This is a genomic window from Arthrobacter sp. G119Y2 (assembly GCF_038069765.1).
GTDB lineage: Bacteria > Actinomycetota > Actinomycetes > Actinomycetales > Micrococcaceae > Arthrobacter_B.
In genome coordinates this window covers 394,608-625,293 of record NZ_JBBPFS010000002.1, presented here as the reverse complement: position 1 = coordinate 625,293, position 230,686 = coordinate 394,608, and the positions used below count along the sequence as shown (strand labels likewise).

Here is a 230,686-nt window from a genome sequence, read left to right as displayed (position 1 = left end):
GACGACCATCTGCTGGGCGCGGAAACCGGAGTGCGGCTTTTCGGTGCGGCCCGCCGGACCTGGGCCGGGTCCGCCTACGAGCAGACCTTCGCGGATCTGGAGCACGAGATTGCCGGTGAGCGCGATGAGCTGGAACAGCTGATCATTACCCTCGGTTACCGGCGCAGCAAGTTCAAGTTCCTGATGGCAAAGGCCGGTGCGGTCACGGGGCGCCTGGGCCCGCTCAATCCGATGAGCACCGGCGGCGGCACCTCCGGGCAGTTTGAACTCGAAACACTGCAGTCCCTCGTGCGGGCCAAGGAATGCCTGTGGCGGACTCTGCTCGCGCTGGCCGCCCACGACCACCGGTTCAACGTCCCCCGGCTGAAGGACCTGATCGCAATGGCCGGCCGGCAGCAGGACGCCGTCGCCCGCGTCATGGAGGAGACGGCTCCGGCGCGTTTCCTGACCGGCAGATCCGCTCCGGCTCCTAGGGTCCTTCTCCCTCCTCCCCTCAACCAAGATCCCGCGAAATAGCAGAAAGTGCCCTTCTGAGCGTTCAGAAGGGCACTTTCTGCTATTTCGGCGGGGCTGTTTCGGCCGGTAGGGACCGGGGCCGCGATGTTACTCGGCGGGCTCCTCGTACTTCGGGAAGATCGGTGCGGGCGCCGGCAGCGGAGTACCCGGCACCAGCGGCGAGGCGATGGCGCTGAACTGCCGTGCGCCGTCGTCGTTCTGTCCCAGCACCGTCAGCAGCTTGGCGGCGCTGTCCGGCATCACCGGCTGGATCAGGATGGCCACGATGCGCAGCACCTCCAGCGTCACGTAGAGCACCGTGTTCATGCGCTCGACGTCGGTCTTGCGCAGCACCCAGGGTGCCTGCTCGGCGAAGTAGGCGTTGGTGTCGCCGAGGACCTTCCACGTGGCTTCGAGCGCGCCGTGGAAGTCCTGGACGTCGTAGGCCTTCCGGGAGACCTCCAGCAGTTCGCCCGCGGCCGCCAGAATGGCTGTGTCCTCGGCGGTGAACTCCCCCGGCTGCGGCACAGCGGCGCCGCAGTTCTTGGCGACCATGGACAGCGAGCGCTGGGCCAGGTTGCCCAGGTTGTTGGCCAGGTCGGAGTTCATCCGCCCCACCACTGCCTCATGGCTGTAGGAACCGTCGCCGCCGAAGGGAACTTCGCGCAGCAGGAAGAACCGGACCGAGTCCAGGCCGTACTGGTCGGCCCATTCCTTGGGCGCGACCACATTGCCCAGGGACTTGGACATCTTGACGCCCTTGTTGTGCAGGAAGCCGTGGATCATCACGCGCTTGGGCAGCGGCAGGTCAGCGGACATCAGGAACGCAGGCCAGAAGATGGCGTGGAACCGGGAAATGTCCTTGCCGATGACGTGCACGTCCGCCGGCCAGTACTTCTTGAAGGACTCGGACTCCACGTCCGGGAAGCCGACGCCGGTGAGGTAGTTGGTCAGTGCATCCACCCACACGTACATCACGTGCTCGGCGTTGCCCGGGACGGGAACGCCCCAGTCAAAGGTGGTGCGGGAAATCGACAGGTCTTCCAGTCCGCCCTTGACGAAGCTGATGACCTCGTTGAACTTGGACTGCGGCGCGGCGAAGGCCGGCTGGGCCTCATACAGGGCCAGCAGCTTGTCCTGGTAGGCGGAGAGGCGGAAGAAGTAGCTTTCCTCCTCGGTCCACGTCAGTTCGGTCTCCGTCTCCTTGGAGTACCGGATGCCGTCCTCGCGCACCTCGGTTTCATCTTCGGCGTAGTACGCCTCGTCCCGTACGGAGTACCAGCCGGCGTACTTGGAGAGGTAGATGTCGCCCTTCTCCTCCATCCGCTTCCAGATGGCCTGCGCCGCGGCGTAGTGGTCCTTGTCCGTGGTGCGGATGAAGCGGTCATGGGAGATGTTCAGGTCCCGGCTCATCTGCTGGAAGGCGGCCGAATTCCGGTCCGCCAGCTCCTTGGCGGTGATGCCTTCCTTGTCCGCGGACTGCTGCATCTTCAGGCCGTGCTCGTCCGTGCCGGTCATGAAGAAGACGTCATACCCGTCCAGGCGCTTGAAACGGGCCATGGCGTCGGTGGCGATGGCCTCGTAAGCATGGCCGATATGGGGCACTCCGTTGGGATAGGAGATGGCCGTGGTGATGTAGAACGGGGTCTTGGAATCGGAAGAAGTCACATAAGAAAATTACCCTGTTTTGCCCCTCGGTGTCGCTTCGGCGCAGTCCGGCCGCCATGAGAGCCATAGGGGCGCCGTCCGCTTGACTGCCGTCCCGCTCCGGCGCAGTGTTGCGGCATGAAGGCCTTCGCGATCACCAGGTACAAGGGACCCCTGCAGGAAACAGACATGCCGGAGCCGTTGGTCGGTGAAAACGATGTGCTCGTTGAAGTTCACGCTGCCGGAGTCAACCACCTTGATGAGATGATCCGCACCGGCGAGTTCAAACAGATCCTGCATTATCGAATGCCTCTGACCCTGGGCAACGACGCGGCAGGGACGGTGGTGCGTGTTGGCGGATCAGTCCGAGGTTTCGTTCCGGGCGATGCGGTGTATGCCCGGCCCCGGAAGGACCGCATCGGGACCTTCGCAGAGAGGATATCCATCGCCGAGGAAGATCTGGCCCCGAAACCGAAATCACTGAATATGACGGAAGCCGGGTCGCTGCCGCTCGTGGGGCTGACGGCATGGCAGGCCCTGGTTGAACGCGGCAATGTGCAGCCCGGGCAAAAGGTCCTGATCCACTCCGGCGCCGGAGGTGTCGGGTCGGTCGCCATTCAGCTGGCGAAGCACCTGGGTGCGCAAGTGGCCACGACTGCCGGCAGTTCCAACGCCGGCTTTGTGCGCAGCCTCGGCACGGACATCGTCATCGACTACCGGAGTCAGGACTTTGAACAGCTCCTGCACGGTTATGACCTGGTGTTGGACACCTTGGGCGGCAAGAACCTGGAAAAATCCCTGCGGATCCTGCGCCCGGGCGGTAAAGCCATTGGCATTGCCGGACCGCCGGATGCAGCGTTCGCACGCGAAATGGGATTGAACCCGCTGATGCCCCTCGTGCTGGCCGTCCTCAGCGCAGGTGTGCGACGACGGGCCAAAAAGCTGGGCGTCAGCTACCAATTCCTGTTCATGCACGCCAGCGGCGACCAGCTTCGCCGGATCACGTCCCTTGTCGACGACGGCGTACTGCACCCGGTGGTCGGAAGAGTGTTTCCCTTTGACCGGACGCCCGAGGCGCTGCAGGCCATGCGAAAGGGCGGGGGCCGGGGCAAAGTCGTCGTCAGCCGTGGATAAGGACCGCCCCGCGGAAGACTAGGACTGTCCCCGCCCGGGAGGGCGAAGCCTTTCAGCCCGTGTCCTCTCAGCCCGCGATTGGTATTCGGCGGTACGCGTTGCAGTTTGTCCGCCCGTCCCGGATTAGGCCTCCAGGACCCCGGTCAGCACCGAGCCGGTCGCGGCCAGCCCGGCCCGTACCAGGGCCACCCCGACGACGACGGATCCCGCCAGGAATGCCACGGACACCGGCGAGACCAGCAGCGCTGCTCCGGTAAGCGGAAAGAGCAGGACCGCAGGCACAGCGGTGGACACAATGCTGACGAGCAGCAACGGCTGCATGACGGCTCCGATGCGGGCGGCGTCAATCACTTCGCGCGGCATACCCATCCGGTCGAGGCTGCGGTAGAGATCCGCCCTGTCCAGTACGGTGGCTGCCTGGTTGATTCCGGCCGAGCAGGCCACCATGAGGAAACCCGCGATGACCGTGATGAGCACGCCCGTCATAATGTCCTGCAGGAGAAAGTCCTCCGGCCCCTCGGACTGTGCTCCCTGCAGGGCCGCCGCACCGGCGCCGGCAACAACAGCGGTGAAACAGACCATCGACAGGGCGCTCACCTGCCGCCAGGCCGCTTTCGGCGCATCCAGGACGATCCGCGCGGCCATCAGCGCCTGCGGGGTGTGTGCCCGGCGCAGCCGCCGTTTGGCGGAACGGGCCACAAGCCATGGCCCGACCACGTTCAGGACGGACATTCCGGCGGCGAACACACCAAAGATGACCATGATGCCCAGGGCCGCTCCGGCACCGGGCACCATCAGGGCCAGGACGCCCACTGCGATGACCGCGGCTGCAATTCCTGCCCGGCTCCAGTGCACCTTCTGGGCTGTTGCCCTCGTCCTCACCCCCAGCGGCGAAACGACGACCTTTCGCAGGCCGACGGCGGAGCTGACCGCAGCCAGGAGCACCACAGCCGCCACTGCGAACAGCCCTGCGGCCGGGTGCAGCCAGTAGGCCGCTCCCAGTGCCGCTCCGCGGAAGTGGATCAGCTGGACAAACGGGGCGAGAAACAGATAGCCGGCCACGCCGGCCAAGGCACCGGCGAGCGCCTGGGCGCTGGCTTCCAGGACGGTTACTTGGCGGACCGTCCGCGCGGAAGCCCCGAGCAGACGCAGCGTTGAGAGGTGTTCGTCCCGGCGTCGGGCAGCAAGCCGTGCGGCCGAGCCGCCAAGCGTGACCAGCGGAAGCACCAGCAGGATGAGCGCGAAGCCGGCGAGCATCAGGTAGAGGTCGCCTTCCTGATCCCCCCACTGCAGGAAGGACAGGGCACCGGCCAGGACAGTCAGCAGCAGTGTGGTGACCACGGCAAATGACGCCGCGGGCAGCAGTGCGGCGGCCCGCCCTGTGGTCCCGGGACGGTTCAGGAGCCACGCGATGCGCAGCGGGACGGCCAACGGGGAGGATTCAGCCGCGCGGACAAACGCGGAAGAGGCTGCGGCGGTCATCGCCGGACACCCGCGGCGCCGGCCGTATCGGCCACGACCCGGCCGTCGGCCAGGGTGATGACCCGGCCGCACCAGCGGGCCACCTCCGGATCATGCGTGACAACGATCAGCGCCCGGCCGGTCCCCTCCACCGTGCCCAGCAGCAGCCTCATCACGTCCGCCGATGTGCGGGAGTCAAGGGCGCCGGTGGGTTCGTCGGCGAACAGCACGACGGCTCCGGTGACCTGTGCCCGGGCAATCGCCACGCGCTGCGCCTGGCCGCCCGAGAGCTCGCCGATTCTGCGGCCCTCCATGCCTGCCAGTCCGAGGGCGGCCAGTGCCCCTGCCGCAGCCTGTTCTGCGCGGACCCGGTCCGTACCGTCAAGCATGAGGGCCAAGGCAACGTTCTCCCCTGCGGTGAGCTCGGGGATCAGCAGTCCCTGCTGGAACACGAAACCGAAGTCCTTCCGGCGCAGGGCGGATCTGGCGTCGTCGTCCAGTGCCGTGACCTCAACCGGAGTGCCGGAGCCGCGGAAGAGCCGGACGGTGCCGGCGTCCGGCTGGATGATGCCCGCCAAGCAGTGCAGCAGGGTGGTTTTTCCTGAACCGGAAGCGCCCATTACGGCAACGGCCTCACCCGGCCGGACGGTAAGGCTGACGCCGGCCAGGGCGGGAGCGCTGTTGTAGGTCTTTACGAGGTTGTCGGCTGCCAGCAGGGGCACACCGGGCATGGATGCAGTCATATCTCCATGGTGTCCCGGCCGGGTAGCCCGGCACCTCGGAGGAGGGCATGAACCCGCGGACGGCTGCCTCCTACCCCGGGTGGAGAGACGGGCCTGAAAGTGCGAAGGGACCGGCCCGCCGAAGCGGAACCGGTCCCCTGGTACTGCTCTGCCTGCGGAGTTAGTCCTGCAGGTCGACCTCGCGGGCCACCGAGGCTCCGATTTCGAGTTTCAGTGCTTCCAGCACGTCCTGCGGCACGGAGGAATCAACGGTCAGCAGGGACAGCGCCTGGCCGCCTTCGCTGTTGCGGGCCACCTGCATGCCGGCAATGTTGATGTCCTTCTCGCCCAGGATCCGGCCCAGGGAGCCGATGACGCCGGGGCGGTCCTGGTAAATGAGCACGATCAGGTGTTCGCTGATCGGGATTTCCAGGTCATAGCCGTTGACGCCCACCAGCTTCTGGATCTGCTTGGGGCCGGTCAGGGTTCCGGAAACCTCCAGGCGGGTGCCGTCGGAAAGGGCGCCGCGGATGGTGAGCAGGTTGCGGTAGTCGTCCACCTCGGGGGTGGTCAGCAGGCGCACCTCGATGCCGCGCTGTTCGGCCAGCACCGGAGCGTTGACGTAGGAAACCTGCTCGGACACGATGTCGGTGAAAATGCCCTTCAGCGCGGCCAGTTCCAGGGCCTTGACGTCCAGGGAGGCAATTTCGCCGGCCACTTCAATGTCCACCGCGGTGACTGAGTCGTGCGACAGGGCGGTGAAGATGCGGCCCAGCTTTTCGATCAGCGGGATGCCCGGGCGGACGTCCTCGGCGATGACGCCGCCGGCAACGTTGACGGCGTCGGGCACCAGTTCGCCGGCCAGCGCCAGGCGGACGGACTTGGCCACCGAGACACCGGCCTTTTCCTGTGCCTCTTCGGTGGAGGCGCCCAGGTGCGGGGTCACAATGACGTTGTCCAGGGACTGGAACGGCAGGTCGGTGGAAGGTTCCTTCACGAAGACGTCCACGCCGGCACCGGCAATTTTGCCCTCGGTGAGCGCGGTGTAGAGAGCGTCTTCATCAACGAGACCGCCGCGGGCCACGTTCACCACGTACGCGGTGTCCTTCATCTTCTCGAATGCCTCGGTGCCGAGCATGCCCAGGGTTTCGGGGGTCTTGGGCATGTGGATGGTGACGAAGTCGGCCTGCTCCAGCAGTTCATCCAGCGTTACCAGTTTCACGTTCAGCTGCGCGGCGCGCGCCGAGGTGACGTACGGGTCGTAGGCAAGGATCTCGGTGCCGAATCCCTGCAGCCGGGCCGCGACGAGGGCGCCGATGCGGCCCAGGCCGATGATGCCGATCTTCTTTTCAAACAGTTCAATTCCGGAGTACTTGGAGCGCTTCCACTCGCCGCCCTTGAGCGCGGCGCTGGCCTGGGGAATGTGGCGGGCCAGGGACAGGATGTGGCCGACGGTCAGTTCCGCGGCCGAAATGATGTTGGAGGTGGGGGCGTTCACCACCATGACACCGGCCTGGGTGGCGGCCTTGATGTCCACGTTGTCCAGGCCGACACCGGCGCGGGCGATGACCTTGAGCTTGGGAGCGGCCGCGATGGCTTCGGCGTCCACCTGCGTGGCGGAACGGACGAGGATGGCGTCGACGTCGGCGATTGCGGCAAGCAGCTGCGAACGGTCTGCTCCGTTGGTGGACCGGATTTCGAAGTCCGGGCCCAGGGCCTGGACGGTGGCCGGGGAAAGTTCTTCCGCAATGAGTACGACGGGCTTGGTGGCTGTCACCGATGACCTCTTTAGCTGTGGTGGATTCTGGTGGGGTTCTTGGTGAAGCGTTTTTCTGCGCAAAGAGGCCGGACCCGTTCAACCGGGCCCGGCCTCTTTACCGAAACGGCTTGCTCTTTCGAGCTTATCGTTTCGCTGATGGGCACGCTTAATCCGCGCGCTGTGTTACCGCCCTCACGGACGGGTTACCGCTTTCACGGAGGGGCGGCTAGCGGGAGACGGAGCCCTCGGTGTAGTCGTCGTCGGACTTGATCCAGGAGAAGAGCTTGCGCAGTTCGCGGCCCGTGGCCTCGATGGGGTGCTCCTCGCCCTTCTTGCGCAGTTCCTGGAACTCCGGTGCGTTGGCATCCTGGTCATCGATGAACCGCTTGGCGAAGGCACCGTTCTGGATGTCCGCCAGGACAGCCTTCATGTTGTCCTTGACCTCGGGAGTGATGACGCGCGGACCGGAGACGTAGTCGCCGTATTCGGCGGTGTCGGAAACGCTCCAGCGCTGCTTGGCGATGCCGCCTTCGACCATCAGGTCAACGATCAGCTTGAGCTCGTGCAGCACCTCGAAGTACGCGACCTCCGGCTTGTAGCCGGCCTCGGTCAGGGTTTCGAAGCCGTACTGGATCAGCTGGGAAGCGCCGCCGCAGAGGACCGCCTGCTCGCCGAAGAGATCCGTTTCGGTTTCTTCGGTGAAGGTCGTTTCGATGACGCCGGCGCGGGTGCCGCCGATGGCCTTGGCGTAGGACAGGGCCAGTTCCTTGGCCTTGCCGGACGGGTTCTGCTCGACGGCGATCAGGTCGGGGACACCGCGGCCGGCCTCAAATTCGCGGCGGACAATGTGGCCCGGCCCCTTGGGTGCAACCAGTGCGACGTCGACGTCGGCCGGCGGCTGAATGTAGCCGTAGCGGATGTTGAAGCCGTGTCCGAAGAACAGGGCGTCGCCGGCCTGCAGGTTCGGGGCGATGTCCTCGGCGTACACGAAGCGCTGCACCTGGTCCGGGGTCAGCACCATGATCAGGTCGGCTTCGGCGACGGCGTCGGCGACGTTCAGCACGCGCAGCCCCTCGGCTTCTGCCTTGGCGCGGGACTTCGAGCCCTCCTTGAGGCCGACCCGGACGTCGACGCCGGAATCGCGGAGGCTGAGTGCGTGGGCGTGGCCCTGGCTGCCGTAGCCGATGACCGCGACGGTGCGTCCCTGGATGATGGACAGGTCGGCGTCGTCGTCGTAATACATGTCAGTCACAGTGTGTCTCCTACTGAGGTTTCTTGGATGAAGGTTTTTGCGGAACCGGCGGAAGCCTAGGCGCTGCGCAGGGCGCGGTCGCCCATGGATTTCGCGCCGCGGCCGATGGCCAGGGTTCCGGATTGGACTATTTCGCGGATGCCAAAGGGTTCAAGCACTGCAAGGAGTGCGTTGAGCTTATCGGCGGTGCCTGTGGCTTCAACAATCAGCGAGTCGGTGGACACGTCAACCACTGAAGAACGGAACAGCTCGGCTGCCTGGGTTACCTGCAGCCGGGTTGCGGCATCCGCGCGAACCTTGACCAAGATGTGGTCGCGTTGCACGGAAGACTCGGGAACCAGCTCGACAATCTTGATGACGTTGACGAGCTTGTTCAGTTGTTTGGTGACCTGTTCAAGCAGGTCGCCCTCGGCCTCGACCACCACGGTGATGCGGGACAGACCCGGCACCTCCGAGGGGCCCACGGCCAAAGAATTGATGTTGAATGCCCGGCGGGCAAACAGTGACGCAACGCGGGTCAGGACACCGGGAACGTCTTCAACCAGTACGGAAAGGGTGTGGCGTGCCATGGCCCTAGTCCTCCTCTTCCCATTGGGGTGTCATGTTGCGGGCAATCTGGATCAGGTCGTTGGACACGCCCGAGGGGACCATCGGCCACACCATGGAATCGCGGCTGACCACGAAGTCGATGACGACGGGCCGGTCGTTGATGGCCAGCGCCTGGCGGATGGTGTCGTCAATGTCTTCGTCCCGCTCGCAGCGCAGCCCGGCGCAGCCGTACGCGTCGGCGAGCTTGACGAAGTCGGGGATGCGCACGGTGTCATGGCCCGTGTTCAGGTCCGTGTTGGAGTAGCGGGACTCGTAGAAGAGCGTCTGCCACTGCCGCACCATACCCAGGGACGAGTTGTTGATGATGGCAACCTTGATCGGAATCTTGTTGATCAGGCAGGTGGCCAGTTCCTGGTTGGTCATCTGGAAGCAGCCGTCGCCGTCGATTGCCCAGACCACGCGGTCCGGGTTGCCGACCTTGGCGCCCATGGCCGCCGGAACGGAGTAGCCCATGGTTCCCAGTCCGCCGGAGTTCAGCCAGGCGCGGGGGCGCTCGTACTTAATGAACTGCGCGGCCCACATCTGGTGCTGGCCGACGCCGGCAACGTACACGCCTTCGGGTCCGGTGAGTGCACCGATGCGCTCAATGACCTTTTGCGGAGCAATGTGCCCGTCCTCCGGTTCGGCGAAGCCCATTGGGTAGGTCTCGCGGAGGCGGTCGATCGTGGCCCACCACGGAGCAATGTCCGGGCGTTCTTCAGCGAACTGGGTCCGGACGGCGTCGGTCAGTTCCGGAATGATCTCCTTGACCGATCCGACGATGGGTACATCCGCCGGGCGGTTCTTGGAAATCTCCGCGGGGTCGATGTCCGCGTGGATGACCTTGGCGCCGGGGGCAAAGGAGGACAGGACGCCGGTGACCCGGTCGTCAAAACGGGCGCCCAGGGTGATGAGCAGGTCCGACTGCTGCAGTGCCGTAACTGCCGAGACGGAACCATGCATCCCGGGCATTCCTGCGTGCTGGCGGTGTGAATCGGGGAAAACGCCGCGGGCCTGGAGCGTGGTGACCACCGGGGCGCCCACCAGCTCGGCCAGTTCCAGCAGCTCGGCCGAGGCATCGGCCTTCAGCACGCCGCCGCCCACATAGAACACGGGACGATGCGAGGCAGCAATCAGGCGGGCGGCTTCACGCACCTGCTTGGAGTGTCCGCGGACCACCGTCCGGTAGCCGGGGAGGTCAATCTTCGGCGGCCAGGAGAAGGTCGTTTTGGCCTGCTGCGCGTCCTTGGAGATGTCCACCAGCACCGGGCCCGGACGGCCCGTGGTGGCGATGTGGAATGCTTCGGCCAGGACCCGGGGGATGTCGTCAGCGTTGGTCACCAGGTAGGAGTGCTTGGTGATGGGCATGGTGATGCCCACGATGTCCGCTTCCTGGAAGGCGTCGGTGCCGATGAAGGCGCTGGAAACCTGCCCGGTGATGGCGACCATGGGAACGGAGTCCATATGGGCATCCGCGATGGCGGTCACCAGGTTGGTGGCTCCGGGGCCCGACGTCGCGATGCAGACACCGGCGCGGCCGGTAACCATGGCGTATCCCTCGGCGGCATGGCCGGCGCCCTGTTCGTGGCGGACCAGGATGTGCCTGATCTTCGTGGAGTCCATGAGCGGGTCATAGGTGGGGAGGATCGCGCCGCCGGGCAGACCGAAAATGTCGTCGACGCCGAGCTCCTCGAGTGCCCGGACAATCGCCTTGGACCCGGTCATTTCGGTGGGAGGAACCACATTGTTGGGGCCCTGGACCCGGTTGTCCACGACGTCGGAGGGGGCGGAAATGGTGGAGGCAACATCACGCGTCTTGGCCGCGGCCGCCTTGGCGGCAACACTGGCCTTATTGGCCATCAGCGACGGGCTGATTGGCGATCCCTTACTCATAAAGACTTCCTTACGGATACTTATTCATGTGATCTGTTGCGGCGGCCGTCCGGACGGTTAGCCCGGTGCGGCTTTTGTGCTTTGTCTGAAGCCAATAAAAAAACCCCTCGTGCCGGTTGGCTCCGTAGGGGTTCGCGCGTGACGTTCTTACAAGCCGGCGGTTAGGCCACGCGCTTGATAAGGACGACGGATACGATCTGCATACCGTTCATCCTTCCCATCCCCTCCGGCACTGTCAACTGGAACCGCTTCCCGTCTCACTATCTGGACCGCCGGTCCCAGCTTGTGGACGCCGAGGGGCCCCAAGCGTCAGGCGCTCAGCGCCCTTCCAACAAAAGGCGGCAGGGCTTAATAAGGCTGAAAACCCTTAGGTGCCCCGCTGATATCCGCGCCAGCGGGTGCCTGCCCCGACAAGGCGGCAGGGCTTAATAAGGCTGAAACCGAGGGCCCCTTGTTGCAGGCGCTCTGCGCCCTTCCAACAAAAGGCGGCAGGGCTTAATAAGGCTGAAAACCCTTAGGGGCCCCGCTGATATCCGCGCCAGCGGGTATCAGCGGGGAGGGTTTTCAGCCGCAGTAAGCACCCGTGGAAGCGGAGTTCACCAGCTTGGCGTACTTGCCCAGGACACCGGTGGTGAACTTGGCAGACAGGGGCTTCCAGCCCTCCTTGCGTGCTTCGAGCTCTTCGGGGTCAACCAGCAGGTCAAAGGTGCGGGCTGCGATGTCCACGCGGATCCGGTCGCCGTCCTTGACGAAGGCGATGGGACCGCCGTCGACTGCTTCCGGCGCCACATGGCCGATGCACAGACCCGTGGTGCCGCCGGAGAACCGGCCGTCGGTCAGCAGCAGGACGTCCTTGCCCAGGCCTGCACCCTTGATGGCGCCGGTGATGGCCAGCATTTCGCGCATGCCCGGGCCGCCCTTGGGGCCTTCGTAGCGGATGACGACGACGTCGCCGGCGTGGATCGCTCCGGCGTCGAGCGCGTCCAGGGCGCCCTGCTCGCGCTCGAACACGCGGGCGGTGCCCTCGAAGATGTCGGCGTCGAAGCCGGCACTCTTCACCACGGCCCCCTCGGGAGCCATGGAGCCGTGCAGGATGGTGATGCCGCCGGTCTTGTGGATGGGGTTGTCCATGGCGCGGAGGACCTTGCCGTCGGGATCCGGCGGATCGATCTTGGCCAGGTTCTCGGCCACCGTTTTGCCGGTGACGGTGAGGCAGTCGCCGTGGATCAGGCCGGCGTCGAGCAGTGCCTTCATGATGACGGGGACGCCGCCGATCTTGTCGACGTCGTGCATGACATAGCGGCCGAACGGCTTCAGGTCGCCCAGGTGCGGGATCTTGTCGCCGATGCGGTTGAAGTCCTCGAGCGTCAGGTCCACGTGCGCCTCGCGGGCAATGGCCAGCAGGTGCAGGACGGCGTTGGTGGAACCGCCGAAGGCCATGGTCACCGCGATCGCGTTTTCGAACGCCTTCTTGGTCATGATGTCCCGGGCGGTGATGCCCTTGCGCAGCAGGTTGACCACGGCTTCGCCGGATTTGCGGGCGAACTCGTCGCGGCGGCGGTCGGCCGAGGGCGGCGCGGCGGAGCCGGGAAGGGACATGCCCAGGGCCTCGCCGATGCAGGCCATGGTGTTGGCGGTGTACATGCCGCCGCAGGCGCCTTCACCCGGGCAGATGGCGCGTTCGATGGTGTCCAGGTCCTTGAGGCTCATTTTGCCCGCGGCGCAGGCGCCGACTGCTTCGAACGCGTCAATGAGCGTGACTTCGCGCTCGGTGCCGTCCTCCATCTTGGCGAAGCCGGGCATGATCGAGCCGGCGTAGAGGAAGACGCTGGACAGGTCCAGGCGGGCCGCTGCCATCAGCATGCCGGGAAGGGACTTGTCGCAGCCGGCCAGCAGGATGGAGCCGTCCAGCCGTTCGGCCATCATCACGGTTTCCACGGAGTCGGCAATAACTTCACGGGAAACGAGGGAGAAATGCATGCCCTCGTGTCCCATGGAGATGCCGTCGGAAACGGAAATGGTGCCGAACTGCATGGGGAACCCGCCGCCGGCGTGGACGCCTTCCTTGGCGCCCTGGGCCAGCCGGTTCAGGGAGAGGTTGCAGGGAGTAATTTCGTTCCAGGAACTGGCGACGCCGATCTGCGGCTTGGCGAAGTCGTCATCTCCCATCCCCACCGCCCGGAACATGCCGCGGGCCGGAGCTGCGTGGATCCCGTCGGTGACTACTCGGCTTCGGGGTTTGATGTCAGGGGTATTCTCCATGCTCATATTCCGATCTTAGGACCTGGGCGCTGCTCCTCCTGAGCATGTGACGGGCAGGCGCCCCGGTTGTTACGGCGCATGAAGAGTGGATGACGACTCTGTTTCCTCCCGTGTGTTGCCGGGCGCCCCTTCCATCGATCCGGGCCGGTGTTCATAGACTGGGGGAATGACTTCGGCACCAGCATTCCGCGACCAGCCCTCCAGCGATGACATCAAGGCTGTGCTCCGGCATGTGTTTGAGTCGCAGATTCCCAACTACGGGGACTACAACCTGGTCTGTGCCGTCCCGGGCGGGGACGGGGCCGAGGCCTACTACGTGGTGGGTTACCGGTGGCGTCCGGCCGAACTCGTCTTCGCCCCGTTCGACACCGCGACCCTCGCCGGGCTCGAACCTCCCACGGCAGTGAACTCGACCAACCTTTCCCATACTGAAGAAGTCTCTGCCGGAGACTATGAGGTGGGGACGAACACCGGCCGCATCTTCCGCTTCCGGGTGCAGGAGAGCGCGCATCTGCCGGACGGGGACGCCCTGCGGGTCATTGAGCAGGCGGCGGACCTGGAGGACTTCGGGTCCTTCGTGAACCACTTCCTGACGCTGGCCTGACCGGGCAGCCTCAGGCCCAGGGGCCGCGGCGCACCAGGTTCAGGGGTTCCTCGCCGCCGGCAAGCCGCCCGATCTGCTCCTTGAGCAGTTTGCGGATGCGCGGTACAAAGGCCCCGGTGTTGCCGCCCACGTGCGGGGTGATGATGGCGTTCGGTGCCTTCCACAGCGGATGGTCGGCCGGCAGCGGTTCGGGGTCGACGACGTCGAGCGCGGCGCTGAGACGGCCGGCCAGGACTTCGGCGGTGAGGGCATCGGTGTCCACGACGGGGCCGCGGGCCACGTTGACGACGAGCGCACCGTCCGGCAGCGCCGCGAGGACCTCCTTATTGATGAGATGGCGGGTCTGCTCGGTCAGCGGGGTGATTACCACCACCACCTCGGCGGTACCGGCGAGCTCCACCAGCTCATCCGCGCCGTGGACGGTTCCGTGTTCATCGGTGCGCGCCCGGCTTCCAACACGGGTCAGCTCGACTTCGAAGGGCTCCAGCCGCTGCGCAATGGCCTCTCCGATCCCCCCGACGCCCACCAGCAGGACCCTGCGGTCCGCCAGCCCCGGGTAGCGGCGGCTGTCCCAGGTTCCGCTTTCGGCATTGCGGACAGCTGCGTCGACGCCGCGGAGCGAGGCCAGCATCAGCGTTATGGCCAGCTCCGCGGTTCCGGCTACGTGGACTCCGGCGGCACTGGCGACGGCGACGTCGGGTCCCACCAGCTCGGGCAGACCGTCATAGCCCGTGGACTGGGCCTGGAGCATCTTCAGGTTAGGCACCCGGTCCAGCGCCTCCTTCCAGTCGCTGCCGGTTGCGTAGGGCAGGACGACGGCGTCAATGTCGCCGTACTCCAGCCCCTTCGGCTCGCCGGCTACGTCCCAGACACCCGCGCGTATGCCTTCGGGCAGCGGACTCACGGCTTCCAGGAGCTCTTGGGTGGGCAGGGTGATGGACCGGACAGGGCGGAATTCCTCATTCATGCCTGACAGCCTAGTCCCCGGCCCCAAGACCCCGGGGACCTCTGGACACCGGGCCGAAACCGGCCGTAACGTCGAGAAGCAGCCGGTGTTGCCCTGTTTCCGGTTCCCCCACCATTGGAAAGGCATCGAGGTGAAACGCTCTTCCCTGTTAACGTCAGCGGCCGTCCTCTCCGCTGCGGGTCTCAGCGCCGCCGCAGGTGCAGTGCTGCGCAGGATCCTGCGGCACGGTGCGGTGGAACAGGCGCTCCAGGCCAGCACGGGTGACGCCGACACCGGGCAGCTTCCCGTAGTCCCGGAAGCCGGCGGCACTCCGGCCAGCGCCCTTCCCGGATGGCGGGAGAGCCTGCCGGTCACGCCAGTTCCGCCCAACACCGTGACAGCCACGGTGCCGGAGCCCGCCGCCGCCGGAAACTCCGCCGCCGCTGCCCGCTCCACCGACGGGCGGGGCAGCGGCGGGGAGCCCGGAACCGAATCCGACTCCGACTCCGACTCCGACTCCGACTCCGAAGAACCGAAACCGGCGAGAACCTGGGTGGTGGACAACAGCTCCGACTGGGACGGAAATCCGCTGGAACTGGTGGTTACACCGGCCCGCGCCCGGCTGCTGAAGGGGCAGCCGGGCGCCGATTTGGCGTGAAAGCCGGGGCTGGGAGCTCCGGTTTTTCTTTTTCCTGAAAGTGCTGGTAATGTTTCATGTCGTTGCGGCGAGCAAATCGAGCAGAAATGTGCGGCTTACTCGACAAAACAAAAGGCACCTCTAGCTCAATTGGCAGAGCATCTGACTCTTAATCAGAGGGTTCCGGGTTCAAGTCCCGGGGGGTGCACAAATCAGGGAGCGGCTCAGCTCGGTGAAAACCGGCAGAGCCGCTCTTTTTTGTTGTTCCGCCGGCAGGAGAGCTGCGAACCCGGGCGGGGGGAGGATGCTCCCCGCCCCGCAACAGGGACGAAAGAGGCGCACCCCCCCGCAGGGGATGCGCCTCAACGAATCGTGGTGCTGCTAAGCGGTCTCGCCGGTCTTGGCGGCAGCTTCCGTCTCCGCGCCGGGCGCATCGCCCGGCAGGGTATCCGCAGCAATTTCTTCAACGGGCACCACCGGAATCGGCAGGCCCGGAACGTCCACGGCAAGCTGCCAGCGCGGGTTTCCGAGCTCCCTGATGACGTTGCGCAGCTGCCCGCGGAGTTGCTCGGACATCAGCTCGCCGCCTTCAATAAGCGTGCGCTCAATGTTCTGCGCCTCGCGCAGCGCTTCGACTCCCTGCGGAGTAATGGAGACCATGTGGCTGCGTCTGTCCAGATCATTCCGGACGCGGGCAACATGTCCGTGCGCTTCAAGGCGTGAGAGGGTCTTGCCCATTGTCTGGGCCTGGACCCGGACAAGCTGGGCGAGATGCGCCTGTGTCATGGGCCCCTGGGAGTCGAGGACTCCCAGCGCGATCACTCCGGCGTGGGTCACGCCAATGCGGACCAGCCGTTCATTCCAGGCGTGCTCGACCAGACGCGCCGCCGTCGACAACAGGCGACCGGTGGGCCAGTGCTCCATATCGGGCATAAAACAGAACTCTTCCTTTCAGGGTGAGGATTCGATGGCCGATCGGATAACCTACAAATCCACCACATACTAGGATAGCCACCTATGAGGTGCGCTGTCGCGCTGTGACACAGCCGTATCGCCCATTGATACCAAGGAGAGACCTATGCCCCGCCTGTCCCCCGGCGAAAAAGCCCCGGACTTCACGCTTCCGGCCACCGATTCAGCATCTGTTTCCCTCTCCGATTTCCGGGGCCGCAGCACGATCGTGTACTTCTACCCGGCAGCGGCAACGCCGGGCTGCACCACCCAGGCCTGTGACTTCCGGGACAACCTGAACAGGCTCCAGGACGCCGGGTACGCCGTCGTCGGCATCTCCCCCGACCCCGTACCCAAGCTGGAGAAGTTCGCCGAAGCCGAACACCTCAACTTCCCCCTGCTTTCCGACCCCGACCATGCCGTGGCCGAGGCGTTCGGCGCCTGGGGCGAGAAGAAGAACTACGGCAAAGTTTATGAGGGACTGATCCGTTCGACGGTGGTCGTGGACCCCGAAGGCACCGTTTCCCTTGCCCAGTACAACGTCAAGGCCACCGGCCACGTCGCCAAGCTGGGGCGTGATCTCGGACTGGCCTGATCCTCGGGTACACTGGAGGCTGGTTTTGTGCCTTTTCGCGGAATGCGCGCGGCAGTGAAAGCCTGAGCGCGAGTGGCGGAATTGGTAGACGCGCTGGATTTAGGTTCCAGTGTCTTCGGACGTGTGGGTTCAAGTCCCTCCTCGCGCACAAAGAATGAGTCGGACATCGTTCACGGATGAGTCGCGGCACAGACAACACCCCGGTCTTCGGACCGGGGTGTTTTTTACTGCCGGCGCGTCCGTGACTTTGTTCAGGGGCGTGCACTGTGACGCGGCTCAAAACTTTTCCGGCCCGCAACCCATCCGGCCCCGAACCCGGGCCGAAGACCTTCTGAGACCTCGCACCAAGAGGTGTTCATACCAACCACGGGAGCCCGCCGAGCGGGACCCCGCCAGAAGGAGAAAAACCATGGCTTTCAAGACCCGCCGGAACATTTCCATCCTCGGAATCGCCGCCGTCTCCATGCTGGGCATGGCTGCCTGCAGCACCGACTCCTCCGATACCGCTTCCTCCGAGACCTCCGAATCGGGGATGGCTTCGGAATCCAGCATGTCGCCGTCGGCGTCGGAGTCCATGAGCCCGGATGCCACATCGGGCGAGTCCATGAGCGCCGATCCCGCAGCCAACCTCGTGGGCGGCAGCTGCGCCGACTACGCGGCTGCCGTTCCTGAAGGGCCGGGCTCGGTTGAGGGAATGTCCCTTGATCCGGTTGCCACGGCTGCCTCCAACAATCCGATGCTCACCACCCTGACGGCAGCAGTCTCGGGACAGCTGAATCCGGACGTCAACCTGGTGGATACGCTGAACGGCTCCGAGTTCACGGTCTTCGCCCCCACGGATGAAGCCTTCGCCAAGCTCGACGCGGCCACCCTCGAAACGCTGAAGACCGACCCGGACCTGCTCTCCAGCATCCTGACCTACCACGTGGTCCCGGGCCAGATGACCCCGGATGAGCTCTCGGGCATGTATGCCACGGTCAACGGTGCCGAGGTTGACGTCACCGGATCAGGCGACAGCCTGATGGTTGACGAATCCGCCGTCGTCTGCGGCGGAGTCCAGACCAAGAACGCCACGGTTTACCTTCTGGACACCGTCCTGATGCCGGCGATGTAGCCCCACCGTATTCCCCGGCCGGCACCGGCCGCAGTACCGCACCGCAAAAGGCGGGCGCTCCCACCGGGAGCGCCCGCCTTTTGCGTGTCCAAATTGTGACCGCGCCGGGAGAGGAAATACCTCGAGATCCCGAGCAACCCATTAGGCTCTGTCCATACGTTTGTGTCCCACGACACACATTGGGCACATGCACCGCACGGCGCCCGCCATTTTTGCACGGGTAACACTCGCCCCAGAGGAGTTAGAACCATGTCATTTGCTGGCCGACCCATGAACGGTGCCCGCCCCAAGCGGCGCGCCGCAGCGATCACTGCAGGAATAGCGCTCAGCGCGCTGATCCTCTCCGGCTGCGCCCAGAGCGAGCGCGAGGAAGGCGCCGACGACGGCGGCACCGCCTCCGAGGTGGACGGAACCTTCGTGTTCGCGGCGTCCTCCGACCCGAAGTCCCTTGATCCGGCTTTCGCCTTTGACGGAGAGTCCTTCCGCATCAGCCGCCAGATTTTCGAAGGCCTGGTTGGTGTTAAGCCGGGAACCGCGGACCCCGAACCGCTGCTGGCGAAGTCCTGGGAAACATCCGAAGACGCCCTGACCTACACCTTCGAGCTCGAAGAAGGCGTCACCTTCCATGACGGCACCGAGTTCAACGCCGAGGCTGTCTGCGCAAACTTTGACCGGTGGTACAACTTCACCGGCATCCAGCAGGCCGACAGTGTCTCCTACTATTACGGCAAGCTGTTCAAGGGCTTCTCCGACTCCCCCGAAACGGCTACCTACGAGTCCTGTGAAGCGACCGGCGACTCCGAGGCCGTGGTTACCCTCGCCAAGCCGTTTGCCGGCTTCATTGCGGCGCTGTCCCTGCCCGCTTTCGCCATGCAGAGCCCGGCAGCCATGGAGGAGTACGCCGCCAACGACGTCACCGGCACAGCCGAGGCCCCGAGCCTGAGCACCTATGCCAAGGAACATCCCACCGGCACCGGCCCCTTCAAATTCGGGACGTGGGAAGTGGGCAACCAGATCACCCTCTCCGCCTACGACGACTACTGGGGCGAGCAGGGCCAGGTCACCGACATCATCTTCCGCGTCATTGACGATCCCAACTCCCGCCGCCAGTCCCTGGAAGCCGGAACGATCGACGGCTATGACCTGGTGGCGCCGGCCGACACCCAGGTGCTGGCAGACGCCGGCTACAACGTTGTTGCCCGTGAACCCTTCACCATCCTCTACCTCGGCATGAACCAGAAAGTGGAGGAGCTGGCGGATCCGCTCGTGCGCCAGGCCATCGCCCATGCGATTGACAAGCAGGCACTGGTGGACCAGACCCTGCCGGAGGGCACCAAGGTGGCCAGCCAGTTCATCCCCGACGTCGTCAACGGCTACAACGAGGACGTCACCGAGTACGAATACGACCCGGAGAAGGCCAAGGAACTGCTGGCCGAGGCGGGCTACCCGGACGGCTTCACCCTGGACTTCAATTACCCCACCGGCGTCTCCCGCCCGTACATGCCCACCCCGGAGCAGGTCTACACGAACATCACAGCGCAGCTCGAAGAAGTCGGCATTACGGTCAACCCGCAGCCGAACAAGTGGTCACCCGATTACCAGGACCGGATCCAGGCCACCGAGGACCACGGCATCCACCTGCTGGGATGGACCGGAGACTACAACGACACCGACAACTTTGTGGGCGTGTTCTTCGGACAGGAAAAGCCGGAGTTCGGCTTCAACAATCCTGAAATCTTCACCGCACTGGAGGAAGCCCGCCAGGTGAGCAGCCTGGAGGAGCAGACTCCGCTGTACGAGCAGATCAATGAGGATATTGCGGCCTACGTGCCGGCCATCCCGCTGGCCCACCCCGCACCTTCGCTGGCCTTTGCCGAACGGGTGGACAGCTACCCCGCCAGCCCGGTCAACGACGAAGTGTTCAACAAGATCAAACTCAACAAATAAGCAGCACGCGGCCGGGGTCTCTGCGGAGGCCCCGGCCCTTCACTGTTTCCACTCCCTTCATCCAGCGGGTGTTCCCTGCTGAGAAAGGACTTCCGTGCTGCAAGTCATCGGCAAACGTCTTCTCATGCTGATCCCCACACTTATCGGTCTCTCCATCCTGTTGTTCATTTGGGTACGCAGCCTTCCCGGCGGACCGGCCACCGCACTCCTTGGAGACAAGGCCACGCCCGAAGCCATTGCCCGCATCAACGCCGCCTACGGCTTTGACCGGCCGCTCATCGAGCAGTACTTCACCTACGTCGGCAAGCTCCTCCAAGGCGATTTCGGCACCTCGATCGTGACCGGGCGGCCAGTCCTCGAGGAATTCGCCACCCGCTTCCCGGCAACCCTGGAACTGGCCGTGGTGGCGCTGATCTTCGCCATCGGCATCGGCATTCCGCTCGGCTACCTGGCAGCGACGCACTACGGACGCTTCTGGGACCACTCCTCGGTGGTGCTGTCACTGGTCGGCATCACCGTCCCCGTGTTCTTCCTGGCCTTCATCCTGAAATGGCTGCTGGCCATCCAGCTGCCGGTCTTTCCCCCGGACGGCAGGCAGGATCCCCGCATCGACGCCACGCACGTCACCGACTTCTATGTGCTGGACGGGCTGCTGACCCGCGAATGGGACGCCTCCTGGGACGCTGTGATGCACCTGATCCTGCCCGGCATAGCGCTGGGCACCATTCCGCTGGCCATCATCGTGCGCATTACCCGTGCGTCCGTACTGGAAGTCCAGGGTGCGGATTACGTCCGCACCGCACGGGCCAAGGGCCTGATGGAAAAAACCATCCGCGGCCGCTTTGTGCTCCGCAACGCCATGCTTCCCGTAACCACGACCATCGGTTTGCAGACCGGCCTGCTGATTTCCGGCGCCGTGCTGACCGAGACGGTCTTCGCTTTCAGCGGCGTGGGGCGGTTTCTGCGGGATGCCATCTTCAACCTGGACTATCCGGTCCTGCAGGGGTTCATCATTTTCATCGCCATAGCCTATTCACTGATCAACCTGATCGTTGACGTTTCCTACGGCTTTATCGACCCGAGGGTGAGGGTTCAATGAGTACGATTCTCCCGCCGGCGCCCGGCGGCGCAGTCCGTCCCGACGAGCCCGTGCAGGTGGACACCCGCGGCAGCGGCATGTGGCGGTCCGCCTTCGCCCGGCTGCGGCGCAACCCTGCGGCCATCGCCGGAGCAGTCATTGTCGGGATCTTCATCCTGGTCGCCCTGCTGGCACCGCTGCTGGCACCGTTCGGCGGCGACGACCTGCCCGGACGGACCGAAATTACCCCCACGTCCATCCCCGGGCCCGGCGCCATTGCCGACTATCCGCTGGGACTGGACCGTTTCGGCGGTGATGTCCTCTCCAAACTGATCTGGGGCGCCCGGGCTTCGCTGATCATCGGGATTGTCTCCACGGCGCTGGGACTCGCGGGCGGCATGCTCCTCGGGGTCATCGCCGGCGGACTGGGCGGCTGGGTGGACAACGTCATCATGCGTTTCGTAGACATCCTGCTCTCCGTACCGAACCTCCTGCTGGCCGTGAGCATTGCCGCCATCCTGGGGCAGAACAGCTACGCGATCATGATCGCCATCGGGGTGTCGCAGGTGCCCATCTTCGCCCGGCTCCTGCGCTCGTCCATGATTTCCCAGCGCAGCGCCGACTACATCCTGTCCGCGCAGTCACTGGGGCTGAGCCGGCGGACCATCACTATGAGCCATCTGCTGCCCAACAGCATGGGTCCGGTCATTGTGCAGGGGACCCTGACCCTGGCCACCGCCGTGATCGACGCGGCGGCCCTGTCCTTCCTTGGACTCGGCGGCGGCAAGCCGCAGACGGCCGAGTGGGGACGCATGCTCACCTACGCGCAGAGTGAACTGGCGGTGGCGCCGCAGCTGGCGTTCCTGCCGGGCATCTGCATCGCCGTGACGGCGCTGGGCTTCACGCTGTTGGGTGAGTCCCTGCGCGAGGCACTGGATCCGAAAACACGGAAGAAGTAGCCCGGGAACGACATCTGCCGGCAAGAGTAGACGCACCAAAAAGAGGTGCCGCCCAGTTCAAGTTGAACTGGGCGGCACCTCTTTTCTTGCCGGAATGGTTGCCGGAATCCGCTCAGGAGGCCAGCTCGTCCTCGCCGATGTTCAGTTCGTTGCCCGGGATGGAGGCGAGCAGTTTGCGCGTGTAGGGGTGCCGGGGATTGGAGAAGACCTCCTCGGAGGACGCCGCCTCCACCAGTTCCCCGTCCTTCATGACGCAGACATAGTCCGAGATCAGCCGCACCACGGCCAGGTCATGGGAGATGAAGAGGTAGCTCAGCCCTAGCTCGGCCTGCAGGTCCCCCAGCAGTTTCAGGATCTGGGCCTGGACCAGTACGTCCAGCGCCGAGACCGGCTCGTCACAGACAATCAGTTCCGGCTTCAGCGCCAGGGCCCTGGCGATGGCCACGCGCTGGCGCTGCCCGCCGGAAAGCTCCGCGGGGTAGCGGCCCAGCATCGCGTGCGGCAGCGCCACTTGGTCCATCAGCTCCCGAACTCTGGCGGCCCGCTCGCTCTTGGACCCGCGCTTGTATGTTTTCAGCGGTTCGTCGAGGATCCGCTCGATCGTGAACATCGGGTCCAGCGAGGAGTACGGGTCCTGGAAAATCGGCTGGACCCGCTGCCGGAATTCGCGCAGCTTGCCCTTTTCCAGACCGCCGACATCAATTCCGTCGAAGGTCATGGTGCCGCTGGTGGGCTCAATCAGTTTCAGCAGCATCCGGGCGGTGGTTGTCTTGCCGGAGCCGGACTCCCCCACGATGGCCACCGTCCGTCCGCGCGGGATGTCGAGCGTGACGTTGCGGGCCGCGTAAAAGTCCTCGGACCGTCCGCGGATCTTGAACACCTTCGTCAGGTCGCGGATCTCCACGATGTTGTCCGGGGCGGCCTTTCCTGCCGCAGGGGCTTCGGCGGTCCCGCCGGGAGCAACGGCCGCACCGGCATCAGGCGCCGCGATGCCGGCCGCATTGGTGCCGGCGCCGCCGTCGTCCGCCAGCCCGGCAGTTCCGGAGTGCTCGGTGAAAACCTCTTCGGCCAGTCTCAGCCGCTGGGCCGCCGGCACAGTGAAGGCCCCGGGGCTCAGCCGCACCGCCGCCACGCTGGGAGCGGCCGCCACCAGGGCCTGCGTGTAGGGATGCTGCGGATCCTCGAGAAGCTGGCGGGCGGGGCCGGTTTCCACCACCAGGCCCCGGTGCATCACCACCAGCTCGGAGGCGCGTTCGGCGGCCAGCCCCAGGTCATGGGTAATGAGCAGCACCGAGGTCCCCAGCTCATCGGTCATCCTGCCGATCTGGTCCAGAATGGTCCGCTGGACGGTCACGTCAAGGGCCGACGTAGGCTCGTCGGCAATCAGCAGCCGCGGACGGCAGGCGAGACCAATGGCGATCAGCGCGCGCTGGCGCATGCCGCCGGAGAACTCGTGGGGATACTGCTTGGCGCGTTCGGCGGCGTCGGGCAGGCCCGCCGCGGTGAGGACCTCGATGACTTTCCGGTCCAGGTCCTTGGACGTGGCCATGCCGTGCACCAGGAGGGTCTCCGCCACCTGGGTGCCGATCTTCGTGACCGGATTCAGATTGGACATGGGATCCTGCGGCACCAGGCCAATGGACCGGCCCCGGATGGCCCGCATTTTGGCCTCCGGCATTCCCACCAATTCTGTGCCGTCGAAACGGATACTGCCGGCAGCTACCTTGCCGTTGCCCGGCAGCAAGCCAATGACAGCCATTGCCGTGGTGGACTTCCCCGAGCCGGATTCGCCGACGATGGCCAGTGTCCGGCCCTTGCCGATCGAAAACGAGGCATTCTTAACCGCCTGGACTTCGCCGTCGGTCGTGCGGAAATTCACCGCGAGATCGGTCACCTCAAGCAGGGGAATGTCAGGGCTCATTTCAGTCATTTCCCTATCCTGCCTTACTTGAAGCGACGGTGTGAGCCGTGTCTCACAGCCTTTTACCAGTTTTTTATCATTTAGACTGGCAATCCACGCAAAAAGCTCCCGCAAGTGCCGGGCCGCTTGGCGCGGAACCACCGTTTGGCGCACCATGTGGCAACGCCGCCGGCAATCACCGTTAGAGAAAAACCAGGGATGGAGCGTCCCGGAGGAGAACAGCAGCTGTGACAGATCCCGGCATCGGCCGCCGCTCCTTCCTGAGGGCCGGTGCCCTGCTCGGCGCCCTGGCCCTCGCCGGATGCACCGCCGCCCCGCCCGACGCCGAAGCCACCGCGTCAGCGTCCGCCTCCGGCACGGCGGCGGGTGCACCCGATGCCACCTTCACGTTCGCCACCGCGGCCCGCCCCGCCGGCCTGGACCCGGCCCTGGCTACGGACACCGAAAGCCACCGGATTACCCGCCAGATCATGGAAGGTCTTGTCGGGGTGGATCCCCTGACCTCGGCACCCACTCCGCTGCTGGCCGAGAGCTGGACCCAGTCCGAAGACGGCCGCATCTACACCTTCAAGCTGCGCAGAGGCGTCACCTTCCACGACGGTGAACCCTTCAACGCCGACGCCGTGTGCGCCAACTTCGACCGCTGGTACAACCTGCCGGCATCCGCCCGCGGCTCCGGCCACCTCGCCTATGAGGCCGTCTTCAACGCCTATTCGGACAGCCCGGCACTGGCGGTGTACAAATCCTGCACCGCGGTGGATGAATACACTGTCAGCATTGAACTGGCCACCCGGCTTGCGGCATTCATTCCCGCGCTGGCCTCGCCCGAGTTTGCCATGTCTTCCCCGAAGGCCCTGCAGCAGTTCAATGCCGATGCCCTGACCAGCGACAAAGACGGCCAGAAAATTTCCGACTACGCCTCCCGCCCGGTGGGCACCGGGCCTTTTTCCCTTCAGTCCTGGGACGGAGACGAAGTGCGTCTGGAAGCGTACCCGGAGTACTGGGGCGAACGCGGCCAAATCGCCACCCTTGTCTTCAAGACGATGACCAGCCCGGCCAGCCGGCTGCGCGCACTGAAAACCGGCGAGGTGGACGGCTACGACCTGGTGACTGTCTCCGACGTGGACGATCTGGCCCGCAACGGAATGCAGATCCTGCAGCGCGACCCCTACTCGGTCATGTACCTGGGGATCAACCAGGCCTTCCCGGGCCTGGAGAACATCAAAATGCGCCAGGCCATTGCGCATGCCATCGACAAGGATGCCCTGCTGGACGGGCTGTTCCTCAACGGCACCAAGCAGGCCAACCAGTTTGTGCCCGAAAAACTCGGTGTCAGCTCGGGATCCGTCACCACCTACGGCTACGATCCGGAACGGGCGGCGGAGCTGCTCAAGGAAGCCGGATACGACGGCGCCGAGCTGCCGTTCCACTACCCCCGCCACGTCACGCGCGCCTACCTGCCGACGCCGGAGCGCGTGTACGCGGAACTTAGCCGCCAGCTCACCGCCGCGGGACTGAACATCAAGCCGGTTCCGGTGGAATGGTCCGATGACTATGTGCAGAGCGTGCAGCGCAGCGGAGACCGCGCCCTGCACCTGTTCGGCATCAGCGGCACCTATGACGATCCGGACAACTTCGTGGGAAGCCTCTTCGGCAGCTACACCGAGGAATTCGCCTACGACGACGCCCAGCTGCTGAGCAAGATCGACCGGGCCCGGACGCTGGACTCGGGGCCGGAGCAGACCGAGGCATACACGGCCATCAGCGACCGTATTTCCACCCGGGTTCCGGCCGTGCCGCTGGCCTTCCCCATCTCCGCGCTGGCGTGCTCCCCCCGGGTTGCCGTCTATCCCACCTCTCCCCTCCTCAACGAGGTCTTCAACCAGATCGAGCTGCGCGAACAGTAACTCCCCGACGCCCGTACTCCGGGAAGCAAGAGGGTGATTTTAGTACGGGCCCCGGGAGCGATACGCTTCTAGGGCTAGCGCCCTCGCGACTGGAGATACGAAGTTGACTGCTAATAGCCCCGCGGACACGTCCGCAACAAAGACCGATGTACTGCTGATCGGCGGCGGCATCATGAGCGCGACCCTCGGGGCGTTCCTGAAGCAGCTGGCGCCGGACTGGGACATTTCCCTGTTTGAGCGCCTCGACCGCGCCGGCATGGAAAGCTCGGATCCCTGGAACAATGCCGGGACCGGCCACGCCGCGCTCTGCGAACTGAACTACAGCCCCGCCTCGGCCGACGGTTCCGTTGACCCGGCCAAGGCCGTAGGGATTAACGAACAGTTCCAGGTTTCCCGCCAGTTCTGGTCCCACATGGTCTCTTCCGGCCATATCTCGAACAACTTCATCAACCCGCTGCCCCACATGAGCTTTGTCTGGGGTGACGCGCACTCCGAGTACCTGCGCCGCCGCCACGAGTCGCTGAGCGCGCAGCCGCTGTTCAAGACCATGGAATTCTCCGAAGACCACGCCAAGGTGGCCGAATGGGCTCCGCTGATCATGGAAGGCCGGGATCCCTCGCAGCGGATTGCAGCCTCCCGTGTAGCCGGCGGCACCGACGTCGACTTCGGCGCCCTGACCCGTGAACTGACCGGGTACCTGGGCGACAACGGCGTGGAAATGAATTTTGGCCACGAGGTCAACAACGTTTCCCGTTCCTCCAGCGGCGGCTGGGACGTCAAGGTCAAGAACCGTGCCACCGGCCAGTCCCGCACGGTGTCTGCCCGCTTCGTCTTCATTGGCGGCGGCGGCGGCGCCCTGCACCTGCTGCAGGCCTCCGGCATCCCCGAGGGCAAGGGTTTCGGCGGTTTCCCCGTCTCCGGCCAGTTCCTGCGCTCCACGGATGAGTCGATCATTGCCCGCCACAACGCCAAGGTCTACGGCCAGGCCTCGGTGGGCGCCCCGCCCATGTCCGTCCCGCACCTGGACACCCGGTTCGTCAACGGCAAGCGTTCGCTGCTGTTCGGCCCGTACGGCGGCTTCTCCCCCAAGTTCCTCAAGGGAGGTTCGCTGCTGGATCTGCCCGGCTCCGTGCGCCCGGACAACCTGGTGCCGATGCTGGCCGTCGCCAAGGACAACATGTCGCTGGTGAAGTACCTGATCACCGAGGTGCTGAAGACCCGCGAAGGCAAGACGGCTGCCCTTCAGGAATTCATGCCCGGCGCCGTCACCGACGGCTGGGACCTGATCACCGCGGGCCAGCGCGTCCAGGTCATTAAGAAGGACCCGAAGAAGGGCGGCGTGCTGCAGTTCGGCACCGAGCTCATCACCGGAGCCGACGGCACCATCGGCGCCCTGCTGGGTGCGTCCCCGGGTGCGTCCACTGCCCCGCCGATCATGGTCAACCTGCTCAAGCGCTGCTTCCCCGCGGACTTCCCCGGCTGGGAGCCCAAGCTCAAGGACATGATCCCGGGCTACGGCGTCAAGCTCAACGAGAATGAGTCGCTGCTCGAGGACATCACCAAGGACACCAACCGCGTCCTCGGCCTGAGCTAGCCGCACCCGTTTTACCCGTGGGACCGGGCCGACCCATCCGGTTGGCCCGGTCCTTCGAACACTCTGCACCGGAACGGTTCGCCTGCCCGGAACGTTTTGCCGATCTACGTTAGTTCAGTCCTCCCTAAGGCAGGCTCATGGACCGTTTGGCCAAGCTTTCCCTCTCCAACCGGGCGCTCATTGCCCTGATCACCGTCTTCACGGTGGTCTTCGGCGTGATCTCCATGGGTTCCCTGAAACAGGAGCTCATCCCGTCCCTGGAGTTTCCGCAGATCACCGTGATCACGGCACTGCCCGGTGCGTCCCCGGAGGTGGTGGACAAGCAGGTCAGCGAACCGCTGGAAGGCGCCCTCACCGCCGTCGAGGGCCTTGAATCCTCCTCCGCCACCTCGCGGTCCTCAATCTCCACCATCAATCTGACCTTTGCCTACGGCACCGATCTGGACCGCGCCCGCGGCCAGGTGGACCGGGCCATCTCCAACGCCCGGCAGCTGCTGCCCGAGGACACCAACCCGCAGTCCCTGGCCGGCAGCATCAGCGACTTCCCCATCGTGTACCTGGCCGTCTCCTCGGACCAGCCGCTGGCCGAGCTCAACGCAGACCTGCAGCGGCTGACCGTACCGCGGCTGCAGAAGATCGAAGGCGTCCGGACCGCCGAAGTCACCGGCGGGTCCACCCGCAGCATCGCCATCCTTCCCGACCAGGCGGCGCTGGCCGCCCTGGGCGTCTCGCCGTCGGCCATCTCGGAGGCGCTGGAAAACAGCGGGGCCCTGGTGCCGGCCGGCACCGTTGCCGAAGACACCCGGTCACTGCCCATCCAGGTCGGCAGCCCGCTGGACAGCCTGGAGAAAATCTCCGCGCTGCCGCTTGAATCCACCCGGGATTCCGGCAGCGACGACGACGGCGCCCCCGTGACCATCGGCGACGTCGCCTCCGTGGACATCACCGAAGATGAAAACACCTCGATCACGCGCACCAACGGGGAGCCGACGCTTGCCGTCTCCATCACCAAGACACCGGCCGGGGATACGGTGGGCATCTCGCACGAGGTGCTGGATCTGCTGCCGTCGCTGCAGGACGAGCTGGGCAACGGGGCAAAGTTCACTGTGGTCTTCGACCAGGCGCCCTTCATCGAGGAGTCCATTTCCAACCTCACCACCGAAGGCATCCTGGGCCTGGGGTTTGCAGTCCTGGTGATCCTGGTCTTCCTGCTGTCGGTGCGCTCCACCCTGGTCACCGCCGTCTCCATCCCGCTGTCCCTGCTGGTGACGTTCATTGGGCTGCTGGCCTTCGGGTACTCGCTGAACATCCTGACCCTGGGCGCCCTGACCATCGCGATCGGCCGGGTGGTGGATGACTCCATTGTGGTCATTGAAAACATCAAGCGGCACCTGGGATACGGCACGGACAAGCGCACCGCCATCCTGACCGCCGTCCGTGAAGTGGCCGGCGCCATCACCGCCTCCACCCTGACCACCGTGGCCGTTTTTGCGCCGATCGCCTTCGTGGGCGGCCTGTCCGGTGAACTGTTCCGCCCGTTCGCCATCACCACGTCGCTGGCGCTGCTGGCCTCCCTGCTGGTATCCCTGACCATTGTTCCGGTGCTGGCGTACTGGTTCCTGAAGTCCTCCCGGCCGGTCGCCGATCCTGCCGCCTACCGCGCCGAAGTGGAAGCCAAGGAGTCCCGGACCCTCCTGCAGCGCGGGTACCTGCCGATCCTGCGCGGCACACAGCGCCACCCCGCCTACACCCTGGCCGCCGGCCTTGTCGTGCTGGTCGGCACCGCGGCCATGACCCCGCTGCTGCAGACCAATCTGCTCGGGGACACCGGGCAGAACACGTTCAGCGTGCGGCAGGAAATGCCGCCGGGCACCTCGCTGGAAACCACCTCGGCTGCTGCCGAAGAGGTGGAGGAGGTGCTCAGCGGCACCGAGGGCGTCAGGGACGTCCAGGTCACCATGGGTACGTCGAACTCCGGCTTTGCCGCCTTCACCGCCGGCGGGTCCGCGGTGGCCTCCTTCACCGTGATCACCGAACCGGGCGTGGATCAGGTGGCACTGCGGGAAACCGTCAGCAATGAACTGGAGAACCTGGACGACGACGCCGGGAACGTCACGCTGGGAACCACCGGCGGCGGCTTCGGCACCTCCAACACGGTGGACATCAGCCTCTCCGCCGGAGACCCGAATGAGCTGCAGCCGGCCTCCGACCAGCTGGTGGAGGCCATGTCCAAGCTGCCGTCCGCGGGCGAGGTCACGAGCAACCTTTCCTCGTCCTCCCCCGTGGTGCAGATTTCGATTGACCGGGCCAAGGCCGTTGAGGCCGGGCTGAACGAACAGCAGATTGCAGGGCTTGTGGCCTCCACGCTCAGCCCGCTCCCGGGCGGAACCGTCCGGATCGGCACCGATGACTTCCCGGTGCTTATCGGCGAGGGCACCCCGATTACGAGCGTTGAGCAGCTCAGTGCAGTGCCGGTGCCGGCCGGCTCGGGCAGCGTGCCGCTGAGCTCCCTGGCCACGGTGGAGGAAGTGGATGTGCCGACGTCGATTTCCTCCTCCGGCGGCGAGCGCACCGCGGTCGTCTCCGTGGCCCCTGCGGGCGACAACCTGGGGGCGGCGATCACCGAGGTGCAGGCCCAGCTGGAGGACATAGAGCTGCCGGCCAGCGTCACCGCCACCCTCTCCGGTGCCGCCACCCAGCAGAACGAGTCCTTCACGCAGCTGGGACTGGCCCTGCTGGCAGCGATTGCCATTGTGTACGTCATCATGGTGGCCACGTTCAAGTCGCTGATCCAGCCGCTGATCCTGCTCGTGTCCGTTCCGTTTGCCGCCACCGGAGCAATCCTGCTCCTGCTGGTCACCGGGGTGCCGCTGGGCCTGCCCTCCCTGGTGGGCATGCTGATGCTGGTCGGGATTGTGGTCACCAACGCCATCGTGCTGGTGGACCTGATCAACCAGTACCGGCGCCCGCACGAGGGCCGGCCGGGGATGAACGTGTCCGACGCCATCATGCGCGGGGCACGGCAGCGCCTGGGGCCCATCCTGATGACCGCGCTCGCGACGGTGTTTGCGCTTACTCCGATGGCACTGGGCGTTACCGGCGAAGGCGGTTTCATCTCCCGGCCGCTGGCGATTGTGGTGATCGGCGGCCTGGTCTCCTCCACCGTGCTGACCCTGATCCTGGTGCCGGTGCTGTACCGGCTGGTGGAGGGCTCGCGGGAGAAGCGGGCAAACCGGCACCGCCACTCCACCGACCGGACACCCGCCGAGTCCGGTCCGGTCCAGGCCTAGGCCGGGCGCAGAACGAGGTGCCGGGAATGATTGTCCGGCCGCCGGAGTTACGGGTAGTACATGCAAATGCATATACTTAGGGCAGGCAGATTTGTCATCCGCCGGCCAACCATTGGAGGACACCATGCAGATCGGCGTATTCAGCGTCAGCGACATCACCCGCGACCCCGTCACCGGGCGGACGCCCACTGAAGGTGAACGCATCAAGTCGGCCGTTGCCATCGCCAAGAAGGTCGAAGAGATCGGCATGGATGTCTACGCCACCGGCGAGCACCACAACCCGCCGTTCTACGCCAGCTCCCCCACCACACTGCTGGGCTACATTGCCGCCCAGACCGAGCGGATCATCCTCTCGACCGCCACCACGCTGATCACCACCAATGACCCGGTGAAGATCGCCGAGGACTTTGCCATGCTGCAGCACCTCTCCGACGGCAGGGTGGACCTGGTCCTGGGCCGGGGCAACACCGCTCCCGTCTACCCCTGGTTCGGCAAGAACATGCAGGACTCGGTGGAGCTGACCGTGGAAAACTACAACCTGCTCCGCCAGCTCTGGGACAAGGACACGGTGAACTGGGAGGGGAAGTTCCGCACCCCGCTGCGCAACTTCACGTCCACGCCGCGGCCGCTCGACGGCGTCGCACCCTTCGTCTGGCACGGCTCCATCCGCACGCCGCAGGTCGCGGAGATTGCCGCCTACTTCGGGGACGGCTTCTTTGCCAACAACATTTTCTGGCCGAAGGAGCACTACATGCAGCTCATCAGCCTGTACCGCGAACGCTACGAGCACTACGGCCACGGCCGCGCGGACCAGGCGGTGGTGGGCCTGGGCGGCCAGTTCTTCATGCGGAAGAACTCGCAGGACGCGGTGAACGAATTCCGCCCCTACTTCGACAACGCGCCGGTGTACGGCCACGGCCCCTCGATGGAGGATTTCACCGCGCAGACTCCGCTCACCGTGGGCAGTCCGCAGGAGGTCATCGAGAAGACCCTGTCCTTCCAGGAGTACTTCGGCGACTACCAGCGCCAGCTCTTCCTTATTGACCATGCCGGACTGCCGCTGAAAACGGTGCTTGAGCAGCTGGACCTCTTTGGGGAGTACGTCCTGCCGGAACTGCGCCGTGAATTTGACGCCCGCCGCCCGGCCGATGTCCCCGACGGCCCCACGCATGCCGCACGGGTAGCCGCCCTTAGTGCGGCGTCACGTACATCCGCTGCCTCTTCTCTTCAGTAGGCTAGAGACATGTCCCTGGATACCAGCAGCGTCCCCGTTCGACAGGCAGCCGAAACCTGGGAGTCCCTCTTCCGGACCCAGGTGGGTGTCATGCGGAGGCTCCAGAAGGATCCTGCCTTCAAGGAACTGACCATGCGCGAGTATGACGTGCTGTTCAACCTCACCCGCTGCCCGACCGGCTGGACCCGGCTGAATGAACTGAATGAGCACCTGCTGATCAGCCAGCCCAGCCTCAGCCGCATGGTGGAGCGGATGGAAGCCAAGGGGCTCCTCCAGCGCCGTCCGGCCGAGAATGACCAGCGCGGCGTCGAGCTGGCGCTGACCGACGCAGGCCGGGACCTGCAGCGCCGGCTGGGCCGCGCGCATGTCCAGGGCATTCACGAGCTGCTCTCCCCGGCGCTCAGCAGCGAGGAGCTCCTGCAGCTGAAGTCCCTCACCGACAAGGTACTGGCGAGCCTGGCCGCCAGCGCGGACTAGCATGCGGCCGTGAGAACCTACAGCGCCGGCGACGTTCCCGACCAAAGCGGCAAAACCGCCGTCGTCACCGGCTCCAACAGCGGTCTGGGGCTGCAGACCGCCCTCGTTCTTGCGGCGAAGGGCGCACGCGTGGAGCTGGCCTGCCGGGACGCCAAGCGCGGCGAAGCGGCAATGCAGCGCATCCGAGCCGAAACAGGGAACGACGACGTGCGGGTGCGGCAGCTGGACCTGGGCTCGCTGGAGTCCGTCCGCGCCTTTGCCGCGGCGCAGGAGCGGCCCGTGGACCTGCTCATCAACAACGCCGGCGTCATGGCAACCCCGCACCGCACCACCGCCGACGGCTTCGAGCTCCAGTTCGGGGTAAACCATCTGGGGCACTTCGCCCTGACCGGGCTGCTGCTGCCGATGCTGCGCGCCGCCCCTGCTCCGCGCGTCGTCACCGTCTCCAGCCTGGCGCACCGCGGCGGAAGGATGGATTTCGACGATCTGGCCGCTGAACACAGCTACCGGCCGTGGGCGCGGTACAACCAGAGCAAGCTGGCCAACCTGCTGTTCACCTTCGAGCTGAACCGCCGGCTCCAGGCCCGCGGCGAAAACCTGGTGGCCGCCGCAGCCCACCCCGGATTCGCCAGCACCAACCTCACCGCCGGCATGCACCACCCCGCCACCCTGGATCTCCTCGGCGGCTTCTTCCGCCTGCTTGGCCAAAGCGGGGCCCGCGGGGCGCTCCCCACCCTCTATGCCGCGACTGCTCCCGGCGTGCGGGGCGGAGACTTTTACGGGCCGGACGGTCCCGGCCAGCTGCGCGGCAAACCCGCCCCGGTGACGCCGGCCCCGCAGGCCCGCGATGCCCTGGCAGCCCGGCGGCTCTGGGACGTCAGCACCAAGCTCACCGGCGGGGTCTTCGAAGGCCTGGACTAGCTCAGGGACCGGTCGTGCCGGTGCCGGCGGCCGGCAGGGGAACGTCGGCAAAGGCCAGCCGCGGCACCAGCAGCAGCAGGCCCGCGGCCAGGAAGCCTGTTGCCGAGCACACGGCCCACACCGTGAGGTAGCCCGAGAGCGGAGCCGCCGTCTGCAGCCCCGCACCGCCGGCAAGGGCATCAGTTGCCGCGCTCATCAGCGCTATCCCGAACACCGCCGAGGCAAAGGACCCGCCGATGGTTTTGGTGGTGTTTGTCAGTCCGGTCGCCATCCCGGTGCGGTTGAGCGGCGCCGCGGCTGCCGCGGCGGAGGGCAGCGCGGCGACGAGGGCTCCCGATCCCAGGCCGGCAACGACCATGTTGGTCAGGGTCTGCGCCAGCGAGTCGTGGAAGGGCAGGAAAAGCAGATACCCGGTTCCCACCAGTGCCGCCGCCCCGCTGAGGGTAAGCCGCGGCGTTGTGAACCGCGAAACGACGGGGAAGAGCAGCGCTCCGATGAGCACCGACAGGACATAGGACCCGATAATCACGGAGACGCTTCCGGCGTCGAGCCCCAGCCCGTAGCCGTGCACCTGGCTGTCGGTGCGCGCAAACGTGGACATGGGGGCTTGGGCGCCCAGGACGGAAATCCCGAACAGGCCGGCGGTGAGCTGGACGGGCCACATGGTCTTCTCCTGCAGCATCCGGAAGTCCACCAGCGGGTCCGGCCGGCCCAGTTCCCAGCGCACAAACGGCACAAAGGCAGCCGCCCCCGCCAGCAGGACCGCCCAGACCCACCAGGTGCCGGGGCCGTTGATCCGCAGGAAGCTCAGTCCAGAGGTCAGCAGCAGCAGTCCGACGGCGAGCAGCAGGAATCCCCCGGTGTCCAGGACGCCGCCGGCGCGCTCCTGCGCCCGGGTCTCGGGCACGCCGAAGTGGACGGCGGCGATGCACAGTGTCACTGCCGCCGCGGGGACCATCAGGGTGAGCTCCAGCCTGCCGGCGAAGAGCTCCACCAGCACGCCGGCGGCCAGTGCGCCCGCGATCACGCCGAACTGCAGGGCTCCCACCAGCAGGCCCGCCGCCTTGCGGGTCAGCGCGGCCCGTCCCGGGAGTGCGGCGGAGCGGCTGAAGATCAGCGCAATTTCCAGCGGAAGCCAGACAACGTAGAAGCCCTGCAGCGACCAGGCCGCGAGAAACGTCCAGAAGTCCGGGGCGAAGGCCACGCCCCAGGAAGCAGCCGCGGTCAGCACGGTGGAGACCAGCAGGATTCGCTTGTGCCCGTAAATGTCGCCGAGTTTCGCCAGGACCGGGACTGCGAGCGCGCTGAGCATCAGCTGGGCGGCTTCGAACCAGTTCACGTCGCCGTCGGCGATGTCCAGGTTGCGGGCGATGTCCGTGAGGATGGGGGTGTAGTACCCCTGCAGGATGCCGCTGGTGATCTCGACCAGGGCCAGGAAAAACACCACCGGCCCCAGCGAGCGGAGGCCGCGGCGGCCGACGTCGGCGGCGGCAGTCACTGCCCCGCCCCGAGGCTGCGCAGCAGCCGGGTGTAGAAGACGATGCCTTCCCCGAACGTCTTCACCCCGAGGCATTCGTTGTCGCCGTGGACGCTGGCCCGTGCCTGCCGGTCCATCCGGAACGGGGCGAACCGGTACACGGCGTTGCAGATGTCCGTGAAGCGCCGCGAGTCGGTTCCGCCCAGCATGATGTAGGGCGCCGGGACGGCATCGGGAAAGACGTCCGTAATGGTCTGCGCCAGCAGGGCGAACTGGTCATTGTCCGTTGCGGACACCGGAGAGGGTTCATTGCCTTCAACCACGCGCAGGGATACGGACGGGTCGCGGATGATCCGTCTCAGGCGCTTGATGGTTCCCTCCACCGTGTCCCCCACGGCGACCCGGATATTGGCGTTGGCCGTGGCCCGGGACGCCAGGACGTTCGCGGCACTGCTGCCCTGCAGCTGCGTCACCGCCACCGTGGTGCGGGTCAGCGCTTCCGACTCTCCGCCCATGCGGGCCAGGATCCTGGTGAGCGGAGCCCGGAAGAAACCCATATTCCCGAAGACCAGGCCCGCCGGAAAGCGGGCCGCGGGTGCCAGCCGTCCGAACATTTCGACCGTCGGACCGGGCAGGGCGGCGGGCAGCGGATTCTCGTCAAGCCTAACGATCGCCCGGGCCAGGCGGGCGGTGGCACCGCGGCGGTGCGGCGTGGACGCGTGTCCCCCGGGGTCCTCCGTGGACAGTTCCACGTCAAGGATGCCCTTTTCGGTGACACCCACCACTGCCACCGGGCAGTCCACGAAGGGAAAGGCCTGTGTTGCCACTGCTCCGCCTTCATCCAGGACCATCCACGGACGGATGCCCCGGCCTTCCAGCAGCGCCGCAGTTACCCCCGCGGTGGTGCCTGATGTTTCCTCGTTGTTCCCGAACGAGAGGTAGACGTCCCGTGCGGGCGTGAAGTCCTCCGCCAGCAACAGTTCAACGGCCTGCAGGATTGCTGCCAGGGAGCCCTTGTCATCCAGGGTTCCGCGGCCCCGGATCATGCCCTCGGATATCTCTCCGGAGAAGGGCGGATGCTGCCAGGCCTCCGGGTGGGCCACGGGGACGACGTCGTAGTGGGCCATCAGCACCAGCGGAGCGCCCGCGGCCCCGGCACCGGTTCCGGAACTGCCCGGGGCATCGCCGCGGCCGGGCTCGGCTTTCCAGTGGTAGAGCAGCCCGTAGCCGTTCACCCGTTCCAGGCCGAGGTGCCGGTGGACCAGGGGAAACAACTCGGGCAGCGCCCGGATGAAGCCGTCGAACTCACCGATCTCGATGTCCTGCGGCTCCCGGGAAGATACGGTCCGGTACGTGATGAGGCGGGAGAGTTTCGGAGCGGCAGCCGCCCCGGCTTCCGCTGCCGCGCCGGCACGCTCTGATCCGGTGGTCTTCGGTTTCATGCCCCGAGTGTAACGGGGGCCACACCGGCGGCGTGAGACCCGCCGAGGCGTCCCACTGCGGCAACGGCACCGGCCACCGCCTCTGCCGCCTGATCAATCTCGCGCTCGCCGAGGGCTGCGGTAAAGGTAAACCGCACGGCGGTCTGGGCGGTTTCCCGGTCCAGTCCCATGGCGGTCAGCACAGCGGAGGGTTCATCGGAACCGGCGGCGCAGGCGGAGCCGCTGGAGCACAGCACCCCGGCCCGTTCCAGTTCCAGCAGCACCGCTTCGCCCGAAGTCCCCGGAAAACAGAAGGATGCATGGCCGGGCAGCCGCTCAGTGCGGTGCCCGGTGAGGCGGGCACCGCGGACCCGGTGCAGCACGGCGTCGATCAGGCGGTCCCGCAGCGCTGCCGCACGGCCGGCGCCGCCCTCCCGTTCCGCTGCCGCCAAGACCAGCGCTGTTGCCATTCCCACCGCTGCCGCCACGTTCTCCGTGCCGGATCGCCGGCCGCGTTCCTGGCCTCCGCCGTGCAGAAGCGGTTCAAGGGCCGTCGCTCCGCGAAGGTACAGCAGCCCGGTGCCCTTGGGCGCACCGAGCTTGTGGCCGGACAGGCTCAGCGCGTCCACGCCCAGGCCGGTGACGTCCAGGTCCAGCCATCCGCCTGCCTGGACGGCGTCGGTGTGGAACGGCACCGCGGCTGCACGGCAGTGCGCGGCGATCTCCCGGATGGGCTGGACAGTGCCCACTTCATTGTTCGCGTACATCACGGAACACAGCACCGTGGCAGGGGTCAGGGCGGCGGCAGCCTCCGCCGGATCCACCCGTCCGGCGGCATCCACAGGCAGCAGGGTCACGGTGAAGCCGTGCCTGCGCCGCAGATACTCCAGCGATTCCAGCACCGCGGGATGTTCGACGGCGGTGGAGACGACGTGCGGCGCGCGGCCGTTTCCGGCGGCCCCGGACAGGCGGTCGAGCCCGGCCAGGGCCAGGCCCTTCACCGCCAGGTTGTCCGCTTCGGTTCCCCCGGAGGTGAAGATGATCTCCGCCGGCCGGCACCCCAGCACCGACGCCGCCGCCTCCCGGGCCGACTCCAGCGCCCGAGCCGCGGCCTCCCCAACCGAGTGGCGGCTGGACGGATTGCCGAACCCGCCGGTCAGGAGGGGCCACATGGCTTCCAGCACTTCTCGCCGCGGAGGGGCGGTGGCGGCGGAGTCCAGGTAGATCACACCAGGTCCAGCCCCAGGTCCAGGGCGCGGACACTGTGGGTCAGGGCCCCGGCGGAAATAAGATCCACTCCGGTGGCGGCGATCTGCGCCACCGTTGCCAGGTTCACGTTTCCGCTGGCCTCCGTCAGGGCACGGCCGGCAACCAGTTCCACGCCCAGGCGGAGGTCTTCCGGACTGAAGTTGTCCAGCAGCACGGTGTCAGCCCCGCCTGCGAGGGCTGCTTCGATCTGGTCCAAACGGTCCACCTCCACTTCGAAGTGCACCGTGTGCGGAAGCCGCGCCTTGGCCGCCGCGAGCGCCTGCGCCAGGTCCAGTCCGCCGGCGGCAAGCAGCGCCAGATGGTTGTCTTTCGCCATGACGGCGTCCGAGAGGCTGAAGCGGTGGTTATGCCCGCCGCCGCACCTCACGGCGTGCCGTTCCAGGATTCTCAGGCCCGGAGTGGTCTTGCGGGTATCGGTAATCCGCGCGGCGGTGCCTGCGGCCCGGGCGACAAAGGCCGCCGTCAGCGTGGCGATGCCGCTCAGGCGCTGGGCCAGGTTCAGCGCGACCCGTTCCGCCGTCAGGACGGCACGGGCCGGGCCGCTGATCTCAGCCAGGACGCGTCCGGCGTCGAACGGTTCCCCGTCGCGGACCCGGAAGTGCACTGCTGTTTCCGGTGACACCAGGCGGAACGCGGCCTCGATCACCTGCGTTCCGCAGAAGACGCCGGCTTCCCGCGCGGTCAGGACGGCCGAGGCCCGCGCGTCCCGGGGAACGAGCAGCTCGGAGGTCAGGTCACCCCACGGTGCGTCTTCGGCGAGCGCAGCGGCAACGATGCGGTCCACCGCTTCCTGCGGCACGGGCACCGGCACGGGATCTGCGGCGTGCCGGGCCGGCGCAGTGCCGGGTGTGCTGTCGTCATCCAGTGTGCTCCCTTCCTGTCTGCTGTCATCCGGTGTGCTGTCATCCGGTGTGCTGTCATATTCGGTATCGGGTGCGGTGTTGGGGCTCTTCATGGATCCGGTTCCGTTCGTGGGGCTCAGTGTGTGGGGCTCAGCGGGTGGGGTGCAGAGCGCGGTCCGCCGCTCGGGCAGCCGATCCTGCAGCCGCTCCGCCAGCCGCTCCGCCGGCGGCGGGGAGCCCGGACTGCGCGGTCTGCGCATCAGTCCGTGCGTCGGTCCGTTCGTCGGTCCGGTAATGCGCGCCCACGGATTCGGTGCGCCGGGCCGCAGCCGCCAGGAGCTGCCCGGCGCAGGTGAGCAGGTTTGCGTCCTCCGCCGTTCTGCGGTCCGTTGCAGGGGCGGAAATTTCCTGCTGCCACCGGGCCACACACGCGGAAGCCGCACTCAGTCCGCCGCCGCTGCGAAGGATTCCGGCATGCCTGGACATCAGGTCCTGCAGGGCCGCACGGCTGAACGGTACCGCGGTCTCCTCCCCCGCACCGCCGGTCGGCGCCGCCGGCGGGCAGGCAGCGGCGGCCTGCGGACCCGGCCTCCCGGGGGCCGCAGAAAACCCCCCGGTGCGGCCGTCCGCCGCGGCGGCTGATCCCGCCCGGGCGCCAAACACCAGGCCCTCCAGCAAAGAATTCGAGGCCAGGCGGTTTGCCCCGTGCACCCCGGTGCAGGCACACTCCCCGGCGGCGTACAGCCCGGGAACCGAGGTGCGGCCCCGGAGATCCGTCGACACCCCTCCCATCCAGTAATGCGCGGCCGGGACCACGGGCAGCAGGTCACGTTCCCAGTCCAAGCCGTGGCTCCGGGTCAGCGCGTCCAGGGCCGGAAACCGCCGGGCCAGATATCCCGGTCCCCGGTCAGCGGCAATGCCTGTGGCATCCAGCCAGACGCGGGATTCGCCGCTCTCCCGGAGGTAGGCGCTCACGGCCCGGGACACGACGTCGCGCGGAGCCAGCTCGGCATCGGGGTGGACCGCTGCCAGGAACCGGCTGCCGGCGGCGCTGCGCAGTACGGCTCCCTCCCCGCGCACCGCTTCGGAGATCAGCGGGTTTCCCGGCACATCGAGGGACGTCGGATGGAACTGGAAGAACTCCAAATCCCGCACTGCGGCTCCGGCCCGAACCGCCAGCGCCACGCCGTCACCGGTTGCCGAGTCCGGATTGGTGGTGTGTGCGTACAGGGCCCCGGCTCCTCCGGCAGCGAGAATCACCGCATCGGCCGCCAGGTTCCCGGCCCGTCCCCGCTGCAGCAGACGCACCCCGGTAATCCGGCCCTGCTCCTGCAGCAGCCCGGTGGCAACGGCCGGTTCCAGAATGGTGATCCGCGGTTCCGCCGCCGCAGCCCGCAGCAGGACAGCGGCGATCCCCGCGCCGGTGGCGTCTCCGTTAACGTGCAGGATGCGGCGGGCCGAGTGTGCCGCCTCCCTGCCCAGCGCCGGCGCACCGGCCGGTCCGCGGTCAAAGGGCGTACCCAGGCGCAGCAGATGCTTGATCTGCCCGCCGGCCGCCGCGCACATCACGCGCACCGCTTCGGCGTCGGCCCTGCCGGCCCCGGCAGCCAGCGTGTCCGCGACATGTGCCTGCACGGTGTCTCCGGGCGCCGCCGAACCGGGCACCACGGCAGCAATCCCGCCCTGCGCGAGCCAGGTGTTGGTTTGCTCCACCCCGTCCTTGGCAAGCACCGCCACGGTAACCCCCGGATCCGCCTGGACCGCACCCAGCGCGGCCGCAAGGCCTGCGATCCCGCTGCCGACGACGACGATCAAGGGTGCGCCGCCAGCATCCGTTCCAGCGCGGTCCGGGCCGGCACGGCGACGTCCGCGGGAACCGTGATCCGGTTCAGCACTTCTCCCCTCACCAGTCCTTCCAGGACCCAGGCCAGATAGCCGGGGTGGATCCGGTACATGGTGGAACAGGGGCAGATCACGGGGTCCAGGCAGAAGATCCTGTGCTGCGGATACTGCGCGGCCAGGCGGTTGACCATGTTGATTTCGGTACCCACCGCAAAGGTGCTGCCGGGCGGGGCCGCGGCAACGGCCTTGAGGATGTAGTCGGTGGAGCCTGCTTCATCGGCGGCGTCCACCACGGGCATGGGGCATTCAGGATGCACAACCACCCGTACATCCGGGAAATCCGCGCGCGCCTTGGCGATCTGCGCCACGGTGAAGCGTTTGTGGACGGAGCAGAAGCCGTTCCACAGCAGCACCCTGGCTTCCTGCAGTTCGGCGGCCGTGTTGCCGCCCATCGGCAGGCGCGGATTCCACAGCGGCATCGCTTCCAGGGGGACCCCCATGGCCTTGGCCGTGTTCCGGCCCAGATGCTGGTCGGGAAAGAACAGCACCCGCCGGCCGCGTTCAAAGGCCCACTCCAGAACCGCGGCGGCGTTCGAGGAGGTGCAGACAATCCCTCCGTTTTCCCCGCAGAACCCCTTCAGCGCGGCTGAGGAATTCATGTAGGTGACCGGAATGACCGGCAGCATGCCGTCGTCGTCCGGCTCCGAGCCAAAAAGCGCGGTGAGCTGGTCCCAGCACGCCGCCACCGAATCGATGTCCGCCATGTCCGCCATCGAGCAGCCCGCAGCAAGGTTTGGCAGCACCACGGCCTGGTCCGGGCCGGAGAGCAGGTCTGCGGTTTCGGCCATGAAGTGGACGCCGCAGAAGATGATGGCTTCGGCGTCGGGCTTCGCTTTGGCCGCCTTCGCCAGCTGAAAGGAATCGCCGACAAAGTCGGCGTAGCGGATGACCTCATCACGCTGGTAGAAGTGGCCCAGGATCACCGCCCGGTCGCCGAGCCTTTCCTTGGCGGCGAGGATCCGCGCATTCAGCTCGGCATCGGAGGCCAGCCGGTATTCCTCCGGGAGGCCGCCCTGCCGCGGGGTGGACCGCGGCGCGGGATCATGCATGGACGCGCCGGGCCCGTAGTCCGGCAGCGGGACGCCGTCGAATTCCCAGGGCGGGAGCACCAGGTCCGGCGCGCAGGTCGCCGTGGACGTCTGCCCGCGTGCTGCCTCCCCGGCCGTGATCAGCGCAACCGAAGCGGCGACGCTGGGAGACGGGATTCCGGGTTCTTGCCTCATGATTCACTGCTTTCGTTGCTGCCGGCGGGATGGGACTGGGGTGTTGCTCCGGTGTACCGATAGAGGCGCGGAGGCCGGTGCCGGCCGCCCTGCACGTAGTCGTCCGTCGCCTCGATGTCGGGGGCCGAGCGCAGCTGGCGGCGGAAGTTGCCGGGTTCGAGCTCCCGCCCGAGCACCGCTTCATAGACCTCACGCAGCTGGGCCAGCGTAAAGGTCCGCCCCAGGAAGGCGTAGGCAATGGAGCCGTACTCCATCCGGTTCCGGAGGCGCCAGAGGGCGTATTCCACGATTTCGTTGTGGTCAAAGGCCAGGTCCCCGGGGCGTTCGGCCGGAAACCACGCCACGTTTTCGTCCCGGGGCCTCAGGGCGGCCTCATCGGGCTGGACAAGGGCCCAATACACAATGGAGACCACCCGTGGCGACGGCGACCGGCCGGTCCCGCCGAAGGCGTACAGCTGCTCCAGGTACTGGGGGGCCAAACCGGTGGTCTGCGCGAGGTTGCCGGCGGCGGCTTCCTGCAGGGATTCCTGTGCTCCGAGGGGCCCGCCCGGCAATGCCCATAATCCGCCGAAGGGTTCACGGACGCGCCGCACCAGAGGCAGCCACACCGCCGGACGCCCGGTGACGGGGTCCGGGCGGAGCGCGAAGATCACGGTGGAGATGGCGAGCGAGGGAGGCTGCCGGGCGCGTTCTGAGACGTTGCCGTTCCCGTAGACATTGTGCTGGTGAACCACGTGGGTGTTGTCCGTCTCTCTCCGGCCCGGCTGCGTCCCGCGGACGCGGAGCGAGTAAAAGTCAGGATGACTCTAACTCATGTCGGCGGAAATACTGCGGTCTGCGTCACATTCGGCCGCGGCGGAGTTACGGGCGGCCCGACCGGGGGTTCTATCCGCAGCGGATTATTCGGAGGCGGCCTGAAGCAGCGGCAGGGTCCGGCCTTCAAAATGAGTGTTGAGCACAATCACCGAGGATGAGCGCACAATGGTGCGGGTGGCAACCATGTCATCTATGACGCGCTGCAGGTCGGAGTTGGACCGGGCGGCCACCCGTGCCAGCAGGTCACTTTCACCCGAGACGGTGTGGACTTCCTGGATTTCGGGGATCTCTTCCAGTGCCCGGACGACGGCGGCGTGCCCGGCATCCTGGCTGATCGTCAGGGAACAGTAGGCCACCACCCCGTACCCCAGGGCGGCAGGGTCCACCCTCGGGCCCCAGCCCGAGATGACCCCCAGCCGCTGCATCCGGTCGAGCCGCGCCTGAACCGTGGCACGCGCCACCTGAAGTGTGCGCGATGCCTCCAGCACCGACATCCGGGGTTCGTCGGTGAACAGTGCAATGATGCGGGCATCCAGAGCGTCGGTAGCCATTTTTAACCTCTCCTGCACAGCACCCAGCTGTGCAAACTGTAAGCATTCTGACATTAACGCTCTACATTCCTTCTAGTCGGCACCCGCGGCATAGGATGGATAGGCCACTTCATGGCAATCCCCCAACTTCAAAGGCGCCATTTCCATGACCACCCGAACGTCCGCAGCCGGTTCTTCCGGATCAGGCACCCCGCTTCCGGCGGCACCGCCCAACGTGCGGAAGATGCGCCCCCGCCATCTGGTGTTCATGAGCCTGGGCAGCGCCATCGGCACCGGGCTTTTTGTCGGCTCCGGAGCCGGCATCCAGGCCGCCGGACCGGCAGTCCTGCTGTCCTTCCTTATTGCGGGCACCATGGTCATCCTGGTCATGAGGATGATGGGCGAGATGGCTGCCGCGGATCCCAGCAGCGGCGCCTTCTCCGTGTATGCGGAGAAAGCGCTGGGCCGGCCGGCGGGCACCACCATCGGATGGCTGTGGTGGCTGCAGCTGGTCATCGTTATTGCAGCCGAGGCCACTGCTGCGGCAGCCATTGTTGCTTCCATGTGGCCCGGCTCCGAGCAGTGGGTGCTGGCTTTGGCCTTCATGACCCTGTTCACGGCCATCAATCTGGGAGGGGTGGCGAGCTTCGGCGAGTTCGAGTACTGGTTCGCCCTGCTGAAGGTGCTCGCCATCGTGGCGTTCCTGGGCATCGGCATCGCGTTCATCGCCGGCTGGCTGCCCAACGTTCCGGCCCCCGGCCTGAGCAACCTCACCGGCAACGGGGGCTTTATGCCCCACGGCTGGAGCGGGGTCGGCGCCGGGCTGCTGCTGGTGGTCTTTGCTTTCGGCGGCACCGAGATCGTCGCCGTCGCCGCCGCCGACACCGAGAACCCCGAGACCAACATCGCCAAGGCCATCAGCTCAGTGGTGTGGCGCATCCTGGTCTTGTTCATTGGTTCGGTACTGGTGATTGTCACCATCCTGCCGTGGGACAGCGAAGCCCTCAGCACCGGCCCCTTTGTTGCGGCGCTGGCCGCCGCCCGGGTTCCCGGCGCCGACACCGTCATGGCCGTAGTCATAGTTGTGGCACTGCTGTCGGCGCTGAACGCCAACCTGTACGGGGCATCCCGGATGGTCTTCTCGCTGGCCGAGCGGGGCCGGGCACCCCGGTCCCTGGGACACAAAAGCACCAACGGGGTCCCCCGCGCGGCGGTGGCTGCCTCCGTCGCGTTCGGGTTCCTGGCCGTGGTGCTGAACTACCTGTACCCGGAGAAGGTCCTGATGCTCCTGCTGAACCTGGTGGGGTCCACCTGCCTGGTGGTGTGGGGCGTGTCGATCGTTTCACAGATCATCCTGCGCCGCCGCGCCGAGGCCGCCGGCAGGGAGCTCACCTTCAAGATGTGGGCCTTCCCCTGGCTGTCCTACTTCGCCCTGGCACTGCTGGCCGGCATCGTGGTGCTCGGGTTCCTGGATTCGGCGGTGCGTATCCAGCTGGTGGCGACACTGGCCCTGACCTGCGTGCTGGGCACGGCAGCGTGGCTGCTGGACCGCCGGACGTCACGCGCCGGGCAGCTCGACTAAAACCGGGCAGCTCGACTAAAACGGGCGGCTCGACCAGAGCCGGGCGGCCGGATCACTGTTGCTTAGCCGGTCACTGTTGCGTATCCGGGATTTTCCCTGTTTTCTGTTTCCGGATCAGGGTGTGCGTGCGCCCGGCTTCAGGACGTCTTTTTATCGGCCGCTTTTACCGATCCCGGTTTCGGGACGTTGGGCTTTCCGGGTTTTCCTGCTCCAGGCTTTTTGCCTTGCGCCCGGGTTTTATCCGGGTTTTATCCGGCTTTTCCTGCCCGCCCGCGGTCCACTCAGGAAATATATAAACTTTTTGCATTATTAGGCACCAAAAGCGGCCCCTTTGTCCTGCGAAATTACAGCCGGTTTTCGGGGGAAGACTCCAGCGGGCCAGCCCCAATAAAATCCGCCGGGTTTTTTCAGGTAAAGGCGAGGCCGGGGCCCGGACAACCCGCCAGCCCTCGGGGCTTCCACAGGTATTCCGGGCCCCGGCGCTGCAGTGGGCCCGCCGGCTCTGCTGATCCCGCCGGCGGCCTCAGCAACCCGCCGGGGCTACTGGCCCTTGCGCTTCTTGGGAATCAGCTCGTTTTCGCTGGAATTCTTGGCTCTTTTTTCTGCCCGCTTGTCCTTGATGGACTTGCCCGGCTTCTTCTCGTTTGAACCCTGTGGGGATTTACCTGACAATTTAGGCTCCTCTTAAAGAAACAACATCGATGACTCATGACCATACCCCGTAAAAAAATAAAAGCCAGTCCCGGCCCAAAAACATAAAATTCCCTCCCCGCCCGCCCCCTTGGCACCTTCAGCCCCGCTCCCTCCGGGAGCCGCGCACAAGGCGGGAAACGGAGTGCACTGCCGACACCCTGCGTGCGCCGGTTGAGCGGGTCGCCGGATTCGACGTACCGTGTCTTTCAGGTGACCCGGAAGACGGGGTTGCCCCGAACGTCGACAGCGTCGTCTTCGGGATCCAGCGAGTATTGGAGTATCGACGTGGCACAACCCGCTCTCCCCCTGCCCGAGCTCGATGAAGGCGGCACCGCCGCGCCGGACGGGGAGTAGGCCATGGAACTCAGGACCCGCACCGTCGAGGGCACCGATCCCCGGTTGTTCGCAGAGATCATTCAGCCCGAGGGCGGCCGCTCCGCCTCCCGGCCGGTGCTCCTGCTCCACGGCTTCGCCTCCTCGTCCCGCTTGAACTGGCACGATTCGGGCTGGGTCGGCGCGCTGACCGCCGCCGGCCGCACTGTACTTACCGTGGATCTGCCCGGCCACGGGAGGAGCGCCGCACCCGAGGACCTGGACGCCTACCGGCCCAGCCGGATCCGTGCTGACCTGCTGCAGCTGCTGATGGACGCCGGAGTGCTTCCGCTGGCCGCGGACAATCCCGAAAGCGGCGTGGACATTATCGGTTATTCGCTGGGCTCCCGACTGGCGTGGGAGTTTGGAGCAACGCAGCCGGAGCTGGTGCACCGCTTGGTCCTCGGCGGCGGGCCCGGAACCGACGACCCGCTGGCCGCGTTCGATCTGGACGCAGCCCGGGCGAACCTCGCCGGGACCGGGGAGATAACCGACGGCACCACTGCCGAGCTGCTGCGCATGGCCTCGCTTGTGCCCGGCAACAACCTGCCGGTCCTGCTGTCCATGGTTGAGGCTGTCCGGCAGGAGCCGTTTGTTCCTGCCGAGGCGGTGCCGGCCATGCCGGTGCTGCTGGTTGCCGGAGACCTGGACACCTTTGCGGCCGGCAACGCGGAACTGGCCGAGCTGTCCGGACAGGCGGAGCTGCTCCGGCTCCCGGGCCGAACGCACGTCAATGCCGTCACCTCCCGTGCCTTCAAGCAGGCCGCCGTCAGCTTCCTCGGGTAGCGCCCGTACCGGGGCCGGAGCCCACAGCACCAGGACACCTCCCGGCGCACCTCCTGGTGAGAAGGCACATATTACGTCTTGGTAAAGGCGACTCAGCCTGCAGGGAAGTGCCGGTGCCTCAGGATATGGTGGGAAGGTGAGCAGCGTAGGACCAAATTAATCAGGCTGCTGATTAATTTGGATTTACTGCGCTGCTCCTGCGTCCGGTGGTTAGCAACAGACCCGGACCCCTGCCAGTTACCTGTTTTTCGACACACCCTCTAGGGAGGACACCCGTGGATGTACTCCTTGGGAACCGATACCGGACCACCGAGCTCATCGGCACGGGCGGCGCTGCCTCCGTTTACCGCGCAGTGGATCAGAACCTTGGCCGCGAAGTGGCGGTCAAGCTGTTCCGGCCCAACGTCAGCGACGACGACGAGAACCGCCGCCAGCAGACTGAAACCCTCCTGCTGGCTACGCTGAACCACCCCGGCCTGGTCACTCTGCTGGACGCCGGCGTGATGCAGGACGACGACGGACCTGCCTCCACCTTCCTGGTCATGGAGCTTGTTGACGGCCCCGACCTGCGCCGGACACTGAAGTCGGGACCCCTGGGACCCACTGCCACTGCTTCGCTGGGGGCAGACCTCGCCGATGCCCTGAACTATGTGCACTCCAACGGAGTGATCCACCGCGACGTCAAGCCCGCGAACATCCTCCTGTACCCGCAGGCGGAGAACGATACCCGCCTGTACCCCAAGCTCACCGACTTCGGCATCGCACGCATGACCGAGGCAACCATCGCAACGGCCCACGGCGCCACCATTGGGACCGCCAACTACCTGAGCCCGGAACAGGCGCTGGGCGGAGCCGTCGATCCAAGGACCGACATCTATTCCCTCGGCCTGGTACTCCTTGAATGCCTCACCGGAGAAAAAGCCTTCCCCGGCCCGATCGTGGAGTCCGCCGTCGCCCGCCTGGTCCGTGATCCCGAGGTGCCCGCAGACCTCGGCTCCGACTGGGTGGAGCTGCTGCGCGCCATGACCGCCCGCACCGTCGAAGCCCGTCCCGATGCCCACGAGGCCGCCGCTGCGCTGCGTTCACTCGGATTGGAGGCGGAGGCGCCGGTGCTCCCTGCCACCGGTGCCGAGTCGGGCCCGGACGACGCCGTGACGGGCGGAGTCACGACCGGCAACATCTACATCCCGCTGCCGCCCTCACACGCTCCGAGCCTGGGCTAGGGCTCTCCGCCAGAGGCCCCCACACACAAAGAAGCCCGGACCGGGTGTTTCCGGTCCGGGCTTCTTTGTGTTCTGAGCCTGCTACTTGGATCCGCCCTCGGCGGATTCCTGGTCTTCTTCGGGCTCGAAGTTCGACGGTTCATCAGTGGACGCCGCGGCCACGCCGTCCTTGGTGTCGGGAATGGTGCCCTCGGGCCCCGTGGTGTTTTCGCCGTCCTTGGAGTGGTCCTCGTTGGCGTTCTTTTCGCTGCCCATGGTGGGTCTCCTCATCCGCTGCGGCTCCGCCGAATACTCCGGCGCTTGATTCGATACTAAGCCACCTGAGCGCCGACCCGACAGCCGGGCCGGCCGCAGGGGCCGTCTGTTCAGCTCCGCCCGCGGCGGGTAGCCACTGCCCACCGGACGCAGAGGCTCAGGATGAGCAGCACGACCGCCGCTCCCACCGGCACGAGGAACGCCGCCTGGTGGCCGGAGCTGTCGGCGAGGCGGCCGGCCAGTGCCGCGCCTATGGCGGTACCGGTGACTACTCCGCTGGCGAGCATCGTCATGACCGTTCCCATCAGATGCCGGGGAGCAACAACGGCTCCCATGCCGAAGATGCTGACCATGGTCGGCCCCAGGGGAATGCCCATGATGAAGAGCGCCACCAGCATGGTGGGAATGTCGGCGGGGAAAAGCAGGAGCACGGAGAATGCTGCCATGGCCGCGGCCGAGACCGTCCAGCGCGCAGCGGGCGTAAAGCGCTCAGGCCAGAACGCAACGGACAGAGCCGCCGCCGCGGAGCTGATGCCCATGACGGCATACAGCAGCCCGGCTGCGGAGGACACGTTGAAGACCCCGCCGAACGCGGTGAGGCTCGTCTGCGTGCCGCCGAAGAAGGTTCCCATGGCCACCATGCCCAGGACGGGCAGGGCGATCAGCAGCCAGTCGGCACGGGGGTGGACGACATCCTGCTCGGCCGGCATCCCGGCCTTTGCGGCGTCTGCGTCTCGTGCTGCACGGGCAGCCCGTGCGGCTCTGGCGGGCACGACAACCCGGACGGTCGGATGCACGGCGAATGCGCTGACCATGCTCAGCGTCAGGACGGCGGCGAGGGCCAGCGGCAGCCAGGGTGCGACGGCGGCGGCCAGCAGACCGACCAGCGCCGGCCCCAGCACGAAGCTGAGTTCGTCCGCGGTGCTCTCAAAGGACATCGCGGTGTCCAGGTCGCGGGCGCCGGCAGAGTCTCCGGACTGTTTGCGCTCGGTCATCGACATCCACCGGACGCGGGCCAGCGGACCCACCTGGGGGCAGGTGGCCCCCATCAGGAAGGCTGCGGCGAGCGCCGCGTAGGGAGTGGCTGCGTCGGGCAGCTGAAAGGCCATGTACAGGGTCAGTGCGATGGCCAGCGGGTTGACGACGGCGGTAGTCAGCAGCACGGGGCGCTGGCCGATCCGGTCGGCCATGTATCCGAGCACCGGCGCCCCCAGGGCCGAACCGATTCCGACGGCTCCGGCGGCCAGGCCGCCGGTGGCATAGGAGCCGGTGACGCTGGTGACCAGCGTCAGAGCTCCCACTGTCAGCATTGCCAGGGGAAGACGGGCCAGGAAAGCAATCGGGACAAAGCCGCGGCCGGCGAGGGAGAAGATGCGGGCGTACCGTCCGCCGGTTGCTGTCGCGGAGGTGTCCTGCGGTTCGGCGGGCCGGCGGTTGGTGGCGGGCTCGTCCGGAGAAAGCTCAGTGGACGGCGATTGCGCCGGGGCGGAGCTGTCCGGAGCGGGGTTCCGGGAGGTTGAAGGGGCAGAGGGAATATTGCTCAATGCGGTTCCAGACGTGTTTCAACGCGCATCGTCCCCCCTCCCGATGCGCCCGACCCGGCTACCCCGCTACTCTATCCGATTCCGGGCCCCCGCCGCAGTGATGTTCCTTCCACTGTCCGCCGGCCGGCGCTGCCGGCCGGCGGAGGCTCCGGGCCTACTCGCTGTCGCGCGTGGTCTGTTCCGCGAGGGTGTCCCAGAATGAGGTATCGGCGGAACGGATTGACCCGTCCGCAATGGCCCTTGCGGTTGCATCCAGCGTGGTGACGGTCTGTTTGATCAGATATCCGTTGCTCTTCTGGCCCAGGACAGCGGAGGGGTTGGTGTTGTCCGACATGCCGCGCATCTCGAAGAGCAGCGTGGAGATTCCGTACTCGACCGCAATCCCGTTGCGGCTGATCGTTTCAGCGGACCCTCCGACGTACCGTCCGAGATGCCCCCAGCCGGTCGGGTCGACGGCACCGAACACCACTGCGCCCAACTGCTTGGAGCCCTCGACCACGGCCGGATCCGCATTGGGCGTTGTCGGATAGAGGATCGATCCGGACACGAGCCGGCCGTCGCGTTCGCTTTGGGTGCCCTGGTGGTGCAGGTCAATCATGTAATCGACGCTGTACGCCTGCAGGACGTTCCGGTGCAGCGCCTGGGTTTCCGGCTGGAGTTTGGCCACGTGGTCGCGGTTCAGGTCCGTGCCGGTCGCGTTGGCCCGGGTCAGGGTCCGGCCGCCGTCTGCGATGTAGCCGTCCAGGGGAAAGTCGACATCGCCCATCGCGCCGTCGGGATTGAGCATGGGGACAACCAAGATGTTCACTCCGTCCAACACCCCTTTGGTTTTGCCGGTGCCGAGGTGCTTGATGAATTCCAGCGCCCCCTCGGTGGTCAGCTGCTCATTGCCGTGCTGCTGGGTCAGGTAGAGGATCGTGGGATTGTCCGGGTTGGTGATGTACTTCGCGAGATACAGGTCCCGGCCCTTGACGGACTGGCCGATGACTTCCAGCTCCAGCGCCGCTTGACGGGCGTCCTGTTTTTGAAGCTCCGCAACGACTTCGTCATAGGTCCGCAGGATCGAGGTGTTGATGGTCTCGTTCCCGCCGTAGTTGGGCCCCTCTCCGACGGCATAGGCGGGGGCTGCCGCTGTCCCGGTTGCCAGCAGCACGGCAAGCGAGAGTGCTGCGATGGATTTGGGTGTCCTCATGGTCGGTCTCCTCCAGGGGTGGGGTGCAACTGGTGTGAACGAAGTGAAACCCGACTACTTGGATGTGTCAATCTTTCCGGCCGCAGTCTTCTCTTCTGAAGCCCCCTCCTGTATAAGCCGTGTAACCCGCTCGTCAGACGCCCACCGGGTCGCCGGCGGAGAACCGCACCGAGGACCCGTTGCGTCCCTTGGTGATCTGCAGCTGCGCCCCGATGCGCTGTTTCATCTCGGCCACATGGCTGACGAGGCCGACGACCCGGCCGCCGTCGCGGAGCCCTTCCAATGCGTCCATGACCTGCTCCAGCGATGTCTCGTCCAGGCTTCCAAAGCCTTCATCAACAAAGAGTGTTTCGATGCTGACTCCGCCTGCCTCCTGCTGGACGACGTCGGCCAGGCCCAGTGCCAGTGCCAGCGACGCCATGAACCCCTCTCCGCCGGAGAGCGTGGAGGTGTCGCGGTGCTGGCCCGTCCAGGCATCGGTCACGTGCAGGCCAAGGCCCGCCTTCCTGTTGCCGGACGTGGAATCGCTGTGCACCAGGGCATACCGGCCCCCTGTCATGGCCGACAGCCGTTCGGTAGCCGCTGCCGCCACCTGCTCCAGGCGCGCGGCCAGTACGTAGGTGCTCAGTGTCATCTTGTAGCCGTTCTCCCCCAGCCCGCGGGCAGTCTCGGTGACCGAGCGGAGCAGCTCATGGCGCTGCTCCAGCGGGCGGATGCGTTCGGCTGCCTCGGCCAGCTCCTGTCCGTAGGACTGCAGGGCACGGGCGGAGGCTTCCAGGAGGCCCAGCTGCACGGAACACTGCGTGAGTTTCGTCTGGGCTGCCGACGCCGCATCGGATGCAAGCACCAGGTCTTCCTCCTCGGGGACGGGAAGCGGTTCGCCCCGTCCGTCCAGGGTTGCCGCCGACTCCTCGCTCTCGCGGCGCAGCGCAAGCCGCTGCCCTTCCTGCTCATATTCCGCCACGGTGAGCTTGTATGCTGCGGCCGTCTCGGCGTCCAGCAGTGCCTCCTGCAGCGCCTGGCGGGTCTCAAATTCCGAACCGGCCAGCTGTGCCGAAAGGTCCCGGTACGCTTCTGCCGCGTTCTCCCGCACTCCCGCCAGGTCCCCCAGTGCACGCTGCGCCGCTGCCACCAGCGTGCGGAGACCGGCGAGGCAGTCAACCCGTTCCGCCAGCGAGGCGAAGCCGTCCCGTGCTGCCTCAACCCGTCCGCTGAGATCGGCAATCCGGCGCTCCGCCGAGACGCACTGTTCGTCGGCCTGTGCGGCGGCAACCAGGGCAGCCGATTCCTCCTCGGCCAGCTGCTCGAGCCTGAGGGACAGTTCCGAACAGCGGGCCAGTGCCTCTCCGAGTTCCCGGCCGGCCTCTGTTGCCAGGTCCAGGGCCGCGGCCGCTGCGGCTTCCGCCGCGCCGGCAGTTTCTGGATCTCCGTCACCGCCCTGGATCCGCAGCTCCGCCAGCCGGCGGTTTGCTGCCTCCGACTGTTCACGGGCAGCTTCATATTCCTGCTCGGCTTCCGCGGTGAGCAGCCGGGCCCGGTCCTCGTCCTGCTTCGTGACGGCGCTCTCGCCGTCGGGCAGGACAGCGGGGGCAGGGTGTTCGGCGCTGCCGCAGACAGGGCAGCCCTGCCCGTCCTCAAGCCGCCCGGCCAGCTCGGCGGCAGCCTGTTCCAGCCGGAGCTGGAGTTTCTCCTGCCATTCCTGGCGCCGGTCCTGGTAGGTTCCGCGCCGGTCGGCAGCGGTTGCCGCAGCGGCTTCCGCGTCCCGGACCGCCACGGCGTACTCCCCGATGGCCCGGGTCAGGGCGCGTGCCCGGTCCAGCTCTTCCGCTGCCGCTTCCCGGCGCGATGCCCGCTCCCGCAGGGATTCCAGATCCCGGGCGAGTTTCGCCTCTTCGGTACGGAGCAGGGCGGCTGCGGATCCTGCGGCCGCGGCGGCGGAACGCCTGCTGCGGGCGCGCTCGGCGGCGGAGGCAAGTTCCTCCTCGAGCTCGCTGATGCGTTTTTCCTCAGCGAGTACGGCTTCGGCTGCTCCCAGTTCGGTGGTGAGGCTGGTGTCTGCGGCAGCCAGGGCTGAGGCAACAGCGCGCTCTTCTTCCTGCTGCCCCTCCGGTCCGCCGTCAGCTGCGGTCTCAGCAACCTCGGCAAGGCCGTAGGCCTCAGCCCGCGGATGGGCAGCCAGCTTCGCGCGGGCCTGCCCTGCGGCCTCTTCCCGGAGCTGGAGCTTGGCGTCGGCAGTGTCTGCAGCCCGGACGTACCCGGCCAGCGCCTCCGCCTGGCTGTGCCGCGCCAGGGCAGCGCGCAGGGGTGTGATCTCCGGCAGACGCTGTGCGTGGGCCTGCTCGTCGCGTTCGAGCTGCTGCCGGGCGATGCCGCGGGCGCGGCGGTGTTCAAGATCCTGCCGGGCGGCCTCCGCTTCCGCCAGGGCGGCAGCCAGCGCCGTGCGTTCTTCGCGGGCCGCGGCGGTCCGAGCCGTCAGCGTGCGGCGGAATTCCTCCACAGCTGCGGTGTCGGCGGCCGTCCCGCTGCCCTCCGCGGGCTCCCCCTCCGCAGCTTCGGCATCGTCCCCGCCGTCCGGGCCAGAGCCCTCAGCCCAGCGCTGCATCTCGTCCCGGGCCCGGCGCAGCACATGCTCCGCTTCGCCCCGGGCGTCCTGCAGCTCGCGGGACGCCGCGGCGAGATCCTCCTTGAGCTGGTCCTCGATCTCTTCGAACCTGGTGGTGCCGAAGAGCTTCTGCAGCAGCTCGGCCCGGGTTTTCGCGTCAGCCCGCAGGAAGGCGGCGAAATCACCCTGGGGCAGCATGACCACGCGGGTGAACTGTTCCTTGTCCATGCCCATGAGGGCCAGGATCTCCGCGCCTGCTTCATCGTTGCGGGCGGATTTTGTCACCCATTCCCCGTTCACAAGCTCGCGCAGGGTGGTGTGCGCCTGTTCGAGCACCGTTTTGCCGGTGCCGCGTTTGGCCGGCCGGTCCCACGCCGGGCTGCGCACCACTTCGAGGCGGCGCTCCCCGGAACTGAATTCCAGCAGTACCTCAGGGGCCGTGTCCGGTGCCGCGTGGTCGCTGCGCAGCCGCTTCGCCGACTGCCGGGCACCCGGAACGCCGCCGTACAGGGCATAGCAGATGGCATCGAGGATGCTGGTTTTGCCGGCGCCGGTGGGCCCGTTCAGGAGGAAAAGACCATGGGCACCGAGCTCGTCAAAGTCGATGATTTGCCGGTCGGCAAAGGGACCGAAGGCCTGGATTTCGAGCCGGTGGATCCTCACTGGGCCGCCTCCGCAGACTGGACCTTGCTCAGGACATCGGCAAACAGCTGTTTCTCCTGCTCGTCGGCCTGCCGGGACCGCACGTGGTCCAGGAAGCCGCAGCAGATCTCCAGGTCGTCAGTGGCCTTGGCCAGCCGCTGGCTGTAGGTCTGGCCGGCGGCCCGCGGCCCCGAGGCCGGTTCGAAGGTCAGGACGAGGGTGTCGGGAAAACGGCTGCGAACCGCTTCCATGGCCTTGGCCGGGCGCTCGTCATCCGTCAGCGTCACCTGGCAGTAGGCGGTTTCGGCCTCCGCCAGTGCCGGGTCCGCGAGCAGTTCGGCCAGTGGGCCCCGAAGGACCGCAAGCCGGCGGGGTGCCGGCCACAGGACCGGATCCACCGACACCAGCCCTTCGCCGTCGAATTCCACCAGCAGCCCGCCCTTATCCTGGCGCGCTTCGGAGAAGGAATACGGCAGCGGAGATCCGCTGTACCGAACCGAACGGCTCAGCTCCTGCCGGCCGTGCAGGTGGCCCAGCGCGGTATAGGCGAAGCCGTCAAAGAGATCCAGCGGAACCGCGCCCACTCCCCCGACGGTCAGGTCCCGCTCGCTGTCCGAGGTGATCCCGCCGCTGGCAAACACATGGGCCATGGCCACGGGCTGCACCGGGTGGCCCGCTTCGCTCCGGTGCTGCACATCCGCGGTGATCCTGCGGACTGCTTCGGCCACGACAGCGGCATGGTGCGGGACGTCGACGCCGAGCTCCGGGGCGGCCAGCCGGGGTTCCAGGTACGGAATGCCGTACACGGCCACGGGCGTTCCGCCCGTTTCAAGCAGGACCGGTTCCGCGATTTCGCTGATCCGGGTCCTCAGGAACACGCCGCCGCGTTCAAAGATGCGGCTGCCGAAGCCCAGCCGGGCCGCCGAATCGTGGTTTCCGCTGGAAAGGATGACCTTGGCTCCCGCGGCCGTAATTCTCTCCAGCGCCGAATCCAGCAGACGGACGACGTCGACTCCCGGCAGTGCGCGGTCGTACACATCGCCCGCGATCAGGACGGCGTCCACTTCCCGGCGGCGGACCGTCTCCACGAGCCGGTCGATGAACTGCTGCTGGGCGCTGAGCATCCCCACGCCGTGGAAGGAGCGGCCCAAATGCCAATCGGAGGTGTGCAGTATTCGCATACTCCTAAAGCTACCTTCCGGCACGGACACTCCCCGGCCACCGCCGGCATGACAACGCCCACCCCCTTCTGCGGCGGAGGCCGCAGAAGGGGGTGGGCGCGTGTCGGTGGTGCCGGTGGTTAGACCGTGCCGGACGGCTTGCCGCCGCCGGTCTCGTCGTCCCCGTCGAAGAAGCCGCGGGCTTCGTCGTCGCGGCGAGTGTCGGCGGTGCGCGCCGGGGCTCCCGGCCGCTCGGCGGCCGGCCCGGTGGCCGAACCCGCAGCGGGAGCGCCAGCCTTGGCTGTCTCCGCGTCAGCGTTCAGGTCTTCGGTGCCGTCGACGGCACCTGCGTCCATGTCCGCTTCTGAATCTGAATCTGACTCGTCCCCGGCTGCTGCATCAGCAGCGCTGAGGTCGATGCTGCGGTAGATCAGGCCCGTTATCAGCGCACCGAGGACGGGAGCGGCCCAGAACAGCCAGAGCTGCTCCAGGGCAGTGCTCTCGGCGAAGAAGGCAACAGCACTGGAGCGTGCGGGGTTGAGCGAGCCCCCGGTGATCGGAGCCAGGAAGGTCAGCAGGATGGCATAGGTCACGCCTACGGCAAAGGCAGCGCCGGCCAAAGCCCTGCGCCCGGACGTTGCGCCGAGGAACACCGCGGTGAGCAGCACGGCACCGATGACTTCGCTCAGCAGTCCGCTGGCCAGCGGGAACTGGCCGCCGGACTGCTCGCCGTAACCGTTGGACAGGGCGGTGAAGACCATGCGGGTATCAGCGAGCTGGGGCACACCCTGGATCACGACCCACAGGATGGCGACGGCCAGGACGGCACCGATGAGCTGCGCGACGATGTAGACCGGGAGGGCCTTCCACGCGGTGCGGCCGGCTGCGGCGCTGGCAATGCTGATGGCCGGGTTGAAGTGCCCGCCGGAGACGTAGCCGAAGGCCACCATGGCTGCGGCAGCGGCAAGGCCAACACCCATCGGGGAAGAGACACTGCCTGTGGCGCTGAAGAAGGCCAGGCCGACACCGACGAAGACCAGGAAGAACGCTCCCACGGCCTCTGCGGCGCTGCGTCCCACCAGCCCGTAGGTGTGCAGGCGCTTTCGGGGTGCGGTTCCTGCGGCGGGGTGCGCTGCACGCGCACCGCCTGCGGAAATGGGCTCGGCATTCATTCGCAAAAAGTGTCCTCTTTCTAGGTGTTGTGGCACGGCGGCGTTCCCTGCAGGGAACCCCGCCGCAGGCCCGAAGCGGTACATCATGCGTCGGGCAAACTCACCCAGCTTGCCATTGGAGGCTGGGAAGATACTGAAGACTCGCCCTGCCGGGGAGGCTCGATATGCTGGAGCGGTGAGCCTTAACCCTGAAAATCCGCCTGCAGCAGACCCGTCTCCGCAGGAAAACGACCCATTCCCCCATCTTCCCCGCCAGGGACAGGCAGGAAAAGTGTTTGGTGCCCTGCTGGGCGGGGCATTGGGAGATGCCCTTGGATACGCCGTCGAATTCTCCGGCCTGGCGGACATCCGGCACAGCCACGGAGCGCGCGGGCTTTCGTCCCTGACGGACCTGCCCGCGCCTGTTCCGTTCTCCGATGACACGCAGATGACGCTGTACACGCTCGACGGACTGCTCGAGGCCCTGGAGTGGGCCAACGCCGGGGTTGGCGCGGATGAGACAGCCTGCCTCTGGCTTGCCTACCTGCGCTGGCTGAAAACACAGGGCGTCCCGCTGGATCCCGGGGCGCCGAATCCTCCGCTGCGCTGGATCGACGGGCAGAGCGTGCTGCACCACCGGCGTGCTCCCGGAAACGCCTGCCTCTCGGGATTGTCCGGACCGGACATGGGAACTAAATACCGCCCCGTCAACCCCGAGTCCAAGGGATGCGGAACTGTCATGCGCTCGGCGCCCTTTGGCCTGCTGCCGTATATGGAGCCGGAGATGGTGTACCGGCTCAGCGAAGATGCCGCCGCCCTGACGCACGGGCATCCCTCGGCCCTGCACAGCGCCGCCGTGTTCAGCGTGCTGATCCATGACCTGCTGCCGCCGGAGGCGTCACTTCAGGAGGCAGCCGACGCCGCGGTGGTCCGGGCGCAGGAGAGCGGAGTGCCGGAGCTGGCGGCCCGTCTGGCCGCCGCCGTCGACCTGGGCCGTTCCGGGCCCGTCTCCCCCGAAGCGCTGACCGCGGCCTTGGGCGAGGGATGGGTTGCCGAAGAAGCCCTGGCCATCGGCCTGTACGCTGCGCTGGCAACCTCCGGCGCGGCCACCCCGCAGGAGCATTTCAGGGCAGCCGCGGTCCTGGCCGTAAACCACGACGGCGACAGCGATTCCACCGGATCGATCACGGGAAACATCGTGGGCACGCTGCACGGCGCCGCGGCCCTCCCCGGCGACTGGCTGGACGTGCTGGAGGGCCGGGAGGTCATCGAGGAAATGGCGCGCCGCTTCCTCGCTGCCACCGGCGCCTAGCTGTCCCGGCCGGCTAGCTGTCCCGGCCGGCTAGCTGTCCCGGAGGCGGCTAGCTCTCCCGGCCGGCTCCGGCCTGCCAGGTGCCGCCGAGCATCTGCAGGAACTCCCCCTCGGAGAGAACTTCGATGCGCTGGCCTTTTCCGTGCAGGTCCAGGACCCGCCGGGCCTTGCCGGTGAGGACTCCGTTGCGCAGGTCTCCGGCTTCAAAACCGTCGCCCATCACGAGCATGGTGGTGGCGCGGGTGACGTTGGAGGCCGGACGCGCACCAAGTTCCGCCGCTGAGTTCTTGGCGGTCTGGCGGGACATGCACAGGTTTCCGCTGAAGACCACCGTGTGGCCAAAGAGGGGGTGGCGGGAATCGGCCAGCGGGTTGGGCAGCGGGTTTTCCCCTTCCGAGGGCCAGCCGGACCAGCCGGTTGCAGCAGCCTTGGCCTCCGAGCCGGTTCCCCGCTCCAGCGCGGCACGGGTCGCCTTGGACAGCGGGTCGACACCGGGAACGTACGCCTCAAGCCGGGACGGAACCATGCCCTGGAGCGCAAAAAAACCGGCCATGTTTCCGGCACCGCTGCGCCGGACGATGTCGAGCATGATCCCGGCGCAGGCGCGGGCGTCCTCGACGGCGTCGTGGTGGTTCTGCAGCGGCACCCCGGCCGCCTCCGCCGCAAACGGCAGGGAGTGGGAGACCAGGCTGTACGTCCGGCGCGAGTGCACCACCGAGCAGGTGTAGTCGTAGGCCGGCCCGGGCAGTCCGGAGACCTCCAGAGCGGACCGGATCACTCCCATGTCGAAGGCCGCGTTGTGGGCCACCAGCAGATCCGCGCCGATAAAGGCGCCGATTTCGGGAAACAGCTCGCCAAAGCGCGGGGCTCCGGCCACCATGTCCGCTTCAATGCCGTGGATGCGGATGTTGCGGCGGTCGAAAAAATCATGTCCCGGCGGCGGACGCATCAGCCAGGAGGCTTCGTCGACGACGACGCCGTCCCGCACCTTGACCAGTCCAACCGAACAGGGCGAGCCGCGGAATCCGTTGGCCGTTTCGAAGTCGATGGCCGTGAATTCAATTCCCACGCGGTGTTCGGTTCCTTAAACGATGAAGCAGGCAGACAGGGTAAAACAGGTGGAGCGGGTTACTCGCCTTCGGCCGGCTCGGCCGGCTCAACCGGACGGTCGGCCTTCCTGCGCCGGTACGAGCGGATCTTGCTCACGATGTACCAGACGGCGGCAACGGCCACCACGACAATGACGATCTTCTGGAAGACCCCGGCGTATTCCTCGACGATGTGCCAGCTCTCACCGAGGTAAAAGCCCGCGAACACGAAGATGGCGTTCCAGATCAGGCTTCCCGCGGTCGTCAGTCCCAGGAACTTCCAGACCGGCATGCGTTCGATGCCCGCGGGAATGGAAATGAGGCTGCGGAAGAGCGGGATCATGCGGCCGAAGAACACTGCCTTGTAGCCGTGGCGGTCGAACCACGCCTCAACCTTGTCCACGTCCTCGAGCTCGATCAGCGGCACCTTCGAGACGAGGCGGCGCATGCGGTCGCGGCCCAGCCAGGCGCCCAGTCCGTAGAGAGCCAGGGCACCGACGACGGAGCCCAGCGTGGTCCAGACGAGGGCAGAGACCAGGGAGAAGTTGCCCTGGCTGGCGGTGAACCCGGCCAGCGGCAGGATGATTTCGCTGGGCAGCGGCGGAAAGAGGTTCTCGAGGGCGATGGCCAGGCCGGCACCGGGGGCCCCGATGGCCTCCATCATGTCCACGGCCCACTGCGCGATCCCTCCCAGCGCCGATCCGTCGGTACTGGCGGTGGCAACTGAGGAAAGAATCTGTGTAGTCATATTGCCCTCAATTCTGCCCTAAGGAACACCCGGGGAGGAAACCCGACACCGCCGCCGGCCGGAAACCGGGGGGCCGGCGGCAGCTTACCGGCCGGCCGGCCCTCCTGTTCACCGCGGGTTCCGGCACCTGGGGAAACGCTCAGGCCAGGGCATCCGTGATGGCCGGAAGCAGGGCGCGGAACGCCTGTCCGCGGTGGCTGATGGCGTTTTTTTCCTCCGGCGCCAGCTCGGCGCAGCTGCGGTCCAGGTCCATCGGCTGCAGTACGGGGTCATACCCGAAGCCGCCGTGCCCGCGGGGCTCTGTGAGAAGCGTCCCACGCAGCTCGGCGCGCTCCACCACTGCGGCGCCGCCGGGCAGCGCCAGGGCCGCGGCGCACACGAAGGCTGCGCCCCGGTGCTCGGCGGGGATGTCCGCCAGCTGGGCCAGCAGCAGGTCCAGGTTCGCGGCGTCGTCTCCGTGTCGGCCGGACCAGCGCGCGGAGAAGATGCCCGGAGCTCCGCCCAGGACGTCCACGGCCAGGCCGGAGTCGTCGGCAATGGCGGCGAGGCCTGTCGCTGCAGCGACGGCACGGGCCTTGAGGAGGGAATTCTCTTCGAACGTCACTCCGGTTTCGGGGACGTCCGGCACGCCGGCGGCCGCTGCGTCAATCACCTGGGTGTCGACGTCGAGCCCCTCAATCCGTCCGCGCAGCAGCTCGCGCAGCTCCCGCAGCTTGCCCTGGTTGCGGGTGGCCAGGACCAGCCGGGCTCCCGCAGGAATCTGCGTCACGCGCTTTCGCCCAGCGTGCGGCGCTGGATTTCCGCCAGCTCGGACGTGCCGAGCAGGGCCAGGTCCAGCAGCGCGTTGAGTTCGTCGCGGTCGAAGGGGGCGCCCTCAGCGGTGCCCTGGACCTCAACGAACTTTCCGGAGCCGGTCACTACGACGTTCATGTCCGTTTCGGCGCGGACGTCCTCCACGTACGGCAGGTCCAGCATGGGAACACCGTCAATGATGCCCACGCTGATCGCGGCCACGGTGTCCAGCAGGGGCTGAGCGTTGCGGGCAATGAGCTTGTTGTCCTTGGCCCAGGCCAGGGCGTCCGCCAGTGCCACATAGGCGCCGGTGATGGCTGCGGTGCGGGTCCCGCCGTCGGCCTGCAGGACGTCGCAGTCCAGCACGATGGTGTTTTCGCCCAGCGCCTTGGTGTCGATGATGGAGCGCAGCGAGCGGCCGATCAGCCGGGAAATCTCGTGCGTGCGTCCGCCGAGCTTGCCCTTGACCGATTCGCGGTCATTGCGGGTGTTGGTGGCACGGGGCAGCATCGCGTATTCAGCCGTCACCCAGCCCTTGCCTTCGCCCTTGAGCCAACGCGGAACGCCGGGGGTGAGGGAGGCGGTGCATAGCACTCGGGTGTTGCCGAACTCGATCAGCGCGGACCCTTCGGCCTGCTTGGACCAGCCGCGGGTGATGGTGATGCTGCGCAGCTGGTCGGGTGTGCGGCCGTCGGACCGCACGACGGCGGAACCGGCGGCAGGCGTGGAAGAAGAAGGGCTGTTTGCAGCGGTAGTCATGCGCCCAGTCTATCGGCCGGTTCCGGTTAGCCGGCGGGCTGGACCCCCGGTTCAACGGCCAGCGGGGCCGCGAACGGACTGCCGACGTCGTAGGAGACGCCGGCGACGGCGACCGCGAGGTCTCCGGCGTAGGTTTCCCGGGCTTCAGCCACCGAGGTGTTGGCGTCGTTCCAGACCGGCAGGTGGGTCAGGAGCAGGCGGCGTGCGTTGGCTGCCGAGGCGGCGGCGCCGGCACGTTTTCCGGTCAGGTGCACGCCGTCAATGGCGTCATCGCGGCCCTCGTGGAACGCCGCTTCGCAGAGGAAGACGTCGCTGTCGCGGGCGGCTTCCTCCAACCCGTCGCAGGAGTCCGTGTCCCCGGAGTAGGCCAGGGTGTGAACCAGGGAATTGCCGTCGGGGTCGGTGAACCTGGCCTCGACGCGCAGCGCGTAGGCCTCGTCCGCCGGATGCCGGACCGGGTAGGGCGTGACCGTGAACGGGCCGATGTGCACGCTGCGGTGGCTGTCCCAGTTCATGAATTCGAAGTCCTCGTGCATGCCGGGGTCGGTGGGCAGCCCGTAAGCCGTGGCCATCCGGTCCGCCGTGTCCTTCGGTCCCCAGACCTTGATCCGGTCCCGGTTCCAGCCCGCCGGGTCCCAGTGGACCGCCACGTGCAGTCCGCACAGGTCCATGCAGTGGTCCGGGTGCAGGTGGGTCAGCAGGACGGCGTCGATGTCCCGCAGGTCCATGTAGCGCTGCAGCGCCCCCAGTGAGCCGTTGCCCAGGTCCAGCAGGATGCGCCAGTCTCGGACGCCGTCGTTGGCGGTGACGAGGTAACAGGAGGCAGGTGACGCCGGACCGGGGAAAGACCCGCTGCAGCCCACGATGGTCAGTTTCATTGCGTGCCGTTCCGAAGGGCGCCTGGCGGCCTTCCGTTCTCGTCATGGATGGAGCGGGCCGGAACGCGTGCGGAGCGGTCGGCGGCGGCCATGTCCGGGGTGATCCGGGCCAGGCTTCCGGTGGGATAGTGCGCCGCCACGTTGTCCACGTGTTCGACGCTCAGGACTTCGGGTCCGAGGAAACGCCGGGCCAGAAGTTCAAACGACGTCGAATCCCCCGTGGCGAGGAACCGGTAGTCGGGCGCGGTGGCAGCGGTGCGCTGCAGGTTGTGGGAAATCAGCGCCCGGTACACGTCCTTGGCGGTTTCCTCGGCGCTCGACACCAGCGTCACGCCGTCGCCCATCACGTAGGAGATCACGCCGGTGAGCAGCGGATAGTGGGTGCAGCCCAGGACGACGGTGTCCACATCGCCGGCTTTCAGCGGGGCCAGGTATTCTTCGGCCGTGGCCAGCAGTTCCGGCCCGGCGGTAACGCCGGCCTCGACGTAATCCACAAACGCTGGGCAGGCCACGGACTCGATCTGCAGGTGCGGTGCGGCCGCGAAGGTGTCGTTGTAGGCACGCGAGCCGACCGTGGCCTCGGTGCCGATCACCCCCACCCTCCCGGACCGGGTGGCGGCAACCGCCCGGCGCACGGCGGGCTGGATGACCTCGATGACGGGGATGCCGTAGCGGCGGGTGTACCGCTCACGGGCGTCGCGAAGCACGGCGGCGGAGGCCGTATTGCAGGCAATGACCAGCAGCTTGACGCCGGAATCCACCAGTTCGTCCATTACACCCAGCGCATTGGCGCGGACCTCCGCAATGGGGAGGGGCCCGTAGGGGCCGCGGGCGGTGTCCCCCACGTAAAGAATGGACTCATTGGGCAGCTGGTCAATGACTGCCCGCGCCACGGTCAGTCCGCCCACTCCGGAGTCGAAAATGCCGATGGGCGCATCCGCGTTGTTTTTCCGCGGCGCGCTGCTGGGCTGCGGGGCGGTGGTGCGCCCGGGCGCCTGAGTGCGCGGTGCGTCCATCAGCGGTTCCGTCATCAGCGAGGAACTTTCCGGGTCAGAGCTCATAATGTATCGAGAATAGTCCCCCGGCCCCCCGCAGCGAACTCATCGGGGCGTGCGCTTGGTCACAGCAGGGACCGGGTCATGGCCTGCATCAGGGTCTCCTGGAGCCAGGTGACAAAGTTGTAGACGAGGGCCAGGTACCCGTCCACGTCCTGCGCCTGGGACGGATCGGTAATGCCGTGCAGCCGCTCGGTGTCCTCATCGGTTTCCAGTCCGAGCCGGTCGGCCAGAACGAGGCGGACATCGTTGAGGGCGCGGGCAAAATACTGGGCCTGCTCGGCGTTGAGCAGCAGCGGCTTGGTCTCCAGCAGCAGGGCCGCAGCCCGCAGTGCACCGCTCTTGGTCTCCCGCAGCGAGCGCTCGGTGAGGCGGCGGAATTCCAGCGCTTCGTCGTCGTCCCCCTGTACCGCGTCGGGCAGCAGGCGGTGCAGCGCGGAGTCGGACGGAACACTGGCCCTGGTGTCCAAACCCACCATCGCGGCGAGCGGATCCGAGTCCGCGGGCGTGTCCGGTTCCAGCATTCCCAGCACGTCATTAAACAGGCTGCGCAGCAGCTCCCGCTCCCCCGCGTCCAGTGATGCAGAGATTCCCTTGCGGGTGGTTTTGAATCCGGTTGCCACGTAAAAGTCCTATCCGCCGGCGGGGCCGGTCTGTACTGCCGGTGTACTGCTGCTGTTTCCGCGGTTAGCGGGTGCCGCGGGAGTCACGGCTCGTCGGTTTTCTGGAACGTGGCCCAAAGTCCAAAGGAGTGCATTGCCACGGTGTCCCGCTCCGCCGATTCACGCGAGCCGGTCGCCACCACCGACTTCCCCTGTTCATGCACTTCCATCATGAGCTTGTTGGCCTTGGCCTCCGAATATCCGAAATAACTGCGGAGAACATAGCTGACGTAGCTCATGAGGTTCACGGGATCGTTCCAGACAATCACCACCCAGGGCACGTCACTGCTGACCAGCGACTCCGTTTCAGCGCGCTCAAGGGTGTCGGTGCCGGGCGCAGTGCTCAAAGTCATGACTCCAATTGTAGGTTGGCGCCGCTTGCCGAACCGCCAGCGGAAGCCTTCTACTCAATAAGCGAACGGGGGTTAGAGTTTTGATTGTGAACAGCACCAACGCTTGGCGCCAGCCCAATGCCGCCCTGTATACAGACCATTATGAGTTGACGATGCTGCAGGCTGCCCTGCACTCCGGTACAGCTTCCCGCCGCTCCGTCTTCGAGGTGTTCGGCCGGCGGCTCCCCGACGGGCGCCGGTACGGGATCGTGGCCGGAACCGGCCGGATCCTCGAGGCCCTTGCCGCCTTCCGGTTCGACGACGATCAGCTTGCCTTCCTGGAGAGCACCTCTGTGGTGGATGCCCCCACCCTGAAGTGGCTCGCCGATTTCAGGTTCTCCGGAAACATCTTCGGCTATGCCGAAGGTGAAGCCTATTTCCCGAATTCGCCGATCCTCACCGTGGAGTCAACCTTTGCGGAGGCCTGCATCCTGGAAACCCTCCTGCTGTCGGTCCTGAACCATGACAGCGCCATCGCCTCCGCGGCCTCCCGCATGGTGACCGCCGCCGGCGGGCGGCCCTGCATTGAGATGGGGTCGCGGCGCACCCATGAGGAATCTGCCGTGGCAGCGGCCCGGGCGGCGATCATCGCCGGCTTCGACTCGACCTCAAACCTTGAAGCAGGACGCCGCTACGGTCTGAAGACGGTGGGCACGGCCGCCCATTCCTTCACCCTCCTGCATGACAGCGAGACGGACGCCTTCGAGGCCCAGATTGGTTCCCTCGGAGCCGGCACCTCACTGCTGGTGGACACGTACGACGTCGAACAAGGCGTGCGCAACGCCGTCGCCGCTGCCGGGCGGCAGCTGGGCGGGGTCCGGCTGGATTCCGGCGATCTGGTCGCCCAGGCCAAGTGGGTGCGCGAGCTGCTGGATGAGCTGGGCAATACGGACACCCGGATCATGGTGACCTCGGACCTGGACGAATATGCCATTGCGGCCCTGGCCTCCGCCCCCGTGGATGCGTACGGCGTCGGAACTTCCCTGGTCACCGGTTCCGGTGCGCCGACCGCCGGACTGGTGTACAAGCTGGTCAGCCGCGAAGACGACAACCACGAGTTTGTCTCGGTCGCCAAGGCCGCCAAGAACAAGGCTTCCCGCGGCGGACGCAAATACGCGCTGCGCCGGCTGGATGAGCGCGGCACGGCCACTGCCGAGGTCATCGGCATCGGCCACCGCCCGCTGGACGACGGCAACGACCGCCCGCTGCTGGAGCAGTTTGTCGCCGACGGCGAGATTCTTGCCGGCTGGACCGGAGCCGCTGCCGTGGAGCGGGCTGCCAAGCGGCACACAGAGTCCCTGGCTGAACTGCCAACCTCGGTCAACCGCCTGCAGCGCGGCGAGCCGGCCATACCCACCGAATACGAGGAGTGAGAATGACGCGTGCCCTGATTGTTGTCGACGTCCAGAACGACTTCTGCGAAGGAGGATCACTGGCCGTTCCCGGCGGCACCGACACCGCCTCGGAAATCACCGACTACATTGAAACGACGCTTGGCCGCTATGACGTCGTGGCAGCCACGCAGGACTGGCACATTGAGCCCGGCCCGCACTTCTCCGAAACCCCGGACTACAAGGAATCCTGGCCGGTGCACTGCGTTGCCGGGACGACCGGCGCCAGCCTCCACCCCGACTTGGACACCGAGCACATTGATGCGTTCTTCCGCAAGGGACAGTATGAGGCGGCGTACTCCGGTTTTGAGGGCGTGCTTGCCCCCGAAGACGAGGTCCCCACGGGTGACCTTGATGCCGCAGCGGTGCCGCCGGATCCGGCTGAGACAGTGAGCCTGGACGACTGGCTGCGCGAGAACGACGTCGAGGAAGTCGTCATTGTGGGTTTGGCCGCCGATTACTGCGTCCGCGCCACGGCCCTGGACGCCATTGCCGCAGGCTACGACACCTTTGTCATCCCGGACCTCTGCCGCGGAATCGACCGCGCCGGAACCCGGGCCGCGCTGGCCGAACTCGAGGACGCCGGCGTGGAGCTGCTGGACCTGTAGGCCCCGGAACGGCAGGGATGTACGCCCCCGGGCCCGGTAAGTGAACCCGGGCCCGGGGGCCCTTGCATTCGCGGATCAGGCGTCCATGGCTGTTGCGGCCGCGGATCAGGCGGCTATTTGCGGCCGATGAACCAGTCCTGCAGCTTCTTCAGCCGCTGGTTGAGCTGCTCCTCGTTGGCCTGCGCCACCGGCGGGCCGCCGCAGATGCGGCGCAGCTCGCTGTGCACCATTCCGTGCGGCATGCCCGAGCGCGCGGACCAGGCGGAGACGTTCTTGGCCAGCTGGCCGCGCAGCTCGGTCAGCCGCCGGTGGTCCATGACGGACGGCTCCGGCTCCGGAGCAGACGCCGCCGGGGCCTTGCGTCCGCGGCGGGACAGCTGCTCGTGCTGGCGCTGGCGCAGCAGCACGCCCATCTGGTCCGCATCCAGCAGCCCGGGAATCCCCAGGAAATCCTGTTCCTCATCGCTGCCCAGTTCACCGCCGGTGCCGAACTCGCCGCCGTCGAACAGCACACGGTCAAAGGACGCCTGGGACTCCAGCGCCTCGAACTTTTGCTTGGTCAGCGAATCCGAGGCCTTCTCCTCACGGTTCGCTGCCTCCATGAGGCTGTCTTCCAGCCCGAAGCCCTCCTCTTCGAGGTGGTTGTCCGGCCGGTCCAGGGCATGGTCACGTTCCATTTCCAGCTGGTTGGCCAGGGCCATCAGGTTCGGAACCGAGGGCAGGAAGACCGACGCCGTCTCGCCGCGCTTGCGGGCACGCACAAAGCGCCCCACTGCCTGGGCGAAGAACAGCGGGGTCGCGGTGGAGGTCGCGTAGACCCCCACCGCCAGGCGCGGAACGTCCACGCCTTCAGACACCATGCGGACCGCCACCATCCAGCGCTGGTCCCCCGCGGAGAATTCGTCGATCTTGTCCGAGGCCTTGGCATCATCGGAGAGGATGACGGTTGGGGACTGCCCGGTGATCTTCTTCAGCGTGCCGGCGTAGGCGCGCGCGTCGTCGTGGTCCGTGGCAATCACCAGCCCGCCGGCATCGGGGACGGCGCGCCGCACTTCGGACAGCCGCCGGTCGGCAGCGGCAAGGACCGCCGGAATCCACTCTCCGGTGGGGTTCAGCGCCGTGCGCCAGGCCTGCGCCGTGATGTCCTTGGTGACCGCGGCCTCGCCCAGGGAGGCGGCCATCTCGTCGCCGGCACTGGTGCGCCAGCGCATCTGCCCGGAGTACGCCATGAACATCACCGGGCGGACCACGTGGTCGCGCAGGGCCTCGCCGTAGCCGTACGTGTAATCGGCCTTGGAGCGGCGGATGCCGTCCCGGTCCGCTTCATACTCCACAAACGGAATCGCCGCCGTGTCCGAACGGAACGGCGTACCGGTCAGGGAGAGCCGCTTGACCGCCGGTTCAAAGGCTTCCCGGATGCCGTCGCCCCAGGAGAGCGCGTCGCCGCCGTGATGGATCTCGTCCAGGATCACCAGCGTGCGGGCCGCCTCCGTCTTGGCCCGGTGCAGCATGGGCTTGGAGGCTACCTGCGCGTAGGTGACGGCCACGCCGATGAAGCCGTCGCCGTGCCGCCCGTCGGCGTTCTTGAAATTGGGGTCCAGCGCCAGCCCCACCTTCGCGGCGGCATCGGCCCACTGGCGCTTGAGGTGGTCCGTGGGGGCCACGACGGTGATCCGCTTGACGATCCCGCGGTCCACCAGCTCCGTGGCGACACGCAGGGCGAACGTCGTCTTGCCGGCGCCGGGGGTGGCGACGGCGAGGAAGTCGTCAGCGTCGTTGGCGAAGAACTTCTCGAGGGCTTCGGCCTGCCACTGGCGCAGCTTGGGGGCGGTGCCCCAGGCGGCTCGTTCCGGATAGGCGGGCGGCAGGGCCGGTCCGCCGAAGAGGGTGTCTGGGCTCACGCTGTGAACGGCACCTTTCCTGTGTTCGGGGTAACTATTGCACTGCGTGCACCGGAGAGGATCCCCAGGCACGCAAAAACGGCCAGGACAAGCCACATGACGCTAAACACGCCGGTCTGTCCGGAAGCCGCGGGATCCTGCAGCAGGGCAAAGAGAATCCCTGCCACGGTGGTTCCCGCCACGGCTCCGACCTGGTCGGAAATCTGAAGGGACGCGGAATTGCGTCCCCGGTCCACGGAGGTGGACAGTGCCAGCACCATCACTGAGGTGCTGGAAAGGGCCAGGCCCATGGCGGCTCCCGCCAGGGACCACACCGCCACGATCACCCCAAAAGGCACCGACGGTGAAGCCAGCAGCCCGATGCCTCCCATTGCTGCTGCCAGCATGGATGCGCCGGTCACCAAAAGCCGGTGGCGGCGCCCGGCGGCGCGGGCCTGAAGGAAGGAACCCACAGCCCAGCCTACCGCTCCTGCGGTGAGCGCCAGTCCTGCAGTGGCCGGGTCCACACCGTGGGTCGCCAGCACCATGAGCGGCAGGAAAGCCTCCGCAGCCACGAATCCGGCACTGAGCAGGCCGCGGGTGGCGATCACGCTCGGCAGTCCCCGGGCTAGGCGCAGGGTGCCCGCCGGCAGCAGACGCCCAAGTGCCGCCCCGGCGGTTCCGGCTGCGGCTGCTGCGGCAATCCACAGAGCCGCCGGAGCCGACGGCGCATCCGCCGCCTCATTGCCTGCCCACTGGGCGACAAATACTGCGGCGGCCAGCGTGCTGCCCCATAGGGCCCGCCTGCGGCCCAGTGCCCGGTCCAGGGCAGGGTTGTCCGGCGGACCGAGGCCGCGAACCCGCGGCCAGACCATGAGGCCGGCAACCAGCACGATGGGAATCACCGCGGCAAAGACCCACCGCCAGCTCACGTACTGGGCCAGGAGGCCGGCGGCCAGGGGCCCCACCATCGACGGCAGGATCCAGGCAGCGGCCAGCCACCCGAAGAGCACGGGCTGAAGGGACGACGGGTAGATCTCGCCGATGATGACGTACACCGCAACGATCATGGCCCCGCCGCCGAGCCCGGAGACAGCCCGGCCTGCGGTGACAACCCAGAACTCGCCGGCCAGGGCCGAGACCACCAGGCCGGCGGTCATCAGGGCCATGCCGGCCGCCAGCGACGGCACCGGCCCCTGGACATCGCACCTGCTGCCGGCCACGACCGTGCCCAGCAGCGAGGCGGTGAGGAACATCGAGAACGCCAGCCCGTACCCGGCCCCCGCGGACAGCTCGACGGCCACCACGGGCATCGCCGTCGTTACCGCCATCGCTTCAAAGGCGGAGCAGGTGATGATGGCGAGGATGCCCAGGGTGAGGGCCCGGTAGGCGGGCGACAACGGGCCGGCAGGACGCGGCTCCGCGGATGGACCGCTCATGGATGCGCGGGAACTACTTGCCGCCGTCCTTGGGCGCGCTCAGGCCTTCGTAGATTTCCTTGCAGGTGGGGCAGACGGGGAACTTTTTCGGATCCCGGCCCGGAGTCCAGACCTTGCCGCACAGGGCGATCACCGGTTCGCCGGAAAGCGCCGACTCCATGATCTTTTCCTTGCGGACGTAGTGGGCAAACCGCTCACTGTCACCGGGTTCTGTGTACTCGCGCTGCTCTTCGCGCTCGATGACGGCGGTGGAACCGCCGCCGTCGTCCAGGCGGCGGGCAGGGTCATTTTCGAAAGGATCGGGAGGCAGACTCATGGTTCCCATCTTAGTACCGCAGGAGGCCCCGCCCCGGCCGACTGACCGGAGCGTTTTATTTGTGCACCGAGAGTGCCGCCAGCATTTCCGGGGCGCGGCGGTCCAGCCAGCGTCCCCCGATCCTGATCCCGCCCACCAGCAGCCCGGCACCCAGCAGCACGCCGCCGGCCAGGGTCAGCCAGTCCCAGAGCGGGTTGTCGTTCAGCAGCGCCACGACGGCCAGTGCCAGTACCGGAAGCACGATCACGATCTGGCTCAGCATGCCCAGGCTTTGCACCAGCGCGGTCCGCCCGGCGGAACCCGGAGGAGTCTTGAAGGCGTTCTCCCCCGGCAGCGGAACGTTGTACGTGTACCGGGCCGAAACTACGGACGAGAGCCCGAGCCCGCCCAGCAGGACAGCCAGGGAGACCCCGAGCAGGACCGGAATCAGGTCCGCCTCCCCCAGCAGCAGGCACGGCAGCACCGCTGCCAGGACGGTGACCGGCAGCGCAAATACGGCGCAGGCGATGACCCGGCCGGCGCGGTCGGCCGTACCCGAAACGCCGGTGCTGACGTGCAGGGCAAAGGCGGTGTTGTCGTATGAAACGTCCGCTGAAATGCCGTAGCCGAGCAGGAAGCCCAGCAGCGGTCCCGCGAACAGCACCAGGCTGGGGCCGGTGCCTTCCTGCGTGCCCAGGAACACCAGCAGGACCACCATCAGCGGAATGATGAGCAGCGAGGCGCCGTACCGCGGATCCCGGATCCAGTAGGTCAGGGCGCGGGCAGCAACGGCACCGGTGGGAGTGGGCGGGAAAAGGGCAAAGAACCCGAGCTTTCCGCCCTTGCGCCGGGCGCCGGAGCTGTGCGGCGGGGTGATGAGCGCGCGCACCAGCAGCACCTTCCAGGCCCACACCAGCAGGGCAAGGAAAACGGCGGCGATCGCCAGCTTGGCGGCAGCCGGCCCCGGCTGGTTCAGCGCAATATCGCCGGGTACGGCCCATGCTGCGCCCAGCGGTGTCCAGGACAGTGTGCGTGCCAGTGACGGAAGATAGCCCTGGGCGCTGCTGATGCCTGAGCTGATACCGGCAATGATCGGCCCCAGGAGCATAAGCGGGATGATGGCCACCAGGCCGGAGATGTCCTTGAACCGCCGGGACGAGGCCAGTGAGGTGCTTGCCGCGACGGTGACGCGGGCGGCGATGATGCAGGTGAACACGGCGATCAGCGCGGACAGAACCCCGGCGGCCAGGGCGGCCGGGCTGCGCCACCAGACGGCAGCGGAGCCCAGCGCGGCAAGCAGCGTGACGGCGCCCGGGATGCCGATGAGCCCGCCGAGCCCCAGCCCGGCGAGGAGCTGGGGCAGCGGCACGGCAAAGGTCACGAACCGCGCCGGGTCCAGGGTCAGGTCCACGCCGGTGGCCAGCACGGGAATCAGCGCCCAGCCCAGGACGGCGGCGCTGCCGGCGAGGACTGTTGCGGTGCGGGCCAGTTCGGGGTCGTTGAAGCTCAGGAAGAACAGGGCCGCAAACAGCAGGCCGAGCATCCCCAGTCCGTACAGGGCGCCGAAGACGATCCCCACGATCTGCCACGGGCTGCGGCGCAGGGAGTTGCGCAGCAGGAGAAGCTTGAGCCTTAGGAGGTGCGCAACCATGGCAGTCCCTCCGAGTGGGTGCGTCCGCCCACCAGCTGCACGAAACGCTCTTCCAGGGTCTCTCCGCCGCGGACCTCGTCCACGGTTCCGGAGGCAAGGAGGTTGCCGCCGGAGACCACTGCGACGTGGTCGCACATCCGCTGGACCAGGTCCATGACGTGGCTGGACACGATCACCGTTCCGCCGGAGTCCACGTACCCGGAGAGGATGTCCCGGATGTTGGCGGCGGACACCGGGTCCACCGCTTCAAAGGGCTCGTCGAGGACCAGCAGCCGGGGCGCGTGGATCAGCGCAGAGGCAAGGGCGATCTTCTTGGTCATGCCCGCGGAGTAGTCCACCACGAGGGTGCCCGCATCATTGGTCAGGTCCATGGCCTCGAGCAGGTCCCGCACACGCCCTGCCACGGTGTCCCGGTCCATGCCGCGCAGCAGCCCGGAATAGGTGACCAGCTGCTCGCCGGTAAGCCGGTCGAACAGCCGGACGCCGTCGGGCAGCACTCCCATCAGCCGTTTGGCCTTCAGCGGCTCGGCCCAGACATCCGTGCCGTGCACCCACACCTGTCCGTGCTCGGGCCGCAGCAGGCCGGTCGCCATGGACAGCAGGGTGGTCTTGCCTGCTCCGTTGGGGCCGACCAGCCCGTAGAAGGAGCCTGCCGGGACATCAAGGCTGATCCCGTTGACGGCGATCTTCTCCCCGAAACGCTTGCCGAGGCCCCGGACAGCCAGGGCAGGGGCAGCCGGAACGGCCGGAGTTTCAGGGAACACGGGTTCGCTCATGTCAGCACCACTTTCGTCATGCCACCAAACTACCCGCCAAGCAGGCGGACGGGATCAGCCGGAAGGACCAAAATCGGCGCCCTGAAAGTGCGGCCGGGCGGAGTGCACCCGTCCCGGGGACTAGGCGGGCCGGGCCCGTTCATACTGCGGTGCCCAGGGAAGCTTGGCATCCAGTTCCCCGGCTGCCCGCATCCACCAGTGCGGATCCCGCAGGGCGGCCCGCGCAATGAGCACGGCATCCGCCCGCCCGGCACGGAGGACTTCCTCAGCCTCCGCCGCACTGCTGATCAGGCCGACGGCTGCTGTGGGGACACCGGCGGCGGCGCGGATGTGCTCGGCGAATCCGGTCTGGTACCCCGGGCCCACGGGGATATTGGCTGCGGGCACGGCTCCGCCGGTGGAGACGTCCACCAGGTCGACGCCGCGGTCGCGCGCCTGGCCGGCCAGGCGGGCCGAGGACCGCTCGTCAAGGCCGCCGTCGGTCCAGTCGGTTGCGGAGATGCGCAGGAGCAGTGGCATCGAGTCCGGGATAACCGCCCGGACGGCGTCAACGACTTCCAGCGTCAGCCGGTTGCGTCCCTCCTCCGACCCGCCCCAGCCGTCGGTGCGGGTGTTGACCAGCGGGGTCATGAACTGGTGCAGAAGGTATCCGTGGGCGGCGTGGATTTCGATGGTGTCGAACCCGGCTTCCACAGACCTTTCCGCTGCCCGGGCGAAATCCGAGATGACCCGCCGGATGCCGGCTTCATCCAGCGCCTGCGGGGCGGCATAGCGGCCGAAGGCATCCGCAGTGGGACCGACAGTGCGCCAGCCGCCGTCGGCTTCCGCAACGCTGCCGCTGCCCCGGCCGAAGGGAGAGTAGGTCGAGGCCTTGCGCCCGGCATGGGCCAGCTGAACGCCGATCCGGGCGTCGGCGGCCCCGTACCGGTGGACGAAGTCCGTGATGCGGCGCCAGGCGGCGGCTTGTTCGGCGGTGTAGATGCCGGTGTCCTCCGGACTGATCCGGCCCTCGGGGCTGACCGCCGTCGCTTCGGTGATGATCAGTGCCGCTCCCCCGGCTGCGAAGGAGCCCAGGTGCATCAGGTGCCAGTCATTGGGCATCCCGGGAGCGTTGACGCCGTCGGCCGAGTACTGGCACATGGCCGCCACCCAGCCGCGGTGGGAGAGCTCCAGTCCGCGGAGCACCAGCGGGTCGAACAGGCCGGGATTCAGGGATGCTGCGTTCTCGCTCATGCCGGGCGGGCCTAGAAGAGTGCCCGGGCGAGGGCGGAGCGGGCCTTGGTGACCCGCGGGTCCGTGGTGCCCACCACCTCGAACAGGTCCAGCAGACGCAGCCGTGCCTTTTCCCGGTCATCGCCGAAGACCCGTGCGATCAGCCGAACCACGCGGTTGAACGCGTCTTCGACATGCCCGCCTGAGACATCCAGGTCCGCTACGGCTAGCTGTGCGTCAACGTCGTCCGGGTTGGCCGCTGCCTCGGTGCGCAGCTTCTCGGCGTCCGCGCCCTTGAGCCGGGCCATCAGTTCCACCTGGGCCAGCCCCGCCTTGGCCTCCGCATCCGCCGGCTGTTCGGCCAGCGCTTTGCGGTAGGCGGCGGCAGCGCCGTCGTAGTCCCCGGCCACGATCGCGTCGTAGGCTTCCTGGTGCAGCGGCGGCAGCGGAGCTTCCTCCGCCGGCTCCCCGGCACCGCCCTCGTTCAGGGTCCCCGCAACACCGTTGGCCGCTGCCACCTGCAGCAGCTCGGCGACCAGGGCGCGGATCTGTTCCTCCGGGACCGCCCGGTCAAAAAGCGGCACCGGCTGGCCCTTGAGGACAGCGGCGACCGTGGGGACAGCCACGGCCTGGAAGGCCTGGGCAATCTGCGGGAAAGCTTCCACGTCCACCCGGCCGAGCAGCAGCTTTCCGTCGTGCTCGGTGACAATGCTCTTCAGCACGTTGCTCACCTGCACGGATTCGGGACTGCGCGCTGAGTAGAGGTCGATGATGACCGGGACCTGCTCGGACAGCTGGACTAGCTGGGGGAAGGTCTGCTCGGAGACCTCAACGATGTACGGGCTGGCGGCCGGGGCGCCGGCCCCGCCCTGCCCCGGAGCCGGTGCCCCGGCTGCGGGCGGGGCCGTGGCCCTGGCTTTCAGGCCGGAGAGGTCGACGGCGCCGCGCAGGTTCATCGTGGAAGCTGCCGGTGCTGGACGGTGGTTCGGAGTGCTCATGGCTTCACCTTATTACGCGGTCTCGGGTCACCGGCAACCCGGTTTCCCCTGATGGAGGGTGGGGCTACTTCAGGGTTGCTGAGAGCAGTTCCTGGACGGCGCCGATGACCTGGATCTGGTCGGTGCTTCCGGCCGGGGGAACGTACAGCATGACGCCCTCTCCGTATTTGACGTCAATGCCTTCTTCGGTGCTGGTTTCACCCGTGAGCGTCTGGTAGACGGTGCCCTCAAGGTTGATGGAGTCGCCGGTTTCCTTGGGAACGCTCGTGTAGCTGCTGTCCATGTAGCCGAACACAATGGCTCCGCCGTCGGCGGTGCGCAGGGCGCGCGTGTCGTCCGGCACGGACGTGTGGTTGAAGGTGATGTTCGCGAACTCGTTGTCCGGGCTCGCCGTAACGTCAGACTGGAACTTGGTCACCGCGTCGGCGAAGGTGTTGGCCGAGAAGGTGTCCTTGTTGGCGCCGGCCGGGTTGGTCAGGGCATCGGCCAGTGCCTGCACGGCGATCTGCGGAGAGACGGTCAGGCCGTCGGCGGAGTCCGCCGGGGCGGGATTAACACCGGCGCCGGTGGACGGGCGCGGCGGGAAGGTGGTCCCGGGAAGCATCCGGATGGAAGAAACCAGCTTGTAGTTCTCGCGTGCCGAGGCCTGTTCCAGCAGCAGTGCCTGCGGAACCTCGTTCTCCGGGCCCTGGGTAACGGCAACCACGCTGCGCGGGAATTCCGTTCCGCCCATGATCAGGTCTGTCTTCAGCGGCTCCGCAGCTACCGGTTCCGGTGCCGGGTGGGTGGGTACTTTGGCTGCCGTGGCATACCCGGCCTCGCGCAGGGTGGCGGCCGAACCGGCGGCGCGCTCGGTAAGCAGGGCAGGGTCCTTGGCGGCATCCGCTTCCTGGACGGTGGCCGCGACGTCAACGAGGATCCGTTCCAGCTGCGACTTCAGGACCACGGGCGGGGTGGCTTCATCAGCCGGCTCGGCCGTGGGACCCGCGGTGAGCGGAAGTCCGGCCAGGGCGGGCGCGGGGGCGGCGCTGAAGGCCAGGGCAGCGGCAAGCGCGGTGCTGAGCGCGGCGGCAGGCCCCCGACGGCGCAGGACCGGCAGGATCCCGAAGGCCGTGGTGCCCGAGGCCGTGGTGCCGGAGGCTCCGGGCTTCCGTCCGGCAGCGGGCGCCGGTTCAGCCGCGGGCAGCGAGGTGGTGCTGTCGGTTACCGGATGGGCAGCGTCGGCCGTGCTGCGGGCGGGGCCCTCGGCGGACGGTTCCCCGCCGCCCGAACGGCGGCCGGTGTTGCCGCGGCCCGCAACGAAGGCCAGGGCAAGGCCGAGAACGGCAAGCAGCGCGCCGCCGACAATCAGCGGCACGGCAAACGGGGTGGACGCATCGTTGGCGTAGGTGACCGAAACGTCTGCGGGCGCCGGGGCCGTACCGTCTGAAGCAAGCAGGATCTGCCAGTCGCCGGAAGCCGGGGCGTCCCAGGTGAACGTCGTTTCACCGTCGACCTCCTGCTCGGAGACCCACAGGTCGGATCCGGCCGGATTGGGAACGGTGGGAGTTCCTTCAGTGACCTCGGAGGCCAGGCTGTCTCCGTCGGCTGCGACCCGCAGGACGGTGGCGTCCCCAACCCATGCATCGACGTCGTCGGCCCGGCCCACGGCCATCAGGAAGGGGCCCTCTCCCGAGAAGGTGAGGTCAACGCCGTCGGGGTGGGCAGTGAGGACATCAGTGCCGATGACAGTCAGCGGTGCCTGCTGATCGGCGGACGGGGCTTCGGCTGTGACGGTGCCCGGCGGAGCCCAGAAGGTGCGCTGCCCGATGCCCACAAGCATCAGCAGCACTCCGATCACGATCAGCGGAACTGCAATTTTGTTTCGCACAAGCTACCTATCTTCAGTCTCGGTACTTCGCATCACCTGTAGGTGCGGCTAAAACGGGACGTGGACCCTCTTGGCTATGGGCCGGTCAACGGGTTTATAACCCAATGGTAACGAAATCCACTGAACGGTCACATTCCGGTGCCTGCCCGGACCCCGGGCCGGCACCCGGGCGCAGCATGGCTGGTAATCTGGCGCTTCCGATCCCGGGCGTTCGCTACATACAGGAGACAAGCAAAAAAATGGGCGAGAACCAGGACCAGCCGGCCGGCGAGCCCCGCGAGGCTCCGCGGACGGCCCGGCAGCCGACCCCGCCCGACGGCGCGGCGCGGCGGGGATTCCTTGCGGCGGCTTCCGAGCGGCTCCGCCAGTCAGTTCCGCACCATGTGCCCGGAGCCCGCCCCCGGCGACGGTTCGAGTTTCCGCCCGACGTCGACGCGCCGGCCGGCGCAACCGCCGCCCGCAGCGTCCCCTCCGCCGAAACCGCTTCAGAGGGCGCACCGGCGGGCCCCGCCGAACTTCCGTCCGCCGGCATGAATGCCCATCCCATCCATTTCGGCTTCATGTTTGCCGTGGGAGTGGGCTTCGCCCTGCTGGGTTATTTCATCCTCACCAATGTGGGTGAACTGCTGGTCTGGATTGGCGCGGCACTGTTTATCGCCCTGGGCCTGGACCCGGTGGTCCGCTGGCTCGGTGCACGGCGCGTGCCGCGGCCGGCCGGAATCGCGATTACCGTGCTGGGTTTGGCGGGCATAGTGATCGGCTTTTTCGCGACACTGATTCCCACGATTGTCCGCCAGACAACGGAGATCATTAATAACGCCCCCGGCTACGTCAACACGTTCCTTGAATCCGATTTCTTCGTAAATGTCGATGAACAGTTCCATGTCCGTGAACGGATTGAAGAAGAAGCGAACAGGTTCTTTACGAATTCGGACGCCCTGGGCGGGGTCTTCGGCGGAGTGCTGTCGGTCGGCACGGTCATTGCCAACGGTCTCTTCGGTGCGCTCATCATCCTGGTCCTGACGCTCTACTTCCTCTCATCGCTGCCCTCCATGAAGATGTGGGCGTACCGGCTGGCTCCGCGGGGCCGGCGACGCCGGGTGGAGGCACTGTCGGAAGAAATCACCAGCAGCGTCGGCAACTACGTGATCGGACAGGGGCTCGTGGCAGTGCTCGACGCCACTTACGCCTTTGTTGTCATGTCAATCACGGGCGTGCCCTTTTCGGTGCTGCTGGCCTTCGTCGTCGCGCTGCTGGCCTTTATCCCGCTGGTCGGTCCGCCCATTGCGCTCATCGTGGTCTCCCTGATTGCGCTTACCGAAAGCTGGCAGACCGCCGTCGTCTTTGCCCTGTTCTACGTCGCCTACCTGCAGTTTGAGGCCTACTTCGTCTCCCCCCGCATCATGCAGCGTGCCGTGGCGGTGCCCGGCGCAGTCGCCGTCATTGCTGTCATCGCCGGAGGCAGCCTTCTGGGCGTGCTCGGCGCGCTGATCGCCATTCCCACCGCCGCAGCGGTGCTGCTGCTCCTCAAGGAAGTGTTCATCAGCCGCCAGGACCAGCGCTAGCGACGCCCCAGGCGCCCGCCGCCGGTCCTACGGGTGCGCCAGCACCGCTCATGCCAGTGCCTGCGGTCCGCCACTGCCGTGTCCCTGCCCAGCAGGGAGTCCTCCTGCCACACCACCAGGTGCGGCACGCCCGGAGGTATCACCATGCCGCAGCCGGGGCACTTGTAGTCCTTTGCCGCGTTGCGGGCCGTGATTTGCCGCACGGACCATTCGCCGTCCGCGGCGCTCTCCCGCTGCGGTATTCCGGCACGGGTCCGCTCCAGGTCCAGCTCGGCCGCGGGAGTTGCCCACTTGCTGCGGGCACTGCGGCCCAGATTGGCGTTGGCTGCGCCGGGCGGGCGGCGGGGACGGTTGGAACGGGGCATACAAGTCATTTTGCCGCAGCGGAGCCGGTAAAGTGCAACTGTGCGTTTAGTAATTGCCCGCTGCTCTGTTGACTACATCGGCCGCCTCCGTGCCCATCTTCCGCTAGCCGTCCGTCTGCTGATGGTGAAAGCCGACGGTTCCGTCCTGATCCACTCGGACGGCGGCTCCTACAAACCCCTGAACTGGATGAGCCCTCCGGCCACCCTGCGCATCACCGCTCCGGAAGAGGACGACGCCGCAACGGGCGTCATCGAAACCTGGAACGTCCAGAGCGCCAAGACCGATGACAAGCTCGTGATCAGCATCTACGAGCGGTTCTCCGAAACGTCCCATGACCTTGGCGTGGATCCGGGACTGATCAAGGACGGCGTGGAGGCCGATCTGCAGCGGCTGCTGGCAGAGCAGATCACCAAGCTCGGCGAAGGATTCACGCTGATCCGGCGCGAGTACATGACCGCGATCGGTCCGGTGGACATCCTGGCCCGCGATGCCTCCGGGGCCACCGTGGCCGTGGAACTCAAGCGGCGCGGTGACATTGACGGCGTGGAGCAGCTGACCCGCTACCTCGAACTGCTGAACCGCGATCCGCTGCTGGCACCGGTCCGCGGCGTCTTCGCCGCACAGCAGATCAAGCCGCAGGCCCGGGTGCTGGCCGCCGACCGCGGCATCGACTGCCTGACCCTCGATTACGACGCCATGCGCGGGGTGGACGACTCCGCCTCACGGCTGTTCTAGCTCCTTGCCGGCCCCGGTGCGGCACCCGGCCAATATGCCCAAAACCGGGCCCCGGCACCTTTTTCCGATGCAGTCCGGGGGCTTCCGCATTACCTGGAAAGTTTTTCGGCAAATTCGTTGACCAGCCATTAGGCGTGTGTAATCCTATAACCAGTCTTTGTGTAGGTGTTATTCATGCTCGCAAGACCGTTGCGAGCGTGAAGCTCCTCAAGGAACTGCTGAATGGCAAGGAACTTGAGCCTTCCCGTTTCAGTAACATAAGGCCGTCGCGGGGTGTGGCGGTCGGTAGTTCCACTTATGAGGAGAAACAAAATGGCACAGGGTACCGTCAAATGGTTTAACGCTGAAAAGGGCTTCGGCTTCATTACTCCCGACGATTCAGACGGCGACGTCTTTGTTCACTACTCTGAGATTCAGACCGGTGGCTTCAAGACGCTCGACGAGAACCAGCGTGTTGAGTTTGAAATCGGCCAGGGCGCCAAGGGCCCCCAGGCAACGGGCGTCACCGCCCTCTAAGCTTCACCGCAGCTGTTTCTTTACTGCAGCTGTTTCTTGCCCGGGCCTGCCCGGACAGCACTGAAGTCCCCGGCACATGCCGGGGACTTCCTTGGTTAACGGCGGTCAGCTGCGCCGGCGGACCACGCGTGCCCCCAGGCCGCGCAGGTTCTCCATGAACCGTTCGTAGCCGCGGTCGATATGGTCCACGCCGCGCACCTCGGTGGTGCCCTCGGCGGCCAGCCCGGCGATCACCAGTGCCGCTCCGGCGCGAATGTCATTGGCCTCCACCGGAGCACCGGAGAGACGGGGCACCCCCTGGATGAGGGCGTGATGGCCGTCCAGGCGGATCACGGCGCCCAGCCTCGCCAGTTCCGAGGTGAACCCCCAGCGTGCTTCGAAGACGTTCTCCGTCACCATGCCGGAGCCCGTCGATACGGCGTTCAGCGCCACGACGAAAGGCTGCAGATCGGTGGGGAAACCCGGATAGGGCAGGGTGGACACGTTGATCGGTTCGGGCCGGCCGGTTCCCTTGACGGTGAAGCTGTCCTCCCCCACCGTGACGGTGCAGCCCGACTGGGTGAGCTTGTCCAGGACGACGGCGAGGGCTGAGGCGTCCGCGTTGCGGATTTCGATGCAGCCGCCCGTCACCGCGGCAGCGAAGGCCCAGGTGCCGGCGACGATGCGGTCGGGAACCACCCGGTGAACAACGGGGTTCAGCCGTTGCACTCCTTCGATGACCAGGGTGTTGGTTCCGATCCCGGAGATATGCGCGCCCATTTCGTTAAGCATCTCGGCAATGTCGGTGATTTCCGGCTCGCGGGCCGCGTTGTCGATGACCGTGGTGCCGGCGGCCAGAGTGGCGGCCATCATGAGGTTTTCGGTCGCACCCACGGAGGGAAAGTCCAGCAGGTGCCGGGCACCGACCAGCCCTTCGGGCACGGAGGCGATCAGATAACCGTGGTCGATGGTGATGGTGGTTCCCATCAGCTCAAGTCCGGCACGGTGCATGTCCAGGCCGCGGGAGCCGATGGCATCGCCGCCGGGCAGCGCTACTTCCGCCTGCCGGCAGCGGGCCACCAGTGGGCCGAGGACGGAGATGGAGGCACGCATGGCCCGTACGAGGTCATAGTCGGCCTGGTGACCCGGCACTTCGGGCACGTCAACGGTCACCGCGGCCGCCTCGACGTCGTAATCCACATCACAGCCCAGCCGGCGCAAAAGCTCGGCCATGATCCAGACATCCTGGATATTGGGAACGTTGGTGATGGTGGAGGGTCCCTGCGCCAGCAGCGTGGCGGCCATGAGTTTCAGGACACTGTTTTTGGCTCCGGGTACGCTCACCGCTCCGTTGAGCGTGGACGGACCGGTAACAACTATGACGTCTTCCATCCCTCAATACTAGGGTAGATGAACGGCGGCGCTGGACCGGGGCGCGGCGGCCCGGGCCGGTTCAGCCCGGTGTCAGCGCGGTGTCAGCGCGGATCAGCGCCAGGTGCCGATACCGATGACGGGACCGGCTTCGAGCCAGGAGGAGAGGCCGGTGTAGACGTCATAGTTCATGGCGATCAGAACTTCGCGGTCCTCGTACTTCAGCGTCACGATAATGGCTCCGGGCTGGATCCGGGCGCGCTCGGCCTCTGTGGGTTGCCGCCAGCTGCCGATCTCCAGCGAGCTGCGCAGGAAACGGTGGGGCGGACGGGGACTGAGCGAAATGAGGCGCAGCCACTCCAAGTGGGTATCCGTATAACGACAAACCCCCATCTGCCACCCGCCGGGCGGGAGGCAAATGGAGGCGTCGAAAGTACCGAGGGCGCGCCGCAGCTGGCTGCGGCGCACCCCGAACAGAACTACTGCCAGCAGCAGCAGGCACAGCAGCCCTGCCAGCGCAATGAACAAATAAGAGCTGCTCATTGGGAAGGGTCAGCGAGTCCCAGCGTTGGCTGCGTCGTTCATCTGAGCATTGTCAGCGACAATCACCACGCGGTTGCTGTCGACGGAAAAGAATCCGCCGTCGACGTTCACCGTGAAGCGGGCACCGGAGACCGGCTCGATGGCCATTTCGCCTTCAGCCAGGATGGCCAGCAGCGGAGTGTGGCCGGGAAGGATCCCGACGTCACCCTCGGACGTGCGTGCCTTGACCATCTTTGCCGCGCCGGACCACACGAAGTGGTCCGCTGCGACAATCTCAACTTCGAGTTCAGCAGTGTTCGCCATAGGGCTTACTTCCCGGTCTGCTCTTGGATCTTCGCCCAGTTGGCCATGACATCGTCCATGCTGCCGACGTTGAAGAAGGCCTGCTCGGCGATGTGGTCCACGTCGCCGTCGCAGATGGCCTTGAAGCCCTCAATGGTTTCCTTGATGGTAACCGTGGAGCCCTCGACGCCGGTGAACTGCTTGGCGGTGTAGGTGTTCTGCGACAGGAACTGCTGGATGCGGCGTGCACGTGCCACAACAATCTTGTCCTCTTCACCAAGCTCGTCGATGCCGAGGATGGCGATGATGTCCTGCAGTTCCTTGTTCTTCTGAAGGATCTGCTTGACGCGGACAGCCGTGTCGTAGTGCTCCTGGCCCACGTACTGCGGGTCGAGGATGCGCGACGTGGAGGTCAGCGGATCCACGGCCGGGTACAGGCCGCGCGAGGCGATTTCACGGGAAAGTTCCGTGGTGGCGTCCAGGTGCGCGAACGTGGTGGCCGGGGCCGGGTCGGTGTAGTCATCAGCAGGCACGTAAATGGCCTGCATCGACGTAATCGAGTGACCCTTGGTGGACGTGATGCGCTCCTGCAGGAGACCCATCTCGTCGGCCAGGTTCGGCTGGTAGCCCACAGCGGACGGCATGCGGCCCAGAAGCGTTGAAACTTCGGAACCTGCCTGCGTGAAGCGGAAGATGTTGTCGATGAAGAGCAGCACGTCCTGGTTCTGCACATCGCGGAAGTACTCCGCCATGGTCAGGCCGGACAGGGCCACGCGCAGACGCGTTCCCGGCGGCTCATCCATCTGGCCGAACACAAGGGCGGTGTCCTTCAGGACGCCTGCCTCTTCCATTTCAACCCAGAGGTCGTTGCCCTCGCGGGTACGCTCGCCGACACCGGCGAATACCGAGGTACCACCGAAGTTGCGGGCAACACGGGTGATCATTTCCTGGATCAGAACGGTCTTGCCGACACCGGCGCCACCGAACAGGCCAATCTTTCCACCCTTGATGTACGGGGTGAGAAGGTCGATGACCTTGATGCCGGTTTCCAGCATCTCGGTGGAGCCTTCGAGGTCCGCAAAGTTCGGAGCCTTGCGGTGGATCGGCCAGCGCTCCGTGATTTCCAGCTGGTCTTCGGTGACGTCCAGGGGCTTGCCCAGGACGTTGAAGATGTGGCCCTTGACGCCGTCGCCCACGGGGACGGAGATCGGCGCGCCGGTATCCACGACGGCTGCGCCGCGGACCAGGCCGTCGGTGGCCTGCATGGAGATGGCGCGCACGAGGTTGTCGCCGAGGTGCTGGGACGTTTCGAACGTAATGGTGCGGGTCTCACCGTTGAGCGTCAGCTCGGTGGTCAGCGCGTTGTAGATGGTGGGGATTGCGTCAGCCGGGAATTCGACGTCGACAACCGGGCCGATGACACGGGCGATACGGCCGGTGGCACCCGAGGCTACGGAATCAGATCCGTGCTCGACAGTTTGGGCAGTCATCTCTCTCACTTCACTCAGTTAGATGGCGTGTGGACTAAGTTTGCTTCTGGTGGAACTACGCCTGTTGGAAGCTGGAGCTAGGACGCGCTGAGCGCGTCGGCACCGGCCACAATCTCGGACAGTTCCTGGGTGATCTCGGCCTGGCGGGCGTTATTGCGAAGTCGCGTGTACTTCTTAATAAGGTCGCTGGCGTTGTCCCCGGCGGACTTCATTGCGCGCTGGCGGGCGGCAAGCTCGGAAGCGGCTGCCTGAAGCATGGCTGCGAAGATGCGCGACTCGATGTAGCGCGGCAGCAGTGCGTCAAGAACCTTTTCGGGCTCGGGCTCGTACTCGTAGAGAGGCAGCAGCTCAGTCTCGGACTTCGCTTCTTCCTCGACTACCTCCAGCGGAAGCAGGCGGATCACCGTGGGTTCCTGGACAACCATCGACTTGAAGCGCGTGTAGACGATGTGGATTTCATCCACGCCGCCGTCTTCGTAGTCGGTGTTGAAGTCGTCGAGGAGCGCCCGGCCGATTTCGCGGGCGGTTTCAAAGTCCGGTGCATCGGTATTTCCGGTCCAGACACGCGCAGATTCGCGGTCACGGAAGTCGTAGTACGCCTGCGCCTTACGTCCCACCAGGTAGGTCTTGACCTCTTTGCCCTCTTCACGGAGCAGTTCGGCCAAGGATTCGCTTTGCTTGAGCACACTGGCGGAATACGAACCAGCAAGACCACGGTCGGAAGTGAGGACCACCATGGCTGCCCGGCGGATCTGCTCCGGCTCGGTAGTCAGCGGGTGATCGATTTCCGACTGGGACGCCACAGCAGAAACGGCACGGGTGATCGCATTGGAATACGGCAGTGACGCAGCCACACGGGTGCGCGCCTTTCCAATGCGAGAGGCAGCAATCAGCTCCATCGCCTTGAAGATCTTCTGCATCGACGTCGTCGAAGCGATCTTCTGACGGTAGACCCGAATTTGGGCTCCCATACTTTTCCTTTCAGTTCCTAGCGTTCTACTAGGGGCTAAGGCAAAGGCCAAGGGTTCCGCGTCCGGATCCCAAAGGACCCGGACGCGGAACTACAAAGGCGTTAGCGCTTCTGCTTGACGATCTTTTCCTGGTCAACAGCGTCTTCGCCCAGGGCGGAGTGCTCTTCGTGGCCGGCAGCAACCATGTGGTTGTCGCCTTCGCCGAAGAACCCTTCCTTGAACGCGACAACGCGCTTCTTGAGTTCATCCACTGTGGAGTCCTCAAGCTTGCCCGTCTGTGCCAGGGTGGTCAGCACTGAAGTGCTGTGCTTCAGGTGGTCAATGAACTCGCCTTCAAAGCGGAGCACATCTTCCACGGGAACATCGTCCAGGTAGCCGTTCGTGCCGGCCCAGATGGAAACAACCTGCTCTTCAACGGGGTACGGAGCGTACTGACCCTGCTTGAGGAGTTCCATCAGGCGCGCACCGCGGGTGAGCTGCTGACGGGTGGCTGCGTCCAGGTCCGAAGCAAACATGGAGAATGCCTGCATGTCGCGGTACTGGGCCAGTTCCAGCTTCAACGTACCGGAGACCTTCTTCATGGCCTTCTGCTGTGCAGCACCACCGACGCGCGAGACGGAAATACCGACGTCGACGGCGGGGCGCTGGTTGGCGTTGAAGAGGTCCGACTGCAGGAAGATCTGGCCGTCGGTGATGGAGATGACGTTGGTCGGAATGTACGCCGAGACGTCGTTTGCCTTGGTTTCGATGATGGGAAGACCCGTCATGGAACCGGCACCGAGGTCGTCGGAGAGCTTCGCGCAACGCTCCAGCAGGCGGGAGTGCAAGTAGAACACATCGCCCGGGTAGGCTTCGCGGCCCGGCGGGCGCCGGAGCAGCAGGGATACGGCGCGGTAGGCTTCGGCCTGCTTCGACAGATCATCAAAGATGATCAGGACGTGCTTGCCGCCGTACATCCAGTGCTGGCCAATGGCCGAACCGGCGTAGGGTGCCAGGTACTTGAAGCCTGCGGGGTCCGAAGCCGGGGAAGCAACAATGGTGGTGTACTCCATTGCGCCGCGGTCTTCGAGGGTCCGCTTGATTTCAGCAACCGTGGATGCCTTCTGGCCGATGGCTACGTAAATGCAGCGCACCTGCTTCTGGACATCGCCGGATTCCCAGTTGGCCTTCTGGTTAAGGATGGCGTCAACGGCAATGGCGGTCTTACCCGTCTTGCGGTCACCAATGATCAGCTGGCGCTGGCCGCGGCCGATCGGAATCATGGCGTCGATAGCCTTGAGACCGGTCTGAAGCGGTTCGTGGACCGACTTGCGCTGGGTGACGCCGGGTGCCTGGAGTTCCAGTGCACGGCGTCCTTCAGCCTCGATCGGGCCCAGGTCGTCCATCGGCTCGCCCAGCGGGTCGACAACGCGGCCCAGGAAGGCGTCGCCCACGGGTACGGACAGGACTTCACCGGTGCGGTGAACTTCCTGGCCTTCTTCGATCCCGGCGAAGTCGCCGAGTACAACGACACCGATTTCACGGGTGTCAAGGTTCTGGGCGAGGCCCAGTGTGCCGTCCTCGAACCGAAGCAGCTCGTTAGCCATGACGGAGGGCAGGCCCTCCACACGGGCAATGCCGTCGCTGGCGGTTGTTACGCGGCCAACTTCAACGCGCTCTGCGTTTCCGGGTTCGTATGACGCCGCGAATTCGTTCAACGCATTACGGACGTCGTCGGCGTTGATGGTCAATTCGGCCATCTGCAGTCCCTGCTCTCCTGTGTTGTGATCATCGCTTGGTGCCGATGACCGTGATTAGTTCTCAAGTGTTCGTGATCTGGTCTCATACCGTCCGTGAAGACGGCTAGACCGCGAGCTTCCGACGGAGGTCGGACAGACGGGAAACTACTGATGAATCCAGTATCTCGTCTCCCACTGCGATCCGCACGCCGCCGATTAGTGACGGGTCAACGTCGGCGTTGATCTTCAACTCACGGCCGTAGAGTCCATTAAGAGAGGACTGCAGACGCGAAAGCTGCTCTTGGGTCAACGGACGGGCGGCCCGAACCTCGGCAATCCAGCGCTTCTGGCGCCCGGCGACGAGCTCCAGGAAGCGTGCCACGAGGGCGCTGGGCTTCAGGCCACGCGGATGCGTGACTGCCTGGCGGATCAGCACCAGTGCTTCGGGAGTAGCCCCGGGCACCAGCGCTTCTGCCAGACGGATCTTCGCCTCAGGCGATGCCTGCGGCTCGGACAATGCCCGCTGCAGCTCGTGGCTGGAAGCTACCGCCCGGTTGAACCGGATGAGGTCGTCTTCCAGGGCGTCGAGGCCGGCAAGGCCCGATCCCCTGTTTTCGGCCGTTGCTGAAACAACAGTGGCAGCCAGTTCCTCGAGCGCATCACCCAAGTCACGCGGAGACCGCCAACGCGAGGAGACCAGATCAGCCACAATGGCTTCAGCGTCAGCCGAAACCTTGCCGCGTACCAGCTGTGAAACCAGCGCCGCCTTGTCATCACTTTGACGGGCGGGGTCGGTCAGCGCACGCCGGATACCGGCGCTGCTGTCGAGAACGCCCAGGATTCCAAAGAGTTCCTCTGCCAGTGACAGCGAAGCAAACGGAAGCTTGGCTTCCAGGTGCTCATATGCCATGGCCAGTGATTCGCTCGATACTCCTGCCATTACCTAGCTGCACCTGCGTTCTCGTTTTCCAGTTCCCCAAGGAAACGGTCAACCACGCGTGCAGCGCGGGCGTCATCCTCGAGCGTTTCGCCGATGATGCGTCCGGCCAGCTCGGTAGCCAGCGTGCCTACCTCAGCGCGGAGCGACGTAACGGCCGCCTGCCGCTCTGCGGCGATCTGCACCTGTGCCTGCTCGGTGATCCGTGCGGATTCCGCAGCTGCCTTGGCCTTCAGTTCCGCGAGGATCTGGGCGCCTTCGGCGCGTGCTTCTTCACGGATGGTGTTAGCTTCTGCGCGGGCATCGGAAAGCTGTGCCTTGTACTCGTCCAGCGCTGCGCTGGCCTCGGCCTGGGCCTTTTCGGCCTTCGCGATGTTGCCTTCGATGGCTTCCGTGCGCTCTGCGTACGTCTTCTCGAAGGCCGGCACCACAAACTTGACGACGATGAACATCAGTATGGCGAAACTGATTCCCGTCACCAGGATTTCCCAGACGTTGGGAATCAGGGGGTTGGCGCCTTCAGAGGCTGCCAACAGAACTACCTGATCCATAATTCACCCGTCCTATCTGCTTGGTTGGTCGGTCGGCTGGGATTAGCCAACAATGAACGCGAGAACCAGACCAAGGATAGCGAGTGCTTCGGTCAGTGCCAGACCCAGGAAGGCGATCGGCTGGAGGACGCGCTGTGCCTCCGGCTGGCGTGCAACGCCGCTGATGTAGGCGAAGAAGACAAGGCCCACACCGATGGCGCCGCCGATAGCGGAGAGGCCATAGCCGATTGCGTTGAGGCTACCCGAGATTTCCATGTTCATTTTCCTTTCAAGATGCCCTGAGGGCAGGTTGCTTGGGGTTTCCCCGAAGGGAAGTTTTGGTTTTCCCTGGAGGGAAAGCTTAGTGATCGTCTGCCAGTGCGCCCTGGATGTAAATGGCGGTCAGCAGGGTGAAAACGTAGGCCTGGAGCACCATGATCAGCGCTTCAAGCATGTACATGGCGATACCGCCGCCCAGTACCAGTACCGAAGAGGCCTGGAGCAGGATGTTGTCCTGGAGGACCAGGAGGTATTCAATGCCGGCGCCGGCGAGCATGATGATCAGGTGTCCGGACATCATGGTGGCGAACAGACGCAGGCTGTGCGTGATCGGACGGACCAGGAAGTTGGAGATGATCTCGATCGGAACCAGGACCGGAAGGATGTACCACGGCACGCCCGAGGGAACGGTGGCCTTCACGAAGTACTTCATGCCGTGCTTCTTGATGCCGATACCGATCCACGTGAAGTAGACGATCGCGGCCAGCAGGTAGGCTCCGCCCGGATGGGAGAAGCTCGGCAACTGGATAAACGGAATGGCTCCGTAAATGTTGTTGACGATGATGAAGAAGAACAGCGCGAAGAGGAAAGGAACAAACTTGAGGAAGTCCTTCTCGCCGATCACATCCTTGGCGATGCCGTTACGGACAAAGCCGTAACCGAATTCGCCCAGGAACTGCAGCCGTCCCGGTACAAGCTTTCCCTTGCGGGAAGCAAGGATAAAGAACACGGCGATGATGATGACCGAGATGAAGACCAGCAGCATCTGCTTGCCAACACCGGTTCCGTACTCGGCGCCCCACGGGAAAATCTCAGGGAGGTGCATTTCGTCAATGGCCGGCGGAACGAATCCACCTTCATTAGTGGCCGGGAGTGCAAGCGCGATCAACGCGTTTCCTCTCTGCTGTGTCCTTCATCGGGCGTGTGAATCGGGGCAAAGCTAGTTGCCCGGTCTAAAATCTGTGGCATTACTGTTCGGCTTCTTCACGGTCGTGGGCTGGATGGCCGACGCTGGCTTTCGCAGGTTTGCTTCCGGTCAGGCCGTGCACTTTGGTCAGGTAGAATCCGGCGGCAACTCCGAAGAGAATACCGACTAGCACCAACCACTGAGTTTCGAACAGATTGTCCAAAAACCACCCTACCAAACCCCAGGCGACGATCCCGCCAATGATGTAGCTGAAGACGCGCATGCCGGAGTCGTAAGTGGACTCGGTGTCGAAGCCAGGCTTTTCAGACATCCTTTTCCCCTTTTACTGATGGTGTTTCCCCGGGACCGTCGTCGTAATACAACTGGAAGCGGATTCGGGAGAAACCACGGATTTCGGCAACCTGCCACACCACGACGGTCGCCACCGCGCTGGCCAGGAACCACGTTGAGTCCAGCCAGGCGGGCCTGCCGATCATCAGCAGCACCGCGGCAAACAGGACCACCTTGACGATGTAGATCAAAGCGAACATGGCCATGGCGCCGTGCGGATTGTCGCGGCCCACCACATGGACGATCAGCAGGCTCACGCCGCTGAAGGCGATGACCAGCCCCCAGCCGAACAGCACGCTGCCCAGGCCGGAGGTACCGGCAGTGACCAGGGACGCCGCGGCGAGAGCCGCGGCCAGGATTCCCGTCCACTTCATCGAAGTGCCGAAAATGCTGAGCCATGGATTGGTGGTGGGACCGGATACGGCAACGGGACGTCCAGTCAGGGCACCGTCTGCGGGGCTCATAACTTTGCGAACATCCTTCGGGCCGGAGCGGGTGGAAGCGGCGGCGCGGGAATCCGCGACCGTACAAATTCTACAACACATAGAAGTGGGCACCGGCCCGAGGCGTCATGCAGGCTCACACGGTGCTGTGCAGCCGGCCGAAAATGCGCGGCGACAGCAGGTAAAACACGACGACGGCCAGTGCGAAAAGGGTTACGGCGACCTTCAGCACATCGCCGGCTCCGGCAACCACAAGACCGGCCGCACCGGTCAGGACTGTGCAGACGGTGACCACGGATGCCGACTGCAGGTGGCTCAGCCCCGCATCGGTCAGCCGCTGGTACACATGCTGGCGGTGCGCTGCGTACCAGCGCTCGCCCCGGCTAACGCGCATCAGGAGTGTGGAGAAGGTGTCGGCCAGGTAGATGAGGACCGGAAACAGCAGGTACTCCACGTTGACCCCGGCCAGGAAGGCGGCCACGGCTATTCCGGCGATCGAGGCTCCCAGCAGGTAGCTGCCGACGTCACCCATGAACACCGAGCCGCGGCCCAGGTTCCAGGGCAGGAAGGCAGCGAAGGCGGCGGCGGTGACCGCTCCGGCCACCGTCATCCAGGCCTGGTCCCCGAGGACACCGCCGACGGCATACAGGACGCCGACGGCGATGCCGTGCAGTCCCGAAATGCCGTTGACGCCGTCCATGAAGTTGGCCACGTTAATGTAGCCGGCAATGGCCAGCGCCCCTACGGGCACCCACCAGTAGCTCTGCTCCATGGTCCACACCAGGGCGGTGGTGGCCAGGATGCCAAGGAGCAGCTGGAGGCCGGCGCGCACCCGGACGGAGAGTCCGCGGAAGTCCTCGATCCAGCCGAGCAGGGACGCCGCCGCGATCAGCACCGCAACAATGAGCACGATGGAGCGGTCCACGCTGACCAAACCGGTCAGCAGGGACAGCGCAAGTCCCAGCAGGACACCGGCGGCAATGGTCACCCCGACGCCGCGGATCACCACCTTGGTGTGGGAAGAGCGCTCATTCGGGATGTCCAGGACTCCCAGCCGGCGCAGCAGCGGAATGAAGGCGAACGGCAGCAGCAGGCTCGCCAGGAAGGCGGCGCCCGCGCACAGGGCCAGCAGCATCAGCCTGTCCGCCGTTCAGCAGCTCCGCCGTTGAACGGGTGCAGGTTGCCGCGCTCCCCCGGTGCCGCTCCCCCGATGCCGGTGACCGGCGGCAGGAGATCGCCGTGGGAATCGACGCCGCACTTGTGCAGCCAGTCCTCGAACCGCAGGTCCGAGGGGTTGAGCTCGTCCACTGCCGTGTGGGAAATCTTCGGGTGCAGCGGACGTGAATCGTCTTCCCCCGTGCCCACCAGGATTTCATGCAGTTTTTCGCCCTGCCTCAGCCCGGTGAACACGATTTCGATGTCCTTGCCGGACATATCGATCATCCGCCGGGCCACATCCAGGATCTTCACCGGTTCACCCATGTCCAGGATCAGCACTTCGCCGCCGCGGCCGATCGCGCCGGCCTGGATGACCAGCTGGCAGGCCTCGGGAATGGTCATGAAGAAGCGGGTAACCTCCGGGTCGGTCACGGTCAGCGGACCGCCCTGGCGGATCTGTTCGGTGAACAGCGGCAGCATGGAGCCGCGGCTGCCGATGACATTTCCGAAACGGACCGAGACATAGCGTTCTCCGGTGCTTCCGGCCATCCAGGCGGTGAGCTTCTCGGCTACACGCTTGGAGTGGCCCAGCACGGTGGTGGGGTTCGCCGCCTTGTCGGTGGAGATGTTCACGAAGTACTTGACGTTGGCCTTCTTCGCGGCGCGCAGCACATTCGCCGTGCCCAGCACATTCGTCTTCCAGGCTTCCTGCGGGTACTGCTCCAGCAGGGAGACGTGCTTGAGCGCGGCGGCATGGAACACGACGTCGGGGCGGCGCTCGGCGAAGATCTCCTCCAGGGCCGCGGAGTCCCTGATGTCGGCCAGGACGGTGTCCTTGCCGTTGAGCAGCCCGTGGCCGGTGATGGAGAGCTGGGTCAGCTGCAGGCCGGTCTCGTCACGGTCCACCATGATCAGCTCGGCGGGATCGAAGGCGGTGATCTGCCGGCAGAGTTCCGATCCGATGGAGCCGCCGGCACCGGTGACCAGCACCTTGCGGCCGGTCAGGTAGCCGGCAACTTCCTCCACGTGGATGTCCACGGGGCGCCGGCCGATCAGGTCCTCCACCGCCACCTCGCGGAAGTCGGTCAGGCCGGCTCCCGCACCCTTGCTCAGCATGTCCTTCAGCGGAGGCAGGACCAGCACCCTCAGGTTCAGTCCGTCGGCGTGGTCGGTGACTTCACGCACCTGGCGGGCTTCGACGTCGGCGATCGCGATGACCAGGACGGTGGCGCGCGTGCGCTGCACGATCTCGCGCAGGTCCTCGAGCCGGCCCAGCACCGGCACGGTGGCCAGGCGCAGGTGTTTCTTGGCCGGGTCGTCGTCGATCAGTCCCACCGGGTAGTACGGGGATTCAGGGTCTTTCATCATGCGCGTAACCAGGGAGCTGCCCAGGAAGCCGGCGCCGTACACCAGGGTCCGCTGGGCTTCGTCGCCCGGCCGGGCCTTGCCCTCGACGTACATGCGCTTGAGGTAGCGGATGGCGGCCATGAACAGGCAGGCGAACGGGAAGGCGATCATCCCGGTGCTGCGGGGAATGTCGATGGTCAGGCCGAAGAGTGCGCTGACCATGACGAGGATGGCGGCGACAACCAGCGTGACGATTGCCAGCAGGCGCATCTCGTGGAAGCTGCCGAAGCTGTATCTGCCGCGGTACAGCGCGAAGGAATAGCCGACGATCAGCTGCACCAGCACGGCGGCCCCGCAGAAGACGGCCACGCCGCCGGGGTTGATCTGGTCCACTGTGAGCTCGTAGCGCAGGACCAGTGCCAGGACTATGGCCACTATCCATGCCAGCGAGTCCAAAACGTACTGGGACCACAGCCACAGCGCAGGTTTTTCGTCGCGGGAAGGACCGCGCTCGTCCGTGCTTGTCTGCCTCATAATCCTCAACGGGTAATTCCCCGGTTCTCTTCTCGGTGGTTGCAACACGGTTCGGAAGATTCCGGTGTAATAGACTGGAAACTCATCAGCATTCTAACTGCACACCCTTCTCCGTTCGGCTTGTGCCGCTCATCCGGGTTGCCTCGAAAGGATCATTTTGCCGGACTCAGTGGCCGTAGCAGCAGTAACCTTCGACCGTCCCGATGACGTTGCCGTGCTCCTGGGCTCGTTGGCTGCCCAGACCGGCAACATTACGTCAGTTTCCTTGGTGGATTCAGGGAACACTCCGGTTCAGGATATCGCCGAGTCGTCCGCTGCGCCCGTCACGTACATCCGCTCCAACACCAATCTGGGCGGTGCCGGCGGTTTCTCGCTGGCCATTCTCTCGGCCATGGCTTCCGGTGCGGACTGGATCTGGATCATGGACGACGACGCCCATCCGGAGGATCCGAAGTGCCTGGCGGCGCTGCTGGAGGCTGCGCGGGAACACGAGATGGATGTGGTCCTTCCCCTGGTGGTTGCCCCCGGGCACCCCGACACGCTGTCCTTCCACTTCCGCCTCAACGGCAAGCTCACGCATGACCGCGCGGAGGTGGAAAAGCTGGGCTTCATCCCGGACGTCGGGCACTTTTTCAACGGTGCGCTGATCCGCGCGGATGTTTTCTTCCGGGTGGGGCTGCCGGACCTCCGCCTGTTCATCCGGGGTGATGAAACAGACTTCATGATCCGCCTGCGCCGGGCCGGTGTGCGTTTCGGCACGGTCACCTCCGTTGCCCTGACGCATCCCGCGGCGTGGGGCGAAGTACAGCAGGTGGCCGGTGAACGGCTGCACGTGCTGGTTCCGGAAAACGCCTTCAAGCAGTTCTACTTCTACCGCAACCGCGGGCACCTGACCTGGAAATACAAGCGCCTGCGCTCCTTCGCCGCCGACGCCGTGGGCTACCCGGTCCACTTCGCCAGGACCCGCGACCTGCGCGGCTTTGCGTCATGGCTGCGCGCCTACGCTGCCGGCATGCGCGGACGCCGGTTCGGACCGCCGTCGGACTTCGGGTTCTGATGAGCACTTCAGCCGCCGGGCCGGGCGCCGCACTGACACTTGTCATCACCACGTTCAACCGGTCCCGGTACCTGCGGGGGCTGCTGGAGTCGGTGACCGCACTCGACCCGGCTCCGGAGCGGATCATCGTGGTGGACAACGCCAGCACCGACGACACGCAGGAAACGATCGCCGACGCCGCCTCCCGGCTTCCCGTGCCCGTGGTCAACCTGCGCCTGCCGGTCAACGCCGGCGGGGCCGGCGGATTCGCCGCCGGCGTGGAACGCGCCCTGGCCGAGGGCGCCTCCTGGCTGTGGGTGATGGATGACGACGTCGTCATCCTCCCGGGTGCCGTGGCGGCCCTCGCAAAGTGGACCGGCACCTACGAGTGCATTCACGGGCGGCGGCTCGACGACGCCGGCCGTCCGTTCTTCTGGCAGCACCGCTTCCGGCCCTTCCTGGGCATCCACCTTCCCGTCCAAGGCAACGTGTTCCGGGACTCCCCCGTTTTCGCTACGAATGTGGGCTGTTTCGAAGGCATGCTGATCTCTGCGGACCTTGTCCGCCGGATCGGACTGCCGGATGCGCGGTACTTCATCAACGGCGACGACGAGATTTACGGCTGGCTCGCCTCGCAGCTGACGGAGGTGGTGTATGTCAATGACTTCGTGCTCCAGAAGATCCGGCCGCAGAAGCAGATCGACCTCGGCATCCGCCACCTGAACGACTCCAGCGACCTTAGCCGCTTCTACTCCATGCGCAACCGCGGCCACACGGCTCAGTACCTGCTCGCGCACGGCAGGTATCACCGGGCGGGGTTTGCCCTGGGCACCCTGCTCACGGCTGCCAAGGAAGTCCTCCGGCTCCTCGCAGTCGAGCACCGCATCTCCGGTGCGGCAAGCCTCTGGCGCGGTTGGCGTGAAAGCCGCAGGATCCTGCACGATGGATCCTGGCAGCCCATGCCTCCGCTGGAGGAACATCCCCACCACGAACGGAACCAGGTTTGACGCAGTACCTCTCGTCCCCGCAGGAATCTTCGAGTTCGGAGCCGTCCGGTGTCTGGGTGGTTCTGGGTTCCTCGGGTTTCATCGGCGGCGCTGTTTGCGCCGGCCTGCGGGCGGCCGGCATCACGGTCCGGACCGTTCCGGCGCCGCGGCTTTCGTCCTCGGCCCGCGACGCCGCCGGGATACTGGGCGAGGCCGCCGGGCTGGCGGCTGTGCGGGCGGAACTCGCTGCCGCCTTCGCCGGTGCCTCGGTGGTGGTCAACGCCGCAGGTCTGGCCACACCCGGCGGGGCGGACTCCCCCGCCCTGCGCGGCGCAAACTCGCTGCTGCCGGCAGTAATTGCCGAGGCCGCGGATGACGCCGGGCTCCGGCGTTTTGTGCACCTGAGCAGCGCCGCCGTCCAGGGCCACCGACCGTTCCTGGACGAATCAAGCTACGTCCAGCCGTTCTCCGCCTACTCGCGGTCCAAGGCGTTGGGCGAACGCGCCCTTGCCGCCCGCACCGGCCGCGGATGCAGCGCCGTGACCATCCGGGCCACGTCCGTGCAGGGCCCGCAGCGGCCCACGACGGCGAAACTCGCCCGGCTGGCGGCCTCGCCGCTGGCCTCGGTTGCGGGACGGGGAACGGCGCCGTCGCCGGTCAGTTCCGTGGATTCGCTGGTGGAGTTCATCATCACGGTGGGGCAGTACACCGGTGACGTTCCCGGCGTCGTCCTTCAGCCGTGGGAACGCGCCACGGTGGCGGGAGTGCTGGAAGCGGCCGGCGGCCGAAGCCCGGTGCGCCTGCCTGCCTGGCTGTGCCGCAGTGCCCTGTGGGCCGGCTACCGGCTCTCCGCACTGGCGGGTGAGCGCCTGCACGGACCGCTGCGCAGGCTGGAGATGATGTGGTTCGGCCAGCGGCAGGTCTCCGGCTGGGCCGAGGCCACCGGCAGCGTTCCCGAACCCCGGGTGCAGGATGTCCTGCGCTCCCTGCAGGTCCGGGAACCGGCGGGACGCTAGTCTTCGTCCGGTCCCTGGACTCCCGGGACCACTTCCTGCAGTTGCGCCAGGCTGACCGCGCCCAGGCGGACCACCCGCAGCACGTCGGAGGTGGCGTCAACAATGGTTGAGGGCACTCCCTCGTCTCCGTGCTCCGGCCGGGGGCCTGCTTCGAGGTAGACCTCCACCGATTCAGCCAGCTGTGCGCGCGCCTCGGCGGCGGTCCGGGCGGCGGGGTTTCCGGTGCGGTTGGCCGAGGAAACCGCCAACGGGCCCGTCAGGGCCAGCAGCTCCAGCGCGATGGGATCGTCGGGCATCCGCAGCGCCACCGTGCCCAGCGTGTCCCCCAGATCCCAGGTCAGGGACGGCTGTGCGTGGAAAATCATCGTCAGCCCGCCGGGCCAGAACGCTTCGGCGAGGGCGCGGGCATCCGCTGAAACATCCACGGCCAGCCCTTCCATGGTCTGCATCCGGGGAATCAGCACGGGCGGCGGCATCGACCGGCCGCGGCCCTTCGCGGCGAGCAGCGTGGCAACCGCCTGCGGCGAAAAGGCATCGGCGCCGATGCCGTAGACGGTGTCGGTGGGCAGGACCACGCACTGCTTCGCGCTGATGGCCTGGTGGGCTTTCGCCAGGCCTTCGCTGAGTCCGTCCGGGTCGGTGCAGTCATAGGTGGTAGTCACGGGCTGGTTCTATCCTTCGTCGGAGATGTTGGAGGCGGTCCGCACCGCGGACGTTGCCCGCGGACGGCCGTTCAGGTCGGTATGTGTTGCGACATCCTGCCAGCAGGGCTGCGCGGCCAGCAGGGCCGCGATCCGCTCGGCCTGGACCTCGGCGTGTTCCATCACAAAACAGCCGCCGGAGCGCAGCAGCCGTGCAGCAGTGCCGGCTGCGGCCAGCGGAAGCTCAAGTCCGTCGCGCCCGCCGCCGTAGAGGGCCATCGCCGGATCATGCTCCGCGGCCTCGGGTTCCTTCGGCACCGCGTCGGCGGGAACGTAGGGCGGGTTGGAAACCACGACGTCGAAGGTTCCGTTGAGATCGGCCAGCGCGGTGCGCAGGTCATCATGCACCAGCGCCACCCCCAGCGGTTCCAGGTTCCGCCGCGCCCAGGCCAGGGCCAGCGGGCTCAGTTCGACGGCGTGGACTTCGGCTTGGGGAACCTCGGTGGCCAGGGATGCGGCAATCGCCCCGGAACCGGTTCCCAGGTCCACGGCCTTCACCGGCACCCTGCCTGCGGCGGCGAACCGGCGGGCGGCGTCGATGGCCAGCTGGGCCACCGTCTCCGTTTCCGGCCGCGGCACAAATACGCCGGGGCCCACCCGAAGTTCCAGATAGCGGAACGAGGCCGTGCCGGTCAGGTGCTGCAGCGGCACGCGGGCCGCACGCTCGGCTACCAGCTCCGCATAACCGGGCGGGACCGGTGCATCGGTAAAGGCCAGCGCTTTGACCCGTCCGCGCGAGGCTCCCAGTAGATGGGCCGCCAGCAGCTCGGCGTCAACGCCCGGTGTGGGGACCCCTGCCCCGGCCAGGATGGCGGCGGCCTCGCGCAGGGCCGCCGCCAGTGTGGTGGATTCCATCGCCGAAGTTAGTTCTCGTCACCAATGGCGTCCAGGCGGGCCTGCTCATCCATTTCGATGGCGGCCTGGACCACCGCTTCCAGGTCGCCGTTCATGACGGTGTCCAGGTTGTAGGCCTTGTAGCCGGTGCGGTGGTCCACAATCCGGTTTTCCGGGTAGTTGTACGTGCGGATGCGCTCGGAGCGGTCCATGGTGCGGATCTGGGACTTGCGGATATCCGAGTTCGCGGCGTCGATCTTCTCCTGCTCGTGCGCGAGGATGCGGGAGCGCAGCACGCGCATGGCAGCTTCGCGGTTCTGCAGCTGCGACTTTTCGTTCTGCATGGCCACCACAATCCCGGTGGGCAGGTGGGTGATGCGCACGGCGGAGTCCGTGGTGTTCACCGACTGGCCGCCGGGGCCGGAGGAACGGTAGACGTCGATCTTCAGGTCGTTCTGGCTGATCTCGACCTCTTCGGGCTCGTCCACTTCGGGCAGCACCAGCACGCCGGCGGCCGAGGTGTGGATGCGGCCCTGGGATTCCGTCACGGGCACCCGCTGAACACGGTGGACGCCGCCTTCGTACTTCAGGCGGGCGTAGACGCCCTCGGCCGGGTCGTTGGAGTTTCCCTTGATGGCCATGGAAACGTCCTTGTAGCCGCCCAGGTCCGACTCCGTGGCCGAGATGATTTCCGTCCGCCAGCCGCGTGCCTCCGCGTACCGGGTGTACATCCGCAGCAGGTCGCCGGCGAAGAGGGCAGCTTCGTCGCCGCCTTCGCCGCCCTTGACCTCGATGATGACATCGCGGCCGTCGTTGGGGTCGCGCGGGATCAGCAGGCGGCGCAGCTTCTCCTGGGCGTCGTCGAGGGCTTCCTTCAGCACCGGAACTTCCGCGGCGAATTCGGGATCCTCGGCGGCCATTTCGGACGCTGCCGCAAGGTCATCTTCGAGGGCGTGCCACTTGTTGTAGGCGTCCACGATGCGGCTGAGTTCGGCATAGCGCCGGCCAAGCCGGCGGGCGAGCCCCTGGTCCGCGTGCACTGCCGGATCGGAAAGCCGCAGCTGCAGCTCTTCGTGCTCATCCAGCAGACCCTGTATGGACTCAAACATGTTGTACGTTCCTCTTTCGACGGTGGACCCTTGCCCGGACTCGGGAGGATCTCAAAAAACTTTACTCAGGTGCACGCGTTAACTGCCAAACCGCCCAGGCTCCGGTTTCTCCGCAGTGCGGAGGAACCGGAGCATGAGCGGCTCGGTAAGGCAGCTAGTTGTCCTTGGTGCCCAGCGTGGTCTGCTGGACCTGCATCAGGAACTCAACGTTGGACTGCGTCTCGCGGATCTTTCCGGTGAGCAGTTCCAGCGCCTGCTGGGTGTCCAGCCCGGAGAGCACGCGGCGCAGCTTCCACATGATCTTGACCTCGTCCGGGGACAGCAGGTTCTCTTCGCGGCGGGTACCGGACGCGTTGACGTCCACGGCCGGGAAGATGCGCTTGTCGGCAAGGTTGCGGGACAGGCGCAGTTCCATGTTGCCGGTGCCCTTGAACTCCTCGAAGATGACCTCGTCCATCTTGGATCCGGTTTCCACCAGGGCCGTGGCCAGGATGGTCAGCGAACCGCCGTTCTCGATGTTGCGGGCAGCACCGAAGAAACGCTTGGGCGGGTACAGCGCGGAGGAATCCACACCGCCGGAGAGGATACGGCCCGACGCCGGAGCGGCCAGGTTGTAGGCGCGGCCCAGGCGGGTCATGGAGTCCAGGAGGACGACGACGTCGTTGCCCATTTCCACCAGGCGCTTGGCGCGCTCGATGGCGAGCTCCGCGACGGTGGTGTGGTCATCGGCGGGGCGGTCGAAGGTGGAGGCGATGACCTCGCCCTTGACCGTGCGCTGCATGTCCGTGACTTCTTCGGGACGCTCGTCCACGAGGACCATCATGAGGTGGACCTCAGGATTGTTGATCGTGATCGCGTTGGCAATTGCCTGCAGGATCAGCGTCTTTCCGGCCTTCGGCGGGGAGACGATGAGGCCGCGCTGGCCCTTGCCGATCGGAGCCACGAGGTCAATGACGCGCGGGCCGATCACCTTGGCGGAGGTCTCCAGGCGCAGGCGCTCGGAGGGGTACAGCGGGACGAGCTTGGAGAACTCCACGCGGTCCTTGTTGTCCTCGGCCGGCTTGCCGTTGACGGAGGTCAGACGCACCAGGGCGTTGAACTTCTGGCGCTGGTTTCCGCCCTGGTTTTCGCCTTCGCGGGGGGCGCGGATCGCGCCGACGACGGCGTCGCCCTTGCGCAGGTTGTACTTCTTCACCTGGGCGAGGGACACATAGACATCGTTCGGGCCCGGCAGGTAGCCGGAGGTCCGGACAAAGGCGTAGTTCTCGAGCACGTCCAGGATGCCGGCTACGGGCAGCAGGACGTCGTCCTCGGTGACCTCAACGTCGTCGACGTCCGGGTTCTGGTTCCGGTTGCGGCGGCGCTCGTTGCGGTCGCGGAAGCGGTCGTTCCGGTCGCTGCGGTCATTGCGGTCGCTGCGGTTGCGGTTGCGGCGATTGCGGCCGCGGCCGTTTTCTTCGCTGTCGTCGCGGTCGCTGCGGTTGTTTTCACGGTCGCCGCGGTTGTTGTCCCGGTTGTTCTCGCGCTCGCCGCGGTTGTTCTCGCGCCGGTTCTCGCGCTCGCCGCGGTTGTTGTTCTCACGCTCGCCGCGGGTGTTCTCACGGCTGCGGTCCTCGGTGGAGCGCTCGGACCCGGTATTCTCCGAGGCGTTTGCGGGCGCAGAGTCAGTATTCTGCTGCTCGGCCTTGGTGTTCTGCTCAGCCTTGTTCTGCTCAGCCCTGTTGTCCGCGCGGCCGTTGTCCGAAGCATCGCTGTCGGCACGGCGGCTGCGTGAACGGCGGTTGCCGCGCTCGCGCTGGTTGTCCTCGCGCTGGTTTTCCTCGCGGGGAGCCTCAGCCTGGGCTGCGGGTGCCTCTGCGGCTGCGGGTGCCTGGACCGGTGCTTCCGCGGCGGGGGCAGTGACGACTCCGTCACTGGCAGCGCGGCGGTTGCGGTTGCGGGTCCGGGCCGGACGCTCGGGCGCCGACTGCTCGGCGGCGGGCGCCTCCGCGGCGGCCGGAGCGGCTGCGCGGTCGGTGCCGGCCTTCGCGCCGTCGGCCTGGGCTGCTTCAGTCTTCGCGCCGCGAACCGGACGGTCTGCTACTGCGCCGCCCCGCTGGTGGTTGGAGATCGCTGTTACGAGATCTCCCTTGCGCATGCGGGACCCGCCGGTAATGCCCAGCTGGCCGGCAAGCGCCTGCAGCTGTGCAAGCTTGAGGCCCGCAAGACCGGAGCTTTTTGAAGTCGCTGCGCCGTTTGTTCCGGCGGTAGCTGAGTCCACACCTGTTGTCAGGTCAGTGGTGTCTGTCACGAAGGATCCTTCCCCCTCGTCGGGCGGTCCGGCGCAGTGCCGGCCGCGGATGATTTGGCCCTGGTCCCCCTATGGTCAGACATGGGGGTCAGGGTTCGCCGGTTGCCGGCAGGAGCCGGGAATCGGCGAATCTACTTAAGGTGCCTTTGGAAAGAAATCCACAGGAGTTTGGTCAGCTTCGCTGCCGAACTATGCGGCATTCAAGGGGACTGACCGTTTCTTGGCAGTACCCGGAAGGCTGCACCGAGGATTGCACGTCCGCAGCTGAACAAGAGCTTCCGACACGGTGTTTGGGCACTATGCCCTGAGCAACGAGTTTTCAACAATTCTTCAGGGCGGTCCGGAAAAGGACGGCCTGGATGCGGGAGCACAAACTGGGTGCGGGGAACACAAGACGGTTAGTACCGCTGGTGCTCTTCCACTCTAGCACCATCTCGGTCGACGCTGAGCCGCAAAACACGCCAAAATTCTGCAGTTCCGGCGGCCGCGAGGTACCCGGCGATCAGTCGTTCCGCGTCCCGTGCCTGATCGGCTCCGTTGGCCAGGACCATCACGGTGGGCCCTGCCCCCGAGATGACCGCGGCCAGTCCGTGCCTGCGCAGGTGGGCCATCAGCGCGGCGCTGGGTGCCATTGCCTCGGCCCGGTACTCCTGGTGCAGGAAATCCACGGTTCCCTGCGGGAGCAGCGCCGGCTCGGCGGCGAGGGCATGGATGAGCAGTGCGGCCCGGCCTGCGTTGGCAGCTGCCGCGGGATGCGGCACCTGCGCCGGAAGCAGCCCGCGTGCGCTCTCCGTGGACAGTTCGCTGGCCGGAACGGCCGCCACCGGAATGATGTCTGAGTGCACCGGTGCGGCAACGGAGCGGAACTCCCCCTCTTCTTCCCAGGAGATGGCCAGCCCGCCGGCCAGCGCAGGTGCCACGTTGTCCGGGTGTCCCTCCAGCCGGGAGCACATATCGAGCAGCCCGGCAGCGTCAAGGCGGTGCTCCGGGGGCAGCAGGGCATTGCCCGCCAGCACTCCGGACACAATGGCGGAGGCGGAGGAGCCCAGGCCGCGGCCGTGCGGAATCACGTTGTCCGCATCGAGGCGCAGGCCCGGCAGGACATAACCGGCGGCCTCCACTGTCTGCCGGATGGTCCGCACCACCAGGTGGCTGCCGTCGGTGGGCAGCGTCCCGGCACCTTCACCGGCAATGGTGACAACGGTGCCGGGCTCGCCGGTAGTACGCACCCGGACGGTGTCGTACAGGCCAACCGCCAGGCCCAGGCTGTCGAAGCCCGGGCCCAGGTTGGCGCTGGTGGCCGGGACCCGGACGGTGATGTCCTGGCCGTGCGCCACTGCAGCGCGGGAAGGTGCCGCGGAATCGCTCACATGCATGGTCCTAGCCCGCAGCCTGGGCTTCCAGTCCCAGCGCGGCGGCAACGGAGACGACGTCGAACTCCACCTTGGTGGGTTCCACGTCGGAGCCGTCGGCGGTGCGCAGCGCCCACTGCGGATCCTTCAGCCCGTGGCCGGTGACGGTGATGACGATCTTCTTGCCGGTGGGCACGTCGCCGGCGGCATGCTTCTTCAGCAGTCCCGCCACGCCGGCGGCGGAGGCCGGCTCCACAAAAACGCCCTCCCGGGAGGACAGCCAGCGGTGCGCTTCCAGGATCTCCGTGTCGGTGACGGCTTCGATCAGGCCGCCGGATTCATCGCGCGCCGCAATGGCCTGGTCCCAGGACGCGGGGTTGCCGATGCGGATGGCTGTGGCGATGGTGTCGGGCTCCGTGACGGGATGGCCCTGAACCAGGGGTGAGGCGCCCTCGGCCTGGAAGCCCCACATGGCGGGGGTTTTGGTGGCCACCGGGGCCAGCTCGGTTCCGGCGAGGTTCGTGTACGGGGCTGAGTATTCCTTGTAGCCCTTCCAGTACGCCGTAATGTTGCCGGCGTTGCCCACCGGCAGCAGGTGCAGGTCCGGTGCGTCGCCCAGGGCGTCGACAACTTCAAAGGCGGCGGTCTTCTGGCCTTCGATGCGCGCCGGGTTCACGGAGTTCACCAGGAACACCGGGTAGGCCTCGGCGAGCTTGCGGGCCACGTCCAGGCAGTTGTCGAAGTTGCCGTTGACCTGCAGCAGCTCGGCGCCGTGGGCAATGGCCTGGCTGAGCTTGCCCATGGAGATCTTGCCGTCCGGCACCAGCACGGCGCAGGTGATGCCGGCCTGTGTTGCGTATGCGGCGGCGGAGGCGGAGGTGTTGCCGGTGGAGGCGCAGACAACAGCCTTGGCCCCGGATTCGACGGCGGCCGTCATGGCCATGGTCATGCCGCGGTCCTTGAAGGAACCGGTGGGGTTCATGCCTTCGACCTTGAGGTAAACCTCGTTGCCGGTGAGCTCGGACAGGGCCTTAGCCCGGACCAGGGGCGTGCCGCCCTCGCCCAGCGTGATGATCTCGGTGCTGTCGGTGACGGGAAGACGATCGGCGTACTCGCGGATAACGCCGCGCCATTGGTGAGCCACTGTGTTAGACCCCTTCTACCCGCAGGACGGATGTGACGGAATTGATGACGTCCAGGCCCTTGATGGCCTCGACGGTTGCTGCCAGGGCGGCCTCGGAGGCACGGTGCGTGACAAAGCGCAGCTCGGCGGCAGTTCCGGCGCCGTCGCTGTGGATGGTCTGGCGCATGGTCTCGATGGATACGCCGTTCTCAGCGAACACCCGGGCCACGGCTGCCAGCACGCCCGGCTGGTCGCTGACCTCCAGGCCAATGCTGTAGCTGGTGGTCACCTTCTCGAACGGCAGGGCCGGGACGTGGCCGGTGGGGGTTTCCGCACCGAGCGGACCGCCGAGCACCAGCCGGCGGGCCGTGCTGACGACGTCGCCCATCACTGCCGAGGCGGTGGGGGCACCGCCGGCGCCCTGTCCGTAGAACATCAGCTCGCCGGCGTTTTCCGCCTCCACGAACACGGCATTGAACGCGCCGTGGACGGCGGCCAGCGGATGGGTGCGCGGCAGCAGCGTCGGGTGCACCCGGACGCTGACGCCCGGTTCGCCGTCGTTCTCCAGCTTTTCCGCGATGGCCAGTAGCTTGATGACAAACCCGGCGTCCTTCGCCGCGGCGATGTCGTCGGCGGTGACTGCGGAAATCCCCTCGCAGGAGACATTCGCCAGGTCGAAGCTGGTGTGGAACGCGAGCGAGGCGAGGATGGCGCCCTTTGCTGCGGCGTCGTGTCCCTCAACGTCGGCGGTGGGATCGGCTTCGGCGTACCCCAGCCGCTGGGCCTCGGCCAGGGCGTCGGCGAACTGCGCCCCGGTGGTGTCCATCGCGTCGAGAATGTAGTTCGTGGTGCCGTTGACGATTCCGAGCACGCGGGTGATGCGGTCGCCGGAGAGGCTGTCCCGGATCGGGCGCAGAATGGGAATCGCACCGGCCACGGCTGCTTCGTAGGCCAGCCGGACGCCTGCGGCGTCCGCCTTCTGGAACAGTGCGGCGCCGTCGGCTGCCAGCAGGGCCTTGTTGCCGGTGACCACTGACGCGCCGTGGCCGATGGCGTGGAGCATCAGCGTGCGGGCCGGCTCCAGGCCGCCCATCAGTTCAATGACAATGTCAGCGTTCTCCGCCAGCTTCTCGGCGTCGGTGGTGAACAGATCCTTCGGCAGGTCAACGTCACGGGGAGCATCGGGGTTGCGGACGGCGATGCCGGTCAGCTCAAGCCGTGCCCCGGTGCGCGAGGCCAGGTCCTCGGCGTCCTCGAGAAGGATCCGGGCAACCTGGGAGCCAACGTTTCCGCATCCCAGCAGGGCAACTTTCAGGGTCTTCATGTGGTGCCTACTCCTCTGGCGTTTCGGGCGGGTTGGAAGCGAAAACATCCCTGGCCAGCAGGTCGTCTTCGGTTTCGCCCCGGATAATCAGCCGGGCGGCGCCGTCCCTAACGGCGACGACGGGAGGCCGGGCAATGTAGTTGTAGTTGCTGGCCAGCGCCCAACAGTACGCACCGGTGCCGGGAACAGCCAACAGATCGCCGTCGGCGGTGTCCGCCGGCAGGTAGACGTCCCGAACCACTATGTCCCCGCTTTCGCAGTGTTTGCCAACCACGCGTGACATAACCGCGTCATCTTCGGAGGCACGCGAGGCGAGCACCGCCGAATAGTCGGCGTCATATAGCACCGGGCGGGCGTTGTCGCTCATTCCGCCGTCCACGGAAACGTACCGGCGTTCGGAGGTGCCGCCGCCGGCCGTGTCCACCCGGACGGTCTTGACGGTTCCGGTGCGGTACAGGGTAAAGGTGGTGGGCCCAACGATGGCGCGGCCCGGTTCGATGGAGATCCGCGGCACGGCCAGTCCCAGTTCCGCGCAGGCGGAGCCGACGACGGCGGCCATGGCCCGGGCGATCTCGGCCGGCGGGCGCGGGGTGTCCGCCTCGGTGTAGGCAATGCCGTAGCCGCCGCCGAGGTCCAGCTCGGGCAGCTCCACGCCGTGCGCCGTCTTAATCTCCGCCAGGAAACCGAGCAGCCGCTGCGCGGCAAGCTCGAAGCCTTCGGACTCAAAGATCTGGGAACCGATGTGGCAGTGCAGCCCGAGCAGGCGGATGCCTTCGTTCGCCAGGGCCGCAGCCACGGCGGTTTCCGCAGGCGACACTCCCCCGGCTTCCGGATCCGGTGCCATGGAGAGCCCAAACTTCTGGTCCTCATGCGCGGTGGCAATGAATTCATGGGTGGAGGCGTGCACGCCCGGCGTCAGCCGCAGCATGACGTTCGCCTGTTCGCCGCGGGAGGCCGCCAGGGCGCCCAGCCGCTGAAGCTCGGCCAGACTGTCCACGACAATCCGGCCCAGGCCCATATCCAGTGCCCGGGTCAGTTCGGCGTCGGACTTGTTGTTGCCGTGCAGGCCCAGGGCCGCGCCGGGAATGCCGGCGCGGCGGGCCACTGCCAGTTCTCCGCCGGAGCAGGTGTCCAGGCGCAGCCCCTCCGAGGCGACCCAGCGGGCAATTTCGGTGCACAGGAAGGCCTTGCCCGCGTAGTAGACGTCCACTCCCCCGCAGAGGTCGGCAAACGCGGCGTCGAAGGAGTCCTTGAAGTCACGGGCCCGGGCGCGGAAGTCGGCCTCGGACACCACGAACAGCGGCGTACCGAATTCCTTCGCCAGCGCGGAGACCGGAATCCCGGCAATCTCCAGTTCGCCGCTGCCGTTCCGGCTCACGTCGCGGGCCCACATCTGCGGGCGCAGGGCATTCGCGTCCGCCGGGTAGCTGAGCCAGCCGGGGGCGAGAGGGGAAACAGTCATGGATTACATCCGTTCCGGAGCGGAAACTCCCAGCAGGTCAAGGCCGTTGGCCAGGACCGTCCGGGCGGCAAGGTTCAGCCACAGGCGCGTGCGGTTGACGTCGGTGATCTCTTCATCGCCCTGCGGCGCGATCCGGCAGGCGTCATACCAGCGGTGGTAGGTGCCGGCAATGACCTCCAGGTGGCGGGCCACGCGGTGCGGTTCGCGGAAGGCGCTGGCCTGCGCGACGACGCCGGGGAACTGTCCCAGCGCGGCGAGCAGTTCGCCTTCGGTCGGGTGCGTGAGCAGCGAGGCGTCGAAGGCGGAGTCGTCCACGCCGGCAGCTTCGGCGTTGCGGGCCAGTGCATAGGTGCGGGCGTGGGCGTACTGCACGTAGAACACCGGGTTCTCGTTGCTGCGCCTGGTCAGCAGGTCCAGGTCCACGTCAATGTTGGAGTCCGCGGAGAAGCGGGCAAGGGTGTAGCGGGCGGCGTCCACGCCCACGGCGTCCACCAGGTCCTCCAGGGTCACCACGGTGCCGGCGCGCTTGGACATGCGCACGGGCTTGCCGTCCTTGACCAGGTTCACCATCTGGCCGATGAGGACCTCCACGCAGGCCGGGTCGTGGCCCAGTGCCGCGGCAGCAGCCTTGAGCCGGACTACGTAGCCGTGGTGGTCGGCGCCCAGCATGTAGAAGTTCAGGTCAAATCCGCGGTCGCGCTTGTTCTGGATGTAGGCAATGTCACCGGCAATGTAGGCGGCCTTGCCGTCGGACTTGATGACCACGCGGTCCTTGTCGTCGCCGAATTCGGTGGAGTTCAGCCACCAGGCGCCGTCCTTCTCGTACAGGTTCTTCGAGCCCTTGAGCTGTTCCAGGAGCTTGTCCACCTGGCCGTTTTCGTGGAGGGAATCTTCGTGGAAGAAGACGTCGAAGTCCACGCCGAAGTTGTGCAGCGATTCCTTGATGTCGCTGAACATGAAGTCCACGCCCACTGCGCGGAAGCGTTCCTGCGCCTCGGCGTCGGGAAGCTCCATGATGTTCGGCTCGGCGGCCAGCACCCGGTTGGCGATGTCTTCGATGTACGCGCCGGCGTAGCCGTCCTCGGGAGCGGCTTCGCCCTTGGCGGAGGCGAGCAGGGACCGGGCGAAACGGTCAATCTGTGCGCCGTGGTCATTGAAGTAGTATTCGCGGGTCACCTCTGCGCCCTGCGACTGGAAGATCCGGGCCAGGGCGTCGCCGACGGCGGCCCAGCGGGTTCCGCCCAGGTGGATCGGTCCGGTGGGGTTGGCGGAGACAAACTCGAGGTTGATCCGGGTTCCCTTGAGGATCTCGGAGGTGCCGTACGCCGGACCGGCGTCAACAATCGTCTTGACCAGCTCACCGGCGGCACCGGCGTCGAGGGTGATGTTCAGGAAGCCGGGACCGGCAATGTCCACCTTGGCGACGCCGTCGATCTTCTCGAGGCGCCCCTTGAGGATCTCCGCGAACTGGCGCGGGTTCATGCCGGCCTGCTTGGAGAGCTGCAGGGCGATGTTGGTGGCCCAGTCACCATGGTCCCGGTTCTTCGGCCGCTCCACGCGCACCTCCCGGGGCACGTCGATGCTGAAGTCACCGGCATCGATGGCGTCTTGGAGGCAGGCGGTTACGGCGGAGGAAAGTTCTTCAGGAGTCACCGGTTAAGCATAGCCTCGTCTCACCAGCGGTTCCGCGAACTGTGACGTCCCCCCACAACGTCCGCTTCGCCGTACGGCGCCTTGCTGCCCCCTTCCCCGTGTCCTCCCCCGTATCTCCCCCGGGTCTCCTCCGTGTCTCTCCCGTGTCTCTCCCGTGGCCAAACCAACAGGATGCCCGCAGGCACGGTTCCGCCCGAATGGGTTGTAATGGATACGGACACCCGGCCGGGCTTCCTCCGGCCTGCCTGCTGCCCCCATCTTCAGGAGAGTAATGAACCACACCCGCAAGACACTGCTGTTCACCGCCGCGTCCCTGACCCTGGCCTCCACCGCCTGCGCGGGACCGGCCGCCGAGGAAGCACCTGCCGCACAGGAGCCTTCCGCCGCTTCCCCCGCCGCACCTCAAAGCGCGGCACCCCAGAGCGCCGCGCCGCAGGATGCGGCTCCGGCCGGCAGCTACGCCGACGGCGAGTACTCGGCCCAGGGCAGCTACACCCCGCCGTCCAATCAGACAGAGGACGTAGACGTCACCCTGACCCTCGAGGACAGTGTGGTCACAGCACTGGAGGTCACCACCTCCGGCAACCACCCCACGTCAAAGATGCACCAGCGCGATTTCACGTCCAAGGTGCAGGAGCAGGTGGTCGGCAGGAATCTCGACGAGCTCGACGTGGACAAGGTGGGCGGTTCCTCCCTCACCAGTTCCGGATTCAACAAGGCCCTGGACGCCATCCGGTCCGAAGCCGCGAACTAGCCTGCGCGCCCATGCCGGACCTGAGATTCGATGCCATCGGCACTGCGTGGACCATCACCACGGCTGAGCCGCTTGCAGCACCGGTCCGGGCCGCAGTGGCTGATCTGGTGGAGGACTATGACCGCACCTATTCGCGGTTCCGTTCCGACTCGGTCATCACCGCGCTGACCCGCGCGGCTTCGACGGTGGAGCTTCCGCTCTCCGCAGCACCGCTGCTGTCCCTGTTCGACAGCCTGCACCGGCTCTCCGGCGGGGCCGTCAATCCACTGGTGGGCCACTCCCTGGAAAAGCTCGGGTACGACGCCGCATATTCCTTCGCCTCCTCCGGGCCGGTGCCGGCCCCGGACTGGCCCGCGGCCGCCTCCTGGCACACCGCCGGCGGGAAGGTGCAGCTGAGCACCGCGGTGCCGGTCACCCTGGACATCGGAGCCGCCGGCAAGGGCCAGCTCGTGGACCTGGTCTTTGAACTGCTGCAGTCCGCAGGGCACCGGGACCTCACGGTGGATGCCGGTTCCGACCTGCGCTACGCCGGTGAAACCGGCCTGCGGGTGGCCCTGGAGCATCCGTATGACACCACGCGGGCCATCGGCGTCGTACGCCTTCGGGACCGTGCCCTGTGCGCTTCCGCCGGCAACCGGCGGGCCTGGGGCGAGGGGCTGCACCACATTCTGGATGCTTCCACCGGCCGGCCCGTTCAGCGGGTGGCCGCCACCTGGGTGCTCGCCGCTGACGCCATGACGGCGGACGGGCTCGCCACCGCGTTATTTTTTACCGATCCTGCCCGGCTTGCCGAGGAATTCGCCTTTGACTATGTGCGGATGTTCTCGGACGGCCGGGCCACCTTCTCAGATGCCATGGCTGGAGTCCTGTTTTCATGAGCCTTTCCCTGCCCGCGCCGGTTACCCGCCGGCTGGACGCCTTCACCGGCCGCTGGACGATGTACCGGCTGACGGTGATCCTGCTGCTGGCTGTCACCGCCTGGTCGTTTGTGCTCTCCTTCGCCGGGGCGCTTGCCTACACTCCGGCCGAGCTGGCCGCGACGGCAGCCGCCGCCGTCGTTTCCGCCCTCGTGGCGAGCCGGGTCATGGGGCTCCTTTTCCGCACCCGGCCGCAGACGGATTCCTCGCTGATCACCGGGCTGCTGCTCTATTTCCTGATGTGGCCGAGCACTGAAGGCACCGCGCTGCTCACCGTGGCGCTGGCAGCCGGGGCCGCAACCGCGTCGAAGTACCTGCTGGTGTGGCGCGGGCGGCACATCTTCAACCCCGCAGCCCTCGGTGCTGCTGTCCTGGCGCTGACCGGCCTGGGCGCCGCTGTGTGGTGGGTGGCGGCGCCGCTGATGCTGGTTGCCGTGCTTCCGGCGGCTGCCGTCATCCTGTACCGGAACCGGCTGCTGCCGATGGCCGGGGTGTTCCTGCTCGCCGCCGGCGTCATCATCACCGTGCGGATGGTTTTGGCCGGGGAAGCCCTGCCGGCCGCACTGGGAATCCTGCTCGCTTCCTATCCGGTGGTGTTTTTTGCCGGCTTCATGCTGTCCGAGCCGCTGACCCTGCCCCCGCGGCGCTGGCAGCGGCTGCTGGAGGCCGCCGTCGTCGGTGTCCTGTTCGCAGTGCCGCTCCATGTGGGCCCGGTCTTTATGTCCCCCGAACTGGCCCTGCTGGCCGGCAACCTGCTGGCCTTTGCGCTGGCACCGCGCACCGGGATCCGGCTGCGGCTGCGCGAGAACCGCGCGCTGACCCCCACGGCGCGCGAGCTCGTGTTTGAACCGACCCGCCCGCTGCGCTTCCAGCCGGGCCAGTATGTGGAACTGAGCCTCCCGCACGGCACGGCCGACGCGCGGGGAACCCGGCGGATTTTCAGTCTCACCACGGCTCCGGAGGATTCCGGAACGGTTGCCGTGGGGCTGCGTGCCGTTGAACCGGCAAGTTCGTTCAAGACCGCCCTGCTGAAGCTGAAGCCCGGCGCCGTGGTGTCCGCAACGTCGGTGGCCGGTGATTTCCTGCTGCCCCGGGACCGCTCGGTCCCGCTGCTGCTGATCGCCTCCGGGGTGGGCATTACCCCGTTCATGAGCCAGCTGCGCTCGCTTGCCGCCGGCGGCGGCGACGGCGACGGCGACGGTACCGGTACCGTGGCGCGCGACGTCGTCCTCGTCTACGCTGCCGCTTCGGTGGATGAGCTGGCCTACGCTGCGGAACTGCACCGTCTGGGCATCCGCGTCCTGGTCTGCACGCCCACCGATCCGCAGATCAGCGGGTGGACGTACCTCGGCCCCGGCTTGCCGGACGGGCAGACGCTCGCCCGGGCAGTTCCCGATGCCGCAAAGCGGGCCGCGTATGTGTCCGGATCCCCCGCCGCCGTGGCCGCTGCGCGGGCTGCCGTCCGGGGTGCCGGCGGCCGCTCGGTGCGGACGGACGCCTTCCTGGGCTACTGACTTTCCTCCGCCGGGATGCGCCCCGGACCGGCCGCTTCCGCCGCCGGCTCCGGGGACGTTTTCACACGGCGCGCCGGACCTGCTAAGCTTCTTGAGTCCCACAGGACCTGCCGGTTTACCGGTGTCCTTGCCCTCGTAGCTCAGGGGATAGAGCGGTTGCCTCCGGAGCAACAGGCCGTAGGTTCGAATCCTATCGAGGGCACTTTGAGACACAGAAGAACCCCGCACCGGTTTCCGGCTGCGGGGTTCTTCTGTTTGCCGCGTTCTCCGGCTCATGCGCTCAGAAGCGGATCGCGTCGATCACCTTCACCCGCACCGCCACCAGCGCCGGAATGAGTCCGGCCAGCGCGCCCACAAGGGTGGCCGCCCCCAAACCGATCAAAGCCGCCTCCAGCGGAAACGGCGGCAGCTCACTGATTCCGGAGGCCACCGCACGCTGGATCACCGGCAGCTTGACCACAGCGACGGCGGCCATGACCCCCAGCACCCCGGCCACGAACGTCGCCACCACGGATTCCAGCATGACGCCGAAGAAGATGCGCCCCGACGTCGCGCCAAAGCTGCGGCGGATACCGATTTCGCGCACCCGGTACTTCACCGTGACCATCGAAATATTCAACAGACCCACGGCGCCGAGCAGCATCACCAGCGCGGCAATCCCCGCCACTGCCCACTGCAGCCCGCCGAAGGGATCTCCCCAGGCAGCGTAGTCGGAACGGTAGGCATCAACCTGCATGCCCGGAAACTGCGCCCGCAGGTCTGCGGTCACGGCGGCCTGCAGCGGGTCGCTGAGCTCCTCCGGAACCCACAGTTCCAGGTTGGGGCTTCCGAGGGGCAGCCCGAGCCTGGCATAGGCATCGGAGAGCATCATGGCCTGGGGATACTCCCCTTCGTACTGTTCGCGGGTCACCCCCACGATCACGGCATCAACCGGCTGCCCTGCAGAGATGGGAACCACCGGGTCCAGGGTGAGGTCCGGCCGCCCGATGGCCGCGTACAGCGCCTCGTTCACGACGACGGCGGGAGCCAGCCGTTCGGCGTCGGCCGCCGTGAACCAGAGGCCCTCCACCATCGGCACCCGCCGCATAACCTGATAATCCGGTTCCACCACCACCATTGGCGCCTGGGTCACGCCGTTGGGAAGCTGGAACGGCACAACGCCCGAGAAGACCGTGGATGAATACTCAATGGAGTAGCGTTCCGCCAGCTCCCGGTAGGCGGAAGCAGCCGCCGCGGGATCGGGACTCGTTCCGTCATTGCTGTACATGGACACCGAGATCGTCGCCGGCCTGCCGGACTGCGCCTCGCTGCCCTGGGCAATGGATTCGCGGACCATATTGCCCAGTCCCACCACCGTCGTCAGCGCGGCCACCGAGAGGGCCACGCCGATCAGCGCCAGCAGCACCCTTGTCTTGTGGATGCGCAGCTCGTCCCAGGCCTCCACCAGGGGGCCCGCGATTCCGGAGAGGCTCACGCCGCCACCGCCGGCCCCGGCACCAGCCGGCCCTCCTGCAGCAGGAAGTGTTCCCGGGCCAGGGCTGCAACATGGGGATCGTGGGTGATGGTCACCAGGGCAGCACCGGATTCCGCTGCCACCTCGGCCAGGAGAGCCATGACGGACTGTCCGGTTGCGATGTCCAGGGCGCCGGTCGGCTCGTCCGCCAGGATCAGCCGGGGCGAGCGGACCAGCGCACGGGCAATTGCCACGCGCTGCTGTTCCCCGCCGGAGAGTTTCCGGGGCCGGTCCTGGAGCCGGTTGCCCAGCCCCACCCGCTCCAGCATCCGGGAAGCGAGGCGTTCGCGCTGCCAGAACTGCCTGCCGCGCGCGTACAGCAGCGGGGTCATGACATTTTCCAGGGCCGTGCGCTCGGCCAGCAGGTTGAACTGCTGGAAAATGAAGCCGACGGCGCCTCCCCGGGCGACAGCGCGGCGTTTCTCGTTCATCCGCTCCACCGGCGTACCGTCAAAAGTCATCGTTCCGGAAGTGGGCAGATCCAGCAGGCCCAGGATGTTCAGCAGCGTTGATTTGCCCGAACCGGACCGCCCCACAATGGAGAGGTGGTCCCCCGGATATACGGTAAGGTCCACACCGGAGAGGATCTGCAGCGTTTCACGGCCGGGAATGCTGACGGCACGGGTGACCTGTGAGAGCACCACCAGCGGCTCCTGCGCGGGCGCCTGAACCTCCCGTGCCTGCTCGGCCCGCAGGCTCATCCGCCCATCACCCCCGGCATGCCGTTCATCTGATCCTCGGCGGCAGGGGCGCCGGGAACAAACTGCAGCACCATTTCGCCTTCAGCCAGCCCGGAGATGATTTCCACGAGCTGTCCGTCGTTCAGCCCCAGGGACACTTCCCGTTCCACGGCCTCTGCGCCCCCGGTACCTTCGGACCCTGCACCTTCCGGCCCTGCGCCTTCGGGCCCCGCACCTTCAAGCCCCGGCCCCGCTGCCGCTGCGCCTTCCGCATCCGTGCCTTCAGGCGCTGCCGCACCGCCGGGCATGACCCAGACAATGCCGGTCTGCACCGTGCCCTGCACCGCCGTCGTCGGCAGCGTAATCACGCCGTCCGCCTGCCCGGCGGTGATGTCGATGGCCGCACCGAGTCCGGCAAAGACCGGAACGTCCGCCGGAATGCTGCAGCTCACGCTGCCGGCTGCCGGAGCTTCCGGTGCCGGCTGCCCGGGCCCCGCCTGCTGTGCCTGGGTGCTGATGCCTGTCTCCGCGGCCGGTGTCCTGCCCATGGTGACGTCGCTGCACGGGAAGGGAGCCGGGCCTCCGTTGACAGTGACCATGGCGGTGTTGGCCCGGCCCAGGATGCGGAACTGCTGATCAGAGGTGAGGGTTCCCGAAACCGAGAAGGTGCCCGGGTCCAGGGAGGCAACCTCGGCACCAACCGATACCTGCTGCTTGGGCAGAACCGACAGCTCCGCGACGGTTCCGTCTGCGGTGGCAAGGACATCGGCGTAGGAATACACGGGCGCCGGAGGAGAGACAGCCCGGCCCGGGGACTCTCCGGCGGAGTCATCCGATCCGGCGGGTTCCTCAAGCACTGCGGGAACCTCAGGCTCCACGAGGGTTTTCACCTGGAACAGCGGCGCGCCCGCTATGACCCGGTCACCGGCCTGCACATAGATGAAGTCCACGGTTCCCTCGCCGGTGCTCTTCACCGTGACCGCGGGATCGCCCACCACGGATCCCTGCACCTGGACCAGGTTGGTCACCGTTCCCAGGACCGCGGGTACGAGCGGGGTGCTCAGCTGCGCGCTCGCCTGGTCGCCTCCGCCGGCGGCGTCGGATTCCATGCCGTTGATAAACGCGAGCTTGAAGAGTGCCGCAGCTATCACGGCAAAAACCACCAGCCACAGGACTGGAAAGACATAGCGGCGCACAACCATCGGTTCCCCCGTCGAAGCATTCTCCCCCGGGCAGTATGCAGCACCGATTGCAACGGGACGCTACCAGCCACCTCCCCGTGCGGCGGCGCGACACGGCAGGGGATACCTAAGCCGCGGGAATTCTTTTGCAAAACCCTTGTGGACAACGGGCGCCGTGACGGTATGGTGATCCCACATACCAACCGGTCGGTTCCGCAGTACTCACAGTTCCCGCAAAGTTACTCGCAGTTACTGGCAGAGATCCGCACGGTACGAGATCCCACAGAAACACGGAACACCTGCATGAAGACCATGAACATCAAGGAAGAACTGGCCCGCGTTTCCGTGGAGCTCTTTTCCAGCCAAGGCTACGCCAGGACCAGCGTGCAGCAGATCGTCGACGCCGCCGGGGTCACCAAGGGCGCCCTTTACCACTACTTCAATTCCAAAGACGACCTGCTGTTCGACATCTATGACCGGATCCTTACCCTGCAGCACGGCAACCTCAACGAAATCGCGGCCCGCGGGCTCCCGGTGGAGCAGACCGTCCGGCTGGTCTGCGAAGACGTCATCGTCACCTCGATCGACTGGATCCGCGAAGGCACCGTTTTCTTCCGGTCCCAGCACATGCTCAGCCCCGACCGCATGGAAGCAGTAAAGGACCGCCGCCGCCGCTACAACGAGGTCTTCGGCGCACTGATCACCCGCGGCCGCGAAGAGGGCATTTTCCGCAGCGACATCCCCACGGCCGTCCTCGTCGCCAACTTTTTCGCCAACCCCCACTACCTCTCGTTCTGGTACCAGCCATCCGGGCCGCTGACCAAGCACCAGGTCGCCACCCAACTGACCGACCTTTACCTCGCCGGGCTGCGCCCTGCCTCACCGGAAGGACCATCCACATGAAAGCCTGGAACGTTGTCACCAATGCCGAGCCGCGCGATGCCCTGCGCCTGACCGAACAGCCCCCGCCCGCTGCCGCTCCGGGCACCGTGGTGCTGGCCACCCGCGCCGTGGCCCTGAATTTTCCCGACGTTCTGCTGTGCCGGGGGCTGTACCAGGAAAAACCCCCGCTGCCCTTCACTCCGGGCATTGAGCTGTGCGGCACCGTCACTGCACTCGGCGACGGCGTTGCCGGCTTTCAGATCGGCGACCGGGTCATCGCATCACACCTGGGGGTCATGGCCGAGGAGGTGCAGGTTCCGGCGGCGTCAGTCTTTTCCGCCCCGGAATCCCTTTCCGATGCCGAGGCAGCGGCCCTGTGCATCGGCTACCAGACCGGATACTTCGGCCTGCACCGCCGGGCACGGATTGCCCCGGGAGAGACACTGCTGGTGCATGCCGCCGCCGGAGGTGTCGGAACGGCAGCCGTGCAGCTGGGAAAGGCTGCCGGGGCCACGGTGATCGGGGTTGTGGGCAATGAAGCCAAGCGCCGCATCGCTGAACAGGCAGGCGCAGACATTGTGGTCAACCGCACCACCGATGACTTTGTCGAGGTGGTCAATGCAGCCACCGGCGGCCGCGGCGCCGACGTCATTTACGATCCCGTGGGAGGGGAAACCTTTGACCGCTCCACCCGCTGCATCGCTTTCGAAGGCCGGATAGTCGTGGTCGGTTTTGCCGGCGGAACCCTGCAGACCGCACGCATGAACCACGCCCTCGTCAAGAACTACTCCCTGCTGGGCCTGCACTGGGCGCTCTACACCAAGAAGGCGCCGGAACTGGTCCGGGAGGTCCACGAGCAGCTCACCCTCCTGGCGGACAAGGGACTGGTACGGCCGGTGGTCACCGAATCGGTTCCGTTCGCTTCCGCACCCGACGCCGTGCAGCGCCTGGGTGACGGGCTGACCGCAGGCCGGGTGGTGCTCACCCTCTAACCGCTGCAGGCAGCGAACCCCGCACCAACCGCACCATTAACGAGACAACGGAGTCCTTATGGCAGTGCAACATACCGACCAGTCGGTTCTTCCCCGGCTGCGCTTTCGCGATATCAGTGTGCGGTTTGGCGGCCTCACCGCGCTGGATGCTGTGTCCTTCACCGTGCCGGCAGGCGCCGTAGTCGGCATCATCGGCCCCAACGGCGCCGGAAAGACGACACTGTTCAACGTTGTCTGCGGCTTCACGTCGCCCGGTTCCGGCTCCCTGGAGCTCGACGGCGAAACGTTCCGCCCCCGGCCCCGCATGCTGTCCCGGCACGGGGTGGCCCGTACTCTCCAGGGCCTGGGCCTGTTTCCCGGACTGACCGTGCTGGAGAACGTCATGCTCGGGATGGAGGGCAGCGCCGCGCACACCGTGATCGAGGACGCGCTGCTGCTGCCCCGCTCCCGGCGCGGCGAGGCACGGCTGCGCGAACGCGCCCTGCAGGCCCTGGACGAGCTCGGCATCGTCACGCACGCCGCGGCCCTGCCGGACACCCTGCCCTACGGAATCCGCAAAAAGGCGGCGTTGGCCCGGGCGCTGGCCGGCGAACCCCGGCTGCTGCTGCTGGATGAACCTGCCGGCGGACTCGCCCACGACGACATCGACGAACTGGCGGAGATTATCCGCGCTGTTCCCGCCACCGGCTGCTCGGTAGTGCTGGTGGAGCACCATGTGGACCTGGTCATGAGCGTCTGCGAGCGCATTGCGGTGCTGGACTTCGGCAAGCTGATCGCCGAAGGCACCCCGGCTGAGATCAGTGCCGACCCCGCGGTCACCGACGCCTACCTGGGAGTTGAGCCGGTATGAGCGCCCTTCTGGTCCTGGACTCGGTCAGTGCCGGCTACGGCCCGGTTCCCGTCCTGCACGGCGTCAGCCTCGAGGTCGCGGCAGGCAGCATCACCGCCGTCGTGGGCGCCAACGGTGCCGGCAAGACCACGCTGCTGCGAACCATCATCGGACAGCTGCGCCCCACCGGCGGAAGCATCCGCTATGACGGCGCGGACCTGGGCTCCACCAAGGTGGAGGACATGGTGCGCCGCGGCATCTCGCTGGTTCCCGAAGGCCGCGGCGTCATCACCGAGCTCACCGTGGACGAAAACCTGCGGCTGGGCGGATTGTGGCGCCGCGACCGGGCCGCCGCCCAGGTCCTGCTGGAGCGGATGTATGAGCTCTTCGAGCCCCTGGCCCGCCGGCGGAAGGCCTCCGGGCACCAGCTCTCCGGCGGTGAGCGGCAGATGCTCGCCCTGGGCCGGGCGCTCATGGCCGGCCCGCGGCTGCTGCTGCTGGACGAGCCGTCGCTGGGCCTGGCTCCGCGCGTCACCGCCCAGATCCTGGGCATGCTGCGCACCCTGCGCGATGACACGGGGCTGACGGTCCTGCTGATTGAGCAGAATGTCCGCAGCGCACTCGCTGTGGCCGACGACGGCGTCGTCCTCAGCCTGGGATCCGTCGTCGCCTCCCGTCCCGCAACCGACCTGGCTGCGGACACCGATCTCCGCCACACCTACCTGGGGTTCTGATGGACAGATTTCTCTTCCTTACCGTGGACGGGCTCGCCCGGGGTGCCGTGCTGGCCGCCTTTGCGCTCTCGCTCGTCATTATCTGGCGTGCCGCCCGCATCGTGAACTTCGCCCAGGGTGCGATGGCCGTGGCCACCACCTACGTCGCCTTCACCGTCACGGCCGCCACCGGGAGTTACTGGCTGGGACTGGCCTCCGCCATCGTCGCCGGTCTGGTGATCGGTGCCCTGGCCGAGAGGACCGTCATGCGCTTCGTAGGGAACATCTCCCCGCTGAACTCGGTCATCGCCGGGCTGGGGCTGCTGCTGCTGATCCAAGCTGTCCTGGGCATGATCTTCGGCAACGGGTACCAGGCCATGGCCACACCGTTCAGCACTTCCCCGCTGGACATCGGCGGCATCAGCGCAATTTCCCCCTATGACCTGTTCATCTTCGTCTGCATTGCGGTGATCGTGGCCGGCCTGGCCCTGCTCTTCACCAGGACCGCCCTGGGGCTGCGGCTGCGGGCGGCGGCCTTCGCCCCCGATCTCGCCCGGCTGCTCGGGGTGCGGTCCTCCCGGATGCTGACGCTGGGCTGGGCGCTGTCCTCCGCCGTCGGGGCCCTGGCGGCACTGCTGGTCATCCCCACCGAGCTCGGCCTGAATCCCCATGCCCTGGACACGGTGTTTGTCTACGCCTTCACCGTTGCCGTGGTCGGGGGGCTGGACTCCTCCGGCGGTGCCGTGGCCGGCGGCCTCGCCGTGGGCGTGATCCTCAGCTGGGTCAGCGGCTACCTCGGCGCCACCCTGGCGCCGATCGCCGTCCTGGTGCTCCTGCTGGCGGTACTGCTGCTGCGCCCGGCCGGACTGTTCTCGTTGACGAAGGAGCGAACGGTATGAACCCCCTGAGATCCCTGCTCGCGGCCGCCGCTGCCGCGGCAGTGCTGATCGGCCTGACTTTTGCCGTCACACCGTTCACCTCGTATCAGCTGGCCACTGTCTGCGCCTACCTGTGCGCCGTCGCCGGCCTGACCGTCCTGACCGGCACCGGCGGCCAGCTCTCCCTGGGACAGGCAGCGCTCATGGCCTGCGGGGCGTACTGCTACGCACTCAGCGCCAATGCCATGTCCGAGGCGGGCGTCGAGGGGCCGCTGCTGCTGCTGGGCCCCCTGGCGGTGGCCGTGCTGGGCTCCGCGGTGCTGGGACTGGTGATCGGCTGCGCGGCCGGCCGGCTGCACGGACCCTATCTGGCCGGGTTCACACTGGCCCTGGTGGTCGCGATCCCGGCGGTCACGAGCACCTTCTCCGCCGTCCTGGGCGGTGACCAGGGGCTGTGGATCACCGTCGAGAAACGTCCGGCCGCACTGCGCGGCACGGTCAGCAACGAACAGTGGCAGGCCTGGCTGGCCATTCTCTGCGCCGTGGCGGTGATGGTGGTCCTGAACAACCTGCTGCGCGGCCGCTTCGGCCGCCAGCTGCGGGCGGTGCGGGACAACGACGCCGCTGCCGCACTGTCCGCGGTCAACGTCGCCGCGACAAAGATCATCTCGTTCACCGTCAGCGCCGCTGCGGCCGGCCTCGGCGGAGGCCTGCTGGCCTACGTCACCCAAAGTGCCAGTCCGGGGGCCTACTCGCTGGTGCTCTCCCTCTATCTGCTCATGGCCGCGGTCATCGGCGGCATCGGTTCCCTGGCCGGTGCGGTGTGGGGTGCGCTGATCATGGTCTTCCTGCCCTACAGCATCAATTCCCTCACTGCCGGCCTCCCGGTCTCCGCCGATGTTGCCTCCCGGCTGGACGGGAACCTGGCCATCGCGGTGTTCGGCACCGTGCTGGTACTCGTGATCCTGCTCGCTCCCCGCGGCATCCAGGGCCTGCTCTCCTCCGTGATCCGCCGCCTCCGCGGCAGGCACTCCCCCGCCGTCGCGGCACCCTCCCCGCTTCCCCTGCAACCGCAACTAACCACCACGAAAGGTCAGCGATGACTAGTTCCAGGTACTCCGCTACCAAGTTCTCCGTCCTTGCCGCCGCAGCAACGGCGGCAACCCTTGCCCTCGCGGGCTGCGGGTCATCAGGGGGCGGTGATTCCCCGGCTGCCGCCGAAGACGTCCCCGGCATCACCGACACCACCGTCAGCATCGGCACCCACCAGCCGCTCACCGGCCCCGCAGCCTCGGGCTATGCCACCATCTCGCCGGCCACCAAGGCCTACTTCGACTACGTCAATGCCAACGGCGGAGTGAACGGGCGGACCATCGAGTACACCGTGAAGGACGACGGCTACAACCCGGCCACCACGCAGAGCGTGGTCCGCGAAATGGTCCTCCAGGACGAGGTCTTCGCCATCCTCGGCGGACTGGGCACCCCGCCGCACAGCTCCGTGCTGGATTTCCTGAACGACAACGAAGTTCCCGACCTGTTCGTGGCCTCCGGCAGCCCCACCTGGAACCAGCCCGAAGACTACCCGTACACCTATGGCTTCATGCAGGACTACGACACGGAGGCCAAGGGCCTGGCCACGTATGTGCAGGAGGAATTCCCGGATGCCACCTACTGCCTCTTCGGGCAGGACGACGACTTCGGGGCAGACTTCAAGACCGGACTCGAGTCGGCCCTGGGCAGCGGGGCGCTGGCCAGCTCTCAGGTCTACTCGACTGCCAACACCGACGTGGCCGCACAGATCAGCGCCATGCAGGCGGCAGGCTGTGAAGTGAACTTCCTCGCCTCGATCAACGGCTTCAGCGCCCAGGCCATCGGAACGGCGGCTAAGCTGGGCTACTTCCCCAAGTGGGCGGCGTCCTCCGCCGGCGGAGACTACAACACCCTCTCCAGCTACCTCGGCGAGAACACGGAGAAGCTGCTCGAGGGCTTCATCAGCGCCAACTACCTGCCGGCAGCTTCCGACACCGAGGATGAGTGGACCGCGAAGTTCGCCGAGATCAACGAGGAGTACAACCAGGGGGCGGAGTTCGACGGCAACACCATCTTTGGGATGTCCATTGCCTATCTCTTCGTTGAGGCGCTGCAGGAAGCCGGCGAGAACCCGACACGGGAGTCGCTGCTGACGGCCCTGGAATCGGGCGACGTCAAGGGCAACGGACACGTTCCCCTTGACTTCAGCACAGACAGCCATGCCGGTTACTCCGGGGGCATGATCACGGTCGTCTCCGGCGGCGTGCAGTCCTACGTCGGCACGCCGTACACCGCCGAGGGCGACTCGGTCAGCCCCTACACCGAGGAACGTGCGGCAATGCCGGAAAACGGCATTCCGCAGTAGCCGGTCCGGGAGCCGCCAGGTGCCCGGAACTTGTGTGAAGGGCCCTGCCCGTCCGAGGAGGACGGGCAGGGCCCTTCAGTGTGGTTAAACCGCCCGGACCGGAGCCTGTGCGCGGCCCCGGCCGCTAAGCAGCCGGGGCCAGCACGTAGAGGGTGATCCAGTCCGCAACCGCCGCCGGCTTGTCCGCCCCTTCCAGTTCAATCGTGATGCCGGTGACAATCCTGATGCCCTGGCGCGTGGTTTCGACCTTGGCCAGCTCGGACACCGCACGCACCCGGCTGTTCACCGGAACCGGGTGGGGAAACCGCACATGATCCAGCCCGTAATTGATGCCCATCACCGTTCCGTCCACGCTCATCCGCCCGGACGTCAGTGCCGGCAGCAGCGACAGCACGAGAAAGCCGTGGGCGATGGTGCTGCCGAAGGGACCGGCGGCAGCCCGCTCCGGGTCAAGGTGGATCCACTGATGGTCGTTTGTGGCATCCGCGAAGCTGTTGATGCGTTCCTGGTCGATGGTGATCCATTCGCTGGTTTCCCGCTGCCCGACGGCGGCTTCCAGCTCTTCCACTGAGGCGAAGTGTGCCATTCCTAACCCCTCGGTCCGCCGGCAACGTAGAGCACCTGTCCGGAGATGAAAGATGCTTCCTCCCGGATGAAAAATGATGCCGCCGCTGCAATGTCGGCCGGCTTTCCCGTCCGCCCCACCGGAATCTCGGCGGCTGCGTGCGAAATGAACTCCTCGTAGGCCACGCCCATCCGCTCCGCCGTCGCCCGGGTCATATCGGTTTCGATCAGGCCCGGCGCAATGGCGTTGACCGTGACGTTGTACCGTCCCAGTTCGATGGCCAGGGTCTTGGTGAAACCCTGCAGCCCCGCCTTGGCGGCGGCATAGTTGGCCTGCCCCCGGTTGCCCAGGGCCGAGGTGCTGGAAAGGTTGACGATGCGCCCCCACTTCTCCCGCACCTGGTGGGCCTGCACCGCACGGCTCATCAGGAACGCCCCGCGCAGGTGCACGCCCATGACAGCGTCCCAGTCCGTCTCGGTCATTTTGAACAGCAGGTTGTCGCGCAGGATGCCCGCATTGTTAACGAGGATGGCGGGGGCGCCGAGCTCCTCGGTTATGCGCGCCACTGCGGCATCGACGGCTCCGGCATCGGACACGTCGGCACCCACCCCCACCGCTTTGCCGCCCGAGTTGTTGATGGCCTCAACCGTGGCCGCGGTGTCTTCCTCGCGGAGGTCAAGGACGGCCACCCGGTGGCCGTCTGCCGCGAGCCGGGAAGCAACGGCGGCGCCGATGCCGCGCCCTGCCCCGGTGACGACGGCGGTGCGCTGTACAAATGGTGCCGGAACCTCGGTCATGTCTCTCCTTTGGACGTCAGCTTGAAGGTGAGCTGAATCATGCTGTCCGCAGAGCGTACCGACCGGACGGTACGGACGCAACGGTGTCCGGGTTCTCCCCGCTCCAACCAAAAAGGGAATAAGGACAGCTTCTGTCCTCAGGCAGGAGTACCTTGGTGTCCATGTTGGAAACCTCAGCACGCCTGCTCCATCTGCTGTCACTGCTGCAGATGCGGCGTGAATGGACCGGGGCGGCGCTGGCCGACCGCATGACCGTCACCGAACGCACGGTGCGCCGCGACATCAGCAAGCTGCGCAGCCTCGGCTACCCGATCTCAGCCTCACCGGGCATCGCCGGCGGTTACCAGCTCGGATCCGGCGCACAGCTTCCGCCGCTGCTGCTGGACGACGACGAAGCGCTCGCCGTCGCCCTCGGGCTGGCCGCGGTCGCCACCGGACCGGTTGCCGGCATCGGGGAGGCATCCGTGCGCGCCCTGGCCAAGCTTGAACAGGTTCTGCCCGGCCGGCTGCGGCCCAAGTTCTCCGCCCTGCGCCAATCAGTCAGCGTCCTGGCCGGGAATGCCGCCAGCGTGGACCCGCAGACCCTGACCGCCCTTTCGGGGGCCATCGCCGAGCAGCGGGTGGTCGCCTTCCGGTACACCCCCTCCGGTGCCGCCCCCGGACGGCGCCTCGTGGAGCCGTACAAACTCGTCAGCACCGGCCGCCGCTGGTACCTGGCGGCCTGGGACCTGGAGCGCCGGGACTGGCGCACCTTCCGCATGGACCGCTGCCAAAGCATCCCGTCCATCCGCGAGCGCTACTTCCCCCGTCCCCTGCCGGCAAAGGACATGGCGGCGTACGTCCAGGACTCCATCACGCGCTTCCCGTACCGGTACGACGTCGTGCTGCGGCTGGCGGCACCGCTGGCCGAACTGGCGGACCGGATCCCGCCTGAAGCGGCCACGCTCGAGGACGACGGGCCGGGATTCACCATCCTGCGCGGCGGCTGGGACTCCCTGGACCTGCCGCTGATGCACCTGGCGGGCCTGGGGCTGGAATTCGAGATCCTCGCCCCCGCGGAAATGCGGGACCGGGCCCGCTCCGCGGCCGCCCTGCTCCAGCGGGCCGCAGATGCCCGGCCCTCGGCGAAATCAGGAAACGCTCCCGGTTCCAGCCACTAGACTGGGAGCAATCATGGCACTGACTATTTCCTACCCCGCGCTTCTACCCGTTTCCGAGCGCCGCGAAGACATCATGGCTGCCATCGCGGCCAACCAGGTGACGATCATCGCGGGCGAAACCGGCTCGGGCAAGACCACGCAGATCCCCAAAATGTGCCTGGAGCTCGGGCTCGCCGAGAAGGGGCTGATCGGCCACACCCAGCCGCGCCGGCTTGCCGCCCGGACGGTGGCCGAACGCATCGCGGAGGAGCTCGACGTCGAACTCGGCGCCGAGGTGGGCTACCAGGTGCGCTTTACCGGCGAAACCAGCCGCTCGACCAAGGTCAAGCTGATGACCGACGGCATCCTGCTGGCCGAGATCCAGCATGACCGCAAGCTGAAAAAATACAGCACCATCATCATTGATGAGGCCCACGAGCGCAGCCTGAACATCGACTTCATCCTGGGCTACCTGCGCAGGCTCCTGCCGGAACGTCCGGACCTGAAGGTCATCATCACCTCCGCCACCATCGATCCGGGACGCTTTGCCGAGCACTTCGCGACGAACGGCAAACCCGCGCCGGTCATCGAGGTGTCAGGGCGGACCTTCCCCGTGGAGATCCGTTACCGTCCGCTGAACCAGCCGGCCGGCGGCGGTTCCGGCGAGGAGGACTCCGACGACGAGTTGGAAGAGGACCGCGACCCGGTGGACGCGGTGTGCGACGCCGTCGAGGAGCTCTCCCGCGAAGCCCCCGGCGATATCCTCATCTTCTTCTCCGGGGAACGGGAAATCCGTGACGCCGCAGATGCACTGCGCTCCTCCGTGCAGCGGGTCCCCCGGCTGCAGGGCACCGAAGTCCTGCCCCTGTTCGCCCGGCTGTCCCTGGCAGACCAGCACAAGGTCTTCAACCCCGGCAAGCACCGCCGCATCATCCTGGCCACCAACGTTGCCGAGACCTCGCTGACCGTTCCCGGCATCAAGTACGTCATCGACACCGGAACAGCGCGCATCTCCCGCTACTCGCACCGCACCAAGGTCCAGCGGCTGCCCATTGAACGCATTTCCCAGGCTTCCGCCAACCAGCGCTCGGGCCGCTGCGGCCGCGTGTCCGACGGCATCGCCATCCGGCTGTACTCCGAAGAGGACTTGCAGGCGCGGCCCGAATTCACGGATCCGGAAATCCTGCGCACCAACCTTGCCGCCGTCATCCTGCAGATGGCCGCCATGGGCGTGGCCAAGGGACCCAAGGACGTTGCGGACTTCCCGTTCGTCCAGCCGCCGGATTCCAAGGCGATCAATGACGGCGCCACCCTGCTCAAGGAGCTCGGCGCACTGGAAGCCTCCGGCGGAATCACCCCGGTGGGCCGCAAGCTCTCGCAGCTGCCCGTGGATCCCCGGATGGGCCGGATGATCGTGGAGGCCGGAGCCCGCGGCTGCGCCAAGGAAGTCATGGTGCTCACTGCGGCCCTGACCATCCAGGACCCGAGGGAACGGCCGTCCAAGGACGACGCCGCGCGGGCCCAGAAGGCCGCCGAGATGCACAAGCGGTTCGTGGACGAGAACTCCGACTTCACCGGCTACCTGAACCTGTGGCGCTACCTGCAGGACAAGCAGAAGGAGCTCTCCTCCTCCGCGTTCCGCCGGCTGTGCAAAAACGAGTTCCTGAACTATGTCCGGATCCGGGAGTGGCAGGATCTCTTTGCCCAGCTGCGCCAGATCGCCAAGCCGCTGGGCATCACGCTCAGCCCGGGCCCGGTGGATCCGGTGGCGCACGACAAAGAAATCCACATGAGCCTGCTCTCCGGCCTGCTCAGCCACATCGGGCTGTACGACCAGCGCAAGCGGGAGTACGCCGGAGCCCGCGGCACCCGGTTTGCCGTCTTCCCCGGTTCCGCACTGTTCAAGAAAACCCCTGACTGGGTAATGGCCGCAGAACTGGTGGAAACCTCCCGGCTGTGGGCCCGGGTTGCCGCGAAGTTCGATCCGCTCTGGGTCGAGGACGTGGCTCCGCACCTGATCAAGCGCAGCTACAGCGAACCGCACTGGTCCAAGAGCCGCGGGTCGGTGATGGCCTATGAAAAGGTCACGCTCTACGGGGTGCCGGTCATCCCGCAGCGCAGCATCAACTACGGCCGGGTCGATCCCGAGCTGTCCCGGGAAATGTTCATCCGCCATGCCCTGGTGGAGGGCGACTGGCGCACCCACCACAAGTTCTTCCACCGCAACCAGGCGCTGCTGGCCGAAGTGGAGGAACTGGAGAACCGGGTCCGCCGCCGCGGCCTGCGGGTGGACGACGAAACCCTCTTTGAGTTCTATGACGAGCGCGTCGGCAGGGAGGTCGTTTCCGAACGGCACTTCGACAAGTGGTGGAAGAGCGCCCGGCACGAGAATCCGGCGCTGCTGGACTTCGACCCTGACGCGCTGCGGACCGACGACGCCGCCGGGCTTGACGAGAACGACTTCCCCAAGGCGTTCATCTACGGCGACTTTGAGCTGCCGCTGACCTACGAGTTTTCCCCGGGAGTGGCGGGAGCGGGCGACGGCGTGAGCGTTGAGGTGCCCGTGCTGTTCCTGAACCAGCTGGATCCGGAACCGTTCAAGTGGCAGATTCCGGGCCTGCGGGCAGAGCTGATCACCGCGCTGATCAAGTCGCTGCCCAAGGCAGTCCGCAAGAACTTCATTCCGGCTCCGGATGTGGCCCGGGCCGCCGCGGCTGCCCTGGCAGCCGACTTCGACCCCGCGCAGGATGCCCTGGAACCCTCGCTGGAGCTGGCCCTGCGGCGGCTCAAGGGTCACATCATTCCGCCCGGTTCCTGGAACTGGGAGTCTGTGCCCGAACACCTGCGGATGAGTTTCTGCGTGGTGGACGGCTCCGGAAAGGTCCTGGACGAGGGAAAGGACCTGGCGGCGCTGCAGGAATCCCTGGCACCGGCCACCCGCCGCGCCATTGCCGAGTCGCTCGGTGCCACGCCGAAAACCGTGACTCCCAAGTCCGGGCGGAAGGGCAAGGGCTCCCCCGGGGGCGCCCAGCCGGCAGCCGCACCCGCGGGTTCGGGCCCACAGCCGGGGGCGGGGCCGTCGCTGGCGGAACAGACCGGGCTGACGGAGTGGAGTGTCGGCACCGTTGAGAAGCAGGTGCAGCGGCTCGTCGCCGGGCATATGGTCACCGGCTATCCCGCTCTCGTGGACGAAGGCAAAACCGCAGGGCTGCGGATGTTCCAGAACGCCGGCGAACAGGCCGTCGCCATGCGCGGCGGCGTGATCCGGCTGCTGGTGCTCCGCGTTCCCAGCCCTGCCAAGTACGTGCTGGAGCATCTCAGCAATGCCGAGAAGCTCACCTTCAGCCAGAATCCGCACGGTTCGGTGGCTGCCCTGATCGAGGACTGCACCCTGGCGGCCGTGGACAAGCTGACACCGGAGCGGCTGCCCTGGAACCGTGCCGAATTCGACGAATTGTACGAGAAGGTGCGGGCCGAACTTATTGACACCGTCTTCACCGTGACCGCAACGGTGGAGAAAATCCTCTCCAGCACCCGCCGCATTACCAAGGCACTGAAGGGCACCCAGTCATTGGCCCTGATCAGCGCCCTGAACGACATCCGCGCGCAGTTGGATTCGCTGGTTTACCCCGGGTTCGTCGCCCGCACCGGCTACGCCCAGCTGACGCATCTGCCCCGGTACCTGGCCGGCATTGAGCGGCGGCTGGAGAAACTGCCGACGAACGTCCAGCGCGACGCGCAGCAGATGGCGGTGGTCCAGGCCCTGGAGGACGACTACGACGACGCCGTTGCGGCGCTGCTGCCCGGTGCCGGAACACCGCCGGCGCTGACCGAGGTCCGCTGGATGATCGAGGAACTGCGGATCAGTTTCTTCGCGCAGGAGCTCGGCACGGTGCGCTCGGTGTCGGAGAAGCGCATCCGTACGGCACTGAACGCCGCACTCGCCCCGGCCTGAGGCCGGGGCGGGGCGGGAACGGCGGTTGCTTCGGCGGCCCTGCGGCTACTGCTCGGGAACGGCGGCGCCGTGTCCGGCGGCCCGCAGCGCCTCCCGGAGCTTTTCAGCGTTGGCCTCCATGCGTTCGGGATCCGGGTTGGACTCCGCGCGGCTGAAGTCGAAATCTTCCAGGGAATTCACCGGCCAGACGTGCAGGTGAAGGTGGTCAACCTCGAACCCGGCAATGCTCAGCCCGGCGCGTTCGGAACCGAAGGCTTCCACCTGCGCCCGGCCGATGGCCTGCGCCACGGACGTCAGCTTCTGCAGCAGTTCCGGCGGAGCGTCGGTCCATTTGTCGACCTCCTGCCGCGGCACCACCAGGGTGTGGCCGTCGCTGAGCGGACCGATGCTCAGGAAGGCCGCGACGTCGTCGTCCATCCACACAAAACGGCCCGGAATCTCGCCGTTGATGATCTTGGTGAAGAGGGTGGGCATGGTGGCTCCTTCGGAAGAACGGGCGGAAACTGCAGCACTGACGGATGCCTTCGCATCGTCACGGGGCACCACCAGGTGCAGCGGCGGGGGTACGGGGCGGCCTCTTATCATGAGACGACGCTATCGTCTTTGGGCGGTCCCGGGCCATTCGCCCGGCTTCTGCCCCACCGCGACCGGGGACCCCTTCGTGGCTGACCACTGCGACCAGGATCCCGGGTAGAGGGCCGCCCGGTACCCGGCGCTTTCCAGTGCCGCCACGTCGTGGGCTGCGGTCACTCCGGAGCCGCAGTAGACCGCCACCGGCGCGTCCGGGCGCACCCCGAGGGCTTCGAAGGATGCGCGAAGTTCTTCCGGAGTGCGGAACGTTCCCTCGTCGGTCAGGTTTCCGGCCGCGGGCGCGTTGACCGCCCCGGGGATGTGCCCGGCCAGCGGGTCGACGGGCTCGCGGTCACCGCGGTACCGTTCCTTGGCCCGGGCGTCGAGCAGTGTCCCGTCGGCCACGACGGCGGGAACATCCCACATCTGGAGCACCGGCATTTTTCCCCAGGAGAACTCCGCATCACCGGGCCGGGGCACCGCGGTTCCGCCTTCCAGCGCCAGTCCGGCCCGGTGCCAGGCGACGACGCCGCCGTCGAGCAGGTACACGGAATCCAGTCCCGCATGCCGCAGCAGCCACCAGGCCCGGGCAGCCGAGGTGCCGCCGACTGCGTCATAGGCCACCACCGTGTCACCGCGGGAGATCCCCCAGCCTCTGGCCGTGCGCGCAAATTCCTGCGGGTCCGGCAGGGGATGGCGCCCTTCGCTTCCCTTGCCTGCGGGAGCCGCCAGCTCGGTTTCCAGGTCCACATACACGGCGCCGGGTATGTGTCCGCGCTGGTACTGCCGGTTCCCGTCGGTGCTGCCCAGCTCCCACCGGACATCAAGCAGGACCACGGATGTCCCCGAGGCCAGCAGCTCCTGCAGCCCGGCAACATCGATAAGGGGCCCGCTCACACCTGGACCGTATCGCCGGCGGACAGGTGCTGGTACACCGTGCCGTACAGTTCCCCGAACCGGGTGACATGACCTTCGGAGATGTTCAGGCCGCGCTCGTTCAGCAGGGCGTCATGGATCGGGTAGGCACGTTCGGCACCGCAGGCGATAACAAAGTCGATAACCTCCCCCACTTTGGACCACGGTGCGTGGATCGGCACCAGCAGGGTTTTTACGGTGAGCCCGTTCGGCACCACGAACGAGTCTCCGGGATGGTACAGCGTCCCGTCGATCAGGTAGCCGATGTTGGCCACCAGCGGCACCAGCGGGTGGATCAGGGCGTGCTGCCCGCCAAAGGACCGGACTGTAAAGCCGGCAGCGGTAAAGGTGCTGTCCGGTTCCACCGACAGGATCCGTCCGGCGGCGTCCTCCCCCTCCGCACCGCTGCCGTCAGCAGCCGCGGCAGCGCGCAGGTCAGCGGCCAGCCGCTCCGGTGCATGCAGCACCAGGGACGTGTTGGCCCTGAGCTGGGCCAGGACCCGGTCCCGGTCCAGATGGTCGGGGTGCTCATGGGTGATCAGGACGGCCTGGGCTCCGTCCAGCGCTTCTTCGACTTCGGAAAACGAACCGGGGTCCAGTACCAGGACGTTGCCGTCGCGCTCCAGGCGCACGCAGGAATGGGTGTACTTGGTCAGTTTCATACGGTCACAGTACCCCGCGGTTCCGCCGTACGGGCGCTTACCGGCGCCCGGCGCACGGGCGGTTCGGAGCCGTTTTCTGTCGGGTGCGATAATCTGGAAGCTGCGCCGGTACCGGCCGGCCGTTCAGCCCAGGCACCGCCCCTTCCGGGGCCGGCCGGGCCAGGCATCACCGTTCCAAGGAGTGAGCATGTCAGCGCAGACGTCCCAGCCCGCCAAGCGGGGTCCGGAGCAGCGGGTCACGCGCCAGCGCCTGGCCGTTGGCCGGACCTTGGATGAACTCGATGACTTCATCAGCACGCAGGAGCTCTACCGCCTGCTGCATGAACGCGGCGACAGCGTCTCCCTGGCCACCACCTACCGCATCCTGCAGTCCATGGCGGAGGAAAACCAGGTGGACGTGCTGCGCAACGGCGAGGGCGAAGCCCTGTACCGCCGCTGCGCCGTCGAGCACCACCACCACCACCTGGTGTGCCGCAACTGCGGCAAGGCGGTGGAAGTGGAGGCTCCCGCCGTCGAGGCGTGGGCGGCCGGACTGGGATCGCAGTACGGCTTTACCGAGGTGGCCCACACCGTGGAGATCTTCGGGCTGTGTCCGGAGTGCAGCCGCTCCTGATTCCAGGGCGGCCCCGCCGGAGCCGGTCCGCTACGCGGCGGACACCGTTCCGGCCCGAACCCGTCCCCTGGTCCGGCTCCGCTTGATGAGCCTGCACACCACATAGATCAGGAACGAGATGGTTGTGATGTACGGGCTGATCGAGATGCGGCCGCCGAGCGCCAGCAAAATGCCGCCCACAGCCGACGTCACCGCAAACAGCACGCTCAGCAGCACCACCAGGCGCGGGGAAGACGTCACCAGCAGCGCGGCGGCTGAGGGCGTAATCAGCAGCGACAGCACCAGCAGTGCCCCGACAACTTGGATGGACAGCGCGACCGACAGCCCCAGCAGCACCATAAAGACAATGGACAGCACCCGCACGGGCACACCGCGGGCTTCGGCGAGTTCGGGATCGGCGCTGGCGAACGTCAGCGGCCGCCAGATCAGGACGAGGCCGGCCATGACGACGACGGCCGTGCCGGCGAGCAGGTTCAGCTGAACCGTGTCGACGGCGACGATCTGCCCGGTGAGCAGCCCGAATTTGTTGGCTGAGCGGCCTTCGTACAGTCCGAGGAACAGGATGCCCAGGCCGAGCCCGAAGGGCATGATGACGCCGGTGACCGAGTTCCGGTCCCGGGCTTTCAGCCCCATCACCGCCAGCAGCACGGCTGCGGCCACGGAACCGATGAGGGAGCCGAACACCACGTTGGCGCCGATCAGCAGGGCAAAGGCGGCACCGGCAAAGGACAGCTCGGCAATCCCGTGGACGGCAAAGGCGAGGTCGCGCATCAGGACGAAGGTTCCGATGAGCCCGCCCACGAGCCCCAGGATCGCAGCGGCCCAGATCGAATTGCTGACCAGGGGCAGCAGCTGCCCGTAGTCGCTGAAGTTGAACACGGCGGAGAAGAAGTCACGCAAGTCCATGTTCTTCCTCGCTCTCTCCGTGCACGTGGGTGGTGGCATCCGGGATGCCCAGGACGACGATGCGGCCGTGGCTGCGAAGTACTTCCACCCGGCTTCCGTACATTTCGGACAGCACATCGGAGCGAAGAACCTCGGACGGCGTGCCGGTGCGGAAGGTGCCGCCGGCGAGGTAGAGCACGCGGTCCACGTAATCGATGACCGGATTGATCTCGTGGGTTACGAACACCACGGCGGAGCCTTCTTCGTGGCAGCGCCGGTCGATCAGGGCACTGATGGCCTGCTGGTGGTGCAAATCCAGGGAGAGCAGCGGTTCGTCGCAGAGCAGCAGGTCGGGATCGGTGGCCAGTGCCTGGGCCGCACGCAGGCGCTGCACCTCACCGCCGGACAGCAGGCCAACGGGCTCATTGGCATAGCGGGTGGCGCCCACCTGGTCCAGCAGCTGGTCCACGCGCCGCCGTACGGGGGCGCGGTTCAGCCGCAGTCCCCACTTGTTTCCGTCGACCCCCAGGCCAACGAGGTCCCGGGCCCGCAGCGGGGTTCCCGGCCCGAAGGCCTTCTGCTGGGGTATATAGCCGATGTCGCGGCTGCCGCGCCGGGCCGGATGCCCGTTGATTTCCACGGTGCCATGAGTGAGTTCCTGCAGTCCCAGCAGGACTTTCAGGAAGCTGGTCTTGCCGGACCCGTTGGGGCCCAGGACGGCGAGGAATTCGCCGGCCTTAATATCAAGATCCAAACCGTCCCAGAGGGTCCGGTGCCCAAAGGACAGCCCGGCGTTCCTCAGCCGTACTACTTGACCGGTCACCGCAGCACATCGTCGATGGCGGCCACGTTGGAACCCATCCAGGTCAGGTAGTCCTGGCCTTCGGGAAGGGTTTCGGAGAAGTCCAGGACCGGCACGCCGGCTTCCTCCGCAGTGGCGCGCACGGTTTCCGTCTGCGACGAGGCGGTCTGGGTATTGAACGCCAGGAAGGCGACGGACCGCGAGCTCAGGAGCTCCTGCATCTCGTTCAGAGCTGCCGGAGGAACATCGGAGCCTTCCTCGACGGCGGAGGTAAAGGCGGCAGGGGTGACGTTGTGCAGGCCGGCGGCTTCGAAGAGGTATTCCGGAACGGGCTCGGTGACGGCGACGTCGCGTCCGCCGGCTGCGGCCTTGTCCTCGGCCAGGTCGGCCGTGAGCTCCTCGATACCGCTGTTGAAGGACGCCGCGTTGGCCCGGAACTGATCGGCATTGTCCGGGTCCAGCACGGCAAGCCGCTCCGCTGCTGCTTCGGCCAGAAGGCCCATCGCTTCGGGGCTGTACCAGACGTGCTCGTTGAAGGAGCCGTGGGAGTGTCCGTCATGGCTGCCGTCGTCGTCGTGGGCGTCGGCGTCGCCGTGGGCTTCGCCGTCGTCGTGGGCTTCGCCGTCGCCGGTGTGCGTTTCACCGTCCTCCGTATGGGTTTCGGCGCTCTGCTCCAGACCGGAGATTTCCACCGCGTTGAGGACGTCCGCGCCCTCGATGCCGGCTTCGTCAACCAGCTGTTCCATGAAGGTGTCGTAGCCTCCGCCGTTGAGCACCACCAGGTCCGCATCGCTGACCGCAAGCTTGTCCCGCGCCGTCGCCTCGTAGGAGTGCGGGTCCTGGCTGGGCCGGTCGATGATGGAGGTCACGGTGACGGCGTCTGCTCCGACTGTCTCCATGATGTTGCCGTACACATTGGTGGAAGCAACGATGTCCAGGACTCCCTCTTCGGAGCCCTGGTCGGAAGAGGATCCCGAATCCCCCGTGCAGCCGGTCAGGGCAAGGGCGCCGCCGGCCAGAAGTACTCCGGCAAGGCGGACGGAAAAGCGTCGCATAAGTAGTGGTGTCCCTGTTCCGGCGTTGAGAAGGTTTGATGATGTTAACTCTGATGGAGCTCCGCTGGGAGCGGAACTCCATCAGCATAACCTAAACGCGAATCGTTCGCATCTAAGCCGGGAGTGTGACAGCGGGGCAGGCCGCCCTATTCCGAGTAGCTTTCCCCGGTGCGGCGGAATCCCTGGGCCTGTGTGGCATCCCGGATCTCTCCCACCAGCTGCTCGATGATGTCTTCCAGGAAGAGCACACCCCGCGTCCGGTTGTCCGGCCCCAGCACACGGGCCAGGTGGGAGCCTGTCCGCTGCATGGTGGCCAGGGCATCTTCGATTTCGTCGTCCAGCCGCAGGTTGGCGAGGGTCCGCACTTTGTTCTCGGTGAGCGGCCGGTCATAGGCATCGGCCTCAATGGCCATGATGTCCTTCAGATGCATGTAGCCGGTCAGGTTGCCCTGCTCGTCCATCAGGACAAAGCGGGAGAACCCGGTGCGGCCCACAGCCTTTTCGAACTCAGCCGCGGTGGTGTCGGTCCGCAGCGTGACCAGCTCGTCGAGCGGGACCATGATGGTCCCGGCACTCTGCCCGGAGAATTCCAAGGCACCGGAAATGACGCCTGAATCATCGGCGACGGTCCCGTGCTTGGTGGATTCCTCCACGATGGACTGCATCTCCTCGAGGGTGAACGCGGAGGCCACTTCATCCTTCGGCGTGATGCCCATGGCCCGCAGGGCGTGGTTCGCCAGCCAGTTCAGGGTGAAGATGACCGGACGCACCACCCGGGAAATGAGAACCAGGGGCGGCGCCAGCAGCAGCGCCGCGCGGTCGGCGACGGACACCGAGATGTTCTTCGGCACCATTTCCCCGAACGTCACGTGCAGGAAGGTAACGATCAGCAGGGCCACCAGGAAACCGGCGCCGTCGGCAAATTCCGCGGGCAGGCCAACGGCCTGAAGCGGGGCTGCCAGCAGGTGGTGGATCGCCGGTTCGGCCACCGAGAGAATCAGCAGCGAACACACGGTGATGCCCAGCTGCGCGCAGGCCAGCATCAGGGACACGTTTTCCATGGCCCAGAGCGTGGTTTTCGCCCGCTTGGAACCGGCGTCGGCCAGCGGCTCGATCTGGCTTCGGCGGGCGGACATGACGGCAAACTCGCTGCCCACAAAGAAGGCGTTGCCGATCAGCAGCACCACCAGCCAGAAAATGCCCATGACATCGCTCATCGCTGCTCCCCCGTACCGGCGGCGTTCTTCTCCGCCGACCTTCTCTCTGCAGCCCGGCGAACTGCCTCATCTGCGGCCGACTCCCGTTCGGACGCCGGCGGTGCCTCGTCCTCGGCGGCCGGGTCGTCGTCGTTGTCCTGCGGAATGAAGCTGACGCGGTCGATGCGGCGGCCGTCCATGCGTTCGACTTCCAGCACACCGCCGTCGACGTTCACGCAGTCACCGGGCCGGGCGATCCGGCCCAGCTCGGCCATAATGTAGCCGCCCACGGTTTCATACCCTGATTCGTCCGGTACGTTCAGCAGCGGCACCAGCCGGGAGACTTCATCGGGACGCATGATGCCGGGAAAGTACCAGGCCCCCGTGGCGCTTTGCAGCACGCCGGGCTTGATCTTGTCGTGCTCGTCAGAGACTTCCCCGACGATCTCCTCCACGAGGTCTTCAAGGGTTGCAACGCCTGCGGTGCCGCCCCACTCATCGAGGACGACGGCGAGCTGGAGGTTTGCTCCGCGCAGTTCGGAGAGCAGGCTGTCCAAGTGCACCGTCTCGGGAACACGCAGGACCTCGCTCATGATGGCTCCGGCCGGCAGGTCGGCCCGCCGGCTGCGGGGCACGGCAACGGCTTTCTTGACATGGACCACGCCGCGGATGTCGTCCGGGGAATCCCCGAGGACCGGAAAGCGTGAATATCCGGTGCGGCGGGCAGCCTCGATGACGTCAGCCACCGACTGCTCCGAGTCGATGGTCTCCAGCCGGATCCGGGGAGTCATGACGTCTGCGGCGGTCCGTTCCGCAAAGGAGAACGTCCGGGACAGGAAGTTTGCGGTGCCCTGGTCCAGGGTGCCCATCTCTGCGGACCGGCGGACCATGGAGGACAGCTCCGCGGGTGTCCGGGCGCCGGAGACCTCTTCCTTGGCTTCGAGCCCGAAGAGATGCAGCACCTTGTTCGAGAAGCCGTTCAGCAGCAGGATGGCCGGCTTGAACAGTACGGTGAAGGCCAGCTGCGGCCGGGCCAGCGCGCGTCCCATGCGGAAGGGCAGGGAGATGGACATGTTCTTGGGGATGAGCTCCCCGAGCAGCATGGACAGGAAGGTTGCGAGAACCATGGCTGCCACCACGGAGACGGAATCCACCGCCACCGGCGGCAGCCCCAGGGCTCCGAGCGGGGGCTTCAGCAGCCGGCCCACCGACGGCTCCATGACGAAACCGGTCAGGAGAGTGGTCAGGGTAATGCCGAGCTGGCAGCTGGAGAGCTGCGTCGAGAGGGAGGTCAGGCACCGCAGCAGCGGCTCTGCCGCCTTGTCGCCGTTTTCAACGGCCCGGCGCACCGTGGGCTGGTCCAGGGCCACCAGCGAGAACTCGACGGCCACAAAAAAGCCGGTGCCGAGTATCAGCACCAGGCCAAAGGCAAGGTATAGCCATTCCATTTAAGCTTCCACCTCGGCGCAGGGGCGGGAGGGACATGCGCCGGTGCCGAACGGGGCGGGCCCCGGCGGTTGGTCGCTGCAGGGCGCAGGCGGAGGGTGATCGGCCGAAGCCGGTCTGGAAGGCTCCGATACGGCAGGAGTGGATCGGGGCGTCTGGGTTCGGGCGTGGCCGGCTCTGTGCGAGCGGTCCGCAGGAGCTGCGGACCGGGTTGCAGGCCGGCGCCTAGAGAAACTGTCCATAGACTCCCCAGTTTACAGGTTCACCATTCCTCCGCCGCAAGGACTCGCCCTGATGCAGCCGGCCGCCCCCGGGAGGCGGCGAGCCGGCGCCGCGGCACCGGCCGGACCGCGCGGACGTGACGGATGTCAAACGGGAATTGGCCAGTTGTCCCGCATTGTCACTAGACTGGCATGAAGTCTCGGTCACTGCGCACCGGCCGGGCCGCACCAGAGAGCTTTGAGGCTTTAAGCCCTCAGACATGGTGCCAATCAGGGCAAAAGGCAACTCATGGAAGAGGCGTATTAACAGTGCCAGACCAATCCAACCACCGACTGCCGGAAGAATTCGGCGGCAACGAGTGGCTTGTCGACGAACTCTACGAGCAGTACCTGAAGGACAAAAACTCGGTTGACAAGAAGTGGTGGAGCATCTTCGACTCCTTCAAGGATGAGGAAGCACAGAGCTCCAGCAGCGCCGCTTCCAACGGAAACGGCTCCGCCCCGAGCGAACTGGGCGCGAACCCGGCCACCCGCCAGCTTCCCGTTGTAAAGGCCGAGGCTGCGAAGCCCAAGGCCTCAGGCGAATCGCCTGCTTCCACCCAGCAGTCCGGAAAGCCTCCGGTTGCGAAGGAAGCAGCGTCCTCCAACTCCGCGGCCAAGGATTCCAAGCCCGCCGAGGCGAAGACCGAGTCCCCGAAGAGCAAGACTCCCCCGATTCCGGCCCAGCTGCCGAAGACGCAGCCGGCCAGCGCTGCTTCCGAGGAAGATAAGGTCAACGTCCTGCGCGGCCCGGCCAAGGCCATCGCCACCAACATGGACCTCAGCCTCAGCGTTCCCACCGCCACCACGGTCCGCGCCGTGCCGGCCAAGCTGCTGATCGACAACCGCATCGTCATCAACAGCCACCTGGAGCGTGCCCGCGGCGGCAAGGTGTCTTTCACCCACCTGCTTGGTTACGCCATCATCCGCGCAGCAGCCATGTTCCCGTCCCAGAACGTGTACTACGACGTCGTCGACGGCAAGCCCGTTGCCGTTCAGCCGGCGCACGTAAACTTCGGCCTGGCCATTGACATGCCCAAGCCCGACGGCACCCGCCTGCTGGTGGTGCCGAACATCAAGAAGGCCGAAACACTGAACTTCTCGGAGTTCTGGCACGCCTACGAAGAACTCGTGAAGAAGGCCCGCAACGGCAAGCTCACGGCGGACGACTACAAGGGCACCACCATTTCGCTGACCAACCCGGGCGGCATCGGCACGGTTCACTCCGTGCCCCGCCTGTCCAAGGGCCAGGCCTGCATCATCGGTGCCGGCGCGCTTGACTACCCGGCGGAGTTCCAGGGATCCAACGAGAAGATCCTCGCCCGCAACGCCATCTCCAAGATCATCACGCTGACCTCCACCTATGACCACCGCGTCATCCAGGGTGCCGGCAGCGGCGAGTTCCTGCGCATCATCCACCAGCTGCTCCTCGGCGAACAGAACTTCTACGACGACATCTTCGAGTCGCTGCGGATTCCGTACGAGCCGGTCCGCTGGAGCCCCGACATCCAGGTGAACCCGGAAGAGCAGATCAACAAGGTTGCCCGCATCCAGCAGCTGATCCACTCCTACCGCGTCCGCGGCCACCTGATGGCGGACACCAACCCGCTCGAGTACGTCCAGCGCCGCCACGCGGACCTGGACATCCTGAACCACGGCCTCACCCTGTGGGACCTGGACCGTGAATGGCCCACCGGCGGCTTCGGCGGCAAGCCGATGCTGAAGCTGCGCAAGATCCTCGGCGTGCTCCGCGATGCCTACTGCCGCACCGCGGGCATCGAATACATGCACATCCAGGACCCCGAGGAGCGCGAGTGGTTCCAGGAGCGCTTGGAAACCAAGTACAGCAAGCCCACCCGTGAAGAGCAGCTGCGGATCCTGAGCAAGCTCAACGCGGCCGAAGCTTTCGAAACCTTCCTGCAGACCAAGTTCGTCGGCCAGAAGCGTTTCTCGCTCGAGGGCGGCGAATCCCTGATTCCCCTGCTGGACGCCGTGATTTCCGGTGCAGCCGACGACGGCCTCGAAGAGGTCGGCATCGGCATGGCCCACCGCGGCCGCCTCAACGTGCTGACGAATATTGCCGGCAAGACCTACGCCCAGGTCTTCCGCGAATTCGAAGGCACCCAGGACCCGCGCAGCGTGCAGGGCTCCGGTGACGTGAAGTACCACCTCGGCACCGAAGGCACCTTCACCTCCGACAACGGCAACCAGACCAAGGTGTACCTGGCCGCCAACCCCTCGCACCTCGAAGCCGGGGACTCCGTCCTCGAAGGCATCGTGCGTGCCAAGCAGGACCGGCTGGACCAGGGCGACGAGTTCCCCGTCCTGCCGATCCTCATCCACGGTGACGCCGCCTTTGCAGGCCAGGGCGTGGTGGCGGAAACGCTGAACCTTTCCCAGCTGCGCGGCTACCGCACCGGCGGAACCATCCACGTCGTGGTCAACAACCAGGTCGGCTTCACCACCTCGCCCACGTCCTCGCGCTCCTCGGTGTACTCCACCGACGTGGCCAAGATGGTGCAGGCGCCGATCTTCCACGTGAACGGCGACGATCCGGAGCAGGTCGTGCGCATTGCGCAGCTGGCCTACGACTACCGTCAGCGCTTCCACAAGGACGTCGTCATCGACATGGTCTGCTACCGCCGCCGCGGGCACAACGAGGGCGACGACCCCTCGATGACGCAGCCGATGATGTACAGCCTGATCGAAGCCAAGCGCTCCGTCCGCAAGCTGTACACCGAGTCCCTGATCGGACGCGGCGACATCAGCCAGGAAGAGGCCGAACAGGCACTGCGCGACTACCAGGGCCGCCTGGAGCGGGTCTTCGCGGAAACGCATGCCGCCCAGACCTCCCCGCTGCCGGTCATCACGAAGGACACCGAGGCGGTCTCCGACCTGGAGCGCCCCTCGTCCCAGCAGGAGGGCACCACGATCGTGTCGCCCGCATCCACGGCGATTTCCGCCGAGGTGCTGGCCCACATCGGCAAGGCCCACGTGGCCGTGCCCGAAGGCTTCACCGTGCACCCGAAGCTCAAGGCACTGCTGGAGAAGCGCGAGCAGATGTCCCGTGAAGGCGGCATCGACTGGGGCTTTGCGGAAATTGCAGCGTTCGGATCGCTGGTCATGGAGGGCGTCCCCGTACGCCTCGCCGGCCAGGACTCGCGCCGCGGAACCTTCACCCAGCGCCACGCCGTCTTCCACGACCGCGCCACAGGTGCCGAGTGGACCCCGCTCGCGGAACTGGATCCGAACCAGGCGAAGCTCTGGATCTACGATTCGCTGCTGTCGGAATTCGCTGCCATGGGCTTCGAATACGGCTACTCCGTGGAGCGCCCGGACGCACTCGTGCTCTGGGAGGCCCAGTTCGGTGACTTCGTCAACGGCGCCCAGACGATCATTGATGAATTCATCTCCTCGGCCGAGCAGAAGTGGGGCCAGCGTTCCTCGCTGGTGCTGATGCTGCCGCACGGCTACGAGGGCCAGGGCCCGGACCACTCGTCCGCCCGGATCGAACGCTTCCTGCAGATGTGCGCCGAGGACAACATGATTGTTGCCAACCCCACCACGGGTGCCTCGCACTTTCACCTGCTGCGCCGCCAGGCCTACAGCAGGCCGCGGAAGCCGCTGATCGTCTTCACGCCGAAGCAGCTGCTGCGGCTGAAGGCGGCGGCCACCTCGGTGGAGGACTTCACGCAGGGTTCGTTCCAGCCGGTCATTCCCGAACATGCCGAACTCGATGCGAACGCCGTCGAGCGCGTGCTCCTGGTGTCCGGCCGCCTGTACTACGATCTGCTGGCCAACCGCCAGAAGACCGGAGACGAGAAGACGGCCATTGTCCGGGTCGAGCAGCTTTACCCGCTGCCCGTCACGGAGATCCAGGCCGCTGTCGCCAAGTACCCGAACGCCGACGTCGTCTGGGCACAGGATGAGCCCGCCAACCAGGGTCCGTGGCCGTTTATCGGCCTGAACCTGCCGGCACAGCTGGACCGGCCGCTGCGCCTGGTCTCGCGCCCGGCGTCGGCGTCCACCGCCACCGGTTCGGCCAAGCGCCACGCCGTTGAGCAGGACATCCTTGTCAAGAAGGCCTTCGAACGTCAGTAGGCTAAGTTGGGGTGGGGCGCCGGCGGCGCCCCACCCCGTTTTTTTGTGACCGGAGAAGGTGACTAGTGGAACAACGCAGAATCAGGCTTGCAGCCGTCGGTGATGAGCTGCTGGCCGGGCACGGAGACCCGCGGGCCCTGGGCTGGCTGGGCCGCGTGCTGGCCCGTACCACCCCCGAAAACGTGAGTGTCCAGGCGTACACCCTCGCTGCACCCCAGGAGGGGACCGAATCGCTGGCCAACCGCTGGCTGCAGGAAGCGGGACGCAGGTTTGACGACCGCTGCGAAAACCGGCTGGTGATCGGCCTGTCGGACCGCGATCTGGACCTTGGCCTGTCAACGGCCCGCAGCCGGCTCAACCTGGCGAACATCCTGGACGGGGCGGCCCAAATGAGCATCAAGGTCTTCGTCGTCGGACCCCCTCCCGGACTGGACGCCGAGCGAAACCGGCGGCTTTCGGATTTGTCTGCAGCTTTCGGGGACGTGACGACGCGGCGCAAGCACGTATACGTGGATACCCTCACGCCGCTGCTGAACCACGAACAGTGGCGCACCGACCTCGCGTCCAACGGCGGCACTCCCGGCCAGGCCGGCTACGGCCTCATGGCATGGCTGGTCCTGCACCGCGGCTGGTACCGCTGGCTGGACCTGCCCGACATGAACTAACCGGGCAACAGCTGCTCCCCTGCGGCTGTGCACCACGGAATAATCACAAAAAAGCGGGTCCCGGTGTTCCACCGGGACCCGCTTTGCGTGAGGAAACATTGCGCAACAGTCCCAGCCCGCAGGTCCCCGAGCAGCCCCGGGCCGGCGGCCCAAAAGCGCCTTCTCCCCCGTCGCGGCGCGGATCTCACCGCCTCCGGAGCTTTCGCACACCACTCCTGCACACCACGCTCCCCCGGCCCCTCAGGTAACGATCAGTTAACATCCGCTAACAGTTAGCACACTCGAAACAATTAGTGGCTAGTCTTTCGGAACATGTGGCGGCCATCACGGCCGCTTTGGGGGAGCCGCCGATGGTGGTTCCTGACGACTCATCCTCAGTTAGGACTACGAATGCGTACTAAGCGCACGGCAACTCTTGCCGCACTTTCCGTGGGAGCCCTCTTCCTTGGCGCCTGCGGCTCAGCCGGAGGCGGCGAAACCGCCGAATCCGACACCACGGAGGACGCCAACCTCGCGTCGTCCATTTCCGTAGCCATCAGCCAGGCACCGGACTTCTACAACGGCGGAACGTCCAAGTCCAACAGCGTGTACAACACCTACGTGGACAACCTGGTGCACAGCAACTTCTCGGAGTACAGCCCCGAAGGCGTCATCCGCAACGAGGAGTTCGGCACCTTCGAAAAGGTCAGTGACGATCCCCTGACCGTGAAGTACACCATCAACGAGGACGCCGTATGGTCCGACGGCACGCCGATCGACTTCGACGACGTCCTGCTGAACTGGGCGGCTTTCTCCGGCAAGGTCCTCGAGGGCGAAGCGGAAATCTTCGAACCCTCCTCGAACAACGGCTACGAATACCTGACGATGCCCGAGGGCGAAGCCGGGGCCAAGGAGTTCGAGTACGTCTACGAGACTCCTTACGCCGACTGGGAAAACCTGATGATCGGCTCCCTCATGCCCGCCCATATTGCGGCGGAGCAGGGCGGCCTGAGCGTTGAAAACGACGGCGAGGCACTCGTCGCTGCGATCCAGGACAACAACCTTGCTTCCCTGAAGCCTGTCGCCGAGTTCTGGAACACCGGCTGGGGTTATGCCGAGGGCCTCCCCTCGCTTCCCGACGCAGCACTGATTCCTTCCTCCGGCCCGTACAAGCTCGACAACGCGGCCGGCGGGAACCTCACGCTGACCAAGAACGAGGAGTACTGGGGCGAAGAGCGCCAGGGCGCCACCGACAGCATTGTCTTCAAGACCATCGAAGACACCGAAGCCGTGCAGGCGCTGCAGAACGGCGACGTGGACGTCATTGAACCGTCCGGTCCCACCGGTGACACCAAGGACCAGATCGAAGCCATCGGTGAGTCCGTTTCCATGGTCACCGGTACGGGCATGACGTTCACCCACATTGACCTTGACCAGTCCGAAAACGGCGTGTTCAAGGACCTCAAGGTCCGCCAGGCCTTCTCCAAGTGCGTTCCGCGCCAGGACATCGTGGACAAGTTCGTCAAGCCGGTCGACCCGGAGGCCACCGTGCTGAACCTGCGCGATTTCCAGCAGTCGCAGCCGGAGTACGACGAAGTTCTTGAAGCAGCCCCGGCCGCCAGCGAATACGATGAGGTTGACCTCGAAGGCGCCAAGGCGCTGATGGAAGAGGCCGGCAAGACCGCTCCCGTTGACGTCCGCATGCTGTACTCCTCGGCAAGCCAGGTGCGCGCCGACATCACTGCCCTGATCAAGGATTCCTGCGACCAGGCCGGCTTCAACATCATCGGCACCCCCGACGCCGAGTGGACCAAGAAGCTCGACGAGCTCGGCTCCTGGGATGCAGCAATCTTCGGCTGGGCCGGTTCAGGCCTGGTAGCCAGCGCACAGTCGATCTATGACTCCGAGGGCGTCCAGAACTACGGCAAGTTCAAGAGCGAAAAGGTTGACGAGCTGTGGGACGAAATTGCCCGCACCACTGAAGCCGACAAGGTGCTGGAACTGAAGAAGGAACTCGAAGAGGAACTGGCCAAGGACGTCTACAACGTCGTTCTCTACACCCAGGCCGACATTGTTGCCCACAACTCCGGCATGGAGAACGTGGAGTACAACCCCACCCAGAGCGGCGTGACCTGGAACGCCTTCAAGTGGACCAAGAAGGCCTAACCAAGGCATCGCGCCGTAACGGTTAGAAACCGGGATGGGCAGACCACTGGTCTGCCCATCCCGGCTTTGTGCCGCAACGGCTTTTCGTACCATCCCCATAGGAGCCTTCGGTGTTCTTCTTCATCCTTAAAAGAGCGGTGACCTCGTTCTTCATCCTGCTCGCAGCCACCGTGCTGATGTTCGTGCTGGCCGTTAACTCGGGCGACCCCCTACAAGAGTTTTTCGAACTGCAAAGCGCTGAACGCGACGCCCGCATCGCCCAGACCACTGCGGCGCTCCACCTCGACCAGCCCGTGGCCGTGCGCTACCTGCTGTGGCTGCAGGAAGTGGGCCGCTGCATCATTCCCGGCGGCGCCGAATGCACACTGGGCCTGAACCGCGCCGGGTCTCCGGTCATCGACCAGCTGCAGACAGCCATCGGCTCCACGTTCCGGCTCGTTGTCGTCGCCACCCTCGTTGCCATTGTGCTCGGTGTTGCGGTCGGCCTGATCACCGCTCTGCGCCAGTACAGCGTCTTCGATTACTCCATTACCTTCGTTGCTTTCCTGCTCTTCTCCATGCCGCTGTTCTGGCTCTCCACTCTGCTCAAGCAGTACCTGGCGATTGACCTGAACACCTGGCTCGCCAATCCCCAAATGTCGTATCTGGGCATAGCCGTCATAGGACTCATCGCCGGAATCGTCGGGTCCGTGGTCCTCGGCGGCGACCGGCGTCGGCGCCTGCGTGTCTTCGCCATTGCTGCCGTTGCCACCTCGCTCACGTTCTACCTGCTGCTCATCACGAACTGGTTCAAGACACCGGGGCTGGGGCCTGTGGGCCTCCTGATCACAGCCTTCGGCTTGGCGCTGGGCATCACCGCCATGCTGGCGGGGTTCCGCCGCCGCCGGATCCTGTACGCGGCACTTGCCACCGCAGCCGCAGGCTACATCGGGTACCTGGTCACCCTGCCGCTGATGCAGGATCCGAACTGGGCGATCATCGCCGGCCTCACCGTCCTGACGCTGCTCGTCTCACTCGCCATCGGACATTTCGTCGGCGGACCGTACGCCAAGCAAACCCGGAACCTGACGGCCGTCATCGGGCTGAGCATCGGTTTCTTCGTCTTTATCGATGCGCTCCTCAGCGCCTATCCGTCTCTGGCCCGCAAAAACGGCGGCCGCCCGATCCCGACCACCGGATCATCGACGCCCAACCTGCAGGGCACCTTCTGGGAAATCAACCTGGACTATGCGCTGTACCTGGTACTGCCCACCATTGCCATCATGCTGATCTCGTTCGCTACGTACACCCGTTACACGCGCGCCAGCATGCTTGAAGTCATGAACCAGGACTACGTCCGGACGGCACGGGCCAAGGGCCTGAGCGAACGATCCGTGGTCGTCAAACATGCCTTCCGCAACGCGATGATCCCCATCACCACTTTGATGGCGTTCGACTTCGCCGGAGTCCTCGGCGGCGCGGTCATTACCGAGGCCGTGTTCGGCTGGAGCGGAATGGGAAAAATGTTCACGGAAGGCCTGAACAACGTCGATCCAAACGTCATCATGGCGTTCTTCCTGGTGACCGGCGTGGCCGCGGTGACCTTCAACATGCTGGCCGACATCGCGTATGCGTTCCTCGACCCGCGCATTAGCCTGAATTGATAGGCGGAGACCATGACTGAGAAAATACCGTCCGGCAGCAAGGGCAGCAGCCCGGAACTGACGAGCATGACTCTGGAAAGCCAGAGAACGGACATCGCAGACTCGCCCGCAACCCGGGCAGTGACTGCGGATCCGGAAATCACCGCAGCGAAGAGCCAGGGCCAGCTGGTCCGGGAACGGTTCCTCCGCCACAAGGGCGCTCTCGCGGGCATGGGCGGACTAATCTTCATCGTCCTGCTGGCCTTCACCTCGATCGGGCTCTCCGTCGGCCCGGTCCGCATCCCCGGCTGGTGGCCGCACACCTTCTCCTCGGTTATGCCCCTTGAAGACGGCGGGGCGCCCACCATCTCGTGGACCGGGCTGGGGAACCACCCCTTCGGGCAGGACACCCTCGGTCGGGACTACTTCGCCATGACCATGCGCGGGGCACAGATTTCACTGACCATCGCGTTCATCGTCGGCATTGTCGGGACCGTCGTCGGCACCGTGATCGGCGCCTTGGCCGGTTACTTCCGCGGCTTCACGGAAACCGTCCTGATGCGCTTCACCGACGTCATCATCACCATCCCCCTGCTCGTCGTGGCTGCAGTGCTGGCCAGCATCGTCTCCAAGGCCGGAATTGTCGTGTTCGCGATCTTCCTGGGCCTGCTGACCTGGACCGGGCTGGCCCGCATCGTCCGGGGCGAGTTCCTCTCCCTGCGCGAAAAGGAATTTGTCGAGGCGGCCAAATCCGTTGGCGCCAGCTCCAGCCGCATCATCTTCAAGCACATCCTGCCCAACACCGTCGGCGTCATCATCGTCTCCGCGACGCTGGCAATCTCAGGCGCCATCCTCCTGGAGACGGCCCTGAGCTTCCTCGGACTGGGCGTCCAGCCGCCGGACACCTCGCTGGGCAAGCTCATCAACGAGAACCGGGCCGCCATGACCACGCGCCCGTGGCTCTTCTTCTGGCCCGGCATCTTCATCGTCGCCATTGCCCTCACCGTGAACTTCATCGGTGACGGCCTCCGGGATGCGTTTGATCCCCGACAGACAAGGAACAAGCAATGAGTTCGGCACCCCTGTACAGCGACGTCACGCCATCGGCAGCCGCGGCCCCGATTCTGGAGGTCTCGGGCCTCGGTGTCGAGTTCAGTGTCGACAACAAGTGGGTGATGGCTGCGGAGGACGTCTCCTTCACGGTCCACCCCGGCGAAATCCTGGCCATCGTGGGTGAGTCGGGTTCCGGAAAGAGCATGTCTTCCATGGCCCTGCTGGGTCTGCTGCCGGGCAACGGCCGCTCCAGCGGCAGCGCCAAGCTGCAGGGCAAGGAACTGATCGGGGCCCCGCAGTCCACCCTCCGGAAAATCCGCGGAAACGATATCGCCATGATTTTCCAGGAACCCATGACGGCGCTTAATCCCGTCCTCACGGTGGGCGAGCAGATCAAGGAAATTATTGAGCAGCACACTGATGCTTCGCCGGCCCAGGCAAAGGTCCGGGCCCTTGAGCTGCTGCGCATGGTGGAAATCCCCGAACCGGAGCGGCGCTACGATTCCTACCCGCACCAGTTCTCCGGCGGCCAGCGCCAGCGGGCCATGATCGCCATCGCCATCGCCAACGATCCCATCCTGCTCGTGGCAGATGAACCCACCACCGCTCTGGACGTTACGGTCCAGGCAGAAGTCCTGGAGCTGCTCCGGAACCTGAACCGGCGGCTGAACAGTGCCGTCATGCTCATCACCCATGACATGGGGGTGGTCGCCGACCTTGCCGACAAGGTAGTGGTGATGGAGAAGGGCCGCATCGTGGAGGCCGCCCCCGTGGCCGAGCTCTTCAATAATCCGCGTGAGGACTACACCCGGCAGCTGCTGGCTGCCGTCCCCCACCTGGGTTCCAAAGTCGGCGGAGTGCTGTCCGCCGTGGAGGTGGAAGACGACGGTTCGCTGCAAATCTCCGATGCCCCGCGGGCTGTGATGAGGGAGTCGGCGGACCTTGCCACCCCCGACGCGGGAGTGGTTCCTGCCCTGCAGCTGACCGGTGTTTCCATTGAATACCCCGGCCGCTTCCGCCAGCCGGGCTTCAAAGCCGTCTCGGACGTCTCCTTCGTCATCAACCCCGGCGAGGTCATGGGCCTGGTGGGTGAATCAGGATCCGGCAAGTCAACCATTGCGCGCGCCGTCACGGGACTGCTTCCGGTCAGCGCCGGCAGCGTGGACATCAACGGCACCAACATCGCGGGCCTCTCCCCCAAGGAGATGCGTCCCCTGCGGCGCAAATTCGCCATCGTGTTCCAGGATCCCGCGGCTTCGCTGAACCCGCGCATGTCCATTGGCGAATCCATCGGCGAGCCGCTGTTCCTCCACGAGAAGCTCTCCCGCGCTGACCTGGACCGCCGAGTGGAAGGCCTGCTGGACGATGTCCAGCTGCCGACCAGCTTCCGCAACCGTTACCCGCACGAGCTCTCCGGCGGGCAGCGCCAGCGCGTCGGGATTGCACGTGCCCTCTCGCTGCGCCCGTCGCTGCTGGTTGCCGATGAACCCACGTCCGCGCTGGACGTCTCGGTCCAGGCACGCGTGCTGGCCCTGCTCCAGGACCTGCAGCAGCAGTACGGCTTTGCCTGCCTCTTTGTCAGCCATGACCTGGCCGTGGTGGAGATCCTGGCCAGTCACATCGCAGTGCTGAACAAGGGAATCATGGTGGAGCAGGGGTCAACGGAACAGGTGCTGAAGTACCCGCAGGACCCGTACACGCGCCGGCTGCTGGCCGCAGCGCCGGTGCCGGATCCCGCCGAGCAGGCGCTGCGCAGGGAACAGCGCAACGCCCTCATGGCCGCCGGCAGTTCCGTCGAGTAGCCCCCCGCGTGCCCGGGCCCCGGTTTAGGTTGTCGGGCTCACCCTGTGGGACACTGGAGGGCAGAACTTTCAGCAAAACGAAGGAGGCAGCTATGAGCAAGCGTGCACGCAAGCGTCGTGATCGTAAGCGCGGCGGCGCCAACCACGGTAAGCGTCCCAACACGTAAGTCTTGGAACGAACCGTGTGGCCCATCGCCACTAGGAAAGAACCCCCGGAGCCTCGCGGCTGCCGGGGGTTCTTTTTGTTTCCTGGTACTGCGTTGTCTTCTGGTACTGCGTTGTCTTCTGGTACTGCGGCCTAGTGGTCGGCGGTCTGGATCTGGCTGATCCGGTCCAGGATGCTGGCCTTGAGAGTTTCCGGGGCGGCTTCTGTGCAGGAACGCTTGACGACGGACCGGATGACGCACTCGAGGTCGTGTTCCTCGGCGCATTCGGGGCATCCGTCCAGATGCTCCTGGATCTCAACGATGTCTTTGTGGGACAGCGCGCCGTCCAAGTATTCATAGAGCCGTTCGATGCGGGCATCCTCGCAATCGCCCAGGCTTTGGCAATCGCTCATAGCGTGTTCCCCTGTTTCTTGTTCTGTGAGGCACCTGCAGCAGCAGGAGCCGACTTGCCGCGGATACCGCGTTCATGCGCATATTCAGCAAGCAATTCGCGGAGCATTTTCCTGCCCCGGTGAAGGCGTGACATAACGGTTCCGATGGGAGTATTCATGATTTCCGAGATTTCCTTGTACGCAAATCCCTCCACATCGGAGAAATAGACGGCCAACCGGAATTCCTCCGGAATGGACTGCAGCGCATCCTTTACATCCGAATCCGGAAGGTGGTCCAGCGCCACGGCTTCTGCCGAACGCAGCCCGGTGGAGCTGTGCTCGGCGGCGCGCGCCAGCTGCCAGTCCTCCACGCCGTCCGAATTAGCCTGCAGCGGCTCGCGCTGGCGCTTTCGGTACAGGTTGATGTACGTATTCGTCAGGATGCGGTACAGCCAGGCCTTCAGATTGGTGCCCGGACGATACTGGTGAAAGGCAGAGAATGCCTTGGTATAGGCCTCCTGCACCAGGTCCTCGGCGTCGGAGGGGTTGCGGGCCATGCGCATGGCCGCAGAGTAGAGCTGATCCACATACTGCATGGCATCACGCTCGAAACGTATCTTGCGGGCCTCTTCCGATTCGGAAGCGACATCCAGCTCGGAGTCTTCCACCTGGGGGCTGCCTTCCGGCGCATCAGTTCTCATCAGTTTCAAGTCTACGGTGCGCGGCGCCGTCTCCACTCTTAGCTGAACCGAAGATACCGGGGGTGAAGCAACTGCGGCTGCAGCCGGCATGACCAGGGTAACTGGCACGTTTAGTCTCCTCACTGGTTTACGGACTCCGAAGGCCCTGCCTCCGGTGTCCCGGGGACGGCATTGAAGTAGCCGGCGTAAATGCCGTCTATCCTCTGAACGCGTCGACCGGGGAGCTTATTCCGTCCGGACGTTACGGAACCCGCCGGTCACCTAAGATGTGCCCGCTCCGTAAAAGTGCCAAACTAGGAGTATTCTGCCCGGCTATTCCGAGTCCGGACAGCAACCAGGAGGTCAATATGTCCGTTGTCCGTTTGCTCGCCCGCCCGCTGCTCGCCACCGGGTTCATTGCAGCCGGGGTTGACCGCCTGCGGGATGCCGATCAGACCGCTGAACAGCTGCGTCCCACCCTGAACCGCGTTGGCGGCATGGTTCCTTCCGCAGCCTCCGTCACCGGCAACCCCCAGCTCGTGGCCAAGGCCCTCGGAGCCACGCAGGTAGCTGCCGGCGCCCTCCTGGCCCTCGGAAAACTGCCCCGCCTGTCCGGCCTGCTGCTGACGGGCACCGCTGTCCTGAACGCAGTGGTGGAGTACAAGAACGCGGAAACCGACACCTCCGACGAGCGCAAAGCACGCCGCGCAGCCCTGCTGAAGAACCTCTCCCTTATCGGTGCGGTCCTGCTGGTTGCAGTTGACACCAACGGCCGTCCGGGCCTCGCCTGGCGGGCCGGCCACCTGGCTGACGACACCCGCCGCAGCGTGTCGTCCCTGGGCCGGGACGCCGGCCGCAAGTCGCGGTCCGTGAAGAAGGATGCTGCCAAGCAGCTGAAGAAGGCCAACCGCACCGTCCGCACCACTGCAGCCGGCATTGTGGGTTCCTAGCCACATGTCCTACCCCGCCGAACCGCAGACAGTCTCTCCCTGGCCCGCGCCCCGGGTTAACGCTCCGCTGGACGCCGAGGTCCGCATCCCGGGTTCCAAATCCCTGACCAACAGGTATTTGGTCCTCGCGGCGCTGGCCGACGGGCCCAGCAGGCTCCGGGCCCCCCTGCACTCGCGTGACACCGCCCTCATGGTCGCTTCCCTGAGGGCGCTGGGCGCCGAGGTGAGGGAGGTCGACGGCGACGGTGCCTTCGGCCCGGATCTGGAGGTGCGCCCGCTGGAAACGGGGAGTGTCTCCGACGCCCGGATTGACTGCGGTTTGGCGGGAACCGTGATGCGCTTCGTTCCGCCGCTGGCCGCCCTGACAAACGGGACCACGGCCTTCGACGGCGACCCGCACGCCCGCCTTCGGCCCATGTCCGCAGCCATCAGCGCCCTCCGGGGCCTTGGCGTAACGGTGCATGACGACGGCGCCGGCTCCCTGCCGTTCACGGTGACGGGCACCGGCGACGTCGCCGGCGGCCGGCTGGAGATCGATGCGGGAGCTTCCTCCCAGTTCGTCTCCGCCCTCCTGCTGGCGGGAGCCCGCTTCCGGAACGGCCTCCACCTGGTCCACGTGGGTTCAACCGTGCCCAGCCGCGAGCACATCGCCATGACCGTAGACGTGCTCCGCGGTGCGGGCGTTCACGTGGACGATTCCGTGCCGAACGAATGGAAGGTCGCTCCGGGTCCCATCCGGGCCTTCGACGTCACCATCGAACCGGACCTGTCCAACGCCGGCCCTTTCCTCGCCGCTGCGCTGGTGGCCGGCGGCAGGGTCCGCATGGCCGGCTGGCCGGAGCGGACCGCCCAGGTCGGCGACCGGTGGCGGCAGATCCTGCCCCTTCTCGGCGGCACCGCCACCCTGTCCGGCGGCACCCTGACAGTCACCGGAACAGGCAGGATCACGGGAGCCGAACTCGCCGACACAAGCGAGCTCGCACCCACGGTGGCCGCCCTCTGTGCCCTGGCGGATTCCCCCTCGGTCCTTAGCGGCATTGCCCACCTCCGCGGCCACGAAACCGACCGGCTGGCTGCCCTGACCACGGAAATAAACCGTCTGGGCGGCGACGCCGAAGAGACGGCGGACGGCCTGTCCATCCGCCCGGCGCCCCTGCACGGCGGCACCTTTGAGACCTATGCGGACCACCGCATGGCAACGGCGGGCGCCCTGATCGGTCTCGCCGTGCCCGGTGTCCTGGTCCGGGACATCGGCACGACCGCCAAAACGCTGCCCGAATTCCCGCAGCTCTGGCAGGAACTGGCCGCCTCGGCGTCCGGACTTCCCGCTGCCCCCGCGCAACCTGCGCAACCCGCGTCTGCGCGCGCAGACGCCGCCACCGACGGGAGTCTCCGCTGATGCCCCGCTCCACCGGCAGCTGGGACGAATCGGACGTCCGGATCCGCCCCAACAAAAAAGGCTCCCGTCCCCGCACCAAGGACCGCCCCGCCTACGACGAAGCCGTAACGGGGCGCATTATCACCGTCGACCGCGGCCGCTACACAGCCGTCGTGGACGAGAACACCCCCGCCGAACGCGTCGTCACGGCGGCACGTGCCCGCGAGCTGCGCCGCAACCCCGTGGTGGCCGGCGACCTGGTGTCGCTGGTCGGAGACGTTTCCGGCGGACCGGACACCCTCGCCCGGCTGGTGCGCATCCAGGACCGCCGCACGCTGCTGCGCCGCAGCGCCGATGACACCGATCCGGTGGAACGCGCCGTCGTCGCCAACGCCGACCAGCTGGTCATCGTGGTCGCCGCAGCCAATCCGGAGCCGCGCACCGGTTTTATCGACCGCGCCCTCGTTGCTGCCTACGACGCCGGCATCTCCCCCCTGCTGTGCATCACCAAGGCCGACATCAAGGATCCGGCGGAGCTGCTGGCGAACTACGAGCACCTGGACCTGGACGTCATCATCAGCCGCACGGCAGCCGACGACGCCTCGGGCATCGATGCCCGTTCCGACGACGGCTTGTCGGCCCGGCTGCAGGGCGACGCCGTGCAGCAGCTGCACGGCCATCTGGAGGGCAAGGTCTCGGTCCTCGTGGGCCACTCCGGCGTCGGCAAGTCCACGCTGGTCAACGCCCTGACCGGATCCGACCGCGCCACCGGCGGCGTCAACGCCGTCACCGGGCGCGGGCGCCACACCTCGTCGTCGGCCCTGGCCCTGAAGGTCCTGGACGCTCCGCCCGGCAGCTGGATCATCGACACCCCGGGCATCCGGTCCTTCGGCCTGGCGCATGTGGACCCCGACCGCATCCTGCAGGCCTTCCCCGATCTGGCTCCCGGCACCGAAACCTGCGAACGCGGCTGCCGGCACGATGACCAGGCCCGGGACTGCGGACTCGATCCGTGGGTGGAGTCGGGACAGGCCGGCGCTGCGGGCCCGGCCCGGCTGGCATCGCTGCGCAGGCTGCTCAGCTCCGGCACCCGCACCGAAAACCGCGCCTCGGCCAAGGAGCTGGGCGCGCAGTGAGTTGCGCAGTACCTGCTCCGGCGTCCCGAAACCGGCCCCAAACGGCGCCGCACCGGGCCCGGAGCCGTCCAATCGCGGGCAGCGCCCGCCGAATAAGGATAAGTTGAACAGTATGCCGTTCGCTCAGAACTACAACGATGACCTGCGACTCGCCCATGTCATGGCCGATTCCGTGGATGACCAGACCATGTCGCGCTTCAAGGCCCTGGACCTCAAGGTCGAAACGAAGCCGGACCTGACCCCCGTCACCGACGCGGACAAGGCAGCGGAGGACGCCATCCGCGGGCAGCTCTCCCGTGCCCGGCCCCGCGATGCCGTCCTCGGCGAGGAGTTCGGCTCCACCGGCTCGGGACCCCGCCGCTGGGTCATCGACCCCATCGACGGCACCAAAAACTTCATCCGCGGTGTTCCCGTCTGGGCCACCCTGATCTCCCTGGTCGACGACGGCGTCCCTGTCCTCGGCGTGGTCAGCGCCCCCGCCCTGGGCAAGCGCTGGTGGGCCGCCACGGGCACCGGGGCGTACATGGGCCGGTCGCTGGCAGCTGCCACCAGGCTGAAGGTTTCCAACGTCTCCAGCCTCTCCGATGCCTCGCTGTCCTACTCCAGCCTCGGAGGCTGGAAGGATCGCGGAAACTTCGACGAATTCATCGGGCTGACGGAGTCGGTCTGGCGCACCCGTGCCTTCGGTGACTTCTGGTCCTACTGCATGGTGGCCGAAGGCGCCGTGGACATCGCCTGCGAGCCGGAACTGAACCTGTATGACATGGCGGCCCTGGTTCCGATCATCACTGAGGCCGGCGGCCGCTTCACCTCCCTTGAAGGAGAGGATGGCCCGTTCGGCGGCAATGCCCTGGCCACCAACGGCGCCCTGCACAGCGAAGTGCTCAACCGCCTGAACCCGGGCCTGGACGACCTGCTCTGACCATGGCTGGAGCAACACCGGGTCCGCGGCTTGAGGCCGTGCGGCGCCGCGAGCTGGCGCGCAGCTACGAGGCCGGCGGAGAACACTATGACCGCATCCGTCCCGGATACCCGCAGGAAGCGGTCAGCTGGCTCTTCACAGGGGTTGACGGCCCCGGCGGAGCACCCGGCGCCCGCGTAGCCGACATCGGTGCCGGCACGGGCAAATACACCCGTGCCCTGGTTGCCGCGGGCTACCGGCCCACCGCCGTCGACCCCTCCGCCGATATGCTCCGCCAGCTGCAGCAGGCGCTGCCCGAAGTTCCTGTCAGAGTCGGAACGGCGGAAGACACCGGACTGCCGGCGTCGTCGGTGGACGCGGCCACCGTCGCCCAGGCCTGGCACTGGTGCGACCCGCTTGCCGCGAGCACCGAACTCGCCCGGGTACTGCGCCCCGGCGGCTTCCTGGGGCTTATCTGGAACCAGCTGGACGTAAGCGTCCCCTGGGTGCACCGCTATTCCCGCATCATCCACGCCGGCGATGTCCTGCGGCCCGGTTTCCGGCCGGTCGTGGGCCCGGAGTTTGTGCCGGATGCCTCCCATGTCACGCACTGGTCGCAGCCGATGACCCCGGAGGACCTGATGGAGCTGGCCAAGTCCCGGTCCTACTACCTTTCGGCGGCCGAACCGGTGCGCAGCAAGGTCCTGGCCAACCTGACCTGGTATCTCTTCGACCATCTGGGCCACCGTCCCGGCGAACCGGTGGACCTGCCCTACCTGACCCTCTCCTGGCGGATGCTTCCCGCGGCAGGATCCGCCGGGCCCCTGCCACACCGGTGACCGGGCCCTCCGGTGCACCGCCCGGTGCACAGCCAACCAGTCCTGACCTGGGCTGGCGCGTCTGGACCGCAGTGGCCGCGGGAGCTTTTGCCGGCGCGGAAGCCCGGTACGGGCTGCTGCTCCTTTTCCCGCCGGCACCCGGCTCCACAGACTGGACCACGCTTGGCATCAATGCCGGCGCTTCCCTGGCCCTGGGCTTTCTCACGTCCTGGTGGCTTTCCCACGCGCCGGCCCCTTTTTGGCTTCGGGCCGGGCTCGGTCCGGGGTTCCTGGGGACCTTCAGCACGTTTTCCGCACTGGCCCTCTCCCTGGAACTTCCTCTCGGCACCGGCCTGCACGGCGAGTGGGTCAGTTACCTGGCGCTGAGCCTGGTGTGCGGCCTGGCCGCCGCGGCCGCGGGACTCCGGCTGGGATCCCGGGCCGGTGCCGCTGCTGCACGACGCCGCCGTTCCCCCGGGACTGCCCCGTGACTGCGCTCTGGGTGGGACTGGCTGCCGTGCTCGGCGCCCTGGTCCGTTTTGCCCTGGACTCCTGGTTTGCCCGGCGGCAGCGTCCCGGACGGGCCGCCTTCCCGGCGGCAACACTGCTGGTCAACATCGCCGGATCTTTTTTGATCGGTGCCTGCTTCGCACTGCTGACCCGGGGTGCCCTGGACCCGGGCGGCTATCCGGTTGCGGCCGCCGGTCTGGCCGGCGGACTCACCACTTTCAGTTCCTGGACCGTCGCCACCCTGGCCCTCTGGATGGACCGTCGCTACCTGGCGGCTGCGGGGAACCTCGCCGCCAATCTGGTGCTCGGCGTCGGCGCCGCGGCGGCGGGACGGCTGCTCTTCAGCTGAACCCGGGCACTACCTGTCCCTCATGGCACCTGTCCGTCGAGGTACCTGTCCCCCAAGGCCCGGACACATGTAATCTGGGGCTCCGCCCTTAGGGGCCTCAAGGCATTCCACCCGACTCTCTGCTGCGGAACAGGGGTACTACGTGGTCACTTTCGGTATTGAAGAAGAGTTTCTGCTCACGGAGCCGGGAACAGCGGTGCCGAGCACCCGCGCGGCCGAGGTCATCAGTTCCCTGACCCCCGGTGACGGCGGAAGCTTCACAAGTACCGCGGAGTTCCTGGCCTGCCAGGTGGAAAGTACCACCCCCATCTGCAGCGAGCCGGAGGAAGCGCTGGCTTCCCTGCTGGACTTCCGCGGCCGCCTGGCTGCTGCCGCCGCCGAGGCGGGACTTGCCGCCGCTCCGACCGGGGCCGCTCCCCTGACCGGGCCGGGACCGGCGCTGGTCAGCGCAACCGTTCGGTACCGGCAGATGGGCGAGATGGCCGGGGGCGTCGGAGATGAGCAGTACGTAAACGGTACTCACGTTCATGTTGCGGTTCCCACCAGGGAAAAAGGAGTGCAGGTCCTCAACGGGCTCCGCCCGTGGCTGGCTACTCTGGGAGCGGTCAGCGCAAACTCCCCGTATTGGCAGGGACGGGACAGCAGGTTCGCGAGTTGGCGGATCATCCACTACCGCCGCTGGACGGTGCAGGGCTTTCCTCCGTTCTTTCAGGATGCCGCGGACTACGATGCCAGGCTGGCCCGGCTCACGGCCACCGACGTCGTCCTGGACCCCGGACACATCGGCTGGATCGCCCGCCTGTCCCACAATTTCCCCACCGTTGAAGTCCGGGTGGCCGATGCCCAGCTGGAGGCCAGGGACACCGTTCTGCTGGCGCTGCTGATCCGCGGACTGGTGACCACGCTGCTCGCTGAAGAGGACACCGACCCTGAAGGCAGCCCCGGCACGCGGGCAGATGCGGAGATGCTGGACGTTGGCCTGTGGCAGGCAGCGCGGTTCGGACTCGCCGGTAACCTTCTGGACCACGGCCACGGGGGCGGACACCTCGGACGGACCGCATCCGGCCAGGTGGGCGCCCTGCTGGACTACGTCCGTCCCGCCCTGGAAGATTCCGGGGACTATCCGTTCGTCAAGACCGGCATGGCGCATGTGCTATCCACGGGAACCGGCGCACAGCGGCAGCGGGAGGCGGTGCGCCGCGCCGGATTCGCCGGGCTGGCGCCGCTGTTTGCACGGTCGCTGACCGCCGGGTAAGTGTCAGCGCCGCTTCGCTGAACGCCGGCCCGCCGGTCTGGCCGGCGCCGCAACGGCGGGATACCCGGATACCAGGTCCCACAGCAGGTTGACGGCAGCGGCTGCGCCCAGCAGAAGCGCCGGCACCGGGAGCCCGCTCATCATCAACGTTCCGGCTCCCGCCAGGAATGCCCCGGCAGCCACGAGGGGCAGCGCAGGCCAGGGCAGCCGGTTTTTGGCCCGGGGTGCCATCAGCAGCCCCCAGAGCAGCACGCCGCAGGCCAGCGCCGCGACAGCCGCAACGGCTTCATAGCCGGGGAAGGCTCTGATGGCCCCGTATGCCACGGCGAAAAGGAGGGCCGTTTCCAGCGCGAAAGCCAAGACCTGCCGCGCGGGTGAGGGGCTGGTCCGGTGCGGAGCCCCGGCAGCGGAATTGCGGGCCGGAGCGATTTCTTTGTCTGTCACAGCAGCAACTTTAGCCCCAGCCATGATGAAACCGAGGACGAAACGGCCTACCCGTTCTCATAGGTCGAGATATCCACGACGCGCACCTCCCAGGGCCGCAGCCGGTGCGGGTCGCCCGCGTCACCGTAGTTGCCCAGAATGAGGTCTCCCGACCCCAGGTTTGAGGGAAGCTCCAGCTCCTCGCCGGACACATTGCCGGTCACGAGAAACTGCTGGTCGCCCCGGCTGCGCCGGAAGGCATAAAGCACCGGATGCTCGGCGTCGAGCAGATGAAAGTCTCCCAGCGACACCACATCCGATTCATGCCGCAGCCGGATCAGTTTCTGGTAGTAGCGGTAGATGGACCGGTCCGAGGCACGGTCCCGTTCCGCATTGATGTCCCGGTAGTTGGAGTTCACCGGTATCCAGGGGGTCCCGGACGTAAACCCGGCATGGGGTCCGTCCGTCCACTGCATGGGCGTGCGGGCGTTGTCGCGGCTCATCGCCTGCAGGGCCCGCAGTACCGTCTCCCGCTCGGCCCCCCGGCTGAGGGCATCGGCATAGAAGTTCAGCGATTCCACATCGCGGTAGTCGCCAATCTCGGTGAAACCGGCATTGGTCATGCCCAGCTCCTCGCCCTGGAAAACGTAGGGCGTTCCGCGGTGCAGGTGCAGGAGGGTGGCCCACAGGGTTGCGGATTCATACCGGTACGCGCCGTCATCACCGAACCGGGACACGTGCCGCGGCTGGTCATGGTTGCCCAGGTACAGGCTGTTCCAGCCTGTTGCCGCCAATCCCCGCTGCCAGCGGTTCCAGCTGGTCTTCAGGTCGCGCAGGTCCAGTTCGTGGTACTCCCACTTGTTCCCGGGGCGCTGGTCCAGGCTTACGTGTTCAAACTGGAACACCATGTCCAGTTCACCGCGGTGCGGATCGGTGAACAGCACCGCCTGGTCCACAGTGGCCCCCGGGGTCTCCCCCACCGTCAAATAATCTCCGGTCCGGTTTTGGAAGACGGCGCGCTGCATTTCCTGCAGGAACTCGTGGATGCGCGGTCCGGAGGTAAAGTGCGGAGCGCCGTCGCCCCAGACGCCTCCGGGCTCGACGACGCCGTCGGGCAGCGACGGGTCCTTGGAAATGAAGTTAATGACATCCATCCGGAATCCGTCCACGCCCCGGTCCATCCACCAGTTCATCATGGCGTGGACCTTGGCCCGGACCCGCGGGTTCTCCCAGTTCAGGTCCGGCTGCTGCGGAGTGAAGAGGTGCAGGTAATACTGTTCCGTCGCCGGATCGTAGGTCCAGGCGGAGCCGCCGAAATGGGAGCCCCAGTTGTTGGGCTCGGCGCCCGGTTCGCCGGGCTCGAATCCGGGGCGCGGATCCCGCCACCAATAGGAGTCCCGCTCCTCGCTGTCCCGCCGTGCCGCAGACCTGCGGAAACCCTCGTGCTCGCTGGAAGTGTGGTTCACCACGAGATCCATGATCAGTTTCATGCCCCGGGCATGAATACCGTCCAGAAGCGTGTCGAAATCTGCCTCCGAACCGTACATCGAATCAATGCGGCGGTAATTGCTGATGTCGTACCCGTTGTCGAACTGGGGTGACTCGTGAACGGGCGACAACCAGATCACGTCCACACCCAGCTCTGCGAGGTAATCCAGCTTGTTCGTAATTCCAGCCAGGTCTCCGTTGCCGTTGCCGGTGCTGTCGGCGAAACTTCGAGGATAAATTTGGTAGACGACGGCGTTTGTCCACCACGCAGGCCGGTCGGGATCCCTCATGGCGGCACCTCTCGCTCGGTCCCGCAGGCCGCCGGGCCCTTGCCTCGGCACGCACGCGCAGGTCCGAGCATTCTACGTCGAACCCCTGCCGGCGGACAGGGGCACCCGGTGTGAAGCAGCGAGTCCTGCCCGGGTGCCGTCGTTTCCTTGTCACCCGCTTTGCAGGGTCATTAGTGTGGGCGCTACTTCCCCAGATCGGTCCCACCGCGCGGACGTTTTCTGGATCTCGACCGTTTGGAGACAATGCCATGGCAACATTGACCGTATGGAAATTCCCGGACTCAGGTGCTGCTGAGCAAGCAACTGAAACACTCTCCAGCCTGCAGTCGCAGGGCCTCATCAATGTGCAGGATTCAGCCATCGTTACCTGGCCGCAGGATAAGAAAAAGCCCCGCACCATTCAGGAGCATCACCTTGTGGGAGCCGGAGCCCTTGGCGGCGGGTTCTGGGGTCTTTTGTTCGGCCTGATTTTCTTCGTACCCCTGATCGGCCTGGTGGTGGGTGCTGCGGTGGGCGCCCTGTCTGCTTCCATGGTGGACGTGGGCGTCGACGACAACTTCATCAAGCAGGTGCGTTCTGAAGTTACTCCGGGAACATCCGCACTGTTTGTGCTGTCCACGGATGTTGTCGAGGACCGCGTGCTGGACGCGTTCCGCAGCAGCTTCCCGGATGCCAAGCTCATTGCGACCAATCTCTCCAAGGAGCAGGAAGCAAACCTGCGCCAGGCATTCGCAGACTAATTCAAAGCGTCGGCCCCCGGTTCCTGCCGGGACCTAGGCGCGGGCCGCCCGGAGGCCGGACCGTCACGGCGGTCCGGCCTCCGGTCTGTTCCGGCGAGTCCGTTCCGGTCCGTTCCGGTCTGTCCAGGGCCCGGGGCGCGGCAGGGGCAGCGCGGTCCCGTATCGTTGATGGGGATGATTACCAGACGCCAGGCTGCCCTTGCCTTAGATATCCCCGTTGAAATGGCCTCCCGCCACGGAATCCCCGCCCGTATGTCCGAGCAGGAGCTTGCAGACCTGCAGGCCAATCCGCCCCAGTGGCTTCTCCAGTCCCGGGCCAACCGCACGGGAAAGCGACCCGTCTGGGTGGAGCTTGAATGCACCGTCTGCGGCTACCGGGAGAACGCCCGTCCCAAGAAGTGGTGGCCGGCCTTCGCTTTTCTGGCCTGCGCGGACCACCCGCATACCGACCTGCCGGCTCCGGCCGCCGGACTCATCCGCGGCGAGTACGACGGCATCGGCACCCGCTTTATCGGCTACGTCGATGTACCCGCCGCAGACCGGCCGTCCGGCACTGACGACTAGGTCCGGCGCTGCCAGTTCCGCTACTGCCTAGTTCCGCTACTGCCTGGGTCGGCACTTCCCGGCTCCGGACAAAAGAAAATGCCAGGCACCGCGCAACCGCGGGGTGCCTGGCATTTTATGTGCCGCTCAGTTTGCGGAAATCAGTTTCCGGGAAGAGCCAGCCCGGTCCGGGCCATCGCATCCTTATAAGCAATCCGCATGGTGGCCAGGCCCTCTTCCTGCCGCTCCGCAGTTGCGCCGAACGCCCGTCCGTCCACGGAACGTGCCTTGTAGATCTTGAAGCTGCGGCGGTAGATCATGCGGTTTTCCGTCTTCAGGAAGGCGGCGCACAGCCGCTGGGCCTCGGTACCGTGGGCAACGATCGCAGAGGCGCGCGGGACCAGCGCCAGGAAACGCAGCAGCGGCTTCAGGCCTTCCTGGATCTGTTCCTTGGTCAGCTTGCCGTTGGGCTCGCCGGGAACAAACCAGGGGTAGGTGTTCCAGGGCATGACGTATTCGGGACGCAGTCCCACCTGCCAGTGGACCCCAAGGAGGCGGGCGACGGCGTCGTCATCTCCGGCGGTGATGAAACCGGACTTGTGGGCGGTGCCAATGTTGGAGAACAGACTAACAATGCGGGTCTCTCCCACGTCATGCATCGGGTCGACGTAGGGCACCTCGGTGCCGGGCTTCAGCGCCTTCAGCGAATCACAGAGCTGATTTACTTCAGCAACGTTGTCGTCATAGCGGCGGTTCCAGAGTTCTTCGGACTGTGTTCCGTGGTCCAGGCTTTGCATAAAGTGGTGCGTCTCCTACAGGGGTCTTTTCGACCGGTTATAGCTCATGTGCCCGGACGGAGCGCGTACGGGCGGATGCTGCCGAGCCGCAGCGCCGGTGCGCGGCTGTATCCGCGGAACCGCCGACAGCGGAAGGGCCGAATGCACTGCCTTGCGATCAGTTTTCCGACTCCTGCCAGTCTAGCAATCCCTGCCGCCGGTACCTCCACACTCGGGCGGGCCGAGTGCCGAAAACGGGCGGCGTGTGACTAACAACTCGCGCCGGCAGGGGCGGGAAGGCCAAATAAAAAAGCAGGAAAAGAACCCGGAGGCACTTTTCCTGCTTTTTATGAAGGGATGTTTTGCTGTGGAGATGGGGGGAATTGAACCCCCGTCCGATGTCGTGTTGTCAGGGCTTCTCCGGGCGCAGTCTGCATCGGATTTTCTTGGCCCCAGCTGTCATGCAGACAAGCAGCTGATCCGGGCCCAGCCGTTTAAGAGTCCCGAACACGCCAACGGCGAGCATGTTCAGCAGTGGCCCTCTAAATGACGCCAGGATCCGGGACGAGAGCATTCCCGGGCTGACGGACTATGCCCGCTGCTTAGGCAGCGAGAGCGAAGTCAGTGCGCTTTGAATCGGCACTTATTGTTTTGCAAGGAGCGTTTACGAGATAACCCTGCATCCTCGGCCCGCTTCACCTGTCTCGACTAACACCGTCGAAACCTGTCATCCCCTTGTAGGTATTGCTACCTGTTTAGTTATCAACCAGCCGTAGGAACTGGCTGGAACTCCAACCGGTCCGCAGACCGGTTGATTAACTATAGCCTATCCCGCGCTAGAAGCGGACGCCGAAGATGATGACCGGCATCTCCCACAGCTTCAGGACCAGCCAGGAGACTGCCGCGAAGAACACCCCCAGAATGCTCAGGGCCGCTTTTCCGGCAGCACGGTGCCGGAGCGCCCAGACGAACAGTGCGGCGTTGGCTGCAACCAGGGCCGGTGCGATCCAGACCAGCAGGGATGCCAGATACACGTAGTAGACGAAAAAGAACGGGACAACCACAAGGATCACGACGGGGATCACGGAAACCACGATCAGCAGATCGATTCCGGTGACGATCCAGGCCCACACGGGGGCACGGACCTTGTGCTCGGGTATTTCCTCCTCGGACTGCAGCGCCCAGAAGGTGCCGCTCATCAGGCGCCCCGGTTTTTCTCCCGCATGTCACGCAGGGCTTCCCTGTTGTCCTGCTTTTCCCTCAGTGTCTGGCGCTTGTCATAGTCGCGCTTACCGCGCGCGACGGCGATCTCCACTTTGGCCCGTCCGTCCAGGAAATACAGCTGGAGCGGAACGATGGTGAACCCGGACTCCCGGGTCTTCTGCATGATCTTGTCCAGCTGCTCCCGGTGCAGCAGCAGCTTCCGGCGGCGGCGGGCGGAGTGGTTGGTCCAGCTGCCGTTGAGGTACTCGGGAATGTAGGCAGCCTCGAGCCAGAGTTCATCGTTGTAGAACGTGCCGAACCCGTCCACCAGCGACGCCCGGCCCTCACGCAGCGACTTGACTTCAGTTCCCATCAAAACCATGCCGGCTTCGTAGGTGTCAAGGATTTCGTAATTGTGCCGGGCCTTGCGGTTGGTGGCCACTACCTTACGGCCACTTTCTTTGGGCACGGTGCAACTCCTTTTCGATGAACGGAAAACTCTATTGTAGGCCTACAACAGGCCCATCGGATCAACCAGTGCGCCGTTCAGCACAGTCTCAAAGTGCAGGTGGCAGCCGGTGGAATTCCCGGTGGTTCCCACATAGCCGATCAGCTGGCCGGCGTTGACCCACTGGCCCACGGAAACCACGTAGCTGGTCAGGTGGTAGTAGTTCGTGGCGAGGGCGCTGTTGCCGATGACGCCGTGGTTGAGGACCACACGGTTTCCGGTCCCGATCATGCCGTCGGGCTGGCCCTGGTCCGCCCGCCAGACCTCGCCGGACGCCGGGGCGTAAACGGGGGTCCCGCAGCTGGCCCCGAAGTCGATGCCCGAGTGGAGGTATCCGCCGGTGCCGAAGAAGTCGATGCTGCCCGGAGGGGTGGCCCGCCAGCCGAAACCCGAGGAAATCGGGGCCTGGACGGGAAGGCTCAGGCCAAAGGCCGAGGGGTTGGTGGGCGTGGTGGGCGGCACCTCGGGAGGCGGTACCGGGCGGTTGTTCCGTGCGGCCTCCTCGGCCGCGCGGCGGTTCGCCTCGGCGATCCGGGCTTCCTCTTCCTTGCGTGCCTGTTCAAGGAGGACACGCTGCCGTTCGGCAATGTCCGCTGTTGCCTTGGCCTTCGCTGTTTCCAGCGACGCGAGCTGCGCCTGGATAACGGGCTTGCGGGCTTCGAGCGCCGCGTTCGCCGCGGCAGTCTGCTCGATCAGGGAATCGACCTTGGCCTTCTCCGCCGCTGCCGCATCCCGGGCTTCCTGCTCCAGCTTGAGGGCGGCCTCGGCCTGCTCTTTGAGGCTGGATATCTCCTCTTCGACGGCCGCGAGGCGTGCTTCCGAATTGACGTTGGTTGCGCTCTGCTGGGACAGCTCCTGCATGGCGGCGTTCTGTCCGCGCAGCACCTGCTCCGCCAGGCCCATGGAGTCGGTGAGGCTGTCGGCGCCCTCCGCGCCCAGGATCAGCGAGAAACTCGAGGGAACGCCGCCGCTCTTGTACGCCTGGGCAGCGATCTGTCCGATCACAGCCTGCGTGTCATCCATCGCCGCCTGGTCCTGCTCGATCTGCGCGGTGATGGTGCTGCGGGTTTCCTGCGCCAGGGCCACGCGGTCAGTCAGGGCGGATACCTTGCCCGCTGCTGTGGAAACGCGTCCCTCCGCGTCGGTCAGTGCCTGCTGCGCCCCCGGCAGCTGCTGCTGGTAGATCGCCAGTTCGGCAACCTTCCGGCTGGTTTCAGCGTCAAGGTACTCGTAGGTTTCCTGCACCTTCTGCTGCTCGCTCTCGATCGCTGCCTTGCGGTCTTCGAGTTCGTCAGCAGCGGCGGTTCCACTGAAGGCAAGGGTCAGCGTCAGCATTGCCGCGGCGACCGCGCCTACTGCGGTTTTGCGCAGGGCAGGCGTCAGCGACTGCCGCTGGTGGGCGCTAACCATTGATGGAACCGTCCATGGAGTTTGTCAGCTTTCTTTTCAGAGTTTGCAACACTCTAAACCTTTAAGTACCTGCGGAGCGTCAGCAGTGATGAAATTCCTGCCAGAAGCGCACCAACAACGAGTAAGACCGGGCTCAGCACCAGTACCTGCTGGGCGCTAATAAACGCGGTTGCGGGATAGGCCTTGGCCAGGGCACCAATGAAGAAATGTGCCACTGCCCATAGCGTACCCGATGCCAGGACGGCGCCGATGACCGCGGCAATAACGCCTTCCAGGACGAAGGGAAGCTGGATTACTGCCTTGGAGGCGCCGACGAGGCGCATAATTCCGGTCTCGCGTCTGCGGCTGAAGGCTGAGAGCCGGATGGTGGTGGCAATCAGCAGAATGGCGCACACCAGCATCACGCCGGCAATTATCAGGGCAATCAGGGACGCCATATTCATAAAGGAGAAGACCTTCTCCAGGAGTTCGCGCTGGTCGCTGACTGTTTCCACGCCGGGCATGGAAGAAAATGCTTCGTTAATAACCTCGTACTTTTCCGGGTCCACCAGAGAGACGCGGAAGGATTCCGGCAGCTGGTCTGCCGTTACGGAGTCAACCAGCGGAGAGTTGGCAAACTGGTCCCGGAAGTGGCTCAGCGCCGTCGCCTGGTCCTCATAGTCGACGGAAGCAACGTACTGGGCGAAGGCCGGAGATTCGAGCTGCTCTTCGATGGCCTCCCGCTGTTCGTCCGTCACCGGTCCGGAGGCACAGGACGGAGTGGTCGAGGAATCCACGCACAGGAAAACAGCTACCTGCACCTTGTCGTACCAGTACCCCTTCATCTGGCCGATCTGCAGCTGCAGGAGTCCGGCCGCGCCAACGAAGGTGAGCGAGACGAAGGTGACCAGGATGACGGAGACCACCATGGAGAGGTTGCGCCGGATACCCGAACCGATTTCCCCGAGGACGAATGCCAGCCTCATTTGGAGGCCCCCGCTCCGGCGGAGCCGTTTCCGCCGCCCGTTGCCCCGGCATCACCGTTCGCCGGATCCGGGTTGACCGGGATGATGCTCCCCTGCTGGGTCTGCGGTGCGCCCAGGTAAATGCCTTCGCGTTCGTCGCGGACAATCTTTCCGTGGTGCAGCTCCACCACGCGCTTGCGCATGGCGTTGACAATGTCGTCGTCGTGCGTGGCCATCACCACAGTGGTGCCGTTCTGGTTAATCCGGTCCAGGACCTTCATGATGCCAAGCGAAGTGGTGGGGTCCAGGTTTCCGGTGGGTTCATCGGCAAGGAGGATTCCCGGCTTGTTGACGATGGCCCGGGCAATGGCCACGCGCTGCTGCTCACCGCCGGAAAGCTCATGGGGCAGACGGTTGTCCTTGCCTTCCAGTCCGACGGTCTTCAGGACCTCGGGCACCGAATCGCGGATGACGGCCCGGCTGCGGCCGATCACCTGCATGGCAAACGCCACGTTGGCGAATACGGTCTTGTTCGGCAGCAGCCGAAAGTCCTGGAACACGACGCCGATTCCTCGCCGCAGGCGCGGCACGCGCCAGCTCGGAATCTTGGCGACATTGGACCCGGCTACGTATACGGTCCCGCGGGACGCGTGCTCCTCTTTGAGGATCAGCCGGATGAAAGTGGACTTGCCCGATCCGGATGCGCCAACCAGGAATACGAACTCTCCGCGGTCAACTTCGAGATTCACGGAGTTCAGGGCAGGCCTGGAATTGCGGTCATAGACCTTGGTGACGTTGTCGAAAGTGATCATGTCTGCTTAGCGCCCGTCGATGCGGCCGGAAGACGGGCCTTGGTTTGGGGTAAGGGCGCCGGCTGTTCGACTATATCGACGGTTCTACCCGTTGGTGCAGATTCCGGCAGGTGTGTCGCTCCGGTCCTGCGCGTTTGCGGCCTCCCGCCGGAGGAAACGGTACCGGCCCGGGGTCTTCATCCTCATCTGGCGGACCAGCCTCCGTCCAGTGTGTAGGAAGCACCCGTGGCCATTCCGGCGTCTGAGCCCGCGAGCCAGGCGGCCAGCGAAGCAACTTCCTCCGGTTCCACCAGCCGTTTGACCGCCGGTTCCGTCAGCAGCACCAACTCCAGGACCTCCGCCTCCGTAATCCCGTGAATGCGGGCCTGGTCCGTTATCTGTGTTTCCACCAGAGGTGTGCGCACATAGGCCGGGCAGATGCAGTTCGAGGTAACCCCGTGCGGGCCGCCCTCAAGCGCTGTCACCTTGGACAGGCCTTCCAGCCCGTGTTTGGCGCTCACATAGGCACTCTTAAAGGCTGACGCTCGCAGGCCGTGGACGCTGGAGATGTTGATGATGCGCCCGAAGCCGCGGGCGTACATGCCGGGCAGCGCCGCCCGGATCAGCAGGAACGGCGCTTCAAGCATCAGGCGGTGGATCAGCCGGAAGGTATCGGGGTCGAAGTCTTCGAGGGCCGCAATGCGCTGGATTCCTGCGTTGTTCACCAAAATGTCGGTGTCCAGGACGAGGTCCTCCAAGGCACCGGTATCACTCAGGTCCACGTGCCATGCCGTGCCGCCGATTTCGCCGGCCACCTTGTCCGCGGCGGCTTTGTTCAGGTCCGCCACCGTCACCCTGGCACCGAGTGCGGCGAAGTGCCGGGCGCAGGCTTCACCGATTCCGCCGCCGCCGCCGGTGACGACGGCGGTGCGCCCGTCCAGCCCGGCACCGCTCCTTCCGTGCGGCGCGGGGCCGCTGTGCGGAGCCCCGCCGCTGCCGCTTGCCGTAGTATCCATCCCGCTGCTCCTGCCGGTCCCGGCTGTCGTCCGCAGCCTCCGAGCAGCATCATGGCATTCACCTGCCGGCTTTGCGACCCTCTTCCGTTGAGGGTTTCCGGCGTTGCCGGAGGGCGTTGCCGTTCCGGGGCAACGCGGGCGGGCCCGGATTCTCGCTTCCGGGGTGCCGGGTTACTTCCGCTACTTCCGGGTTACTTCCGCGCGGAGACGCTGCCGTTGGCCCGCCAGCGGATCCCGGCGTCGATGAAGTCGTCAATTTCGCCGTCGAACACAGCGGAGGTGTTGCCCACCTCGTGCTCGGTGCGCAGATCCTTGACCATTTGGTACGGGTTCAGCACGTAGGAACGCATCTGGTCTCCCCACGACGCCTTCACATCTCCGGCGAACGCCTTCTTCTCGGCGTCCTCCTGTTCCTTCTTCAGCAGCAGAAGGCGGGACTGCAGCACACGCATCGCGGCGGCGCGGTTCTGCAGCTGGGACTTCTCGTTCTGCATGGAGACGACAGTGCCGGTGGGAAGGTGGGTCAGGCGGACCGCGGAGTCCGTGGTGTTCACCGACTGGCCGCCCGGACCCGAGGAACGGAAAACATCAACCCTGATGTCGTTGTCCGGGATGTCGATGTGGTCAGTGGGCTCGATCAGCGGAATGACTTCGACGGCGGCAAACGACGTCTGGCGGCGGCCCTGGTTATCGAACGGGCTGATGCGCACCAGCCGGTGCGTGCCGGCTTCCACCACCAGGGTTCCGTAGGCGTAGGGTGCCTTCACCTCGAAGGTGGCGGATTTGAGGCCGGCTTCCTCGGCGTAGGAGGTGTCCAGGACGGTGGTCGGATAGCCGTGGCGTTCGGCCCAGCGCAGGTACATGCGCAGCAGCATTTCCGCGAAGTCAGCGGCGTCCACTCCCCCGGCGCCGGAACGGATCGTCACGACCGCTTCGCGCTCGTCGTACTCTCCGGAGAGCAGGGTAACCACCTCAAGCTGGGACAGAGATTTGCGGAGGGATTCGAGTTCGACGGCGGCCTCTGCCTTGGACTCGGCGTCCGCCTCGTCCTGTGCCAGCTCCACGAGCACTTCAAGGTCGTCGATGCGGGACTCCAGCTTTTCCAGCCGTTCCAGCGCGGTCTGCCGGTGGGAGAGCTTGGAGGTAATCTTCTGCGCCTCCGCGGGGTCGTCCCAAAGATCGGGAACCCCCGCCATTTCGCTCAGCTCGGCGATGTCCTCTTTGATTGCTGCTACATCCGAGACCTGCTCGATGGACGCGAAAGTGGACCTGAGGGCGCGGATCTCCGCGGGAAAATCGATTTCAGCCATGGTGATTACAGCCTACGCCATGAGCACGGCGCGTCGCTGGCCGGGGAAACCCTGCCGGTGCCGTCCCGGCAGATGGCATCTTCCACACGCCGGCCTGCCGGTTCCGGGTTTGCCTGCCTTCGGACGTATCTTGGTTTTGTCAGTGAGCAGTTCCGAACCGAACCGCAGGAGGAGCCGACTGTGAGTAACCGGAAAGCCGAAGGAACACCTGCCCCGGCGCCCGTCCGCCACCCGGAATCGGGGCGAAAATACACGCTGGAGGAGCTTGAAGCGCTCGCCGCCGAAGGTGATCCCTGGGCCATGACCAAGACCGATGAGTGGGACCTGCATTTTTCCAACGAGTACAGGGCTTCCATCAAGGACCGCTGCCCGGATCCGGACTGCGATCTGTTTGGAGAGCCTGCCACGCTGTGTTACGGCGACGACGGCGAGCTGCTGGACATCGACCACGACGGCTGGGGCCATCCGCCTGCTGCCGCACAGGATCACGCCAAGGCGTCCTGAGCCCGGCACGCCTACTGGCTCAGCCGTGCCCGCGCCTCGGCTACGGCCGTAATCGGGATTCCGTCCGGGACCAGGAAGTTCACCAGCGGCGGATGCACGACGCCGGTAAGCACCACCCGGGCGGTCCGCCCGTCGTCCGTCCCGGTTTCGGCGGCGACAGCCAGTCCCGGCAGCCGGTCGGCTGCACTGGTTGCCGCGAGGTACCGGTCCACTTCCATTTGGACGGCTGCAGGTGCCAGTACCGCGGCCGGTCCCCCGGCCGGGTTCCCCGACGGGGCCAGCGAGAAGGTGTCCGCCGCGGCAAGGGCGGCTCCGTCGGCCGCCGACAGCAGTTTCTTGTGTCCCAGATACAGGGCGGATGCCCCCATCACCACGGTGAGCACCAGCAGGCTCACCAGGAGATATCCGATGATAAGGACCCCGATCTGGCCCTCTTCGCCGCTGCCCGAGGAGCGTAGGCGGGAACGCAGACAGGAAGGCAGTCGGGCGCGGAGCGGTGCGTTGCCGGCACGGCCGCTCATCCGTAACGCTCCACTATCTGAGTGGACGCGGCATCAACCGTCACGGGGGCAAAGCCCTCCCCCGGAAGACCCGATCCCAGCGGCAGCGGCACGTCGAAGCTCACCAGCGCCGTCGCGGTGGAGCCCGGCGCCAGGCATTCCGCCGAACAGGAGATGTCCAGCAGCACACCCCCCGCCTCGAAACCAAAATCAGTGAACGCCAGTTCAGCGGCCAGCTTCGCCTGCTGTTCGCCGGTGACGGGGTCGCCCGCCGCGACATACGCCTTCGCCGCTGACTCGGCGGCGCCGGCGGCGGCAAAGGCAGCGCCCTGCACCTGGCTAGCCGTCACAATCAGGTAGATGACGGGCACGAGCAGCAGCAGCCCCAGGAAAATGAACTCCACTATCGCGCTGCCGGTCTCGGGATCGGCTGTTTCTTCCGCGGTGCCCGCAGCCGCGGTATCAGCCGGAGCCGGCGGTGTCGTACCCAAAGAATCCATGCCCGCTCACCTCCAATCCGCCGCCGGGTCCAAGGAACCCCAGCACGGGAAGAGGCGCCCGTACCGTGACCCGGAGCATCCGGACCCCTCCGTGCGTAGTCTCCGTGTAACTCACGTCCTCGGCCCACGAGTCATTGAGGGCAACCCGGATCAGGTCGGCTGTGCGTTCGGCCCCGTCAGCCGGTGTCCGGTCCGCAAGGGTTCCGTAGCGGGCTCCGGAAGCGGCGGCATCAATCAGGGTGTTGCGCACATGCAGCACAAGCGCCAGCTGGACAATGGACATGAAGAGCAGCGTCACCAGCGCTCCGACCATCACGAAGTCCACCACCGCCGACCCTGTGTCCCGCCCTTCCTCGGCGGGCCCCGCAGGGCGTCTCCACGCGGTCAGGTGTTGTTTACCTTTGCCATGGCTGATTCGAACATTAGCTTGAGAGCGTCCTGTGCCAGCACCATGATGAGTGCAACAAGCGAGGCCGACATCAGGGTGATCATGACCCAGCCGGGGACGTCGCCGCGTTCCCGGTCCCCGTCCTGCACTGTGTGGGTCAGCCGAACGAGCAGCGCGGTGCCGAGCAGGAGCAGGAGTTGTTGCGGTGCGTTGAGGATTCGCATGGGAGGTTCCTTTCATTGGAGGGTCCTGGAGTTCATTGGAGGGTCCTACAGTCCAATCCCCAGCAGGGAGATGCCGGGAAAAATCGAGAAGATCACTGTCAGCGGAAGGACGCCGAAGACGAGGGGGACCATCATGGCGATCTCCTTCTTGCCGGCGCTTTCCATCAGGTCGCGTTTGGCCAGGTCTCGGACGTCCTGGGACTGCGCCCGCATGACATCTGCCAAGGGAGTGCCGCGGTCAATCGCCACCGTCAGCCCGTCGACAAACCGGGACAGCGGTGCCAGGCGAACCCGGTCCGAGAAGTTCTGCAGTGCGTTCGTCAGGGGTATGCCGGAGCGAGTTTCAGTGAGGATGCGCCCGAATTCTCCGGCTAGTTCGCCGTGTGCGGTCCGGGCGATGCGTTCCAGTGCGCCGTTCGCGCTTTCTCCGGCCCCCACCGCGAGCGCCATCATTTCCGCGAGGCTGGGAAATTCTGCCAGCATCCGTATTTCGCGGTTCTTGATCTGCGAGCTCAGCCGGTAGTCCCTGAGCACGAATCCGAGGACTGCGCCCAGAACGGTGCCTGCGATGACTCCGGTGACGCCCGTTTTGTCGATGCTGGCCAGCCAGACGGTGACCGCGCCGCCGGCAAGGAAGCCACCTCCGGTCCAGAGCACCTGCTCCGCCCGGTAATCCAGGACAGTCATGTTCCTCCCCGCGCGGGCCAGCCGGCGTTCCAGATCCCGGGTGACAGGGTTGAGCTGGTTCAGCCGGCGGACGGCGAGGAGGAGGGCAGGCCGCAGGATTCGTTCCAGCGGCCCGAAGGGGGTGAGGTCGCCCGCCGGCGATGAAAGCAGCCTCGAGCCGTGCCCGCCGGTGCGCAGCTGCGGTCCGATGCGTTCGCTGAAGGTGACCGGGCGCAGCGGAGGCAGCCGCAGGGCAGCAAACCAGACGGAGGAACCCAGGGCTAGGCCGCAGCAGACGGCAAGGAACCACGGCGCTGTCATCTCAGGACCCGTTCCTCTTCAGGCAGGGCTCCGATGCGCAGCATCAGCCGGTAGCAGACAACCGACACTACGATTCCGGCCACCAGCACCGTTGCTCCGGCTGCAGAGTTGTAGGCGCTGATCGCTTCGGGGCGGGTGGCCAGGAGCATCAGGACAATCCACGGGGCAGCAACGGCCAGACGGGCGGCGTTGACGGTCCAGGACTGGCGGGCCAGGAGTTCGCTGCGGGTTCTGGCGTTGTCCCGGAGGAATTGGTTGAGGGTGCCCAGCAGGCGGCCCAGGTCGGATCCCCCGACTTCCCGGGTCAGGCGCAGCGCTTCAACGATCCGGTCAGCAACGGGGTCCGCCAAATTGGCTTTCAGCCTCGTCAGGGCGGAATCGAACTGGCCGCCGGCCCGGTAGTCGGCGGCAAATTCGCGGAACGGCGGCCGCAGCTCCCGGGGCCCGTTTTCGCCCAGCTGGATCAGGGCCTCGGGCAGGGAGAGTCCCGCCCGGATGGCGGAGCGCAGGTGGTCCACTGCGTCCGGCCACAGCTCGGCCCGCGAAGTGCGCTGTTTGCGGGCCTGCCAGCGAACCAGGACCAGCGGAACACCGGAGGCGAAAAGGCCAAAGCAGGCGGCCACCGGCACCGCACCGGTTCCGGCAAACACCAGAACTGCAACCAGGAGTCCCGCAGCCACGCTGGCGGCAACAACGGCATGCGGGGTCACCCGCTGGATACCGGCCTGCAGCAGTTCGTCCTCCAGCCGGCTGCTGCGCGGCCTGCGGGCGGCAACCGGAGGCACCACCCAGCAGGACCGCCAGACCAGGAACAGTCCGAGCCCCAGCAGGAGCCCCGCGGCCGCGCTCACGGCTGCACTTCCAGGAGTTCCGCGACGTTGAAGCCGGCGCGGGCAAACTTCTCGGGTGCGGGCATGGAGGCGGCAGTGACTTCGAGCCGGCCGTCGGTCCGCTGGAAAATGGACGACGATTCGATGATTCCGTTCTCGACCCGGCTGCCCAGGGCCATGATCTCCATCACCTGCCGTTTCCCCGCGGCGTTCCGCGCACAGTGAATCACCAGGTCAATGCAGGAAGCGACGGTGGGCACCACAAACGCACTGGAGATGTTGTCCCCGGCCAAAAGGGGAAGGGTGCAGATTTTCGTGACTGCGTCGTGGGCGCTGTTCGCGTGAACGCTGCACATGCCCGGCAGGCCTGAATTCAGCGCAATCAGCATGTCCAGGCTCTCCGCCTCCCTGACCTCGCCCACGATCAGCCGGTCCGGGCGCATGCGAAGCGCCTCCTTGACCAGCCGCCGCAGCGGTATTTCCCCCATGCCCTCGAGGTTCGACTGCCGGCACTGCAGCCCCACCACGTCGCGCAGCGGCAGCTGCAGTTCGAAGATCTCCTCCACGGTGACCACCCGTTCCCGCGGTCCGATCGATGCTCCCAGGCAATTCAGCATGGTGGTCTTGCCGGCCTGCGTGGCTCCGGAGACCAGGACGTTCAGCCCGCTGGCAACGGCCGCACCCAGGAACCTGGCTGCCTGCGGGGTCAGGGTTCCCAGCTCCACCAGGTGTTCCAGCCGGCTGGCACGGGCAATGAACTTACGGATGTTAACGGCCCAATGGCGCCGGGTGATGTCGGGAATGACCACGTGCAGCCGCGACCCGTCGGGCAGCGAGGCGTCCACGAACGGCGAGGACAGGTCCAGGCGGCGGCCTGAACTTTTCAGCATCCGCTCCACCAAATCCCGCACCTGGTCCGCGGACAGGACCAGGGAGGTCAGCTCGGACCGTCCGTCGCGGGCAGCGTAGATCTCGGTGGGCGAATTGATCCAGACTTCCTCAACCGTGGGGTCGTCGAGCAGCGGCTGCAGGGCGCCGAATCCGGCCACGGCGTCGAAGACCCGGCGGCGGGCCTGTTCCAGCACGCCCAGAGGAGGCAGCGACCCCAGGAGGGACCGCTCGTCGTAATCCGTGACTGCCTCTGCAACCAGCCGGCGGACTTCCGCGAGCTGGCTTCCGGGATCCAGGCCGCGGACCCGAATGAGTTCCCGGACCTCGTCCTCCACAATTGCAACCGCATCCATTGCTGTCCCCCCGGTTCAGCACGCAGGGACGGAGGAGACCGCCCTGACGCGAGACTGGCGCGGCCCGTCTGCGGGCCACGGCCAACAGACTAGGAGTGCATGCCGTTTTTGGCGAGGGTAGCCGCCGGGCATGTGGATAACCGGGTAGCGTTACCCGGTTCGAGTATTCGGCCGGGTCAGTAGTGCTCGGCGGACGGCAGGCCCAGATGCTCCTCGAGGGTCCCCGACGGGTGCTCGTGCATGCTCAGTGCGAGATCGGCGCCGACAAAGCGCAGATGCCAGGGCTCATACGCGTAGCCCGTTATTGACGACGCATCCTCCGGATAGCGGACGATGAACCCAAAGCGATGGGCATTCTCTGCTGCCCAGTTCCCCGCCGCCGTGTCCTCGAAGCAGGCCTGCAGCGAGCAGGTGCCGTCCGGAGCGGCTATGTCCACCGCAAGTCCGGTCTGGTGCTCACTGTGGCCGGGACGTGCGGAAATCGTATCGGCGGCGGCCTGGCCGTACCGGGCCGAGTAGCCGGCATAAAGCTGCGCCTGGCTTTCGTAGGAACGGTAACCGCTGACAGCGGCAAGCTCCACGCCCTCAGACGCCGCGGCTTCCTTCAGCAGTGCGAAGGACGAGGCTGCAGCCTCCCGCAGGAGCTGTCCGTCCACGCCGACCAAGTCGCCGGGGACGTAGGAAACGGGAGCCAGCGGCCGCTGTTTGTTGACGACGACGGCAGTGCTCGCCGGATCGTCGATGTCCAGCCGCACCGAGGTATCGCCTGATTTCGACCGCGTGACCGTTCCCCGTTGGAACTGCTGGGTGCAGGTCCCTTGACGGCACGTCCGGGCGTCCACCGGGTAGCCAAGGGCCCCCGCTTCGGCTCCGTGTTCCCGCCAGGCGGATCGGATGGCGCCGCTGACCGGTTCGGCACCCGTGTGCTGGGACCACACCATGGAACCGTAGCGGTAGTCGCGGGAGCATCCGCCGTCGCGCAGCCCGCAGGTCCGGGGTCCGACGGGCGCACCCAGCACCGGCGACACGTCGCTCAATGCGCTGCCCGCTGCGTCTTCCTCCGCGTAACCCGCTTCAGCGGCTACCGCGCTGCCTGCCACGATGGCAAGCGCCGTAAGCAGCGAGCGGACGGCGATGGATCCTCTGATGCGCACGCTCCTCCTTCGCAAAGCCCCGGGGACTGTTTTCTGCAGGCCTGCGTTTGCCCGTTGGCCCGCCTGCAACCGTACAGGAGCGGAACGCAGGCAGCCATTGCGCGGCGCCGCTCTCGGCGGATCAGGTGAAAGGAAAGCAAGGCCCGGCGAACCGGACACGGCGCCGCCGGTGTAGGCCAGGGACGCGGTGACCGGGGCCAGGAACGGTACCCTGTACAATTATCAGGTCTCAGGGACCGACTCGGCCTCAGCATTATCCCTGGGACCGTCCGGGGCGGCTTCACATCGGCAGGCAAAAGCTAAACCCTGCCTGCACTACTCGACACCCTGCTCCATCGTCATGCGTAGTGCAGGACAGCGTTTGCACGCGCACACAGCACTGAACATACGAGGGAATTCTTGACTTTCGACGAGACTACGCCGGATCTGACCGTGGTGATTCCGGTCCACAACAGCGGGCCCGTTCTGGCGCCCGCCCTACAGGAATGGCGACGTTACCTCCAAGCCGGCCGTACCGAGATCATCATCGTGGAGAACGGTTCCTCCGATGACAGCTATCTGACTGCTCTGAAGAACGCAGAGGACACTCCGTTTGTCTCGTTCCAGGTGCTGCAGAGCCCCAAGGGAATGGGAAACGCCCTGCGGTGCGGAATTGCCGCCAGCAAGGGCCGCCGGGTCCTGCTGACCGCGGATGACCTGCCGTTCGGATTCACGGATCTGGAGGCCGCAGCCGCACTCCCGGAGCAGCCCCTCCTCATCATCGGGTCCAAAGCGCATCCCCGCTCCCAGGCCGGAAGAGGACTGCTGCGCAGCCTCAGCACGGGCGGGTTCAAGGCCGCACGCCGGCTGATCCTGGGCTCCAAGATCGGAGACTCGCAGGGCACCATGAATGTTGACGGCACCTGGATCCGCCAGATGCACCAGCACTTCGATGATCCCGGGTTCCTCTTCAGCACGCAGATCGTGCTCGCCGCGGAGGCCCAGAAGCAGTCCATTGCCGAGGTGCCCGTTACGCTCACCACCGTGCAGGGCGAAAAAGAGACAAGCGTCAAGCCCAAGGACGTCGTCAAAATGGCGGTGGGGCTGGGACGCCTTCGCCGGCAAAAGCGGCGCTTTGCCGTTCGCCCGCAGCCGGAGGCGGCCGGAAAGTGAGCCAGCCAGAGTCCATGCCCGATGCCCCGATCTCCGCGCCCCCGACGAAGCGGCAGAAGATCCTAGATTTTGCTCGGCGCGCACTGCTGGTCCTCGTCTTCGCGGCGGCAGTCTACGCAATTTTCACCCAGTGGCCCGAGGTAAAGGCCACCGTCTTCTCCATGGCCTGGTGGCAGGTTGCCGCGGCTCTGGTTCTGTTGATCCCCGGCGTCCTCCTGGGCATGATGATGTGGCGCGTCATCCTTCTCGGCGTCCTGGACAGCGATAAAGCTGCGGGTGCCCAAAGAGGCGATCTCAACAAGATTTATCTCATCGGCCAGCTTGGAAAATACGTCCCGGGCTCGGTATGGGCCTTCGTGCTGCAGATGGAGCTGGGCCGCAAGCAGGGGCTGGGCCGCGCCCAGGTTTTCGTCGCGTCTCTGGTCAGCACGGGCATTACCGTGGGTGCCTCGCTTGTCGTCGGGGCCCTGGCACTGCCGGCGCTGGGGGAACAGCAGCCCTCGCTCCGCTGGCTGTACATCCTCCTGCCGGTGGTCCTGCTGGCCATGCACCCGCGGGTTGTCACCTTCCTGGTCAACCTGGTCCTGCGCATCTTCCGCCGGGAGCCGCTTCCGACGCCGATCAGGGCCAAGACCATGATCCATTCCTTTATTCTGGGCGTCGGCATGTATGCCTTCTTCGGCATACACCTGTGGCTGCTTTCCAGCCATGAAGCCGGATTGGAACCGGGAACACTCTTCTTCCTGACCGGGGCGCTGGCCCTGGGCATGACCACCGGCGTTGTGGCGTTCCTGCTCCCCGCGGGAATCGGAGCCCGGGAAGCGATCGTCGGCCTGGCGCTGGCGTCCGTCATGTCAGTCGGAGCGGCCACTGCGATCGCGCTCCTCTCCCGCCTGCTCTTTACGGTGGCGGATCTCCTTTGTGTCGGCGTGGCATTCCTGTCCATCAAACGGGGACTGCCGGGAGAGCGTGATTGAGCCTTCCATCCCCTCCGGAAGCAGCTGAAGAAGATACCGCTTCACTCCGGCAGGCGCCGCCCTCCGCGCTGCGAAGGCTTGCCGGCGGCGTCTACGGTCAGGCTGCTGCCACAGCGCTGCTCCTGGGGGTGCTCACCAACAGCGGAAACCGCGGTCTGCACTCCGGCCTGCCCGGCGGATACAGCGCAGGCACCGGCGACCACTATGTGCTGTCCGCCCTGGGGCTGCACTGGGCGGACCCCAGCAGGTACGCCGGCGACTGGTTCCTGGAGGCCGCACCGCAGCCGCACTGGTTTTTCGATTCCCTGACCTACCTGGGCAGTTCCCTGGGCATTCTGGGCACGGTCTACGTACTCTTCTGGTGTTCCGGGCTGGCAGCCTTCGGCCTGGCCGTTTCCTTCCTGAGCCGGAAGTGGGCGCCGAACACGCCGTGGCTGTTTGGCGCGGCTACAACCGTCCTCGCTTCGCTCTCACCGTGGATGGTGGTCGGGACCGGATCCTCCATGCTGGCCCTGGCGATACCGGCCGTTGTGTCCGCGAACCTCACCCTGCTCTTCATAGCCGCCGCCCTCACGGGGCGCGAAAAGTGGATGCTTGCAGCAGCCGTGCTGGCCGCCGTGGTCCATGTGCAGCAGGGAGCGGTTGTGTCCGTCCTCCTGGCCGCCCTGATCCTTGTGCAGGCCCTGCACCGCCGCACCCTTCCAAAGGCCGCCGCGGCCGGCCTGCTCCTCACCGCGGCCATCGTGCTTGGCGGGCTGGCGGCACGGCCGGTGGCGGCAAACACCGCTGACTTTGTCGATATCTGCAACGAGCTGATCGCGTATCACTGCGCGGCCCAGCTCTGGGGCAGCTCCGCGGTGATCTTCTCGGTAGCGATCATTGGACTCGCACTTTTAACTTTCCTCTACGAACCTTTCGGCGGACGGACTGTCTGGGCCGCCGTCGTCGGCCTGCCGATGGTTGGGCTGTTCCTCGGCCTCATGGCCAACGTCCTGTCCGTTCCGTTCTTCGGGGAGCTGGCCCAGGGGTTGAACGTCTACCGCCTGGGCGCTCTGGTGATGCCGTTTGCCGTCATGGCACTCCTGCTGCCCGTCTTCCGCCTGAGGACCAGGAACCTTCCGGCAGTTCTCCTGATTCTGGTCCTGACCTGGGAGTACCTCTTGGACGGGTCATGGCAGCCCGTCATCCCCTTCAGCGCCCTTTTCGCCGGGGCCTACCTCCTGCTGGTCCTGATCCCTGTTGTCCTGCGGTCCCGCCGCCCGGAAATCACCGTTCAGGCCACGCGCTGGTGTGCAACGGCCCTGATCGTGCTTTTCCTCGGCACTGCGGCCGGTTCCGGCGGGTTGACGCTTCGCGGCCTTCAGACCGGGTACATCCCCGATTCTGATATACGTGAATGGGGTGAAGCCGTGGAAGAAGTTGTTCCGGCTGGTGAAAGCCTCCTGGCTCCGCCGCTGGCAGCCTACGTACGTGCGGCTACCTACCGCGGCGTCATTGCGGACTGCAAAAACATCCCCTACGGCGGCGAGCCGTGGGTTCAATGGCAGGAGCGCCTCGGGGAGATGGGCGGAGTTGACCAGTGCCGCCAAGGTGACCCCCGGGCGTACAACAGCCTAAGCTCTGAAGAATTGGACCGTATCTCGGAAAGATACGGCGTCAGCTACATGGTTCTGGAGGGCGGCCAGGCGGAGCGCCTTCCGGAGCTTCAGAGGCTGGGCTGGTCCGCAGTGTTGAACCCCGTCAACGCGATCCAGAACGTGGTCCTCCGCAAGACCGGGTAAGCCCGAGGACAAGTCAGCAGCCCAGCACAAGCACCAACGTCGCAAGTTAGGAAACAATGGCGTCCCGAGTTCCAGGCACGGCAGTAAAAACGGACAGAAAGTCCCTGAAGGATTGGCACATCGCTGTGCTGGTCCCGCTCATCACCGTGGCTTTGTGTTTCATTCCCCGGTTGTTCAGCCCCACGTTCTTTTATTGGGACGACACCATGCAGTCGTTCCTTCCGGTGTGGCGCAGCCTGGGCGAGGAGCTCCTGAACGGAAACCTCGAACTCATGGACCCCGCCGGCTGGGTGGGCGGAAACTACATCGCCGAAGTGGGTTACGGGATCTGGAATCCGCTGAACCTGCTGAACTTCATGGCCGTGGCCAACATCAGCAACCTGGCCCTGGCTTCGTTCATTGTCGTGGCCGAGTTCATGGCCATCCTCGCCCTCGGCACCTTCCTGCTGGCCCGGAGCTACGGAGCCAACAGGTGGCTTGCGGCAGCCGCAGGCATCGCCATCCCGTTCAGCGGGTTCACGCTCTTCTACGAGGCCGCCCGCTGGCCCGGCGGCCTCATGGCCTTTGCCTGGGTCACCCTGTTCTGGTGGTCGCTGCGCAGGGCCATGCACGGAAACCGCAATCCCCTGCTGCCCTTCCTCCTGGGCTTCCTGACCATGACCGCCGGGAACCCCTACGGCGCCGTCGGAATCATCGTGGTCTGCGGTGCAGTCGGCGTTGAACTCCTGCTCACCCGAAAGAGCAAGAGACTGGTCACCCTGTTCTTCCTCGCACTGGCGGTGGGCCTGACGGCAGTGCTCGTGTTCTTCCCCCTGCCCCTCTCCGCAGAGGTCACCGCGCGTACCAGCAACATCATTGCGAATGACATGTTCCTGGTTCCGGGAATCGGCGACCTGACCGCGCTGAGCATGCCGAACTACCGGCCGCCCACAAGCAACTTCTTCGGAGCCATCGAGTCCGTTCCGTCGGCCTTCCTGGCCTGGTTTATCCTGCCGCTGCTGCCCTGGTTGAACTTCCGTTCAATTGCCGCCCGAAGCCGCCAAATCTCCAGTCTGTACATCGTCACCGGCGTGTACTTCCTGCTGGCCTACGCTCCTTCGCACATCCTGCTTTTCCGCTGGCCGCTGCGCCTCATCGAGTACTTCTACCTCGGCCTGTTGGTGATCTTCGTCGTCGTCCTGTCCGCCGGGCTCAGCGCCACCAAGTTCAAAGCCAGGCTGGTGTTCGCCCTGGCGATCGTGGCCTTTGGCGTCTACCGCGCGTGGGCCATCTACCCGGACGGACTGCACAGCCAGCTGCTCATCGGGCTCTACATTGCCGCCCTGCTGGGTCTGGCGCTCTTCCTCTGGCGCCGCGCGGGCTTCCCCGGGCTCGCCGCAGTCATGGTCTTCGGGACGGCCTCCATCCTGGTGTTCCAGAGCTACGCCTTCATCCCGGCAAACCCGGTCGCGGCCCTGGGGTCCCCCGTTGACGTCGAGGTGCTGGAAGAATCAACGGAAAGCTACGAGGGCAACACCCTGCAGCTGATGACCTTCAACGGGCTGGAAGCGCCGGCCTTCGTGAACGGGTCCCTGCTGTACGGAAACCAGATCCTGAATGCCGGGGTCGATAACAGCCTCAACCGTTACAGCGGCATCAGCTACATCACCTACGTCAACGCGCTGTGCATGAACTACCGGGGCGAGACGTGCCCGGCTGCGTACGACCAGCTGTGGAATGATGCCTCCGAGAGCATTCCGGTGCCGCTGGCGGACGTACTGCGGCTGGAGACCGTCGTTGTCCAGAAGACCCTGCTGGATGTGAACGCCGCACCGCTTCCCGCCGGCTGGGAAATCGTCGAGTCGGACGAGTACCGCGATATCCTGCGGCGCCAGGAGCCCCTGGAGTTCCCGGGAACCGTTTCCTGGGCGTCACCCGGGCTGGACGTCCTCTCCGCGGAACAGGACGGGGATGCTGAAACGGTCCGCGTTTCGGCTCCTTCCGGCGGAGAGCTCGTCTTCGCCCGGCTGGCCTGGCCCGGCTATTCGGTCATCGTGGACGGCGCCGTGCAGGAGGTCGATGAAGGCCCGGCAGGCGTTGTCACGGTCGATGTCCCCCAGGGGGCATCCGAAGTGAAGCTGGAGTTCACTCCCCCGGGCCTCTACCTCGGTCTGGGAGCCATGGGCGTCGGTTGGGGACTGGCGTTGCTGCTGAGCCTCATCCATGCCGTCCGTTCACGGCGCGGCCGCACAGCGCAGCCAGCCCCCGCCCCCGGACCCCGGACCCGGGACCGGGCCGCAGTACGGGTACCGGACAAAGGGTAGCGCTCCGGCCCGGCTCTGAAAGCAAGGAGGCCGCTCATCCGGCCGGCAGGCCCCGCCTGCCGCCCGGACGGGCGGCCTCTGCCGTTCCCGGCCTCCCTGCCCGCACTGCCGCGGGCGGGCCGCCGCTGCCCTGCCCACCGCGGCTACCCTGCCCACCGCGGCTACCCTGCCCACCGCGACTACCCTGCCCTCCCCCGGCTACCCCGCCCACAGCCCGTTGAGGAACAGGTTGGCCCACCAAAGCATGGCCCAGAGGGACAACAGCAGGTACACGGACAGCGCGGCCCTGCTTCTGCGCAGGAGGTAGGCAATCCCTATCCACAGCGGCCACCACAGGAGCGCTGAGCGTGGAACGGAATAGAAATATGTCGAGGTGGCCAGCAGCAGGACGTTGAGTCCCACAAACACGCTCTCTCCGTAGAGCCTCCGGTAAATCAGCACGCCGGTGACGACAACACCGGCGGCGGCCGCAATCACTTCCGCGTAACCCATCACGGAGGGTCCGCCGGTGGGCGGGTAGGTGCCGACGGTCATCTGCAGCGCGGTCCACGGCCATTCAAAGTGCCGGCCCCAGTATTTCTGCGCGCTGGTGTAGGCCAGCAGGTCGCCGGTGATGGAGGCCAGATAGGCCATCCACCCGGCCAGTACAACCGCGGGGATGACCAGGAACAGCCACGAATCCCGGCGCGGCCGCGGCTGGCGTCCGCCGTCGCGGGCCCGGTACTGGGTCAGCCACAGAACGAGAAGGGCCGCCAGCAGGAAGGCACCGGAAATCCTGACCGTGCAGGACAGGGCGCAGAAGACGGCGGCGGGGAGCCATTTGCCGCGCATGCCGAAGTACCAGGCTCCAAGGCCCACGGCCAGGAACAAAGATTCGGTGTACGGCGCGTACAGAAAGATGGCCGGCGGGGCCGTCACGAACACTGCGGCGGCTTTGAGCCCCAGTCCGGGAAGGTAGGCGTCAGCTATTCGCCGTATCCACACGGACGCCAGGGCTCCGGAGACGGCGGAGATCGCCAGGCCCGTGATGATGGAGGAAAGCCCCAGCGCCATGCCCAGGCGGAGCAGCATCGGCATGGCAGGAAAAAACGCATACAAGGGGGCGGCCGTGGAAGCGGTTCCGGGTTCGGGGAGATACCCAAGCCGGGCGATATCGTCAAAGTGGACGTAATCGAAGCGGGCAAACTGCGCCGCCACACTGCTCAGCGTCGGCTCGCCGGAGGTCAGCTGATAGCTGTTGTAGACGGCCAGCGAGGCAACTACGGCGGCACCAAAGAGCCAAATTCCCACGGCCGCAGCATCCCGGTTCAGGTCTGCCGGTCTGCTGGCAACGCGATGCCGGGCACTGCTGTGGCGCATAGGTTCCTCCGCTGAAAGGCTGGAACCAATCGTAAAGGGTCACGCCGCTGCGTACATGCGACGTGACCCTTCTGCCTCGAAAATACGGGTGATTACAGTTTTACGACATTTCCCGTCGCAGCGGATTCGAGCACGGCTTCCGCCACGCGCAGCGTGGCGAGTCCCTCCCACAGTGTGACCACACGCTGGGACTTCCCCAGGATCGCATCCCGGAATGCCTCATGCTCCATCTTGAGGGGCTCGCGCTTCGCCAGCGCAAACCGGGTGCTGGAGCCTTCGGCAACGCCGCGGAAGGCTGCCATGGACTCCCACTCCGTCTGGAAGGTGCCGTTCTCAATGAACGTGAGGTCAGCGGAGATGGTGTCAGCCACGAAGGCGCCGCGTTCCCCGAGCACAACCGTTGTGCGTTCCTTGAACGGCGAGAGCCAGTTCACCATGTGGTTGGTAATGATGCCGCCGTTCAGATGCCCGACCGCTGACACCATGTCCTCGTGTTCCCGGCCGCTGCGGGAGGTGGTCCGCGCAAAGACATCCTCGTAGGCGGACTGGGCCAGCCACGCCGTCAGGTCGATGTCGTGCGTTGCCAGGTCCTTAACGACGCCGACGTCGGCAATGCGCGCCGGGAACGGGCCCTGGCGGCGGGTGGAGATCTGGTAAACGTCGCCAAGCTCGCCCGCTTCAAGGCGTTCCCGGAGGTTCTGCAGGGCAGGGTTGAACCGTTCGATGTGGCCCACAGCGCCAACCAGGCCGGCGTCCTCGAACGCCTGGGCAATCCGGGTGCCCGAGGCCGAGTCGTTGGCGATCGGCTTTTCCACCAATGCGTGGACTCCGGCCGCTGCGAGTTTCAGCGCGATTTCTTCGTGAAGGACCGTGGGCACGGCAACAACGGCCATGTCCAGGCCCTGCTCAATGAGCTCATCCACGCTTGAGCAGACCGGCAGCCTGTCGGCGACGCCGTGGGGGTCTCCGAAAGAGTCGGCTACGCCCACCAGGTCAACGCCGTCCAGCTCACGCACTACGCGGGCGTGGTGACGCCCCATCATTCCGAGCCCGATCAGGCCCGCACGGAGGTTTGCCATTACGCGCCTGCCCTTGCAACCTTGTTGACCGCTTCGACAATGCGCTCAAGGTCATTCTGCGAGAGGGACGGGTGCACCGGCAGCGACAGCACCTCTTTCGAGGCGGCAGCGGTCTGCGGCAGGTCCTTGTCGACCTGGTACGGTGCCAGCTCGTGGTTCGGGACCGGGTAGTACACGCCGGAGCCAACGTTGAATTCTTCGCGGAGCGCCCGGGCGAAACCGTCGCGGTCTTCGGTGACCCGGATCGTGTACTGGTGGTACACATGTTCGTAGCCCTCGGCGACCTTCGGGGTGGCTACGCCTTCGAGGTTCGCATCGAGGTAGGCCGCATTGGCCTGCCGCTGCTTCGTCCAGCCCATGACCTTGGTCAGCTGGACCCGGCCGATGGCAGCGTGGATGTTGGTCATGCGGCAGTTGAAGCCCACCAGCTCGTTCTCATACTGGCGTTCCATGCCCTGGTTCCGCAGCAGGCGCAGACGGCGCTCCACCTCGGCATCTCCGGTGCTGACCATGCCGCCCTCGCCGGAGGTCATGTTCTTTGTCGGATACAGGCTGAAAGTTCCGAAAGTACCGAAGGTACCCACCCGGCGGCCGTTGACGGCGGCGCCGTGAGCCTGTGCCGCATCTTCGAAGAGCATCAGACCGTGGTCATCGGCGATCTTGGAGATGGCGGGAACGTTGAACGGATGTCCGTACAGGTGCACGGGCATGATGCCCTTGGTCTTGTCCGTGATGCTCGCGGCAACCGACGCGGGGTCGAGCCCGTAGTAGTCCGGCTCGATGTCGGCGAAGACGGGCGTGGCACCGGTCAGCGCAACCGAATTCGCGGTGGCGGCAAAGGTGAAGGAGGGAACGATGACCTCGTCGCCGGGGCCGATTCCCGAAGCCAGCAGGCCAAGGTGGAGCCCGGACGTGCCGGAGTTGACTGCAACGGCGCCTCTGCCGTCGAGCAGGACTTCGGCAAACTCATTTTCGAAAGCAGCGACTTCGGTCCCCTGTGCCAGTTGGCCCGAGGCAAGCACGGCGTCAACAGCTTGGCGTTCCTCCAAACCGATAATCGGTTTTGCAGGAGGAATGAAATCCTGATTCATCATTTTGCCTCTCGGAGAGTTTCGTTTTCTTCAATAAATTTCTGGCCGGTCTCGGGACAGGTCCACTGTCCCCCGTCCTGCACCAGCGGGATCCCGGCCTTGCCGACCCAGCCCAGGCGACGCGCGGGAACGCCCGCGACGAGCGCGAAATCCGGGACATCCTTGACTACCACGGTGCCGGCGGCAACGGTTGCCCAGGCTCCGATGGTCACCGGAGCCACACACACGGCACGGGCACCGATGGAGGCGCCGTCCTTGATGGTGACGCCCACTGCCTCCCAGTTGTCCGCGCTCTTGAGTGAACCGTCCGGGTTGACCGCCCGGGGGTAAGTGTCATTGGTGAGAATCACACCGGGGCCGATAAAGACGCCGTCGCCGAGTTTCGCGGGCTCGTACACCAGCGCGTAATTCTGGACCTTGCAGTTCTTCCCCATCTGCACGCCGGTGCCGATGTAGGCGCCCCGGCCAATGATGCCTCCGGATCCGATGACCGCTTCTTCGCGGACCTGGGCAAGGTGCCACACTTTGGTGCCTTCGCCCAAAACCGCGGTGTCAGCGACATCCGCACTGTCGGCTACGTTGTTTGCCAACTTGATTCCCCGTCCTCACCCGTCATCCGGGTGACGCTAAATAATCTATCGGTTGGGCTTCGCCGGTCCCCCCGGGCCGCAGGGGCCGCAGGGTGCCTGTGAAGCATCTGTTCTGCCGGGTGCTGTAAGGAGCGCTCCGGCGCTAGCTGCGCATGCGCCGCACCACGTCCGCCACCGGCGCATCCATAACAACCCGGCCGTGTTCCAGCAGGACCCCGCGTTCGCAGATCTTGGCCACCAGGTCCAGATCATGGCTGACGACGACGAGCGTTTTGCCTTCCTCTGCCAGTTCACGGATCTTGGCAATGCACTTCTTCTGGAAGGGTTCGTCGCCCACTGCAAGGATTTCGTCGACGAGGAAAACTTCCGGATCCGTGTGCACGGCTACGGAGAACGCCAGGCGAAGGTACATGCCGGATGAATAGAATTTCACCTCGGTGTCGATGAACTGCCCGATTTCCGAGAACTCGACAATGGAGTCGAACTTCTCGTGGATCTCGGCCTCGCTCATCCCGAGGATTGCACCGTTCAGGAAGACGTTGTCACGCCCGCTGAGGTCGGGGTGGAATCCGGCCCCCACCTCGATGAGTCCGGCCACCCGGCCGCGGGTGCCCACGGTGCCGCTGTCCGGGAGCATGACTCCGGATATCTGCTTCAGGAGCGTCGACTTCCCCGAGCCGTTGAGGCCCAGCAGTGCCACCGACTCGCCCTGCTTAACTTCCAGGGAGACGTCCTTCAGTGCGAAGAACTTCTCGGACAGGTCGCCCTTGCGCCCTTTGACGAACCAGACAAAGGCCTCTTTGATGGACCGCGTGTGCCGAAGGACAAACTCCTTGGACACGTTGTGCACTTCAATTGCTGTGGACACGTTTAGAGCTCCTGTGCGAAACGGCCTTCGAGCCGCCGGAAGGTAAATTGCCCCAACAGAAGGACAAGAACGGACGTGACCAGTGCCACCGGGGTCCACAGCATGATGAGCGACGGCGGTGTCTCGGCGATGACCGCTGCTTCATCCCACCCTGTGGTCGGAAGCCAGAACGCATGGTGGAAGAGCTCCACCGCCGTGGTCAGCGGATTCATCTGGTAAATGGTCAGGGCCGTGGGGCCCAGCGAGTCGCGGACCATTTGCCAGTGGTAAAGCACCGGGGACGCCCAGGTGGCAATCATGAGCAGCATGTCCACAAAGTTCTCGGAGTCCCGGAAGTAGACGTTCACTGCCCCGAAGAACAAGCCCAATCCGGTGGCCAGCAGGGCAACAATCACGAATCCGGCGATGGCTGCCGCAATTTCCGAAATCCCCGGCCGCCAGCCCGTGAAGAGCGCGGCGGCCAGGAGAATCAGCAGCTGCGGCAGGAAATGCACTGCGGAGACCCAGACCGATGCCACGGGAAACAGCTCCCGCGGCAGATAGATCTTCTTGATCAGCCCGCCGTTTCCCACGATGGACCGGGAGGCATTCCCCAGCGCCTCGCTGAAGAAGTTGATCAGGATGATGCCCGAGAACAGGTAGATGGGAAAGTTCGGCGTGCTCTCGTTGAGTCCCAGGAAGACACCCAGCGCAAACCAGAACACCAGGAACTGCACACCGGGTTTGACGTAGGACCACAACAGCCCCAGCACCGAGCCGCGGTAGCGGACCTTAAGCTCTTTCGCTACAAGCAGCTTCAGCAGGTAGCGCGACCGCAGCACGTCGCGCAGGCCACCCCCGGATCCGGGGGTGACAAGTTCACCGGTAGACAAGCTTATTTACTCTCTTCCGAGTGCTTTTCGAAGGTCGCTTTCCAAGCCTCCATGGACGTGATCTCCGGAAGCGCCTTGCGGTACGTCTGACTCAGCTTGTGCCAGTCCTTCAGGATTTCCGCATTGAGGCGGGCACCTTCGGCCAGCAGTGCGCGGAGCTTGCGCGGATCGCGCTGGTACCAGGAAGCAGCCGTACCGTCGGCGTTGGTGACAACCGCACTGTCGTACTGGGACATCCGCCACCAGCGGTTGTCGAGGTGAGCCACACGTGCCTGGGGGCGTTCGATGCTGGACTTCGCGACGGGCTTGGTCAGCTGGCGGACGATCGTCTTGGCTGCCCACGGCACGAGCGTGACGTACGACGGCGCTTTGAAGCCCTGTCCGTGACGCGGCGGCTTGACCATGCCCGGGCGCGGGAACGCTTCCGGATCCGATTCGAACCGGGCTTCGGAGTATTCCTTGCGCATCGCCTGGATGGCCGGCAACCTGGTGGGCAGGATGTCGTGCAGCTGGTCAGGCCCGGCAATCAGGTCCTTGAGCGCCATGACCCGGCCCTGGGCGGTGAAGTACTGCATGGAGATCAGGTGCTTGATGTCGATGAAGCTGCCTTCCCGCACTACCCGGCCGCCCCGCGGGTAGGGGCTGTGCAGCAGGGCCGTGATGATGCGGTTGCGGCTGTGGAAGTAGGCCTGCCAGTCGACAGCGTCATCCTTGTCCGCCCAGGTGATGTGCCAGACGGCAGCACCGGGCATGGAGACCGTGTTGTAGCCCGCAGCCTTGGCGCGCAGCCCGTACTCGGCGTCGTCCCACTTGATGAAGACCGGCAGCGAGAGCCCGATGTTGCGGATGACTTCGGTGGGGATCATGCACATCCACCAGCCGTTGTAATCCACGTCGACCCGGCGGTGCATCCATGACGTGGTGCGCAGGTTGGTGCGGGCGAAGTCGTGGCCGAGCACCTGCTCCTTGAGCGGGTGGTCCGGCTGGAAGCGGAAGAGGTTGACCGTCTCGCCGAAGGTGTGCAGCACCGACCGGTTGTAGAGGTCAAACATATGCGCGCCCACGATGGTGGGAGTCCTGCAGTGGTCGGCAAAGGTGAGCATCCGGCTGATGCTTTCCGGTTCCATGACGATGTCATCGTCAAGGAGCAGCGCGTAGTCGCTTCCGTTTTCCACGGCTTCGTACATGCCGCGGGCAAAACCGCCGGAGCCGCCAAGGTTTCCCTGGTGGATCATCCGCAGCTTGCCGCCCAGGGCAGCCTCGGCTTCGGCGAAGCCCTCGGCGTCCACGAGCTTTTTGGTGCCCTGGTCAACGATGAGGACTTCGGCGACGTTTTCCAGCGCCTCCGGGTTGTCAGCCAGGATCTTCAGGTTGTTGAGGCAGAATTCGTTCTTGTTCAGGGTCGTGATCTCAAGCGTGATCGAGCCCGGCTTCTTTGCCGCACCCGGTGCCAGCCATCCGGCCTCGACAATTGCCATCGGTTCTGTTCCGGCAACCACGTCGAACCAGTACCAGCCGCCGTCGCCGAAGGGCTTAAGCGGCAGATCGAAGGTGGAAACGGTACCGTTCTCGACGCGCCGGGTCTCCACGTGCTGGAGGGACCCGCGGGCGTTGGACTTGTAGACGCTGATGGCGCCCGCGCCCTTGGTTTCGACGCGGAGGCGTACATTCTCGACGTCGGTCCAGCGGCGCCAGTAGCTCGCGGGGAAAGCGTTGAAATAGGTTCCGAAGGACAACCGCTGTCCGGGGCGCGCAATGGTGCCGGTGCGGGAGAGGAAGTCCTCAACATGGACCTCGCCGCCCGATGCGGACGCCTCGGTGCTCTGCGTGGTGGTCGACTTCATCATGGAGCCGTCCATGGTGTTGAACTGCGCTCCCATGGCGGAGCCGCTGTCCACGTACAGCAGGGCAGTATCCATCTGGCTCTGGTCAGGGAAAATTACCCGCTGCAGGGTATGCCACTGCGAGGATTCCCCGGTGGTGCCCTGCTTCTCTTCTGTCTTCAGCTGGCTCACGCGTCAACTCCTCCGCTTTCGAGCTTTGCCCCGCCGGTGAAGTGGGGCTTGATCTTATTGTCGTACATCGACAATGCCGATCCGATCGCCATGTGCATGTCCAGATACTTGTAAGTGCCCAGCCGGCCGCCGAAAAGGACTTCCTTTTCGCCCTTTGCGAGGTCGCGGTAGGCAAGCAGCTTTGCGCGGTCTTCCGCCGTGTTGACGGGGTAGTACGGCTCGTCGCCCTTCTCGGCAAAACGCGAGAACTCGCGCATGATGACGGTGGCGTCCTTGGTGTATTCCCGTTCCGGGTGGAAGTGACGGAACTCATGGATTCGGGTGTAGGGAACGTCCTCGTCCGGGTAGTTCATGACCGAAGTGCCCTGGAAGTCCTCAACCGGGAGCACTTCCTGCTCCAGGTCGATGGTGCGCCAGGACAGGTCCCCTTCGGCGTAGTCGAAGTAGCGGTCCACGGCTCCGGTGTAGACGACGGGCACCTGGCCGCTTGTGGCATCGCGGGAGAACTCATGCCCGTCATCAAAGAAATCGGTCTTCAGGTGGACCTGGATGTTGGGGTGGTCCGCCATCCGCTCGATCCACGCGGTGTAACCGTCGACCGGCAGGCCCTCGTACTTGTCGTTGAAGTACCGGTTGTCGTAGGTGTACCGAACGGGCAGGCGCGAGATGATCTCTGCGGGCAGGTCCTTGGGATCCGTCTGCCACTGCTTGCCGGTGTAATGCTTGATGAACGCCTCGTAGAGGGGCCGGCCAATCAGCTGGATTCCCTTGTCGTTCAGGTTCGAGGGGTTGGTGCCCGCCAGCTCGCCTGCCTGCTCCTGGATGAGTGCCTTCGCTTCGGCGGGACCCATGGAGGCGCGGAAGAACTGGTTGATCGTGCCGAGGTTGATCGGCATCGAATACACCTCGCCCTTGTGGCTGGTGTAGACCTTGTGCACGTAGTTGGTGAAGTCCGTGAACCGGTTGACGTACTCCCAGACGCGTTCGTTGGAGGTGTGGAACAGGTGTGCTCCGTAACGGTGCACTTCGATGCCCGTCTGGGCTTCCTTTTCACTGTAGGCATTTCCACCGATGTGGTGGCGGCGGTCCAGGACGGCTACTTTCAGGCCCAGTTCCTTGGCGGCGCGCTCAGCCACGGTGAGGCCGAAAAAGCCTGCTCCGACGACGACGAGGTCAACGTTCACTTATTTCTCCTGTTAGATACGGTATGGCCGAACCGGGCGCACACCCGGTTGCAAGGTTAGCCGAGTTTTTCGGATGGGGACATTTGGGGCAGGTGTGTCTACCACCCGACAAGGCTTGCAAATCTCCGCCCAAGTTCCGGCGCCATGGTGGAGACATACGTCTGGGTCAGGTGGTTGTCGTCCACGTAGACCCTCACGTTTCCGATGACAGCGGAACAGACACCGCCGGGACAAACCAGGTCATCGACGTCGAGGAGCCTGGCGTCGGGAAGGGCAGCCTGCAGGGCGTTCAGCGGCTGGGAGGGGCTGCGCACCGAATAGTAGGGCAGATTGCACTCCGGGGCGTCTGCTCCGTAGTCCTCTGCACACCCTCCCATGTGGAAGTCGTGCCGCGGATTGTCGCGGATACCGACAAAGGTCATCCCCCTGTCCATGACTTCCCGGGCCATCTGTACCACCCCGCCCGGTATGGTCTCGTACGGTTCTTCCACGGTCGAATAGGTGGCGGTGGTGACAACCGCATCGGCATTGAGCTCGGTGACGTAGTCCAGTGCCTGCTCGTTCCGCTCATTGCACGAATCCGGATAGTTGTCGTGGTGGGTCTCAAACTGGCACCCGCCCTGGATGAGGGCAATCAGTGCCCAGTTTCTCTCCGCCGCTATCGGCGCCAAGCCGGCAAGCCACTGCTGGACATGGCTGTTCCCCACCGCCACGACGATCTTGTCGGGGTTCTCCGGGCTGACGATCTCAGAGCACCCGCTCCCCTGCAGGGCCGCCGCCCCGCTGGCATACCGGGTACAGGGAGTCTCCAGGCTCACGTAGTCCTTGGCTCCCGCTTCCGGGGTCGGCAGCAGGGGCGCCTGCGGATCACCGGCGTAGACGTAGTCCGGCGCCAGGGCGGCGGCACCCGGATTATTCAGCTCCGCGCTGGCCTGTGCCCGCTCGGACTGAACCCGCAGCCCCTGCTCCCAGCCGGCAACGGGCGCGGCGACGAAAGCCAGGCACAGGGCAATCACCACGGCGGAGCGCCCCGAGTTCCTGTTGGCCCATTCGGCGGAGCGCAGCGGCCGCTCCACCAGCCGGGTGGTGAGGTACGCCAGTAAAAGTGAAAGACCGATGACGGCCGTTCCTCCCACCGGCCCCACTTCTTCGCGTCCGCGCCAGATCAGATAGATCACCAGTACCGGCCAGTGCCACAGATATAGGGCGTAGGACATGTCACCTAGCCGGATCAGCGGCCTCCACGACAGCAGGCGGTCGGCACCGAAGCGGCTGCCGGTCTGGCCCGCTGTGATGACCAGCGCTGCTGCCGCCAGGGGCCACAGTGCAACGTACCCCGGAAACTGGCCCTGCACATCCAGCAGGAAACCAACGCTGAACATGATGCCCAATCCCAGCCAGCCTGCCATGATCCTCAGGCTCCGCGGCAGCTTTACATACGGCAGGGCAAGGGCCAGCAGGGTGCCCAGGGCGAATTCCCAGAGGCGGGTGCGGGTATCAAAGTAGGCGTGGGCCTGGTTTCCGTAGGTCTCGGCGATGGAAAAGCTGAGCGACACAATGAATACTGCGCCGAAAACAGCCAGCACAACGCGGCGGAAAGGGATCCTGCCGGTCCTGGCCAGGAAGGCCGATGCAGCGAACAGCAGCGGCCAGAGAATGAAAACCTGCCCCTGAACTGACAAGGACCAGAAATGCTGAAGGGGGCTGGCCGTACTGTGGTCCACCGCGTAGTAGTCCACGGATTCAGCCGCCAGGAGCCAGTTCTGGAAATACAGGAGCGAAGACCAGCTCTGGGAGAGAATTTCGCTCCACCTGCTCTGGGGGACGAACAGCCCCGTCGCGGCCAGGACGCCGGCCAGCACCACGGCAACCGGCGGCAGCAGACGCTTGAACTGGCGCAGCCAGTACCGCCCAAGGTCCAGGGGCAGCCCGGATTCAACCTTGCGAATGAAGGAAAGCGTCAGCAGGAAAGCGGAGATCAGCAGGAATATATCGACCCCGCCGGAAACCCGGCCAAACCAGATGTGATAGGTGACGACCATGAGCACGGCCAGAGCGCGCAGCCCCTGGACTTCGGGCCGAAACGGGGACTTGTGTTCAGTCGGAGGGGTAACACCCACGGTGCCCCGGGGGGGTTCCGTTTGTAGCTGCGACACAAAGACCTCTCATTGGAACAGGCGATTCAGCCATAGACTCTACCCCCACACCCTTGGCGACCCGGGCTTCCGCCCGCCGTCACCGGCCCGCCCACAGGCCCTGCCGCTTCCATTTTTATGGAACCGTCCTGCATAGCTCTGCGGCGTCCTGGCGCGGTTCCGCGCGTCGTCCGCGCGTACCGCGGGGCGTCCGTGAGGGCAGGGGAATGCACGGGAAACCCGGCACCGGAAACGGTCAGGCTGTGGCGGAATGAACACGGCAGCCCAGCGGCCACGCGTGCCGGAAACGGCTAGAACGCCTTGGGGTCGCCCGAGATTTTGCTGGTGTGGTCAAGCACCGGCCGGGTGAACAGCAGCAGGAGCACTGCCGCAGCCGGCAGCAGCAGGAGCAGGCCCGTCAGGATCACTCCGCCCTGGAGGGTCGGCACGGCGATCACCACCGCGAAAAGCTGGAAGACCAGCGTGCCGGCCCGGGTCCAGCGGTATCCGCGGAAGAAGAAGTGGCCGAGGGCCAGCAGCCAGATGCCGGCAGCCGCGATCAGGACCGTCGTGAAGACGGCGCCTCCCATGGAGACCGGCGCAACGGTGAGGAGGTTGTACACGTACCAGCCGGCCACACCCAGCAGGGCAAGGGCTTCCAGGACCAGAACGGCGGAGATTATGAAAACTGCCGGCGGACGCGGGGCCGGATGACCGGCGCCCGGGTGCGGCTCTTGGGGTCTTGACACACTGGCACACTACCGGAGATAGTCGGAGGACGCCCAAGTCCCCGGTCCCCCACCCGGGGCGCTGTGATGCATCCCTCATGGTCTGGCGCAAAGTAAGAGCATATTAACCCTTGTCTGGGTTTCCTTATCGTGGAATCCTAGTAGTTGGGGAAATCAGGGGCCGGAGCTGGCCCCTTTCGTTTGCAGTTGCTCGTGAATGTTTTCACAAACACGTGGGAGTCAACTATTAGAGGAGATTGTGATTAGCATGGATTGGCGGAGCCGCGCAGCGTGTCTGGACAAAGATCCGGAGCTGTTCTTTCCTGTGGGCAACACCGGCCCGGCTCTTCTTCAGATCGAAGAAGCCAAGAGTGTGTGCCGCCGATGCCCGGTTATGGATACCTGCCTCCAGTGGGCTATCGAAACCGGCCAGGACGCAGGCGTCTGGGGCGGTATGAGCGAAGACGAGCGCCGTGCGCTGAAGCGCCGTGCCGCACGTGCACGTCGCGCGTCCTAGGGACGTACTACCTGCGGACATTTGTCCGGAAGACTTTGAAAGGGCCGCTGCTTCACGCAGCGGCCCTTGGTTTTTAACCGGTCAGCTCCTGCGGGATTCGGCGTCCAGGCCCATCTCAATGCGCACCTCGGTGCCGCCGCCGGGCCGGGAGGACCATTCGATGGTCCCGTCCAGCTCGCTTTGAACCAGGGTTCGGACGATCTGCAGCCCCAGCCCTTCCCGGCGCGGTCCCGGCGGCAGGCCCACGCCGTCGTCGGCGATCGTTACCGTCAGGATCTCCTCGGCATCCGGACCCATTTGCCGGGCCGCGCTGAGCCACACGGTTCCCTGGCGTTCGGAGAGCCCGTGCTCGACGGCGTTTGTCACCAGTTCGTTGATCACCAGTGCCAGCGGCGTCGCGAAGTCGCTCGGAAGCTCGCCGAAGGATCCTTCTTTCTCGGTGCGGACCCGCTGGGTGGGCGAGGCCACCTCGGCTGCCAGCCGGAACTGCCGGTCAATGAGCTCGTCGAAGTTCACATTCTGCGTCAGCCCCTGCGAGAGCGTCTCATGGACCAGGGCGATGGTGGAGACACGGCGCATGGCCTGCGCCAGACCCTGTTTGCCCTCTTCGCTCTCCATGCGCCGGGACTGCATGCGCAGCAGGGCCGCCACTGTCTGCAGGTTATTCTTGACCCGGTGGTGGATCTCACGGATCGTCGCGTCCTTGGACACCAGTTCCATTTCGCGGCGGCGGAGTTCGGAAACGTCCCGGCACAGCACCAGCGCACCGAACCGCTCCTTTTCGTCCCGCAGCGGTATGGCCCGCAGGGACAGGCTGACGCCGCGGGACTCGATCTCGGTGCGCCACGGCATGCGGCCGGTCACCACCAGGGGCAGCGTCTCGTCCACCATGCGGCGGTCCTTCAGCAGCGCCGTCGTGATTTCCGCGAGGGAACGTCCCTCCAGGGTCTCCATGTCCCCCAGGCGTCGGAACGCGGAGACCCCGTTGGGAGAGGCATACTGCACGACGCCGTCGGCGTCCATCCGGATTAACCCGTCGCCGACGCGCGGTGCACCCCGGCGCGAGCCGGTGGGCGTCGCGAAGTCCGGCCACAGCCCGAGGGTTCCCATCCTCAGCAGGTCGTAGGCGCACTGCCGGTAGGTCAGCTCCAGCCGCGAGGGCATGCGCGATGAAGACAGGTCCATGTGGCTGGTGACCACGGCCAGCGTGCGGCCGTTGCGGACAAACGGGATGGCCTCCACCCGCATGGCCGTTTCCGAGGTCCAGTCAGTTTCACTGGAACGCTCGATGACCTGGCTGGCCCTGGCCTTGTCCACCAGCGGCTGCAGGTCCGCACGGATCCGCTCCCCGACGAAGTCACTGTGAAAAACAGTGTGCGACGTCGAGGGGCGGGCGTGCGCGAGTGCCACGTAGCTTCCGTCCGGCAGTGGAAACCAGAGCGCCAGGTCGGCGAAGGCCAGGTCGGCGACCAGCTGCCAGTCGCCGACCAGGAGGTGCAGCCACTCCGCATCCCCCGGTCCAAAATCGGCATGTTCCTTGATGGGATCGGTAAATATGGCCACAGTCTCTTTTTCTTAGTTGTTTCTAGCGTCGAACGATGGAGCGCAGCAGCCGCAGGGCAACCGAGAGGGAAGCCATGTCGTCGTGCTCGAGCTTATTGACATCGTTGAACATCACCCGGGCACGTTCCAAATTGTCGGCATTCTCCTCGGCCCACAGGTCCACCCGCTTCAGGGGATCCTCCCCCGCCTGTCCGGCCGTTGCCTTCAGGGCAGCCACGGTCATGTCTGCCACAGTGGAGTACAGGTCGTCACGCAGCGCCGCCCGGGCCAGCGCCTGCCAGCGGTCCCCCCGGGGCAGCTTGGTGATGCGCTCCAGCAGGTCATCAACGCCGAACCGCTCGTAGAGGACAAAGTAAACGCCGGCAATGTTCGCCGCCGGTTCGTCCACCCGCTTGGCCGCCAGGAGCGCGATGTCCAGGAGCCCGAAGCTCTCGAACATTTCCGCCCAGTAGGTGCCCAGGTCCTCGGGAAGCTGCCATTCGCCGGCCCGTTTCAGGGCCGCCTGGAACCGTTCCCGGTCCGCTCCCTGCAGGTAGTCCAGCAGGTTTGCGCGCAGCGGGCCGATGACCGGCTTGAAGGCCGCGATGTCCTCGTCGATGGTGCTGCCGCGCCCCACGTGATTGATGAACCAGCGTACGGCCCGGTCCAGCAGCCGGCGCATGTCCAGGTGGATGGTGGTCCACTTCTGCGTGGAGAAGCTCGCCGGAAGTCCGTTGAGGACCTCGATGACGCCGTCGATCTCGTAGATCTCCCGGAGGGCGCTGAACGCCCTCGCCACCATGGACTCGGTGGCTGAGGTCTCTTCGATCACGCGGAACGCGAAGGTGATTCCGCCGATGTTGATGATGTCGTTGGCCACCATCGTGGAGATGATCTCGCGGCGCAGCGGATGGGTCTCGAGCTGGTCGTCAAACCGCTCCACCAGCTGCTTCGGGAAGTACCGGCGCAGTGTGCCGGCGAAGTAGGGATCGTCCGCCAGGTCGGAGTTGGTCAGCGCCTTGGTCAGTTCAATCTTGGCGTAGGCAGCCAGCACCGAAAGCTCCGGGGAGGTGAGGCCTTCGCCGGCCGCCACCCGTGCCCGCAGCTCGGCGTTGGTCGGCAGGGCTTCCAGCTCGCGGTTCAGGTCCGCGTGCTTCTCGAGCCAGTCCATCAGCCGCTCAAAGCTGGGGCTCCACTCGACGACATGCCGGCGGTCGTTGAGCAGGAGCATGTTCTGGTCCTTGTTGTCCTGCAGGACCAGGCGGCCGACTTCATCGGTCATGGAATGCAGGAACTCGGAACGCTCGGCCGGGTCGAGGCGGCCTGCGGCCACCATCCGGTCCACGAAGATCTTGATGTTGACTTCGTGGTCGGAGCAGTCCACGCCGGCGGAGTTGTCGATCGCGTCGGTGTTAAGGATGACTCCGGCGCGCGCCGCTTCAATGCGTCCGCGCTGCGTCATGCCCAGGTTTCCGCCTTCGCCGATCACCTTGACCCGCAGGTCGCGTCCATCCACGCGGATCGCGTCGTTGGCCTTGTCCCCCACCTCGGTGTTGGTCTCCGTGGATGCCTTCACATAGGTGCCGATGCCACCGTTGTAGAGCAGGTCGGCCGGGGCCTTGAGGATGGCCCGCAGCAGATCCGGCGGGCTCATCTTCGTCACCGATTCCTCCAGGCCCAGGACCTCGCGGACCTCCGGGCTCAGCGGAATGCTCTTGGACTGGCGCGGGAACACTCCGCCGCCGGTGCTGATCAGCGAAGCGTCGTAGTCGGCCCATGAAGACCGGGGCAGTTCGAAGAGCCGGCGCCGCTCCGCATGCGAGGCGGCGGGGTCGGGGTTGGGGTCCAGGAAGATGTGGCGGTGGTCAAACGCCGCCACCAGCTTGATGTGCTCGGAGAGGAGCATCCCGTTGCCAAAGACGTCACCGCTCATGTCGCCCACACCGACGGCGGTGAAGGACTCGGTCTGCGTGTCCACTCCCAGCTCGCTGAAGTGGCGCTTGACCGATTCCCAGGCACCCCGGGCCGTGATGCCCATGGCCTTGTGGTCGTAGCCGACGGAGCCGCCGGAAGCGAAGGCATCGCCGAGCCAGAAGCCGTACTCCGCCGAGAGGGCGTTGGCGATATCGGAGAAGGACGCTGTGCCCTTGTCCGCGGCCACCACGAGGTAGCTGTCGTCGCCGTCGTGGCGCACGACGCGCTGCGGCGGCACCACCTGCTCGACGCCGTCGGAAATCACCAGGTTGTCGGTGATGTCCAGCAGGGCGCGGATGAAGGTGCGGTAGCTTTCCTTGCCCTCTTCCATCCAGGCGCCGCGGTCGGCAGCGGGATCCGGCAGCTGCTTGGCGTAGAAGCCGCCCTTGGCTCCGGTGGGCACGATGACGGCGTTTTTCACCGTCTGTGCCTTCACCAGGCCGAGGATTTCGGTGCGGAAGTCCTCACGCCGGTCGGACCAGCGCAGACCGCCCCGTGCCACCTCGCCGAAGCGCAGGTGCACGCCTTCCACCCGCGGGGAGTAGACCCAGACTTCGTACTTGGGCCGGGGGAAGGGCGCACCCTCGATGACGGCGGTGTTGAGCTTGAAGCTGACGTACGGCTTGTCCTGGTAGAAATTCGTGCGCAGGGTGGCGTTGATCAGGTTCGCCACGGTGCGCAGGACCCGGTCGGCGTCCAGGGTGGGTACCTGCTCCAGGCCGGCATCGAGGGCATTGCGCGCCGCTTCTTCAGCTGCAGTGCGTTCATCCTCCGACAGGTCCGGGTCGAAACGTGCTTCGAACAGCCCCACCAGGGCCCGTGCGACGTCGGGGTTGCGCCGCAGAGTGCCGGCAACGAAGCCATAGGAATTGGTGTTGCCCAGCTGGCGCATGTACTTGGCGTAGCTGCGCAGGATCACGACCTGGCGCCAGGACAGCCCCAGCTCCATGATGAGCCGGTCGAAGTAGTCCGACTCACTGGCGCCGGTGGTGGCGGCACCGAAGGCTTCGGCCAGCAGCGAACCGGTTTTCTCCGGGTCCATGCCCGCCGGGTACTTCAGGCCCAGGTCATAGAGGTGGAAGGTGGTGCCGTCTCCCCTCCTGATTTCGAAGGGACGTTCGTCGAGCACCTCCAGGCCGAGGTTGTGCAGGATGGGCAGGATCTGCGACAGGGAGCGCGGCTGCAGCAGGTAGAGCTTCAGCCGTGCGTCCTCACCGCCGCTGCGCTTGGCAGGTTCCGGAACATAGACAAACAGTTCGGGAGCGGTGTCCGGTGCCGCGGCGCGGGCTTCCAGGCGGGCGATGTCCTCGAGGGCATCTTCCACTTCATAGCTCACCCGGTAGTCGGCGGGGAAAGCTTCGGCCCACAGGGTCGAGAGTCTTCCGGCGGTGTCGCGGCTGAACTTGGAGCGGAGCACCTCGCCGATGCCCTCGCTCCAGGAGCGGGCGGCCTGCACCAGGCGCTGCTCCAGAGCCGAGGCGTCCAGTTCCCCGATCTCGGCGCCGCGCGGAAGGCGGATCCGGAAGAAGATCCGGGCCAGCGCAGACTCGGTCAGCCGGGCCTCAAAGTCGATGGACTCGGCCTTGAACGTTGAGCGCAGCTCGTCCTGGATGCGCAGGCGCACCGAGGTGTTGTACCGGTCCCGCGGCAGGAAGACCAGGGCGGACATGAACCGGCCGTAAACGTCGGGCCTCAGGAACAGCCGGGTCCGGCGCCGCTCCTGCAGCCGGAGGATGCTGCGGGCGGTGTCCAGCAGGGCGTCCACGTCTATCTGGAACAGCTCGTCGCGCGGATAGGTTTCCAGGATGGAGAGCAGGTCCTTGCCCGAGTGTGAATCGGCCGGGAACCCTGCACGCTGCATGACCTCGCGGACCTTGTCCCGCACGATCGGCACGTTGCGGACCGAACCGGTGTAGGCGCCGGTGGAAAACAGGCCGATGAAGCGGCGTTCCCCGTTCACGTTGCCCTGCGCGTCGAAGCGCTTGATGCCGATGTAGTCCAGGTAGGCGGCACGGTGCACGGTAGAGCGTGAGTTTGCCTTGGTGATGACCAGGGCGCGCTTTTCGCGCGCCTTTGCCCTGCCTGCACTGGTCAGGTGCTGGACCCGCCCGGCGCCGGAGGCGCGGCGCAGCAGCCCCAGCCCCTTGTCCTCGCTGACCCGCAGGACGTCTTCCCCGTCTTCATTGATGAGGTCGTATTCGCGGTAGCCCAGGAAGGTGAAGTTGCCGTTGTCCAGCCAGGACAGCAGTTCGCGTGCCTGCTGCACGTCGGGAACCTGTCCGCAGTTCGCCGCGTCCTCGAGGGAGCGTGAAACCTCATGGACCTTGGCGCGCATTGCGGGCCAGTCGGTGACGGCCAGGCGCACGTCCTCCAGGACCTTGCCCAGTCCCCCGATGAGCTCGCGCCGCGCTTCGTCAGGCAGGCGCGCGACCTCGACCGCTATCCAGGATTCAATGCGGGTGGTCTCGTCCTGCCGTCCCAGCAGGGCCGAGAGATTGGGCAGCGCCGCAGTGTCGCCGCTGGAGACCCCTGCGGCCGCCGGCACCCGGTGCACCGCCTGCAGTTCTCCGCTTTCCCGGTCACGGCTGACCAGGAACGTCGGGTGCACAACGAGCCGGATGGCGGCGTTCTGCCGAACGATTTCCGCCGTCACGGAGTCCACGAGGAACGGCATGTCGTCGGTGACGATCAGGACAATGCTGGCATCGCCCTGGTCGAAGACGGCTACCGATGCCTGGCCCTCGGCCCGCAGCGAGCCGATCTCGCGGTGGCGCTCGGCCCTTTCACGCAGGGATGAGCGCGGATATCCGTCTGCGTCTTCCCCTGCCAGATGCTCGTAGTAGTTCCCTATAAATTCATCCAGGGAATCGTCGGTACCTGGTAGATCCGGAATACGGGATCCAGACGACATGTAATACGCCTCCGTTGTAGCCTTCTTGCCCCCCGCTTCTTTGCGGGCGGCCTTACTTGAGCCTATCCCGCAAGGATGAAAAGGTCACTTTGCAACCGCTACCACCCGCCTCAGCCTGCGCCTTGTGGGAGCCCTGACACCGGCGAGCGCAGCAATGGCCTGCCGCAGCGGCGAGGACGGCGCGGTTTCCAGCAGTGCAGAGCCGGCCAGTAGAGCTGCATCCACCGTGGCGAAGTCCGCCGGCAGGAAGGCCGTAACCGGGATTCCGGGGCCGAACCTTTCCCAGGCGTCCCGCAGCTGGCGTTCCGGGGAGCGCCCGACGGCGGCCGCACGGACCTTGTTGAGCACCACTTGGGGCGCTGCCCCGGGAACTGCGGCTTCCAGCTCGGCGAGCGCGCGGACCAGGCGCGGCACCCCCACCGAGTCCGCTGCCCCCACGGCATACACGGTGTCGGCCAGTTCCAGGGCCCGCAGGGTCGCGCCGTTCCGCCGCGGGGCCATCGTGTCAAAGCTCAGCTCCTCGTCAGCTTCCAGGCTGAAGCCGCAGTCGATCACGATCAGGTCTGCCACCTTCCGCGCCTGTTCCAGGACAAGGCCCAGGGCCGTGGGCCGCAGCTCTATCCAGCGGTCCGACCGCGTGACCCCGGTCAGTACCAGAAGGCGCCGCCCCTTCAGCGAAACGCTCAGAGTGCTGCGGAGCAGGGACTGCCGGTCCAGCAGCCCCTGATCGGCCAGCCGGCAGGCCTGCGCGACGCCGGCGGATTCATCCAGCAGTCCCAGGCTTGCCGCCACGGAAGATCCGTAGGTGTCGGCGTCGATCAGGAGCACTGTCTTTCCATCCGCTGCTGCTTCCGCCGCGTAGTTCACGGCAAACGTTGTCCGTCCTGGGGCACCCGCGGGTCCCCACACCGCGGCAATCGTTCCGGCCTCCCGGTCCTCCTCTCCGGAGCCGCCCTCCTCCGCTTCCTTCCCGTGCCCGGTTCCGTCCGCGGAAGCATCGCCGCGGCTTGCCGGACGGACCGCTCCGGGCGGGGACTCCAGCGACCAGCTGCGCAGCGCCGCTGCCGGATCCGCCAGGAGCGTGGACGGCGTCCGCCCTTCCAGCTCGTCGACGGCATCCGACACCAGCCCCGAGAGCATCTCGGCGGCTGATCCGCGGGGGGCGTGGGCTATGCTCAGCGCGCTGAGCCGCTGCCGCGCGCCCTCGTCGTCCGCCAGCACCAGCAGCGCCACTCCCGAGGCGGCCAGACGCTCGGCCAGGGCGGCAGTGACCTCGCCGGCGTCGTCGGCCACGATGGCTGCACGGGCGATCCCGCTCTGGCAGGCCGCCACCAGCTCCGGCAGTTCCGCGCAGCGGCGGACAACGGTAACCGGGCCGTGGAGCCGTTCCAGTTCCTGGACCAGATTGCCGACGCCGTTTCCCACGGTCACCACCGGGATATTCATGAGCCCGCGCCCGGGTTCTGGACGACGGCGATCTTGGCACCGTTCGACTGAGCGCTGAGCAGGCCGGGGAGGTCCTCTTCGTCCACCAGGACCAGGATTTGCGTGGACCGGTTGGCGCCCAGCACCGACTCGTCGACGGTCAGCTCCGAGATTTCCGCCGCCGTAAGGATCTTCTGCGGTTCCTTGAAGCCGTTCCGCTCATTCGGCAGGGCTACCCATACGTCAACCCGGGACCCTGCCTCTGTTCCGGCGGGAAGGAGGTCATCAACCCGCAGCCCCACCGGTTTGCGGTCCAGTCCGTCGGCGGTGCCCAGGTGGCTGCGGGCCACCAGCTCGCCTTTCCGCAGCAGCGTCGAAGCCACCGAATCGCCGGGGACTCCATCGGCCGCCGCAAGGTAGGATCCTGAAACGTCGCCGAGCCGCACCGGCACTACGGCAAAGTCCTCCGCGCTGACAGGGGTCCCCACCGGAATGTTCCGATCCACGACGAAGACCTCGGTGGTCTGGTCAGCGGATCCCACGAGTGCGACGACGCCGGCGGTGGAAGCGAGCACCAGCATGATGCCCAGCAGCAGCCGGGGATCCTTCCACGACGGTTTTTTCAGGCGCGGCGCAGACGCCGGCACAGCAGTAGTGAGACTCATCTTTCCCCCTGGTAGCACTGGAAACCGGGGCTGCACAGCCCCGGACGTGCAATCGCTGCCATTGTTGACCACAAATCCGCGGATGGAAACGGTGTTTTGGGGGAAATTCCAAAGTGTGGATAACTTGGCTCCAGCACCCGGCTGGATGGGAGACTGGTGGCTACGGTGCGGCGGACGGTAGCGCCGAATGAAGCGGAGGCGGATACGTGGGTGAAAAGAGGTTCCTGACACTGGCCGATGTCGGCGAGGTGTTGAACATATCCTCGTCGCAGACCTATGCCCTGGTGCGGTCCGGAGAGCTTCCGGCCATCCAGATCGGGGGCCGGGGCCAGTGGCGGGTTGAATCCCGCGTGCTGGAGGAATTTATCGCCGAGGCCTACCGCCGATCGGCCGTCCTACAGCGCGAGGACGCACCGGACAGCGCCGCTTCGCAGCAGTAGTAACGAAGCCCCCCCGGCCGAAGGTGACCTAGCCGGCCGAACAGACCGCAGCCACGGCATGCAGCGGCACAAGACCGGCGCCGCGAACGCTGCCCGCACGCCGGGGCTCGCCCCGCGGTGTCAGGGACAGCTCAAAAAAGTCCTTCCCGACCCGGTCAACGCTGCCGTCCAGGGCGGAAGCCGGCGGCTGTCCGGCCAGATACACCTGCACCGCCGCCCGGTCCCGGGACAGGCCCCGCAGCGCCGAGGCAAGGCCCAGCCGGGCTTCGGGCGCCTCCGCCGCAGAATAGCGGTCCATGCCCGCGATCAGGACCGCGTGGTTCAGTGCGACGACGGACGACCTGCGGCCCTGAAGGACGATCCATCCGCGGCCCACATGGCTGAGAACGCCTTCAAAAACTCCGGGCAGGCCCACATCCACCTTCAGGTGCCGGCCGATTTGGCTGTGCAGCCGGGCGGCGAGTTCCATGCCGGCAAAGTCCGTCCGCAGCCGTTCGGATACCTCCGAGTCCTGGACCATCTGGTGTACAGAGGCCATTTGGGCCTCCATGTCGGCAAAAAGTGCTTCCCATCGCATGTGCTCAGGCTAACGGGTACCCGTCTGCCCAACTACAGCCGTTCGTGCCAAACAATCTCAAAATCACTCTAGACAGCGGCACAACCGGCATGTAGACAAGGGCCACCAAACGTCGCCAAAGCGTTTGAACAGCACCAAACTGCACCAAACTGCATCAAACACAGGCATCAACCACAAGGAACAAGGGAGGGGGGCACGGCGTGAGAGACCATCTGCGGGACATCCTTCTCCTGGTATCAGGATTTGCAGCTGCTGCCGTCCTCCTGTGGTCGGGGCTGGCAACACGCCCGGATCCGGCAACCCTCTTTTCGGGCTCGGTGTCCTCCCTGCAGGGACTGGCAGGTTTCACGGCCGCTGCCGCCGGCCTTGCCGTCGCCCTGTGGTGGAGTTTGGGCCTGGTGCTCGCCGTCCTGTCCGCGGTGCTCCAGAAGGCGGGACATGCCGCCGCAGCGGCAGCCGCAGGCGCCCTCGCTCCTGCATTTATGAAACGGCTCGCAGCTGCAGTGCTTGGCATCAACCTCATCACAGGTGCCGGAGCAGCACAGGCGGCGGACCCGTTACCCGGAGCGAATCCGGGACAAAGCGTCTCCATGCTGCAGCACCCGCTGCAGGCAGCCGTCCATCCGCAGTGGGAACCGACCGTGGAGCTGACCGGGCGCGGTCCGGGGCAGGCCGCTGCCGGCTCGCCTGCCGCGGACAGCCCCGTGACTCCACAGTGGCGGCCCAGCTCGCAGGATCCTTCCACCAACGTCTTTATTCGTCCCGGACGCTCCGACCCGGCTGTACAGACGGTGGTTGTCCGTGCCGGTGATTCCTTGTGGCGCCTCGCGGCGGAACAGCTTGGCCCGCTGGCAACAGACGCCGACATAGCTGCCCACTGGCCGCGCTGGTACGAACTCAACCGCACTGTCATCGGCACTGACCCGCACCTGATTATTCCGGGCCAGGTCTTCGAAGCACCCGAACTGCCGCCCCGCCGGTGAGGCCGCCGGCTTCACCCCAGCCCCCACCAGCCGCCCGTCCAGAACGGGTTCTGCAGGAAAGGACAGCCGCCATGACCACCGTGATCACTTTCCCCGTCCAAGAAGCAGCAGATGAGCTCGCCGCAGCCTCCGGTGCGCCGCGGCCGCTCACGGTACACCGCATCCCGGTGACCGGATACTCCCCGGCGGGAGCGCCGCCCGTCAAGCTCCGCCCGCGGCGGCCGTCTCCGGCCGGGGCCGGGGCCGGGGCCGGTGCCGGTGCCGATGCCGATGCCGGTGCCGATGCACAGGAGGCCCCCCGCTGGCACAGCGACCCCGAGGACGACGCGCGGGTGGATGCGATAGCGCGTTCAGTAACCCAGGCGGCTCTGGAAGTTCTCGGCGGGACCCGCCCGCTTCAGCAGATGGCCCGCTGGCTTGACCCGTCAAGCTTTGAACGCCTGCAGCTGAGGGCAAATCTGGTGAGGAGCAGGGAGTCGGCCGCTGCCCGCGGCGGCTCCGGTCCCGGGGGCCGGGCAGGCGCAGGGGGAAATGCTGCAGCTCGTCCGGTGCGCCTGCACCGGCAGGTCGTCATCCGCTGCTGCCGGATTTGCCCGGTATCCGAGGGGATCTACGAGGCCACGGTTGTTGCCGCGGACTCTGGAAAATTACGGCCCTGGAGATCGGCTAGCCGGCCGAAACGCGTTTGCCGGCCGGCAAACGCCTCGGAGTTACTTGCGGCGCTTGGCCTTTTTCGGGGCAGTTTTCGCTGACTTCCGGCTCTGGGCGACGGAGGCAGAACCTCCGGTACCGGCAGTACCGGCCTTCGCCGGCTTGGCCGAAGCCGCCCGCTCGACCCGTGTCTCCACCCCGCCTTCACTGTTGGGCGCGGAGAACTGCAGGCTGGCGGGCCGCTGCGGCGCTTCAAGGCCCGCAGCCGTGATGGTCGGCTGGCCGACGACGCTCCGGCCGTCCTTCAGCCCGGCGAGGGCCGGAGGAACGTCCGCCGCCGGCGGGTTCACCTTTACCTCGGCGTTGAACAGGTAGCCGATGGACTCCTCGCGGATTGCCTCCGTCATGGTCTGGAACATCACGAAGCCTTCACGCTGGTATTCCACCAGAGGATCGCGCTGCGCCATTGCCCGCAGGCCAATGCCCTCCTTGAGGTAGTCCATCTCGTAGAGGTGTTCCTGCCACTTGCGCCCGATGACGGAGAGCACAACGCGGCGTTCCAGTTCACGCATCGCGGGGGCGCCCAGCGCGTCTTCGCGTGCCTGGTAGGCCAGTTTTGCGTCGGAGAGAATCTCCTCCTGCAGGAACTCGCGGGTGACCTTGGACCGGCCTCCGGCTTCTTCGAGAACCTCGTCAATGGTCAGGCCCACCGGGTACAGGGTCTTGAGGTTGGTCCAGAGCTGCTCGTAGTCCCAGTCGTCGCCGTGCCCCTCGGCCGTGGCCTCGTTAACGATCGACGTGACGACGTCCTCAAGGAAGAACCCGATCTTTTCCTGCAGGTCCCCGCCCTCGAGGATCCGGCGCCGGTCGCCGTAGATGGCTTCGCGCTGGCGGTTCAGGACGTCGTCGTACTTCAGCACGTTCTTGCGCTGCTCGGCGTTCCGCCCCTCCACCTGTCCCTGGGCATTCTGGATGGCCTTGGACACGAGCTTTGATTCCAGCGCGACGTCGTCGGGCATGGACGAGCTGTTCATGATGCGTTCGGCGGCACCGGAGTTGAACAGCCGCATCAGGTCATCGGTCAGCGATAGGTAGAAGCGGGACTCCCCCGGGTCGCCCTGGCGGCCGGAGCGGCCGCGCAGCTGGTTGTCAATGCGGCGCGACTCGTGCCGCTCCGTGCCCAGCACGTAGAGTCCGCCCAGGTCGATGACTTCCTGCTGCTCGGCCGCGACGGCTTCGCGGGCCTTTTCCAGTGCATCGGGCCACGCGGCTTCATACTCGTCCGGGTTCTCGCTCGGGTCCAGCCCCCGCCGTTCCAGCTCGGCAATCGCATTGAATTCAGCGTTGCCGCCAAGCATGATGTCAGTGCCTCGGCCGGCCATGTTGGTGGCAACGGTGACCGCGCCCTTGCGCCCGGCCTGGGCGACGATGGCAGCTTCACGTGCGTGGTTCTTGGCGTTGAGGACCTCGTGCCGGATCCCGGCCTTGGCCAGCTGCTTGGAGAGGTACTCGCTCTTCTCCACGCTGGTGGTGCCCACCAGGATGGGCTGCCCGGCCGCATGGCGCTCCGCGATGTCCTGGACGACGGCGTCGAACTTGGCAATTTCGTTCTTGTAGATCAGGTCGGGCTGGTCGATCCGGGCCATCGGCCGGTTGGTCGGAATGGGCACCACTCCGAGCTTGTACGTGCTCATGAACTCGGCTGCTTCGGTTTCGGCCGTACCGGTCATGCCGGCCAGCTTCTCGTAGAGCCGGAAGTAATTCTGCAGTGTCACCGTGGCCAGTGTCTGGTTTTCGGCCTTGATGGTGACGCCTTCTTTGGCTTCGATGGCCTGGTGCATGCCCTCGTTGTAGCGCCGGCCGGCCAGGATGCGGCCGGTGTGTTCGTCAACGATCATGACTTCGCCGTTGAGGACCACGTAGTCCTTGTCGCGCTTGAACAGTTCCTTGGCCTTGATGGCGTTGTTCAGGAAGCCGATCAGCGGCGTGTTGGCTGCTTCGTACAGGTTGGAGATGCCGAGGTAGTCCTCGACCTTTTCAATGCCGGCCTCCAGCACACCCACAGTGCGCTTCTTCTCGTCCACCTCGTAGTCGGTGTCCAGGGTCAGGCGCTGCACCACCTTGGAGAACTCGGTGTACCAGCGGTTGACGTCGCCGCTGGCAGCACCGGAGATGATGAGCGGAGTACGTGCCTCGTCAATGAGGATGGAGTCCACCTCGTCAACGATCGCGAAGTGGTGGCCGCGCTGAACCAGTTCCGCAGCGCTCCAGGCCATGTTGTCCCGGAGATAGTCGAAACCGAACTCGTTGTTGGTTCCATACGTGATGTCGGCGGCGTACTGCTCGCGGCGGACGGCGGGGTCCTGGTTGGACAGGATGCAGCCGCTGGTCATGCCCAGGAACCGGAAGACGCGGCCCATCAGTTCCGACTGGTATTCCGCGAGGTAGTCGTTGACCGTCACGATGTGCACGCCGCGGCCGGTAAGGGCATTGAGGTAGGCGGGAGCGGTGGCAACGAGGGTCTTGCCTTCACCGGTCTTCATTTCGGCAATGTTGCCCAGATGCAGGGCGGCCCCGCCCATCATCTGGACGTCGAAGTGGCGCATGCCCAGGGTGCGGCCCGCAGCTTCGCGGACGGCGGCGAAGGCTTCAGGGAGGAGGTCGTCCAGGCTTTCGCCGTCGGCGTAGCGCTCCTTGAAGCGGTCCGTCTCGCCCCGAAGCTCGGCGTCCGTCATGCCCCTGTACTCGTCCTCGAGCACGTTGATCGCATCGGCGTAGTTGCGCAGCGTCTTCAGCGTCTTCTTATCGCCTGTACGAAGAACCCGTTCGAGTAGTGATGCCACTGATTTGCTCCCAATCTAGTGTTGCCTAATTCTGGCGTCCCCAGTCTACGTGAGAGACGTTTCGCGGTGTGCAGGGGTTCCCCCGGCAGGCCTATTCCCGGCGTACTGCCAGTTTCAGTGCCCCCGCCAGATCACCTGATGGTTTTACCATAACGTCGTCCAGCCCCAGCCAATCAGCCATCATACGCAGTTCAGCGGCAAGCTCAACGGCTGTATCGGCGGGAGCGCCCTCTTCGCGGTGTGCCGCCTGCACCAGCAGGACCTTGTTGAGCCGGTCCGCCTTGAGGTCCACCCTGGCTGCGAAGACGTCTCCCAGCAGGAAGGGCAGCACATAATATCCGTAACGGCGGGCGGCCGGCGGGGTGTAAATCTCGAGGCGGTAATGGAAGCCGAAGAGCGCCTGGAGCCGTTTCCGTTCGAAGACCAGCGAATCGAAGGGGCTCAGCAGGGCCCGGGCGGAAGCACGGCGGGGAATAACCGCCTCCGCGTGGAGGTAGGCCGGAGCCTTCCAGCCGGCAACACGCACCCGCTGCAGCTGTCCCGTTCTGACCAGCGTGTCCACCGCCTCTGCCGTCTCCCCCTGGAGCAGCCGAAAATAGTCTGCCAGGCAGCGGACGGTGGCAACCCCGTGCGCCCGGGCCGCTGCTTCGGTGAGTCGCAGGACCGCCTCCCGGGGATCGGCAGATTCAAGGGCTGAAGCCCCCGCCGGATGCACATCGGCGGTTGGTGCATACAGCCGCTCAAACTGGGCCGTGCGTCCGGCGGAACTGAGCAGTCCAGCGGCAAAGAGGTCCTCGAGCACCCGCTTCGAGGCATGCCAGTTCCATCCCCAGTTCTCGGCCGGCTTAGCGCTGCTGCCGCCGATCCGCGCCTCTACTTCCCGCGCAGTCAGCGGTGCCGACACTTCCAGCAGTGCCATGATCTGCTCGCTCAGCGTTGCCTTGACTTCGGGGGGAACCGAATGCGCCGTCATCCACACGCGGCGCTGGACGGTTCGCAGGTCCGCAAAGAGTTCGGGGCGGACGTAGCTCGCTTCATGGGCCCAGTACTCCACCATCCGGCGAGGCGCCCTGGAAGCCAGCCTGTCGGGAATGGCAGTGTCATACGGCCCCAGACGCGAGAACAGGGGCAGGTAGTGGCTGCGGGAGAGCACATTGACCGAGTCGATCTGCAGCAGATGCAGCTGCTCAAAGACCCGGCGCACCGAACCGGCGGTGACCTTTCCGGGGCGTCCCTTTGCCAAGCCCTGGGCGCGAAGTGCCGTGAGGCGCGCCTGGCGGGCAGTAAGGGTTGGTTCCATGAAGCCCATCCTAGGCGGACCGCCGTGCAGGTTCAGACACTCCGGGCACCCGCCGTTCGGTCCCTGGAAACGTCCGGTCCCTGAAAAGCGGGACCGCAGCAGAAGGCCCCCGGTGGATGGCCGGTTATACGGTCCATCGCCCCGGGGGCCTCCGTCACTGCCTTACAGGGACGCTGCCCTATATCGGCGCTGCCTTGCAACGACACTGCCTTACAACGACACTGCCTTACAACGACACTGCCCCTACGACATCGCCTGACATCGGCACTGCCTGACGTCACCGCCTCTTAAGCGGTGGCGGCTCCTTCCGAAGGCCGGTAGGCCCGCGTTTCTTCCCGCAGGTCCTCGGAACCCTCGGCGCAGCGGGAATCAAGGGTAATGACGCCGTAGGTCCAGCCCCTGCGGCGGTAGACGACGGAGGGGGCTCCGGTGGCGGAATCCACAAACAGATAGAAATCGTGGCCTACCAGCTCCATGTTGTCCACGGCGGCGTCAAGGCTCATGGGGGCACCCGGGAAAACCTTGCGCCGGATCAGGACAGGGCAGTCATCCGCGGGCTCAACGGCTCCGGATTCGTCTACCTCCGCTTCAACTGCAGAGCCGGCATCGGCGGCTGTGCCGGCATCGGCGGCAGCAGCAGCGTTCTCCATCTGCACGTGCAGCGGTTCGCTGCTGCTGACCGTATCCAGGTCCGCGGTGGCAACCCGCACGGCGACCGGAGTGTGCCGGCCGTGATGGACCTTTCGGCGGTCGCTGGCTCGACGGAGACGTTCAATGAGTTTGGCGTAGGCCAGGTCAAAGGCTGCGAACTTGTCGCCCGAGGTCGCTTCGGCCCGGACCACCGGGCCCCTGCCGATGACGGTCAGTTCCACGGTAAGAGAGCTGTCTGCCTCGCGGACGTTGGGCTGCTTGGTGATTCGTGCGTCGACGCGCTGGACCTTGTTGGCCAGGTTCTCGACCTTGGCGATTCGTTCCTCGGCATATTCCCGGAACCGGTCGGATACTGCAACGTTGCGTCCGCTGATCATGAATTCCATGGTGCCCTCCAATAGATTTCGGTGACACAGCAACGGCCGCTGCCAAAATCTGCGACCGCTGCCGCAGGAAAGCTCCTCTTCTTGAAGCTATCCATACCAACACGTTAGATCACCGCACAAGGTTATTCACCTCCGGACATTCCGATTATTTAAGCCGTCCGGTTTAGGCTAGGATTCCCCCGTTTGTGTTACCTGCGTCACGTGACGGAGCCGGGGTTGCCGCGATGACCACGGCCGCCTCCACCCGTGCTCCGGCCGCCCTCAGCGCGCGTGCGGCTTCCGCGATGGTGGACCCCGTGGTCAGGACATCATCGACCAGGAGACAGCGGACGCCCGCCAGCAAACCGGCCTTTCCCGCCGTCATAGTTCCGTAAACATTGGTCCGGCGCCCTTTTCGTCCGAGATGTTTCTGGCTCTTGCCGGGTCTTCCCGGGACGGCCGCGTGCACATGCCCCGCACGCAGCAGGCGCCCCGGCCCGCCCCGGGACTGCCGGACGAGCGGTTGCAGGGAGGTTTGGGCGGGGAGCAGCCCTCTGGCCCGCAGGGTGCCGAGGAGCAGCCCCAGCGGACTGTAGCCCCGGCGGCGCAGGGCGCGCCCGGTTCCCGGGACGGGCACCAGCACCAAACCGTGCCGTCCGGCGTCGTCGGCGGCCCGGTGCAGCGCCCCGGCCAGTATGGGCCGCAGCACAGGGGCAAGATCCGTTCGTCCGTGGTTCTTGTACGCCAGCAACACCCGGGCGAGGCTGCCGGAGTACCGCCCCGCAGCCAGGACTGGCAGCACCGGCGGCTCAACTCCGGCCAACAACGTGCGGCCTGCTTCCGCTTCGGCCCGAGGGAGCAGCTCGGCTGCTTCGTGGGCGTAGTAGGGGCGCGTCCCGCTGCGGCGGACGGTGCGCCGGCAGCCCGGGCAGAGCGTTGAATCCGCTGCCCCGCACACCACGCACGACGTCGGCAGCAGGGCCGCTGCCAGCTCCGCACCGGCGGCACCCGCCGCGGCCGGGGCGGGATGCTGCCGCCACCGGTCCGCCGTCCTGGCCGCTCCGGAGAATGATCGAGGAAAGATACCCATGGGGACAGCATGGCCGCCTGGCCCGCCGGGAGTCCGCAGCCGGGGGCCAACGGGGACAGCGGCCCGGACGCTCGGCCCTCGGCCCCGGGTGTGCAGGAGCAGTGGCTAGCCGGGGAACGCCGGATCGGTCAGCCCTGCGGCCACCTCGTACCAGCTGTTGCCCATCCGCTTGTAGACGGCCGACTGGGTATGGACGTAAATGTCCTGCTCCCCCTTGCCTGCGCTCAGGCCGGTGATGCCGGTCAGGGCGGCCAGCGGCTCGGGCCCGGCGCCCAGGTTCAGGATGAACGGGGTGGCCTCTCCGTCAGCCGAGGTCTGCACTGCCGCGATGGAATCTTCGGAGACCCATTTGGCCCGGTCCACCGAAACGGCCACCGGGATCCCCGAACCCGGATCCGCAGTAACAGCCAGTTCCAGCGGAGTGGTCAACGTGCGCGGAACGCCGTCGGCGTCGCGCACGATCCCGGCCACCAGCACCTGGCTGCGCCCGCCCTGGGTGGCGACCAGCAGGGCACGCGTCCCGTCACGGGAAATGCGCAGTTCCGAGATGCTGGTTTCCGCCAGCCAGGGAACGGGCAGAGACAGGACGTTCTCCGAAGTCCCGCCGGGCGGCAGCGCCAGGATCGAGGAACCGGTGCCTGTCTGCGACGCCGTCCACGTCCACCTGCCCGGATCTATGCTGGGGGGTGTCAGTGAACTGCCGGTTGCGACCCGGCGGACGTCCTGGTTGGGACCGGTCAGGAACAGGGCCGACCGGTCTCCGTTCAGGAAAGCGATAGTGGCCAGGTCCAGGGACAGCGCCGGGTCCCGGGGCCCGTGCTCGGCCACGCTGGGAATACCGTCGATCAGCTGCGGCTGGCCGTCCTTGAAGTAGACCAGTTCATTTCCGTACGCGGCGATCTGCGTGCCGCCGACCTCCGGGTCGGCCACCGGCTCAATCAGCTCACCGCTTTCCTTACCCAGATCCACCGAACGCTGGTTCACCGTCATGGTCACCGAATTGACGTTGTTCAGGTTGCCCAGGTTCTGCCGCAGCTGCAGTGCCATCTGCTGCCGGTTCAAGTCGCTCGAATCCTGCAGGACATCGGCGGAGAGATCCACTGTCGCTGCGCCTGACACCACCGGGACGGCATCCCGCGCCAGCGAGGTGCCCGCAGGGAAGGCGCTGCTGACGGCCCCCTGCAGATAGGGGGCCGGCCCCTCCAGCATGGCCTTGACCACGTTGGCCGCGATGCCCGACTTCTGCACGAACCAGCGGGTGTCGGGCACCCAAAAGTCGTAGCTGCTCGAATAAAAGTAGAGATTGTGCGAGAGGAACAGCAGGGAGAAACTGACCTCCGAGACCATGATGCCGTTGGGGACGGAGCTGATCCTCCACTGCCCGTCTTCCTGTTCCAGCTTGGCCGAGAGGGTTTCGGTGGTGCCGGAGGCCCGGTCCGTCCGGATCCCGCGGTTATCAACCGAGCCCACCACTTCCAGACGGATGGAGTAGCCGTTCCCGTCGGCGGCCGGAACGATATTGGGATCGGCACCGTAGATGAGCACGCGTTCCGTGGGATTCCACGTCTCGGCGGCGGCACCGGTGAGGAACTCGCGCGCCACGCTGTAGTCGTCGGCAGCTCCGGTTCCAGCCGTAATGAATCCCTGCAGGATTTCTTCAGGGGTTTCCCCGCCGGTTTCGCTGGGCCCGCGCGGCGCCAGGGCGAAGGTGTCCACCAGCGCATTCCCGTCGCTGTGGGCGGATGCCGTCCCCACGGGCCCCGTCGTCGGAATGGACGAGCAGCCGGAAAGCACAGCCAGTACTGCCATAGCCATAAGGAGCAGCCGGGCGAACGGCCGCACGGAGGCGGGGCTAGCTGGCATCGGTCTTCTCCTCGGCTGGTGATACCGGGCCGGCCAGGGCACGGGGCCCCCGGCCGCTGTCATACGGTGAGAGCGGTACAGGTGAATCCGAGAACGGTACACCATGGCGGCGGGGCAGGGTGAGGCGGAAGCACGCTCCGTCACCGGGCCGGCCCCAGGCCTGGAGCAGGCCGCCGTGCAGCAGCGCGTCCTCCACCGCGATGGACAGCCCGAGGCCGCTCCCCCCGGTGGTCCGCGCCCGGGCCGGATCAGCACGCCAGAAGCGGTCGAACACGCGGGACGCTTCGTCGTCGGTCATGCCGATGCCGTGATCGCGCACCGCCACGGCGACGGCGTCGATGTTGGATCCGATGGCGATTTCTATCGGCTGGCCCTCACCGTGCTCGAGGGCGTTGACCACAAGGTTCCGCAGAATCCGTTCGATGCGCCGCGGATCCGCATCGACCATGCAGCTTGTCTCCTTGGAGACAATGGTGACCGGCGAGCCAATGTTCAGGGCCAGCGGTTCCGTTGCTTCCATGACCTCGCGGACCACGGTAAAGATGTCAGTGGGTTCCAGGTCAGGGGATGCGGCGCCGGCGTCGAACCTGGAGATTTCCAGCAGGTCGGCCAGCAGTGCCTGGAAGCGCTCCACCTGGTGGTACAGCAGTTCGGTGGATCGGCGGCTAATGGGATCAAAGCCTTCACGCGCGTCGTACAGGACCTCCGCGGCCATCCGCACGGTGGTCAGCGGGGTGCGCAGCTCGTGGGAGACATCGGACACGAAAACCTGCTGCATGCGTGAAAGCTGGGCCAGCTGGGTGATCTGGTCCTGCAGGGTTGCGGCCATGTGGTTGAAGGACGCGGCCAGCCGTGCAACTTCGTCCTCGCCCTTGACCACCATCCGTTCCTGGAGCTCGCCGGCCGCCAGCTTTTCGGACACGGCTGCGGCGTCGCTGACTGCTCCCACCCCTGCCTTCGCAACGATCCAGGCGATGGTGCCGATGATCGCGAGCAGGAGCCCGCCGGCGATCCACAGGATGCGGTGAATATCGTCCAGCGTCTGCTGCATCGAATCCAGGTCGTAAATCAGGTACAGGGCGTACTCGGCACTGTCGGGCGGCAGGGTCACTTTGGTGCCGAAGGCCAGGCCCGGCTCGCCGTGAGCCAGAGCCAGCGGGGACCAGTGGATGGTGTCCTGATCGGCGTTGACATCGATGCTGCGGATGGAGGCGCTCAGCGTCTCCGGGATGCTGCCGGCCGTAATCCCTTCCCCCAGGGTCTGGGAGACAAACAAATTCTGTTCCTGGTCCGGCAGGGGTGTGAGCAGGTACAGCCGGCGGGCGTCCGCACCCTGTCCCTCCAGCAGCGAGAGCGTGTTGGAGACCAGGCGCTCGGTTCCTTCACGGTCCGTTGCCGCAGTGGTCCGGAAGTTCTCCTTCGCCGAGTTCAGTCCTGCGGTTGCCTCGGACTGGAACTGGCTCAGGCGCTCCTCATAGAGGGCACCGGCAATCTGGTGGGATAAAAAAGCGCCCACTCCCGCACAGGCCAAGGTGACCAGCAGCAGGGTCGAGACCACCGTCTTGAACAGCAGGGAACGCCGCCAGCGGCGGGCGATCCGCTGGAAGGTAGCTTTACGCAGCGCGTCGCGGAGCCGGCGGAGAGTCCGCGCCGCTGCCGGCAGGACGTCGGCCCTCAGAGCCGACGTCCGCGAGCGCCTAGCTCTGGCCGGCTTTGTAACCGACACCGCGCACCGTCAGAACAATTTCGGGTGCTTCGGGATCGCGTTCAATTTTGGAACGAAGCCGCTGCACATGGACGTTGACCAGCCGGGTGTCCGCGGCATGGCGGTAGCCCCAAACCTGCTCAAGCAGCATTTCACGGGTAAACACCTGCCAGGGCTTCCGGGCCAGGGCCACCAGGAGGTCGAATTCCAGCGGCGTCAGCGATATGGTCTCCGAACCGCGCGAGACGACATGTCCCGCGACGTCGATGGAGACTTCTCCGATGCTCAGGGATTCGGGGGTCTTGGTGTCGCCGGGACGCAAGCGGGCCCGCACCCGTGCAACGAGTTCGGCAGGCTTGAACGGCTTGGGCACGTAGTCGTCGGCTCCGGATTCCAGTCCGCGGACAACGTCGGAGGTGTCGGACTTGGCGGTCAGCATGACAATGGGAACGTCCGACTCGCCGCGGATCTGCCGGCACACCTCGATGCCGTCAATTCCGGGCAGCATCAGGTCCAGCAGCACCAGATCGGGCTTTGAGCCGCGGAAGATCTCCAGTGCCTTGGAGCCGTCCGCGCAGAAGACAGGGTCGAACCCGTCGTTGCGGAGCACAATTCCGATCATCTCGGCCAGTGCTTCGTCGTCGTCCACGACCAATATGCGTGCCTTCATAACTCCCTGTCCCCGGCTGACTGCTCAAACCGGTTCTTCGTTGCGGTGCCTGCCCTGCAGGCCCCCGGGCCGGGCAGGGTTTTCCCGCCGGACCTTCTGCCCGCTGTCTCTGCCTGCTGTCCAAGGATGCCAAACATCCGCCGGGCCCTGCGAAACTGTGACAGCTGACGATATCCCTCTCATCCTAGAGGACATAGTTTCCGGCGGTTTCTCCCGGGGACGCACGCAGCAGTCTGGAACTATAGTCGGATAAGGGCAAACAACTCTTTTGGGGGCACACCTTGGGTCAGGACAATCACAACGGCGAGACCCCGCGGGAGCGGGAGCAGCCTTCCGGGCCCGGGGACGGAACCGGAGTACCGGCGGTACCACCGCCCGCGCCGCCGTGGGGCCAGCCGGCACCGCCGCAGAACCCCTGGGAGCGCCAGGGCCAGCAGTGGGGCACTCCCGGCTTTCCCCCGCCCGGCCAGCAGGGCCAGCAGGGCCAGCCCGGCCAGCAGTGGGGCACTCCCGGCTTTCCCCCGCCCGGCCAGCAGGGCCAGCAGGGCCAGCCCGGCCAGCAGTGGGGCACTCCCGGCTTTCCCCCGCCCGGCCAGCAGGGCCAGCCCGGCCAGCCGTGGGGCGCCTTTCCACAGCAGGGCCAGTGGGCGCCCCCGCCCAAACCGGGAGTTATCCCGCTTCGGCCGCTGGGACTGGGTGAGCTGCTGGACGGAGCCTTCCAGGCCTGCCGCAAAAATCCGGCGGCGACCTTCGGAACAGCTCTCCTGATTCAGGCCGTCGTGGCCGTCCTGACGCTCTTTTTTGTCCGCAACGTGGTTTCCCCGGTGGTTCTGGACGAAGACTTCGGTACGGCCGGGCAGGCAGTCGGCCCGGTGCTGACCTCCGGAACGCTCCTGACCATCGTGTCCGTCATTGGCGTCCTGCTGCTGCAGGGAATGCTGGTTGTACCGGTTGCACGGTCCATCCTGAACCTCAAAACAGGGTTCGCCCAGACCTGGAAGCTCTCCGGCAGGCGGTTGCTGCCGCTCGCGGGACTGGGGGTGCTGCTGACGGTAATCCTCATCGCCGGAGTAGTGGCCTTCGCCGTTGCCCTGGTGCTGGTCGTGGACACCTTGGGACCGGCCGGCGTCGCGGTGGTCATTGTCGGCGTTCTGGCTCTCATCGCCGTCGCCGTCTGGCTGGCGGTCAAGCTTGCCCTGGCACCGGCAGCCCTGGTGCTGGAACCGGCCGGCGTCTTCGCGTCCATCCGCCGTTCCTGGCAGTTGACGCGGGGCAATTTCTGGCGGTCCTTCGGGATCCTGGCGCTTACTTTACTGCTGGTGACCATCGTTTCTTCGGTGATCAGCACTCCCGTGGGCCTGCTGCTGGGTCTTGTCGGCGCCTTTGGCAGCGGGGGCGAAGCGGGTCCCGCTGCCGCAGTGGCGCTGGTGGCACTGAACGTGGCCGTCACGGCCTTCTTCAGCGCCATCGGATACGCCTTCCAGGCAGCAGTGACCTCGCTGCTCTATGTTGACCTGCGGATCCGCCGCGAGGGCTTCGATATCGCGCTGATGAAGGAGCAGGAGCTGGCCGGGACCGGCAATCCCGACCTCGTACCCGGCCGGGCCCGGGGCACCGGCCTGTGACCGTGCCGTTGGGAGCCGTGCCGTTGGGAGTCGCGCCGGGCATTGAAGTCCCGGTTGTCCCGGATGAAGCGCAGGGGCGCGAGTGGGCTGAACGCGAGCTGTCGAGGTCCGTCTATGATGAGGCCAAACCGAGCCTGCTGGACCGGTTCTGGCAGTGGGCGGGAGAGTTTCTCGGCGATCTCCTCGACAGCATCTCCGGCGTCGATCCGTCCCTTGGCGTGGTGCTGCTGGCCGTTGGCGCGGCGGCTGTGCTTGCTGTGGCCGTCTTCCTGGTGCGACCGCGCCTGAATGCCCGCAGACGCCGGGAGATTTTCGACTCCGGGGAGACCCGGGAGGCTGTGGACCACCGACTACTCTCGGCTGAGGCGGCCGCACGGGGTGACTGGGACACAGCTCTGGCGGAGCGGCTGCGCGCAGTAATCCGGTCAGCGGAAGAGCGGGTGATCCTGGAACCGAGGGCCGGCCGCACGGCAGCGGAAGCAGGTCAGGAACTGGCCCTGTCCTTCCCCTCTGCAGCACCGGAAGTCCTCTGGCTGTCCCGCCGTTTTGATGAAGTCCGGTACGGGCACCTTCAGGCAACGGCAGCCGATGCCCACAGGGCCGCAGCCCTGGATACGCTGCTGGAATCCTCGGCTCCCGACTCCGCCGGCACAGCTTCCGCAGTATCCGCAGCTCCGGCGGTCCCCCGGTGACCGCGGCCGGAACCGTTGAGGCTACCGCCCCGGGAACCGCGGGACAGACAGGTCTCCGGGCCCGCCTGCGTGCCTGGCGGCTGTGGATCATCCTCGCCCTGGTCCTGGTCCTGGTTGTTGTCCTGGGCATCCTGGGCAGTCCCCGCACTGCGCCGCCGAGCCTCTCCCCTGCCAACCCGGCCCCGGGCGGCGCCATGGCCGCTGCCCGGATCCTGGAGGATCAGGGGGTGGAGGTTCTTTCGCCCGGGTCGTTTGATGAGGCCCTGGACGTCCTGGCGGACAAGGGATCCGATGCGACCCTGCTGCTCGTTGACCCGAACAGTTTCCTCAGCGAGGAGCAGCTGGCCGAATTCTCCGGGACTGCCCGGCGAACGGTTCTCGTCCAGCCAACATTCGCACAGCTCTCCGCCCTGGCTCCCGACATCCGCTCAGCCGGGGTGGTGCCCGAAGACAGCAGCGGCGGAGCGCTTCGGGCCGCCTGCGACGAGCCCGACGCCGAGGCAGCTGCCAGCGTGAATGCCGGCGGCCTTGCTTACCGGGCTCCCGTTGTCTGCTTTCCGGTTCCCGGAAGCGACGGCTCCGCAGGCGCCTATGCCGCCGACGACGACGGCGCCGTCGTCCTGGGCAACACCGCTTTCCTGGCCAACGCCACACTGGCAGACCGCGGCAATGCCGCCCTGGCCCTGCGCACCCTGGGTTCCACCGAGACGCTGGTCTGGTATCTGCCGACCGCCGCCGATATCCCGGCCTCCGAACTGCCCGCAGATCCGCGGACGCTGATGCCCGAATGGGTGGATCCGCTGCTGCTGTGGCTGCTGGTGGTGGCCGCGCTGGCGATGTTCTGGCGCGGCCGCAGGCTGGGACCGCTGGCGGTCGAACCCCTGCCGGTGGTGGTACGGTCCGCAGAGACAGCCGAAGGCCGTGCCCGGCTTTACCAGGACGGGCGGGCCTCCGGCCGTGCCGCCGATACACTCCGCGCCGCCGCCCTGACCCGCCTTGCCGCCAAACTCCGGCTCGGCCCGCAGGCCACCGCCGACATGGTGGTGCGGGCGGCCGCACAGGCCACCGGACGTTCGGTGGCTAACGTCGACCGGTTACTGAACCGTCCACTGCCCGCCCGCGACGCCGAGCTCGTGCAATGGTCGCAGGATTTGCAAGCCCTAGAGGAAGAGGTCACCGCATCATGAGCCAGCAGTACCAGCCGCAGGCAGCACCCAACCCGGTTCCGCCGCCGGGACCTTCCGCACCGCCGCCCGCCGGAGAACCGGGGCCTGCCCCGGCGCCGGAGTACACCCCGCCCCGGACACCGGCCGGTTCCGGCCCCGGCGCCGACCCCGTACGGCAGGCGCTGCTTGATGTCCGGCAGGAAGTGGCCAAGGCTGTGGTGGGGCAGGACGCTGCAGTCACCGGACTGATCATTGCCCTGCTGGCGCGCGGGCATGTCCTCCTCGAAGGCGTCCCGGGTGTGGCCAAAACCCTGCTGGTGCGGACCCTGTCGGCTGCCTTGGACCTGGATACCAAGCGGGTCCAGTTCACCCCTGACCTGATGCCCGGCGACGTGACCGGATCGCTGATTTATGACGGCCGCACGTCGGAGTTCTCCTTCCGGGAGGGGCCGGTCTTCACCAACATCCTGCTGGCCGATGAAATAAACCGCACTCCTCCCAAGACGCAGGCCTCGCTGCTGGAGGCCATGGAGGAGCGCCAAGTCTCCGTGGACGGTGTTTCGCGCCCCCTGCCCGATCCCTTCATCGTGGCGGCCACTTCCAACCCGGTGGAGTACGAAGGAACGTATTCCCTCCCGGAGGCCCAGCTGGACCGCTTCCTGCTGAAACTGACCCTGGACCTGCCCGGCCGCGACGATGAGATCGAGATTATCCGCCGTCACAGCGGGGGGTTCGATCCGCGGAACCTCGGCGCAGCCGGTGTCCGCGCGGTTGCCACGGCCGGAGACCTGGAAAAAGCCCGCGAAGCCGTGGCCCGGGTGGCGGTTTCACCTGAGGTCCTGGGCTACATCGTGGACCTCGTCCGGGCAACCCGGGCAGCGCCGTCGTTCCAGCTGGGCGTCTCACCGCGCGGTGCCACCGCGCTGCTCAACACTTCCCGCGCCTGGGCCTGGCTCTCCGGCCGTTCCTTCGTGACCCCCGACGACGTCAAGGCACTGACGCTTCCCGCACTGCGGCACCGGGTCTCCCTGCGGCCCGAAGCCCAGATGGACGGCGTGAGCGTTGACGACGTGCTGGGCAGCATCCTGGCCACCGTGCCGGTGCCCCGCTAGGACGCCGGACAGTAATGGCGATTTCCGGCCGGCTGGTCCTGTTTGCCGCAGCAGGCGCCGCTGCGGTCCTGCTCTTCCCCGGCACCGGCGCAGTGTGGCTGTGGCTGCTCCTGATGTCGGTTGCCGCCGCGGCCGACCTGCTCGCTGCCGCATCACCACGCGCGCTGTCCGTGGAGCGCATCGTTCCTGCCGGCGTGCGGCTGACGGAGCCGGCCACCGTGGTGCTGATTATCCGCAACAACGGCCGCCGGACCCTCCGCGGAAGCTTCCGGGACGGCTGGCAGCCTTCCGCCAGGGCACGCAATCCCGTGCAGCAGCTGCGGCTTCCGGCCGGTGAAGCACGGCGCTACGAGGTCTCGCTGATGCCGGAACGCCGGGGTGAACTCCACAGCGAATTTGTCACGGTCCGCAGTTTTGGCCCGCTGGGCCTTGCAGCACGCCAGCGCACGCTGCAGAGCCCGGCGGTGCTGCGGGTGCTGCCGCCGTTTCATGCCAAGCGTCATCTGCCGTCAAAGCTGCGGCGGCTGCGGGAACTGGACGGCAATGCCTCGGTCCAGCTGCGCGGCGCCGGAACAGAGTTCGACTCGCTTCGCGACTATGTCCGGGGCGACGACGTGCGGTCCATCGACTGGCGCGCCACGGCCCGGCGGCGGGACACCGTGGTGCGGACCTGGCGGCCCGAGCGGGACCGGCGGGTGGTGCTGCTGCTGGACACTTCACGCACCTCCGCCGCGCGGATTGCCGAGGAACCCCGGCTGGACACCGGCATCGAAGCTGCCCTGCTGCTGGCGATGCTCGCCCACGGCGGGGCGGACCGGGTGGACTTTTTGGCCTTTGACCGGCGTATCCGGGCCCGGGTGCAGTCCGGCTCCAAGGGCAACCTCCTCAACCACCTCGTCACGGCCATGGCTCCGCTGGAAGCCGAACTGATCGAAGCAGATTTCACCCTTGTGCCGGGCGCCGTCCGTTCCGTTTCCACCCGCCGCTCCCTGGTGGTGCTCATTACGGCTCTGGACTCCGGCGCCGTCGAGGAGGGACTGCTGCCGGTGCTGCCGCAGCTGCTGGAAAAGCATGTGGTGGTGATTGCCTCGGTCCGGGACCCGGAGCTGGAACAGCTGCGCCTGCAGCGGAGTACGGCAACGGAGACCTTCCGCGCGGCGGCCGCAGAACGGGCTCTGCTGGACCGTGCGGCCATGACCGCCCAGCTTCGGGCCATGGGTGCGGAAGTTGTCGACGAGACCCCGCATGAGCTCCCGCCCAAGCTCGCCGATTTATACATCCGGCTCAAGTCCTCCGGAAGGTTGTAGGGCTGCCATGAACAGTTTTGCGCCGCCCCCTTCCGGATACCCGGACTCGATCTACCGCAGCGTGCTCGGCCCGGACTTTGCGCGGCTGCAGCCCCAGCTGCAGGACTACTTCTCCGCCGGGGAGGAATCGGGAACGTTCGGTGAAGGCACGGGGGTCTTCGAAACGGCGGGCTGTCCCCGTCCCTGGCTGCGTCCGCTGCTGCCGCTGGTTCCGGTTTCGAACGCGTTTTTTCCCGACTACGGCACCGGGATTCCGTTTAGCATCCGCAACTATCCCCACCGGGACCCGTGGGGCAGGCCCTCGCTGACGGCGGTCCGGACCTTCCACTTTCCGCGCCGGGACCGGGTCTTCGAGGACACGACCACCCTCACCGGCCCCGGCCGACTCACCGATTATCTGGGCGCCGGGCGGAACCTCGCCACGGATCTGGTGCTCTCGGTGACCGAGGAAGGGCACCTGCGCATGAACTCGCCGCGCAGCCGGCTGTTTCTCGGCCCGCTTCGGCTTCCGCTGCCGGCCTTCGCCTCAGCGGATGCGCAGGTCGAACAGTGGTACGACGGCGGCACGGGTACCTTCCGGATCCGCACCCGCGTCATCCAGCGGCAGGTCGGTACGGTCTTCGTGTACGACGGCAGCTTCGGCTATTCCCGGCTGCCCTGGGACGGCCAGCTCCCTGCCGGCGCCGTTCCGGCCCGGTGGGAGCGGCGGGTCTAGGCGGGTCTCAAGGGCTGTGCAGGTAGCTGTGCAGGTGCTAGCTTTCGGCCGCCACCGAGGTCAGCGCTTCGGCCGTCTGGGTGAGCCGGGTCAGCATCCGGCGGGCGGACGACGGCGAGGCCTCCGAAAGCTCCGACGCAGGCGTCAGGCGCAGCGCGGGCAGGGCGGCGGCGCCCAGGCCGATTTTGGTCCACGGCCGCATCACGTCCTCCACCAGGGCGGTGACCCGTCGCGGCTCGGCGGCATTCTCCGGAACCGGCAGGATGCCCAGCCAAATCGTCTTTCCGGCCTCCACAGCTTCGGCGATGGCTTCCCAGTCCGCTCCGGTCAGCCCGGCCGCCGGCAGGGCGGCTCCGTGCGCACCGGCTCCGAGGGCCAGGTTGAAGGGTGACTGCGCTCCGGGGCGCAGCGCCGCGGAGCGGCCGGTATCCGGCAGCCGCAGCACAGTCTGCGCGGCCCCGGCGGCTGCGAGGGCGGAAATAATCTGCTGCCAGGCGCCGGACACTTCGTTGGCCGGCACGGAGCGCAGCGTGCGGTAGCCGCTGGCGGTGGGAATGCTCCCGCCCAGCACATCGGCAATTTCCGGCTCATCCAGCTGGATGATGATTTCCGCGCCGGGCGCCGCCTCGCGGACCCGCGACACAAAGTCTGCCGCTCCGGCGGTCAGTGACTGCAGCAGCTCCCGCCGGGCGCCGGCGTCGGACAGTGCCCGCTCGCCGTTGTGCAGGTGAAGCCCCGCTGCCAGTGACAGCGGCCCGCGGAGGGAAACCTTCACCTGGTGTGAGGGGCTCTCTTCCACGCCTGCCACGTCAGCCAGCGCGTTGAGGTCCTGGTTCAGCAGGGACACGGCCCGGCGGTGGTCCTTTCCGGCGCGCGGCACCAGGCGCCAGCCGTGCGGCTGGACGTCGACCGAGAGGTCCACGAGCAGCGCGGCGGTCCGTCCAAGGGCATCGGCACCGGGTCCCCGCGCAGGCAGTTCCGGCAGGAACGGCAGGTGCGGATCACCGAGTTCGCCGCGGATGATGCGGCTGGCCTCCACCGGGTCGGTGCCGGGCCAGGCCCCCAGGGCCGTTGCCGTCACCGTGGTGGAAGCGGCCCGTTCCGGGGCCTGCCCCGCCGCGTCCGGGTGTCTAGAGTCCTGCTTCATTGCTGTTGCCGCCGTTGTGGTTGTCGGAGATCGCCTGATGGTGCCGGATGACCTCGCTGATGATGAAATTCAGGAACTTTTCGGCGAACGCCGGGTCCAGGTGCGCGTCCTCCGCGAGGCGTCGGAGCCGGGCAATCTGCGCAGCCTCGCGGCCCGGGTCTCCGGCCGGAAGGCTGTGGACGGCTTTGAGGAACCCTACCCGCTGCGTGGCCTTAAACCGCTCGGCCAGCAAGTACACCAGCGTTGCATCAATGTTGTCGATGCTGCTGCGCACCGCCAGCAGCTCCTGCATGACCTCGTCGGAGACCTTCCCGGAAAGGGAACTGGCCGTGGGGTCGAACTCGTCTGCGGGGGTATCAGTCATGGCTCCAGTCTAGGGTCCGGGCCGGGCCGGAGCGGAGCAGGTTACGCCGCGGAGCAGTTGGGGTCAGGAGACCGCAGCCGGGTCCCATTCCAGCGAACGGGCCTTGTCGATCGTGGCCTGCCCCAGTACCCGGGTGCCCTGGTAGACCACCATGGACTGGCCCGGCGCCACGCCGCGCATCGGCTCGTTCAGCCGGACCACCAGCTCCTCGCGGACGCCGCCGGTCTCTTCGGAAACCACGTCTTCCATCCAGCCGCGCGCGGCCACGGGGTCGCCGTGCGCGCGGACCTGGACCATGCAGTCGAATTCGGTGCGGGCTGCGATTTCAGGAATCGGCAGGCCGGCCCAGGAGATCTTGATGCCGCGCATCTGGTCGATGTTCAGCAGCTTCTCCGGCCCCACAATGACCTTGTTTTCCTTCGGCCGGATTTCCAGCACGAAGCGCGGCTTGCCGTCGTCGGCCGGGCGGCCCAGCTTCAGGCCCTTTCGCTGGCCCACGGTGAAGGCGTTGGCACCGGGGTGGGTACCGATTTTCTCGCCGGAAGCGTCAACAATGTCCCCCTCGCTCAGGTCAATGCGTTCCTCGAGCCAGCCGCGGGTGTCGCCGTCGGGGATGAAGCAGATGTCGTGGCTGTCGGGCTTGTTGGCCACCGACAGGCCCCGGCGTTCGGCTTCGGCGCGGACCTCGGCCTTGGACGGGGTGTCTGCCAGCGGGAACATCGAGTGCTTGAGCTGTTCGTGGGTCAGAACGCCCAGTACGTAGGACTGGTCCTTGGCCCAGTCTGCGGCGCGGTGCAGTTCCGGGTTGCCGTCGGCATCGGTAAGCACCTTGGCGTAGTGGCCGGTGCAGACCGCGTCGAACCCCAGGGCGAGCGCCTTTTCCAGCAGCGCGGCGAACTTAATGCGTTCGTTGCAGCGCATGCAGGGGTTCGGGGTGCGGCCGGCGGCGTATTCGGCGATGAAGTCATCCACCACGTCTTCCTTAAACCGCTCGGAGAAGTCCCACACGTAGTACGGGATACCCAGGATGTCGCACGCGCGCCAGGCATCGCGGGAATCCTCGATGGTGCAGCAGCCCCGGCTGCCGGTGCGCAGTGTTCCGGGCATGCGCGAAAGCGCCAGGTGGACGCCGACGACGTCGTGCCCGGCCTCAACTGCCCGTGCTGCGGCTACCGCGGAGTCAACTCCGCCGCTCATTGCTGCCAAAACCTTCATGAAGTAAAACCTGTTCCTGCTGTTTGGATGCTGCTGACATGGGACGCCATTCCGGCCTTTTTCGCCCGTTCATAGGCTTCGGGAAGAGCCGCCAACAAAGTGTCAACGTCTTCGGGGCCGGTTGTATGCCCGAGGCTGAAACGCTGCGCCCCCCGGGCCTGTGTTTCGCTCAGGCCCATGGCCAGCAAAACGTGGGAGGGCCGCGGGACTCCGGCCGTGCACGCGGACCCCGTAGAGGACTCAACCCCGGCCAGGTCCAGCAGGAAGAGCAGCGAATCGCCTTCGCAGCCGGGGAAGGTGAAGTGGGCATTTCCGGGCAGGCGGCGGGGCATGCCGTCTGCGTACGCGGCCGCTCCGCCGTCGTCCCGCGCACCGCGCAGAACGGCGTCGGGGATCGCTTCCTCGACGCCGGCGATCAGTTTGTCGCGCAGGCTCCGCAGCCTGGCGGCTTCGGCGGGAAGGTTTTCAGTGACTTCGCGCGCGGCTGCCGCGAACGCTGCTATGCCCGGGGTGTCGAGGGTGCCCGAGCGGATGTCCCGCTCCTGTCCGCCGCCGTGCATCACCGGGGTAAGTTTGACCGCCCGCCCGACGACGAGGGCGCCGATGCCCACCGGCCCGCCGATCTTGTGGCCGCTGATGGCCATCGTGTCCGCGCCCGAGGCCCGGAAGTCCACCGGCAGGGCTCCGAAGGCCTGCACGGCATCGGTGTGTACGGGTACACCGTAGGAATGGGCAAGAGCCGTGATCGCGGGAATGTCCTGGACCGTGCCCACCTCGTTGTTGGCCCACATGACCGTCAGCAGCGCCGTGGTGCCGGCGTGCGCTTCCAGTTCCGCGCGGATGGCGTCCAGGGGCACAACGCCGTCGCTGTCCACGGGCAGCCACACCACGGTGGCCCCTTCATGCTTTTCCAGCCACTGCACGGTGTCCTGGACGGCGTGGTGCTCAATGGGAGAGCAGAGGATGCGGGTGCGGGCCGGGTCACCGTCGCGCCGCGACCAGTACAGGCCCTTCACCGCAAGGTTGTCCGCTTCGGTCCCGCCGGAGGTAAAGATGATCTCCGAGGGGTGGCAGCCCGCGGCGGCAGCCAGCGCCTCGCGGGACTCTTCCACCACCATCCGGGCGCGCCGGCCGGAGCCGTGCAGCGAGGACGGGTTTCCGCTGCGGCGAAGTTCTGACGTGAGTGCGGCGAGGGCCGATGCCGAGATAGGCGTGGTCGCCGCGTGATCTAGATACACGGGCACACCCTAATTCTAACGGTGTTCGCTGCGGATGCCGATTCCCCGGGCAAATGCGGCCGCGGACGGCGCTTCCGCCGGGAAAGGAGCGGGGATGGCAGACTGCTGCTGTGACACCGCCAACCAGACCCGCCGCTGCCGGCCGTGCTCCGCTCCTGCAGGCCCTGGCCGCCCGGCTGGCCGGCATGCACCCGGACCGGCGGATCTTCGCAGCAATCGACGGCGTGGACGGCTCCGGCAAAACGACGTTTGCCGACGCCCTCGCCGCCGTCCTGGCAGCGGGCCCGCACCACCGCCCGGCAGTGCGCCTATCACTGGATGACTTCCACCACCCCCGCGCCCTGCGGTACCGGCAGGGCCGCGGGTCGGCGGAAGGCTTCCGGCATGATTCCTACAACGTGGAACAGTTCCGGGCCTACGTCCTCGATCCCCTCAAACCCTCCGGAGCCGGCTGCTACCGGCCGGCGGGCCATGACCTGGCGAGCGATGCGGTGCTGGACGCGCCGCCGGTTGCCGCCCCGCCCGCCGCCGTCGTTCTGGTGGACGGACTGTTCCTGCACCGGGCCGAACTGGCGCCGCACTGGGATTTTTCGGTGTTTCTGGACGTTCCGTTTTCCGAAACCGCAGCCCGGATGGCGGTGCGGGACGGAACACCGGCTGACCCGGCACATCCGGAAATGCACCGGTATGTTGGCGGTCAGCGGCTGTACTTTGCCGATACGGATCCTGCCCGGCAGGCGTCCGTGGTGGTGGAGAACAGCAATCCGGAACGGCCCTTTGTCATTGCCGCCTCCGACGCGGGGTACCGCAGGCAGCCGTCCGGGCGCGGCTAGCATTGTCCTTCCGCGGGTAGAGTTTTCCCGGACCGTTCCCCTGCGGCAGCTTTCGGAAACACAGCAGCCCCCTGCGTCGTTGTAACGTCTGCACCGCTGCTTTTGAGAACCACCTATGCACCGCCACAACGAGAGGAACTGCTGTGAGCCCGTCGCCCAAGACGCTGTATGAGGTTTTGGGTATTGCCCCCACGGCCACCGCGGAACAGATCAAGGCGGCCTACCGCAAGGCCGCCCGTGCCACACATCCGGACTCCGGCGGCAGCAGCGAGACCTTCCACGTGGTTGCCGAGGCGTACGAGGTCCTGTCCAATCCGCAGCAAAAGGCCGCGTATGACCTGAGCCTGGGCAGGGGGCGGGGGGCAGCGCCGACGCCCGGCGGCGCCGGCTCACGGACCGGCTATCCGCGGAAAGGGACCGTCCCGGCGGAGGACGCCCTGGACACTGCCCCGCGGTTTGTGCCCGACTTCTCCCCCGGTTCCCCTCCCGTGCTGCCGCTTGCGCTGGCGGGCCAGCAGATCCACGGATCGCCGCGGCGTCCCGGCCTGTTCTCCCGGCTCGGCTCCGGCGCCGGTGCCCGGTACGACGGCGAGAACCTCACCATTGGTCTCCTGCAGCGCACCCTGCTCGAGGATTATCCGGCCGGCCGGCTGGTTAACGGGCTACACATGCCCGACCGCTCTCCGCGCGGGGGGAACCTCGACGTCGGGCACGTCCTGCTGGGCGGCTACCGGATGGCCGTGCTGGAATCCCAGATGGCTTCCCCGGGCAACTACAACTGGGACGGAAGGCACCTGCGCAACCGCGGCCGGGAGGTCAACATCGGCCGGCTGCCTGATGCCGTGCGCACCCTCCAGGACCGTTTCCCGGAGTGCAACGTCAGCGGCTGGGTGGTTCTGCACAGCCCCAACGGCAATCCCTTTGAACCTGTCATCGACTATCCGCCCTCCCTCAGCCGCAGCGCCCCCGCCATGGTTCACGTGGCCAACGCCGGGACGCTTCAGCGGGAGCTCCGCCGTTTTTTCAACGACGGACCGCAGCCCAATGTGGTGCAGCTCCCCGTCCTCGGCGGACTCATTGATGCGTCGGTGCGCTAGCTACCGGCATAGGATGGGGATGTGTTCCGCATCCTCTTCCACTCCCCCGAAATTCCCGGCAATACCGGCAACGCGATCCGCCTTGCCGCGATCACCGGAGCCGAGCTCCACCTCGTTGAGCCCCTGGGCTTCGAACTGGAGGATTCCAAGCTGCGGCGCGCAGGCCTGGACTACCACGACCTCGCCGTCCTCCACGTTCATCCGACGCTCGAAGCGGCCTGGAAGGCACTGGCCCCGGAACGCGTTTACGCCTTCACCTCCAGCGGGGAAACGTCCTACACCGACATCGCCTACCAGCCCGGCGACGTGCTGATGTTCGGCCGCGAATCCGTGGGACTGGATGAGGATGTGCTGCAGGATCCGCACGTCACCGCCCGGGTCCGGCTGCCGATGCTGCCCTCCCTGCGTTCCCTGAACCTTGCCAATTCCGCCTCCATTGCCGTCTACGAAGCCTGGCGCCAGCACGGCTTCGCAGGTGCCCAGCTCTAAGGACTCCCCATGCCCGAGACCCACATTGGAACCGCGTTTGACGACGGCGCCGCCGACTTTGACCGTTTGGCCCCTTCGCTGTGGAATCCAATGGGCAACGCCCTGGTAGCTGCGGCGGAAGTCGGCATGGGCGACAGCATCCTGGACGCGGGCTGCGGCAGCGGCGCCACCACCATCCCCGCCGCCCAGTACGCCGGACCCGAAGCACGGGTGGACGGCATCGACATCTCCGCCGACATGCTGGCCCTCGCGCAGGCCAAGGCCTCCACCCTGTCCCTGGACAACGTAGCCCTGCATCACGGCGACGTGACCGAGTGGACCGCGGAGGAACCGTATGACGTGGTGCTTTCCGCCTATTCGATGTTCTTCCTTCCGGACATGGATGCCGGCGCCGCGCACCTGGTCTCGAACCTGCGCCCCGGCGGGCGCCTGGCGCTGAGCACCTGGGCGGAAGGATCGCTGTCGCCGTTTACGGACCTGCTGCTGCAGGAGTGCCGCAAAGAAACACCGGACTTTGCCGAAGGTCTTTCCCGGACCCGGGACAACGCCGAACGCCTCAATACCCCGGAGAAGCTGGCGGACTGGCTGGAATCGCTCGGGCTCGGGGACATCAAGGTCCTCGAGACGCCCGCGCAGGTCCAGCTCAGTCCGTCCCTGGCCTGGTCCCTGGTCTTGGGCAGCGGCCTGCGCAACCTCCTGCCCGCCGACCCCGAAGCTGCCGAACGGGTCAAGACGGGTTTCCTTGCACTGCTGGGCGAAGAGCACAACCTGAACGCCGACACCCTGATTGCCACGGCGCGCCGCCCCTGAGGGCCGCCCTGAGTTCGGCGCCGGTACGGCCCATCCCCGGCCTGTCCGGCACCGAATACCGGGTATGGAACTCATGGGACAGGTGACGCCGGCGGGTTCTCCCGCGTGCACGGGAGCCGCCCGCCCCGGCGATGCTGTTGCTGCGCCTGCAGCGGGGAGCACCTTTGTCCGCTTATGCTGGGACCCTATGGACACGTCCAATACGGGACGGCCCTCCGCCGCGCAGGCCTCCACATCGGAGGGCGCCGCCGAAGCCGCAGAGAAATCCGGTCAGCATCCCCGGCCCCAAGCCTCGCTGGAAGCGCTCCTCGCGGGCATTGCCGGCGGCAGCCAGGACGACTTTGCCGCGTTCTACGCCCTGACGTCCCGCCGCGTGTACGGGCTCGCGCGCCGGGTGCTGATCGATGCCGAGCTCAGTGAGGACACGACCCAGGAGGTTTATCTTCAGGTGTGGACCAGTGCCTCCCGCTTCGATCCCTCGGTCGGTTCTCCGCTGGCGTGGCTGCTGACGCTCGCCCACCGCCGGGCCGTGGACCGGGTCCGTTCCGAGCAGAGCTCAGCCAACCGCGAGGCCCGCTTCGGCGCCGCCATGCAGGAACCGGACTATGACAACGTGGTGGACACCGTCACCCAGCGGCTTGAGGCCGACGCAGTCCTCCAGTGCCTGGAAACGCTGACCGACACCCAGCGGGAATCGGTCCGGCTGGCCTACTACGGCGGACTGACGTACCGTGAGGTCGCGGAAAAACTGAACGCAGCAGTACCTACCATCAAGTCGCGGATCCGCGACGGACTGATCCGACTCAAGAAGTGCCTGGGGGTGAATTCAGATGCCGGATAACAGCTTTGATGCCGCATCCGACGCCCTCAACAAGGACCTGTCGGAAGGCCGGCTGCTGGAGTGGGCCGAACTGTATGCCCTGAACGCCCTGCCGCAGAATGAGCGGCAGGCCCTGGACACGGCACTGGAGGAGGCGGACCCCTCCGTCCGCCGGGAGTTCCTGAAGCGGGTCTGGAGTGCGCGCGAGACGCTCGCGGGCGGCTACCGGGCCGAGGAACAGCCGCCTGAGGACCTGTTCGAAAAGATTCTCTCCCGCCTGCCCGGGCAGGAGACCGGCCGGCCCGGTCAGAACTCCGGCCGGTCCGGCGGTCAGGGCGCCGCCGGCGGGCCCCGGCCCGTTGACGAGGTAGCTGCCCGCCGCAGCCGCCGTTCCATGCTGCGGGCAGCCCCCGGCCGCTGGATCCTGGCCGGCGCCGCAGCAGCGGCCATTGTGCTGGGCGGGGTTGCCATCGGCAGCAACCTAGGACCCGACTCGGTGCGCGAGGAAGTCCTCCAGGCATCGGATGTCCAGCAGCGGACCATCGAGCTGCCCACCGGCGGAACCGCGGAAGTTGCCACCTCCGCCGGTGAGAACGCAGCCGTCGTGACGCTCAGCGGGGTTCCGGCGCCGCCGGAGGGATCGGTCTACCAGATGTGGCGTCTTCCGGCGGACGGTTCGGACCCCGTGTCCGTAGGCACGATGACGGGCGAGGAAGTCGCCGGGACCAAGGCCACCGAGCTCACCGACATCGAGCCGTACAGCGCCGTGGCCGTCACCGTGGAGCCCGACGGCGGATCCCCCACCCCCACCATGCCCATCGTTCTGGAAATTCCCTTCAGCGCCTAAATCCGGCTTGACCTTGACGCTGCGTCAACCCGTAGCGTGGTTGGTGAGCGGCCGGTTCCTCCGGCTGCCGGCCCGGGAAGGAGCATGGCGGTGGCACTGCAGGACCCGGACGCCTGGCCAATTTCCGACGTTGCCCGGATGGCGGGAGTTTCGTCCCGGACCCTGCGCCATTACGAGGAGCGCGGGCTGCTCGCACCGGCCTTCACCGGCTCCAACGGCTACCGGTTCTACGGCCTGCCCGAACTGCGGCGCCTGCAGCGGATCCTGCTGCTCCGGCGGCTCGGCCTCGGGTTGGAGGCCATCACCGGAGTTCTGGCAGGCCAGACGGATGAGGTGCAGGCCCTTCAAATCCATCACGGGTGGCTGCTGCAGGAAAGCCGCAGGCTGCAGGATATGGCTGCCACCGTGCACACCACGCTGGAGACACTGCAGCAAGGAGGAGCCATGGAAGCACGGAACCTGTTCACGGGTTTCGAGGAGAATCCCTACGAGGAAGAGGCACGGCAGCGCTGGGGCAGCGACCGCGTTGAGTCCAGCAAAGCGGCTCTTGCCGAGCTTGGCCCCGACGGGCGCCGGGGGCTTGTCGAGGAAGCCCTGTTGATCAACCGCGAACTCGCCGCCTGTCTGCAGGCGCGGCTGGAACCGGGCAGTTCCCGGACGCAGGAGGCCGTAGCCCGCCACTACCGGTGGGTCTGTGCCGAGTGGACCCCCGACAAAGCCGCCTACCTGGCGCTCGGCGACATGTATGTCCAGGACCCGCGCTTCACGGCGTTCTACGACACCGAGGCACCCGGCACGGCTGCATACCTGGCACAAGCCATGCAGATCTGGGCGGACGCCAACCTCGGGGACTAGGCTCGGGGACTAGGAAGGACTGACGAACCCGGGTCCTGCCCTTCCGGATCCCGAACCCTTCCGCATTCCGGCCCCTTCCGCATTCCGGCCCCTTCGAAGGGTCAGAACCCGGCGATGGTCCGTTCGGTGTTGACTCCCACTGCATGGAAGGTTTCAGCGCTGGCGCCGTCTGCCAACTCGAAGCGCCGGGCATTGTCCTGCAGCATTCCACGCACGGCAGTCTCCATGCCGGCAAGGTCCGGATGCTGGCTGGCGTGGATCCGGATGGCCGCGAGCTTGTTCTCGACGGTGGCGCTGATGTCCACGGCATGGTTTTCCCGCTCGCGCGGGGCCCCGTAAAACCAGAGCCACGGAACCTTGTAGGCCTGCAGGCCCTGTTCGGCCAGGTGAGGGAAGGCAAATGGATTCTCCGCCGCCGGATAGACCGCCCGGGTCACGATTTCCCCGCAGGCCAGGTGGTCCGGGTGGCTGGCCTGGATCCGGTCCCAGTTCCGTTCCGGGTGCATCGAGAGCACGACGTCGGGACGGACACGGCGGATCAGCGCCACGGCTTTTTCCACCACCTCCGGTGTCACTGCAAGGTAACCGTCTTTCTCACCCAGGAAGTGCACGTCCCGCACGCCCGCCAGCTCGGCGGCGGCCCGCTGCTCGCGGCGGCGCAGCTCGGACACGCTGTCCCGGTCCCCCGGCTCGAAGCCGCCGGCATCGCCGGAGGTCATCACGCAGTAGGAAACTTCGACGCCGGCCGCCGTCCAGGCGGCCACGGTTCCGGCCGCACCGAAATCGATGTCATCCGGATGGGCGGCGAAGGCAAGCACCCGGCGTACGCCGCCGCCTGCCGGGGCGGGCGGAACGGGCAGGGATGAAGGGCTCGACGTCGGTTCCACGCTGCCTAGGACCTGCGCTTCCGAATTTCCTCGGTGGCCTGCGGCAGAACCGAGAACACGTCGCCCACGATGCCGAAGTCCGCAATCTCGAACACGGGAGCATCGGCGTCCTTGTTGACCGCCACGATCACCTTGGCGGTCTGCATTCCGGCCTTCTGCTGGATTGCCCCGGAAATACCGGCGGAGATGTACAGCTGCGGCGAGACCGTCTTGCCGGTCTGCCCCACCTGGGCGGAGTGTTCAATCCAGCCGGCATCGGTAGCGGCGCGTGATGCGCCCACGGCACCGCCAAGCACGTCGGCCAGCTCCTCCACCGGGCCAAAATCCCCGTCCATGCCGCGGCCGCCGGCAACAATGACGCGGGCCTCGGACAGTTCGGGGCGGCCGCTGACCCGCTTCTCGGTGCGTCCGGTGACCCGTGCCGCCGGTCCGGCGTCGGACACGGTGATCCGCCGGCTCTCCGGGGCGGAGGGCGCATCGGCGGGGGCCGGCTCCACGCTGTTCGCTTTCACGGTGATCACCGGGACCCCGTTCTGCACCCGGCAGGTGGAGGTGTAGGAGCCGGCGAGGACGGATTTCGTGACCGACAGGTC

General features: G+C 66.3%; 205 protein-coding genes, 3 tRNA genes, 1 other RNA gene and 1 pseudogene (2 of these 210 only partly in view). 82 read left to right on the top strand and 128 right to left on the bottom strand.

Annotation, left to right across the window (positions count from 1 at the left end):
- Window positions 1-516: the 3' portion of a hypothetical protein gene (locus tag WKB88_RS06560; RefSeq protein ID WP_341393719.1), read on the top strand. Its footprint begins 51 nt before the window's first position; the window shows 516 of its 567 coding nt (coding positions 52-567); its start codon lies beyond the left edge, outside the window; the stop codon is at window positions 514-516.
- A gap of 87 nt (window positions 517-603) precedes the next feature.
- Here WKB88_RS06560 and metG read toward each other — a convergent pair whose 3' ends face one another.
- A complete protein-coding gene (gene metG / locus WKB88_RS06555) occupies window positions 604-2,163 on the bottom strand; it encodes a methionine--tRNA ligase (RefSeq protein ID WP_341393718.1) in 1,560 nt (519 codons plus the stop codon).
- Between the two features lie 117 nt (window positions 2,164-2,280).
- Here metG and WKB88_RS06550 point away from each other — a divergent pair, with 117 nt between their 5' ends.
- Window positions 2,281-3,276 (top strand): NADP-dependent oxidoreductase, encoded by a 996-nt coding sequence (locus tag WKB88_RS06550; RefSeq protein ID WP_341393717.1) that lies wholly within the window; start codon window positions 2,281-2,283, stop codon window positions 3,274-3,276.
- 123 nt (window positions 3,277-3,399) lie between these two features.
- On the opposite strand, the gene WKB88_RS06545 is transcribed toward WKB88_RS06550, so the two are convergent.
- The 7 genes from WKB88_RS06545 to ilvD all read right to left on the bottom strand — a co-directional run bounded on the left by WKB88_RS06545 (window position 3,400) and on the right by ilvD (window position 13,219).
- Window positions 3,400-4,758, bottom strand: a complete 1,359-nt coding sequence (locus tag WKB88_RS06545) for an FtsX-like permease family protein (protein ID WP_341393716.1) — start codon at window positions 4,756-4,758, stop codon at window positions 3,400-3,402.
- A complete protein-coding gene (locus tag WKB88_RS06540; RefSeq protein WP_341393715.1) occupies window positions 4,755-5,480 on the bottom strand; it encodes an ABC transporter ATP-binding protein in 726 nt (241 codons plus the stop codon). The genes WKB88_RS06545 and WKB88_RS06540 overlap by 4 nt, the downstream gene beginning before the upstream one ends.
- Window positions 5,481-5,640: 160 nt before the next feature.
- Window positions 5,641-7,236 (bottom strand): phosphoglycerate dehydrogenase, encoded by a 1,596-nt coding sequence (gene serA / locus WKB88_RS06535; RefSeq protein ID WP_341393714.1) that lies wholly within the window; start codon window positions 7,234-7,236, stop codon window positions 5,641-5,643.
- 208 nt (window positions 7,237-7,444) lie between these two features.
- The gene (ilvC, locus tag WKB88_RS06530) at window positions 7,445-8,470 is read right to left on the bottom strand and encodes a ketol-acid reductoisomerase (protein ID WP_341393713.1); all 1,026 of its coding nucleotides are present in this window, start codon (window positions 8,468-8,470) and stop codon (window positions 7,445-7,447) included.
- Between the two features lie 56 nt (window positions 8,471-8,526).
- Complete coding sequence (gene ilvN, locus WKB88_RS06525) at window positions 8,527-9,039, bottom strand: acetolactate synthase small subunit (protein ID WP_152219104.1); 513 nt, start codon at window positions 9,037-9,039, stop codon at window positions 8,527-8,529.
- A gap of 4 nt (window positions 9,040-9,043) precedes the next feature.
- Entirely contained in the window at window positions 9,044-10,951 is a 1,908-nt protein-coding gene (locus WKB88_RS06520) for an acetolactate synthase large subunit (protein ID WP_341393712.1), read from the bottom strand.
- 564 nt (window positions 10,952-11,515) lie between these two features.
- Window positions 11,516-13,219, bottom strand: coding sequence for a dihydroxy-acid dehydratase (ilvD, locus tag WKB88_RS06515; RefSeq protein WP_341393711.1), 1,704 nt, complete (start codon window positions 13,217-13,219; stop codon window positions 11,516-11,518).
- Window positions 13,220-13,379: 160 nt separating this feature from the next.
- Here ilvD and WKB88_RS06510 point away from each other — a divergent pair, with 160 nt between their 5' ends.
- Window positions 13,380-13,817, top strand: a complete 438-nt coding sequence (locus WKB88_RS06510) for a hypothetical protein (RefSeq protein ID WP_341393710.1) — start codon at window positions 13,380-13,382, stop codon at window positions 13,815-13,817.
- A 10-nt stretch (window positions 13,818-13,827) separates the two neighbouring features.
- Here the strand turns inward: WKB88_RS06510 and WKB88_RS06505 are convergent, their stop codons facing one another.
- Complete coding sequence (locus WKB88_RS06505; protein ID WP_341393709.1) at window positions 13,828-14,784, bottom strand: 2-hydroxyacid dehydrogenase; 957 nt, start codon at window positions 14,782-14,784, stop codon at window positions 13,828-13,830.
- A gap of 130 nt (window positions 14,785-14,914) precedes the next feature.
- Here WKB88_RS06505 and WKB88_RS06500 point away from each other — a divergent pair, with 130 nt between their 5' ends.
- The gene (locus WKB88_RS06500) at window positions 14,915-15,421 is read left to right on the top strand and encodes a hypothetical protein (RefSeq protein ID WP_341393708.1); all 507 of its coding nucleotides are present in this window, start codon (window positions 14,915-14,917) and stop codon (window positions 15,419-15,421) included.
- A gap of 114 nt (window positions 15,422-15,535) precedes the next feature.
- Window positions 15,536-15,608: transfer RNA gene (locus tag WKB88_RS06495), tRNA-Lys, on the top strand.
- Window positions 15,609-15,781: 173 nt separating this feature from the next.
- On the opposite strand, the gene WKB88_RS06490 is transcribed toward WKB88_RS06495, so the two are convergent.
- Complete coding sequence (locus tag WKB88_RS06490; RefSeq protein WP_341393707.1) at window positions 15,782-16,333, bottom strand: MarR family winged helix-turn-helix transcriptional regulator; 552 nt, start codon at window positions 16,331-16,333, stop codon at window positions 15,782-15,784.
- 145 nt (window positions 16,334-16,478) lie between these two features.
- Between WKB88_RS06490 and bcp the strand changes: the two genes are divergently transcribed.
- The 6 genes from bcp (at window position 16,479) to WKB88_RS06460 (ending at window position 22,044) form a co-directional block, all read left to right on the top strand.
- Window positions 16,479-16,946, top strand: a complete 468-nt coding sequence (gene bcp / locus WKB88_RS06485) for a thioredoxin-dependent thiol peroxidase (RefSeq protein ID WP_341393706.1) — start codon at window positions 16,479-16,481, stop codon at window positions 16,944-16,946.
- 66 nt (window positions 16,947-17,012) lie between these two features.
- Window positions 17,013-17,094, top strand: a tRNA-Leu gene (locus WKB88_RS06480).
- Between the two features lie 261 nt (window positions 17,095-17,355).
- A complete protein-coding gene (locus tag WKB88_RS06475; RefSeq protein ID WP_341393705.1) occupies window positions 17,356-18,060 on the top strand; it encodes a fasciclin domain-containing protein in 705 nt (234 codons plus the stop codon).
- Window positions 18,061-18,309: 249 nt separating this feature from the next.
- The gene (locus WKB88_RS06470) at window positions 18,310-20,007 is read left to right on the top strand and encodes an ABC transporter substrate-binding protein (RefSeq protein ID WP_445818878.1); all 1,698 of its coding nucleotides are present in this window, start codon (window positions 18,310-18,312) and stop codon (window positions 20,005-20,007) included.
- Between the two features lie 94 nt (window positions 20,008-20,101).
- Window positions 20,102-21,106 carry an ABC transporter permease gene (locus WKB88_RS06465; RefSeq protein WP_341393704.1) on the top strand — a complete coding sequence of 335 codons (1,005 nt, stop codon included), beginning with the start codon at window positions 20,102-20,104 and terminating at the stop codon, window positions 21,104-21,106.
- Window positions 21,103-22,044, top strand: coding sequence for an ABC transporter permease (locus WKB88_RS06460; protein WP_341393703.1), 942 nt, complete (start codon window positions 21,103-21,105; stop codon window positions 22,042-22,044). The genes WKB88_RS06465 and WKB88_RS06460 overlap by 4 nt, the downstream gene beginning before the upstream one ends.
- Window positions 22,045-22,156: 112 nt before the next feature.
- Here WKB88_RS06460 and WKB88_RS06455 read toward each other — a convergent pair whose 3' ends face one another.
- The gene (locus WKB88_RS06455) at window positions 22,157-23,974 is read right to left on the bottom strand and encodes an ABC transporter ATP-binding protein (protein ID WP_341393702.1); all 1,818 of its coding nucleotides are present in this window, start codon (window positions 23,972-23,974) and stop codon (window positions 22,157-22,159) included.
- Window positions 23,975-24,192: 218 nt separating this feature from the next.
- Here WKB88_RS06455 and WKB88_RS06450 point away from each other — a divergent pair, with 218 nt between their 5' ends.
- From WKB88_RS06450 to WKB88_RS06425, 6 genes are all read left to right on the top strand, one after another.
- On the top strand, window positions 24,193-25,872 hold the full coding sequence (locus tag WKB88_RS06450) for an ABC transporter substrate-binding protein (RefSeq protein ID WP_341393701.1): 1,680 nt from the start codon (window positions 24,193-24,195) through the stop codon (window positions 25,870-25,872).
- 103 nt (window positions 25,873-25,975) lie between these two features.
- Window positions 25,976-27,466, top strand: a complete 1,491-nt coding sequence (locus WKB88_RS06445; RefSeq protein WP_341393700.1) for a malate:quinone oxidoreductase — start codon at window positions 25,976-25,978, stop codon at window positions 27,464-27,466.
- Between the two features lie 137 nt (window positions 27,467-27,603).
- Window positions 27,604-30,756, top strand: a complete 3,153-nt coding sequence (locus WKB88_RS06440; protein WP_341393699.1) for an efflux RND transporter permease subunit — start codon at window positions 27,604-27,606, stop codon at window positions 30,754-30,756.
- 124 nt (window positions 30,757-30,880) lie between these two features.
- Window positions 30,881-31,990, top strand: a complete 1,110-nt coding sequence (locus WKB88_RS06435; RefSeq protein ID WP_341393698.1) for an LLM class flavin-dependent oxidoreductase — start codon at window positions 30,881-30,883, stop codon at window positions 31,988-31,990.
- 9 nt (window positions 31,991-31,999) lie between these two features.
- Window positions 32,000-32,467 (top strand): MarR family winged helix-turn-helix transcriptional regulator, encoded by a 468-nt coding sequence (locus WKB88_RS06430; RefSeq protein WP_341393697.1) that lies wholly within the window; start codon window positions 32,000-32,002, stop codon window positions 32,465-32,467.
- A gap of 9 nt (window positions 32,468-32,476) precedes the next feature.
- The gene (locus WKB88_RS06425; RefSeq protein ID WP_341393696.1) at window positions 32,477-33,388 is read left to right on the top strand and encodes an oxidoreductase; all 912 of its coding nucleotides are present in this window, start codon (window positions 32,477-32,479) and stop codon (window positions 33,386-33,388) included.
- Window position 33,389: 1 nt separating this feature from the next.
- On the opposite strand, the gene WKB88_RS06420 is transcribed toward WKB88_RS06425, so the two are convergent.
- The 8 genes from WKB88_RS06420 to WKB88_RS06385 all read right to left on the bottom strand — a co-directional run bounded on the left by WKB88_RS06420 (window position 33,390) and on the right by WKB88_RS06385 (window position 42,889).
- Entirely contained in the window at window positions 33,390-34,886 is a 1,497-nt protein-coding gene (locus WKB88_RS06420) for an MFS transporter (RefSeq protein WP_341393695.1), read from the bottom strand.
- Window positions 34,883-36,307: a M20/M25/M40 family metallo-hydrolase gene (locus WKB88_RS06415; protein WP_341393694.1), complete on the bottom strand. Its 1,425-nt coding sequence runs from the start codon at window positions 36,305-36,307 to the stop codon at window positions 34,883-34,885. The genes WKB88_RS06420 and WKB88_RS06415 overlap by 4 nt, the downstream gene beginning before the upstream one ends.
- Window positions 36,304-37,515 (bottom strand): cysteine desulfurase family protein, encoded by a 1,212-nt coding sequence (locus WKB88_RS06410; protein WP_341393693.1) that lies wholly within the window; start codon window positions 37,513-37,515, stop codon window positions 36,304-36,306. Before WKB88_RS06410 ends, WKB88_RS06415 begins: the two co-directional genes overlap by 4 nt.
- The gene (nadC, locus tag WKB88_RS06405) at window positions 37,512-38,510 is read right to left on the bottom strand and encodes a carboxylating nicotinate-nucleotide diphosphorylase (RefSeq protein WP_341393692.1); all 999 of its coding nucleotides are present in this window, start codon (window positions 38,508-38,510) and stop codon (window positions 37,512-37,514) included. The genes WKB88_RS06410 and nadC overlap by 4 nt, the downstream gene beginning before the upstream one ends.
- A 37-nt stretch (window positions 38,511-38,547) precedes the next feature.
- Complete coding sequence (gene nadB / locus WKB88_RS06400) at window positions 38,548-40,212, bottom strand: L-aspartate oxidase (RefSeq protein WP_341393691.1); 1,665 nt, start codon at window positions 40,210-40,212, stop codon at window positions 38,548-38,550.
- Window positions 40,209-41,522 (bottom strand): quinolinate synthase NadA, encoded by a 1,314-nt coding sequence (nadA, locus tag WKB88_RS06395; protein WP_341393690.1) that lies wholly within the window; start codon window positions 41,520-41,522, stop codon window positions 40,209-40,211. The genes nadB and nadA overlap by 4 nt, the downstream gene beginning before the upstream one ends.
- Entirely contained in the window at window positions 41,519-42,256 is a 738-nt protein-coding gene (locus WKB88_RS06390; protein WP_341393689.1) for an NUDIX hydrolase, read from the bottom strand. Before WKB88_RS06390 ends, nadA begins: the two co-directional genes overlap by 4 nt.
- A gap of 165 nt (window positions 42,257-42,421) precedes the next feature.
- Window positions 42,422-42,889, bottom strand: coding sequence for an Lrp/AsnC family transcriptional regulator (locus WKB88_RS06385; RefSeq protein WP_341393688.1), 468 nt, complete (start codon window positions 42,887-42,889; stop codon window positions 42,422-42,424).
- 145 nt (window positions 42,890-43,034) lie between these two features.
- Between WKB88_RS06385 and WKB88_RS06380 the strand changes: the two genes are divergently transcribed.
- The gene (locus WKB88_RS06380) at window positions 43,035-44,450 is read left to right on the top strand and encodes an amino acid permease (RefSeq protein WP_341393687.1); all 1,416 of its coding nucleotides are present in this window, start codon (window positions 43,035-43,037) and stop codon (window positions 44,448-44,450) included.
- A gap of 540 nt (window positions 44,451-44,990) precedes the next feature.
- Here WKB88_RS06380 and WKB88_RS06375 read toward each other — a convergent pair.
- Window positions 44,991-45,122, bottom strand: a complete 132-nt coding sequence (locus WKB88_RS06375) for a hypothetical protein (protein WP_341393686.1) — start codon at window positions 45,120-45,122, stop codon at window positions 44,991-44,993.
- Window positions 45,123-45,500: 378 nt separating this feature from the next.
- Here WKB88_RS06375 and WKB88_RS06370 point away from each other — a divergent pair, with 378 nt between their 5' ends.
- Both WKB88_RS06370 and WKB88_RS06365 read left to right on the top strand, forming a co-directional pair.
- Complete coding sequence (locus WKB88_RS06370) at window positions 45,501-46,301, top strand: alpha/beta fold hydrolase (protein ID WP_341393685.1); 801 nt, start codon at window positions 45,501-45,503, stop codon at window positions 46,299-46,301.
- A 275-nt stretch (window positions 46,302-46,576) separates the two neighbouring features.
- A complete protein-coding gene (locus WKB88_RS06365) occupies window positions 46,577-47,524 on the top strand; it encodes a serine/threonine-protein kinase (protein WP_341393684.1) in 948 nt (315 codons plus the stop codon).
- An 81-nt stretch (window positions 47,525-47,605) separates the two neighbouring features.
- On the opposite strand, the gene WKB88_RS06360 is transcribed toward WKB88_RS06365, so the two are convergent.
- From WKB88_RS06360 to WKB88_RS06335, 6 genes are all read right to left on the bottom strand, one after another.
- Entirely contained in the window at window positions 47,606-47,779 is a 174-nt protein-coding gene (locus WKB88_RS06360; RefSeq protein ID WP_341393683.1) for a hypothetical protein, read from the bottom strand.
- A gap of 110 nt (window positions 47,780-47,889) precedes the next feature.
- Window positions 47,890-49,323: an MFS transporter gene (locus WKB88_RS06355; RefSeq protein ID WP_341393682.1), complete on the bottom strand. Its 1,434-nt coding sequence runs from the start codon at window positions 49,321-49,323 to the stop codon at window positions 47,890-47,892.
- Window positions 49,324-49,477: 154 nt separating this feature from the next.
- The gene (locus tag WKB88_RS06350) at window positions 49,478-50,515 is read right to left on the bottom strand and encodes a M14 family zinc carboxypeptidase (protein ID WP_341393681.1); all 1,038 of its coding nucleotides are present in this window, start codon (window positions 50,513-50,515) and stop codon (window positions 49,478-49,480) included.
- Between the two features lie 133 nt (window positions 50,516-50,648).
- Window positions 50,649-53,780, bottom strand: coding sequence for an SMC family ATPase (locus WKB88_RS06345; protein WP_341393680.1), 3,132 nt, complete (start codon window positions 53,778-53,780; stop codon window positions 50,649-50,651).
- Window positions 53,777-54,940 (bottom strand): exonuclease SbcCD subunit D, encoded by a 1,164-nt coding sequence (locus WKB88_RS06340; RefSeq protein ID WP_341393679.1) that lies wholly within the window; start codon window positions 54,938-54,940, stop codon window positions 53,777-53,779. The genes WKB88_RS06345 and WKB88_RS06340 overlap by 4 nt, the downstream gene beginning before the upstream one ends.
- A 119-nt stretch (window positions 54,941-55,059) precedes the next feature.
- Complete coding sequence (locus tag WKB88_RS06335) at window positions 55,060-56,091, bottom strand: aquaporin (protein ID WP_341393678.1); 1,032 nt, start codon at window positions 56,089-56,091, stop codon at window positions 55,060-55,062.
- Window positions 56,092-56,266: 175 nt separating this feature from the next.
- Here WKB88_RS06335 and WKB88_RS06330 point away from each other — a divergent pair, with 175 nt between their 5' ends.
- Window positions 56,267-57,382, top strand: coding sequence for an ADP-ribosylglycohydrolase family protein (locus tag WKB88_RS06330; RefSeq protein ID WP_445818877.1), 1,116 nt, complete (start codon window positions 56,267-56,269; stop codon window positions 57,380-57,382).
- A 49-nt stretch (window positions 57,383-57,431) separates the two neighbouring features.
- Here WKB88_RS06330 and WKB88_RS06325 read toward each other — a convergent pair whose 3' ends face one another.
- The 8 genes from WKB88_RS06325 to clpS all read right to left on the bottom strand — a co-directional run bounded on the left by WKB88_RS06325 (window position 57,432) and on the right by clpS (window position 63,717).
- Window positions 57,432-58,451 carry an exonuclease domain-containing protein gene (locus tag WKB88_RS06325; RefSeq protein WP_341393677.1) on the bottom strand — a complete coding sequence of 340 codons (1,020 nt, stop codon included), beginning with the start codon at window positions 58,449-58,451 and terminating at the stop codon, window positions 57,432-57,434.
- 59 nt (window positions 58,452-58,510) lie between these two features.
- A complete protein-coding gene (locus tag WKB88_RS06320) occupies window positions 58,511-59,218 on the bottom strand; it encodes a DedA family protein (RefSeq protein WP_341393676.1) in 708 nt (235 codons plus the stop codon).
- Between the two features lie 139 nt (window positions 59,219-59,357).
- Complete coding sequence (gene rdgB / locus WKB88_RS06315; RefSeq protein ID WP_341393675.1) at window positions 59,358-59,987, bottom strand: RdgB/HAM1 family non-canonical purine NTP pyrophosphatase; 630 nt, start codon at window positions 59,985-59,987, stop codon at window positions 59,358-59,360.
- Entirely contained in the window at window positions 59,984-60,769 is a 786-nt protein-coding gene (gene rph / locus WKB88_RS06310; protein WP_341393674.1) for a ribonuclease PH, read from the bottom strand. Before rph ends, rdgB begins: the two co-directional genes overlap by 4 nt.
- 26 nt (window positions 60,770-60,795) lie before the next feature.
- A complete protein-coding gene (locus WKB88_RS06305; RefSeq protein WP_341393673.1) occupies window positions 60,796-61,647 on the bottom strand; it encodes an MBL fold metallo-hydrolase in 852 nt (283 codons plus the stop codon).
- The gene (murI, locus tag WKB88_RS06300; protein ID WP_341393672.1) at window positions 61,644-62,708 is read right to left on the bottom strand and encodes a glutamate racemase; all 1,065 of its coding nucleotides are present in this window, start codon (window positions 62,706-62,708) and stop codon (window positions 61,644-61,646) included. The genes WKB88_RS06305 and murI overlap by 4 nt, the downstream gene beginning before the upstream one ends.
- A gap of 59 nt (window positions 62,709-62,767) precedes the next feature.
- The gene (locus tag WKB88_RS06295; protein ID WP_341393671.1) at window positions 62,768-63,325 is read right to left on the bottom strand and encodes a DUF2017 domain-containing protein; all 558 of its coding nucleotides are present in this window, start codon (window positions 63,323-63,325) and stop codon (window positions 62,768-62,770) included.
- Window positions 63,326-63,408: 83 nt separating this feature from the next.
- Window positions 63,409-63,717, bottom strand: coding sequence for an ATP-dependent Clp protease adapter ClpS (gene clpS, locus WKB88_RS06290; RefSeq protein ID WP_341393670.1), 309 nt, complete (start codon window positions 63,715-63,717; stop codon window positions 63,409-63,411).
- A gap of 86 nt (window positions 63,718-63,803) precedes the next feature.
- Here clpS and WKB88_RS06285 point away from each other — a divergent pair, with 86 nt between their 5' ends.
- The gene (locus WKB88_RS06285; protein WP_341393669.1) at window positions 63,804-65,129 is read left to right on the top strand and encodes a nicotinate phosphoribosyltransferase; all 1,326 of its coding nucleotides are present in this window, start codon (window positions 63,804-63,806) and stop codon (window positions 65,127-65,129) included.
- Between the two features lie 2 nt (window positions 65,130-65,131).
- Window positions 65,132-65,755, top strand: coding sequence for a nicotinamidase (locus WKB88_RS06280; protein ID WP_341393668.1), 624 nt, complete (start codon window positions 65,132-65,134; stop codon window positions 65,753-65,755).
- Between the two features lie 113 nt (window positions 65,756-65,868).
- On the opposite strand, the gene WKB88_RS06275 is transcribed toward WKB88_RS06280, so the two are convergent.
- The 8 genes from WKB88_RS06275 to WKB88_RS06240 form a co-directional block, all read right to left on the bottom strand.
- Complete coding sequence (locus WKB88_RS06275) at window positions 65,869-67,656, bottom strand: DEAD/DEAH box helicase (RefSeq protein ID WP_341393667.1); 1,788 nt, start codon at window positions 67,654-67,656, stop codon at window positions 65,869-65,871.
- Window positions 67,653-69,074 (bottom strand): MFS transporter, encoded by a 1,422-nt coding sequence (locus WKB88_RS06270; RefSeq protein ID WP_341393666.1) that lies wholly within the window; start codon window positions 69,072-69,074, stop codon window positions 67,653-67,655. Before WKB88_RS06270 ends, WKB88_RS06275 begins: the two co-directional genes overlap by 4 nt.
- Window positions 69,075-69,087: 13 nt before the next feature.
- On the bottom strand, window positions 69,088-69,390 hold the full coding sequence (locus WKB88_RS06265; protein ID WP_420481396.1) for a DUF3039 domain-containing protein: 303 nt from the start codon (window positions 69,388-69,390) through the stop codon (window positions 69,088-69,090).
- 55 nt (window positions 69,391-69,445) lie between these two features.
- The gene (locus WKB88_RS06260) at window positions 69,446-71,020 is read right to left on the bottom strand and encodes a transporter (protein ID WP_341393665.1); all 1,575 of its coding nucleotides are present in this window, start codon (window positions 71,018-71,020) and stop codon (window positions 69,446-69,448) included.
- Window positions 71,002-71,796, bottom strand: a complete 795-nt coding sequence (locus WKB88_RS06255; protein WP_341393664.1) for an ABC transporter ATP-binding protein — start codon at window positions 71,794-71,796, stop codon at window positions 71,002-71,004. The genes WKB88_RS06260 and WKB88_RS06255 overlap by 19 nt, the downstream gene beginning before the upstream one ends.
- A 120-nt stretch (window positions 71,797-71,916) precedes the next feature.
- Complete coding sequence (locus WKB88_RS06250; RefSeq protein ID WP_341393663.1) at window positions 71,917-73,029, bottom strand: NADH:flavin oxidoreductase/NADH oxidase; 1,113 nt, start codon at window positions 73,027-73,029, stop codon at window positions 71,917-71,919.
- Window positions 73,030-73,040: 11 nt separating this feature from the next.
- Window positions 73,041-74,006, bottom strand: coding sequence for a tetratricopeptide repeat protein (locus WKB88_RS06245; RefSeq protein WP_341393662.1), 966 nt, complete (start codon window positions 74,004-74,006; stop codon window positions 73,041-73,043).
- A 64-nt stretch (window positions 74,007-74,070) separates the two neighbouring features.
- Window positions 74,071-75,876 carry a hypothetical protein gene (locus WKB88_RS06240; protein ID WP_341393661.1) on the bottom strand — a complete coding sequence of 602 codons (1,806 nt, stop codon included), beginning with the start codon at window positions 75,874-75,876 and terminating at the stop codon, window positions 74,071-74,073.
- Window positions 75,877-76,115: 239 nt separating this feature from the next.
- Here WKB88_RS06240 and WKB88_RS06235 point away from each other — a divergent pair, with 239 nt between their 5' ends.
- The gene (locus WKB88_RS06235; protein WP_341393660.1) at window positions 76,116-77,441 is read left to right on the top strand and encodes an AI-2E family transporter; all 1,326 of its coding nucleotides are present in this window, start codon (window positions 76,116-76,118) and stop codon (window positions 77,439-77,441) included.
- On the opposite strand, the gene WKB88_RS06230 is transcribed toward WKB88_RS06235, so the two are convergent.
- Window positions 77,438-77,806 carry a hypothetical protein gene (locus tag WKB88_RS06230; RefSeq protein WP_341393659.1) on the bottom strand — a complete coding sequence of 123 codons (369 nt, stop codon included), beginning with the start codon at window positions 77,804-77,806 and terminating at the stop codon, window positions 77,438-77,440. The genes WKB88_RS06235 and WKB88_RS06230 overlap by 4 nt on opposite strands.
- A gap of 40 nt (window positions 77,807-77,846) precedes the next feature.
- Here WKB88_RS06230 and nucS point away from each other — a divergent pair, with 40 nt between their 5' ends.
- Both nucS and WKB88_RS06220 read left to right on the top strand, forming a co-directional pair.
- Complete coding sequence (nucS, locus tag WKB88_RS06225; RefSeq protein WP_341393658.1) at window positions 77,847-78,542, top strand: endonuclease NucS; 696 nt, start codon at window positions 77,847-77,849, stop codon at window positions 78,540-78,542.
- Window positions 78,543-78,854: 312 nt separating this feature from the next.
- Window positions 78,855-79,058 (top strand): cold-shock protein, encoded by a 204-nt coding sequence (locus tag WKB88_RS06220; RefSeq protein ID WP_104101230.1) that lies wholly within the window; start codon window positions 78,855-78,857, stop codon window positions 79,056-79,058.
- A gap of 105 nt (window positions 79,059-79,163) precedes the next feature.
- On the opposite strand, the gene murA is transcribed toward WKB88_RS06220, so the two are convergent.
- The 14 genes from murA to WKB88_RS06150 all read right to left on the bottom strand — a co-directional run bounded on the left by murA (window position 79,164) and on the right by WKB88_RS06150 (window position 91,898).
- The gene (gene murA, locus WKB88_RS06215) at window positions 79,164-80,429 is read right to left on the bottom strand and encodes a UDP-N-acetylglucosamine 1-carboxyvinyltransferase (protein ID WP_341393657.1); all 1,266 of its coding nucleotides are present in this window, start codon (window positions 80,427-80,429) and stop codon (window positions 79,164-79,166) included.
- 93 nt (window positions 80,430-80,522) lie between these two features.
- Window positions 80,523-80,951: a DUF2550 domain-containing protein gene (locus WKB88_RS06210; RefSeq protein WP_341393656.1), complete on the bottom strand. Its 429-nt coding sequence runs from the start codon at window positions 80,949-80,951 to the stop codon at window positions 80,523-80,525.
- A gap of 9 nt (window positions 80,952-80,960) precedes the next feature.
- Window positions 80,961-81,254 (bottom strand): F0F1 ATP synthase subunit epsilon, encoded by a 294-nt coding sequence (locus tag WKB88_RS06205; protein WP_104052449.1) that lies wholly within the window; start codon window positions 81,252-81,254, stop codon window positions 80,961-80,963.
- A gap of 5 nt (window positions 81,255-81,259) precedes the next feature.
- Window positions 81,260-82,723 carry a F0F1 ATP synthase subunit beta gene (gene atpD / locus WKB88_RS06200; protein ID WP_341393655.1) on the bottom strand — a complete coding sequence of 488 codons (1,464 nt, stop codon included), beginning with the start codon at window positions 82,721-82,723 and terminating at the stop codon, window positions 81,260-81,262.
- Window positions 82,724-82,800: 77 nt separating this feature from the next.
- Complete coding sequence (locus WKB88_RS06195) at window positions 82,801-83,694, bottom strand: F0F1 ATP synthase subunit gamma (RefSeq protein WP_341393654.1); 894 nt, start codon at window positions 83,692-83,694, stop codon at window positions 82,801-82,803.
- A gap of 101 nt (window positions 83,695-83,795) precedes the next feature.
- Entirely contained in the window at window positions 83,796-85,433 is a 1,638-nt protein-coding gene (atpA, locus tag WKB88_RS06190) for a F0F1 ATP synthase subunit alpha (protein WP_341393653.1), read from the bottom strand.
- Window positions 85,434-85,536: 103 nt separating this feature from the next.
- The gene (locus tag WKB88_RS06185) at window positions 85,537-86,352 is read right to left on the bottom strand and encodes a F0F1 ATP synthase subunit delta (RefSeq protein ID WP_341393652.1); all 816 of its coding nucleotides are present in this window, start codon (window positions 86,350-86,352) and stop codon (window positions 85,537-85,539) included.
- Window positions 86,352-86,900 (bottom strand): F0F1 ATP synthase subunit B, encoded by a 549-nt coding sequence (locus tag WKB88_RS06180; RefSeq protein ID WP_341393651.1) that lies wholly within the window; start codon window positions 86,898-86,900, stop codon window positions 86,352-86,354. Before WKB88_RS06180 ends, WKB88_RS06185 begins: the two co-directional genes overlap by 1 nt.
- A 42-nt stretch (window positions 86,901-86,942) precedes the next feature.
- The gene (locus tag WKB88_RS06175; protein ID WP_207377341.1) at window positions 86,943-87,155 is read right to left on the bottom strand and encodes a F0F1 ATP synthase subunit C; all 213 of its coding nucleotides are present in this window, start codon (window positions 87,153-87,155) and stop codon (window positions 86,943-86,945) included.
- An 85-nt stretch (window positions 87,156-87,240) separates the two neighbouring features.
- The gene (atpB, locus tag WKB88_RS06170) at window positions 87,241-88,047 is read right to left on the bottom strand and encodes a F0F1 ATP synthase subunit A (RefSeq protein WP_341393650.1); all 807 of its coding nucleotides are present in this window, start codon (window positions 88,045-88,047) and stop codon (window positions 87,241-87,243) included.
- Window positions 88,048-88,126: 79 nt separating this feature from the next.
- A complete protein-coding gene (locus WKB88_RS06165) occupies window positions 88,127-88,396 on the bottom strand; it encodes an AtpZ/AtpI family protein (protein WP_341393649.1) in 270 nt (89 codons plus the stop codon).
- A complete protein-coding gene (locus WKB88_RS06160; RefSeq protein ID WP_341393648.1) occupies window positions 88,389-88,880 on the bottom strand; it encodes a hypothetical protein in 492 nt (163 codons plus the stop codon). The genes WKB88_RS06165 and WKB88_RS06160 overlap by 8 nt, the downstream gene beginning before the upstream one ends.
- A 115-nt stretch (window positions 88,881-88,995) precedes the next feature.
- Complete coding sequence (locus tag WKB88_RS06155; protein WP_341393647.1) at window positions 88,996-89,994, bottom strand: MraY family glycosyltransferase; 999 nt, start codon at window positions 89,992-89,994, stop codon at window positions 88,996-88,998.
- Entirely contained in the window at window positions 89,994-91,898 is a 1,905-nt protein-coding gene (locus WKB88_RS06150) for a polysaccharide biosynthesis protein (protein WP_341393646.1), read from the bottom strand. Before WKB88_RS06150 ends, WKB88_RS06155 begins: the two co-directional genes overlap by 1 nt.
- 157 nt (window positions 91,899-92,055) lie before the next feature.
- Here WKB88_RS06150 and WKB88_RS06145 point away from each other — a divergent pair, with 157 nt between their 5' ends.
- The 3 genes from WKB88_RS06145 to WKB88_RS06135 are packed head-to-tail and all read left to right on the top strand — an operon-like array spanning window position 92,056 to window position 94,936.
- Window positions 92,056-92,955, top strand: a complete 900-nt coding sequence (locus WKB88_RS06145; protein ID WP_341393645.1) for a glycosyltransferase family 2 protein — start codon at window positions 92,056-92,058, stop codon at window positions 92,953-92,955.
- Window positions 92,955-93,941, top strand: a complete 987-nt coding sequence (locus WKB88_RS06140; RefSeq protein WP_341393644.1) for a glycosyltransferase — start codon at window positions 92,955-92,957, stop codon at window positions 93,939-93,941. The genes WKB88_RS06145 and WKB88_RS06140 overlap by 1 nt, the downstream gene beginning before the upstream one ends.
- Window positions 93,938-94,936, top strand: a complete 999-nt coding sequence (locus tag WKB88_RS06135) for an NAD-dependent epimerase/dehydratase family protein (protein WP_341393643.1) — start codon at window positions 93,938-93,940, stop codon at window positions 94,934-94,936. The genes WKB88_RS06140 and WKB88_RS06135 overlap by 4 nt, the downstream gene beginning before the upstream one ends.
- A gap of 2 nt (window positions 94,937-94,938) precedes the next feature.
- Here WKB88_RS06135 and WKB88_RS06130 read toward each other — a convergent pair.
- From WKB88_RS06130 to argS, 9 genes and pseudogenes are all read right to left on the bottom strand, one after another.
- A pseudogene (locus WKB88_RS06130) lies at window positions 94,939-95,598 on the bottom strand (L-threonylcarbamoyladenylate synthase); the annotation flags it as partial.
- Window positions 95,599-95,607: 9 nt separating this feature from the next.
- Window positions 95,608-96,492, bottom strand: coding sequence for a peptide chain release factor N(5)-glutamine methyltransferase (prmC, locus tag WKB88_RS06125; protein ID WP_341393642.1), 885 nt, complete (start codon window positions 96,490-96,492; stop codon window positions 95,608-95,610).
- Window positions 96,493-96,500: 8 nt separating this feature from the next.
- Window positions 96,501-97,580: a peptide chain release factor 1 gene (gene prfA, locus WKB88_RS06120; RefSeq protein ID WP_341393641.1), complete on the bottom strand. Its 1,080-nt coding sequence runs from the start codon at window positions 97,578-97,580 to the stop codon at window positions 96,501-96,503.
- 154 nt (window positions 97,581-97,734) lie between these two features.
- Window positions 97,735-99,870: a transcription termination factor Rho gene (gene rho, locus WKB88_RS06115; protein WP_341393640.1), complete on the bottom strand. Its 2,136-nt coding sequence runs from the start codon at window positions 99,868-99,870 to the stop codon at window positions 97,735-97,737.
- Between the two features lie 398 nt (window positions 99,871-100,268).
- The gene (gene thrB, locus WKB88_RS06110) at window positions 100,269-101,246 is read right to left on the bottom strand and encodes a homoserine kinase (protein ID WP_445818876.1); all 978 of its coding nucleotides are present in this window, start codon (window positions 101,244-101,246) and stop codon (window positions 100,269-100,271) included.
- A 4-nt stretch (window positions 101,247-101,250) separates the two neighbouring features.
- Complete coding sequence (thrC, locus tag WKB88_RS06105) at window positions 101,251-102,366, bottom strand: threonine synthase (protein WP_341393638.1); 1,116 nt, start codon at window positions 102,364-102,366, stop codon at window positions 101,251-101,253.
- 4 nt (window positions 102,367-102,370) lie between these two features.
- Window positions 102,371-103,669, bottom strand: coding sequence for a homoserine dehydrogenase (locus tag WKB88_RS06100; protein WP_341393637.1), 1,299 nt, complete (start codon window positions 103,667-103,669; stop codon window positions 102,371-102,373).
- A 7-nt stretch (window positions 103,670-103,676) separates the two neighbouring features.
- Window positions 103,677-105,131, bottom strand: coding sequence for a diaminopimelate decarboxylase (gene lysA, locus WKB88_RS06095; RefSeq protein WP_341393636.1), 1,455 nt, complete (start codon window positions 105,129-105,131; stop codon window positions 103,677-103,679).
- A gap of 3 nt (window positions 105,132-105,134) precedes the next feature.
- Window positions 105,135-106,784, bottom strand: a complete 1,650-nt coding sequence (argS, locus tag WKB88_RS06090; protein ID WP_341393635.1) for an arginine--tRNA ligase — start codon at window positions 106,782-106,784, stop codon at window positions 105,135-105,137.
- A 271-nt stretch (window positions 106,785-107,055) separates the two neighbouring features.
- Here argS and WKB88_RS06085 point away from each other — a divergent pair, with 271 nt between their 5' ends.
- From WKB88_RS06085 to WKB88_RS06070, 4 genes are all read left to right on the top strand, one after another.
- Window positions 107,056-107,538: an FMN-binding protein gene (locus tag WKB88_RS06085; protein ID WP_341393634.1), complete on the top strand. Its 483-nt coding sequence runs from the start codon at window positions 107,056-107,058 to the stop codon at window positions 107,536-107,538.
- An 11-nt stretch (window positions 107,539-107,549) separates the two neighbouring features.
- On the top strand, window positions 107,550-108,416 hold the full coding sequence (locus WKB88_RS06080) for an FAD:protein FMN transferase (protein WP_341393633.1): 867 nt from the start codon (window positions 107,550-107,552) through the stop codon (window positions 108,414-108,416).
- Window positions 108,413-109,969 carry an FAD-dependent oxidoreductase gene (locus tag WKB88_RS06075; protein ID WP_341393632.1) on the top strand — a complete coding sequence of 519 codons (1,557 nt, stop codon included), beginning with the start codon at window positions 108,413-108,415 and terminating at the stop codon, window positions 109,967-109,969. Before WKB88_RS06080 ends, WKB88_RS06075 begins: the two co-directional genes overlap by 4 nt.
- A 129-nt stretch (window positions 109,970-110,098) precedes the next feature.
- Window positions 110,099-110,171: transfer RNA gene (locus WKB88_RS06070), tRNA-Arg, on the top strand.
- A 78-nt stretch (window positions 110,172-110,249) separates the two neighbouring features.
- On the opposite strand, the gene WKB88_RS06065 is transcribed toward WKB88_RS06070, so the two are convergent.
- From WKB88_RS06065 to WKB88_RS06055, 3 genes are read right to left on the bottom strand one after another with little or no spacing between them, the layout of a single operon-like run.
- A complete protein-coding gene (locus WKB88_RS06065; RefSeq protein ID WP_341393631.1) occupies window positions 110,250-111,443 on the bottom strand; it encodes an ABC transporter permease in 1,194 nt (397 codons plus the stop codon).
- Entirely contained in the window at window positions 111,440-112,183 is a 744-nt protein-coding gene (locus tag WKB88_RS06060; RefSeq protein WP_341393630.1) for an ABC transporter ATP-binding protein, read from the bottom strand. Before WKB88_RS06060 ends, WKB88_RS06065 begins: the two co-directional genes overlap by 4 nt.
- Window positions 112,180-113,364, bottom strand: coding sequence for a hypothetical protein (locus WKB88_RS06055; protein WP_341393629.1), 1,185 nt, complete (start codon window positions 113,362-113,364; stop codon window positions 112,180-112,182). Before WKB88_RS06055 ends, WKB88_RS06060 begins: the two co-directional genes overlap by 4 nt.
- Window positions 113,365-113,646: 282 nt before the next feature.
- Here WKB88_RS06055 and WKB88_RS06050 point away from each other — a divergent pair, with 282 nt between their 5' ends.
- The 7 genes from WKB88_RS06050 to WKB88_RS06020 are packed head-to-tail and all read left to right on the top strand — an operon-like array spanning window position 113,647 to window position 120,032.
- Window positions 113,647-114,246 carry a TetR/AcrR family transcriptional regulator gene (locus WKB88_RS06050; protein WP_341393628.1) on the top strand — a complete coding sequence of 200 codons (600 nt, stop codon included), beginning with the start codon at window positions 113,647-113,649 and terminating at the stop codon, window positions 114,244-114,246.
- Window positions 114,243-115,217, top strand: coding sequence for an NADPH:quinone oxidoreductase family protein (locus tag WKB88_RS06045; RefSeq protein WP_341393627.1), 975 nt, complete (start codon window positions 114,243-114,245; stop codon window positions 115,215-115,217). The genes WKB88_RS06050 and WKB88_RS06045 overlap by 4 nt, the downstream gene beginning before the upstream one ends.
- A gap of 58 nt (window positions 115,218-115,275) precedes the next feature.
- Window positions 115,276-116,067, top strand: a complete 792-nt coding sequence (locus WKB88_RS06040; protein WP_341393626.1) for an ABC transporter ATP-binding protein — start codon at window positions 115,276-115,278, stop codon at window positions 116,065-116,067.
- Window positions 116,064-116,780, top strand: coding sequence for an ABC transporter ATP-binding protein (locus WKB88_RS06035; protein ID WP_341393625.1), 717 nt, complete (start codon window positions 116,064-116,066; stop codon window positions 116,778-116,780). The genes WKB88_RS06040 and WKB88_RS06035 overlap by 4 nt, the downstream gene beginning before the upstream one ends.
- Window positions 116,780-117,658 carry a branched-chain amino acid ABC transporter permease gene (locus WKB88_RS06030; RefSeq protein ID WP_341393624.1) on the top strand — a complete coding sequence of 293 codons (879 nt, stop codon included), beginning with the start codon at window positions 116,780-116,782 and terminating at the stop codon, window positions 117,656-117,658. Before WKB88_RS06035 ends, WKB88_RS06030 begins: the two co-directional genes overlap by 1 nt.
- Window positions 117,655-118,740 (top strand): branched-chain amino acid ABC transporter permease, encoded by a 1,086-nt coding sequence (locus WKB88_RS06025; RefSeq protein ID WP_341393623.1) that lies wholly within the window; start codon window positions 117,655-117,657, stop codon window positions 118,738-118,740. The genes WKB88_RS06030 and WKB88_RS06025 overlap by 4 nt, the downstream gene beginning before the upstream one ends.
- The gene (locus tag WKB88_RS06020) at window positions 118,737-120,032 is read left to right on the top strand and encodes an ABC transporter substrate-binding protein (RefSeq protein WP_341393622.1); all 1,296 of its coding nucleotides are present in this window, start codon (window positions 118,737-118,739) and stop codon (window positions 120,030-120,032) included. The genes WKB88_RS06025 and WKB88_RS06020 overlap by 4 nt, the downstream gene beginning before the upstream one ends.
- A gap of 124 nt (window positions 120,033-120,156) precedes the next feature.
- Here WKB88_RS06020 and WKB88_RS06015 read toward each other — a convergent pair whose 3' ends face one another.
- Complete coding sequence (locus WKB88_RS06015) at window positions 120,157-120,618, bottom strand: MaoC family dehydratase (RefSeq protein WP_341393621.1); 462 nt, start codon at window positions 120,616-120,618, stop codon at window positions 120,157-120,159.
- Between the two features lie 2 nt (window positions 120,619-120,620).
- Window positions 120,621-121,394, bottom strand: a complete 774-nt coding sequence (gene fabG / locus WKB88_RS06010) for a 3-oxoacyl-ACP reductase FabG (RefSeq protein ID WP_341393620.1) — start codon at window positions 121,392-121,394, stop codon at window positions 120,621-120,623.
- Window positions 121,395-121,555: 161 nt separating this feature from the next.
- Here fabG and WKB88_RS06005 point away from each other — a divergent pair, with 161 nt between their 5' ends.
- Window positions 121,556-122,554 carry a helix-turn-helix transcriptional regulator gene (locus WKB88_RS06005; protein ID WP_341393619.1) on the top strand — a complete coding sequence of 333 codons (999 nt, stop codon included), beginning with the start codon at window positions 121,556-121,558 and terminating at the stop codon, window positions 122,552-122,554.
- 13 nt (window positions 122,555-122,567) lie between these two features.
- Window positions 122,568-126,488, top strand: coding sequence for an ATP-dependent RNA helicase HrpA (gene hrpA / locus WKB88_RS06000; protein WP_341393618.1), 3,921 nt, complete (start codon window positions 122,568-122,570; stop codon window positions 126,486-126,488).
- 45 nt (window positions 126,489-126,533) lie between these two features.
- Here hrpA and WKB88_RS05995 read toward each other — a convergent pair whose 3' ends face one another.
- From WKB88_RS05995 to WKB88_RS05985, 3 genes are all read right to left on the bottom strand, one after another.
- Window positions 126,534-126,962 (bottom strand): HIT family protein, encoded by a 429-nt coding sequence (locus WKB88_RS05995; RefSeq protein ID WP_341393751.1) that lies wholly within the window; start codon window positions 126,960-126,962, stop codon window positions 126,534-126,536.
- Between the two features lie 120 nt (window positions 126,963-127,082).
- Window positions 127,083-127,955, bottom strand: a complete 873-nt coding sequence (locus tag WKB88_RS05990; protein WP_341393617.1) for a sulfurtransferase — start codon at window positions 127,953-127,955, stop codon at window positions 127,083-127,085.
- Entirely contained in the window at window positions 127,952-128,635 is a 684-nt protein-coding gene (locus WKB88_RS05985) for an MBL fold metallo-hydrolase (protein WP_341393616.1), read from the bottom strand. The genes WKB88_RS05990 and WKB88_RS05985 overlap by 4 nt, the downstream gene beginning before the upstream one ends.
- A 187-nt stretch (window positions 128,636-128,822) precedes the next feature.
- Between WKB88_RS05985 and WKB88_RS05980 the strand changes: the two genes are divergently transcribed.
- Window positions 128,823-129,248 (top strand): Fur family transcriptional regulator, encoded by a 426-nt coding sequence (locus WKB88_RS05980; RefSeq protein WP_341393615.1) that lies wholly within the window; start codon window positions 128,823-128,825, stop codon window positions 129,246-129,248.
- 30 nt (window positions 129,249-129,278) lie between these two features.
- On the opposite strand, the gene WKB88_RS05975 is transcribed toward WKB88_RS05980, so the two are convergent.
- The 5 genes from WKB88_RS05975 to WKB88_RS05955 all read right to left on the bottom strand — a co-directional run bounded on the left by WKB88_RS05975 (window position 129,279) and on the right by WKB88_RS05955 (window position 134,634).
- Window positions 129,279-130,154: a metal ABC transporter permease gene (locus tag WKB88_RS05975; protein ID WP_341393614.1), complete on the bottom strand. Its 876-nt coding sequence runs from the start codon at window positions 130,152-130,154 to the stop codon at window positions 129,279-129,281.
- On the bottom strand, window positions 130,141-130,956 hold the full coding sequence (locus WKB88_RS05970; RefSeq protein WP_341393613.1) for a metal ABC transporter ATP-binding protein: 816 nt from the start codon (window positions 130,954-130,956) through the stop codon (window positions 130,141-130,143). Before WKB88_RS05970 ends, WKB88_RS05975 begins: the two co-directional genes overlap by 14 nt.
- Entirely contained in the window at window positions 130,953-131,990 is a 1,038-nt protein-coding gene (locus WKB88_RS05965; protein ID WP_341393612.1) for a metal ABC transporter solute-binding protein, Zn/Mn family, read from the bottom strand. The genes WKB88_RS05970 and WKB88_RS05965 overlap by 4 nt, the downstream gene beginning before the upstream one ends.
- Before the next feature lie 146 nt (window positions 131,991-132,136).
- Entirely contained in the window at window positions 132,137-133,207 is a 1,071-nt protein-coding gene (locus WKB88_RS05960; RefSeq protein WP_341393611.1) for a hemolysin family protein, read from the bottom strand.
- Window positions 133,204-134,634: a hemolysin family protein gene (locus WKB88_RS05955; RefSeq protein ID WP_341393610.1), complete on the bottom strand. Its 1,431-nt coding sequence runs from the start codon at window positions 134,632-134,634 to the stop codon at window positions 133,204-133,206. The genes WKB88_RS05960 and WKB88_RS05955 overlap by 4 nt, the downstream gene beginning before the upstream one ends.
- Before the next feature lie 528 nt (window positions 134,635-135,162).
- Here WKB88_RS05955 and WKB88_RS05950 point away from each other — a divergent pair.
- The 7 genes from WKB88_RS05950 (at window position 135,163) to WKB88_RS18210 (ending at window position 146,447) form a co-directional block, all read left to right on the top strand.
- The gene (locus WKB88_RS05950) at window positions 135,163-138,993 is read left to right on the top strand and encodes a multifunctional oxoglutarate decarboxylase/oxoglutarate dehydrogenase thiamine pyrophosphate-binding subunit/dihydrolipoyllysine-residue succinyltransferase subunit (protein WP_341393609.1); all 3,831 of its coding nucleotides are present in this window, start codon (window positions 135,163-135,165) and stop codon (window positions 138,991-138,993) included.
- Between the two features lie 65 nt (window positions 138,994-139,058).
- Complete coding sequence (locus WKB88_RS05945) at window positions 139,059-139,658, top strand: GDSL-type esterase/lipase family protein (RefSeq protein ID WP_341393608.1); 600 nt, start codon at window positions 139,059-139,061, stop codon at window positions 139,656-139,658.
- A 390-nt stretch (window positions 139,659-140,048) separates the two neighbouring features.
- Window positions 140,049-141,803, top strand: a complete 1,755-nt coding sequence (locus WKB88_RS05940) for an ABC transporter family substrate-binding protein (RefSeq protein ID WP_341393607.1) — start codon at window positions 140,049-140,051, stop codon at window positions 141,801-141,803.
- A 110-nt stretch (window positions 141,804-141,913) separates the two neighbouring features.
- Complete coding sequence (locus WKB88_RS05935) at window positions 141,914-143,446, top strand: ABC transporter permease (RefSeq protein ID WP_341393606.1); 1,533 nt, start codon at window positions 141,914-141,916, stop codon at window positions 143,444-143,446.
- 12 nt (window positions 143,447-143,458) lie between these two features.
- Window positions 143,459-144,496, top strand: a complete 1,038-nt coding sequence (locus WKB88_RS05930) for an ABC transporter permease (RefSeq protein ID WP_341393605.1) — start codon at window positions 143,459-143,461, stop codon at window positions 144,494-144,496.
- Window positions 144,493-146,280 (top strand): ABC transporter ATP-binding protein, encoded by a 1,788-nt coding sequence (locus tag WKB88_RS05925; protein WP_341393604.1) that lies wholly within the window; start codon window positions 144,493-144,495, stop codon window positions 146,278-146,280. Before WKB88_RS05930 ends, WKB88_RS05925 begins: the two co-directional genes overlap by 4 nt.
- Before the next feature lie 92 nt (window positions 146,281-146,372).
- Window positions 146,373-146,447 carry a 50S ribosomal protein bL37 gene (locus WKB88_RS18210; protein ID WP_369299106.1) on the top strand — a complete coding sequence of 25 codons (75 nt, stop codon included), beginning with the start codon at window positions 146,373-146,375 and terminating at the stop codon, window positions 146,445-146,447.
- A gap of 131 nt (window positions 146,448-146,578) precedes the next feature.
- On the opposite strand, the gene rsrA is transcribed toward WKB88_RS18210, so the two are convergent.
- The gene (rsrA, locus tag WKB88_RS05920; protein ID WP_341393603.1) at window positions 146,579-146,839 is read right to left on the bottom strand and encodes a mycothiol system anti-sigma-R factor; all 261 of its coding nucleotides are present in this window, start codon (window positions 146,837-146,839) and stop codon (window positions 146,579-146,581) included.
- On the bottom strand, window positions 146,836-147,519 hold the full coding sequence (locus WKB88_RS05915; RefSeq protein ID WP_341393602.1) for a sigma-70 family RNA polymerase sigma factor: 684 nt from the start codon (window positions 147,517-147,519) through the stop codon (window positions 146,836-146,838). The genes rsrA and WKB88_RS05915 overlap by 4 nt, the downstream gene beginning before the upstream one ends.
- Before the next feature lie 347 nt (window positions 147,520-147,866).
- Between WKB88_RS05915 and WKB88_RS05910 the strand changes: the two genes are divergently transcribed.
- The 8 genes from WKB88_RS05910 to WKB88_RS05875 all read left to right on the top strand — a co-directional run bounded on the left by WKB88_RS05910 (window position 147,867) and on the right by WKB88_RS05875 (window position 154,795).
- Complete coding sequence (locus WKB88_RS05910) at window positions 147,867-148,448, top strand: DoxX family protein (RefSeq protein ID WP_341393601.1); 582 nt, start codon at window positions 147,867-147,869, stop codon at window positions 148,446-148,448.
- A 4-nt stretch (window positions 148,449-148,452) separates the two neighbouring features.
- On the top strand, window positions 148,453-149,847 hold the full coding sequence (gene aroA / locus WKB88_RS05905; RefSeq protein ID WP_341393600.1) for a 3-phosphoshikimate 1-carboxyvinyltransferase: 1,395 nt from the start codon (window positions 148,453-148,455) through the stop codon (window positions 149,845-149,847).
- A complete protein-coding gene (gene rsgA / locus WKB88_RS05900) occupies window positions 149,847-150,962 on the top strand; it encodes a ribosome small subunit-dependent GTPase A (protein ID WP_341393599.1) in 1,116 nt (371 codons plus the stop codon). The genes aroA and rsgA overlap by 1 nt, the downstream gene beginning before the upstream one ends.
- 112 nt (window positions 150,963-151,074) lie before the next feature.
- Window positions 151,075-151,884 (top strand): histidinol-phosphatase, encoded by an 810-nt coding sequence (gene hisN / locus WKB88_RS05895; protein ID WP_341393598.1) that lies wholly within the window; start codon window positions 151,075-151,077, stop codon window positions 151,882-151,884.
- A 2-nt stretch (window positions 151,885-151,886) separates the two neighbouring features.
- On the top strand, window positions 151,887-152,702 hold the full coding sequence (locus WKB88_RS05890; protein ID WP_341393597.1) for a class I SAM-dependent methyltransferase: 816 nt from the start codon (window positions 151,887-151,889) through the stop codon (window positions 152,700-152,702).
- A complete protein-coding gene (locus WKB88_RS05885) occupies window positions 152,699-153,172 on the top strand; it encodes a fluoride efflux transporter FluC (protein WP_341393596.1) in 474 nt (157 codons plus the stop codon). The genes WKB88_RS05890 and WKB88_RS05885 overlap by 4 nt, the downstream gene beginning before the upstream one ends.
- Complete coding sequence (locus WKB88_RS05880; protein ID WP_341393595.1) at window positions 153,169-153,540, top strand: fluoride efflux transporter FluC; 372 nt, start codon at window positions 153,169-153,171, stop codon at window positions 153,538-153,540. The genes WKB88_RS05885 and WKB88_RS05880 overlap by 4 nt, the downstream gene beginning before the upstream one ends.
- A gap of 142 nt (window positions 153,541-153,682) precedes the next feature.
- Window positions 153,683-154,795: a carboxylate-amine ligase gene (locus WKB88_RS05875; protein ID WP_341393594.1), complete on the top strand. Its 1,113-nt coding sequence runs from the start codon at window positions 153,683-153,685 to the stop codon at window positions 154,793-154,795.
- 3 nt (window positions 154,796-154,798) lie between these two features.
- Here the strand turns inward: WKB88_RS05875 and WKB88_RS05870 are convergent, their stop codons facing one another.
- Entirely contained in the window at window positions 154,799-155,239 is a 441-nt protein-coding gene (locus tag WKB88_RS05870; protein ID WP_341393593.1) for a DUF2568 domain-containing protein, read from the bottom strand.
- A 47-nt stretch (window positions 155,240-155,286) separates the two neighbouring features.
- Entirely contained in the window at window positions 155,287-156,996 is a 1,710-nt protein-coding gene (locus WKB88_RS05865; protein ID WP_341393592.1) for an alpha-glucosidase, read from the bottom strand.
- Window positions 156,997-157,244: 248 nt separating this feature from the next.
- Between WKB88_RS05865 and WKB88_RS05860 the strand changes: the two genes are divergently transcribed.
- Both WKB88_RS05860 and WKB88_RS05855 read left to right on the top strand, forming a co-directional pair.
- A complete protein-coding gene (locus WKB88_RS05860) occupies window positions 157,245-157,736 on the top strand; it encodes a DUF1269 domain-containing protein (protein ID WP_341393591.1) in 492 nt (163 codons plus the stop codon).
- A gap of 174 nt (window positions 157,737-157,910) precedes the next feature.
- The gene (locus tag WKB88_RS05855; RefSeq protein WP_341393590.1) at window positions 157,911-158,300 is read left to right on the top strand and encodes a hypothetical protein; all 390 of its coding nucleotides are present in this window, start codon (window positions 157,911-157,913) and stop codon (window positions 158,298-158,300) included.
- Window positions 158,301-158,440: 140 nt separating this feature from the next.
- Here the strand turns inward: WKB88_RS05855 and WKB88_RS05850 are convergent, their stop codons facing one another.
- The 9 genes from WKB88_RS05850 to prfB form a co-directional block, all read right to left on the bottom strand.
- Complete coding sequence (locus WKB88_RS05850) at window positions 158,441-159,076, bottom strand: uracil-DNA glycosylase (RefSeq protein WP_341393589.1); 636 nt, start codon at window positions 159,074-159,076, stop codon at window positions 158,441-158,443.
- A 344-nt stretch (window positions 159,077-159,420) separates the two neighbouring features.
- Window positions 159,421-159,790, bottom strand: a transfer-messenger RNA (tmRNA) gene (ssrA, locus tag WKB88_RS05845).
- Window positions 159,791-159,891: 101 nt separating this feature from the next.
- Entirely contained in the window at window positions 159,892-160,254 is a 363-nt protein-coding gene (locus tag WKB88_RS05840) for a hypothetical protein (RefSeq protein WP_341393588.1), read from the bottom strand.
- Window positions 160,254-160,727, bottom strand: a complete 474-nt coding sequence (gene smpB / locus WKB88_RS05835) for an SsrA-binding protein SmpB (RefSeq protein WP_104052511.1) — start codon at window positions 160,725-160,727, stop codon at window positions 160,254-160,256. The genes WKB88_RS05840 and smpB overlap by 1 nt, the downstream gene beginning before the upstream one ends.
- A 42-nt stretch (window positions 160,728-160,769) precedes the next feature.
- Window positions 160,770-162,176 (bottom strand): peptidoglycan DD-metalloendopeptidase family protein, encoded by a 1,407-nt coding sequence (locus tag WKB88_RS05830; RefSeq protein WP_341393587.1) that lies wholly within the window; start codon window positions 162,174-162,176, stop codon window positions 160,770-160,772.
- Window positions 162,177-162,229: 53 nt separating this feature from the next.
- Window positions 162,230-163,141 (bottom strand): permease-like cell division protein FtsX, encoded by a 912-nt coding sequence (ftsX, locus tag WKB88_RS05825; RefSeq protein ID WP_341393586.1) that lies wholly within the window; start codon window positions 163,139-163,141, stop codon window positions 162,230-162,232.
- Window positions 163,138-163,932, bottom strand: a complete 795-nt coding sequence (gene ftsE / locus WKB88_RS05820) for a cell division ATP-binding protein FtsE (RefSeq protein WP_341393585.1) — start codon at window positions 163,930-163,932, stop codon at window positions 163,138-163,140. The genes ftsX and ftsE overlap by 4 nt, the downstream gene beginning before the upstream one ends.
- A gap of 182 nt (window positions 163,933-164,114) precedes the next feature.
- Window positions 164,115-164,927 (bottom strand): 3-hydroxybutyrate dehydrogenase, encoded by an 813-nt coding sequence (locus WKB88_RS05815; protein ID WP_341393584.1) that lies wholly within the window; start codon window positions 164,925-164,927, stop codon window positions 164,115-164,117.
- 191 nt (window positions 164,928-165,118) lie between these two features.
- Window positions 165,119-166,237, bottom strand: a complete 1,119-nt coding sequence (gene prfB / locus WKB88_RS05810; protein WP_341393583.1) for a peptide chain release factor 2 — start codon at window positions 166,235-166,237, stop codon at window positions 165,119-165,121.
- Window positions 166,238-166,417: 180 nt separating this feature from the next.
- Here prfB and WKB88_RS05805 point away from each other — a divergent pair, with 180 nt between their 5' ends.
- Window positions 166,418-166,741, top strand: a complete 324-nt coding sequence (locus WKB88_RS05805; protein ID WP_341393582.1) for a hypothetical protein — start codon at window positions 166,418-166,420, stop codon at window positions 166,739-166,741.
- 11 nt (window positions 166,742-166,752) lie between these two features.
- Here WKB88_RS05805 and WKB88_RS05800 read toward each other — a convergent pair whose 3' ends face one another.
- From WKB88_RS05800 to WKB88_RS05765, 8 genes are all read right to left on the bottom strand, one after another.
- Complete coding sequence (locus tag WKB88_RS05800; protein WP_341393581.1) at window positions 166,753-167,262, bottom strand: pilus assembly protein TadG-related protein; 510 nt, start codon at window positions 167,260-167,262, stop codon at window positions 166,753-166,755.
- Window positions 167,259-167,741 carry a hypothetical protein gene (locus tag WKB88_RS05795; protein ID WP_341393580.1) on the bottom strand — a complete coding sequence of 161 codons (483 nt, stop codon included), beginning with the start codon at window positions 167,739-167,741 and terminating at the stop codon, window positions 167,259-167,261. Before WKB88_RS05795 ends, WKB88_RS05800 begins: the two co-directional genes overlap by 4 nt.
- Window positions 167,704-168,129: a TadE/TadG family type IV pilus assembly protein gene (locus tag WKB88_RS05790; protein WP_341393750.1), complete on the bottom strand. Its 426-nt coding sequence runs from the start codon at window positions 168,127-168,129 to the stop codon at window positions 167,704-167,706. Before WKB88_RS05790 ends, WKB88_RS05795 begins: the two co-directional genes overlap by 38 nt.
- The gene (locus tag WKB88_RS05785) at window positions 168,126-168,353 is read right to left on the bottom strand and encodes a hypothetical protein (RefSeq protein ID WP_341393579.1); all 228 of its coding nucleotides are present in this window, start codon (window positions 168,351-168,353) and stop codon (window positions 168,126-168,128) included. Before WKB88_RS05785 ends, WKB88_RS05790 begins: the two co-directional genes overlap by 4 nt.
- 45 nt (window positions 168,354-168,398) lie before the next feature.
- Entirely contained in the window at window positions 168,399-169,340 is a 942-nt protein-coding gene (locus WKB88_RS05780; protein WP_341393578.1) for a type II secretion system F family protein, read from the bottom strand.
- Window positions 169,337-170,191 (bottom strand): type II secretion system F family protein, encoded by an 855-nt coding sequence (locus WKB88_RS05775; protein ID WP_341393577.1) that lies wholly within the window; start codon window positions 170,189-170,191, stop codon window positions 169,337-169,339. Before WKB88_RS05775 ends, WKB88_RS05780 begins: the two co-directional genes overlap by 4 nt.
- Window positions 170,188-171,414, bottom strand: a complete 1,227-nt coding sequence (locus WKB88_RS05770) for a CpaF family protein (RefSeq protein ID WP_341393576.1) — start codon at window positions 171,412-171,414, stop codon at window positions 170,188-170,190. Before WKB88_RS05770 ends, WKB88_RS05775 begins: the two co-directional genes overlap by 4 nt.
- A 176-nt stretch (window positions 171,415-171,590) precedes the next feature.
- Entirely contained in the window at window positions 171,591-172,568 is a 978-nt protein-coding gene (locus WKB88_RS05765) for a D-alanyl-D-alanine carboxypeptidase family protein (protein ID WP_341393575.1), read from the bottom strand.
- A gap of 399 nt (window positions 172,569-172,967) precedes the next feature.
- Here WKB88_RS05765 and WKB88_RS05760 point away from each other — a divergent pair, with 399 nt between their 5' ends.
- The 4 genes from WKB88_RS05760 (at window position 172,968) to WKB88_RS05745 (ending at window position 178,781) form a co-directional block, all read left to right on the top strand.
- Window positions 172,968-173,720, top strand: a complete 753-nt coding sequence (locus tag WKB88_RS05760; protein ID WP_341393574.1) for a glycosyltransferase — start codon at window positions 172,968-172,970, stop codon at window positions 173,718-173,720.
- On the top strand, window positions 173,717-174,697 hold the full coding sequence (locus tag WKB88_RS05755; RefSeq protein WP_341393573.1) for a lysylphosphatidylglycerol synthase domain-containing protein: 981 nt from the start codon (window positions 173,717-173,719) through the stop codon (window positions 174,695-174,697). The genes WKB88_RS05760 and WKB88_RS05755 overlap by 4 nt, the downstream gene beginning before the upstream one ends.
- Window positions 174,694-176,478 carry a hypothetical protein gene (locus WKB88_RS05750; RefSeq protein WP_341393572.1) on the top strand — a complete coding sequence of 595 codons (1,785 nt, stop codon included), beginning with the start codon at window positions 174,694-174,696 and terminating at the stop codon, window positions 176,476-176,478. Before WKB88_RS05755 ends, WKB88_RS05750 begins: the two co-directional genes overlap by 4 nt.
- A 125-nt stretch (window positions 176,479-176,603) precedes the next feature.
- Entirely contained in the window at window positions 176,604-178,781 is a 2,178-nt protein-coding gene (locus WKB88_RS05745; RefSeq protein WP_341393571.1) for a hypothetical protein, read from the top strand.
- A 198-nt stretch (window positions 178,782-178,979) separates the two neighbouring features.
- Here WKB88_RS05745 and WKB88_RS05740 read toward each other — a convergent pair whose 3' ends face one another.
- From WKB88_RS05740 to WKB88_RS05695, 10 genes are all read right to left on the bottom strand, one after another.
- The gene (locus WKB88_RS05740; RefSeq protein ID WP_341393570.1) at window positions 178,980-180,071 is read right to left on the bottom strand and encodes a hypothetical protein; all 1,092 of its coding nucleotides are present in this window, start codon (window positions 180,069-180,071) and stop codon (window positions 178,980-178,982) included.
- Between the two features lie 161 nt (window positions 180,072-180,232).
- On the bottom strand, window positions 180,233-181,219 hold the full coding sequence (locus WKB88_RS05735; protein WP_341393569.1) for a Gfo/Idh/MocA family oxidoreductase: 987 nt from the start codon (window positions 181,217-181,219) through the stop codon (window positions 180,233-180,235).
- On the bottom strand, window positions 181,219-182,310 hold the full coding sequence (locus WKB88_RS05730; protein WP_341393749.1) for a DegT/DnrJ/EryC1/StrS family aminotransferase: 1,092 nt from the start codon (window positions 182,308-182,310) through the stop codon (window positions 181,219-181,221). The genes WKB88_RS05735 and WKB88_RS05730 overlap by 1 nt, the downstream gene beginning before the upstream one ends.
- On the bottom strand, window positions 182,310-182,900 hold the full coding sequence (locus WKB88_RS05725) for an acyltransferase (RefSeq protein ID WP_341393568.1): 591 nt from the start codon (window positions 182,898-182,900) through the stop codon (window positions 182,310-182,312). Before WKB88_RS05725 ends, WKB88_RS05730 begins: the two co-directional genes overlap by 1 nt.
- 142 nt (window positions 182,901-183,042) lie before the next feature.
- Window positions 183,043-183,768, bottom strand: coding sequence for an ABC transporter ATP-binding protein (locus WKB88_RS05720; RefSeq protein WP_341393567.1), 726 nt, complete (start codon window positions 183,766-183,768; stop codon window positions 183,043-183,045).
- 2 nt (window positions 183,769-183,770) lie between these two features.
- Window positions 183,771-184,640: an ABC transporter permease gene (locus WKB88_RS05715; RefSeq protein ID WP_341393566.1), complete on the bottom strand. Its 870-nt coding sequence runs from the start codon at window positions 184,638-184,640 to the stop codon at window positions 183,771-183,773.
- A gap of 2 nt (window positions 184,641-184,642) precedes the next feature.
- A complete protein-coding gene (locus WKB88_RS05710) occupies window positions 184,643-186,559 on the bottom strand; it encodes a glycosyltransferase (RefSeq protein WP_341393748.1) in 1,917 nt (638 codons plus the stop codon).
- A 92-nt stretch (window positions 186,560-186,651) separates the two neighbouring features.
- Window positions 186,652-187,839, bottom strand: a complete 1,188-nt coding sequence (gene glf / locus WKB88_RS05705) for a UDP-galactopyranose mutase (RefSeq protein ID WP_341393565.1) — start codon at window positions 187,837-187,839, stop codon at window positions 186,652-186,654.
- A 98-nt stretch (window positions 187,840-187,937) separates the two neighbouring features.
- Window positions 187,938-189,959: an acyltransferase family protein gene (locus WKB88_RS05700; protein ID WP_341393564.1), complete on the bottom strand. Its 2,022-nt coding sequence runs from the start codon at window positions 189,957-189,959 to the stop codon at window positions 187,938-187,940.
- Window positions 189,960-190,285: 326 nt separating this feature from the next.
- On the bottom strand, window positions 190,286-190,723 hold the full coding sequence (locus WKB88_RS05695) for a hypothetical protein (protein ID WP_341393563.1): 438 nt from the start codon (window positions 190,721-190,723) through the stop codon (window positions 190,286-190,288).
- Window positions 190,724-190,970: 247 nt separating this feature from the next.
- On the opposite strand from WKB88_RS05695, the gene WKB88_RS05690 reads away from it, so the two are divergent.
- The gene (locus tag WKB88_RS05690) at window positions 190,971-191,219 is read left to right on the top strand and encodes a WhiB family transcriptional regulator (RefSeq protein ID WP_104052537.1); all 249 of its coding nucleotides are present in this window, start codon (window positions 190,971-190,973) and stop codon (window positions 191,217-191,219) included.
- 81 nt (window positions 191,220-191,300) lie between these two features.
- Here WKB88_RS05690 and WKB88_RS05685 read toward each other — a convergent pair whose 3' ends face one another.
- The 4 genes from WKB88_RS05685 to WKB88_RS05670 all read right to left on the bottom strand — a co-directional run bounded on the left by WKB88_RS05685 (window position 191,301) and on the right by WKB88_RS05670 (window position 199,736).
- Window positions 191,301-192,782 carry a sensor histidine kinase gene (locus tag WKB88_RS05685; RefSeq protein ID WP_341393562.1) on the bottom strand — a complete coding sequence of 494 codons (1,482 nt, stop codon included), beginning with the start codon at window positions 192,780-192,782 and terminating at the stop codon, window positions 191,301-191,303.
- Between the two features lie 22 nt (window positions 192,783-192,804).
- Window positions 192,805-197,646 carry an NAD-glutamate dehydrogenase gene (locus WKB88_RS05680; protein WP_341393561.1) on the bottom strand — a complete coding sequence of 1,614 codons (4,842 nt, stop codon included), beginning with the start codon at window positions 197,644-197,646 and terminating at the stop codon, window positions 192,805-192,807.
- Between the two features lie 84 nt (window positions 197,647-197,730).
- Window positions 197,731-199,092 (bottom strand): AAA family ATPase, encoded by a 1,362-nt coding sequence (locus WKB88_RS05675; protein ID WP_341393560.1) that lies wholly within the window; start codon window positions 199,090-199,092, stop codon window positions 197,731-197,733.
- A complete protein-coding gene (locus WKB88_RS05670; protein WP_341393559.1) occupies window positions 199,089-199,736 on the bottom strand; it encodes an SAF domain-containing protein in 648 nt (215 codons plus the stop codon). Before WKB88_RS05670 ends, WKB88_RS05675 begins: the two co-directional genes overlap by 4 nt.
- A gap of 206 nt (window positions 199,737-199,942) precedes the next feature.
- Here WKB88_RS05670 and WKB88_RS05665 point away from each other — a divergent pair, with 206 nt between their 5' ends.
- Window positions 199,943-200,176 carry a helix-turn-helix domain-containing protein gene (locus tag WKB88_RS05665; RefSeq protein ID WP_341393558.1) on the top strand — a complete coding sequence of 78 codons (234 nt, stop codon included), beginning with the start codon at window positions 199,943-199,945 and terminating at the stop codon, window positions 200,174-200,176.
- Window positions 200,177-200,204: 28 nt separating this feature from the next.
- On the opposite strand, the gene WKB88_RS05660 is transcribed toward WKB88_RS05665, so the two are convergent.
- Window positions 200,205-200,753, bottom strand: coding sequence for a hypothetical protein (locus WKB88_RS05660; RefSeq protein ID WP_341393557.1), 549 nt, complete (start codon window positions 200,751-200,753; stop codon window positions 200,205-200,207).
- A gap of 200 nt (window positions 200,754-200,953) precedes the next feature.
- On the opposite strand from WKB88_RS05660, the gene WKB88_RS05655 reads away from it, so the two are divergent.
- Window positions 200,954-201,736 carry a LysM peptidoglycan-binding domain-containing protein gene (locus WKB88_RS05655; protein WP_341393556.1) on the top strand — a complete coding sequence of 261 codons (783 nt, stop codon included), beginning with the start codon at window positions 200,954-200,956 and terminating at the stop codon, window positions 201,734-201,736.
- Window positions 201,737-201,807: 71 nt separating this feature from the next.
- Window positions 201,808-202,488, top strand: coding sequence for an Rv3235 family protein (locus WKB88_RS18205; protein WP_445818875.1), 681 nt, complete (start codon window positions 201,808-201,810; stop codon window positions 202,486-202,488).
- On the opposite strand, the gene secA is transcribed toward WKB88_RS18205, so the two are convergent.
- The 7 genes from secA to mtrA all read right to left on the bottom strand — a co-directional run bounded on the left by secA (window position 202,447) and on the right by mtrA (window position 212,874).
- On the bottom strand, window positions 202,447-205,230 hold the full coding sequence (gene secA, locus WKB88_RS05650; protein WP_341393555.1) for a preprotein translocase subunit SecA: 2,784 nt from the start codon (window positions 205,228-205,230) through the stop codon (window positions 202,447-202,449). The two genes, WKB88_RS18205 and secA, sit on opposite strands and share 42 nt — an antisense overlap.
- Window positions 205,231-205,321: 91 nt before the next feature.
- A complete protein-coding gene (locus tag WKB88_RS05645) occupies window positions 205,322-206,530 on the bottom strand; it encodes a winged helix-turn-helix domain-containing protein (RefSeq protein WP_341393554.1) in 1,209 nt (402 codons plus the stop codon).
- Between the two features lie 287 nt (window positions 206,531-206,817).
- Complete coding sequence (hpf, locus tag WKB88_RS05640; protein WP_341393553.1) at window positions 206,818-207,567, bottom strand: ribosome hibernation-promoting factor, HPF/YfiA family; 750 nt, start codon at window positions 207,565-207,567, stop codon at window positions 206,818-206,820.
- A 163-nt stretch (window positions 207,568-207,730) separates the two neighbouring features.
- Window positions 207,731-208,636 (bottom strand): ComF family protein, encoded by a 906-nt coding sequence (locus tag WKB88_RS05635; RefSeq protein WP_341393552.1) that lies wholly within the window; start codon window positions 208,634-208,636, stop codon window positions 207,731-207,733.
- 105 nt (window positions 208,637-208,741) lie between these two features.
- A complete protein-coding gene (locus tag WKB88_RS05630; RefSeq protein ID WP_341393551.1) occupies window positions 208,742-210,451 on the bottom strand; it encodes an LpqB family beta-propeller domain-containing protein in 1,710 nt (569 codons plus the stop codon).
- 37 nt (window positions 210,452-210,488) lie between these two features.
- Window positions 210,489-212,225: an MtrAB system histidine kinase MtrB gene (gene mtrB / locus WKB88_RS05625; RefSeq protein ID WP_341393550.1), complete on the bottom strand. Its 1,737-nt coding sequence runs from the start codon at window positions 212,223-212,225 to the stop codon at window positions 210,489-210,491.
- Complete coding sequence (gene mtrA, locus WKB88_RS05620; RefSeq protein ID WP_341393549.1) at window positions 212,197-212,874, bottom strand: MtrAB system response regulator MtrA; 678 nt, start codon at window positions 212,872-212,874, stop codon at window positions 212,197-212,199. The genes mtrB and mtrA overlap by 29 nt, the downstream gene beginning before the upstream one ends.
- A gap of 281 nt (window positions 212,875-213,155) precedes the next feature.
- Here mtrA and WKB88_RS05615 point away from each other — a divergent pair, with 281 nt between their 5' ends.
- The 6 genes from WKB88_RS05615 to WKB88_RS05590 are packed head-to-tail and all read left to right on the top strand — an operon-like array spanning window position 213,156 to window position 219,491.
- Window positions 213,156-214,499: a glycerophosphoryl diester phosphodiesterase membrane domain-containing protein gene (locus WKB88_RS05615; RefSeq protein WP_341393548.1), complete on the top strand. Its 1,344-nt coding sequence runs from the start codon at window positions 213,156-213,158 to the stop codon at window positions 214,497-214,499.
- Between the two features lie 17 nt (window positions 214,500-214,516).
- Window positions 214,517-215,191, top strand: coding sequence for a DUF4129 domain-containing protein (locus tag WKB88_RS05610; protein WP_341393547.1), 675 nt, complete (start codon window positions 214,517-214,519; stop codon window positions 215,189-215,191).
- The gene (locus WKB88_RS05605; RefSeq protein ID WP_341393546.1) at window positions 215,188-216,378 is read left to right on the top strand and encodes a DUF4350 domain-containing protein; all 1,191 of its coding nucleotides are present in this window, start codon (window positions 215,188-215,190) and stop codon (window positions 216,376-216,378) included. Before WKB88_RS05610 ends, WKB88_RS05605 begins: the two co-directional genes overlap by 4 nt.
- Window positions 216,375-217,469: an AAA family ATPase gene (locus tag WKB88_RS05600; RefSeq protein WP_341393545.1), complete on the top strand. Its 1,095-nt coding sequence runs from the start codon at window positions 216,375-216,377 to the stop codon at window positions 217,467-217,469. The genes WKB88_RS05605 and WKB88_RS05600 overlap by 4 nt, the downstream gene beginning before the upstream one ends.
- 14 nt (window positions 217,470-217,483) lie before the next feature.
- Window positions 217,484-218,776, top strand: coding sequence for a DUF58 domain-containing protein (locus tag WKB88_RS05595; RefSeq protein ID WP_341393544.1), 1,293 nt, complete (start codon window positions 217,484-217,486; stop codon window positions 218,774-218,776).
- 7 nt (window positions 218,777-218,783) lie between these two features.
- Window positions 218,784-219,491: a DUF4166 domain-containing protein gene (locus WKB88_RS05590; RefSeq protein WP_341393543.1), complete on the top strand. Its 708-nt coding sequence runs from the start codon at window positions 218,784-218,786 to the stop codon at window positions 219,489-219,491.
- Between the two features lie 37 nt (window positions 219,492-219,528).
- Here WKB88_RS05590 and WKB88_RS05585 read toward each other — a convergent pair whose 3' ends face one another.
- From WKB88_RS05585 to WKB88_RS05570, 4 genes are all read right to left on the bottom strand, one after another.
- A complete protein-coding gene (locus WKB88_RS05585) occupies window positions 219,529-220,638 on the bottom strand; it encodes a hypothetical protein (protein ID WP_341393542.1) in 1,110 nt (369 codons plus the stop codon).
- A complete protein-coding gene (locus tag WKB88_RS05580) occupies window positions 220,622-221,002 on the bottom strand; it encodes a chorismate mutase (protein WP_341393541.1) in 381 nt (126 codons plus the stop codon). Before WKB88_RS05580 ends, WKB88_RS05585 begins: the two co-directional genes overlap by 17 nt.
- 63 nt (window positions 221,003-221,065) lie before the next feature.
- Window positions 221,066-222,217 carry a tRNA 2-thiouridine(34) synthase MnmA gene (gene mnmA, locus WKB88_RS05575; RefSeq protein WP_341393540.1) on the bottom strand — a complete coding sequence of 384 codons (1,152 nt, stop codon included), beginning with the start codon at window positions 222,215-222,217 and terminating at the stop codon, window positions 221,066-221,068.
- Entirely contained in the window at window positions 222,214-223,461 is a 1,248-nt protein-coding gene (locus WKB88_RS05570) for a cysteine desulfurase family protein (protein WP_341393539.1), read from the bottom strand. Before WKB88_RS05570 ends, mnmA begins: the two co-directional genes overlap by 4 nt.
- Window positions 223,462-223,565: 104 nt before the next feature.
- Between WKB88_RS05570 and WKB88_RS05565 the strand changes: the two genes are divergently transcribed.
- The 7 genes from WKB88_RS05565 (at window position 223,566) to WKB88_RS05535 (ending at window position 229,206) form a co-directional block, all read left to right on the top strand.
- Window positions 223,566-224,288 carry a uridine kinase gene (locus WKB88_RS05565; RefSeq protein WP_341393538.1) on the top strand — a complete coding sequence of 241 codons (723 nt, stop codon included), beginning with the start codon at window positions 223,566-223,568 and terminating at the stop codon, window positions 224,286-224,288.
- 143 nt (window positions 224,289-224,431) lie between these two features.
- Window positions 224,432-225,385, top strand: a complete 954-nt coding sequence (locus tag WKB88_RS05560; protein WP_341393537.1) for a J domain-containing protein — start codon at window positions 224,432-224,434, stop codon at window positions 225,383-225,385.
- Window positions 225,386-225,406: 21 nt separating this feature from the next.
- Window positions 225,407-225,874 carry a tRNA (cytidine(34)-2'-O)-methyltransferase gene (locus WKB88_RS05555; protein WP_341393536.1) on the top strand — a complete coding sequence of 156 codons (468 nt, stop codon included), beginning with the start codon at window positions 225,407-225,409 and terminating at the stop codon, window positions 225,872-225,874.
- 9 nt (window positions 225,875-225,883) lie between these two features.
- Window positions 225,884-226,684, top strand: coding sequence for a class I SAM-dependent methyltransferase (locus WKB88_RS05550; RefSeq protein WP_341393535.1), 801 nt, complete (start codon window positions 225,884-225,886; stop codon window positions 226,682-226,684).
- 187 nt (window positions 226,685-226,871) lie between these two features.
- Entirely contained in the window at window positions 226,872-227,525 is a 654-nt protein-coding gene (sigK, locus tag WKB88_RS05545) for an ECF RNA polymerase sigma factor SigK (protein ID WP_341393534.1), read from the top strand.
- Window positions 227,515-228,351 carry an anti-sigma factor gene (locus WKB88_RS05540; RefSeq protein WP_341393533.1) on the top strand — a complete coding sequence of 279 codons (837 nt, stop codon included), beginning with the start codon at window positions 227,515-227,517 and terminating at the stop codon, window positions 228,349-228,351. Before sigK ends, WKB88_RS05540 begins: the two co-directional genes overlap by 11 nt.
- Window positions 228,352-228,441: 90 nt before the next feature.
- Window positions 228,442-229,206, top strand: a complete 765-nt coding sequence (locus WKB88_RS05535; protein ID WP_341393532.1) for a MerR family transcriptional regulator — start codon at window positions 228,442-228,444, stop codon at window positions 229,204-229,206.
- Window positions 229,207-229,307: 101 nt separating this feature from the next.
- On the opposite strand, the gene WKB88_RS05530 is transcribed toward WKB88_RS05535, so the two are convergent.
- Window positions 229,308-230,093: a PIG-L deacetylase family protein gene (locus WKB88_RS05530; RefSeq protein WP_341393531.1), complete on the bottom strand. Its 786-nt coding sequence runs from the start codon at window positions 230,091-230,093 to the stop codon at window positions 229,308-229,310.
- Between the two features lie 5 nt (window positions 230,094-230,098).
- Window positions 230,099-230,686, bottom strand: the 3' portion of a protein-coding gene (locus tag WKB88_RS05525; RefSeq protein WP_341393530.1) for an electron transfer flavoprotein subunit alpha/FixB family protein. It continues 357 nt past the right edge of the window; only the last 588 of its 945 coding nucleotides appear in the window; its start codon lies beyond the right edge, outside the window — the gene reads right to left on this strand; its stop codon occupies window positions 230,099-230,101.

Coding starts and splice junctions, on each gene's coding strand:
- WKB88_RS06550 (WP_341393717.1), top strand. CDS start 2,281: ATGAAGGCCTTCGCGATCACCAGGTACAAGGGACCCCTGCAGGAAACA.
- WKB88_RS06545 (WP_341393716.1), bottom strand. CDS start 4,758: ATGACCGCCGCAGCCTCTTCCGCGTTTGTCCGCGCGGCTGAATCCTCC.
- WKB88_RS06540 (WP_341393715.1), bottom strand. CDS start 5,480: ATGACTGCATCCATGCCCGGTGTGCCCCTGCTGGCAGCCGACAACCTC.
- ilvN (WP_152219104.1), bottom strand. CDS start 9,039: ATGGCACGCCACACCCTTTCCGTACTGGTTGAAGACGTTCCCGGTGTC.
- WKB88_RS06520 (WP_341393712.1), bottom strand. CDS start 10,951: ATGAGTAAGGGATCGCCAATCAGCCCGTCGCTGATGGCCAATAAGGCC.
- ilvD (WP_341393711.1), bottom strand. CDS start 13,219: ATGAGCATGGAGAATACCCCTGACATCAAACCCCGAAGCCGAGTAGTC.
- WKB88_RS06510 (WP_341393710.1), top strand. CDS start 13,380: ATGACTTCGGCACCAGCATTCCGCGACCAGCCCTCCAGCGATGACATC.
- WKB88_RS06505 (WP_341393709.1), bottom strand. CDS start 14,784: ATGAATGAGGAATTCCGCCCTGTCCGGTCCATCACCCTGCCCACCCAA.
- WKB88_RS06490 (WP_341393707.1), bottom strand. CDS start 16,333: ATGCCCGATATGGAGCACTGGCCCACCGGTCGCCTGTTGTCGACGGCG.
- bcp (WP_341393706.1), top strand. CDS start 16,479: ATGCCCCGCCTGTCCCCCGGCGAAAAAGCCCCGGACTTCACGCTTCCG.
- WKB88_RS06475 (WP_341393705.1), top strand. CDS start 17,356: ATGGCTTTCAAGACCCGCCGGAACATTTCCATCCTCGGAATCGCCGCC.
- WKB88_RS06470 (WP_445818878.1), top strand. CDS start 18,310: ATGTCATTTGCTGGCCGACCCATGAACGGTGCCCGCCCCAAGCGGCGC.
- WKB88_RS06460 (WP_341393703.1), top strand. CDS start 21,103: ATGAGTACGATTCTCCCGCCGGCGCCCGGCGGCGCAGTCCGTCCCGAC.
- WKB88_RS06455 (WP_341393702.1), bottom strand. CDS start 23,974: ATGACTGAAATGAGCCCTGACATTCCCCTGCTTGAGGTGACCGATCTC.
- WKB88_RS06440 (WP_341393699.1), top strand. CDS start 27,604: ATGGACCGTTTGGCCAAGCTTTCCCTCTCCAACCGGGCGCTCATTGCC.
- WKB88_RS06435 (WP_341393698.1), top strand. CDS start 30,881: ATGCAGATCGGCGTATTCAGCGTCAGCGACATCACCCGCGACCCCGTC.
- WKB88_RS06430 (WP_341393697.1), top strand. CDS start 32,000: ATGTCCCTGGATACCAGCAGCGTCCCCGTTCGACAGGCAGCCGAAACC.
- WKB88_RS06415 (WP_341393694.1), bottom strand. CDS start 36,307: ATGAAACCGAAGACCACCGGATCAGAGCGTGCCGGCGCGGCAGCGGAA.
- nadC (WP_341393692.1), bottom strand. CDS start 38,510: ATGAAGAGCCCCAACACCGCACCCGATACCGAATATGACAGCACACCG.
- nadA (WP_341393690.1), bottom strand. CDS start 41,522: ATGAGGCAAGAACCCGGAATCCCGTCTCCCAGCGTCGCCGCTTCGGTT.
- WKB88_RS06385 (WP_341393688.1), bottom strand. CDS start 42,889: ATGGCTACCGACGCTCTGGATGCCCGCATCATTGCACTGTTCACCGAC.
- WKB88_RS06380 (WP_341393687.1), top strand. CDS start 43,035: ATGACCACCCGAACGTCCGCAGCCGGTTCTTCCGGATCAGGCACCCCG.
- WKB88_RS06370 (WP_341393685.1), top strand. CDS start 45,501: ATGGAACTCAGGACCCGCACCGTCGAGGGCACCGATCCCCGGTTGTTC.
- WKB88_RS06360 (WP_341393683.1), bottom strand. CDS start 47,779: ATGGGCAGCGAAAAGAACGCCAACGAGGACCACTCCAAGGACGGCGAA.
- WKB88_RS06350 (WP_341393681.1), bottom strand. CDS start 50,515: ATGAGGACACCCAAATCCATCGCAGCACTCTCGCTTGCCGTGCTGCTG.
- WKB88_RS06340 (WP_341393679.1), bottom strand. CDS start 54,940: ATGCGAATACTGCACACCTCCGATTGGCATTTGGGCCGCTCCTTCCAC.
- WKB88_RS06335 (WP_341393678.1), bottom strand. CDS start 56,091: ATGAATGCCGAGCCCATTTCCGCAGGCGGTGCGCGTGCAGCGCACCCC.
- WKB88_RS06320 (WP_341393676.1), bottom strand. CDS start 59,218: ATGACTACACAGATTCTTTCCTCAGTTGCCACCGCCAGTACCGACGGA.
- rph (WP_341393674.1), bottom strand. CDS start 60,769: ATGACTACCGCTGCAAACAGCCCTTCTTCTTCCACGCCTGCCGCCGGT.
- WKB88_RS06305 (WP_341393673.1), bottom strand. CDS start 61,647: ATGAAACTGACCATCGTGGGCTGCAGCGGGTCTTTCCCCGGTCCGGCG.
- murI (WP_341393672.1), bottom strand. CDS start 62,708: ATGAGCTCTGACCCGGAAAGTTCCTCGCTGATGACGGAACCGCTGATG.
- clpS (WP_341393670.1), bottom strand. CDS start 63,717: ATGACTTTGAGCACTGCGCCCGGCACCGACACCCTTGAGCGCGCTGAA.
- WKB88_RS06280 (WP_341393668.1), top strand. CDS start 65,132: ATGACGCGTGCCCTGATTGTTGTCGACGTCCAGAACGACTTCTGCGAA.
- WKB88_RS06270 (WP_341393666.1), bottom strand. CDS start 69,074: ATGAGCGGTCCATCCGCGGAGCCGCGTCCTGCCGGCCCGTTGTCGCCC.
- WKB88_RS06265 (WP_420481396.1), bottom strand. CDS start 69,390: ATGAGTCTGCCTCCCGATCCTTTCGAAAATGACCCTGCCCGCCGCCTG.
- WKB88_RS06260 (WP_341393665.1), bottom strand. CDS start 71,020: ATGGTTGCGCACCTCCTAAGGCTCAAGCTTCTCCTGCTGCGCAACTCC.
- WKB88_RS06255 (WP_341393664.1), bottom strand. CDS start 71,796: ATGAGCGAACCCGTGTTCCCTGAAACTCCGGCCGTTCCGGCTGCCCCT.
- WKB88_RS06250 (WP_341393663.1), bottom strand. CDS start 73,029: ATGAGCGAGAACGCAGCATCCCTGAATCCCGGCCTGTTCGACCCGCTG.
- WKB88_RS06245 (WP_341393662.1), bottom strand. CDS start 74,006: ATGAGCACTCCGAACCACCGTCCAGCACCGGCAGCTTCCACGATGAAC.
- WKB88_RS06235 (WP_341393660.1), top strand. CDS start 76,116: ATGGGCGAGAACCAGGACCAGCCGGCCGGCGAGCCCCGCGAGGCTCCG.
- WKB88_RS06230 (WP_341393659.1), bottom strand. CDS start 77,806: ATGCCCCGTTCCAACCGTCCCCGCCGCCCGCCCGGCGCAGCCAACGCC.
- WKB88_RS06220 (WP_104101230.1), top strand. CDS start 78,855: ATGGCACAGGGTACCGTCAAATGGTTTAACGCTGAAAAGGGCTTCGGC.
- murA (WP_341393657.1), bottom strand. CDS start 80,429: ATGGAAGACGTCATAGTTGTTACCGGTCCGTCCACGCTCAACGGAGCG.
- WKB88_RS06210 (WP_341393656.1), bottom strand. CDS start 80,951: ATGAGCAGCTCTTATTTGTTCATTGCGCTGGCAGGGCTGCTGTGCCTG.
- WKB88_RS06205 (WP_104052449.1), bottom strand. CDS start 81,254: ATGGCGAACACTGCTGAACTCGAAGTTGAGATTGTCGCAGCGGACCAC.
- atpD (WP_341393655.1), bottom strand. CDS start 82,723: ATGACTGCCCAAACTGTCGAGCACGGATCTGATTCCGTAGCCTCGGGT.
- WKB88_RS06195 (WP_341393654.1), bottom strand. CDS start 83,694: ATGGGAGCCCAAATTCGGGTCTACCGTCAGAAGATCGCTTCGACGACG.
- atpA (WP_341393653.1), bottom strand. CDS start 85,433: ATGGCCGAATTGACCATCAACGCCGACGACGTCCGTAATGCGTTGAAC.
- WKB88_RS06185 (WP_341393652.1), bottom strand. CDS start 86,352: ATGGCAGGAGTATCGAGCGAATCACTGGCCATGGCATATGAGCACCTG.
- WKB88_RS06180 (WP_341393651.1), bottom strand. CDS start 86,900: ATGGATCAGGTAGTTCTGTTGGCAGCCTCTGAAGGCGCCAACCCCCTG.
- WKB88_RS06175 (WP_207377341.1), bottom strand. CDS start 87,155: ATGGAAATCTCGGGTAGCCTCAACGCAATCGGCTATGGCCTCTCCGCT.
- WKB88_RS06165 (WP_341393649.1), bottom strand. CDS start 88,396: ATGTCTGAAAAGCCTGGCTTCGACACCGAGTCCACTTACGACTCCGGC.
- WKB88_RS06160 (WP_341393648.1), bottom strand. CDS start 88,880: ATGAGCCCCGCAGACGGTGCCCTGACTGGACGTCCCGTTGCCGTATCC.
- WKB88_RS06155 (WP_341393647.1), bottom strand. CDS start 89,994: ATGCTGCTGGCCCTGTGCGCGGGCGCCGCCTTCCTGGCGAGCCTGCTG.
- WKB88_RS06150 (WP_341393646.1), bottom strand. CDS start 91,898: ATGAGGCAGACAAGCACGGACGAGCGCGGTCCTTCCCGCGACGAAAAA.
- WKB88_RS06140 (WP_341393644.1), top strand. CDS start 92,955: ATGAGCACTTCAGCCGCCGGGCCGGGCGCCGCACTGACACTTGTCATC.
- prmC (WP_341393642.1), bottom strand. CDS start 96,492: ATGGAATCCACCACACTGGCGGCGGCCCTGCGCGAGGCCGCCGCCATC.
- prfA (WP_341393641.1), bottom strand. CDS start 97,580: ATGTTTGAGTCCATACAGGGTCTGCTGGATGAGCACGAAGAGCTGCAG.
- thrB (WP_445818876.1), bottom strand. CDS start 101,246: ATGCATGTGAGCGATTCCGCGGCACCTTCCCGCGCTGCAGTGGCGCAC.
- WKB88_RS06100 (WP_341393637.1), bottom strand. CDS start 103,669: ATGAAGACCCTGAAAGTTGCCCTGCTGGGATGCGGAAACGTTGGCTCC.
- lysA (WP_341393636.1), bottom strand. CDS start 105,131: ATGACTGTTTCCCCTCTCGCCCCCGGCTGGCTCAGCTACCCGGCGGAC.
- WKB88_RS06085 (WP_341393634.1), top strand. CDS start 107,056: ATGAACCACACCCGCAAGACACTGCTGTTCACCGCCGCGTCCCTGACC.
- WKB88_RS06080 (WP_341393633.1), top strand. CDS start 107,550: ATGCCGGACCTGAGATTCGATGCCATCGGCACTGCGTGGACCATCACC.
- WKB88_RS06075 (WP_341393632.1), top strand. CDS start 108,413: ATGAGCCTTTCCCTGCCCGCGCCGGTTACCCGCCGGCTGGACGCCTTC.
- WKB88_RS06060 (WP_341393630.1), bottom strand. CDS start 112,183: ATGAGCCTGCGGGCCGAGCAGGCACGGGAGGTTCAGGCGCCCGCGCAG.
- WKB88_RS06055 (WP_341393629.1), bottom strand. CDS start 113,364: ATGGTTGTGCGCCGCTATGTCTTTCCAGTCCTGTGGCTGGTGGTTTTT.
- WKB88_RS06050 (WP_341393628.1), top strand. CDS start 113,647: ATGAAGACCATGAACATCAAGGAAGAACTGGCCCGCGTTTCCGTGGAG.
- WKB88_RS06045 (WP_341393627.1), top strand. CDS start 114,243: ATGAAAGCCTGGAACGTTGTCACCAATGCCGAGCCGCGCGATGCCCTG.
- WKB88_RS06040 (WP_341393626.1), top strand. CDS start 115,276: ATGGCAGTGCAACATACCGACCAGTCGGTTCTTCCCCGGCTGCGCTTT.
- WKB88_RS06035 (WP_341393625.1), top strand. CDS start 116,064: ATGAGCGCCCTTCTGGTCCTGGACTCGGTCAGTGCCGGCTACGGCCCG.
- WKB88_RS06030 (WP_341393624.1), top strand. CDS start 116,780: ATGGACAGATTTCTCTTCCTTACCGTGGACGGGCTCGCCCGGGGTGCC.
- WKB88_RS06025 (WP_341393623.1), top strand. CDS start 117,655: ATGAACCCCCTGAGATCCCTGCTCGCGGCCGCCGCTGCCGCGGCAGTG.
- WKB88_RS06020 (WP_341393622.1), top strand. CDS start 118,737: ATGACTAGTTCCAGGTACTCCGCTACCAAGTTCTCCGTCCTTGCCGCC.
- WKB88_RS06015 (WP_341393621.1), bottom strand. CDS start 120,618: ATGGCACACTTCGCCTCAGTGGAAGAGCTGGAAGCCGCCGTCGGGCAG.
- fabG (WP_341393620.1), bottom strand. CDS start 121,394: ATGACCGAGGTTCCGGCACCATTTGTACAGCGCACCGCCGTCGTCACC.
- WKB88_RS06005 (WP_341393619.1), top strand. CDS start 121,556: ATGTTGGAAACCTCAGCACGCCTGCTCCATCTGCTGTCACTGCTGCAG.
- hrpA (WP_341393618.1), top strand. CDS start 122,568: ATGGCACTGACTATTTCCTACCCCGCGCTTCTACCCGTTTCCGAGCGC.
- WKB88_RS05995 (WP_341393751.1), bottom strand. CDS start 126,962: ATGCCCACCCTCTTCACCAAGATCATCAACGGCGAGATTCCGGGCCGT.
- WKB88_RS05985 (WP_341393616.1), bottom strand. CDS start 128,635: ATGAAACTGACCAAGTACACCCATTCCTGCGTGCGCCTGGAGCGCGAC.
- WKB88_RS05980 (WP_341393615.1), top strand. CDS start 128,823: ATGTCAGCGCAGACGTCCCAGCCCGCCAAGCGGGGTCCGGAGCAGCGG.
- WKB88_RS05975 (WP_341393614.1), bottom strand. CDS start 130,154: ATGGACTTGCGTGACTTCTTCTCCGCCGTGTTCAACTTCAGCGACTAC.
- WKB88_RS05965 (WP_341393612.1), bottom strand. CDS start 131,990: ATGCGACGCTTTTCCGTCCGCCTTGCCGGAGTACTTCTGGCCGGCGGC.
- WKB88_RS05960 (WP_341393611.1), bottom strand. CDS start 133,207: ATGAGCGATGTCATGGGCATTTTCTGGCTGGTGGTGCTGCTGATCGGC.
- WKB88_RS05955 (WP_341393610.1), bottom strand. CDS start 134,634: ATGGAATGGCTATACCTTGCCTTTGGCCTGGTGCTGATACTCGGCACC.
- WKB88_RS05940 (WP_341393607.1), top strand. CDS start 140,049: ATGCGTACTAAGCGCACGGCAACTCTTGCCGCACTTTCCGTGGGAGCC.
- WKB88_RS05930 (WP_341393605.1), top strand. CDS start 143,459: ATGACTGAGAAAATACCGTCCGGCAGCAAGGGCAGCAGCCCGGAACTG.
- WKB88_RS05925 (WP_341393604.1), top strand. CDS start 144,493: ATGAGTTCGGCACCCCTGTACAGCGACGTCACGCCATCGGCAGCCGCG.
- rsrA (WP_341393603.1), bottom strand. CDS start 146,839: ATGAGCGATTGCCAAAGCCTGGGCGATTGCGAGGATGCCCGCATCGAA.
- WKB88_RS05915 (WP_341393602.1), bottom strand. CDS start 147,519: ATGAGAACTGATGCGCCGGAAGGCAGCCCCCAGGTGGAAGACTCCGAG.
- WKB88_RS05910 (WP_341393601.1), top strand. CDS start 147,867: ATGTCCGTTGTCCGTTTGCTCGCCCGCCCGCTGCTCGCCACCGGGTTC.
- aroA (WP_341393600.1), top strand. CDS start 148,453: ATGTCCTACCCCGCCGAACCGCAGACAGTCTCTCCCTGGCCCGCGCCC.
- rsgA (WP_341393599.1), top strand. CDS start 149,847: ATGCCCCGCTCCACCGGCAGCTGGGACGAATCGGACGTCCGGATCCGC.
- hisN (WP_341393598.1), top strand. CDS start 151,075: ATGCCGTTCGCTCAGAACTACAACGATGACCTGCGACTCGCCCATGTC.
- WKB88_RS05890 (WP_341393597.1), top strand. CDS start 151,887: ATGGCTGGAGCAACACCGGGTCCGCGGCTTGAGGCCGTGCGGCGCCGC.
- WKB88_RS05865 (WP_341393592.1), bottom strand. CDS start 156,996: ATGAGGGATCCCGACCGGCCTGCGTGGTGGACAAACGCCGTCGTCTAC.
- WKB88_RS05860 (WP_341393591.1), top strand. CDS start 157,245: ATGGCAACATTGACCGTATGGAAATTCCCGGACTCAGGTGCTGCTGAG.
- WKB88_RS05855 (WP_341393590.1), top strand. CDS start 157,911: ATGATTACCAGACGCCAGGCTGCCCTTGCCTTAGATATCCCCGTTGAA.
- WKB88_RS05850 (WP_341393589.1), bottom strand. CDS start 159,076: ATGCAAAGCCTGGACCACGGAACACAGTCCGAAGAACTCTGGAACCGC.
- WKB88_RS05840 (WP_341393588.1), bottom strand. CDS start 160,254: ATGAGCGGCACCTTCTGGGCGCTGCAGTCCGAGGAGGAAATACCCGAG.
- WKB88_RS05830 (WP_341393587.1), bottom strand. CDS start 162,176: ATGGTTAGCGCCCACCAGCGGCAGTCGCTGACGCCTGCCCTGCGCAAA.
- ftsX (WP_341393586.1), bottom strand. CDS start 163,141: ATGAGGCTGGCATTCGTCCTCGGGGAAATCGGTTCGGGTATCCGGCGC.
- ftsE (WP_341393585.1), bottom strand. CDS start 163,932: ATGATCACTTTCGACAACGTCACCAAGGTCTATGACCGCAATTCCAGG.
- WKB88_RS05815 (WP_341393584.1), bottom strand. CDS start 164,927: ATGGATACTACGGCAAGCGGCAGCGGCGGGGCTCCGCACAGCGGCCCC.
- prfB (WP_341393583.1), bottom strand. CDS start 166,237: ATGGCTGAAATCGATTTTCCCGCGGAGATCCGCGCCCTCAGGTCCACT.
- WKB88_RS05800 (WP_341393581.1), bottom strand. CDS start 167,262: ATGAGCGGCCGTGCCGGCAACGCACCGCTCCGCGCCCGACTGCCTTCC.
- WKB88_RS05795 (WP_341393580.1), bottom strand. CDS start 167,741: ATGGATTCTTTGGGTACGACACCGCCGGCTCCGGCTGATACCGCGGCT.
- WKB88_RS05785 (WP_341393579.1), bottom strand. CDS start 168,353: ATGCGAATCCTCAACGCACCGCAACAACTCCTGCTCCTGCTCGGCACC.
- WKB88_RS05780 (WP_341393578.1), bottom strand. CDS start 169,340: ATGACAGCGCCGTGGTTCCTTGCCGTCTGCTGCGGCCTAGCCCTGGGT.
- WKB88_RS05770 (WP_341393576.1), bottom strand. CDS start 171,414: ATGGATGCGGTTGCAATTGTGGAGGACGAGGTCCGGGAACTCATTCGG.
- WKB88_RS05735 (WP_341393569.1), bottom strand. CDS start 181,219: ATGGCAAACCTCCGTGCGGGCCTGATCGGGCTCGGAATGATGGGGCGT.
- WKB88_RS05730 (WP_341393749.1), bottom strand. CDS start 182,310: ATGAATCAGGATTTCATTCCTCCTGCAAAACCGATTATCGGTTTGGAG.
- WKB88_RS05710 (WP_341393748.1), bottom strand. CDS start 186,559: ATGGATACTGCCCTGCTGTACGTGGACAGCGGCTCCGCCATGGGAGCG.
- WKB88_RS05690 (WP_104052537.1), top strand. CDS start 190,971: ATGGATTGGCGGAGCCGCGCAGCGTGTCTGGACAAAGATCCGGAGCTG.
- WKB88_RS05680 (WP_341393561.1), bottom strand. CDS start 197,646: ATGTCGTCTGGATCCCGTATTCCGGATCTACCAGGTACCGACGATTCC.
- WKB88_RS05675 (WP_341393560.1), bottom strand. CDS start 199,092: ATGAATATCCCGGTGGTGACCGTGGGAAACGGCGTCGGCAATCTGGTC.
- WKB88_RS05670 (WP_341393559.1), bottom strand. CDS start 199,736: ATGAGTCTCACTACTGCTGTGCCGGCGTCTGCGCCGCGCCTGAAAAAA.
- WKB88_RS05660 (WP_341393557.1), bottom strand. CDS start 200,753: ATGCGATGGGAAGCACTTTTTGCCGACATGGAGGCCCAAATGGCCTCT.
- WKB88_RS18205 (WP_445818875.1), top strand. CDS start 201,808: ATGACCACCGTGATCACTTTCCCCGTCCAAGAAGCAGCAGATGAGCTC.
- WKB88_RS05645 (WP_341393554.1), bottom strand. CDS start 206,530: ATGGAACCAACCCTTACTGCCCGCCAGGCGCGCCTCACGGCACTTCGC.
- hpf (WP_341393553.1), bottom strand. CDS start 207,567: ATGGAATTCATGATCAGCGGACGCAACGTTGCAGTATCCGACCGGTTC.
- WKB88_RS05635 (WP_341393552.1), bottom strand. CDS start 208,636: ATGGGTATCTTTCCTCGATCATTCTCCGGAGCGGCCAGGACGGCGGAC.
- WKB88_RS05630 (WP_341393551.1), bottom strand. CDS start 210,451: ATGGCTATGGCAGTACTGGCTGTGCTTTCCGGCTGCTCGTCCATTCCG.
- mtrA (WP_341393549.1), bottom strand. CDS start 212,874: ATGAAGGCACGCATATTGGTCGTGGACGACGACGAAGCACTGGCCGAG.
- WKB88_RS05600 (WP_341393545.1), top strand. CDS start 216,375: ATGAGCCAGCAGTACCAGCCGCAGGCAGCACCCAACCCGGTTCCGCCG.
- WKB88_RS05595 (WP_341393544.1), top strand. CDS start 217,484: ATGGCGATTTCCGGCCGGCTGGTCCTGTTTGCCGCAGCAGGCGCCGCT.
- WKB88_RS05590 (WP_341393543.1), top strand. CDS start 218,784: ATGAACAGTTTTGCGCCGCCCCCTTCCGGATACCCGGACTCGATCTAC.
- WKB88_RS05585 (WP_341393542.1), bottom strand. CDS start 220,638: ATGAAGCAGGACTCTAGACACCCGGACGCGGCGGGGCAGGCCCCGGAA.
- WKB88_RS05580 (WP_341393541.1), bottom strand. CDS start 221,002: ATGACTGATACCCCCGCAGACGAGTTCGACCCCACGGCCAGTTCCCTT.
- mnmA (WP_341393540.1), bottom strand. CDS start 222,217: ATGAAGGTTTTGGCAGCAATGAGCGGCGGAGTTGACTCCGCGGTAGCC.
- WKB88_RS05550 (WP_341393535.1), top strand. CDS start 225,884: ATGCCCGAGACCCACATTGGAACCGCGTTTGACGACGGCGCCGCCGAC.
- sigK (WP_341393534.1), top strand. CDS start 226,872: ATGGACACGTCCAATACGGGACGGCCCTCCGCCGCGCAGGCCTCCACA.
- WKB88_RS05540 (WP_341393533.1), top strand. CDS start 227,515: ATGCCGGATAACAGCTTTGATGCCGCATCCGACGCCCTCAACAAGGAC.